The 230,686-nt window shown below is 72.7% G+C and carries 171 protein-coding genes (2 of these 171 only partly in view); 82 read left to right on the top strand and 89 right to left on the bottom strand.

Annotated elements, in window-relative coordinates; genetic code table 11:
• Positions 1-526 carry the 5' end (the start) of an immunity protein Tsi6 family protein gene (locus tag POL25_RS06905; protein WP_272085105.1) on the bottom strand. It extends 590 nt beyond the left edge of the window, so 526 of the gene's 1,116 nt are visible here — the first part of the coding sequence; the start codon lies at positions 524-526; its stop codon lies off the left edge, out of view.
• A gap of 10 nt (positions 527-536) precedes the next feature.
• Positions 537-1,559, bottom strand: a complete 1,023-nt coding sequence (locus POL25_RS06900; protein WP_272085104.1) for a PAAR domain-containing protein — start codon at positions 1,557-1,559, stop codon at positions 537-539.
• 206 nt (positions 1,560-1,765) lie between these two features.
• Here POL25_RS06900 and POL25_RS06895 point away from each other — a divergent pair, with 206 nt between their 5' ends.
• From POL25_RS06895 to POL25_RS06850, 10 genes are all read left to right on the top strand, one after another.
• Complete coding sequence (locus POL25_RS06895) at positions 1,766-2,326, top strand: biliverdin-producing heme oxygenase (protein ID WP_272085103.1); 561 nt, start codon at positions 1,766-1,768, stop codon at positions 2,324-2,326.
• A gap of 7 nt (positions 2,327-2,333) precedes the next feature.
• Positions 2,334-5,003 carry an ATP-binding protein gene (locus POL25_RS06890; RefSeq protein ID WP_272085102.1) on the top strand — a complete coding sequence of 890 codons (2,670 nt, stop codon included), beginning with the start codon at positions 2,334-2,336 and terminating at the stop codon, positions 5,001-5,003.
• Positions 5,004-5,139: 136 nt separating this feature from the next.
• Entirely contained in the window at positions 5,140-6,360 is a 1,221-nt protein-coding gene (locus POL25_RS06885) for a radical SAM protein (RefSeq protein ID WP_272085101.1), read from the top strand.
• On the top strand, positions 6,357-7,310 hold the full coding sequence (locus POL25_RS06880; protein ID WP_272085100.1) for an asparagine synthase-related protein: 954 nt from the start codon (positions 6,357-6,359) through the stop codon (positions 7,308-7,310). Before POL25_RS06885 ends, POL25_RS06880 begins: the two co-directional genes overlap by 4 nt.
• A gap of 8 nt (positions 7,311-7,318) precedes the next feature.
• Entirely contained in the window at positions 7,319-9,043 is a 1,725-nt protein-coding gene (asnB, locus tag POL25_RS06875) for an asparagine synthase (glutamine-hydrolyzing) (RefSeq protein WP_272085099.1), read from the top strand.
• Positions 9,040-10,212, top strand: coding sequence for a glycosyltransferase (locus POL25_RS06870; RefSeq protein ID WP_272085098.1), 1,173 nt, complete (start codon positions 9,040-9,042; stop codon positions 10,210-10,212). The genes asnB and POL25_RS06870 overlap by 4 nt, the downstream gene beginning before the upstream one ends.
• Positions 10,209-11,162: a glycosyltransferase gene (locus tag POL25_RS06865; RefSeq protein ID WP_272085097.1), complete on the top strand. Its 954-nt coding sequence runs from the start codon at positions 10,209-10,211 to the stop codon at positions 11,160-11,162. Before POL25_RS06870 ends, POL25_RS06865 begins: the two co-directional genes overlap by 4 nt.
• On the top strand, positions 11,132-11,896 hold the full coding sequence (locus POL25_RS06860) for a hypothetical protein (RefSeq protein ID WP_272085096.1): 765 nt from the start codon (positions 11,132-11,134) through the stop codon (positions 11,894-11,896). Before POL25_RS06865 ends, POL25_RS06860 begins: the two co-directional genes overlap by 31 nt.
• 92 nt (positions 11,897-11,988) lie before the next feature.
• Entirely contained in the window at positions 11,989-12,198 is a 210-nt protein-coding gene (locus POL25_RS06855; RefSeq protein ID WP_272085095.1) for a hypothetical protein, read from the top strand.
• Between the two features lie 34 nt (positions 12,199-12,232).
• Positions 12,233-13,039: a PIG-L deacetylase family protein gene (locus tag POL25_RS06850; protein WP_272085094.1), complete on the top strand. Its 807-nt coding sequence runs from the start codon at positions 12,233-12,235 to the stop codon at positions 13,037-13,039.
• 20 nt (positions 13,040-13,059) lie between these two features.
• Here the strand turns inward: POL25_RS06850 and POL25_RS06845 are convergent, their stop codons facing one another.
• Positions 13,060-14,430 carry an amidase family protein gene (locus POL25_RS06845; RefSeq protein WP_272085093.1) on the bottom strand — a complete coding sequence of 457 codons (1,371 nt, stop codon included), beginning with the start codon at positions 14,428-14,430 and terminating at the stop codon, positions 13,060-13,062.
• A 258-nt stretch (positions 14,431-14,688) separates the two neighbouring features.
• Complete coding sequence (locus POL25_RS06840) at positions 14,689-14,901, bottom strand: hypothetical protein (protein ID WP_272085092.1); 213 nt, start codon at positions 14,899-14,901, stop codon at positions 14,689-14,691.
• A gap of 682 nt (positions 14,902-15,583) precedes the next feature.
• Here POL25_RS06840 and POL25_RS06835 point away from each other — a divergent pair.
• The 4 genes from POL25_RS06835 to POL25_RS06820 all read left to right on the top strand — a co-directional run bounded on the left by POL25_RS06835 (position 15,584) and on the right by POL25_RS06820 (position 23,634).
• Positions 15,584-21,940: an AAA family ATPase gene (locus POL25_RS06835; RefSeq protein WP_272085091.1), complete on the top strand. Its 6,357-nt coding sequence runs from the start codon at positions 15,584-15,586 to the stop codon at positions 21,938-21,940.
• A 25-nt stretch (positions 21,941-21,965) separates the two neighbouring features.
• Positions 21,966-22,757 carry a response regulator gene (locus POL25_RS06830; RefSeq protein WP_272085090.1) on the top strand — a complete coding sequence of 264 codons (792 nt, stop codon included), beginning with the start codon at positions 21,966-21,968 and terminating at the stop codon, positions 22,755-22,757.
• Positions 22,758-22,819: 62 nt separating this feature from the next.
• Positions 22,820-23,188 (top strand): receptor L domain-containing protein, encoded by a 369-nt coding sequence (locus POL25_RS06825; RefSeq protein WP_272085089.1) that lies wholly within the window; start codon positions 22,820-22,822, stop codon positions 23,186-23,188.
• The gene (locus tag POL25_RS06820; protein ID WP_272085088.1) at positions 23,185-23,634 is read left to right on the top strand and encodes a hypothetical protein; all 450 of its coding nucleotides are present in this window, start codon (positions 23,185-23,187) and stop codon (positions 23,632-23,634) included. The genes POL25_RS06825 and POL25_RS06820 overlap by 4 nt, the downstream gene beginning before the upstream one ends.
• Positions 23,635-23,813: 179 nt before the next feature.
• Here the strand turns inward: POL25_RS06820 and ligD are convergent, their stop codons facing one another.
• Positions 23,814-25,880, bottom strand: a complete 2,067-nt coding sequence (gene ligD / locus POL25_RS06815; RefSeq protein ID WP_272085087.1) for a DNA ligase D — start codon at positions 25,878-25,880, stop codon at positions 23,814-23,816.
• 905 nt (positions 25,881-26,785) lie between these two features.
• Between ligD and POL25_RS06810 the strand changes: the two genes are divergently transcribed.
• Both POL25_RS06810 and POL25_RS06805 read left to right on the top strand, forming a co-directional pair.
• The gene (locus POL25_RS06810; RefSeq protein ID WP_272085086.1) at positions 26,786-27,685 is read left to right on the top strand and encodes a hypothetical protein; all 900 of its coding nucleotides are present in this window, start codon (positions 26,786-26,788) and stop codon (positions 27,683-27,685) included.
• A 653-nt stretch (positions 27,686-28,338) separates the two neighbouring features.
• On the top strand, positions 28,339-29,580 hold the full coding sequence (locus POL25_RS06805) for a sigma-70 family RNA polymerase sigma factor (protein ID WP_272085085.1): 1,242 nt from the start codon (positions 28,339-28,341) through the stop codon (positions 29,578-29,580).
• Between the two features lie 306 nt (positions 29,581-29,886).
• On the opposite strand, the gene POL25_RS06800 is transcribed toward POL25_RS06805, so the two are convergent.
• The 12 genes from POL25_RS06800 to POL25_RS06745 all read right to left on the bottom strand — a co-directional run bounded on the left by POL25_RS06800 (position 29,887) and on the right by POL25_RS06745 (position 45,454).
• On the bottom strand, positions 29,887-30,300 hold the full coding sequence (locus tag POL25_RS06800; protein WP_272085084.1) for a hypothetical protein: 414 nt from the start codon (positions 30,298-30,300) through the stop codon (positions 29,887-29,889).
• A gap of 278 nt (positions 30,301-30,578) precedes the next feature.
• A complete protein-coding gene (locus POL25_RS44165) occupies positions 30,579-32,657 on the bottom strand; it encodes an ATP-binding cassette domain-containing protein (RefSeq protein WP_272085083.1) in 2,079 nt (692 codons plus the stop codon).
• Between the two features lie 36 nt (positions 32,658-32,693).
• Positions 32,694-34,208, bottom strand: a complete 1,515-nt coding sequence (locus tag POL25_RS06790; protein WP_272085082.1) for a TolC family protein — start codon at positions 34,206-34,208, stop codon at positions 32,694-32,696.
• A gap of 226 nt (positions 34,209-34,434) precedes the next feature.
• The gene (locus POL25_RS06785) at positions 34,435-35,757 is read right to left on the bottom strand and encodes an HlyD family secretion protein (protein WP_272085081.1); all 1,323 of its coding nucleotides are present in this window, start codon (positions 35,755-35,757) and stop codon (positions 34,435-34,437) included.
• On the bottom strand, positions 35,754-37,829 hold the full coding sequence (locus POL25_RS06780; RefSeq protein WP_272085080.1) for an ATP-binding cassette domain-containing protein: 2,076 nt from the start codon (positions 37,827-37,829) through the stop codon (positions 35,754-35,756). Before POL25_RS06780 ends, POL25_RS06785 begins: the two co-directional genes overlap by 4 nt.
• Before the next feature lie 224 nt (positions 37,830-38,053).
• Positions 38,054-38,503, bottom strand: coding sequence for a hypothetical protein (locus POL25_RS06775; RefSeq protein WP_272085079.1), 450 nt, complete (start codon positions 38,501-38,503; stop codon positions 38,054-38,056).
• Positions 38,504-39,136: 633 nt separating this feature from the next.
• The gene (locus tag POL25_RS06770) at positions 39,137-39,559 is read right to left on the bottom strand and encodes a hypothetical protein (protein ID WP_272085078.1); all 423 of its coding nucleotides are present in this window, start codon (positions 39,557-39,559) and stop codon (positions 39,137-39,139) included.
• Positions 39,560-39,665: 106 nt separating this feature from the next.
• A complete protein-coding gene (locus POL25_RS06765; RefSeq protein WP_272085077.1) occupies positions 39,666-40,877 on the bottom strand; it encodes a hypothetical protein in 1,212 nt (403 codons plus the stop codon).
• A 238-nt stretch (positions 40,878-41,115) separates the two neighbouring features.
• The gene (locus tag POL25_RS06760) at positions 41,116-43,344 is read right to left on the bottom strand and encodes a serine/threonine-protein kinase (RefSeq protein WP_272085076.1); all 2,229 of its coding nucleotides are present in this window, start codon (positions 43,342-43,344) and stop codon (positions 41,116-41,118) included.
• A 3-nt stretch (positions 43,345-43,347) separates the two neighbouring features.
• Complete coding sequence (locus POL25_RS06755) at positions 43,348-43,890, bottom strand: sigma-70 family RNA polymerase sigma factor (protein WP_272085075.1); 543 nt, start codon at positions 43,888-43,890, stop codon at positions 43,348-43,350.
• A 133-nt stretch (positions 43,891-44,023) separates the two neighbouring features.
• A complete protein-coding gene (locus POL25_RS06750; RefSeq protein ID WP_272085074.1) occupies positions 44,024-44,593 on the bottom strand; it encodes a hypothetical protein in 570 nt (189 codons plus the stop codon).
• A 408-nt stretch (positions 44,594-45,001) separates the two neighbouring features.
• Positions 45,002-45,454, bottom strand: a complete 453-nt coding sequence (locus tag POL25_RS06745) for a hypothetical protein (RefSeq protein ID WP_272085073.1) — start codon at positions 45,452-45,454, stop codon at positions 45,002-45,004.
• A 64-nt stretch (positions 45,455-45,518) separates the two neighbouring features.
• Between POL25_RS06745 and POL25_RS06740 the strand changes: the two genes are divergently transcribed.
• Complete coding sequence (locus tag POL25_RS06740) at positions 45,519-46,370, top strand: hypothetical protein (protein ID WP_272085072.1); 852 nt, start codon at positions 45,519-45,521, stop codon at positions 46,368-46,370.
• Positions 46,371-46,433: 63 nt separating this feature from the next.
• On the opposite strand, the gene POL25_RS06735 is transcribed toward POL25_RS06740, so the two are convergent.
• Positions 46,434-46,994, bottom strand: a complete 561-nt coding sequence (locus tag POL25_RS06735; protein WP_272085071.1) for a cysteine hydrolase family protein — start codon at positions 46,992-46,994, stop codon at positions 46,434-46,436.
• 72 nt (positions 46,995-47,066) lie between these two features.
• On the opposite strand from POL25_RS06735, the gene POL25_RS06730 reads away from it, so the two are divergent.
• The 3 genes from POL25_RS06730 to POL25_RS06720 all read left to right on the top strand — a co-directional run bounded on the left by POL25_RS06730 (position 47,067) and on the right by POL25_RS06720 (position 53,454).
• Positions 47,067-48,014: a GlxA family transcriptional regulator gene (locus POL25_RS06730; protein ID WP_272085070.1), complete on the top strand. Its 948-nt coding sequence runs from the start codon at positions 47,067-47,069 to the stop codon at positions 48,012-48,014.
• A gap of 469 nt (positions 48,015-48,483) precedes the next feature.
• On the top strand, positions 48,484-50,328 hold the full coding sequence (locus POL25_RS06725; protein WP_272085069.1) for a S8 family serine peptidase: 1,845 nt from the start codon (positions 48,484-48,486) through the stop codon (positions 50,326-50,328).
• A 438-nt stretch (positions 50,329-50,766) separates the two neighbouring features.
• Positions 50,767-53,454, top strand: coding sequence for an excinuclease ABC subunit UvrA (locus POL25_RS06720; protein WP_272085068.1), 2,688 nt, complete (start codon positions 50,767-50,769; stop codon positions 53,452-53,454).
• Between the two features lie 82 nt (positions 53,455-53,536).
• Here POL25_RS06720 and POL25_RS06715 read toward each other — a convergent pair whose 3' ends face one another.
• A complete protein-coding gene (locus POL25_RS06715) occupies positions 53,537-53,737 on the bottom strand; it encodes a hypothetical protein (RefSeq protein ID WP_272085067.1) in 201 nt (66 codons plus the stop codon).
• 40 nt (positions 53,738-53,777) lie between these two features.
• Here POL25_RS06715 and POL25_RS06710 point away from each other — a divergent pair, with 40 nt between their 5' ends.
• The gene (locus POL25_RS06710) at positions 53,778-55,055 is read left to right on the top strand and encodes a matrixin family metalloprotease (protein WP_272085066.1); all 1,278 of its coding nucleotides are present in this window, start codon (positions 53,778-53,780) and stop codon (positions 55,053-55,055) included.
• Positions 55,056-55,139: 84 nt separating this feature from the next.
• On the opposite strand, the gene POL25_RS06705 is transcribed toward POL25_RS06710, so the two are convergent.
• Positions 55,140-55,874, bottom strand: coding sequence for a hypothetical protein (locus POL25_RS06705; protein ID WP_272085065.1), 735 nt, complete (start codon positions 55,872-55,874; stop codon positions 55,140-55,142).
• Between the two features lie 272 nt (positions 55,875-56,146).
• Here POL25_RS06705 and POL25_RS06700 point away from each other — a divergent pair, with 272 nt between their 5' ends.
• The 6 genes from POL25_RS06700 to POL25_RS06675 all read left to right on the top strand — a co-directional run bounded on the left by POL25_RS06700 (position 56,147) and on the right by POL25_RS06675 (position 64,323).
• Positions 56,147-56,488 carry a thioredoxin family protein gene (locus POL25_RS06700; protein ID WP_272085064.1) on the top strand — a complete coding sequence of 114 codons (342 nt, stop codon included), beginning with the start codon at positions 56,147-56,149 and terminating at the stop codon, positions 56,486-56,488.
• A 3-nt stretch (positions 56,489-56,491) separates the two neighbouring features.
• Entirely contained in the window at positions 56,492-56,803 is a 312-nt protein-coding gene (locus POL25_RS44870; protein ID WP_373372084.1) for a sigma 54-interacting transcriptional regulator, read from the top strand.
• 166 nt (positions 56,804-56,969) lie between these two features.
• Positions 56,970-59,864, top strand: a complete 2,895-nt coding sequence (locus tag POL25_RS06690) for a serine/threonine-protein kinase (protein WP_272085063.1) — start codon at positions 56,970-56,972, stop codon at positions 59,862-59,864.
• 283 nt (positions 59,865-60,147) lie between these two features.
• Positions 60,148-60,915 carry a hypothetical protein gene (locus tag POL25_RS06685; protein ID WP_272085062.1) on the top strand — a complete coding sequence of 256 codons (768 nt, stop codon included), beginning with the start codon at positions 60,148-60,150 and terminating at the stop codon, positions 60,913-60,915.
• Positions 60,916-61,271: 356 nt separating this feature from the next.
• Positions 61,272-62,357, top strand: a complete 1,086-nt coding sequence (locus POL25_RS06680; protein ID WP_272085061.1) for an AI-2E family transporter — start codon at positions 61,272-61,274, stop codon at positions 62,355-62,357.
• A 70-nt stretch (positions 62,358-62,427) separates the two neighbouring features.
• Positions 62,428-64,323: a mucoidy inhibitor MuiA family protein gene (locus tag POL25_RS06675; RefSeq protein WP_272085060.1), complete on the top strand. Its 1,896-nt coding sequence runs from the start codon at positions 62,428-62,430 to the stop codon at positions 64,321-64,323.
• Between the two features lie 143 nt (positions 64,324-64,466).
• On the opposite strand, the gene POL25_RS06670 is transcribed toward POL25_RS06675, so the two are convergent.
• The 3 genes from POL25_RS06670 to POL25_RS06660 form a co-directional block, all read right to left on the bottom strand.
• Positions 64,467-65,642: a sigma-70 family RNA polymerase sigma factor gene (locus tag POL25_RS06670; protein WP_272085059.1), complete on the bottom strand. Its 1,176-nt coding sequence runs from the start codon at positions 65,640-65,642 to the stop codon at positions 64,467-64,469.
• A 699-nt stretch (positions 65,643-66,341) separates the two neighbouring features.
• Complete coding sequence (locus POL25_RS06665) at positions 66,342-67,475, bottom strand: hypothetical protein (protein ID WP_272085058.1); 1,134 nt, start codon at positions 67,473-67,475, stop codon at positions 66,342-66,344.
• 421 nt (positions 67,476-67,896) lie between these two features.
• A complete protein-coding gene (locus tag POL25_RS06660; protein WP_272085057.1) occupies positions 67,897-70,824 on the bottom strand; it encodes a serine/threonine-protein kinase in 2,928 nt (975 codons plus the stop codon).
• 157 nt (positions 70,825-70,981) lie between these two features.
• Here POL25_RS06660 and POL25_RS06655 point away from each other — a divergent pair, with 157 nt between their 5' ends.
• Complete coding sequence (locus POL25_RS06655; protein ID WP_272085056.1) at positions 70,982-71,281, top strand: hypothetical protein; 300 nt, start codon at positions 70,982-70,984, stop codon at positions 71,279-71,281.
• A gap of 91 nt (positions 71,282-71,372) precedes the next feature.
• Here the strand turns inward: POL25_RS06655 and POL25_RS06650 are convergent, their stop codons facing one another.
• From POL25_RS06650 to POL25_RS06635, 4 genes are all read right to left on the bottom strand, one after another.
• Entirely contained in the window at positions 71,373-72,113 is a 741-nt protein-coding gene (locus POL25_RS06650; RefSeq protein ID WP_272085055.1) for a hypothetical protein, read from the bottom strand.
• A gap of 160 nt (positions 72,114-72,273) precedes the next feature.
• Positions 72,274-72,651 carry a VOC family protein gene (locus POL25_RS06645; RefSeq protein WP_272085054.1) on the bottom strand — a complete coding sequence of 126 codons (378 nt, stop codon included), beginning with the start codon at positions 72,649-72,651 and terminating at the stop codon, positions 72,274-72,276.
• Positions 72,652-72,717: 66 nt separating this feature from the next.
• Positions 72,718-73,542: an SDR family NAD(P)-dependent oxidoreductase gene (locus POL25_RS06640; RefSeq protein ID WP_272085053.1), complete on the bottom strand. Its 825-nt coding sequence runs from the start codon at positions 73,540-73,542 to the stop codon at positions 72,718-72,720.
• A 293-nt stretch (positions 73,543-73,835) separates the two neighbouring features.
• Positions 73,836-75,083 carry a citrate synthase family protein gene (locus tag POL25_RS06635; RefSeq protein ID WP_272085052.1) on the bottom strand — a complete coding sequence of 416 codons (1,248 nt, stop codon included), beginning with the start codon at positions 75,081-75,083 and terminating at the stop codon, positions 73,836-73,838.
• Positions 75,084-75,209: 126 nt separating this feature from the next.
• Between POL25_RS06635 and POL25_RS06630 the strand changes: the two genes are divergently transcribed.
• Positions 75,210-76,298 (top strand): citrate synthase, encoded by a 1,089-nt coding sequence (locus POL25_RS06630; protein WP_276593696.1) that lies wholly within the window; start codon positions 75,210-75,212, stop codon positions 76,296-76,298.
• Positions 76,299-76,393: 95 nt separating this feature from the next.
• Here the strand turns inward: POL25_RS06630 and POL25_RS06625 are convergent, their stop codons facing one another.
• The 5 genes from POL25_RS06625 to POL25_RS06605 form a co-directional block, all read right to left on the bottom strand.
• On the bottom strand, positions 76,394-77,746 hold the full coding sequence (locus POL25_RS06625; RefSeq protein ID WP_272085050.1) for an FG-GAP repeat domain-containing protein: 1,353 nt from the start codon (positions 77,744-77,746) through the stop codon (positions 76,394-76,396).
• A 220-nt stretch (positions 77,747-77,966) separates the two neighbouring features.
• Positions 77,967-78,560, bottom strand: coding sequence for a hypothetical protein (locus tag POL25_RS06620; RefSeq protein WP_272085049.1), 594 nt, complete (start codon positions 78,558-78,560; stop codon positions 77,967-77,969).
• Positions 78,553-79,140: a hypothetical protein gene (locus POL25_RS06615; RefSeq protein ID WP_272085048.1), complete on the bottom strand. Its 588-nt coding sequence runs from the start codon at positions 79,138-79,140 to the stop codon at positions 78,553-78,555. The genes POL25_RS06620 and POL25_RS06615 overlap by 8 nt, the downstream gene beginning before the upstream one ends.
• 312 nt (positions 79,141-79,452) lie before the next feature.
• On the bottom strand, positions 79,453-80,697 hold the full coding sequence (locus POL25_RS06610) for a hypothetical protein (protein WP_272085047.1): 1,245 nt from the start codon (positions 80,695-80,697) through the stop codon (positions 79,453-79,455).
• Positions 80,698-80,760: 63 nt separating this feature from the next.
• Positions 80,761-81,858: a hypothetical protein gene (locus POL25_RS06605; RefSeq protein ID WP_272085046.1), complete on the bottom strand. Its 1,098-nt coding sequence runs from the start codon at positions 81,856-81,858 to the stop codon at positions 80,761-80,763.
• A gap of 256 nt (positions 81,859-82,114) precedes the next feature.
• Here POL25_RS06605 and POL25_RS06600 point away from each other — a divergent pair, with 256 nt between their 5' ends.
• The gene (locus POL25_RS06600; RefSeq protein ID WP_272085045.1) at positions 82,115-85,165 is read left to right on the top strand and encodes a serine/threonine-protein kinase; all 3,051 of its coding nucleotides are present in this window, start codon (positions 82,115-82,117) and stop codon (positions 85,163-85,165) included.
• 40 nt (positions 85,166-85,205) lie between these two features.
• On the opposite strand, the gene POL25_RS06595 is transcribed toward POL25_RS06600, so the two are convergent.
• Genes POL25_RS06595 through POL25_RS06585 form a run of 3 tightly spaced genes read right to left on the bottom strand, consistent with a single transcriptional unit; the run spans position 85,206 to position 90,817 of the window.
• The gene (locus POL25_RS06595) at positions 85,206-88,355 is read right to left on the bottom strand and encodes an efflux RND transporter permease subunit (RefSeq protein ID WP_272085044.1); all 3,150 of its coding nucleotides are present in this window, start codon (positions 88,353-88,355) and stop codon (positions 85,206-85,208) included.
• Positions 88,356-88,361: 6 nt separating this feature from the next.
• The gene (locus POL25_RS06590; RefSeq protein WP_272085043.1) at positions 88,362-89,528 is read right to left on the bottom strand and encodes an efflux RND transporter periplasmic adaptor subunit; all 1,167 of its coding nucleotides are present in this window, start codon (positions 89,526-89,528) and stop codon (positions 88,362-88,364) included.
• Positions 89,525-90,817: a TolC family protein gene (locus POL25_RS06585; protein WP_272085042.1), complete on the bottom strand. Its 1,293-nt coding sequence runs from the start codon at positions 90,815-90,817 to the stop codon at positions 89,525-89,527. Before POL25_RS06585 ends, POL25_RS06590 begins: the two co-directional genes overlap by 4 nt.
• An 888-nt stretch (positions 90,818-91,705) precedes the next feature.
• Between POL25_RS06585 and POL25_RS06580 the strand changes: the two genes are divergently transcribed.
• Positions 91,706-91,861 carry a hypothetical protein gene (locus tag POL25_RS06580; protein WP_272085041.1) on the top strand — a complete coding sequence of 52 codons (156 nt, stop codon included), beginning with the start codon at positions 91,706-91,708 and terminating at the stop codon, positions 91,859-91,861.
• A 35-nt stretch (positions 91,862-91,896) separates the two neighbouring features.
• Here the strand turns inward: POL25_RS06580 and POL25_RS06575 are convergent, their stop codons facing one another.
• Both POL25_RS06575 and POL25_RS06570 read right to left on the bottom strand, forming a co-directional pair.
• Entirely contained in the window at positions 91,897-92,898 is a 1,002-nt protein-coding gene (locus POL25_RS06575; RefSeq protein WP_272085040.1) for an isopenicillin N synthase family dioxygenase, read from the bottom strand.
• Between the two features lies 1 nt (position 92,899).
• On the bottom strand, positions 92,900-94,183 hold the full coding sequence (locus tag POL25_RS06570; protein ID WP_272085039.1) for a PAS domain-containing protein: 1,284 nt from the start codon (positions 94,181-94,183) through the stop codon (positions 92,900-92,902).
• Between the two features lie 418 nt (positions 94,184-94,601).
• Here POL25_RS06570 and POL25_RS06565 point away from each other — a divergent pair, with 418 nt between their 5' ends.
• The 3 genes from POL25_RS06565 to POL25_RS06555 all read left to right on the top strand — a co-directional run bounded on the left by POL25_RS06565 (position 94,602) and on the right by POL25_RS06555 (position 101,185).
• A complete protein-coding gene (locus POL25_RS06565; protein WP_272085038.1) occupies positions 94,602-95,696 on the top strand; it encodes a hypothetical protein in 1,095 nt (364 codons plus the stop codon).
• Between the two features lie 302 nt (positions 95,697-95,998).
• Positions 95,999-99,325 carry a tetratricopeptide repeat protein gene (locus POL25_RS06560; RefSeq protein WP_272085037.1) on the top strand — a complete coding sequence of 1,109 codons (3,327 nt, stop codon included), beginning with the start codon at positions 95,999-96,001 and terminating at the stop codon, positions 99,323-99,325.
• A gap of 393 nt (positions 99,326-99,718) precedes the next feature.
• Positions 99,719-101,185 carry a protein kinase domain-containing protein gene (locus POL25_RS06555; protein WP_272085036.1) on the top strand — a complete coding sequence of 489 codons (1,467 nt, stop codon included), beginning with the start codon at positions 99,719-99,721 and terminating at the stop codon, positions 101,183-101,185.
• Between the two features lie 404 nt (positions 101,186-101,589).
• Here the strand turns inward: POL25_RS06555 and POL25_RS06550 are convergent, their stop codons facing one another.
• The 3 genes from POL25_RS06550 to POL25_RS06540 all read right to left on the bottom strand — a co-directional run bounded on the left by POL25_RS06550 (position 101,590) and on the right by POL25_RS06540 (position 106,219).
• Complete coding sequence (locus POL25_RS06550; RefSeq protein ID WP_272085035.1) at positions 101,590-102,528, bottom strand: hypothetical protein; 939 nt, start codon at positions 102,526-102,528, stop codon at positions 101,590-101,592.
• Positions 102,529-102,629: 101 nt separating this feature from the next.
• Positions 102,630-105,602 (bottom strand): serine/threonine-protein kinase, encoded by a 2,973-nt coding sequence (locus POL25_RS06545; RefSeq protein ID WP_272085034.1) that lies wholly within the window; start codon positions 105,600-105,602, stop codon positions 102,630-102,632.
• A gap of 5 nt (positions 105,603-105,607) precedes the next feature.
• Positions 105,608-106,219 (bottom strand): RNA polymerase sigma factor, encoded by a 612-nt coding sequence (locus POL25_RS06540; RefSeq protein ID WP_272085033.1) that lies wholly within the window; start codon positions 106,217-106,219, stop codon positions 105,608-105,610.
• Between the two features lie 330 nt (positions 106,220-106,549).
• On the opposite strand from POL25_RS06540, the gene POL25_RS06535 reads away from it, so the two are divergent.
• Positions 106,550-108,055, top strand: coding sequence for a vWA domain-containing protein (locus POL25_RS06535; RefSeq protein WP_272085032.1), 1,506 nt, complete (start codon positions 106,550-106,552; stop codon positions 108,053-108,055).
• A 129-nt stretch (positions 108,056-108,184) separates the two neighbouring features.
• Here the strand turns inward: POL25_RS06535 and POL25_RS06530 are convergent, their stop codons facing one another.
• The 3 genes from POL25_RS06530 to POL25_RS06520 all read right to left on the bottom strand — a co-directional run bounded on the left by POL25_RS06530 (position 108,185) and on the right by POL25_RS06520 (position 111,592).
• Complete coding sequence (locus tag POL25_RS06530; protein WP_272085031.1) at positions 108,185-110,089, bottom strand: hypothetical protein; 1,905 nt, start codon at positions 110,087-110,089, stop codon at positions 108,185-108,187.
• A 235-nt stretch (positions 110,090-110,324) separates the two neighbouring features.
• Positions 110,325-111,143 carry an NAD(P)H-binding protein gene (locus tag POL25_RS06525; protein WP_272085030.1) on the bottom strand — a complete coding sequence of 273 codons (819 nt, stop codon included), beginning with the start codon at positions 111,141-111,143 and terminating at the stop codon, positions 110,325-110,327.
• On the bottom strand, positions 111,143-111,592 hold the full coding sequence (locus tag POL25_RS06520; protein WP_272085029.1) for a nuclear transport factor 2 family protein: 450 nt from the start codon (positions 111,590-111,592) through the stop codon (positions 111,143-111,145). Before POL25_RS06520 ends, POL25_RS06525 begins: the two co-directional genes overlap by 1 nt.
• Before the next feature lie 216 nt (positions 111,593-111,808).
• Here POL25_RS06520 and POL25_RS06515 point away from each other — a divergent pair, with 216 nt between their 5' ends.
• From POL25_RS06515 to POL25_RS06505, 3 genes are all read left to right on the top strand, one after another.
• Complete coding sequence (locus POL25_RS06515; protein WP_272085028.1) at positions 111,809-112,717, top strand: AraC family transcriptional regulator; 909 nt, start codon at positions 111,809-111,811, stop codon at positions 112,715-112,717.
• A gap of 269 nt (positions 112,718-112,986) precedes the next feature.
• Positions 112,987-113,433, top strand: a complete 447-nt coding sequence (locus tag POL25_RS06510; protein ID WP_272085027.1) for an NUDIX domain-containing protein — start codon at positions 112,987-112,989, stop codon at positions 113,431-113,433.
• Positions 113,434-113,513: 80 nt separating this feature from the next.
• Complete coding sequence (locus tag POL25_RS06505; protein WP_272085026.1) at positions 113,514-113,888, top strand: VOC family protein; 375 nt, start codon at positions 113,514-113,516, stop codon at positions 113,886-113,888.
• A 27-nt stretch (positions 113,889-113,915) separates the two neighbouring features.
• On the opposite strand, the gene POL25_RS06500 is transcribed toward POL25_RS06505, so the two are convergent.
• Both POL25_RS06500 and POL25_RS06495 read right to left on the bottom strand, forming a co-directional pair.
• The gene (locus POL25_RS06500; RefSeq protein ID WP_272085025.1) at positions 113,916-114,419 is read right to left on the bottom strand and encodes a hypothetical protein; all 504 of its coding nucleotides are present in this window, start codon (positions 114,417-114,419) and stop codon (positions 113,916-113,918) included.
• 92 nt (positions 114,420-114,511) lie between these two features.
• A complete protein-coding gene (locus POL25_RS06495) occupies positions 114,512-115,264 on the bottom strand; it encodes an SDR family NAD(P)-dependent oxidoreductase (RefSeq protein ID WP_272085024.1) in 753 nt (250 codons plus the stop codon).
• A 188-nt stretch (positions 115,265-115,452) separates the two neighbouring features.
• Between POL25_RS06495 and POL25_RS06490 the strand changes: the two genes are divergently transcribed.
• A complete protein-coding gene (locus POL25_RS06490; protein ID WP_272085023.1) occupies positions 115,453-115,734 on the top strand; it encodes an ArsR/SmtB family transcription factor in 282 nt (93 codons plus the stop codon).
• 149 nt (positions 115,735-115,883) lie between these two features.
• Here POL25_RS06490 and POL25_RS06485 read toward each other — a convergent pair whose 3' ends face one another.
• On the bottom strand, positions 115,884-117,752 hold the full coding sequence (locus POL25_RS06485) for an amidohydrolase family protein (RefSeq protein WP_272085022.1): 1,869 nt from the start codon (positions 117,750-117,752) through the stop codon (positions 115,884-115,886).
• Positions 117,753-117,857: 105 nt separating this feature from the next.
• On the opposite strand from POL25_RS06485, the gene POL25_RS06480 reads away from it, so the two are divergent.
• The 3 genes from POL25_RS06480 (at position 117,858) to hflX (ending at position 122,860) form a co-directional block, all read left to right on the top strand.
• Positions 117,858-119,576: a hypothetical protein gene (locus POL25_RS06480; RefSeq protein ID WP_272085021.1), complete on the top strand. Its 1,719-nt coding sequence runs from the start codon at positions 117,858-117,860 to the stop codon at positions 119,574-119,576.
• 212 nt (positions 119,577-119,788) lie between these two features.
• A complete protein-coding gene (locus POL25_RS06475) occupies positions 119,789-120,256 on the top strand; it encodes a Do family serine endopeptidase (RefSeq protein ID WP_272085020.1) in 468 nt (155 codons plus the stop codon).
• A gap of 396 nt (positions 120,257-120,652) precedes the next feature.
• Positions 120,653-122,860, top strand: coding sequence for a GTPase HflX (hflX, locus tag POL25_RS06470; RefSeq protein ID WP_272085019.1), 2,208 nt, complete (start codon positions 120,653-120,655; stop codon positions 122,858-122,860).
• Positions 122,861-122,988: 128 nt separating this feature from the next.
• On the opposite strand, the gene POL25_RS06465 is transcribed toward hflX, so the two are convergent.
• Both POL25_RS06465 and POL25_RS06460 read right to left on the bottom strand, forming a co-directional pair.
• A complete protein-coding gene (locus POL25_RS06465) occupies positions 122,989-124,125 on the bottom strand; it encodes an MBL fold metallo-hydrolase (protein ID WP_373372067.1) in 1,137 nt (378 codons plus the stop codon).
• A gap of 541 nt (positions 124,126-124,666) precedes the next feature.
• The gene (locus tag POL25_RS06460) at positions 124,667-127,690 is read right to left on the bottom strand and encodes a serine/threonine-protein kinase (protein WP_272085017.1); all 3,024 of its coding nucleotides are present in this window, start codon (positions 127,688-127,690) and stop codon (positions 124,667-124,669) included.
• A gap of 193 nt (positions 127,691-127,883) precedes the next feature.
• Between POL25_RS06460 and POL25_RS06455 the strand changes: the two genes are divergently transcribed.
• The 4 genes from POL25_RS06455 (at position 127,884) to POL25_RS06440 (ending at position 132,409) form a co-directional block, all read left to right on the top strand.
• Positions 127,884-128,633, top strand: coding sequence for a hypothetical protein (locus POL25_RS06455; RefSeq protein ID WP_272085016.1), 750 nt, complete (start codon positions 127,884-127,886; stop codon positions 128,631-128,633).
• A 348-nt stretch (positions 128,634-128,981) separates the two neighbouring features.
• Positions 128,982-129,650, top strand: coding sequence for an RNA polymerase sigma factor (locus POL25_RS06450; RefSeq protein WP_272085015.1), 669 nt, complete (start codon positions 128,982-128,984; stop codon positions 129,648-129,650).
• 389 nt (positions 129,651-130,039) lie between these two features.
• A complete protein-coding gene (locus POL25_RS06445) occupies positions 130,040-130,585 on the top strand; it encodes a hypothetical protein (RefSeq protein ID WP_272085013.1) in 546 nt (181 codons plus the stop codon).
• A 330-nt stretch (positions 130,586-130,915) separates the two neighbouring features.
• Positions 130,916-132,409 (top strand): serine protease, encoded by a 1,494-nt coding sequence (locus POL25_RS06440; protein WP_272085012.1) that lies wholly within the window; start codon positions 130,916-130,918, stop codon positions 132,407-132,409.
• Positions 132,410-132,463: 54 nt separating this feature from the next.
• Here the strand turns inward: POL25_RS06440 and POL25_RS06435 are convergent, their stop codons facing one another.
• Positions 132,464-133,861 carry a hypothetical protein gene (locus tag POL25_RS06435; RefSeq protein ID WP_272085011.1) on the bottom strand — a complete coding sequence of 466 codons (1,398 nt, stop codon included), beginning with the start codon at positions 133,859-133,861 and terminating at the stop codon, positions 132,464-132,466.
• A 225-nt stretch (positions 133,862-134,086) separates the two neighbouring features.
• On the opposite strand from POL25_RS06435, the gene POL25_RS06430 reads away from it, so the two are divergent.
• From POL25_RS06430 to POL25_RS06415, 4 genes are all read left to right on the top strand, one after another.
• Positions 134,087-134,722 carry a hypothetical protein gene (locus tag POL25_RS06430; RefSeq protein WP_272085010.1) on the top strand — a complete coding sequence of 212 codons (636 nt, stop codon included), beginning with the start codon at positions 134,087-134,089 and terminating at the stop codon, positions 134,720-134,722.
• Positions 134,723-134,928: 206 nt separating this feature from the next.
• Positions 134,929-135,543 (top strand): hypothetical protein, encoded by a 615-nt coding sequence (locus POL25_RS06425; protein WP_272085009.1) that lies wholly within the window; start codon positions 134,929-134,931, stop codon positions 135,541-135,543.
• A 111-nt stretch (positions 135,544-135,654) separates the two neighbouring features.
• Positions 135,655-136,428, top strand: a complete 774-nt coding sequence (locus POL25_RS06420) for a helix-turn-helix domain-containing protein (protein ID WP_272085008.1) — start codon at positions 135,655-135,657, stop codon at positions 136,426-136,428.
• A 10-nt stretch (positions 136,429-136,438) separates the two neighbouring features.
• A complete protein-coding gene (locus POL25_RS06415) occupies positions 136,439-137,311 on the top strand; it encodes an SDR family oxidoreductase (RefSeq protein WP_272085007.1) in 873 nt (290 codons plus the stop codon).
• A 10-nt stretch (positions 137,312-137,321) separates the two neighbouring features.
• On the opposite strand, the gene POL25_RS06410 is transcribed toward POL25_RS06415, so the two are convergent.
• Together POL25_RS06410 and POL25_RS44160 are read right to left on the bottom strand one after the other, a co-directional pair.
• A complete protein-coding gene (locus POL25_RS06410) occupies positions 137,322-138,053 on the bottom strand; it encodes a hypothetical protein (RefSeq protein WP_272085006.1) in 732 nt (243 codons plus the stop codon).
• A gap of 68 nt (positions 138,054-138,121) precedes the next feature.
• Positions 138,122-139,951, bottom strand: a complete 1,830-nt coding sequence (locus POL25_RS44160; RefSeq protein WP_272085005.1) for a MutS-related protein — start codon at positions 139,949-139,951, stop codon at positions 138,122-138,124.
• A 566-nt stretch (positions 139,952-140,517) separates the two neighbouring features.
• Here POL25_RS44160 and POL25_RS06400 point away from each other — a divergent pair.
• Entirely contained in the window at positions 140,518-141,663 is a 1,146-nt protein-coding gene (locus POL25_RS06400; protein WP_272085004.1) for an SMP-30/gluconolactonase/LRE family protein, read from the top strand.
• Between the two features lie 133 nt (positions 141,664-141,796).
• On the opposite strand, the gene POL25_RS06395 is transcribed toward POL25_RS06400, so the two are convergent.
• A complete protein-coding gene (locus tag POL25_RS06395; protein ID WP_272085003.1) occupies positions 141,797-142,291 on the bottom strand; it encodes a hypothetical protein in 495 nt (164 codons plus the stop codon).
• 495 nt (positions 142,292-142,786) lie between these two features.
• Here POL25_RS06395 and POL25_RS06390 point away from each other — a divergent pair, with 495 nt between their 5' ends.
• Complete coding sequence (locus POL25_RS06390) at positions 142,787-143,212, top strand: hypothetical protein (RefSeq protein ID WP_272085002.1); 426 nt, start codon at positions 142,787-142,789, stop codon at positions 143,210-143,212.
• A gap of 460 nt (positions 143,213-143,672) precedes the next feature.
• Positions 143,673-144,398, top strand: a complete 726-nt coding sequence (locus POL25_RS06385) for a WD40/YVTN/BNR-like repeat-containing protein (protein ID WP_272085001.1) — start codon at positions 143,673-143,675, stop codon at positions 144,396-144,398.
• A 15-nt stretch (positions 144,399-144,413) separates the two neighbouring features.
• Here the strand turns inward: POL25_RS06385 and POL25_RS06380 are convergent, their stop codons facing one another.
• The gene (locus POL25_RS06380) at positions 144,414-145,889 is read right to left on the bottom strand and encodes a flavin-containing monooxygenase (RefSeq protein ID WP_272085000.1); all 1,476 of its coding nucleotides are present in this window, start codon (positions 145,887-145,889) and stop codon (positions 144,414-144,416) included.
• Positions 145,890-146,013: 124 nt separating this feature from the next.
• On the opposite strand from POL25_RS06380, the gene POL25_RS06375 reads away from it, so the two are divergent.
• The gene (locus POL25_RS06375; RefSeq protein WP_272084999.1) at positions 146,014-146,658 is read left to right on the top strand and encodes a TetR/AcrR family transcriptional regulator; all 645 of its coding nucleotides are present in this window, start codon (positions 146,014-146,016) and stop codon (positions 146,656-146,658) included.
• An 83-nt stretch (positions 146,659-146,741) separates the two neighbouring features.
• On the opposite strand, the gene POL25_RS06370 is transcribed toward POL25_RS06375, so the two are convergent.
• Positions 146,742-147,704, bottom strand: a complete 963-nt coding sequence (locus tag POL25_RS06370) for a hypothetical protein (RefSeq protein ID WP_272084998.1) — start codon at positions 147,702-147,704, stop codon at positions 146,742-146,744.
• 327 nt (positions 147,705-148,031) lie between these two features.
• Here POL25_RS06370 and POL25_RS06365 point away from each other — a divergent pair, with 327 nt between their 5' ends.
• Positions 148,032-149,969: a hypothetical protein gene (locus tag POL25_RS06365; protein WP_272084996.1), complete on the top strand. Its 1,938-nt coding sequence runs from the start codon at positions 148,032-148,034 to the stop codon at positions 149,967-149,969.
• 489 nt (positions 149,970-150,458) lie between these two features.
• Here POL25_RS06365 and POL25_RS06360 read toward each other — a convergent pair whose 3' ends face one another.
• The 5 genes from POL25_RS06360 to POL25_RS06340 form a co-directional block, all read right to left on the bottom strand.
• Positions 150,459-151,172, bottom strand: a complete 714-nt coding sequence (locus POL25_RS06360; RefSeq protein ID WP_272084995.1) for an MIP/aquaporin family protein — start codon at positions 151,170-151,172, stop codon at positions 150,459-150,461.
• 22 nt (positions 151,173-151,194) lie between these two features.
• Complete coding sequence (locus POL25_RS06355) at positions 151,195-154,515, bottom strand: NACHT domain-containing protein (RefSeq protein ID WP_272084994.1); 3,321 nt, start codon at positions 154,513-154,515, stop codon at positions 151,195-151,197.
• A 59-nt stretch (positions 154,516-154,574) separates the two neighbouring features.
• Positions 154,575-154,769 (bottom strand): hypothetical protein, encoded by a 195-nt coding sequence (locus POL25_RS06350; protein WP_272084993.1) that lies wholly within the window; start codon positions 154,767-154,769, stop codon positions 154,575-154,577.
• An 89-nt stretch (positions 154,770-154,858) separates the two neighbouring features.
• The gene (locus POL25_RS06345) at positions 154,859-156,571 is read right to left on the bottom strand and encodes a DEAD/DEAH box helicase (RefSeq protein WP_272084991.1); all 1,713 of its coding nucleotides are present in this window, start codon (positions 156,569-156,571) and stop codon (positions 154,859-154,861) included.
• 159 nt (positions 156,572-156,730) lie between these two features.
• Complete coding sequence (locus POL25_RS06340) at positions 156,731-157,447, bottom strand: hypothetical protein (RefSeq protein ID WP_272084990.1); 717 nt, start codon at positions 157,445-157,447, stop codon at positions 156,731-156,733.
• A 686-nt stretch (positions 157,448-158,133) separates the two neighbouring features.
• On the opposite strand from POL25_RS06340, the gene POL25_RS06335 reads away from it, so the two are divergent.
• Positions 158,134-158,517 carry a hypothetical protein gene (locus POL25_RS06335; RefSeq protein ID WP_272084989.1) on the top strand — a complete coding sequence of 128 codons (384 nt, stop codon included), beginning with the start codon at positions 158,134-158,136 and terminating at the stop codon, positions 158,515-158,517.
• A 16-nt stretch (positions 158,518-158,533) separates the two neighbouring features.
• Here POL25_RS06335 and POL25_RS06330 read toward each other — a convergent pair whose 3' ends face one another.
• Together POL25_RS06330 and POL25_RS06325 are read right to left on the bottom strand one after the other, a co-directional pair.
• Positions 158,534-159,139, bottom strand: coding sequence for a hypothetical protein (locus POL25_RS06330; RefSeq protein WP_272084988.1), 606 nt, complete (start codon positions 159,137-159,139; stop codon positions 158,534-158,536).
• A 253-nt stretch (positions 159,140-159,392) separates the two neighbouring features.
• Entirely contained in the window at positions 159,393-159,542 is a 150-nt protein-coding gene (locus POL25_RS06325; RefSeq protein WP_272087261.1) for a hypothetical protein, read from the bottom strand.
• Here POL25_RS06325 and POL25_RS06320 point away from each other — a divergent pair.
• Positions 159,532-159,966, top strand: coding sequence for a YciI family protein (locus POL25_RS06320; protein WP_272087238.1), 435 nt, complete (start codon positions 159,532-159,534; stop codon positions 159,964-159,966). The two genes, POL25_RS06325 and POL25_RS06320, sit on opposite strands and share 11 nt — an antisense overlap.
• A gap of 107 nt (positions 159,967-160,073) precedes the next feature.
• Here the strand turns inward: POL25_RS06320 and POL25_RS06315 are convergent, their stop codons facing one another.
• Both POL25_RS06315 and POL25_RS06310 read right to left on the bottom strand, forming a co-directional pair.
• Complete coding sequence (locus POL25_RS06315) at positions 160,074-163,691, bottom strand: ABC transporter permease/M1 family aminopeptidase (RefSeq protein WP_272084987.1); 3,618 nt, start codon at positions 163,689-163,691, stop codon at positions 160,074-160,076.
• Between the two features lie 55 nt (positions 163,692-163,746).
• Positions 163,747-164,640 (bottom strand): ABC transporter ATP-binding protein, encoded by an 894-nt coding sequence (locus POL25_RS06310; protein WP_272084986.1) that lies wholly within the window; start codon positions 164,638-164,640, stop codon positions 163,747-163,749.
• Positions 164,641-165,130: 490 nt separating this feature from the next.
• Here POL25_RS06310 and POL25_RS06305 point away from each other — a divergent pair, with 490 nt between their 5' ends.
• Positions 165,131-166,492 (top strand): nucleoside deaminase, encoded by a 1,362-nt coding sequence (locus tag POL25_RS06305; RefSeq protein ID WP_272084985.1) that lies wholly within the window; start codon positions 165,131-165,133, stop codon positions 166,490-166,492.
• A gap of 136 nt (positions 166,493-166,628) precedes the next feature.
• Here POL25_RS06305 and POL25_RS06300 read toward each other — a convergent pair whose 3' ends face one another.
• From POL25_RS06300 to POL25_RS06280, 5 genes are all read right to left on the bottom strand, one after another.
• Positions 166,629-167,216 carry a hypothetical protein gene (locus tag POL25_RS06300; protein WP_272084983.1) on the bottom strand — a complete coding sequence of 196 codons (588 nt, stop codon included), beginning with the start codon at positions 167,214-167,216 and terminating at the stop codon, positions 166,629-166,631.
• A gap of 200 nt (positions 167,217-167,416) precedes the next feature.
• Positions 167,417-168,427, bottom strand: coding sequence for a hypothetical protein (locus tag POL25_RS06295; protein WP_272084982.1), 1,011 nt, complete (start codon positions 168,425-168,427; stop codon positions 167,417-167,419).
• Between the two features lie 209 nt (positions 168,428-168,636).
• Complete coding sequence (locus POL25_RS06290) at positions 168,637-169,401, bottom strand: SDR family oxidoreductase (protein WP_272084981.1); 765 nt, start codon at positions 169,399-169,401, stop codon at positions 168,637-168,639.
• A gap of 68 nt (positions 169,402-169,469) precedes the next feature.
• The gene (locus POL25_RS06285; protein ID WP_272084980.1) at positions 169,470-170,153 is read right to left on the bottom strand and encodes a hypothetical protein; all 684 of its coding nucleotides are present in this window, start codon (positions 170,151-170,153) and stop codon (positions 169,470-169,472) included.
• Positions 170,154-170,218: 65 nt separating this feature from the next.
• Complete coding sequence (locus POL25_RS06280) at positions 170,219-171,958, bottom strand: FG-GAP repeat domain-containing protein (RefSeq protein WP_272084979.1); 1,740 nt, start codon at positions 171,956-171,958, stop codon at positions 170,219-170,221.
• Positions 171,959-172,117: 159 nt separating this feature from the next.
• Here POL25_RS06280 and POL25_RS06275 point away from each other — a divergent pair, with 159 nt between their 5' ends.
• The 3 genes from POL25_RS06275 (at position 172,118) to POL25_RS06265 (ending at position 177,211) form a co-directional block, all read left to right on the top strand.
• Positions 172,118-173,242 carry a gluzincin family metallopeptidase gene (locus POL25_RS06275; RefSeq protein WP_272084978.1) on the top strand — a complete coding sequence of 375 codons (1,125 nt, stop codon included), beginning with the start codon at positions 172,118-172,120 and terminating at the stop codon, positions 173,240-173,242.
• Positions 173,243-173,674: 432 nt separating this feature from the next.
• A complete protein-coding gene (locus tag POL25_RS06270) occupies positions 173,675-175,402 on the top strand; it encodes a hypothetical protein (RefSeq protein WP_272084976.1) in 1,728 nt (575 codons plus the stop codon).
• 267 nt (positions 175,403-175,669) lie between these two features.
• Positions 175,670-177,211 (top strand): hypothetical protein, encoded by a 1,542-nt coding sequence (locus POL25_RS06265; RefSeq protein ID WP_272084975.1) that lies wholly within the window; start codon positions 175,670-175,672, stop codon positions 177,209-177,211.
• 50 nt (positions 177,212-177,261) lie between these two features.
• Here the strand turns inward: POL25_RS06265 and POL25_RS06260 are convergent, their stop codons facing one another.
• Both POL25_RS06260 and POL25_RS06255 read right to left on the bottom strand, forming a co-directional pair.
• A complete protein-coding gene (locus tag POL25_RS06260; RefSeq protein WP_272084974.1) occupies positions 177,262-178,245 on the bottom strand; it encodes a D-alanine--D-alanine ligase family protein in 984 nt (327 codons plus the stop codon).
• Positions 178,246-178,954: 709 nt separating this feature from the next.
• On the bottom strand, positions 178,955-179,671 hold the full coding sequence (locus POL25_RS06255; protein ID WP_272084972.1) for a hypothetical protein: 717 nt from the start codon (positions 179,669-179,671) through the stop codon (positions 178,955-178,957).
• A gap of 358 nt (positions 179,672-180,029) precedes the next feature.
• Between POL25_RS06255 and POL25_RS06250 the strand changes: the two genes are divergently transcribed.
• From POL25_RS06250 to POL25_RS06230, 5 genes are all read left to right on the top strand, one after another.
• Complete coding sequence (locus POL25_RS06250; protein WP_272084971.1) at positions 180,030-180,905, top strand: hypothetical protein; 876 nt, start codon at positions 180,030-180,032, stop codon at positions 180,903-180,905.
• Positions 180,906-181,282: 377 nt separating this feature from the next.
• Positions 181,283-184,123: a serine/threonine-protein kinase gene (locus POL25_RS06245; protein ID WP_272084970.1), complete on the top strand. Its 2,841-nt coding sequence runs from the start codon at positions 181,283-181,285 to the stop codon at positions 184,121-184,123.
• 67 nt (positions 184,124-184,190) lie between these two features.
• Positions 184,191-184,406 (top strand): hypothetical protein, encoded by a 216-nt coding sequence (locus tag POL25_RS06240; RefSeq protein WP_272084969.1) that lies wholly within the window; start codon positions 184,191-184,193, stop codon positions 184,404-184,406.
• Between the two features lie 75 nt (positions 184,407-184,481).
• Complete coding sequence (locus POL25_RS06235; protein WP_272084968.1) at positions 184,482-185,417, top strand: FHA domain-containing protein; 936 nt, start codon at positions 184,482-184,484, stop codon at positions 185,415-185,417.
• 164 nt (positions 185,418-185,581) lie between these two features.
• Positions 185,582-186,010, top strand: a complete 429-nt coding sequence (locus POL25_RS06230) for a hypothetical protein (RefSeq protein ID WP_272084967.1) — start codon at positions 185,582-185,584, stop codon at positions 186,008-186,010.
• A 334-nt stretch (positions 186,011-186,344) separates the two neighbouring features.
• Here POL25_RS06230 and POL25_RS06225 read toward each other — a convergent pair whose 3' ends face one another.
• From POL25_RS06225 to coaA, 5 genes are all read right to left on the bottom strand, one after another.
• Entirely contained in the window at positions 186,345-187,145 is an 801-nt protein-coding gene (locus POL25_RS06225) for a TatD family hydrolase (protein WP_272084965.1), read from the bottom strand.
• Between the two features lie 176 nt (positions 187,146-187,321).
• Positions 187,322-188,470: a serine/threonine protein kinase gene (locus tag POL25_RS06220; protein WP_272084964.1), complete on the bottom strand. Its 1,149-nt coding sequence runs from the start codon at positions 188,468-188,470 to the stop codon at positions 187,322-187,324.
• Positions 188,471-188,587: 117 nt separating this feature from the next.
• Complete coding sequence (locus POL25_RS06215; RefSeq protein WP_272084963.1) at positions 188,588-189,235, bottom strand: hypothetical protein; 648 nt, start codon at positions 189,233-189,235, stop codon at positions 188,588-188,590.
• Between the two features lie 391 nt (positions 189,236-189,626).
• On the bottom strand, positions 189,627-190,316 hold the full coding sequence (locus POL25_RS06210) for a hypothetical protein (RefSeq protein ID WP_272084962.1): 690 nt from the start codon (positions 190,314-190,316) through the stop codon (positions 189,627-189,629).
• Between the two features lie 172 nt (positions 190,317-190,488).
• A complete protein-coding gene (gene coaA / locus POL25_RS06205; protein WP_272084961.1) occupies positions 190,489-191,430 on the bottom strand; it encodes a type I pantothenate kinase in 942 nt (313 codons plus the stop codon).
• 301 nt (positions 191,431-191,731) lie between these two features.
• Here coaA and POL25_RS06200 point away from each other — a divergent pair, with 301 nt between their 5' ends.
• Positions 191,732-193,288, top strand: a complete 1,557-nt coding sequence (locus POL25_RS06200) for a benzoate-CoA ligase family protein (protein WP_272084960.1) — start codon at positions 191,732-191,734, stop codon at positions 193,286-193,288.
• Between the two features lie 199 nt (positions 193,289-193,487).
• Here POL25_RS06200 and POL25_RS06195 read toward each other — a convergent pair whose 3' ends face one another.
• The 3 genes from POL25_RS06195 to POL25_RS06185 all read right to left on the bottom strand — a co-directional run bounded on the left by POL25_RS06195 (position 193,488) and on the right by POL25_RS06185 (position 195,852).
• The gene (locus POL25_RS06195) at positions 193,488-194,645 is read right to left on the bottom strand and encodes a CehA/McbA family metallohydrolase (protein ID WP_272084958.1); all 1,158 of its coding nucleotides are present in this window, start codon (positions 194,643-194,645) and stop codon (positions 193,488-193,490) included.
• 180 nt (positions 194,646-194,825) lie between these two features.
• Entirely contained in the window at positions 194,826-195,404 is a 579-nt protein-coding gene (locus tag POL25_RS06190) for an antibiotic biosynthesis monooxygenase family protein (protein WP_272084956.1), read from the bottom strand.
• Between the two features lie 16 nt (positions 195,405-195,420).
• A complete protein-coding gene (locus POL25_RS06185) occupies positions 195,421-195,852 on the bottom strand; it encodes a hypothetical protein (RefSeq protein WP_272084955.1) in 432 nt (143 codons plus the stop codon).
• Positions 195,853-195,907: 55 nt separating this feature from the next.
• Here POL25_RS06185 and POL25_RS06180 point away from each other — a divergent pair, with 55 nt between their 5' ends.
• On the top strand, positions 195,908-196,957 hold the full coding sequence (locus POL25_RS06180) for an AraC family transcriptional regulator (RefSeq protein ID WP_272084954.1): 1,050 nt from the start codon (positions 195,908-195,910) through the stop codon (positions 196,955-196,957).
• A gap of 96 nt (positions 196,958-197,053) precedes the next feature.
• Here POL25_RS06180 and POL25_RS06175 read toward each other — a convergent pair whose 3' ends face one another.
• From POL25_RS06175 to POL25_RS06160, 4 genes are all read right to left on the bottom strand, one after another.
• Complete coding sequence (locus tag POL25_RS06175) at positions 197,054-199,216, bottom strand: YncE family protein (RefSeq protein ID WP_272084952.1); 2,163 nt, start codon at positions 199,214-199,216, stop codon at positions 197,054-197,056.
• Positions 199,217-200,096: 880 nt separating this feature from the next.
• On the bottom strand, positions 200,097-200,432 hold the full coding sequence (locus tag POL25_RS06170) for a hypothetical protein (RefSeq protein WP_272084950.1): 336 nt from the start codon (positions 200,430-200,432) through the stop codon (positions 200,097-200,099).
• A 215-nt stretch (positions 200,433-200,647) separates the two neighbouring features.
• Positions 200,648-200,824 (bottom strand): hypothetical protein, encoded by a 177-nt coding sequence (locus tag POL25_RS06165; RefSeq protein WP_272084949.1) that lies wholly within the window; start codon positions 200,822-200,824, stop codon positions 200,648-200,650.
• Positions 200,821-202,899, bottom strand: coding sequence for an ATP-dependent helicase (locus tag POL25_RS06160; RefSeq protein ID WP_272084948.1), 2,079 nt, complete (start codon positions 202,897-202,899; stop codon positions 200,821-200,823). Before POL25_RS06160 ends, POL25_RS06165 begins: the two co-directional genes overlap by 4 nt.
• Before the next feature lie 537 nt (positions 202,900-203,436).
• Here POL25_RS06160 and POL25_RS06155 point away from each other — a divergent pair.
• From POL25_RS06155 to POL25_RS06140, 4 genes are all read left to right on the top strand, one after another.
• On the top strand, positions 203,437-204,525 hold the full coding sequence (locus POL25_RS06155; RefSeq protein ID WP_272084945.1) for a PAS domain-containing protein: 1,089 nt from the start codon (positions 203,437-203,439) through the stop codon (positions 204,523-204,525).
• A 228-nt stretch (positions 204,526-204,753) separates the two neighbouring features.
• Positions 204,754-205,101 carry a hypothetical protein gene (locus POL25_RS06150; RefSeq protein ID WP_272084943.1) on the top strand — a complete coding sequence of 116 codons (348 nt, stop codon included), beginning with the start codon at positions 204,754-204,756 and terminating at the stop codon, positions 205,099-205,101.
• Positions 205,102-205,379: 278 nt separating this feature from the next.
• Entirely contained in the window at positions 205,380-206,606 is a 1,227-nt protein-coding gene (locus tag POL25_RS06145) for a monooxygenase (RefSeq protein ID WP_272084942.1), read from the top strand.
• Positions 206,607-207,496: 890 nt separating this feature from the next.
• The gene (locus POL25_RS06140; protein WP_272084940.1) at positions 207,497-208,942 is read left to right on the top strand and encodes a cytochrome-c peroxidase; all 1,446 of its coding nucleotides are present in this window, start codon (positions 207,497-207,499) and stop codon (positions 208,940-208,942) included.
• Between the two features lie 81 nt (positions 208,943-209,023).
• Here POL25_RS06140 and POL25_RS06135 read toward each other — a convergent pair whose 3' ends face one another.
• Positions 209,024-210,028 (bottom strand): NADP-dependent oxidoreductase, encoded by a 1,005-nt coding sequence (locus POL25_RS06135; protein ID WP_373372083.1) that lies wholly within the window; start codon positions 210,026-210,028, stop codon positions 209,024-209,026.
• Between the two features lie 119 nt (positions 210,029-210,147).
• Between POL25_RS06135 and POL25_RS06130 the strand changes: the two genes are divergently transcribed.
• On the top strand, positions 210,148-210,414 hold the full coding sequence (locus POL25_RS06130; RefSeq protein WP_272084936.1) for a DNA-directed RNA polymerase subunit alpha C-terminal domain-containing protein: 267 nt from the start codon (positions 210,148-210,150) through the stop codon (positions 210,412-210,414).
• A gap of 152 nt (positions 210,415-210,566) precedes the next feature.
• Here the strand turns inward: POL25_RS06130 and POL25_RS06125 are convergent, their stop codons facing one another.
• Positions 210,567-211,673: a hypothetical protein gene (locus tag POL25_RS06125; protein WP_272084935.1), complete on the bottom strand. Its 1,107-nt coding sequence runs from the start codon at positions 211,671-211,673 to the stop codon at positions 210,567-210,569.
• A gap of 293 nt (positions 211,674-211,966) precedes the next feature.
• Here POL25_RS06125 and POL25_RS06120 point away from each other — a divergent pair, with 293 nt between their 5' ends.
• The 4 genes from POL25_RS06120 to POL25_RS06105 all read left to right on the top strand — a co-directional run bounded on the left by POL25_RS06120 (position 211,967) and on the right by POL25_RS06105 (position 217,665).
• The gene (locus tag POL25_RS06120; RefSeq protein WP_272084934.1) at positions 211,967-212,665 is read left to right on the top strand and encodes a metal-dependent hydrolase; all 699 of its coding nucleotides are present in this window, start codon (positions 211,967-211,969) and stop codon (positions 212,663-212,665) included.
• Between the two features lie 124 nt (positions 212,666-212,789).
• Positions 212,790-213,968 (top strand): NHL repeat-containing protein, encoded by a 1,179-nt coding sequence (locus POL25_RS06115; RefSeq protein ID WP_272084933.1) that lies wholly within the window; start codon positions 212,790-212,792, stop codon positions 213,966-213,968.
• A 101-nt stretch (positions 213,969-214,069) separates the two neighbouring features.
• A complete protein-coding gene (locus tag POL25_RS06110; protein WP_272084932.1) occupies positions 214,070-214,843 on the top strand; it encodes an SDR family oxidoreductase in 774 nt (257 codons plus the stop codon).
• A 503-nt stretch (positions 214,844-215,346) separates the two neighbouring features.
• Entirely contained in the window at positions 215,347-217,665 is a 2,319-nt protein-coding gene (locus POL25_RS06105) for a PAS domain-containing hybrid sensor histidine kinase/response regulator (RefSeq protein WP_272084930.1), read from the top strand.
• Positions 217,666-217,680: 15 nt separating this feature from the next.
• Here POL25_RS06105 and POL25_RS06100 read toward each other — a convergent pair whose 3' ends face one another.
• Positions 217,681-220,464: a protein kinase family protein gene (locus POL25_RS06100; protein WP_272084928.1), complete on the bottom strand. Its 2,784-nt coding sequence runs from the start codon at positions 220,462-220,464 to the stop codon at positions 217,681-217,683.
• A 248-nt stretch (positions 220,465-220,712) separates the two neighbouring features.
• Between POL25_RS06100 and POL25_RS06095 the strand changes: the two genes are divergently transcribed.
• The 5 genes from POL25_RS06095 (at position 220,713) to POL25_RS06075 (ending at position 225,486) form a co-directional block, all read left to right on the top strand.
• Complete coding sequence (locus POL25_RS06095) at positions 220,713-221,732, top strand: PAAR domain-containing protein (RefSeq protein ID WP_272084926.1); 1,020 nt, start codon at positions 220,713-220,715, stop codon at positions 221,730-221,732.
• Between the two features lie 3 nt (positions 221,733-221,735).
• Positions 221,736-222,854 (top strand): immunity protein Tsi6 family protein, encoded by a 1,119-nt coding sequence (locus POL25_RS06090; RefSeq protein ID WP_272084924.1) that lies wholly within the window; start codon positions 221,736-221,738, stop codon positions 222,852-222,854.
• Between the two features lie 27 nt (positions 222,855-222,881).
• Positions 222,882-224,066, top strand: coding sequence for a D-Ala-D-Ala carboxypeptidase family metallohydrolase (locus POL25_RS06085; RefSeq protein ID WP_272084923.1), 1,185 nt, complete (start codon positions 222,882-222,884; stop codon positions 224,064-224,066).
• Between the two features lies 1 nt (position 224,067).
• Positions 224,068-224,427: a hypothetical protein gene (locus POL25_RS06080; protein WP_272084922.1), complete on the top strand. Its 360-nt coding sequence runs from the start codon at positions 224,068-224,070 to the stop codon at positions 224,425-224,427.
• Positions 224,428-224,535: 108 nt separating this feature from the next.
• Complete coding sequence (locus POL25_RS06075; protein ID WP_272084921.1) at positions 224,536-225,486, top strand: PQQ-binding-like beta-propeller repeat protein; 951 nt, start codon at positions 224,536-224,538, stop codon at positions 225,484-225,486.
• Between the two features lie 186 nt (positions 225,487-225,672).
• On the opposite strand, the gene POL25_RS06070 is transcribed toward POL25_RS06075, so the two are convergent.
• From POL25_RS06070 to POL25_RS06055, 4 genes are all read right to left on the bottom strand, one after another.
• The gene (locus tag POL25_RS06070) at positions 225,673-225,888 is read right to left on the bottom strand and encodes a hypothetical protein (protein WP_272084920.1); all 216 of its coding nucleotides are present in this window, start codon (positions 225,886-225,888) and stop codon (positions 225,673-225,675) included.
• A 189-nt stretch (positions 225,889-226,077) separates the two neighbouring features.
• Complete coding sequence (locus tag POL25_RS06065) at positions 226,078-229,152, bottom strand: efflux RND transporter permease subunit (protein ID WP_272084918.1); 3,075 nt, start codon at positions 229,150-229,152, stop codon at positions 226,078-226,080.
• On the bottom strand, positions 229,149-230,234 hold the full coding sequence (locus POL25_RS06060) for an efflux RND transporter periplasmic adaptor subunit (protein ID WP_272084917.1): 1,086 nt from the start codon (positions 230,232-230,234) through the stop codon (positions 229,149-229,151). Before POL25_RS06060 ends, POL25_RS06065 begins: the two co-directional genes overlap by 4 nt.
• A 125-nt stretch (positions 230,235-230,359) precedes the next feature.
• Positions 230,360-230,686 carry the final stretch of a c-type cytochrome gene (locus POL25_RS06055; RefSeq protein WP_272084915.1) on the bottom strand. The gene runs 1,212 nt beyond the window's last position, so 327 of the gene's 1,539 nt are visible here — the last part of the coding sequence; its start codon lies off the right edge, out of view — the gene reads right to left on this strand; its stop codon occupies positions 230,360-230,362.

Genomic DNA, 230,686 nt, shown 5'->3' with positions numbered 1-230,686 from the left:
CGGGCGCGCCGTCGATCGTGAGCTGGTGCGGGTCGTGGGCCCGCACGTGGGCGCAGACGCCGTCCCACACGATCTGGAATTGCGGCGAGCCGGCGGCGTCGGCGTGGACCACGAAATCGGCGCGCGCGGTGCCGACGGTGCGCGGCTCGCCGTGCTCGAGGATCAACTTGCGGAACGCGTCGCGGCCGGTCCACACCTGCAAGATGCCGCGGCGCCGCAGCGGCGGGCCCTTCGGCAGCAGCGGGTAGCGGTGGAAGGTGTAGTCGAGCTCCTCGAGCTGGTCGGCGAACTCGGGGTCGATCGACTCGAGCTCCCGCGCGGCGAGCGGGCCGACGGTCGTGCGCGCGCGCTCCTCGGGGTACGGCACGCGGCCGTCGGCGGTGGTGCGGGCCATGAACTCGAGCTGCGCGTCGACCTGGCGCAGCAGCGGCCAGCGCGAGGGGTCGAGCTCGCGGGCGCGCTGCTGGGCCTCGCGCAATACCTCGGCGAAGGCGTCGCGCGACAGGATCCGCATCGTGTCGGCCATGGCGAGGATCCTACGGGAGCACCAGGCTGGCGCCGGCGTGGAAGACCTTGGGGACCATGAGCTGGGTGCCGCCCCCGTCGCAGGGGACGATCTGGCCGGGGTCGTCGATCGTCGGCGGCATCGACCAGGTGTCGGTGATCGCGGCGGCGGTGCTCTTGAGGCCGAGCGCGGGGACCTCGTCGTCGAAGGCGATCACGCGCCTGTCCCGTGGGACAGGTGGCGGGGTGGGCTCACCGTCGACGAGCGGGTAGACCTGCTCCGAGACGCCGAGCTGCTCGGGCGCGACGGCGGGGTCGAGCGCGAAGTACTGGCCGGTGCCGGCGCCGGGGACCCCGCGCTGGTAGAGGGTGCGACCGGCGATGTCGACGACCTCGACGGGCTGCGAGATGTCGATGCCGCCGATGTGCGACCAGATCCGGCTCGGCTTGAGCTTGTCGCCGCCGTGCGCGGCGTAGAACTGATAGGCGACGGCGTAGCGGGCGGACCGGCGCAGGTCGTCGAGGCCGTCGGCCTGATCGGGCTGAACGGCGAGCTCCTGCGGGGTGAAGCCGTCGGCGGCGGACAGGGCAGCGCCGAGGAGCGCGCCGACCGGGGGCTCGTCGTCGACGAGGGTGACGGTGTCGGTCTCGATCTCGGCCGAGTCGTCGCGGTCGTCCATCTCGCGCCGCCGCCGCTCGCACTCCTCACAGAACGGGGTGGCGCGGCGAGCCGCGGTGAACATGGCCATGCTCTGCGGTGAACCACCGATGATGACCGTGGGACAGCCGGCGGTGACCTGGCCGCCGTGGGACGAGGGGTCGGTCTTGCGCGCGGCGTCGCGGAAATTGATGAGCACCGTCGGCGAGCCGTCCTGGACGCTGTCGGCCGGACCGACGGGGAAGCAGACGATGCTGTCGCCGACCCGGGCGGCCGGCGAGTAGCCGATGATGACGTTGGCGCTGCCGCTGAGGATCGGTCCGCCGACGTGCGGGACGGGCCCGGGCTCGACCTTGGGGCAGGCGTGCATATCACCAATTCGTGCGGCGTCGGGCATGCTGCGGCGGTCCTCGGCGGCGCGCTCACGCGGGCGCAGAGAGCCACTCTATCAGAGACGGTCGGCGGCTTCGCGGCGCGCGGGTCACGAGGCGGCGCGCGTGAAAGGGCGACGTCGCTGCTGCGTGGTGGAGGCGTGTGAAACCGCGCGAGGTCGGCGATCGGCGATCGATGGCCGACGGATCGGTCGTGGTAGGGTGATAGCGCTTGCCCGGACGACTCCTGACCGCGCTGCGCAGCGAGACGCACGAACATCACCGGCAGCTCGACGCTGCCCTGGCCATGTCGGCCAGCGCGATCACCCGCGATCGCTACGTCGCGTTCCTGCGCGGCAGCCTGGCCGCGGTGGCGCCGCTCGAGGCGGCGATGCTGGCGTGGTTCCCGGCGCCGGGCGAGCCGACGCGGCGCGAGTGCCTGCTCGCCGACCTCGCCGCGCTCGGTGCTGTCGCGGGGGCCGAAGACGACGCGGCGCCGATCGACGCCACCCGCGAGCAGGCTCTCGGTTGGAGCTACGTGCTCGCCGGCTCGACGCTCGGCGGGATGGTGCTGGCGCGCGAGGTGGAGGCCGCGCTCGGGCCGGCGGCGCCCACGCGATACTTGCGGTTGCGCGGCGAGGGCACCGCGGCGGCCTGGAAGGCCTTCCTCGTCGGGCTCGCGGAGCACGACGAGGCGCTGAGCGAAGCGCAAGTCGTGGCCGTGTGCCGCGCTGCCGCCGCCGCGTTCGCGCGCTTTACCGCTGCATTCACGGCAGCGGGAGCGATACGCTAGCGCGCGCATGGAGCCGGTCACCCTCGACACCTGCGCTAGCGAGCCGATCCACATCCCGGGGGCGATTCAGCCGCACGGCGTGCTGCTGGCCTGCCGCGGCGCGGAGCTGGTGGTCCAGCAGGTCAGCGCCAACGTCGGCGAGCACCTCGCGGTGACGGCCCAGGCGGCGCGCGGGGCCTCGGCGCTGGCGCTGTTCGAGCCGGGCAGCGCGGACCGTCTGCGGGCCGCGGCCGCCTCGGAGGCGCTGCGCGAGCACAACCCGCTGCCGCTGACGGCGCGCTCCGGTCGCAGCTTCGAGGCCGTGCTCCACCGCGTGGGCGACGTCCTCGTCGTCGAGCTCGAGCCGCGCGCGAGCGCCCCTGGGGCCGCCGCCCCGGCCCCGGCCTTCGATCCGCGGCTGCGCGCCAGCGTGCTGCGCCTGCAGGCGGCGCGCGATGTCGCCGCGCTGACTTCGATCGCCGCCGCCGAGGTCCGGGCGATCACCGGCTTCGACCGCGTGATGGTCTATCGCTTCGACCCCGAGTGGAACGGCGAGGTCGTGGCCGAGGACCGGCGCGCCGACCTCGAGCCGTTCCTCGGGCAGCACTATCCGGCCTCCGACATCCCCGCGCAGGCGCGCCGGCTCTACACCATCAACTGGCTGCGGCTGATCGGCGACGTCGACTACCGACCGGTGCCGCTGCTGCCGCCGCTCGACCCGGCGAGCGGGGCGCCGCTCGACCTCAGCCACGGCGTGCTGCGCAGCGTGTCGCCGATCCACATCGAGTACCTGCGCAACATGGGCGTGACGGCGTCGATGTCGATCTCGCTGCTGGTCGACGGCGCGCTGGCGGGGCTGATCGCCTGCCATCATTACAGCGGGCCGCGGGTGGTGCCATTCCAGATCCGCGAGACCGCCGAATTCCTGGCCCAGGCGCTGTCGTGGCAATTGAGCGTGCTGGAGCGCGCCGACGAGGCCGAGCAGGCGCGGCGCGCCCAGGTCCAGGAGGCGGCGATCGTGCAGTCGGTGGTGACGCACGCGGAGATGCTCGACGGGCTGGGCACGCCGGCGCTGCTCGAGCTGGTCGGGGCGACCGGGGCGGCGGTGGTGCTCGAGGAGGGCTTCCGCTGCGTCGGCGAGTGCCCGGGCGCGGACGAGGTCGCGGCGCTGGTGGCGTGGCTGCGCACGGCGAGCGACGACGTGGTCGTCACCGATCGGCTGGCGGTGCGGTTCCCGGGCTCGGTCGGATTCGCCGGCCAGCCGGCGGGGTTGTTGGCAGTCGCCGTGTCGCGGGCGCTGGGCGAGTACATCCTGTGGTTCCGCCCCTCGACCGAGCAGACCATCGATTGGGCCGGCGGCCCGGCGAAGACCGCGGTCGGGGCGAGCGGCGACGGGCCGCCGCGGCTGAGCCCGCGCGGCTCGTTCGCGCTGTGGCGCGAGACGGTCCGCGGGCGCAGCTTGCCGTGGCAGGCGGCGCACATCGAGGCCGCGTCGAGCCTGCGCCGGGTGCTGCTCGGTGGGGTGCGCCAGCGGGCCTCGGAGCTGCGGACCCTCAATCAACGGCTGCTCGACACCGACCGCGCCAAGGACAACTTCATCGCCACGGTCAGCCACGAGCTGCGGGCGCCGCTCAACGTGATCTCGGGCTGGGCGCAGATGATGCAGGAGGGGTTCGTGCCGGCGGTGCAGGTGCCGCACGTGATCGAGGTCATCGCCCGCAACGCCCAGCTGCAGACCCAGATCGTCGACGACCTGCTCGACGTGTCGCGCATGGCCAGCGGCAAGCTGACGCTCGAGGTCGCCGAGCTCGACCTGCGGGCCGCGGTGGGGGCGGCGCTGGAGACCGCCGCGCTGGCGATCCGCGCCAAGGAGCTGCAGCTCGTGCGCACGTTCGCCGACGCGCCGCTGCCGGTGCTCGGCGACGAGACGCGGCTGCGCCAGATCGCCGGCAACCTGGTCACCAACGCCGTGAAGTTCACGCCCAAGGGCGGGACGATCCACGTCGACCTGCGACGCGTCGGCGACGACGCGGTGGTCACGGTCCGCGACACCGGCCAGGGCCTCGCGCCGGCGTTCGTGCCGTTCCTGTTCGACGCGTTCCGCCAGGCCGACGCGGGCATGAACCGGCGCTCGCAAGGCCTCGGGCTCGGGCTGGCGATCGTGCGCAAGCTGGTCGAGCTGCACGGCGGCCAGGTCCACGGCCAGAGCGAGGGCGAGGGGCGCGGGGCGACGTTCACGGTCCAGCTCCCGCTGGCCACGGCCGGCTCGCGCGAGGCGCTGCCGCAGGTCGAGAAGACCGCTCCGCCGCGCCCGCTGGCCGGCCTGCGCTGCCTGCTGGTCGAGGACGAGGCCGACTCGCGCGAGCTGCTGCAGCGGGTGCTCGAGCTCGGCGGCGCGACGGTGACGGCGGTGGCCTCCGCCTCCGCTGCGCTGGCCGCGGCCGCCGCGGGCGGGTTCGCGGTGATGATCTCGGACATCGGCATGCCGGAGCAGGACGGGCTGCAGCTGATGCGCACGCTGCGAGCGCGGCCCCGCGAGCAGGGCGGGGCGCTGCCTGCGATCGCGCTCACGGCCTACACGCGCGAGCTGGACCGGGTCTCGGCGCTGCAGGCCGGGTTCCAGGCCCACATCGGCAAGCCGATCGACGCCCAGGCGCTGATGGAGCTGGTCGCCGAGGTCGCGGGGCGAAGGCGCTGAAGTCCCGTCATTGGCCCGGGTCGCACGAATGGGGAGGTCGTGCGGGCGACGCTCGCGCGTCGAAGTCGCGGGCGGCGGAACCGCGCGGCGCGGCTGGCCTTGAGCGGGGGCGGGCCGGCCGGCTACCCTGCCCGGGATGACCGGCTGGTCGACGAACCATGACGGCGTGGCGATCGAGGTCGCGGTGACTCGCGGCGACGCGGGCGGCGACCGGCTCGACGTGCAGGTCGAAGTCGAGGATCGCGGCGAGCTGGCGCTCGAGCGGCTGCTCGCCGCGCTGCGCCACGCCACCTCGCAAGCCGAGCTGACGGCCCACGGCGTCGCCGGGGCCTACCGGGTCGAGGACCTGCTCGCGGTCGAGGCCGCGGTCGCCGACGACGACGGCCCGCGGCTCGAGCGGTGGTTGCGGCGGCGCCTGGCCAAAGAGACAGCCGTGCACGTGCGCCCGCGCGACGGCCGGGCCCGCGCCCGCGCCTCCTTCGTCCGCCGCGGCGAGCGGCCGACCTCGCAGCGCAAGCTCTACGCGCGCAGCGACGGCAAGATCCGCGTCGAGGCGTTCGAGCTGCACGTCGTCGAGCACTGCAACCTGCGCTGCGCCCACTGCTGCAACATGTCGCCGTACCTCGGCGAGCACACGCAGTCGGTCGCCGACATCGAGGCGATATGCCGGACGATGGCGGCGCAGCTGCAGGTCGACGTGTTCAAGATCATGGGCGGCGAGCCGCTGCTGCACCCGGACATCACCGGGGTGCTGCACGCGATCCGGCGCAGCGGGATCAGCGACACGGTGCGCCTGTTCACCAACGGCCTGCGGCTGCACGCCATGGACGACGGGTTCTGGGAGGCGCTCGACGAGCTGACGATCTCGCACTACGCCAGCGCGCCGGTGCGGCCGGCCCACCTGGCGGCGGCGCGGGAGAAGGCGCGGGCGTTCGACGTGGTGCTCAACGTCAAGCCGGTCGGCGAGTTCAGCGAGGTGATGCGGGCCGAGCGCGAGCACGACGACGCCGCCCTGCGCGCGACCTACGAGCGCTGCTGGCTGCGTCACCGCTGCCTGGTGGTCCGCCGCGGCAAGTTCTACATGTGCACGCGGGCCGCCTACGCCGAGGAGTTCCACCGCGACATCGCCCACGGCGCCCACCCGGACGACCGCGAGGCCGCGCGCGCCGGGGATGGTGTGCCGCTCGATGCGCCCGACCTCGGCGCCGCGCTGCTGGCGTACCTCAACCGGGTCGAGCCGCTGGTCTCGTGCCGCTTCTGCCACGGTGGCGACGGCCCGGTCGCCGCGCACTCCCAGCTCTCGGGGGCGGACGTGCGCGCCGGCCGGCTGCACCCGCTGCGCGTGCCCCGGGCATGACGGCGCACTGCTATGAATGGCGGGGCCGGCGGGGAGCGTCGCTGGTCGGCCTGGTCGGCGGCGCCGCGGTGAGCCTCGATGCGCACGGCGTGCGAGCGGCGTTCGGCGAGGTCACGGCCGACGGCTCGACCTGCATCGCCGGCGCGCGCCTGGTGCTGCCGCCGTGGCTGCGCGGGGTGCATCACCGCGGCCCGCCCGGATCGCTGCATTCGCTGCTCGCTGGCGCCCTCGATGCGTTGCCGGCGGGGCGGGTCGCGCTGGCGCTGAGCGGCGGCGTCGACTCGGCCGCGCTCGCGGGCCTGCTCGGGGCGCGTGCGACGGTCTACACATTGGCGCCCGAGCTGCCCGGATACAGCGAGGAGGCCGAGGCGCGCGCGGTCGCCGGGGCCCTGGGGCTGCCCTTGCGGGTGATTCGTGTGACCGCGGCGGATTACGTGGAGGCGCTGCCGCAGGTGATCGCGGCCTGCGAGGCTCCGCTCTACAACCTGCACCCGGTCAGTCGGTGGCTGCTGGCGCGGGCCGTGCGCGCCGACGGCCACGACGTGCTCGTCACCGGCGACGGCGCCGACGAGGTGTTCCGCGGCACCTCGGGCGCCGATTACCTGCCGATCGTCGGCGCCCTGGCTCGCGCGGCCGGGCTCGAGCCGGGCGCGCCGTTCCTCGCCGAGGCGGTCGCGCGCCACGTCGCCGAGGATCCGCACAAGCACGCGCTGCGGCGCCTGGCGGTCGAACTCGGGGTCCCCGAGGCGATCGCGCGCCGGCCCAAGCAGCCGCGCTTCGCCCCGCCGATCGATCTGTCGCCGCTGTGGGACGGCCCGCGGGTCGCCGCCCTGGCGCAGGCGCTCGGCCGCGAGCCCGACCTCTCGAGCGATCGCGGGCGCGTCGGCTGGACCACGCTCGCGCTGCTGTCGCGGCGCTTTCCCGGGTTGATCGTGTCGTGTGCGGCATAGCGGGGATCGTGCGCTTCGACGGCGGGGCGGCGGCGCAGCTGGCTCGCGCCCGGGTCATGCGCGAGCGGCTGCGCCACCGCGGCCCCGACGGTGAGGGCGAGCTCGTCGACCCGTATTGCGTGCTTCAGCACACCCGGCTGGCGCTGCTCGATCGCGAGGGCGGCGCCCAGCCGATGACCACGCCCGACGGTCGGTTCTCGATCGTGTTCAACGGCGAGGTCTATGATCATACCGCGCTGCGCGCGGAGCTCTCGTACCCGTTCCGCACCCGCTGCGACGCCGAGACGGTGCTGGCGGCCTTCGCCGCGTGGGGCCCGGCGTGCGTGCGCCGGTTCAACGGGATGTTCGCGTTCTTCGTGTGGGACCACGCGCGCCGCTGCGGGTTTTTGGCCCGCGACCCACTCGGGGTCAAGCCGCTGGCCTACGCGTGGGACGGGGTCGAGCTGGTGTTCGCCTCGGAGGCGCACGCGGTGGCGCACTGCCGTGATTCGCCGGTGCGCGCGGACGATGACGCGGTGCTCGAGTACCTGATCGCTCCGTGCTTCAGCGGGGTGGCGACTTCGATGTTCGAAGGCGTCGAATACCTGCAGCCGGGCCACACGCTCGAGGTCTCGCGCGAGGGCGCGACGGCGCGGCGCTACTTTCGCTTCGAGGTCGCGGCGGACGGCGAGGCGCCGGCGCCGGAGGCACTTCGATCGGCGCTGCAGCGCGCGGTCGAGCGGGCCTGCGTGGCCGAGGCGCCGATCGGGGTGTTCCTCAGCGGCGGGCTCGACTCGAGCGCGATCGCGGCGTTCGCCGCCGCGGCGCTGCCGGAGCCGCCGCCGGCCTATACGATCGCGTTCGAGGGCATGGCCGGGTTCGACTATGATCATTCGACCATCGTCGTGTCCGATGATTCTCCGTTCGCGACCCGGGCGGCGGCGGCCAGCGGGCTGTCGCTGATGCGGGTGCAGGCGCCGCGCAGCGAGCTGGCCGCGGACCTCGAGCGCATCGCCCGGCACAACGACGCGCTGCCGGCGTGGGAGCAGGAGGTCGCGCAGGACCGGCTCGCGCGCGCGGCGGCCGGGACGGTCAAGGCGGTGCTGGTCGGCGACGCGGCCGACGAGACGCACTTCGGCTATCACTTCCTGCTCGACGCGGCGGCGACGGCCAGCCCGGCGGCGATCTTGCGCCGCTTCGGCCAGGTGCCGGTGCGCCGCGAGGTGCTGGCAGATCCGCTGGCGACGTTCACGGAGCGCTACCGGGCGTGGATGCGACCGAGTGATTCGCCGGCGCAGCGCATCGCGGGCACGACGGCGCTGATCGTCGAGCGGTGGTTGCCGCGGCTGCTGCACAACGGCGACGTGCACACGATGCGCGCGGGGCTCGAGGCGCGGGTGCCGTTCGCCGATCGCGAGCTGCTGGCGCTGGCGGCCGCGGTGCCGCCAGCGTCGGGGCTCGCGGGCGGGGTCGAGAAGGCGGTGCTGCGCGCGGCGCTCCGCGGGGTGGTGCCGGAGGAGATCCGCGCACGCCGCAAGTCGGCGCTGCCGAAGGATCAGGGGGCCGCGGGGGTGCTTCAGAGCGAAGCGTCGCGGCTGCTGGCGGACCCGCCGGAGCTGGTGCGAGCGCGGGTCGATGTGGCCGCACTGGCGCCGCTGCTGGCGCCGCAGCGGCGGCTGATCGAGTGGGAGCGGGCGGCCCTGTTTCGCATCATCGGCCTGTGCCACTTCGGGCATCATCACGGGATCCCATGACCCGCGCGCTGTTCGTCGTGCTCGCCGAGAAGGGCCACGTGCACCCGTTCATCGGGCCGGCGCAGGAGCTGGCGCGGCGCGGTCACACCGTCGGCTTTTACTCGCCGTGCGACCTGCGCGAGCCGCTGACGCGGGCCGGGTTCGCGCCCGAGCGCGTGTTCGTCGGCGCGAGCGGAGCGCCGCCGCCCGAGGCCAATCGCGGGGCGGAGTTCGCCGCGCTGGTCGCGGACCCCGAACGACTGCGCGCGTGGATCGCCGCGATGCTGGTGGACACGGTGCCGGCCGAGGTCGAGCAATTGACGCGAGTGGTGGGCGAGTTCCGGCCCGATGTGATCGTCGCCGACCCGATGGCCTACGCGGCGCCGATCGTGGCCGCGCGCGCCAACCTGCCGTGGGCGGGGCTGTCGACGTCGCTCAACCCCGTGGTCCCGGATTCGTGGCACAGCGAGCTGGTCGCCACGACCTCGGCGCTGCCGCGGGCCGAGCTGTTCGCGGGGTACGGTGTGCCGGTGCCGCGGTTCCGCGTCAGTGATTGTCTCTCGCCGTGGCTCAATGTCGCGTGGACGACGCCCGCGCTGCTCGGTCGCGAGGTCGCGGACGTGCTGCTCGCGGGCGGATCGCTGCCGATCGCGGCGCGCGGCGACGAGGTCGAGGTGCCAGGGCTCGATCCGCGGCCGCTGGTGCTGATGGCGCTCGGCAGCCAGATCTGGCATCAACCGCGCATGTTCGAGGTGGTGATCGCGGCCTCGCGCGGTCAGCCGTGGCAGCTGGTGCTGGCGATGGGCGAGCTGGCCCGCACGTTCGCCGCGCCGCCGGATGTCCAGCTGGTCGCGTACGCGCCGCAGCTGGCGCTGCTGAGCCGCGCCCGCGCGCTCGTCAGCCATGGCGGCGCCAACTCGGTGATGGAGGCGCTGGCCCACGGCGTGCCGCTGTTGATTGCGCCGATCTGCAACGACCAGCCGCACAACGCCCGCTTCGTCGCCGAGGCCGGGGCCGGCGTCGCCTGCGACCTCGCGCGCGCCGATGTCGACGAGGTCCGGCGCCACCTGGCGGCGCTGTGCGGCGACGGTGCGCCGCGTCAGCAGGCGCGGCGCATCGCGGACAGCTATTACGCTGCGGGGGGCGCCCGCGCGGCCGCCGAGGCGGTGTTGGCATTATGTCGCACGTGATCCCCGTGACCGTCGCGGCCAAGAACGAGGAGCGGGCGCTCGGGCCGTGCCTCGACGCCTTGTTGGTGTCGGCGCGTCACGCCGCGCAGCAGGGGATTCGCTGCGAGCTCGAGGTCGTGCTCGACGACTGCAGCGACGGCACCGAGGCGGTCGCCGTCGCGCGCGGGGTGGCGACGCGGCGGGCCAGCGGCGGCAAGGTCGAGGCACAGCGCGCGGGGCTGCGGCCGGGGCCGTTCCAGATCTTCGTCGACGCCGACGTGCTGGTGACGCCGCCGACCCTGGCGGCGCTGGTGCGCTCGATGCTGGCGCGGCCGGAGCTGGTGGTCGCCTGGCCGCCGCGCGTGCCGCTGCCGCCGGTGGCGCGCGGGCGGCTGGCGCGGGCGCTGCACGTGTACAACCGCGAGCGCGGGTTCTCGTCGCAGCGCACGTGGTTCAACGGCAAGTGCTTTGCGATCCGCGGCTGGGACGTGCCGACGCGGGCCGAGCTGGCGGGGCGGATCGGTGGCCTGCCGCGTGACCGCTTCTACGACTTCGCGGCCGGCATGCGCGTCGACGACATCTATCTCTCGCGCCGGATCGTCGGCGAGCACGGGCCGCAGGCGCTGGCCGAGACCGCGGAGGGGTGCGTATATTTCCGGGCGCCGGAGACGCTGCGCGGGATGTACCGTTATTACCGGCGCATGCGCATGGAGCTCGAGCGGTGCAGCGCGCTGTTCCCCGAGCTCGACGCGGCGCACCGGCGCTTCGGCGCGCGGCGCCCCGACCGGCTGGCCGCGGCGCCGCTGGCCGACCGGATCGCCTATCATGAATTTCAGCTGGCGCTCGCGGCGTGCAAGATCGGGTATCACGTCGAGCGCTGGTATTATCAACACATGTCGCGAAGGACATGTCCGGCCTGGCCGCCGGTCGAGGAGACCAAATGCTCGCTCGCCACCGAGATCCCCGGGTGACGCCGGTCGAGCTGTGGGACCTGGTGGTCGACGGCGCGCCGCTGTACGCGGCGCCGCGCGACGCGAGCTACGGGCGGGCGCTGGCGCGGGCGGTCGAGGCGCTGATCGCCGGCGAGGCGGCCTGCGAGTCGGCGACGCCGCTGCCGCCGCTGTGCCGCAGGATCGACCGGGTCGTGCTGGCCGGCGGTGCTTCGGGACATGTCCGCTGGGACAGCTCGCAAGTACCGGCCGCGGTCGCGGCGGCGCCGGAGCGGTGCGCGGAGCAGGGCGGTCTGGCGGTGCTGGCCGGCGCGCAGGGGCTGGTGGTCGACCTCGGGCAGAGCCGGCTGAAGATCGTCGCCAGCGACGGCCGACGCTGGAGCTCTCCGCGCGATCTGACGGCGATCCCGATCAGCGGGCGGCCGGTCGAAGGTGCCGGGCGGACGGCCCTGATCGGATTCGTGGCGGCCGGGCTGCGGGAGATGGCAGCGGGAGGGTGCGAGCGGATCGTGATGGCGCTGCCCTGCGAGATTTCGCCGGAGGGGGCGCTCGGGACGTGCTCGTATCCGTGGTACGCGGGCGAGCCGATCGTCGAGGCGTTCCTGGCGGCGGCAGGGCTGGTCGGGGTGCCGACGCTGCTGGTCAACGACGCGGAGCTGGCCGCGATCGGAGTGGCGGAGGCCGGGGTGGCGCCAGGAGTGACGCTGGTGCTGACGCTCGGGTTCGGGGTCGGCGGGGCGCTGGTGCAGGGGTGAAGATTCGAGGATGCGCATCGGGGACGGGCGATTCGGCGAGGGGCGGGGGCGTGATCTTGCGAGTCGAGGTAGCGCGCGTCGCTGACGGGGTGATGGTGCTCAAGGCGCCGCGCGTCGCTGACGGGGTGATGGTGCTCGAGGCGCCGCGCGTCGCTGACCGCGTGACGGGGCTCAAGGCGCCGCGCGTCACTGACCGGGTGATGGTGCGAATCGAGGCGCCGCGCGTCGATGGCCGGGTGATGCGAATCGGTGAGGCGTCGAGCGGAGAGTGCGAATCGTGGCACCGCGAAACGAGACCGTGATGACATTCGGTGCGGCGCGGCCGAGGAGCGATCCGTGACGGCGTTGGTGATCTCGCCGCACCTCGACGACGCGGTGCTTTCCTTGCCGGCGTGGTTGGCGGCGCGGGCCCGGAGCGAGCGGGTGATCGTGGCGACGGTGTTCAGCGAGGGCGACGCGGACCACGCGACGCGGCGGGCCGAGGACGTCGCGGCGACGTCGCTGCTCGGCGCGGAGTTTTTGCATGTGGGCCTGCGCGACGCGCCCGAGCGCCTGGGCGTGCCGCGGAGCTTCCGCGCGCTGGTGCTCGGCGAGGTCGAGGCGGCCGATGCAGCCGAGGTGGCGCGGGTGATCGCGGCGGTGGTGATGCGCGTGCGACCGGAGACGGTGCTGTTGCCGCTCGGGGTCGGCGAGCACGTCGATCACCGGGCGGTCCACGCGGCGCACGTGGGGATGGCGGGGCGCGTCGGTTTTTATGAGGACCGCCCGTACGCGCTGGTGCGCCACGCGGTGCGGGCCCGGCTGCGGCAGATCGGCGCGGCGGTCGACGGCGAGCCGGTGGCGCCCGCGCCGGCGGAGGAGTTCCTGGCGTCGGCGCGTGTGAGCGCGTTCATGCGGGCGTACCTGCCGGCGAGCGAGCGCGAGGCGTGCCTGGCCCCGCTGGCGGCGATGCTGTCGGCGCCGACGCAGCCGCGCCTGGGGCTGCGCCGCGAGGTGCAGGTGTTCGCCGAGCCCGACCCGCGCGCGAGTGCGGCGGTGCGCGCGTACTCGTCGCAGCTGGGGGCGCTGTTCGGCGAAGCAGACCCGGGGGCGGTGCTGCTCGGCGATGCGCCGCACGTCGAGCCGATCTGGTGGCGGGAATGATGCGCTGAAGCGGGCCCGCGTCAGCGCGGCGGCCTCGGCACCGTCGCCAGGCCGGCCTGCTCGAGCAGCCCTGCAAAGGCGATCGTCGTGCGGTCGGCGAACAGGTCGCCGATGATTTGCACGCCGGTCGGCAGGCCCGCGCGCGACAGGCCCAGCGGGGCGGCGGTGGCCGGCAGGCCGGGGAACGTGGCCAGGCCCGGCCACGCCATCTGCACCCCGTACGGCGTCTCGGCGCCGTCGATCACGAGGCGGCGGTCCGCCCAGTCGGGGCGGTCGTCGTGGGCGAAGGCGGTGACGCCGAACGGCGGGGTCAGGACGACGTCGATGTCGTCGAACAGCCGCTGCCAGCGCCGCGCCAGGCGGGCCTGCGCGTCCTTGAGGCTCATCCACGCGTGGGCGTCGACCGGGGTGGCGTTCGGGGTGCCGCGCGAGAGGATGGTCAGCAGCATGTCGCGGTAATCGGCGTGGGCCCGCGTCAGGTCGGGCAGGGCGTCGTGATGCCGGAGCACGCGCGCGCCAGCGGCGGCCAGGGCCTCGGCGAGGGCGGCGATCGGCTCGCGCACGGCGGCGTCGGTGCCGGCGACCGGGTGGGCGTCGAGCACGAGCACGCGGTGCTCGGCGAGGCTGGCGTGGCGCGGTGGCGGCAGCGCCAGGCGATAGGCGGAGCCGGGGAGCGGACCGGCGACGATGTCGAGCGCGAGCGCGAGGTCGGCGGCGCAGCGAGCCATCGGCCCGAGCACGGCGAGGTCGAACTCGGCGCCGTCGGTGGTCGGGAAAGCGTGCCCCTGCATCGGCACGAGCCCGTAGGTCGGCTTGTGGCCGAACACGCCGCACAGGTGCGCCGGCACGCGGATCGATCCGCCGATGTCGGAGCCGAGCTCGAGCGGGACCATGCGTGTGGCGAGCGCCGCGGCGGCACCGCCCGAGGAGCCGCCAGGCGTGCGCGAGGGGTCGTGCGGATGGAGGGTGCGGCCGTAGACCGGGTTGGCGGCCTGCCAGTCGCCGAGCGCCACCGGGACATTGGTCTTGCCGAGGACGATCGCGCCGGCGGCCTTGAGCCGCGCCACGGCGACCGAGTCGGCGGTGACGGGCAGGGAGGCGAACTGGGCGAAGCCCCAGGTGGTCGGTAGGCCGGCGACGTCGTGCGACTCCTTGACGGTGATCGGCACGCCGGCCAGCGGCGAGGCGCGCCGGTCGCCCGCGGCGTCGAACGCCTGGGCCGCGGCGCGCGCCCGCTCGAAGTCGCGGACGACGACGGCGTGGACCGATCCGTCACGCGCCTCGATGCGGGCGATCGCGGCGTCGCAGGCCTCGAGCGCGGAGATCTTGCCTTCAGTGACGGCGCGGGCCGTCTCGCCCGCCGTCGCCTCGTCGATGTCGAAATTCACCATGCTGCCCTCCGGAACGCCGGCGAGCGTATCAAGCCGGCCGCCCCGCGGCACGCGAGTCCGGTGGGGAGGTGCAGCGGTGTTTGCTGCGAAGCGGGGCGCGCGGGCCGTTCGCTGCGAAGCGGGAGGCCGAGCTCGCGGGCCCGTTCGCTGCGTGTCAGGGCCGACGCGGCGACTCGCGGGCGGTCACGCCTTCGCGCGCGGGCCCGTTCGCTGCGGATCAGGGCCGACGCGGTGACTCGCCGGCGCTCACGCCAGCGGTCACGCCTTTGCGCGCGGGTTGGCGGCGGCGGCCAGCAGCTCGCGGGCGGGCAGACTGCCCACCGAGCGGGCCATCGGGCTCTTGAGGATCTCGCCCAGCTCGCGCAGCGAGAGCGACGGGAGGTCCTGCTTCAGGCGCTCGAGGACCGCGTGCGCCTCGAGGTTCTCGAGGGCGTCCTGGAACTGCTGTCGAATCCGCTCAATCGGGGTCACGGGTGCCACGGTACAACGTTTCACAGCTCCTGCGCATCATGCGCGGGTGGCGCCGAAACGCGCGTCTGCCGACGCCGGCGGACGGAGAGGGCCGAGTAAATTCCGCTGCCCCGCGGCGCCGCTTCGAAGCACGCGGCTCGTGGCGCTGGCGAGGACCTCGACGAAGATCGGCCTCGCTCGCCCGCGGTCCTCGGCAGGCGCCGACCTCGTCGGCCGCGATGCGATATGTCTCATGGGACATGTCGAAAAGAGAACCTCCTCGCGCCGGGTCGAGGGATCGCGGCGGTCATCACGCGCGGCGAGGTCGACGCCGCGCCGACGATCTTCTGCGAGTCGGAGATCCCACGCGCACGACCTCGGGCCGGCGAGCAGCGCGGGCTCGAATCGCGGTCGGATTGTGCATTGTTCATACTCGGGCAAGTAAGTACATGTTTTCGTGAATGGCGGCAGTGCCTGCGCCAATGCGGGCACCACGGCCTGGGCCGCGCGCAGGGCTTGCCGGCGGCCGGTCTCCGCAGTGCGAGGATGTGCCCGCCGTCGCACCCCCACCGCCATCGCCGGCCGGTCGAGCCCGCTGGAATGGCCATTGTCTGCGCTCGACTCCGCGCTGCCGCATGCGAAATGCGGGGGGAAGTTCGCCGTTCGGGCGACCGCGGCGCGGCCGTGGGGATATCCTCACGCCATGTCCCGCGCCGGCGAAGCGGTCGAGGTCACCCTCTTCGAGGGCGAGACCTCGCGGCTCGTGCGGGTGCGGGGCGGTCGCCCGGTCTTGCGTCGCGAGTGGCGGGTGCCGGTCGACGCGTCGCTGGTCGCCGCGCTGGCCCGCGAGGTCGAGCTCGGCGAGCAGCTGCCGGCCGGGTTCATGAAGCCGCGGCGGATGGTCCGCGAGCCGCGGCCCGCGGTCGAGTACGACGATTTTGGCCTCGACCCGCTGGCGACCGCGTCGCTGCCGGCGTCGGCGGTCGTGCGCGTCGGCCTGCGCGTCGCCGAGATCCTCGGCGAGCTGCACGCGCGCGGGCTGCTTCACCTCGAGCTGCAGCCCCCGCACATCTTCGCCGACGCCGGGCACGACGAAGTGCGCCTGCTCGGCGGGCCGGCGCTGCGCGAGCCCGGGGCGCCGGTGGCCGCATTGCCCGTCGCCGTCGATCACGCGGCGCCCGAGCAGCTCGGCCGCGCCGACCTCGTGATCGGCCCGCACACCGATCTCTACGCCCTCGGCGCGTGCCTCTACCAGCTCCTCACCGGCGTCGCGCCGTTCGCCAGCGACGACCTGCTCGAGCGCGTGCACGGCCACATGGCCCGCGCCCCGATCGCCCCCGAGCGGCTCGCCGACGACGTCCCGCCGGCGCTGTCGCAGGTCGTGCTCAAGCTGCTGGCCAAGTCACCCGACGCTCGTTACGCCTCGGCCGCCAGCGTCGCCCACGACCTGCGGCGGATCCGGGCCGCGCTGACCGGCGACGCCCCGCTCGTCGACTTCATCCCCGGCCGGCGCGACCGCGGCGGCCGCTTCAGCCTGCCCGATCGCCTCTACGGCCGCGACGTCGAGGTCGCCGCCCTGCGCCAGGCCGGCGAGCGGGCCGTGCACGGCGGCACCGAGGTCGTGCTGGTGCGCGGCGCCGCCGGCGTCGGCAAGACCGCCCTCGTGCACGCCCTGCACACCGCCATGCACGCGCTCGGCGGCCGCTTCTTCGCCGGCAAGTTCGACCAGACCCGCCAGGCCAAGCCGTACGACGCCTACATCCAGGCCCTGCGCCCCGCGGTGCTGCGTCTGCTGGCCCAGAGCGACGCGTTCGTCGGTCACTGGCGGACCGTGGTGACCGCGGCGCTCGGCCCTCACGCGCAGCTCGTCGTCGAGGTCCTGCCCGAGCTCGAGCTGGTGCTCGGGCCCCAGCCGCCGGTCTCGACCCTGCCGCCGGCCGAGGCCCAGGCCCGCTTCGAGGCCGTCTTCATCCACCTGCTGCAGGCGCTCACCTACGACGGGCGGCCGCTCGCGCTGTTCCTCGACGACCTCCAGTGGGCCGACTCCGGCTCGCTCCGGCTGCTGCGCGCCCTGGCCACCGATCCGGGCACCCACCACCTGCTGCTGCTCGGCGCCTATCGCGGCGGCGATGTCGAGGCCGACCACCCGCTGCGCATCGCCCTGTCGCAGATCGAAGCCACCGGCGCGCGGGTCACCGCGCTGCTGATCCGCCCGCTCGATCCGTCGCAGATGCAGCGCATGGTCGCCGACGCCCTCGGCGACCAGCCCGAGCGCGTCGCCCCGCTCGCCACCCTGCTGTGGGAGAAGACCCGCGGCAACCCCTTCTTCGCCGGTCAGCTGCTGCGCTCGTTCGCCCAGCGCGGCGCCCTCCGCTGGGACGACGACGCCGAGCGCTGGCGCTGGCGCGAGGGCGCGGTCCAGCCGGTCGACATCCGCGACGACGTGGTCGCCTTCCTCGACGGTCGCCTCGACGACCTCGGCGGCGACGAGCGCGAGCTGCTGCAGGTCGCCGCCTGCCTCGGCAGCCGCGTGCGCAGCGACGCCCTCGCCTGGGCCCTCGGCCTCACCGCGGCCGCGCTGCAGGCCACCCTGGCCCCGCTGGTCGACGCCGGCTTGCTGGTCGCCACCGACGACGGCGTGCGCTTCATCCACGACCGCGTGCAGCAGGCCGCGCTCGCCAGCATCCCGGTCGACGCGCGCCCGGCCCTGCACCTGCGCATCGGCCTCGCGCTGCACCGCGGCCTCGGCCCGGGTGCGCTCGAGGAGCGCCTGTTCGAGGTCGCCGTCCAGCTCGGCCTCGGTTTGCCCGCGCTGCTCGACCCGGCCCAGCGGCGGCAGATCGCCCACCTCGAGCTGCGGGCCGCGCTGCGGGCCGCCGCCGCCGCGGCTCACGACTCGGCCCGCGTGTACGCCGAGGCCGCGGTCGCGGCCGCCGGGGAGGCCGCCTGGTGCGACGACCCCGAGCTGGCCCTGAACGCTCACCTCGCCGCCGTCGAGGCCGGCTACGCCACCGGCGACTACGCCCGCGCCGAGGCCCTCGCCGCCGTCGCCCTGGCCCGCGCCCCCGACCTGCTCGGCCGCGTCCGCGTCGCCCGCCAGCAGATCGCCCTCTACGCCATCCAGAGCGATCAGATGCCGCGGGCCATCGACACCGCCCTGGCGATCCTCGACCGCCTCGGCGTCCCCTTGCCGCGCACCGCCGCCGAGCTCGCCGGCGAGACCGAGCGGCTGCAGCGGGAGCTCCGCTTCACCCCGGCCGAGATCGACGCCCTCGCCGAGCGGCCTGACCTCGTCGACCCGCGGCTGTCGGCCGTCGTCGAGGTCCTCGGCGACATCATCGGCCCGACCTACTGGACTCGCCCCGAGCTGCTGCGGCCGATCATCCTCACCATGATCGCAGTCGCTCGCAGCCACGGCGTCTCGGCCCCGATCGCCTATGGCTGCTGCCTCAACGGCCTGCTGCTGTGCAGCGCCCTCGAGCTCGACGCCGGCCACGCCTTTGGTCGCCTGGCCCAGCGGCTCGCGGCCCGCTTCGACGACCTCCAGATCCGCTGCCGCGTCATCAAGGTGTTCGGCTCGCACATCCAGGTGTGGAAGGAGCCGCTGCCGCAGGCGATCGCCACCCTGCGCCGCGCCTACGAGCTCGGCCGCGAGACCGGCGCTCACGAGTACGTCGGCTACGGCGGCGCCGAGTTCTGCATTTATACCCTGCTGCGCGGCACCCCGCTGCCCGAGCTGCTCGCCGCTGCCGAGCCGATCGCCGCCGAGCTGCGCAAGATCCGTCAGGACCTCGCCAACTTCTACCTCGCGCTCGCCCTGCAGACCGCGGCCAACCTGCGCGGCGAGGCCCAGGACCCGCTCCGCCTCGACGGCGCCGTCCTCGACCGCGAGCGCGCCCTCGCGGCCTTCCGCGCCAGCAACTACCGCATGTTGCTGTTCTGCCTGCACATGTTCGAGGCCATGCTGGCGCTCCACTTCGGCGACTCCGAGGCGGCCGGGCGCAGCAGTCGCGCGGCCGACGAATTCCTCGACGGCGTGGTCGGCATCCTCTACCCGGCCGTGCATCGCTTTCACGACCTGCTCGCGCGCCTCGGCGTGCGCCGGGCCGGCGCGGGCGCGGCCGACCTGGCGGTCGAGCTCGAAGGCGACGCCCCGCTGGTGCGCTGGGCCGGGTCCGCGCCCGAGACCTTCGCCCACAAGCTCGCGCTCGTGCGCGCCGAGGCGGCGCGGGTCCGCGGCGCCGACGACGAGGCCAGCCGCGGCTACGACCGCGCGATCGACCTCGCCAACGCCCACGGCTTCGTCCACGAGGCCGGCCTCGCCTGTCGCCTCGCCGCCGCTCACCACGGCGCCGCCGGGCGTTCGCGGGTCGCCGCCGCCTACGCCCGCGAGGCCAGCGATCGCCACGCCGCCTGGGGCGCCACCGCCATCGTCGCCGGGCTCGCCGGCGCCTGGCCCGAGCTGCGCCGAACGGCCGCCCCGGCGACCGGCGAATCGATCGACGTGCTGGCGGTCATCCGCGCCAGCCAGGCGATCAGCCGCGAGCTCGACGAGGCGCGCATCGTCGACGCCACCATGGCCACCGCCGTGCGCATCGCCGGGGCCGAGCGCGGGTGGCTGCTGCGGCGCGAGCCCGACGGCTGGCGCGTGTGGGCCCGCGGCGGCGTCGAGGACGAGCAATTCATGTGCGAGCCGAGCCCGCTCGGCGGCGACCCTGGCGACCCGCCCGCGGCCATCATTCAATACACCGCGCGCACCCGGGCCCCGGTGATCGTCGCCGACGCCGCCCTCGACCCGCGCTTCGGCGACGACCCGGTGGTCCGCCTGCGCGGCACCCGGGCGGCCGCCTGCGTCCCGTTCCTGCTGCACGGCGAGCTGACCGGCGCCCTCCACGTCGAGCACAACTCCTTGCCCGGCGCCTTCACGGCCGAGAGCGTGCGCGTGCTCGAGGTCCTCGCCGCCCAGGCCGCGATCTCGGTGAAGAACGCCCGCCTGGTCGCCGAGGCCCGCGAGCAGCGGCGCGTGCTCGAGGAGTACTCGCGCACCCTCGAGGCCCGCGTCCTCGAGCGCACCCGCGAGCTGCGCCACGCCAAGGAGGTCGCCGAGGCCGCCACCGTCGCCAAGTCATCCTTCTTGACGACCATGAGCCACGAGATCCGGACCCCGCTGAACGGCATCCTCGGCATGGCCGGCCTGCTCGTCACCGTGCGCGGCCTGCCGCCGCAGGCTCACACCTACGCCCAGACGATCAAGAAATCGGGCGACATCCTGCTGTCGCTCGTCAACGACATCCTCGACTTCTCGAAGATCGAGGCCGGCAAGCTCGAGCTCGAGACCGCCGCCTTCTCGCCGCGCGAGTGCGTCGAGGAGGTCGCCGACATCGTCGCCGGCATGGCCCGCGAGCAGGCCATCGACCTCGCGGCGATCGTCGCCCACGACGTGCCCGCCGGGGTCCTCGGCGACGCCACGCGCCTGCGCCAGATCCTCCTCAACCTCGCCACCAACGCCCTCAAGTTCACCCCGCGCGGCGGCGAGGTCGCGCTCCGCTGCGAACCTGGCCCCGGGGACATGTTGACATTCCGCGTCCGCGACACCGGCATCGGCATCCCCGCCGACCGGCAGCACCGGCTGTTCCACGCCTTCTCGCAGGTCGACTCGTCGACCACGCGGCGGTTCGGCGGCACCGGCCTCGGCCTGGCGATCTGCCGCCGCCTCAGTGAGGCGATGAGCGGCCGCATCGAAGTCGTCAGCGAGCCTGGCCGCGGCTCCGAGTTCTGCGTCGCGCTGCCGCTGCCCGCCGTCGCCGCGGCGGCCCCGGGTCCCGCGCGCGAGCGGCCCGTGATCGCCTGGGTGCAGCTGCGCAGCGCCGGCCAGCGCGAGGCCCTGCGCGAGCTGCTGCGGGCCGACGGCGTCGAGGTCCACGAGGGCGACCGCGCGCCCTCCGGCCGCGCCATCCGCTTCGTCGACGCCGACGACGACGCCGCCCAGCAGCCCGACGTCGTCACCGTCGCCCCGTGGCTGCGCGACGACGCCGACGTCGCCCTCGGCGCCCCGCTGCGGCGGGCCCAGGTCCGGGCCGCGCTCGCCCGGGCCCTCGGCGAAGCCGCGCCCGTCAGCCCGGGCGGCGACGGCGGCCCCGACGAGCGCCTGCGGGCCGCCAGGGCGCGGCGCAAGATCCTCGTCGTCGAGGACAACACCTTCAACCAGATCGTCGCCACCCACTTGCTCGACCACCTCGGCTACGGCCACGAGGTCGCGGGCAGCGGCGCCGAGGCGCTCGAGAAGACCACCGGCACCGTCTACGACCTCATCCTCATGGACTATCAGATGCCGGAGATGGACGGCATCGAGACCACCCGGCGGATCCGCGGCGGCGGCTCGCCCAACGCCGGCACCCCGATCCTCGGGCTCACGGCCGCGGCCTCCGGCGCCGACGCGCGGCGCTGCCTCGACGCCGGCATGGCCGAGGTGTTGACCAAGCCGTTGCCGATGCACCTGCTCGAGGGGGCGCTCGCGCGGCACCTCGAGGGCGCCGGCTTGGTCGGCGCGCGGGAGCCCGAACTCGCTGACGAGCCCGCCATCATGGCGACGTCCGGGCCGGGGCTCGGCGCCGACGAGCTCGCCGCGCCAATCACCACGTCCGGGCCCGGGCTCGCCGACGAGCTCGCCGCGGCACCGCCGCCCGGGCTCGAGCTCGCCGCCGACGAGCTCGCCGGCGTCCTCAGCCAGTTGCACGCCATGGCCGGCAGCGACGCCGACGAGCTGCGCGAGCTATCCGGCTTGCTCGGCGACTCGCTGCGCGGCTCGAGCGAGGGCCTCGTCGCCGCTCTGGCCGACGCCTCGCGACCGCAGCTGCGGCTGCACGCGCACACCCTCAAGGGCACGGCCGCCACCGCCGGCTTCGCCGCGATCGCCGCCACGGCAGCGCGGGTCGAGGCCGCCAGCGCCAGCGCGGCCCTGGCCGATCTGCGCGCCGACATCGACCACCTCGCCGTCGCCGTGCGCGCCGCGATCACGGCCCTCCGCGCGCGCCTCCCGGACAGGGTCCCGCATGCATGACAAACCACCGAGCAGGAGCTCCGCCATGCCAGCCAAGATCTTGGTCGTCGACGACGACCTGTGGATTCAACGAGTCGTCCTGGCGGCTCTGCGCGACCAGGACTACGCGCTGACGACCGCCAGCGACGGCACCGTCGCGCTCGCCAAGGCCATGGCCGACCCGCCGGACCTCGTCATCTCCGACGTCATGATGCCGGGCATGAGCGGCTGGACCCTCGTCACCCGCGTGCGGGCCACCCCGCGCCTGGCCCTGACCCCGTTCATCTTCCTCACCGCGCTCGACTCGGCCGAGGACAAGCTGCAGGGCTTCCGCCTCGGCGCCGACGATTACCTGCCCAAGCCGTTCCGCCCCGAGGAGCTGGCGGCCCGCGTCGCCAGCGTGCTGCGCCGCAGCCAGCACCTCCACGGCGCCGCCCGCGAGCAGGTCCGCGAGGTCACCCCGACCAGCGCCCGCGGCTTCAACGGCAACCTCGAGGACATCGGCGTCGCCTCGCTGCTGGTGCTGCTCGAGATGGAGCGCAAGACCGGGCTGCTGGTGCTGCACCGCGACCACCCCCAGGAGCGCTGCCGCCTGTTCCTGACCCAGGGCCGGGTCGTCGACGCGTTCATGGACGTGGGCCCGGAGGCCCGCCACGTCGATACCGTCTACCACGCCCTCCAATGGTCGGCCGGGCAGTTCGAGTTCCGCGCGCTGCCGGTCGAGATGCGCGACCAGATCGGCAGCTCGATCACCGCGCTGCTGCTGGAAGGCGCCCGCCGCATGGACGAGTCGAGCCGCGACGACGGGATCGAGCTGCCCGAAGGCGACATGCTGTGAAGCACGGCCCTGGCCCCCGCCGGAGCCGCCTACGGAGGGGTTCCTGGACGAGGAGGGTAGTGATGATCTTCGCCCTCTTTTCGGCGGCGTGCGGGGATGATCCGCCGCGTGATGACGGCGGTGCCGACAATTCGACCGCCGATGCTTCAGTCATGTCTGAAACGATGCCGGGCTCCACGACAGCCGCACCGGAGCCCTGCAGCTTGGTTCACGAGGGCAAGCTCATCGTCACCGACAGCACCGATTTGGCGGCCCTGGAGAATATCGGTGTCGTCGAAGGTGACCTTCGCATCCTCTTCGACGAGAGCGATCAGCGGGATCTCTCGTTCCTGAAGTGCATCCATACGATTGATGGATCGCTGGATGTTCAGTATAATACACAACTGGAGTCCACCGAGGGCTCGGAAGTCTTCGGGAGGTTAGTGCGATGATCGTCCAGGGGAATACGAATCTCAGGACAGTCGCTGGTTTCGACGAACTGCGTGACCTCGTCGGGATTTCTTTTTTCGACAACCCGAAAGTCGAATCGATCCATCTTGAAGCGCTGGAGACGTTGGTTTGGATCAGGATCGGTGTCTGCGCGGACATGTTCGCGGACGCTAACAACCTTGCGCTTGGCGACCTCGCCGGGTTCGGCGCTCTCAGGGCGATCGAGCGGATCACGCTGGATGGGAACGAGGCGCTGATGTCGGCGGAGATCCTCGACGCGCTGGTGGCGAATGGCGCTCCGGCGCCGAGCCGGGTGACGATCCGCTACAATGCGCTCCTCTCCGAGGAGAGCGTCCATTTGGCACTGGACGAGCTGGGCGTCGTGCAAAGAGACGTCTGCGGGAACGCAGGAGGCAACCCAATATGTGTTTGCTTGTTCGGCAGTTGAGAGTCGGGCGTTCGCTGTGCCGCGTGCAATAGCGAAGATACGGAGGCTTCGAGATGGCCTGGTGGGGGCGATGACCTCGCTGCGGCGGGGTTCGCATGCAGTGGTGCCAATGCATCGCGGACCGCGTGCGGACGGAATGCATGCGACGCGGGAGAGCCGGGGCCGGCGAGTGTCAACGCTCAACGGCTCGAGCCGGCCAGGCGTTCGGCCGCGGCGTCGAGCGTCTGGTCGTTGCCGTAGCCGGCCCACGGGTCCTTGCGCAGCGCATCGAGGCGGGCGGGCACGTTGAAAATATTCCACTGGTCGCCGGCGGTGAGCTTGTCGAGCTCCGTCCAGGCCAGCGGCACGCTGACGCCGAGGCCCGGCCTGGCCCGCGCCGAGAACGCTGCCACCGTGGTCGCCGTCTGCCCGTTGCGCAGATAGTCGACGAAGATCCGCCCGCGGCGGTTGCGGGCGCCGCTCTTCGCCACGAACAGGGCCGGCAGCGTGGCGGCCAGGTGCTCGGCCACGGCGCGCGAGAAATCCTTGACCTGGTCGAAAGACCAGGTCGGTCGCAGCGGCACGACCACGTGGAGGCCCTTGCCGCCGCTGGTCTTGAGGAAGCCGCGCAGGCCGAGGAGCTCGAGGATCGCCTTGGTCAGGCGCGCGGCGTCCTGCATCACCGTCCAGGGCACGCCCTCGCCGGGGTCGAGGTCGAAGATGACGCGGTCCGGACGCTCGAGGTCCGGCGCGGAAGCGTTGCCGGTGTGGAACTCGATCACGTTCATCTGCGCGGCGGCGACGAGGCTGTCGGCGCTGGCGATCTCGAGCGGCGCCGGGCGGCCCGGGCGACGCGCCGCGAGCGGACGAAACCCCGGGAGCGAGCCGGTCTCGCCGTGCTTCTGAAAAAACTGCTCGCCCGCCACCCCGGTCGGCGCGCGCACCAGGGACAGCGGGCGCGCGGCGAGGTGGGGCAGCATGGCCGCCGCCACTGATTCGTAGTAGCGGACCAGGTCGAGCTTCGTGGCCCCGCTCTGCGCATCGACGATCCGCTCGGGGTGGGTGACCTTGATCGCGGGGGCTCGCGGGGAATCGGCCGTCGCGCGCGCATTGGCGGCGCCTGACGGGCCAGCGCTTACACGGGCCCGCGCTCGCTCGCTCGTCGCGCGCGCGGCGACGGTACCTGGCGAGCCAGCGCTGGCACGAGCGCGCCCTCGTTCGCTCGAAGCGCGCGGGGCAACGTCTGGCGGGCCTGCGCTGGCACGGGCTTGCCCTCGTTCGCTCGAAGCGCGCGCCGCGACGGCAGCCCCTCTCGCGGGTGTACGCGCTCGCCCGGACGGGCTCGCCTGCGGCCGCTCGCGCACGATCGTCGCCGGGTCCTTGTCGGTGCGCAGCCCGTGAAACACCGGGTGACGCACGCGGCCGTCGCTCGTCCACTCGCTGAACGACACCTCGGCGACCAGCGCCGGCCGCACCCAGTGGCCCTTGACGTCGCGCGGCCGGTCATGAAACGGCGACCGGTCGACCGCGAGCGCGCGCAGTCGGGTGAAGATCGTGCGCAGCGCCTTGTCGTCGAAGCCGGTGCCGACGCTGCCGGCGTACACGAGCTGGCCGTCGTCGTCGTGGACCCCGAGCAGCAGCCCGCCGAAGCCCGTGCGGCTGCCCTTCGGCTCGGTGTAGCCGCCGACCACGAACTCCTGGCGCAGCGTGCACTTCAGCTTGATCCACGCCGGCGAGCGCGACGACGTGTAGAGGCTGTCGGCGCGCTTGCCGATGATGCCCTCCAGCCCTTGCTCGCAGGCGCTGGCCAGCAGGCGCTGGGCGGGGCCGGTGAGCGTCTCGCTGAACCGCAGGTGCTCGCCGGGGCGGCGGACCAGCAACAGCTCGCGCAAGAGCTCGCGGCGCTCGACGAGCGGCACGCGGCGGAGGTCGTGGCCATCGAGGTGGAGCAGGTCGAAGGCGAAGTAGACGATGTCGTCGGCGCTGGCGTCGTCGAAGGCGCGCTGCAGCCGCTGGAAGTCGGGCCTGCCCCTGGCGTCGAGGACCACGATCTCGCCGTCGAGCCACGCCGCCGAGAGCTCGAGCCGCGCGAGCTCGTCGCGCAAGGGGCCCATGCGCGCGGTCCAGTCGTGGCCGTTGCGGGTGAACAGCCGGACGTCGTCGCCGGCGATCCGCGCGAGGATCCGGTATCCGTCGAGCTTGCTCTCGTAGATCCAGCCGCTGCCCGCGGGCGGCGCGGTGACGGCCGTGGCCAGCTGCGGCCGCAACGAGGGCGGGAGCGGAGCCTTCGTGCCGACCTCCGCCCCGCGCTCGATTCCGACCCCTGGCCCCCCGCGCCCGCGCCATCCGGCCGGAAGTCTTGTCGCGCAGCGCAGCCGCGGGACGCACCGCCGCAAAGGCCCGCGTGCGAGCGCGCCGGGGCACAGCGAGCGCATGAAATCGCGCGTGTGGTCGACGACGGCGCGATCGCCGATACCGCGCCTACGGGGCACTGGCTGCCGTCCGTGCGCGTTTCCGCGAGATCGGCCGCGAGCGAGGTCGCGCATGCGATCTGTCCCGAGAGACATGCCGAAGTGCGACGAGCAGCCGCGCCGTGCCGCGAGTCGAGAGCGCCGTCATGTTCTTGTGGAGATATAAAACTGTCCGAAGAGACATGTCGTGCCGTCGCGGAGCGAGACGCGCGCCGCGTACGACCGGCATGGCGCCGCCGCGGGGATCTCGTCCGGATCGGCCGCCGGTGAGCGAGGGGGGGGAGCGCGACGCGGGCCCGCGAGCGTGAGGAGGGCCCCTCGGCGCGTGAGAGCTGGAGGCGCGGCCGCCCCTTCGAGCAGCAGCGGACACGGCCATCCAATCAGGACGACGCTGATGGCACCCACGCCCTCATCCGCGGCCGCAAGACTCCGACTCGTCCACAACGTTCAGCGCGCCCGGGAACGCCTCGTTGACGCAGCCATCGTCTTCATTGAGTTCGACCTCGTCTTCCAATTCGGCGTGATGGTTCCGGTCATGTTGGTGCGGGCCCATGCATCCGTGCGCGCTGTCACCGAAGTCGACGAGCCCCGCGGCGACGGCCGCCGACTCGACATCCGCCGCCGGCCCACGATGGTCGAGACGCCGCAGCCGCGACGAGTGAGACCCCGAAGCCGGGGCATTCGCAGTACGCTCGCCCGCGATGGCCGAACGCAGCAAGCAGACGCGGGCGAGCGCGCGGACCTTCGCGCTGGTCGCCGGCGCCGCGCGCACGGCGGTGGTATTTCGTCGCGGGCCGAGCAAGCAGGTGCAGATGCTGCGCTGGGACCTCGCGCGCGACGTGGTCACGCCGGGCCAGTGGCTCTCGGGTCGCATCTACGACGAGCGCTGCGGCATCTCGCCCGACGGCCGGCTGGTCGTCTACTTCGCGGGCAAGTTCAAGACCAAGATAGCGACCTTCACGGCCGTCAGCCGCCCGCCGTACTTCACCGCGCTGGCCCTGTGGCCCGACGGCAGCACCTGGGGCGGCGGCGGTTTTTTTGAAGGCAACCGCAGGCTGATCCTCAACTATGGCCGGGTGATCACCGAGCTCCATGACCACAGCACGGTCCCGCCCGACTTCGAGATCGGTCACATCACGGAGTATCGCGCACGGCGCGGCGCGAACACCCCCGAGTCGTCGCAGGGCTGGACGCTGACAAATCGCGGCGTCGACGGCGTGCCCGGCCCGGATTCGACGATGCGCGTCGTGTTCGCCGAGCCGTGGACCTTCGAGAAGCAAAACCCGGTGCATCGGCGCTTGACCCTCGAGCGCAGCTGGCTCGGCATGTTCGAGGTCAACGGTCCGGGCAGCGTCTGCAGCTATCGCCTGGTCGAGCGCAGCGGCGCAATCGAGCGGTCGTCCGAGGCGCTGGGCCAGCTCGACTGGGCCGACTGGGACCACGACGGCTCGCTCCTGTTCGGCGCCGACGGCTGCCTGTTTCGCCGCTCGATGGTCGCCACGCGCACCGGCGGCCGGCCGTCCGCCGCGCGCATCGCCGACCTGCGCGCCAGCGTGTTCACCAACGTCTTGCCGCCCGACAGCGCGCGCGAGTGGCCATAAAACGGGCAACGTGTTCTCACTGATCGACCCGACGTGCCGTGTTGGAGCGCGGCTCGCCGGCATGAGCCGACGATCTGTCGGAAGACACGCCGGCGCGGACTCGGTGAACCATCGACGCGCCGCGAACGTGCGCGCGTCGTGCCGCGAGCGGCGGTTCGCTGGCACGCGTCGACGCGCTGCCCGAAGACATGTCGTCGCTCCCGCCGTGCTTCGCGTCGGCCACCAGCGGCTCGCGACCTCTCGCGCATCACGGGCGGCCAGCTCGATCGCCTCGTGACACAGGGAGTCGTCGCGCGGCAGCTGTGAAGATTCGGCTCGCGGCGCGTCGGTCGACTCGTAGGAGTGGGCGCGAGGTGGGCCGCGTCGGACTGTGCATAGCGGGCTTGCGTCGGTTTTCGGGGCTCCCGCCGATTATGTGGGGTGCAGGGGCCACAAACACGGGAGGCAAACTCGAAATTAACGAGCCTCGATAGCTTTGTTAGTTAGACGAAAATCGTCGACAGTCGGTCACAGTCGGTCAAAGTCGAAGAAAAACCGCGCATAGTTCGCAGTTAACGTCGTTCTTTACGGGATCTTGATGCCCTGTAGCGTTCTCCTGACGTCCTCTTGATCTGATCATTGCGAAGCTTATCGAGCCAGCCGAGGGGTCCACCATGCTCAACCAAATCGCCACTTCCGGGAATGCCAGCACCTCCACCTCTTCGTTCGGTGGTGCCACGACCGCGCGGTACTTCCGAGAGCTCGCCGATGTCACGGTGATGGGTAAAGACGAGGAGCTCGTCGCCGCGACGCGCCTCATCGAGCTGCGCAAGACCATGTGGGCCGCCTTCCTCGCCTACCCGCCGTTCGTCTCGGCGATCTGCGCCCTGGTGGCCGAGCGCCTGTCGGCCGAGTCGGTCCCGCCGGCCGTGCTCGAGGCGGTCGAGAAGACCTCGCGCGCCCTCCGCGACCGCGTCCTCAAGAGCCACGAGGAGGCCTTCACCGCCGCGCGCAACGCCCTCATCGAGCGCCTCGTGTTCGCCGACGTCGACAGCGTGGTGGCTGACTCGATCCTCGCCGACCTCACCGGGCTCGAGAGCGACCGCGGCGTCGCCACCAACATGAAGGTCAAGCCGCCGTACCGCGACAGCGCCCCGTTCGTCCGCTACGTCGCCGCCGCCCGCCGGGCCCACAACGCGGTGATGCTGGCCAAGAACGCCTTCGTGCGCTCCAACCTCCGCCTCGTGGTCGCCATCGCCCGCCGCTTCGCCCGCAGCTCGATCCCGCTGCAGGACCTGATCCAGGACGGCAACATGGGCCTGATGAAGGCCGTCGACCGCTTCGACCCGACCCGCGGCTGCCGCTTCGCCACCTACGCCGCCTGGTGGATCCGCTACGCCATCACCCGCGCCATCGTCGACACCGACCGCAGCGTCCGCCTGCCCCTGCACATGATCGACGCGTGCAAGAAGGTCAGCCGCGCCCGCCGCGAGTACGAGGTGATGTACGGCCGCTGCCCGACCGACGAGGAGCTGTCCTCGGCCACCGGCATCAGCATGGAGCGCATCCAGCGGATGAGCTGGTCGCTGATCGACCAGCCGCTGAGCCTCTCGCTGCCGGCCACCCGCGACGGCGAGGGCAGCCTGGCCGACACCCTGGTCGACGCGACCCAGGTCGCCCCGTCCGAGCTGATGGACTCGGCCGTCCTCCAGGACGCCCTGCTCGAGGTGTTCGAGAAGCTGTCGCCGATGGAGGCCGACATCCTGCGCAAGCGCGTCGGCATGGACGGCGAGCCCGAGCTCACCCTCAAGGAGATCGGCGCCAACTACTCGCTGTCGCGCGAGCGCATCCGTCAGCTCCAGGAGCAGGCCCTGCGCAAGCTCCGCTCGGAGTTCGAGCGCCGCCAGCTGATGTAATCGAGACTCCCTGGCCGAACTGACCCCACCGCGAGCCGGTCGCCCCTCACCCCTGGGCGACCGGCTCGCGGCATTTAATCCGGTCGCGCGAAGCCGCCGCATCGCTGGCGAAGCAGCCCGCTCTGATCCTCAGCGAACGCGAACCTCGGCAGCGATCGTCGCCGGGTCGATCTGTGCGCGAGGACGGACCGGCGCACGCAACTGCATCGGCAATCGCCGAGCTCGACGTGACCCGGGCCGCTGCAGCGAGCGACGAGCGAGCTGCGCGCGACGACGGACTCGCGCGGCGACGGCGGTCGGCGATGCTCAGAACGCCACGCGAAGGCCCCCGAGACCGACCTGGACCGGGCGAGCGCGTCGGTGCCGGGTCAGCTTGACGCCGAGCACGGCTGTCGCCGCGATCGAGCCGGTGCAGACGACCGCCATGACGATGCCCGTGGTCATCATCGGATCTGGCGGGCATCTTCCGACGCAATCGAAGCTGGGATCGCTGCTGCCCGACAGCGGGATGAGCGCCGCGGCCGAGACCAGTGACACGCCCGTCAACACGCCGAAAAGCCCGGTCCCGAACTTGAGCCGGCGCTCACGCTGCTCCCACCCGAGCTTGATCTGCTTGTCGCGCTGCGCGAGCTCCCATGCGTCGAGCGGTGGACCCTCGGCCTGCGGCGGCGGGGCGGGGGCGACCAGGGACAAGACAAGGGGCAGCGCGATCCAAGCCATGCTCCGACGATGAGCGACCCGCGGACCCGCCGTCAACCTGCAGGCGGCGCGGCGCGGCGCTCGGTGCTGCTCGCTCGTTCGACGACCCATCAGCGTCGCGCCGGAGGGTGGTCGGCGAAGCCGGCCCGACCCGCGCGATGAGTCACTGCGCCGAGCTTCGACGGCTGCGACGGGCGCGCCGACCGGGACGAGGCCGGTCACCAGGTCGATGCTCCGAAGACCGCGAGCAGTCGCGCCTCTCGAAGTCGGCGCTGCCTCGGGGGCAGCGCCGCCGTCGTTCACGCCGCGTCGAGCGCGTGCTGCATGTCGCAGCGGGCCAGCAGCTCGTCGCTCTCGACGCTGTCGGTGACGACGAGCAGGGTCCACGGGCGGGCGCGGTCGAAGACCCAGTCGAGCAGGGCCGTGCGCTGCGGCGGGGTGAGGTCGAGCCGGTCGAGGCCCTGATCGATCAGCAGCAGGCGGGGCTGGGTGACCAGCGCGCGCAGCAGCACCACCCGGCGGATCTGCGCCTCGCTCAGCTGGCCGCCGTCGCCGTCGGGCAGCAGCTCTTGATCGAGGCCGCCGGGCAGGGCGAGCACGGTGGTGCGGAGGTCGACGAGGTCGAGCAGCTCGTCGAGCTCGGTGTGGTCGCCCTGCCAGTCGGGGCCGACCAGGTTCTCGAGCAGCGACGCGCCCACGAGCTCGCCGCCGCGGACCAGGGCCACCTGCCCGCGCAGGCTGTCGAGCTCGAGCTGGGCGACGTCGCGGCCGTCGAGGCGGCCCGCCAGCGTCACCGGCGGCTTGCGGTCGTAGAGCCCGTAGAGCAGGTCGAGCACGCGGCTGTGGCCGTCGTTGCCGCCGACCAGGCCGACGCGCTGGCCGGGCTCGATCGCCAGCTGCGTGTGTTCGACGCTGAGGTCGACCGCCATCGGCCCCGCCAGCGTCGGCAGGACCTCGCCGCCGAGCGGCTCGAGCTTGGCGTCGAGCGTGCGGCCGAGGGTCTCGATCGCGGCCACGCCCTCGTAGATCGGGTCGAGCTGCTGCCCGAGGCCGCGGACCCCGGCGCCGATCTGCGACACCAGCACCGACGCCGCCACCAGCTGGCCGAGCGTCAGCTCGCGCGAGATCACCAGCCAGCCGCCGATCGCCAGCACGCCGACGGTCGCCAGCACCTCGAGCGCGGCGCCGGTGACGATGTGGCGCAGCAGGGTCGAGTAATAGCTGCCGCGCGCCTGCAGCCAGTTGCGCACCAGCACCTCGCCCTGGGCGTCGGCCAGCGCCCGCCCGCGCGGGTTCGAGAACGCGATCCGCATGTTGCCGATGTCGTCGATCCAGCCGAACAGCGACCACTTGGTGTGGGACTCGTAGACCGCGCGCCCCTCGGCGCCGAGGCCCGCGAGCATCACGAGGGCGATGCCGACCAGCAGCACGACGTCGAACGCGAGCAGCAGCGGGTGATAGAACGCCAGCAGCACCAGGCTGGCCCCGCTCACCATCGTCAGCGAGGTGCCGTCGAGCAGCAGCGACCAGAAGTCCTTCTGCAAGATCGGCATGTCCATGTAGCGGTTGCACAGCTCGCGGTTCGAGATCTCCTGCCGCGACTCTCGCGAGGCCCGGGACGTGCGGCGGATCCAGTCGGCCACGCCGCGCACCCACAGGCGGCGGTAGATCCGCTCGGCGACCGTGAACTGCATCACGCGCAGCACCGCGATCGCGCCGAGGGCCACCATCAACATGACCGAGAGCATCAAGATCGGCTGCGCCAGCGCGTTGACCGAGATGGTGTTGACGAGCGCCTGGGCCGAGATCGGGACCGCCAGCGAGACGACCGCCATGACCGCGCCGTAGACGCTGATGACGTACACGTCGCGCTTCTCGAGCACGAAGGTCCGCATCAACCGGATGAACTCGGTCGGCGGGAACGACAGCGGCGCCAGCATCATCCGCGGCTCGATCGCCAGCCACGGGTGGCTCGGGCGCGGCGCTCCGCGGGGCTGCATCCACGCCATCAGCTCGGCCGGGCGCACGCGCTGGCGGCGTTCGCTGCGGCCGTCGATCACCACCAGGTCGAGCGCGCCGCGGCGGGTCCCGAGCAGCACGACCCAGCGGCCGCCGATCAGGGAGAACGCCGGGGCATCGAGGGCGCACAGGCGCGCCAGGTCGTCGGCGGTCTCGATGTTGAAGCGGGCGGCCTTGAGGCCCGCCTGCTGGACCGCCCGGGCGGCGCCGACGTCCCACGCCTCGAGCCCGAACGCCTCGCGAGGCGCGTGCGTCGGCGGCGGCGCGAGCTTCTGCTCGGTCGCCGCGGCGAGCAGCTGGAACACGCGCGCGGGGATCGGTGCGGCTTCATCCACGCTGGTCTGCAGTGTCGGCTCCACGGATGACCTCTCGAACTTGCGGATTGGCGGAAGGGCTCACGGCGCCACGGACTGGACGCCCCGCCCGAGCGAGACCTCGAGCGTCGCCTTGGCGACGAAGTAGTCGGCGACGGCCTGGATCTCGTTGTTGGCCGCGTCGGCGCTGGCGACCTCGCGCAGGTTGACGAGCAGCAGGTCGCCGGCGCCGAGCTGGAACCGGCGGTACTCGGAGGCCGCGAGCTGGCGTGACAGCTCGACCTCGCGGTTGGCCAGGCGGGCGCGGCGGTAGGCGGCGACCAGCGCGGAGTGGCCGTCGCGGATCGCCACGGCGATCGTGTCGTCGAGGAAGCGCAGCTCGGCGGCGACGCTCTCGGCGGCCGCGCGGGTCGCCTCGAGCTGGCCGCGGGACGCTCGCAGCGGGATCGGGATCTCGAACAGCAGCGAGACTACCGCGCCGTTGCGGGTGAAGGCCGGGATCAGCGGCCGGCCCATGTAGCGCGAGGCCCAGGCCGACAGCTCGACCCGCGGCGCGCGCTGGTTCTTGGCCCAGCGCAGCTCGACCTCGGCCTGCGAGCGGAGGAACATGCGGGCCTTGCGGTCGGGCCGGCGCTCGAGCGCCTCGCCGATCTCGCTCTCGATGTTGCCGCCGGCCTCCGGGCTGACCATCTCGGGCAGGCGGCTCGGCAGGCGGTTGGGGTCGGGCACGACCGGCTGGCCGTTGGCGTCGCGCAGGTACAGCGACAGCTCGAGCCCGGCCTGCTGGAACGCGCGCTCGGCCGTGACCACGCGGCCCTCGCGGTCGAGGATCAGGCGCTGGTTGTCGACGCCGGCCAGCGGGTCGAGGGCGCCGAGCTCGATGCGCCGCTGCAGCGCCTCGTCGCGGGTCTGCGCCAGGTCGAGCAGCATCATCTCGATCTCGAGGCGGAGCCCGTTGGCGACCCAGGTCCAGTACTTGGTGGCCGCCTCGATCTCGAGCTCGAGCAGGCGGGCGTCGCGGGCCTCCTGCATGCGCTCGGTCTCCATCTTCGACTGGCGGATGTTGGCGCGCCGGCGGTCGATGCTGCGGTCGCGCCACAGCGGCAGCGTGAGCCCGGCCGTCAGGGTGCCGGCGGTCGAGCGCACGTCGCGGCTGCCGACGCGGTCGTCGATGTCGAGGATGCTGTCGAGGGTGGTGTTGTAGTAGGGCCGCCGGCCGACGCCGACCTGCCAGCCGACCCACGCGGTCATGCCCCACAGCGGCGTCGGCTGCTCGACGCGGGTGTCGAGGATGGCGTTGCGGAACATCGGCTCGAGCGTGGCGCGGCCGCGCAGGACCGGGTCGTAGGTGCCGCGGGCCGAGCGGGCCTGGCCCTCCGCGCCGCGGATCCCGAGCTCGGCGGCCTCCATCCGCGGGTCGCGTTGCTCGACGCTGTCGAGCACCTCGGCCAATGTCAGCACCCGGCCGCGGCGCTCCTTCGGCGCGGCCTCCTCGGCCCGCTCGCGCGGCTCGGGCTCCCACGCCGGGGTCCGCGGCGGATCGCGCGTGGTGTCGCGTGTGGTGTCGCGCGAGGGGTCGCGGGTGGCCTCTCGCACCGGGTTCTCAGGGATGGTGGCCGGCGTGCGGCCGCGCGGGACCGGGGAGGGGGTCGGGGCCGTCGGGGTCGGGGCCGGCGCGAGGCCGGGGGGCGGGGTCGGGGCCGGGGTTGTCCGGGTCGAGGCCGTCGCGGGCGGGGTCGCCGCGGCTGCTGCCGAGACGGGCACCACCAGGCCGGCGCCCAGGAGGGCCGCGCTCGCGAGTCGCAGGGTTCGCGTCGACATCTCACGTGCTCGTTTGGGAGGGTTGCGACTCGGGCGGGGTGCCGAGGGCCGGCGGGAAGCCGTTGATCTGGCGCCACAGCTCGAAGCCGAGGCGGACGCGCTCGAGCAGGACCCAGCCGTTGGCGCGCACGCCCTGGCGCAGCCAGCGGCTCTCGGGCCACGGCAGATCGTCGGGATCGGGCAGCACGACGACGCGGTAGCGGCCGTCCTCGCTGGCCATGGCGTCGACGAACACGACCTCGCCGCCGAAGGTGCCGACGGCGACCGACGGCCAGCCGACGAACTGCACCGCCGGCCAGCCCTCGAACTGCAGGCGGACCTTGCGGCCGGCCGAGATCAGCGGGCCGTCGCGGCCGGACGCCCACAGCTCGACCGCGGTCGCGCCCATGTCGGGCACGAAGGTCGCGATCACGTCGCCGGCGGCGACCATGTCGGTGCCGTGGCGGCCGACCAGCTTGAGGACCGTGCCGTCGCGCGGGGCGACGATCTTCATGCGCCGCTGGCGGGCGAACCGGACCTCGAGCTGGACCAGGTCGGCGTCGGCCGCGGCCATGTTGCTCTCGGCGTCGGCGAGGGCGCTGCGGGCCTCCTGGATGGTCGCCTGGGCGGTGGTGGCGACGGCGTCGGCGTCGGCCTCGAGCGCCCCGATCTCGCGCTGGGCGGCCTTGTACTCGGCCTTGGCGGTGTCGAGCGAGGCCGAGCTGGTGTCGACCTCGAGCCGGGCGAGCTCGTGCTCGCGGGTCGAGGCCAGGCCCTCTTTGAACAGCGCCTCGGTGCGGGTGAGGTTGAGCTTGGCGGTCTCGTTGGCCGAGACCGCGGCGTCGACGGCCCGCTGGGCGGCGTCGAGGCGGTCGTGGCCCATCTTGGCCCGCAGCCCGGCGGACGACGACTGGGCCGTCTCGCTCATCTCGAGCGCCGCGATCTTGGCCCGGTTGACCTCGACCGCGCTCTGCGAGGCCAGCCGGCGCGACTCGATCGCCAGGCGCTCGCGCTCGAGGCGGGCCAGGATCTCCGGGTCGTTGTCGCTGATGTCGGCGATCGGGTCGCCGGCCTTGACGTGCGAGCCCTCCTCGACGTGCCAGGTCTGCAGGCGGCCGTCGATCGGCGCCTCGATCGAGGTCTGGCGGTCGAGCGGGGCGTAGGCGATGACGCGGCCCTGGGTCGGCACGCTCTGCTGCCACGGCACGACGATCAGCGCCGCGGCCCCGAGGACCAGCGCGAGGCCGAGCAGCATCACCGCGACGCGGGTGCTGTGCGGCTGGCGGACCGACAGCAGGCTGGTGCGGGTGGTGTCGAACAAGGGGGTCAAATGGGGTGCGCTCATCGCTCGCTCCCTCCGATACGGATCGCTTGTTGTTGGTCGCAGCGGGCCAGGATGTCGCGGCTGTGGACGCTGTCGGTGACGACGAGCACGGTCCACGGTCGGCGGCGGTCGAAGATCCAGTCGAGCAGGGCGGCGCGCCGCGGGGCCGCCAGGCCGAGGCGGTCGAGCCCGAGGTCGAGCAGCAGCAGCCGCGGGGCGGCGATCAGGGCTCGCACCAGCACGACCCGGCGGACCTCGGTCTCGGTCAGCGGACCGGCGTCGCCGTCGGGCAGCAGCTCCTCTTGCAGGGCGTTGGGGAGCCGCTGCAGCGCGGGCTGGAGGTCGACGAGGTCGAGCAGTGTATCGAGCTCGGAGGCGTGGCCGGTCCAGTTGGCGCCGACGAGGTTCTGCAGCGCGGTGGTGGCCACGATCTCGCCGCCGCGGACCAGCGCGACCTGGTCGCGCAGGCTCTCGAGCTCGAGCAGGTGCACGTCGTGGCCGTCGAGCCGGGCCGACAGGTTCGGCAGCCAGGTGCGGCCGAAGAACCCGTAGATCAGGTCGAGCACGCGGCTGTGGCTGTCGGTGGCGCCGACCAGCGCCGCGCGCTCGCCGGGCTTGAGGGCCAGGACCACGGTGCCGGCGTCGTCGACCAGCTCGAGCCCGAGCGGGACGGGGCGGCGCGGCAGGACCTCGCCGCCGCTCGGCTCGAGGTCGGCGTCGAGGGCCTTGCCCATCGACGCGACCGAGGCGATGCCCTCGTAGATCGGGTCGAGCTGGCGGCCGAGGCGGCCGACGCCGGAGCCGATCTGCGACACCAGGACCGAGGCCGCCACCAGCTGGCCGAGCTCGAGCTCGCCCTGGATCACCAGCGAGCCGCCGATCGCCAGCACCGCGACGGTGGCGATGACCTCGAGGCCGGCGCCGGCGATCACGTGGCGGAGCAGCGGCTTGAAGTAGCGGCCGCGCGCGTCCAGCCAGTCGCGGATCAGGAACTCGCCGCGGCCGTCGGCGAGGGCGCGGCCGCGGGGGTTCGAGAAGGTGAGGCGGCCGCCGGCGACCTCGTCCATCCACGCGAACACGGCCCAGCGCGCGCTGGCCTCGCGCTTGGCCCCGGCGGTCGCGCCGATGCCGGCGAGCAGGACGGCGCCGATGCTGAAGATCAGCACCGCGTCGAAGGCCAGCAGGACCGGGTGGTAGAAGCCCAGCAGCACCAGGCTGGCCAGCATCACCAGCACCAGCGACGAGCCGTTCAGCAGCAGCGCCGCGACGTCTTTTTGCAGCATGGCGACGTCGAGGAAGCGGTTGGTCAGGTCGCGGGTCGAGGCCGACTGCCGGGCCGCGCGCGACGTCTGGCCCATGCGCCGGATCCAGTCGGTCGCGCCGCGCACCCACCAGCGGCGGTGGATCCGCTCGACGGCCACCAGCTGCAGCACCCGCAGGAACGCGACCGCGCTCAGCGTCAACGCCAGCAAGATCGCCAGGATCACGATCTGGTCGAGCATCGCCGTGGCCGAGATCGTGTTGACCAGCGCCTGGGTGGCCAGCGGGACGGCGAGCGAGGCCGCGGCGATGGCGACGCCGTAGACGAGCACGACGTAGATCCCGCGGCGCTCGAGCCGGAGGGCCCGCAGCAGCCGGCGCGCGTCGGTCGGCGCCTGCGTCAGGGCGGCGTACATGAGCTGCGGCTCGACCGCCAGCCAGGTCAGCGGCCAGGTCGCGCCGTGGTCGGCGAGCCAGCCGGCCAGCGCCGGCCCGCGCAGCGGCAGCACCTGCTCGCCGAGGTCGTCGACGACGCGCAGGTCGAGCACGCCGGCGCGCTCGCCGAGCATCAGGAGCCAGCGCTTGCCGACGCGGGTGACCGCCGGGGTCTCGAGCGTGCGCAGGCGCAGGAGCTCGCGCGGGCCGTCGAAGGCGAAGCGAGACGCCTTGAGCCCGGCCCGGCGCAGGGCCTTGGCCGCCGGCCCGAGCCAGTCGCCGTCGTTGAAGCGGACGCTGCGGGCGGCCTCGTGGGCCAGGTGCAGCGACAGTCCGTGGCCGGCGCTCTCCGCGAGGAGCTCGAGCACGCGGGCGGACACTCGCGTTTGGTCAGTCATCGAAGGGTCGATTTCGGGCAAGGCTCGGGCGTGGCCCCATGCGTCGGGGGGCTCGTTGTCGCAGGAGTGGTGACGGCCCAAGGCGCTGTCGACGGCACGTCGATGCGGCATGGCGCGTATCACCCGAAGGGTGGCCAGGGACCTGGTTCTCAGGCTGTCGTCGTCGGCTGCGATTCGCGGACTTCGGCGGTCACGGAGCGTAGGGCTCCACGAGCGTCACGAAGTCAGCCGACGGCCGGCGGGCCACGCGCGTGCTGACTGCGAATACGGCGCATCCCGGCGGTCACGCTCGTTATCGGCGTCGGCCACGGGTCCCATGCGTGATCGACCACCATGACAGGGTCGAACCGCACGGGGTCCGGGTTGCTCCGATCGCGGCGCGGCGAAGGCACGGAGGACTGCTCGTGCCGCGAGACCAGGGAGCCGTCATGCTGCCCCGCGACGGAGACGGTGCTGTCATCAGCGCCGTGCTCCGCCGTCCAGAGCGAGTCCGGCGCGGCAGAAAACAGGAGCGTGAACGCTGCGATGAGCAGCGCCAACACCGATCTCCCCTTTGCAGCCGCGGCCGAGGCCATGAACTGCGTAAAGATACCACAAAGGCGACGCCAGCCGAAAGCAGCTTCGTCACGGCGAAACGTCAGGGTGTGCGGCAGGCGTGCATTCGGTCCTCGCATGACCGGCTCCTCGACGCCTCTCGTGAGGTCCTGATCGGACAAATGTCGCACCAGTCCGCGCGAGGTTTCACGACCACAAGACGGGCCCATGGAACCATGTCGCGCGCGAGCGAGCAGGACCGCGGCAGACGCGAAGCACGGGCGAGTGTACGCGAGCGCGATGCCACATCCACCGCCCGATGCAGGCTGCCGGGGTGAGTCGAGATCGTGCCAGTCGGCGCCGTGGACACTGACGCGAGTCGGCCGATCTGCGGGGGTCCCGCTCATCACAAACTCGGACGGTCCAGGTCGGTCGTGTGACGATGCGGGCGAGCGACTCGGAACCAGCGCGCTGGAGTGATGACAGCGCGCGAGGCGAGCGCGGCGACCCGCGTCCTCGCAAGCGCGCGAGCATCGAGCGAGGCGAGCCGGCCGCCACGCCTTCTCATGTGCGGGCACGCCGACGCCGGCGCGCATGCCCCTCAATCGCCGAAGCACATACGAACATGTCCCAAGAGACATATTGCCATCGAAGCCCGAGGGCGCCGAGCACGTTGCCTGGGAGGGCCCCGCCGTGGCGAGGGACCGCTACGCCGCTCCGTGCCCGCCGTCACCCAGCTCTCCAGACCCCGCGTCTTCCGACGCGCATCGATCTCAGGCAGGCTCGCCTCGTGGACCTTCGCCGCCGTGGCTGGCGCGATGGGCGTCGAGCCAGCGGCGCCCCGCGGCCTCGTCGCGGGCGAACTCCAGCTCGAACTGCTTGTTGCCGACTATCCGCACCGCCTGGTACAGCAGGCTCGTCAACGTGCGCGCGGCGAAGTTGGCCCCGTACAGCGCGGCGGCGGTGGCGATATTCGTCTTGCTCCACTCGCCGATGGCGCGCCGCGCATCGGCCGGGATGCCTTCGAGCTGGGTCAGGTCGGCGAGCAGGTAGGCCCGGCCCGTCTCGCGCTGGACCTGGCCCACGAGCTCGAGCATCTGCGTGGCCCGGCCGAGGTCGAGCGGGCCGCAGATCTGGAGATGGACGATGTCCCCCTCTCGCGTCAGCCGCATGGTCCCGCTCGAGCTCGACGCCATGATTGCAGGCACTGTACCACGGGCCGACGGGCGCCGCGGGGCGCGACTTCAGGACTGTGCCAGGAGGGCGCGCGGAAGTCGTCGCGGAGTCATCGCTGCGGCCCGCTCACCCGGGGATCGGCGGCGGGGGCACGAAGCCCTGGACGATATACACGTGGTCCGGCTGGGCCTCCCACTGCAGGAAGATGTAATCGCCGGTCTCGGGCTCGAAGTACGAGCCCCACGGGTTGACGAACGACTCGAAGAACGGCTTGTGCGAGTCGACGATCGGGTCGCCCTCGGCGTCGACAGCGTAGGAGGAGACGCGGCGCGGCTGGGTCAGCCACTCGGTGACCATGATGCGCTGCTCGGGGAACCCGGGCGAGCCCGCGGGGATGTACGCGAACCCGCCGGGGCCGCCCGGGAGCTCGACCGTCTTCTCGACCGGGGCGATGTCGTAGGACGTGCCGTTGTAAGTGATGTCGGCGCGGTACCACGAGCCCATCACCGAGTTCTGTTGCATGTACGGGTAGCCCATGATCCGCAGCATGCCGGCGTCGGGGTAGCCGGGCGGCACGAAGTTGAGGCCGCCCGGGCTCCACGTGGCCTCGACGCCGAGCGGCCCGAGATCGATGGTGCTGGCCAGCGCCGGGGCGCCAGGCACGATCTGCGACAGCATGTTGGTCGGGTAGTGCGAGATGAACACGACCCCCTTCGGGCCATTGGTCATCAGGTCGAGGTAGGGCGAGCCGAGCAGCTTCACCGCGCCGCCCCCGAAGCCGATGATGTGGCCGCACGGGCCACGCTCGAGCGGCACCACGTGCAGCTCGGCGGCGTCGACCTCCGAGGGACCGACGACGTAGGCCATGAGCGGATCGTCGGGGAACACGACGAGGCCGCCGAGCCGCGGCAGCACGCCGCCGCCGTCCCTGGGCACCGGGCCGAGGTCGTAGGCGACGTAATCGGCGGCGTACTCGGCCGCGAGCACGGCCTCGGGCCCGGCCGGGGTCGGCAGGACGTCGAGGCAACTGCCAGTGGTGCCCTCGGTGTCGAGGGTCGTGCTCGCGCCGGTGGTCGTCGTGCTGGTCGCGTCGGTCGTGGTGGTCGCGACCGGCCCGGTCGTCGCGGTGTCGTCGGTGGTGCCGGTCGGCAGCGCGGTGGTCGAGGAGGTCGAAGACGTCGAGGACGTCGAGGTCGTCGGCTCGCTCGTGGGGCTCGCGGTCGAGGCGGTGCCCGGCTGCGTCGTCGCGGTGCTGTCGCCGCGGCCGCCGTCGTCGCCGCAACCGGTGAGGACGAGGCCGGCGGCGATGCACGAGGGCCCGAGGAGGCGCACGATCATCGCGGCAAAATACCCGAGAACGACGGGCGCGACGAAGCCGCGGAATCGCGCGACCATGGCCGATTGCGAGCGACGTCCCGTGAGACCGCGCCGCGCATCACGGCGGCCGCGCGCTCGGGGGTGACCTGCTCTGCGCTTGCGGAGCCGCGGGCCATGCTTCGTGGATGACCGATCGGACATGTCCCGGGGGACATAAATAAGGGGCGTCCGCCGGCGGCCCGATTCGTGGGTGTCGCAGTCAATGCCCCCGCGGCGGGAACCGGCGCTCGTGGGCCGCGAGCTCGGCGAGGCGGCCCGCGTCGCGCAGCTCGTCGCCGAGGTAGCTGGCGATGATGCGGGTCTCCTCGTGGTTCTCGTGGAGGCTGGCGACCGACAGCGCGAGCGCCCGCCGGAGGATGCGCTCGCTGGCGACGCGATCGCCCGCGGCGCGGTGGGCCCGGGCCAGGCCGATCTCGAACGGCAGCCGGTGCCACGGCGGGAGGTCCTGGCCCTCGTCGTGGATCCGCAGCGCGCGCTCGAAGGTGGCGATGGCCTCGCGCGGCCGACCGGCCCAGCGGTACGAGGTGCCGAGGTCCATGAGCGACTGGGTGAGGCCGGGGTAGGGCGGCAGGCCGCGCGCGGTGAACTCGGCGACGATCGCCTCGAGCTCGAGGATGGCGGCTTCGAGGTCGACGCGCCGGACCAGCAGAGCGCGGAAGTTGCGGAGCGTCAAAAGGTCGAGGTGGTCGCGCGTGGTGACGGCACGGGCGGCCAATGGCGCGAGCGCGCGGTCCAGCAGCGGCGCGGGGTCGTTCATGTTCCGCTGCAGGGGCGACACCTGGGTCATGAGGAGCCGCGCGGTGACGATGTCGCGGTCGGCCAGGTCGCGCTCACGCTCGAGGACCGCGAGCGCGGGCACCAGCTCGCGCTCGGCCTCGGCCTCGCGGTCGCGCTCGAAGCTCAGCCGCCCGAGCTCGAGCCGGACCTCGGCGACGTCGCCATGACCCTCGCCGCGCTGCGCCAGGCGATCGGCGAGCGCCCGCTGCAGCAGCGCCTCGGCCTCGTCGTGCTGCTCGGCGCTGCGGAGCAGCCGCGCCAGCACGATGCGCAGCTCGGTGTCGATCTCGGGGCTCGCGTACACGTGCGGCTGCGCGAGCAGGCTGCGGCCATAGTCGAGGATCTGGCCGACGGTGAGCTCGCGCGCGAGGGTGTCGTCGCTGGGCGCGTGGGTGACGAGGTCGACGAGGAAGGCGCCGATGGTCTCGGCGGTGCGCCGCTCCTCCGCGAGCCGTGCGGCCTGGATCGTCATGGCGACGGAGAAGCCGACCAGCAGCGCGAGGCCCAGCGCGGCCACGATCAGCGCGCGCGCGTGCCGGCGCACGAGCTTGCCGGCGCGGTAGCGGAAGGTGCCCTGGCGCGCCAGCACGGGCAGGCCCCGGCGATGGCGGCGGAGGTCCTCGGCCAGCTTGTCGACGGTGTCGTAGCGCAGCGCGGGCTCGTGGCGCAGGGCCTTGAGCACGATCGCGTCGAGGTCGCCCGCGAGCTGCCGACGCAGCCGCGCCGTGAGCTCGGGCTCGCCGGTGTCGTGGATCGCTCCGTGCGGATCGGGGGCGCTCGGCCGGCGCGGCAGGGGCGAGGAGGCGCTGTCGCCCGCGCCGACCTCGGGGTGCGGCAGCCGACCGCTGAGCAGCCGGTAGAGCACGACGCCGAGCGAGTAGACGTCGCTGGCGGTGGTGAGCGAGCCGCCGGCGCGCTGCTCGGGGCTGGCGTAATGGGGGGTGTGCGGGCGCGGGCCGGTACGGGTGGTGTGCAGGGTGGCGGCGCTGGCTGGATCGATCAGCTTGGCGACCCCGAAATCGAGCAGCTTGGGGGCGCCGTCAGCCATGACGAGGATGTTCTCGGGCTTGAGATCGAGGTGGAGGACGAGGCGATGATGGGCGTAGTCGACGGCGTCGCACACCGCGAGCACGAGCCCCAGACGCTCGCTCAGCCCGAGGCGCCGCTGCTCGCAGAAGCGGTCGAGCGGCACGCCCTCGACGAGCTCCATCACCAGGTAGGGCCGGCCGTCGAAGTGGGCGCCGCCGTCGTGGAGGCGGGCGATGTTGGGGTGATCGAGGCGGGCGAGGATCTGGCGCTCGGCGCGGAAGCGGCGCACGAAATCGCGGCCGTAGAGCCCCGGCGCGAGCAGCTTGACGGCGACGTCGCGCGCGAACTCCTGGTCGTCGCGGCGGGCCAGATAGACGTCGCCCATGCCGCCGCTGCCGAGGCGGCGGATCACGCGGTAGGGGCCGATGGCGGTCGGGTCCGGCGGCTCGGACGACGGCTCGAGGAAATCACCGGCGCGGTCGTGGGCGTCGGCCAGCTCGAGCGCCTCGGCGCGCAAGTCGAGGTCGTCGGTGAGGCCGGCCACGACGGCGCCGCGGCGCTCGACGGAGCAATCGAGGGCGGCCTGCACGAGCGCTTCGAGCTGCTGCCAGCGATCGTTCATGGCTCACCGTCCGAGCTCGCGGAACAGCCAGGCCCGCGCCATCCGCCAGTCGCGGACCACGGTGGCGCGCGAGCAGCCGAGCAGCTCGGCGGTCTCCTCGAGCGAGAGGCCGCCGAAGAACCGCAGCTGGACCAGTTGGGCCTTGTGCGGGTCGATGGCGGCGAGCTGGGTCAGCGCTTCGTCGATCGCCAGCAGCTCGGGCGCGCGCACGAGGCCGACCTCGGTGGCGACGTCGTCCCAGCCCTCGATCACGCCGCCGTCGCGCTTGCCGGCCAGGCGCGCCCGCGCGTGGTCGACCAACACGTGGCGCATGGCCCGGGTGATGACGGCGAAGAAATGGCGCCGGTCCTGCCAGGCGATCGGGTCGTGGGCCATCAGCCGCGCGTAGGCCTCGTGGACGACGGCGGTGGGCTGCAAGGTGTGATTGTGTCGCTCGCGCCGCAGCTGCCGGCGAGCGATGCTCCGCAGCTGACCGTAGACCATGGCGATGAGGGCCTCGCGGGCCCGCTCCTCGCCCGAGCTCCACGCCCTTAGCAAAACCGTCATGTCCATCGCAGGCTCGCGGTCCGGCATCGCAGCATGAGCATGGGGGAAAACGTACGAGGGCCCCAGAGGGGAATCACGCGGTGGCCACAGCGCGGGCGACCCGTCGCCGCTGCGACGGATCGCCCGCCGGGGGCTAGTTCTGCACGTCCGGCTTCAGGCAACCGACGCCGCAGCAGATGCTCTTGCCGGTCTGGCTGAGCAGGGGGCTGTTGGCGGTCACGTCCCAGTCGCCGTTGGCGTCGACGTTGATCCCGTGGATATAGATCGTCTCAGTATAACCGGTCTTGAGCGAGGCCGGGGTGTTGATGGAAAAGCCGTGGTTCTTGTCGCCGAACGGCAGGTCGCTGCGATAGAGGTCGGCGGTGACGGTGGCGATCGGCTCGCCATAGGGATAGGGCGCGTCGCGATGGATGGTCACCCAGGTCGGGGCGGTGGTGTCGCCGTCCTTGACCCAGCCGGCGATCTTGCTGCAGTTGAAGGTCTCGTGGGTGCCGACAGGGACGAAGTAGTTGGCGCCCGTGGCCTGCACCGGGGTGGTCAAATCGACGGGGCCGGGCAGGGGCTGGCCCTGGACCGGATCGTCGCCCTCGGCGGCCGCGAGCTCGTCGGCGGCCCCTTCGACCTGCAGCGCCTCGCCCTCCGGCGGCTCGACGTCACACCCGAAATTGGCCCACGTCATCATCAATACCGAACCCAAGATCATGCGTCGCATCGTGTCTCGCTTTCCGTTGTTCGCGGCGGCGATCGCCGCGCTCACAGGGGAAGGCGAGAAGGGCCGGCGAACCGGCTCACGAATTGTTCGAGGTGCCGCGAATTTCTTGGTTGGCGATTCCGCGCCGAATCGGCAAACCCCGGCCGGGGCTCTGCGGCCACAGGTGAAACGAAGTCCGGGCGCATGACCCATTCGGCGCGCGGCCCTTTTTAAAAAGTCGCAGTCGTCGGACGCTTCGATCGCGTCGACCAGGGCCTGCGGGTTGGTCGGGCCCGAGCACCGGGGCGAAGCAGCGTGACGTGGTGTCGCCGGTCAATCGGCCAGTGGGACATCGATGTCCTCCGCATAAGCGATCGCGCGCAGGCGGGTTCGCGTGGGCGACTGCACGCATTCGCGAAGTCATCCAGCCGGCTCGCGGTAAGGCAGGCCCCTGCGGCGCAGCGGCTCGAACGCGGTGACGAGGGCGGCGACGACCTCGGCCTGTTCGGCGCGGCGGACATAGGCTTCGCACGCCAGCGCGAGGAACAGCACCGGGACGATCGCCAGCAGCGCGAACCAGTCGACGCGCTGCCACGCGCCGACGAGGGCGAGCACGCCCGCGAACAGCTGCAGCAGCCGCGCGCCGCTGGCGGTGGGCACCAGCTCGAGGCGAGCGCCGTCGCGGTCGCGCCGCAGCAGCACGAACCAGGCGCTGGTCGAGCCGCCGGGCTTGCGCGCGTCGAGGTAGAAGCAGCACGGCTCGGCGTGGGCGCGGAACCGGCAGGCGGCGCCGGGCTGGTCAGAGAATTGCTCGGCCGCGTGGGCCACTGCGACGGCGGGCGAGACGGCGAGGTCGAGCGCGAGGACGGGCACGGTGCATGGGGGTAGCGGCGGCCGGATGGGTGACGGATCGCCCGCTCCGTCGTACCGTCGAGCGATGGCCCGTGCCCGCCAGCGCGCCGAGTTCGCCCGGGTCGTCCAGATCCTGGGGCCCGTGGCGTGGCGCGGCGACGAGGGCAGCATCGCGGCCTGGGTCGAGCGGCTGCGCGGGCTGGCGGACGATGAGGGGCCGCAGATCGCCCGCAGCCTGCTGCGGCTGTATCGCCACGGGCGGCTGTCGCCGAATCGGTGGGCCGAGCTCACCGGGGCGCCGCCGCAGGTCGCCGGCGAGATCGACGACGCGATCCGGCGCCTGTGGGACGCGTTCGCGGCGGCCGGGCTGGTCCCGCTCCATCACACCGAGGAGAACCTCGGGCGCGTCAGCCCGGGGCTGGTCAAGCGCTGGGCGTGGCAGCCGCGGTGGAGCCTGATGAGCCAGGACGAGGACCTGCTGCTGATGCTCGACGCGCTGGTGCCGACGCTGCTGGCGGTCGCCGCCGAGCCGCGGGTGCCCAAGCGCCTTTACATGTTCAGGATCGTCGGCCACCACGCGCGCGACGCCGCGTGTAATGCGGTCTATCGCGGCGTGCAGATCGAGGAGACGCTGCGCCGCGCGGCCACCTGGGCGCCGCAGGCCCGCGCGGTCGGTGCCCCCGAGCTTGCGACGTACCTCGAGCGGCTCGGTCGCCACGCGGACGCGGGACCGGTCGACCACGAGGGCGCCGAGCAGCGCTTGCTCGATCTCGCGAGCTGCAGCGAACCACCGCGCGGCGAGCTCGAGCTTGTCGCCGTCGAGGGCGGTTGGGAGGGACGGCACGTGCGTGCGACCCTGCCGGGCCGGACCCGCATCGACGGCGCGACGGGGCGCATGACGACGATCATCGAGAAGAAGAAGCCGCGCCGGCGTTGACGGGCTAGCGATGGCGCGGCGAGGTCTTGTCGGTGCCGGCGAGCGAGCGCCGGCGCTTCGTCCTCAGGTCGCGCGCGTCCGTGCGAGATAATCGTCGGTGGCGACGAGGGTCGCGTAGGCGAAGCCGAGGGCCGACATGAAGGCGGCGTGCACGTGGGCCGCGGGCACGCGGACATCGCCGAACTCGAGGTCGCGCGAGGCGCAGGCGTCGTGGATCAGGGTCACCGCATAGCCCAGATCGGCGGACGCGCGGGTGGCGGCGTCGATGCACATGTGGCTCATCGCGCCGGCGATCACGAGCTCGCGGACGCCGTGGCGATCGAGGATCGCCTGCAGGTCGGTGTCGCGGAACGAGTTGATCTGGTGCTTGAGCACGACGGCCTCGCCCGCGGTCGGCAGGACGGAGGCGTGGATGTCGGCGCCCGCGGTGCCGGGCACGAAGAAGGGGGCGTCGGGGGCCGGGTTCTCGTGGCGGACGTGGACCACGAGGTCGCCGGCGGAGCGGGCCGCGGCGAGCAGGCGGGCCGCGTTGGCGGCGGCGGCGTCGATGCCGACGAGGGTCCAATTGCCGCCGGAGAAGTAGTCGTTCTGCAGGTCGATGACGATCAGGGCGCGACGAGGCATGGCGGAAAAATAGGCCGCGCGTCACCCCGCCACGAGCGGCAGGAGTGACTTTCTTCGTGGCAAAATTGACACATGCCAGCTCGCCAGAGACCGCGGCGCGTCGTCATCCTCGTCTACCCGGGCGCGCAGCTGTCGGCGGTGTACGGGCTCACCGACATGTTCACGGTCGCCAGCCGGCTGGCCGCCGAGGGCGCGGACGCTCGCGCGCCGCTCGAGGTGGTGGCGTGGCGGCCGGAGGAGGGGCGACCGCCGACCGGGCCGCTGGCGGCGGTGATCGTGCCGCCGAGCCTCGCGGGCAGCCCGCGCGAGGGCACGGGCCCGCTGGCGGCCTGGCTCGCCGCGCGTCACGGCGAGGGCACGCTGGTGTGCTCGGTGTGCGCGGGCACGTTCTTGCTGGCGGAGGCGGGCCTGCTGGCAGATCGGGTGGCGACGACCCACTGGGCGCTGGCCGGCGCGTTCGCGGCCCGCTTCCCCGAGGTCGCGCTGGCGACCGACCGCCTGCTGGTCGACGACGGCGACGTGATCACGGCCGGCGGGCTGATGGCGTGGACCGACCTCGGGCTCAAGCTGATCGAGCGCCTGTTCGGTCCGGCGATCATGCTGGCGATCGCGCGCTATTTCCTGGTCGATCCGGGCGGCCGCGAGCAGCGCTTCTACAGCGTGTTCGCGCCCGCGCTGGGCCACGGCGACGCGGCGATCCGCAAGGTCCAGCGCCTGCTGCAAGCGAAGAGCGGCGGGCCGATCGCGCTGCCGGCGATGGCGGCCTGCGCGGGCCTCGGCGAGCGGACGTTCCTGCGCCGGTTCGTCAAGGCGACGGGGCTGCGGCCGGCGCAGTATTTACAGCACCTGCGCGTCGGCAAGGCGCGCGACCTGCTGGAGCGGTCGGACCTGTCGATCGCGGAGGTGGCGTGGAAGGTCGGCTACGGCGATCCGGGGGCGTTCCGCAAGATTTTTAATAGAATTCTCGGGCTGTCGCCGGGGGCATATCGCCGCCGCTTCGGGGTCGCGGGGCGGGGCTGAGGGATGCGACGTGTTCTTATGGACATGTTGTATTAGACATGTCCAAAAAGTCATGATGCGAACGAATCGCGCGAATCGGCGGACCAGGGTCGGCGCAGGGGCATGGGGCGCGGGGGGTCGCGGGACGACGAGGTAACCGGCGCAGGTGGGCGTGGGTAGGCCGCGGCGCGCGGGGATCCGGGCACGGATGAGACATGTCCTTTAGAACATGTCCTTGCGACGCCGGTCGGGCACCGGGTACGCGCGGTCGGTGAATCCACATGTCCTTGCGAGCATGTGGGTGCGTCTTCGGTCGGGCCCCGGGTGAGCGCGGTCGGGGAAGTCAGGTGCTCCCCGGTCCGGCATCCTCGGGCGCCGGTCGGCGATGATTCCGTCGCGGCGCTGCAGAGACCTGCCTCACCCGCCGGCGCAGGCGACGGGCCGCGCTCGCGGAGGTTCACGGCGACAATGCCGAGGAGGGGACGCCGAGATGCTGCAGATCGCCGCGCTAGCCATCACCACGGTCCTGGTGGAGCCGCCGACGTGGGTGTTCTTCAGCGACAAGCAGGTCGCGGGGGCGGGCCTCGAGCTCGCGCTGGAGCGGCAGGCGCGGGAGCTGGCGCCGCGAGCGTTGCAGCGGCGGGCGCGGGTCCGCGGCGATCGGGGCCTCGATGTCCGCGACGTCCCGCCGGCCGCGGACTATGTGCAATCGGTGACGGCCACCGGCGCCCGCATTCGTGCCACCTCGCGCTGGCTCAATGCTGTGAGCGTCGACGCCGACGCCGCCCAGCGGGCCGCGATCGCCCGCCTGCCGTTCGTCGCCGGCGTGCGGCCGGTGGCGCGCTCGCGGCGGCACCAGCACCCGCTGCCCGTGACCGACGAGTCGACGCCCGTTCCAGCCAAAGGGCTGTCTTGGCCGCACCTTTCGGCGCTGCACGTGCCCGAGCTGCACGCGTGCGGGCTGACCGGCGCCGGGGTGGTGGTCGGCGTGCAGGACACCGGCTTCACGCTGGCGCACCAGGCGTTCGCGGGCGTGCAGGTGCTCGCGGCCCGCGATTTCGTCCAGGGCGACGACGTCGTGGCCGACGAGGCGGGCGATACGCCCGGGCAGCAGCACCACGGCACCGGCGTGCTGTCGCTGATCGTCGCCGCCGACGGCGAGGTGTTCACCGGCGTGGCGCCCGGGGTCTCGCTGCTGCTCGCCAAGACCGAGCGCATCGACGTCGAGGATCCGTACGAGGAGGATTATTACGTGGCCGGCCTCGAGTGGATCGAGGGCATGGGCGCCGACATCTTCACCGCCTCGCTCGGCTACTCCGACTGGTACGAGCCGCAGCAGCTCGACGGCGAGACCGCGGTGGTGTCGCAGGCCGCGAAGGTGGCGGTCGCCAACGGGCTCATCATGTTCGCGGCGATCGGCAATCAGGGGCCGGGGCCGAAGACCCTCAACGCGCCGGCGGATGTCGACGGCGTGATCGCCGTCGGCGCGTCCGACTTCGACGGCGTGGTCACCTCGTTCTCGTCGCGCGGGCCGACGGCCGACGACCGGATCAAGCCCGACCTGGTGGCGCCGGGCCAGGACGTGTGGATGGCCAGGTCGGACAGCCTGGTCGCCTACGAGGCGTCGCAGGGCACCAGCCTTTCGACGCCGCTGGTCGCCGGCGTGGCCGCGCTGCTGCTCGAGGCCTATCCGGAGCTCGATCCGGCCGGCATGCGGGCGCTGCTGCGATCGACCGCGAGCCAGCCCGACGCGCCCGACAACGACCTCGGCTGGGGCTTCGTCGACGGGCCGGCGGCGGCGGGGCTGTACTGCAGCTGCGTCGACGTCGACGGTGACAAGCACTTCGCGGTCGACTGCGGCGGCGACGACTGCGACGACGCCGATCCGAACAGTCACCCCGGCGCGGCCGAGGTGTGCGACGGGCGCGACAACGACTGCGACGGCGAAGTGCCCGCGGACGAGGCCGACGGGGACGGGGACGGGGTGCGCCTGTGCGCGGGCGACTGCGACGACGCCGACCCGGCGCGCTGGCCGGGCGCGGTCGAGCTGCCCGAGGATTGCGTCGACAACGACTGCGACGGCGAGGGCGACCCAGCGTGCGCGCCTACGACCGGCGAAGGCAGCGAATCCGGCGAGGCGCCCACGACGGGCACGAGCTCGGGCGAGGGCAGCAGCTCGACGACGGGTCCGAGCACGGGCGAGAGCGCGAGCGATAGCGGCGCGCCGGCGACCGGCGACGGCGGCTGCGGCTGCGCGAGCGCCGGCGGGCCGGTGGGTCTGTGGACGCTGGTCGTGCTGGCGGCGCTGCCGCGCCGGCGTGCTCGCAGGCGGTGAGCGTCGGGGTAACCGACCTGCTGCGGCCCGCTTCGCCGCGGAGCGAGCTTCTTGTATGCTCGATGAGACATGTCCCCGAGGACATGTATTTTCGTGGTCCTTCGCCGTGCAGGGCGACCTCATGAGGGCATCAGCACGACCTCGATGTTGTGCTTCAACACATGTTCGTGGGGACATGTGCCCGAGGCGGTCCGTCGCAGAGCGAGCATGGCCTCGACGGATGGCCATGAGGACATGTTGATGAGAACATGTCCGATGGTTTATGTTCTCCAGTCGCGGCGAGCCTGACCGGTCGTGACAGCGGTCCCCGGCTCGGCCGTCCGCGTTCTCCGCCGTGCTGGCTTCGCCGTCGCCCGGCCTGGCGCGGGCGGGCGGGGCTGCGGCGGTGTTGGCCGGGATGTCGGCGTCGGCGCCGTTCGGGGGTAGGCTGCGCCCGACATGCAACGGTCCGACGACCCCGCTGCTGCCCCGTCCGCCATGCGCTGCGTCCGCGTCCGCGGCGCGCGCGAGCACAATTTAAAAAATATCGACGTCGATGTCCCGCGCGACGCCTTTGTCGTGTTCTCGGGCGTCTCCGGCTCGGGCAAGTCCTCGCTCGCGTTCGGCACGCTGTACGCCGAGGCGCAGCGGCGCTACTTCGAGTCGGTCGCGCCGTACGCTCGCCGCCTCATCGACCAGGTCGGCGTGCCCGACGTCGACAGCATCGACGGACTGCCGCCGGCGGTGGCCTTGCAGCAGCAACGCGGCGCGCCGAGCGTGCGCTCCTCGGTCGGCAGCGTCACCACCCTCTCGAGCCAGATCCGCCTGCTCTACTCGCGCGCCGGCAGCTACCCGGCCAAGCAGCCGATGCTGTACGCCGAGGACTTCTCGCCCAACACCAGCCAGGGCGCCTGTCCGAACTGTCACGGCCTCGGCAACGTCTACGACGTCAGCGAGCGATCGATGGTGCCTGACGACGGCAAATCGATCCGCGAGCGGGCGATCGCCTCGTGGCCGCCGGCATGGCACGGGCAGAACCTGCGCGACATCCTTGTGACCCTCGGCTACGACGTCGACCGGCCGTGGCGCGAGCTGCCGAAGAAGGACCGCGAGTGGATCCTCTACACCGAGGAGCAGCCGACTGTGCCGGTGTACGCCGGCTTCACGCCCGCCGAGACGCGCGCGGCGCTCAAGCGCAAGCTCGAGCCGAGCTACCAGGGCACCTTCATGGGCGCGCGCCGCTACGTGCTTCACACCTTCGCCACCACCCAGAGCGCGCTGATGAAGAAGCGCGTGGCCCGGTTCATGACCGGCACCGTCTGTCCGGTGTGTCACGGCAAGCGTCTCAAGCCCGAGGCGCTGGCCGTCACCTTCGCCGGGCTCGACATCGGCGAGCTGTCGCAGCTGCCGCTCGATCGCCTGGCCGAGGTCCTGAAGCCCGCCGCCGAGGGTCGCTTCGAAATGGCCGCCGTGGGCGGCAAGGCGGTGCGCAGTCGGACCGCCGGGCAGCGCGATCGGGCCCGTCGCGTCGCGGCTGGCGGCTCGGCCCACGCGGGTGCGCCCGACGTGCGGCGCACGCCCGACCTCTCGCCCGAGAAGCAGCTCGCGGCCCAGCGCATCGCCCACGAGCTGCTCGGGCGGATCGCCACCTTGCAGCAGCTCGGCCTCGGCTACCTCGCGCTCGATCGCACCACGCCGACCTTGTCCTCCGGTGAATTGCAGCGGCTGCGGCTGGCGACCCAGCTCCACTCCAACCTGTTCGGCGTGGTCTACGTGCTCGACGAGCCGACCGCCGGCCTGCACCCGGCCGACAACGAGGCGCTGCTGCGGGCGCTCGAGCAATTGCTGCGCGCCGGCAACTCGCTGTTCGTGGTCGAGCACGACCTCGACACCATGCGCCGCGCCGACTGGCTGATCGACGTCGGGCCCGGGGCCGGCCAGCACGGCGGCGAGGTGCTCTACAGCGGGCCGCCGGCGGGGCTCGCGGGCGTGGTTGGTTCGCAGACGGCGCGTTATCTGTTCGCGCCGCCGGTCGCCGGGACGAGGGCGCCGCGGACCCCGACGGGCTGGCTCGAGCTGCGCGGCGTCACTCGCAACAACCTGCGCGGGCTCGACGTCCGATTCCCGCTCGGCGCGTTGACGGCGGTGACCGGCGTGTCGGGTTCGGGCAAGTCGAGCCTCGTCAGTCAGGCGCTGGTCGAGCTGGTCGGCGAGCACCTCGGCCAGGCCGGCGGCGCCGAAGAGGAGGAGGACGACGTCGCCGCGGGGCCGCAGGTCAAGAGCGCCACGAGCGGAAAGATCCACGCCGGCGGCGAGGCTCTGCGCCGGCTCGTGCGCGTGGACCAGCGGCCGATCGGTCGCACCCCGCGCTCGAACCTCGCCACCTATACCGGCCTCTTCGACGCCGTGCGCAAGCTGTTCGCCGCCACGCCGACGGCGCGGGCGCGCCGCTACGACGCCGGTCGCTTCTCGTTCAACGTCGCCGGCGGCCGCTGCGACACCTGCGAGGGCGAGGGCTTCGTCAGCGTCGAGCTGCTGTTCATGCCGAGCGTGTACGCGCCGTGCCCGACCTGCCAGGGCGCGCGCTACAACGACAAGACGCTGCAGGTGACGTGGGGCGGCAAGAACATCGCCGAGGTCCTGCGCATGACGGTCGACGAGGCGCAGGCGTTCTTCGCCGACGAGGCCGTGGTGCACCGTCCGCTGGCGCTGCTTCATGACATCGGCCTCGGCTATCTCCGGCTCGGTCAGCCGGCGACGGAGCTGTCGGGCGGCGAGGCCCAGCGGATCAAGCTGGCGACCGAGCTGCAGCGGGCGCAGCGCGGCGACACGCTGTACGTGCTCGACGAGCCGAGCACGGGCCTGCACCCGGCCGATGTCGACAAGCTGATGGCGCGCCTGCAGGGCCTGGTCGATCGCGGCAACACGGTGGTGCTGGTCGAGCACGACCTGCGCATCGTCGCGGCCTGCGACTGGGTGATCGACATCGGCCCGGGCGCGGGCGATGCCGGCGGTCGGGTGGTCGCCAGCGGGCCGCCGCGGGTCGTGTGCGAGGCGCAGGACAGCCGCACGGCGCCGTACCTGCGGCGCCAGTTCGCGACGCGGGGTGAGGGCGACATGCGCTCTGGCCAATCGCCAGTCCTATGATTGGGCGGTGGCTCGCCGGGCGTACCGCGCACCGCGCGAGGCGCGTCGGCGAACCGCATGACCCGGGGGCCGCAGAGAGGTTTCAGGCGACGCAGCCGACGGGCGTGCGGTTGTCCACGGGGTGATTGCGCCGGGCTGCGGCCCGTTCGCTGCCTTGATGGGCCTTCGCGTCGATCTTGCAGCGACTGCGGTGATCCGGACCGCCCTGGCCCGCCGCATATTCCATGAACTCGGCCCCGGCGTTGTCGGGGCATTTACCCTGAGAAAGAGACACTTTAGACATGCATGCATTCATTCATGGTAGTCCTGCGCGGCGTGGTCTCGTGGCGCTCGCGTGTGCTGGCCTCACAGTTTCGTGCGTCGCCGAGGGCGAGCTGCCCGCGATCGACGAGGACGACGGCGCTGGCCTCGACGCCGTCGCCGATGTCATCGCCGACGATCCCACGCCCGAGCCGGGGCTCGGCGATCGCGGCGAGGAGGTCGCGCAGGCGCACGCTTACCTCAAGCGCTACGGCTATTTCCCCAACCCCGCGCTCGAGCACCTGCCCGGCTGGAAGCCGGTGTTCACCGAGGAGCCGGCCGACCCCGAGGTCTTCGACGAAGTGCTCGCCGAGGCCGTCGTGCGGTTCCAGGAGGCCCACGGGCTGGTCGCCGACGGCACCCTGAACGCCGAGACCCAGCGGCTCATGGCCGTTCCGCGGTGTGGGATCCCCGATTATTACGAGACTCCCCACGCGCGGAAGGGCGGCTCCAACTACAACACGTCCGGCAGCACCTGGGGCAGCAACCAGGTCCGTTATCGCTTTCGCAGCTTCACCGGCGACCTGTCGCAGGCCGACACGCGGGCTGCCATCGCCGAGGCGTTCGCGCGCTGGGGCGGGGTGACAAACCTGCGGTTTTACGAGGAGAACGACGCCGAGATCGAGATCAGCTTCGGCGCCGGCAATCACGGCGACAACTGGCCGTTCAACGGCGCGGGCGGCGTGCTCGCCCACGCGTGGCCGCCGGGCGACGGCATCCTGGGCGACGTCCACTTCGACGAGGACGAGACCTGGAACCTCGGCGGCGGCGCCGGGCTGACCGATCTGCGCTCGGTGGCGCTGCACGAGATCGGCCACGCGCTGGGGCTCAATCACTCCGACGACACGGACGCGGTGATGTACGCCTTTTACAACGATCCGAAGCCCAACCTCCGGTACGACGACATGCTCGGGATCCAGTGGCTCTACGGCGACCGCCAGACGCTGTCCTGGTCGTCGTCGGGGCCGCTCGCGGGCAAGCACTGCGTCCAGATCGGCGAGGGCTCGGACCCGCACACGTGGGAAGACAACTACTTCTGCTCCGACCAGAACATCGGCGCGCAGTGGTCGATGGCCGGGCCGATCGCCGGCATGCGCTGCACGCAGATCGTCGAGCCGCTCGACCCGCATGCGTGGTCCGACAATTATCTGTGCGTGCCGACGAACAGCAAGTGGCTCTTCACCTGGCGGAACGACGGCCCTGCGGCCGGCAACAGCTGCGTGCACTGGAACGAGTACGCCGATCCCTATACGTGGGACGACAACTTCCTGTGCGGCGTCTCGCTGCCGTGGCCGTGGTGACGGCGAGGCGGTGAACGCCGACGGGCGGCGAGTCGCTTGCGGCTCGCCGTGCGCGGAGCGGCTCGCGGTGAAGCGTCGCGCGGGTCAGCCGACCGGCCACATGCACATGCCGGAGCCCATGAGGTCGCAGGTCATGTCGTCCGGGCACTGCTGGCCCTGGCTGCAATCGAGCGAGCAGAGGCTGGGCTCGCCGTCGAGGTCGCACACGGGGGTGGCGGTGCCGGTGGCGGGGATCGGGCAGCTGTCGTCGTCGCCGCAGAAGGGGGTGCAGACCGAGAACTCGAGGCCGTCGTGGGCGCTGTGGAGGCAGAGGTAGACGCCGGGCTGGCAGGTCGAGGCGTCTTCGTTGCAGAAGGCGTACGGGGTGGCGTTCGGGTCGCCCTGGTGCGCGCAGTTGCTGGTGCAGTCCAGCAAGTCGTCGCAGATCGGCTGGTCGCAGGCGGTCACGCAGGCGCGCAGGGTCGCGTCGGCGGCCTCGCAGTCGGCCTCGCACTGCTCCGGGGTGGTGGGGACTTCGCATTCGACGGTGCGCTGGCACAGCGCGGCGCAGGTGCCGGGTTCGCCGCCGGTGCTGGCGCCGGTATCGTCGGTGCCGCCGGTGGTCGGGGTGCCGCCAGTGGTCGGGGTGCCGCTGGTGCCGCTGGTGCTTTCGGTGTCGGTGGTGGCGGGGCTGCTGGTCGGCTCGATGGTCGCGGAGGTGTCGGGGGTGCCAGAGCCGCCGCAGCCGAACGCGAGCAGGCACGCCAGCGCGGGCGCGAGGGGGCGCGACGGGAGGCGACGAGTCGGAGGAGTTGCGCGCGATCGTGCTGGCAGGGCCATGCGGAGCATGGTACGCGAGGCGAAGCGCGCACCTCGTCGCGTTTGTGCGAGCCAGGCTCGCAGGAATGCGACTCGGGAGAGGTCGCTCGCGCTCGGGGTGGGAGGAGCGGGCGCGGCATGTCCGATGATTTCACCATGGACGGCGCGCGCCATCGGCGGGCGGGCGATGCCGACGAGGCCGGTCGGGCGCGTCGGGAGCCGCGCGGGCGCGCGGGGGCGGCCCTGGGTGGCGGGCGTGCCGGGCCGGAGAAAGCGGTCACAATGCCACCACCATGGCCTTTGCGACCCAGTACCTGGACTCCGAGCGAGCGCCGACTCGCGAGCAACTGAACCAGCGGAGCGGGCTCGTGCTCGTCGAGTTCGGGACCGCGTGGTGCGGCCACTGCTCGGCCGCGGCGCCGGGGGTGAAGTCGCTGCTGGCCGAGCACGCCGAGGTCGAGCACGTGAAGGTGGAGGACGGGCCGGGGCGACCGCTGGGGCGCTCGTTCCGGGTCAAGCTGTGGCCGAACTTCGTGCTGATGCGCGACGGCGAGGTGGTCGGCCAGCTGGCGCGGCCGTCGCGGGCGGAGCTGGCAGAGGCGCTGGCGGGGCTCACGACGACGAGTCGCGCGTGAGGCCTGACTCGATACGGATCCGACGAGAAGGGCGCCTTCACCGGCGCGGTCAGCCAGCACGACGGCGTGTTCGTGCGAGCCCACGGCGGCACGTTCTTCGTGGACGCGGGCCGAGCTCGTGAGGGTCGGGACGTGGGCGGGGTGCTGCCCGGAGACGCGAAGGCGTCGCGCCGGGCCGTGCTCGTGCGGGGTGCTGCCCGGAGACGTGAGGGCGTCGCGCCGGGCCGGGTTCGCGTGGCTCGCCCGGGAGTGACGGGACCTGCGTGTCGACTTGTCGGCGGATCCGAGTTTATGGTCGGATGGACATGTTCATGAGGACATGTCCTTTTGAAAATGTCGTGAGGGACATGTCCGAGAGGGCATGCGATGAATCGCTGCCGGCGGGTCCTGCGGGCTCTCCCGCCGACGCGGGTCCTCTCGCGGCGCCGTGACGGGCGAAAACGGGCCTTCAATTGCGCGGGCCGGGGCGATACGGTGGCGCGTGCAGCTCGACACCACCGCCGCGGCCACGGCCAGCCCGGTGCGTTCGGAGCCGGCCCTGCTCGCGTCCGAGGACGAGCTGCCGCGGGGCGCGCGGATCGGCCGCTACACGATCCTCGAGCGGCTCGGCGTCGGCGGGATGGGGGTGGTGTACGCCGCGCGGGACCCCGAGCTCGAGCGCAAGATCGCCATCAAGCTGGTGATCCCCGGGGCCCAGCGCGAGAGCGCGGAGGTCGACCGGATCCGCCTGCTGCGCGAGGCCCAGGCGCTGGCCAAGCTGTCGCACCCGAACGTGGTCGCGGTCCACGACACCGGCACGCACGGCGAGCGGGTGTGGATCGCGATGGAGCTGATCGAGGGCCAGACGCTGCGGACGTGGGCGGCGGGCCGGACGAGGCCGTGGCCGGAGGCGCTCCGGGTGTTGCGAGAGGCGGGCCGCGGGATCGAGGCGGCCCACGCGGCGGGGCTGGTGCACCGCGATCTGAAGCCCGACAACGTGATGGTCGGCGGCGACGGGCGCGTGCGGGTGATGGACTTCGGGCTGGCGCACGGGCGAGCGCCCGAGCCGACGGTGCTTTCGCCGGGTCTGTCGGACCACACGACGGCGCCGACGGGGCTCGATCTGCTGACGCTGCGGTTGACCCGGGTCGGCGCGCTCGAGGGCACGCCGGGGTACATGGCGCCGGAGCAGTGGATGGGGCTGGAGGCGACGCCGGCGGTCGACCAGTTCGCGTGGTGCGTGACGGCGTGGGAGCTGCTGTACGGCGAGCGGCCGTTCGCCGGCGAGACGCCGATCGAGCTGGCGACGCAGGTGATGGCGGGGCTGCTGCGGGCGCCCCCGCGCGGCCGCCGGGCGCCGCCGTGGCTGCGACAGGTGCTGGCGCGCGGGCTGGCGAACGAGCCGGGGCGGCGCTGGCCGTCGATGACGGCGCTGCTGGCCGCGCTCGACCGCGGCCAGGCGCGGGCCCGCCGGCGCGCCTTCGGGGCGACCGTGGTGGCGGTGGCGGTGGCGGTGACGGCGATCGTCGGCCTGCGCCAGTGGGACCACGCGCGGCGGCTGGCCGGCTGCGCGGCGCAGGCGGGCGAGCTCGACGCGACCTGGAACCCCGCCGCGCGCGAGCGCCTGCGGCTGGCGTTCCGCGCGACCGGGTTCCCGCAGGCGGAGTGGACGGCGATCCGGACCTCGACCTGGCTCGAAGACCAGGTGCGCGCGTGGCAGTCGGCGCGCGCGCGCGCCTGCGTGCGCGTCGAGGTCGAGGGCCGCTGGGACGCCGGCACGTTCGACCGCGCGGAGTGGTGCCTGGCCGAGCGGCGCTCGGCGATCGAGTCGCTGATCGGCGAGCTGACCCGCGCCGACCGGACGGCGGTGCAGATGGCGGTGGCGGCCGCGGCCAGCCTGCGCGGGGTGGAGGCGTGCGTCGACCCGGAGCTGCTGCGCCGGCTGCCCGCGCCGCCGACCGAGGGCCGGGCCGAGGTCGGGGAGCTGCGCGCGGAGCTGGCCCGGGCTCGCTCGCTCGGGCTCGCCGGGCGCTACGTGGAGGGCCTGGCGAGGCTCGAGCCGGCGCGCGCGCGGGCGGAGGCGCTGGCCTGGCCGCCGCTGGTGGCGGATGCACGCGCGGCCGAGGGCGAGCTGGCGCGCGGCCTGGCGCTGCCGGACCGGGCGGCGGCGGCCGACACGGCGGCCTACTTCGCGGCGGCGCGCGCGGGGGCGTGGGACGTCGCGGCGCAGGCGGCCGCCGAGCTGACGTTCCTGGTCGGCTACAAGCAGCGGCGCCCGGCCGAGGCGCGCGCGTGGGCCCAGCACGCCGAGGTCGCGGCGGCCCACGCGGGCGACCCCGAGCGGCTGCGCGAGGCCCAGCGGCTCAACAGCCTGGCGGCGCTGCACTACGTCGCCGGCGACTATGCGCTGGCGCGCGGCGCCTACGAGCAGGCGCTGGCGATCCGCGAGGCGGCGCTGGGCCGCGAGCACCCGGACGTGGCGACGACGCTGAGCAACCTGGCGATGACGAACCAGGCGGCGGGGTCGTTCGCGGCGGCGCGCGAGCAGGCCGAGCGGGCGCTGGCGCTGACGGTGGCGGCGCTCGGGCCGGCCCACCCGGACGTGGCGGCGTCGCTGCAGCACCTGGGCCACGCGCACATCGAGGCCGGCGAGCTGGCGGCGGCGCACCGGCTGTACGCGCGCGCGCTGGTGATCCAGGAGGCGGCGCTGGGCCCGGACCACCCGGCGGTGGCCGAGAGCCTGAGCAACCTCGCCAGCGCGGCGTCGAAGATGGGCGACCTGACGACCGCGGCGGCGCTGCACGAGCGCGGGCTGGCGCTCAAGGAGGCGGCGCTCGGCCGCGATCACGTCGACATCGCGTTCAGCCTCAACGGCCTGGCCAACGTGTACGTGGAGGCGAAGGCGTACGCGCGGGCCAAGGCGCTGTACGAGCGCGCGATCGCCATCTGGAGCCGCAGCCTGGGGCCCGAACACCCGGACGTGGCCCGCGTGCTGGGCAACCTGGCCAATGTGTACGCGGCCACGGGCGACCCGGGCAAGGCGATCGCGCTGGTCGAGCGAGCGCTGGCGATCAAGGAGAAGGCGCTCGGGCGCGACCACCCGAACGTGGCGGTCAGCCTGGCCAGCCTCGGGCGCCTGTACTTGCAGGACCGACCGGGCGAGGCGCTGGCGCTGCTCGAGCGAGCGGTGAGGCTTTATGAGGACAGCGCGGGCCGGCAGTACCTCGAGCCGGAGGCGCACTTCGATCTGGCGCGGGCGCTGGTCGCTACCGGCGGCGACCGCAGCCGCGCGCTCGCGGAGGCCGGCGCTGCGGCGGAGGGGTTTCGGGAGATCGGGGCGGCGGCGCAAGGGCAGCTGCGCGAGGTCGAGGCGTGGCTTGCAGGGCAGGAGCGCTGAGCGGCCGCGTGCCAACCTCGCATGAGGCCGGCAGTGCGCTGCCGATGATAACGATTGAAACGATAGGACATGTCGTATTAAACATGTTTAAAAGTACATGCTCTCATGGACATGTCCATGAGAGCAGAATCAGTCGTGGGTGAGCGCCGAGCGCCGCCCCTCGCGGGTCGCGGGCGGGATTTCCATGTAGGCCGCGCGGCAAACCGGTTCACGGCGTGCCGCGTGCGTTCACACGGCGTCGGCCGGCGCGATCCTCGGGGCTGGCTGACGGCGCTCACCGGGCATGCACTTTTGGACGACCTCGGTGGCTGTCGCCTGTCTCTCGTCGTTCGCAGCGGCCGCGCCGGCGCGGGCGGCGGGCCCGAACTACTCGGTCACCGCGCACGCGGTCACCGGCGGCATGCCGGGCAGCGGGGCCGCGTATGTCGGGCCGCTGACGGGCCAGACCTCGGCCGACGCGCAGCACGACCCGGCCGGCACCACCTGGGCCTATTACTCCACGCAGATCCTCTACTCCGACGCGGCGGCGTTCGCCTGGAGCGACCTGGGTTCGCTGTCCAGCCACGTCTCCGCCGAGGCCGCGCGGGTCCAGGCGACCAGCTTCCCCGCCGCGGTCGCGGCCAACACCAGCAACCGCTTCGTCGATCGCTTCGTGGTCGCCTCCGCCAGCTTGCCGAAGAACACGCCGGTGACGCTGACCTTCCGCGCCGAGCTGTCGGTCGCGTGGGACGGGTCGGGCCTCTACGACGGGCGGGCAAACTGTAGCGTCCAGATCGGCGCGAGCTCGGCGAGCCCGAAGTGGAGCGAGTCGTGGAACAAGGGCTCGACGCCGGCCGACAGCCCGCTGGTGATCGTCAAGACCACCGTCGGCGCGACGCTGTGGATCTCCGGCCGGCTCGACACCCACGTGTCGGCGCCGTTCATGGTGCCCGGTCCGCTGTACGGCGCGCGCATGGCGATCGACGCGACCTGCGAGACGCCGCTCGTGGAGGTGACGCCGGGCGTGCACCTCGTGACCGAGTCGGGCTTCGATTACGCGACGCTGCTGTGATGGATGGCAGTCGCCGGCGCGGCTGGCGAGTGGAGACGCCCCGCCGTCGCCGGGGTCGGCCAGGGGCGACCCGATCGGCGCCGCGGGCCGGTCGCCACGAACGCCGGTCTCCGGCGCGGGGCGGGCCGACGTCGTCGAGCACGCCGCGGGGACGGGAGCGCGGGCTTCGCCTCGCCGCGATGTGCGCGGACGGGCCGGGGCGCCACTTCAAGCCCCGACCGGCGGCGCGCGGGTGGGCCGACGCGGGGCTCCTGGCGCGTGGGTGGATGCTAGGCGGAGCGAGCACTTGTGCAACCGCGATCACGGTGATGGTCGAGGCGAGACCTGGCGACGCGCCCCCCGCCAGACACCCGACGATGAACAACTCGATCGACAACCGCGAGAAGGCCCGCTGGATCATCCTCGTCGCCGCCCTGAGCGGCACGCTTTATTTGTGCTGGCTGATGCTCGTGCCGTTCATCGACGTGCTGGCGTGGGCCAGCGTGCTCACGATCACGCTCGAGCCGGTGCATCGGCGGATCTTGCAACGGACGCGGCGGCCCAACCTCAGCGCGCTGCTGGCGTGCCTGATCGTGGTCCTGCTGATCGGCCTGCCGCTGGCGCTGATCGGCTGGGCGATGTTCCGCGAGATCGGCCCGGCCGTCAGCAGCCTGCAGGGGGCAGTGGCGAGCTTGACCGATCCGTCGTCGGCCACCACCGGCTCCGCCGTCCGCTGGCTCAACGAGCGCATGGACGTCCTGCACATCCGGGTCCAGGTCACCGAGTACCTGAGCACCCTCGGCGGCGAGCTGGCGACGCGCATGCTGTACGTGGTGCAGAACGCCGCGACGATGCTGGTCGGCTCGCTGCTGGCGCTGTTCGTGATGTTCTATTTCTTCCGCGACGGCCTGACGATCCGCGACGCGCTGGCGACGGCGATCCCGCTGCGCAACCAGCCGACGCGGGCGCTGCTGCTGCGCGTGCGCGAGGTCGTGGCCGCGAGCATCTACGGCGGTCTGGTGGTCGCCGCGATCCAGGGCACGCTCGGTGGGCTGGCGTTTTGGGTCCTGGGCGTGCCCTCGGCGCTGCTGTGGGGCGTGGTGATGATCTTCATGTCGCTGATCGGCGCGTTCCTGGTCTGGGTACCCGCGGCGATCTACCTGGCGATCCAGGGCGCTTGGATCAAGGCGATCCTCCTCACGGTGTGGGGCATCTTCGCCATCGGCCTCATCGACAACTTTTTGCGCCCGCGCCTGGTCGGCAAGCGGACCGAGCTCCACGAGCTGCTGATCTTCTTCGCGGTGCTGGGCGGGCTGCGGCTGTTCGGGTTCGTCGGCATCGTCCTCGGGCCGGTGGTGATCGCGGTGGCGCTGTCGCTGTTCGAGGCGTTCCGCCACCCGGACGTGATCGTGGCTGCGCCCGAGCCGGTGCCGCTGATCGTCCCGCCGACCGTGAAGCTCTGAGCGGGGCGAGCGGGGGCGCGCGTCGGGGGTGGCAGATCGGCGGGGGCCGTCCGACGTACAATCGACCACTTTGCCGCGGCCCTTCGTCTGGAAGTCGTTCACCGTCCTTTTTACGCTCGTCGCCGGGTGCGCCACCCGGGCCGCGGTCCCCTCGAAGGGCCGGCCGGAGGAGCCCCCGCCGCCCGTGTTCGCCCTCGCGGCGGCGGTCGCCGACGGGCCCGAGGACCCCGCGGAGCGCGGGGTGACCTCGCGCATCGGCCGGGTCACCGTGTATTCGGACCGCGCCCTGGTCAGCCGCGACGCCCGCGTGAGCTTGACGAACGAGCCCAAGGTGTTTCGGTTCAAGAAGCTGCCGGGGTGGGTCGACGAGGGCTCGGTGCGGGCCTCGACCAGCGCCGGCAAGATCGTCGACGTGAGCGTCGAGCGGCGGTTTCTGGCCCGCTCGACCGACGAGGGGTTCCGCAAGGCCGAGCTGCGGCACAAGGAGCTGCTGCAGAAGTTGCAAGCGCTCGACGACGAGCTGGCGATCCTCGACGCCCAGCAGAAGCACGTCGAGTCCATCAAGGTGTTCTCGCTCGAGAAGCTCGGCGACGACGGGGTCAAGCGCGAGATCAAGGTCGACAGCTACGGCGAGGTCATCGAGTTCGTGTCCGGCACGCTGCGCAAGACCGCGTCGTCGCGGCGCGACGCCCGGGCCGCGCGCGAGCTGCTGGCGCCCGACGTCGAGGCCAGCGCGCGCAACCTCGAGGAGCTGAGCCGCCTGACCCGGCTCGAGGAGACGATGGTGCTGGTGACGGTGCAGGGCAGCGCGGCGGGCGAGGCGACGTTGACGCTGACCTACGCGACGCCCGGGGCGACGTGGGAGCCGATGCACGAGGTGCGGTCGGGCGCGAGCGACCCCGAGGCGGTGGAGCTGACGTCGTTCGCCGTGGTCACGCAGACGACGGGCGAGGACTGGAGTCACGCGGAGCTGTCGTTCTCGACCCAGTCGTCGTCCGACAGCGAGCGGATCCCGGAGCTCGAGATGCTGGCGCTGGGCAAGGGCCCGGAGGTGTCGCGCAGCGTGACGCGGGAGCTGACTTCGTTCACCACGGCGCAGCAGAAGTTCGCCGAGCAGAACGTGCACTGGAACCGCATGAACCAGGCGGCCGCGAAGCGCATCTCGGAGGTCGAGCAGTTCGAGCGCTCGTACTCGAGCAACCTGGCGCTGCTGGAGCGGGTGCAGAGCAAGACGGTCGAGATCTTCGCGGGCCTGCAGACGCGCGGGACGACGGCTCACTTCGTCGCCCGCGACCCGGTGATCGCCAGGTCCGACGGGAGATCGATCCGGGTCCGCATCGGCAGCAGCCGGATCAAGGCCCAGCGCCGCATCATCGCCGCGCCCGAAGAATCACTCAACGCCGCGGTCACGCTCGAGATGACCAACAAGACCGAGCAGGCGCTGCTGCCCGGCGGGGTCGCCCGCTACCAGGACGGGGCGTTCCTCGGCATGACCGATATCGACTTCGTGGCCCGGGACGAGGACTTCTCGCTGTTCTTCAGCGTCGCCGATCAGGTCAAGCTGGCGCGCGAGCTCGACCGGCATCAGAGCTCGCTGCAACGCAACGCCCGCAACCGCATGCAGCTGTCGTTCGTCAGCAAGGCGCGCAACCTGTCGGAGCGGCCGGTCACGGTGGTGCTGGCCGAGCGCATCCCGGTGGCGGAGAACAGCGACGTGCGGGTCAGCAACGTGCGCATTGGACCGAGCGAGAAGGCCGACGTCAAGGGCATCGTGCGCTGGACGGTGACGCTCGCGGCCCGCGAGGAGCGCTCGTTCCGGGTCTCGTATCAGGTCGAGTATCCGCCGTCGCTGGTGCTCGACGTGAAGCGCAAGCAGATGCAGGAGACGGCCTCACCGAGCCCCGCGGCGCCGCGCAAGCAGATGGACTTCGAGGAGCGGCTGGTCGAGATGGAGGCGGCGTTCTGATCGCGCTCGGGCGGCGACGAGCGGGCGGCGCTGCGCCGGGCCGCGCTCGGGCGGCGACGAGCGGGTGACGCTGCGCTGCGCTCGTGCAGCGCGCCGAGCAGGTGACGCAGCGCTGCGCCGAGCGGGCGACGCAGCGCTCGCGCTCAGGCGGCGACGAGCTGGCGGCGCAGGCGGGCGCGGGCGCGGGACAGGCGGACCGAGACGTTGCGCTCGGTGATGCCGAGGGTCTCGGCGATCTGCGCGTACGACTGGCCGGAGAGGTGCAGCGTCATCACCGACTCGAGGTTGTCGGGCAGGTCGGTCAATGCCTGCTCGATGCGGGCGCGCTGGTCGGCGCGCAGCATCGCCGACTCGATGCTGGCGGCCGGGTCGGCGACGCTGGCCGGGTCGACGCTCGCGTCGAAGTCCTTGCGCCGGCGGACGTGGCGGAAACAACAGTAGCGGGCGACCCGATAAGCAAAAGTCTTGAGCGACGACTCGCCGCGGAACAGCGGCAGCGCGCGCCACAGCGCGAGGGCGATGTCCTGCTCGAGGTCGGCGCGGTCGGCCGCGCCGCGCGAGTAGCTGGCGGCCATCTGCGACAGCCCGGGGCCGTGCTCGGCCACCGTCCCGGCCCAGCGCCCGCGGCGGGCCCGGGTTTCGTCCTCGTCGCCGCCGGTCGTCAGCGCCCGCGCGCTCGTGCCCGGCAGCGCGGCCTGGACGACGCTGGTGCCGCGATAGCCGAACGCGCCGACGGTGGCGAGCCGCTCGTCGATGCTCCACAGCAGGCCGGCGAGGGCCCGCACGATCTCGACCGGCGCGCCCTCGTCGGTCAGCGCGCGGCGGACCGCTTCGACTTCGACGCCGAGCCCGACCAGCAGCTGGCGATCGCTGGCCGACATGGCCTCGACCGTGCCGATCCAGGCGAATACGTCGCCGCGGATCGCCGTGAGCGGGGCGTTGGCGTCGGCGACCCCGAGCAGCAGCTCGCGCCAGCCGCTGCGCGGCGGATCGGGCTGGGCCGGCTCGACGGGCCAGTCGACGGCGGCGTCGCTCGAGCGGCGCAGCTCGAGCGCGAGGGTGCGGGTCTGGCGGATCAGCCGCGCGAGCGGGCCCGAGAGGCCGCCGAGCTGCAGCGGCCGCGACGGCTCGCCGGCGAGGGCGCGGCGCCGCAGCAGCCGCGGCACGGCCAGCGCCAGCCAGCGCGCCGTGCCGACCGCCAGCGCCGACAGCCGCATCGCCGGCATCACCAACATGGTGAGCAGCCCCAGCCCCAGCACGAGCAGTAAGAGCTTCTCGCCGATCCAGGCGGTGAGGTCGATGAGCAGCAGTTCGTTCATCCTGCAGGGCTCGAGTGTCGCCAGCCGAAAGAACCCTACACGAGGGCGGAGAAATTTTTCGTGGGGGCTCTGGAGCCGCGGCGAGGCGAGGCGGCAGGCCGGTGGCGGCGGCGCGCGGCATCCTCGGCCCGCGCGGTCCGGCGCGCCCACGCCGGACCGCGCGGGCGCCGCGTCACGGGAAGGCGGGCGCCCGCAGGCCGTCCGTCAGGTGTGCGTGCAGGTCGGTGGGCCAGGCGCGGGTCGGGGGCATGCGAGCTCGAAGGCTCCAGTGTCGTCGGGCGGCGGAACGCTACAGGTCGTGGCCGGCGAGCTCGTCGCCATGCGGCGGGCGCTCGACGCGGACGCCCGTGGGCGCGTCGGTGGGCCAGCGCGATCGGGGCATGCGAGCTCGGAGGCTCCAGGGTCGCCGGGCGGGAATGCGACAGGTCGAGGTCGTCGCCATCAAGCGGGCGCTCGACGCGGACGCCCGTGTGCGCGTCGCTGGGTCAGCGCGGTCGAGGTTATGCACGCTCGGAGGCTCCAGGGTCGCCGGGCGTGGCCCGGCGTGAGCGCGGTCGCGGAGCTGAGGCCGATGGCCGGGGCGGTGGGCCAGGCGCCGATTGCTCGGGAATAAAAGGACATGCCTGAAAAGACATGTCTTCGGGACAATGTGCTTTCGGACATGCTTTTTCGAGCATGTCCGAAGGCGCACGCGATGATTCAGGGCTGCTGGCAGACGGCGGCGAAGCTGCTGCCGCCGAGGTGGGTCCAGCCGGCGGGGCAGATCTGGGCCTCCTGGGCCACGTCCTCGGGGTAGGTCTGGCCGGCCGCGTTGCGGGTGAGGTTGGCGATCGCCGACGCGCTGGCCTGCGAGCAGGCGGCGGCGAAGCCGGAGCCGCCGCGGTAGTCCCAGCCGGCGGGGCAGATCTGGGCCTCCTCGGCCACGTCTTCGGGGTAGGTCTGGCCCTCGGCGTCGCGGGTGAGGTAGGCGAGGGCGAGGCCCTCGTCGCCGGCGCACACGGCGTTGAAGCCGGTGCCGCCGAGGTGGTCCCAGCCGGCGGGGCAGAGGTCGGCCTCCTCGGGCACGTCCTCCGGGTAGAACTGGCCGTCAACGTTGCGGGTGACGTTGACGATCGAGCGCGCCTCGGCGGTGCTGCAGGCGGCGGCGAAGCCGGAGCCGCCGAGGTAGTCCCAGCCGGCGGGACAGAGGTCGGCCTCCTCGGGCACGTCTTCGGGGTAGAACTGGCCGGCGGCGTTGCGGGTGAGATAGGCGACGGTGAGCCGCTGGTCGGTCATGCAGACGGCGTTGAAGCCGGTGCCGCCGAGGTAGGTCCAGCCGGCGGGGCAGAGGTCGGCCTCCTCGGGCACGTCCTCGGGATAGAACTGGCCGGCGGCGTTGCGGGTGACGTTGACGATGGTGCCGGGCGCGTCGAGCAGGCACACGGCGCTGAAGCTCGAGCCGCCGAGGTGGGTCCAGCCGGCGGGGCAGAGGTCGGCCTCCTCGGGCACGTCCTCGGGGTGGGTCTGGCCGGCGGCGTTGCGGGTGAGGTAGGCGACGAGCGGGGCGGTCGCGGCCGGCTCGCCGGTCTCGCTGCTGGTGGTGGCCTCGCCGGTGCCGGGCTCGCCGGTGGTGCCTTCGTCGGTGGTGCCGGGGCCGGTCGTGGGCTCACCGTCGCTGTCCGTGCCCTCGGTGGGGTCGTCGTCGGTGGTGCCGCCGGGCGTGGTCGAGGGGCCGGGCGTGGTCGAGGGCGTGCCGGTGGCGCTGGGATCGACGGCGCCGGTCAGCTCGGGGCCGTCGTCGCCGCAGGCGGGGCCGAGGAGGAGCAGGAGGGCGAGGCAGTGGCGGGGGGCCATGGAGGCTCCGTCTACAGCGATCGCCAGGGCCGCGCAAGCCGCGGCGACGGACGACGAGGCCCAGCGTCGCGCACGACGGGGACGAGGCGGGCTCGCGCGGCCGGGCTGCGGACATGCGGGTTCGAGCGACGGCGCGGGCATGGAATCCTCAGCGTCGAGGCGTCGCGGACGAGCGAGCCAATGTCGTCGCGGGGATGCATCCCACTGCGTGGTCGCTGGCTGTCGTGCGCGGCGCGGCTCGATGCTGGGGCAGTGGCCACGTCCTCGCGGGGATGCGCCTTCGAGATGGCGCGGGCGCTGGGCGAGTGATCTTTAGGACGTGCTCGAATGGAGATGTCTTTGAGGGAATGTCCAAAAGAAAATGTCGTGAAGGACATGTTCTTATGGACATGTCCTCGACGACACGCGAGCCGAGGAGAAATCAAGGCGCCGGGTGGGCGGCCAGCCACTCGCGGAGGCGGGCGTGGGTCGCGCCCTGGCCGGTGGCGGCGGCCAGGGGGGCCTCGGCTTGTTCGGCCAGGGCGCGGGCGCGGGGGCGGTCGGCGCCGCTGCTCCAAAGGGCGCGTGCGAGGGCGAAGCGGGCCTCGGCGAGCTCCTCGGGCTGGACCTCGGTGGCGCTGCGGATCGCCAGGGCCCGCTCGAGCTCGGGCACGGCCTCGGCGGGGCGGCCCAGGTCGGTCAGCGCCTCGCCGCGGCCGAGCAGGGTGTGGGCCACGGCGGGGTGGTCGGGGCCCAGGGCTTGCTCCTGGCGGGGCAGGGCGCGGGCGAGCAGCTCGAGCGCCTCCGCGTGGGCGCCGGTGGCGTTGAGGATGAGGCCGAGGCCGACCACGCTCGAGATCGTCGAGGGGTGGTCCGGGCCGAGCGTGCGCTCGTAGATCGCGCGGGCGCGCTGCAACAGGCGCGTGGCCTCGGCGTCGTCGCGGGTGTCGTAGCGGACGGTGGCGAGGTTGTGCAGGGTGTCGGCGACGACCGGGTGGTCGGGGCCGAAGGTCTTCTCCTGGATCGCCAGGGCGCGCCCGAACAGCCGCGTGGCCTCGTCGTAGGCGCCGGTGGCCTCGTACACGAGCGCCAGGTTGCACAGCGAGGTGGCGACCAGGGAGTGCTCGCGGCCGAAGGTGGCCTCGCGGATCGCCAGGGCCCGGGCCAGCGCGGCGATCGCCTGGTCGTAGGCGCCGGTGGCCTCGTGGACCAGCGAGAGGTTGTTGAGGGTGGTCGCGACCTGCGGGTGGTGCTCGCCCAGGACCTGCTCGTAGATCGCCAGCGAGCGGTGGTAGAGGCGCGAGGCGTCGCCGACGGCGCCGGCGACGTAGCGCAGGCTGGCGAGGTTGTTGATGCTGTCGGCGACGCGCGGGTGGTCGGGGCCGAGAGCCGCCTCGCGGGCCGCGAGCACGCGGGCGTACAGGCGCGCCGACTCGGCATGCTCGCCGCCGACGTAGAGGACGCCGGCGAGGTTGCTCTCGATGCCGGCCTCCTCGAGCGGGTGGGCGCCGGCGAGCAGGGCCAGCTGGGTCCGCGCCGACTCGGCCCACACCTTGGCCTCGGCCAGCCGCGAGCCGCGGTAGCCGACCAGGTAGATCAGCTCGGTGCTGGCCTGCAGGGCCAGACGGGCCGATCGGGCCGCACGCGCGGCCGCGAGGGCGCGCAGCAGGCCGGCCTCGGCGGCGGGGTAAGCTCCTGTCTCTTCGGCCAGGCCCGCGGCGCGCAGCTCGGCCTGGGCGATCAGCGCCGGCCAGCCGATCGCCGCGGCCGCGTGCAGGGCCTCGCGCGCGACCGGCAGGCCCTCGGCGTAGCGGGCGGCGGCGGCGAGCGAGCCGGCGCGCGCGAGTTGGTCGCGCACGCCGAGGACCTGGTCGCGCTGGTCGAAGCGCAGCATCGGCCGCTCGCGCAGGTGAACCGGGTCGGCGCACAGCTCGGGACCGGCGAGCGCGGCGGCGGCGGCGGTGGCCTCGGTGAGGCTGGCCGCGTCGGCGCGCCCGAGCTCGCGCACGAGGGCGGCGAAGTTGCTGCGGGCCTCGGCCAGGCAGTCGACGGCGCGGCCGTACTGCTCGCCGTCCCAGGTGCTCTCGAGCCGGTGGGCGCGGCAGGCGGCGTCGGCGGTGTCGCGCCAGGCGTCGGCCCAGCGATCGAGCCAGGGCGTGGTGCGCTCGAAGGTGGCGGCGGCGTGGTCGGCCCCGGTGGCGACGAAGGCCGCGGCGAGGGCCTCGCGCGCGCCGGGGCCCCAGTCGGCGAACACGGCCGCGCCGGCGGCCTCGCAGCCGGCGATCGTGCGCTGCTCGGCGACGGTGGCCGCGCCGAAGCCGGCGGAGGCGAGCGCGAGCGCGCCGGCGACGGCCGCGAGCGCGCGCCGACGGCGGGTCGGGTCGGCGCGCAGGGCCTGCAGCAGGGCCCGGGTGTCGGGGTAGCGGGCCGTGCGCGCGCGCGAGAGCCCGCGCTCCAGCACCCGCCGCAGCCACAGCGGCGCCCTCGCGCGCGGCGGCGGGGTCAGGGCGCCGGCGGTGACGCTGGCCATCAGCGTCGCCAGGGTCTCGCCGGCGAACGGCCGCTGCTGGTAGAGCGCCTCCCAGGCGGTGGCGCACAGGGCGAACTGATCGGAGCGGGCGTCGATCGCCTCGCCCAGGAATTGCTCGGGGGCCATGAAGGCCGGGGTGCCCATGATCGCGCCGGTGCGGGTGACCGACAGCGAGGCGACCGGGCCGGCGAGCTCGTCGGGCGCGGCGCCGGCCTCGGCGCGCGCGAGCCCGAAGTCCATCAGGCGCACGCGCCCGTCGCCGCCGACCATGATGTTGTCGGGCTTGATGTCGCGGTGGACCAGGCCCTTGGCGTGGGCGGCGGCGAGGCCCTCGCCGGCCGCGAGCACGACCGTGAGGATGTCCCGCCACGTGCGCGGCGCGGCGGCCAGCCAGGCGGCGAGGGTCTGGCCGTCGACGAACTCCATGGCCAGGTAGACGCGATCTTCGAAGGTGCCGACGTCGAGGACCTTGACCACGTTGGGGTGGTCGAGCCGGGCCAGCGCCTGGGCCTCGCGCAGCAGCCGGACCTGGGCCGCGGTCGAGTCGCCGGCGGCGGCGTGCTTGAGCAGCTTGACCGCGACCTTGCGGTCGAGCAGGTCGTCGTAGCAGGCGTAGACCACGCCCATGGCCCCGCGGCCGACCTGGCCCAGGACGGTGAAGCGACCGATGCGCACCGGCCCGCCGCGGCGGGGGAACAGCGCCCGCTTGACGATCTCCTTGTCGACCGGCGTGCCCGCGCCCGGCGGCGCGTGGCGCTCGACCTGGCCCGAGTCGAGGGTCGCGGCCTGGTGATCGGCGGCGACGAGGGTCGCGCGCAGGCTGTCGTCCTCGCCGGTCATCGAGCGGAGGATCGGTGTCGGACGCCGGGCGGTCAATTGCGTGAATCCGCCACGGGCGGCGCGCGGGCGATTCCGCGGCGTCAGGCTCCAGGCGCGCGGGCGCGGGTCGGGAGGCCCCGGGCAGCCCGGCGGGGCCGGGTCGCAGTAGAGTGCGGCGATGGACGGATATCTGCGGGCCTTCGCCGGCGCGGCCGAGCAGCTGCGCCCGGTGGCGTTCTTGCGGCTGATGATGCCGGTGCTGCTGGTGACCGGCGTGGTCCTGCTGATCCGCTCGGGCGTGCGCGGGCTGACCCTGCGCCGCACGGTGATCTTCGGCCGCGGCGCGGCCGGGCGGCTGCTCCACGGCGAGGTCGAGGGGACCGCCGCGGTGGTGGTCGGCGTGTTCCACCTCTTCCTCGCCGCGGTGATCGCGGTGACGCTGGGGCCGCTGTCGTACTATTTGTGGGTGCCGCGATAGCGTATATGTCCGCAGGGACAGGTTTTTAACCTGCCCCCACGGACATGTACTTCGGGATAGGTCTCCGCGGTGGGGTGGCGGTCCGCGGGCATCACTCGAACGGGCAGCAGCTCGCCATCTTGTCGAAGATCGCGTCGCCGTCCATGCACACGCCGTCGGCCGCGCACTGGGCGACCTCGGTCTCCTCGAGGAAGCAGCGGCAGGTGTCGCCCTCGCAGGAGATGGACTGGGTCGGCTGCTCGGGGCAGCTCCGGCCGAACCCGCAGGAGTCTTCGGTGGTCTCTTCCATCATGATGACGCAGGCGGGGCCGCTGCAGGACTCCAGCGCCGCGAGCTCGTCGCCGCACGCGGTGTCCTCGATGTCGCCCTCCAGGTCGGCGCAGCTGAGCTCCGCGATGCACTGGACGAAGTTCAAGTAGGGCGAGGCGCACTCTTCCTCGATGTACTGGAACTCCTCGATGCAGCCGAGCACGCACTCGGAAGCGTCGGGCTCGCCGATGCACATGGCCTCCTTCTGGCAGCCGGCCTCGCAGGCGGCCTCCTGCTCCGGAGTCACGGGGTTGGGGGTCTCGGTGGTCTCGCCGTCGGTGTCCTCGCCCTCGGTGGCGGAGGTCGTGTGCGGGTCCCCGCCCTCCGTGGTGGTGGTGTCCTCGCCGGTGACCTGGCCGCCGGTGGGGTTGGACGGCTCGTCGGTGGTGGCGTCGGTGGTGGCGCCGGTGGCGTCGGTCCCGGACTCGGTGGTGGAGCCGGTGGACTCCCCGCTGGTCGGAGCGCAGGCGCCGGTGAGGAACAGGATGACGAACGTAAGGGAAGTAAGGTCGAAGCGCAGCATGGTGATGTCCCTGGCAAGAGGAGCGAACCCTTGGCGTTCATTCGCCGCCGGTCGCTCGGGCCATGGAGTCGCCGCTGCCGGGCCGAAAATTGCCGGCTCGCTGCAAAATCGTCGCGCGCGAATGCACCCGGGCTGCGCCCGCTGCGCCGCGCGGGTCGCGTCAATTGTCGAGGCGCGTCATCAGCTCGAGCACGTGGCCGCTCGGGTCGGGGAAGTAGACGCGGCGACCGCCCGCGCCGTACTCGCTGATCCGGCCGTCGAACCCGCCGTGCGGGCTCGAGGCGAACGGCAGGCCCGCGGCGCGGACGCGGGCGAAGATCGCGTCGAACTCGGCGTCGTCGACGTGGAACGCGTAGTGGTGGGCCTCGAAGCCGCCGTCGTCGTCGCCGAAATCGAAGGTGAGGGTGTCGTTGACCCGCACGGCGGCGAACGGACCGACCGGGCCCTCGTAGCGGACGCCGAAGATCTCGGCGAAGAAGCGGGCCGCCGCGACCTTGTCGTGGGCCGGCACGATCGTGTGATTGAGGGTGATCGCCATCGTGACGCTCCTGCGCTCGGCGAAGCGTAGCGCCGTCGGAGGGGGGTGCCAGGGGGCCGCGCGGCCTCACTCGTCCATGTCGAAGTTGGCGCGCAGGAGGTGCTCGAACAGCGCCTCGGGCACGAGCCGGCGCGCCCGCGGCACCCACACGGCGTCGCTGCCGAGGCGATAGCGCAGCCGCGGTCGGGGCGCCGCGAGGATCCGCAGCAACAGGCGCGCGAAGCCGATCGGGTCGGGGCCGGACTGCTCGGCCCGCTCCATCACGGCGACGGCGCGGTCGCGGGTGGCGGCATAAACGTCGAGACCGGCGGCCGCCCGCTCGCGCGCGGCGGTGCCGGCGGTCTTGAAGTCGCCAGGCTCGATCAGCGAGACGTGGATGCCGAACCGGCGCACCTCCTGGCGCAGGCCCTCGGACAGCCCCTCGACGGCGAACTTGCTGGCCGCGTAGTAGGCGTGGAACGGGACGCCGACGAGGCCGGCGAGCGAGGAGACGTTGACGATCCGGCCGCCGCCCTGGGCGCGCATGATCGGCAGCACGGCCCGCATCATGCGCGCGGTGCCGAAGAAGTTGGTCTCGAACTGGGCCTTGGCCTCGTCGAGCGAGGTCTCCTCGACGGCGCCGGCCAGCGAGTAGCCGGCGTTGTTGACGAGGACGTCGATCCGCCCGGCGCGGCGCATGACCTCGTCGACGCAGGCGGCCGCGGAGGCGTCGCTGCGCACGTCGAGCGGGACCATGACGGGGCCGTCGCCGGGGTCGTCGGGCGCGGCGCGGCGGCTGGCGCCGAAGACCCGGTAGCGGCCGCGGAGCCCCGGATCGGCGAGGGAGCGGGCCGCGGCCTCGCCGAAGCCGGAGGACGCACCGGTGATGAGGACGACGGCTGCCTCGCGCATGCGCGGAGGAGCGTAGCCGCGGCGGCGTCGCGGGCAAAGCGGGGCGAGGGCGCGGCGAAGTGAGCTTCCGTGCGGCGGGGCCGGGGTTGGATGTTCGATGGGACATGTCATGGAGGACATGTCTCTTGGGTGATGTCATTATGGACATGTCATATAGAACATGTCCCTGTGGGCATGTTATTTCGAGCGTGCTGGCGGTCGCGCTCACGGGCCGACGTAGCGGGCGCGGGGGCGCAGGAGGAAGCCGGCGGCGCGCTGCGCGAAGGCGTGGGCCAGCCAGCCGGAGGTCGCGCTCACGGGCCGACGTAGCGGGCGCGGGGGCGCAGGAGGAAGCCGGCGGCGCGCTGCTCGAAGGCGTGGGCCAGCCAGCCGGCGGCGCGGCCGACGGCGAAGATGGCGACGCTGGTGCGCGGGGGCAGGCCGAGGGCGGCGCCGAGGGCGACCAGGCCGACGTCGAAGTTGGCCGGCTCGCGGCCGGCGTCGCGCATGGCGTCGACGATGGCCTGGACGGCGCGGACCTTCGGGCTGCGCGGGGCGTGCTCGTGGGCGGCGGCCAGCAGGGCGGCGGCGCGAGGGTCCCCGTCGGGGTAGAGCGGGTGGCCGAAGCCGGGCACCTCTTCGCCGCGGCGGGCTCGCTCGCGCACGACGGCGCGCGCGCGCTCGGGCTTGCCGACCTCGGTGACGAGGGCCTCGACGCGCTCGCCCATGCCGCCGTGGCGCGGGCCGGACAGGGTGGCCAGGCCGGCGCTGACGCAGGCGTACAGGTCGGCGCCGGCGGAGGCGGCGACGCGCACGGCGAAGGCCGAGGCGTTGAGCTCGTGGTCGGCCGAGAGCACCAGCGCGCGGGCCATGGCCTGGCGGGCGCGCGGGGTCGCGGGGGCGCCGAGCGAGACCAGGAGGGCGCCGGCGACGTCGCGCTCGGCCAGCGCGGGTCGGACCCGGGCGTCGCCCTGGCCGGCGCCGGCGAGCGCCGCCATGCGCACGAGCAAGGCGCGGGCGCGGACGAGCTCGGGGCCGGGCGTGGCGTCGAAGCGATCGGGGTCGGCGGCGCCGAGCGCCGGCACGGCCAGGGCGAGGGTGACGAGCGGGGCGGCGGCCTCGGGCAGGAGGGCGCCGAGCGAGGCGAGCCGCAGGCCGAGGCCGGAGACGGACCACTGAGGGGCGCGCTCGGGCAGGCCGCCCGTCCACAACAGCTCGGCGACGGCCTCGAAGGAGCAGGTGGCCGCGAGGTCGACGGCAGGCCGGCCGCGATAGCGCGGGCCGGCCGGGTCGATGGCGGTCAAGGCCGACTCGAGCACGGGCTCGCCCCAGCGCAGCGCGCCGGCGGCGACCGCCGCGTGGCCGGAGCGAGCGTCGCTGCGAGCCTTGAGCCGCTCGAGGTCGTCGCGGCTGTACCGGCGCCCGCGCCCGGGGCCGCCCGGCTCGCTGCGCACGAGGCCGCGGCTGGCGTAGGCGTAGAGGGTGGCCCGCTTGACGCCGAGCAGCGCGGCGGCCTGCTCACCGCTCAAGAATGGTGGGGCCTCGTCGTGGGCGTCGGTCATGGTCCCGCCGTCAAGATGGCAGGCGGAGGGTGGATTGTCGAATCAACGTCTGCGGTGAATGATGGATTGTCGAATCAACGTTGATCAACATGGCGGGCCGGCCCAAGCTGCGGGCAGGAGGGACGCATGGATACGACGGTGACACGGAGCGGTCTCGAGGGGGTGGTGGTGGCAGACACGCGGCTCAGCGAGGTCGACGGGGAGCGCGGGCGGCTGGTGGTGGCCGGCCACGACATCGAGGGGCTGGCGGGAGGGACGTCGTTCGAGGCGCTGGCAGAGCTGCTATGGACAGGGGCGCTGCCGCAGGCGGGTGCGCAGGGGAGGACGCGGGAGGCGCTGGCGGAGGGCCGGGCGCGGGCGTTCGCGCGGCTGGAGGCGGCCGGGCCGGGGCGCTTCGCCGACGGGATGGACGCGCTGCGAGCGACGACGGCCCAACTGGCCGCGGACGACGGCTTCGATACGCCGGCGGCGCTGACCGGGGCGGTGGCGGTGTTCGCCGCGGCGTGGGCCCGCGTGCGGGCAGGCGGGCGACCAGTGGCGCCCGATCGGTCGCTGCCGCACGCGGCCGACTATCTGCGCATGATCGAGGGCGAGGCGCCGACGCCGGCCCGGGCGGCGGCCCTGGAGGCGTACCTGGTGACGGTGGCGGACCACGGGATGAACGCTTCGACGTTCGCGGCCCGGGTGGTGGCGTCGACCGGATCGGACCCGGTGTCGGCGATCGTGGCGGCGATCGGGGCGCTGAAAGGGCCGCTCCACGGCGGGGCGCCCGGGCCGGTGCTGGACATGCTCGACGCGATCGGCGAGCCGGACCAGGCGGCGCAATGGGTCGAGGCGGAGCTGGCTGCGGGCCGCCGGATCATGGGGATGGGGCACCGGATCTACCGGGTCCGCGATCCGCGTGCGGCGGTGCTCGAGGCGGCGCTGGGGCGGCTGGAGCAGGCGGGGGTGACCGGCGGCCGCCTGGCGCTGGCGCGGGCGGTCGAGCGCGCGGCGGAGGGGGCCCTGCGCGCGAAATACCCCGACCGGGCGCTGGCGGCGAACGTGGAGTTCTATACGGCGGTGCTGCTCGACGCGGTGGGCCTGGGCCGCACCGCATTCTCGCCGACGTTCGCGGTCGGCCGGGTGGCAGGCTGGTGCGCGCACGTGCTCGAGCAGCGCGCGACGGGCCGCCTCATCCGCCCGGCGTCGCGCTACGTGGGGCCGCCAGGGTGACAAGCGACCCGAGCGAGGGCGCGCGAGAGGAGCTGACGCATTCGTCGTAGGATCTGGCGAACGACGGGCGGCGGCGAGGGAGTGCGAGCGCCTGATTACTGCAGGGCGCCGATGACCTCGACGCCCGGCGTGGTCGACCAGGTAGCGAAGTCGGTGATCGGGCGATTGGTGACGTTGAAGCCGGCACCGGTCGAGAAGGCGATCGGGAGGGTGGTCCAATCTTTCGTGCCGGTCAGCGCGATGTCGGTGCGGCCGTCCCCGTTGAAGTCGCCGGGCACGACTCTGGCGCCGGTGGCGGCCCAGGCGGCGAAGTCGCCGACGCCGGTATTGGCGACCTCGAAGGTTCCATCGCCGCGCGAGTAGGCGACGGGAACGGTATTCCAGCCGCTCGTGCCGGTGAGGGCAATGTCGGTACGGCCGTCCCCGTTGAAGTCGCCGGGGACGACCTCGGCGCCGGTGGCGGCCCAGGTGGCGAAATCACCGATGGGCTTGTTGGTGATGTCGAAGGTGCCGTTGCCGCGGGAGAAGGCGACGGGCACGGTGCTCCAGCCAGTGCCGCCGACGAGGGCGATGTCGGTGCGGCCGTCGCGGTTGAAGTCGCCGGGCACGACGCTGGCGTCGGTGGCGGCCCAGGCTGCAAAGTCGCCGACGAGTTGGTTGGTGATGTCGAACCTGCCATTACCCCGCGAGAAGGCGATCGGCACGGTGGTCCAATCATGGGTGCCGGTCAGGGCGAGATCGATGCGGCCGTCGCGGTTGAAGTCACCCGGGACGACCTTGGCGCCGGTGGCGGCCCAGCTGGCGAAGTCACCGACGGCCCGGTTGGTGACGTCGAAGCTGCCATCGCCCCTGGAGAAGGCGACCGGCAGGGTGCTCCAGCCGCTCGTGCCGGTCAGGGCGAGATCGGTGCGACCGTCGCGGTTGAAGTCGCCCGGGATGACCTCGGCGCCGGTGGCAGCCCAGACGGCGAAGTCCTCGATGGTCCGGTTGGTGACGTCGAAGGCGCCGCCGCCCCTGGAGAAGGCGACCGGCAGGGTGCTCCAACCGCTCGTGCCGGTCAGCACGATGTCGGTGCGACCATCACGGTCGAAATCACCGTGGACGACCCTGGCGCCGGTGGCGGCCCAGACGGCGAAGTCGCCCACGCCCTTGTTGGTGACGGTGAAGTTGCCGTCGCCGATGGACGCGGCGACCGGCACGGTCTGCCAGCCGCTGGGCCCCGTCAGCGCGAGGTCGGAGCGACCATCCCCGTCGAAGTCGACGATTCTTTTTAAAGGGTCTGCGGCGGCGGGGTCGTCCGCGGCGCTCAGCCAGGAAACCGCGCCGGGCTCGCCATCCGCGGCCTGCACGGGAGCGGCGAGGGTGAGACCAGGAGCGGCCAACACGGCGCACGAAAGGAAGAGCCCGTTCGGCGGATTCGTGGGCTTGCGAGCTTGAATGAATACCATGACAGCCTCCGACTCGGGCCGCGAAGCATGGCGGGCGCTCGTAACCCGGCGAGCGTGCTCGGCCGCGAATTGATCGGGTTTTTAGCCGGAGCGATCGAGCGGCCATAACCCGGTCGCATGCGCTCCGCGACGACCGTGGGGCCGAGCGACGAGGAGGTCGCTGCTATGATTCCCTGGGCCGTATGCGAGTCGTCGGGTATTCGTTTAATAAAAAATGTCGTCAGTGGCGTGCCCGGCATTCGACGCGGGGCGGGTCGATGGCGGGGCGTGGGCCGTGCAGGGCCTCGCGACGCCAGCGCCGCAGGCAGGTCCTGGCGATCCACGTCGAGGCGAGCATCGCGGCGACGGCCACGAGCTTGCCCGGCCAGCCGGGATAGAAGAACAGGAGGCACAGCCCCACGGCGGCCAGGGTTTGGACGGCGTCGGCTCCGCGGCCGAAGATGCGGGCGACGAAGGCTTCCCAGTCGTCGACCGAGAACTCCGGGGCGTCGCGCCGCGAGGGAAGTCCGGTCATGGGGAAGGCCGGGGCCGGGGCGGTGGCTTCGAGCAGATTCGCAGCGCGTCGCGCGAGGCGTCGCCGATAGAGGCGCTCGACGAGGCCGCCCCACAGCGCGTGGAAGATGCAGACGCCGAGGGCGGTCTGCCACCAGTTGGATTGCAGGGACTCGGCGAGGCTGAAGAAGCCGATGTAGCCGAGCCAGTAGACCAGGGCGATCGGGGTGAGCCAAGCGCGGGCCCAGAATTGTCGGGTCGGCAACAATCCCCACCGCTGCGGCGGCAGCGGTTTGGTATCGACAATGGCGAGGTCAGACATGGTGCTCCCGGCTGACGTTCTGCGCCTTGTTGCACTTGCCGACGATGTATTGATCGACGCCCTTGAAGCTCAGGCTGCCGGGGGCGACGCAGCCGGGTGCGAGCGGGCCGGCGACCGCGGCGCAGGTGCCCGCGGCGAGGACGCCAGCGGCGGCGCCTGCCATCTTGCCCGCGAGCCAGCAGCCCCACCCGCGCTCGTCGCCGAGGAGCAGCTCCTGGACGGGCTGGCTGTGCGCGACCTGGACGATGCTGTCCGCGAGGGCGAGAACGTCGGCGTGGTCGAGGGCGAGGCCGGGATGGATGCCGGCGAGCTCGCCGCGGTGGAGATCGATCGCGGCGATCATCGCCTCGTCAAGAAGGACGAGCAGGGCGCCGGTGCCGTCGACCCCGGCGAAGACTTCGAGGCCGACGCGGCCGAGGTCCGGCCAATCATAGGAGAGCTCGAGGTCGATGCCCTCGCCCGGATTGGTGACGATGTGGATCGTGGTCGGTGCAATGGCCGCGAAGGGTGGCTCCGCGTCGGGCGCCGTCGCCGGGTAGGGGAAGGCGAGCGCGGCGGCGAGAATGTGCGGATGGAGCATATTCAGCTTCATGGGAGAGGCCGTCGACCCGGCAAGCAGGCGCGCTCTTCCGCGTGCGAGGCAGCACAACTCCTCGCGCGCGGCCTCCCCGGCCGTGGTCGGGGCGCTGCGGGGGGCCCGAGCGGCGCGAGCGGCGGGGGCGTGACGGACGCGATACAATCGGTGGGCGCGACGCCGAAAGCAGCGATGCCGGCGCGGGTTGTTCGATATTCGCGCGACGCTCGGATCACGGTGTGTCGATTTTTGACGAACAAATATGCCCGCCGTGATTCATAAGACATGTCCATGGGACATGTCTTTACGCCGGGCCGGTCACGGCGGGCTCGATGGTTGGCCTGTCCCTTCGGACGGGGGCTTCAGGTTCAAAGGCAGGAGCACCGAGCGGGTCGTCAGCACGGCGTGGCGGGCGGGTCGCAGGTCGGGATCGCCGATCGCCGCGACCACCCACACCTCGCCGCGATCGAGCGCCAGCACGTGTCGGGGGGTCAGCGGCTCGGGGCCTGGCGGCGGCAGCTCGGGGCCTCCAGGCAGCGCGGCGGTCGGCTTGCCGGGCGCGTCGACCGGCGCGAGCGCGATCGCCTCCCACTGCAGCGCGCCGGGGCGGTGGCGGTGCAGGCCGCGATCGTCGACGAGCCACAGCGTGCCGTCGGGCGCCTCGGCCAGCGAGGTGATGCAGCCGCCGTCCGGGCGCGGGAACGGCTGCCAGGTCGCTCCCGACAGGCGCTCGAGCGCAGGCCGGCCGTCCGGCAGGCAGCGGTGGGCGTAGAGCAGGGACGGGTCGCGGCCGACCACGATCGTCGGGCTGCGCGTGAGGTCGAGGGCGCCGTGTCCGGGGAGCGGCAGGCGGGTCCATTCGGGGGCGCCCGGCGACCAGCGGAGCAGCGCGAGGGTGAACGAGGGATCGAAGCCGACGACGACGACCGAGCCGTCGGCGAAGGTCAGGAGTTGCTCGCCGCCGCGGCCCGGCGGCAAGGGTGGCCACGGCGGCGGGGGGCCGTCGTCGAGGCGATCGATCACGAGCGGGGCGGGGGGTCCGAGGGCGTCGCCGAACAACGATTCGAGGGACCCGCGCAGACCGAGGAGCGCGCCGTCGTGACCGATCGCGAAGGCGCTGTAAAATTGCGGCGGCTCGAAGGTCGGTGGTGCGCCGACCCACGCGCCATCGTGCCAGCGCTGGACCGCGGCCCCGAGGTCGCGGCGGGTGGCGCTCGGGGCGACGACGAACGCGCGATCGGGCCAGCGGCCGCCGATGTACGTCACGGGCCCGCGCGGCCAGCCGCGCAGCAGGCGGGTCTCGCTGGCGAGCGGGGCGTGGTCCTCGGCGAGCGCGAGCACGCCGGGGCCGTGGACCGCGACGGCGCCGCCGGCCAGCGGGCTCACGCCCAGCGGACCGGCGAACACGGCGGCCAGCCGGAGCGGGCGCTGCGAGTGGTCGCTGTCCCTGGGGACAGGTGGGACCTCGCGCGGCGGCGGCTCCTGGATGTCCTCGGGGACAGGTTGATGCGGGGCGCAGGCGCCCGCGAGCGCGCAGGCGAGGGCGAGCTCGCGGGCCGACATGCGTTCGATGCTAACACGGCCGCCCGCGCGCGGCCGCCCGCGCGCGGTCCGTCGCCGCGCGTCTCAGTTGTTGACCTTGACGCCGAGCACCGCCTTGGCGGCGAGCGTGGTGGCGGTGTTGCAATGGGGCAGCGAGGACCAGCCGGTCAGGTTGAGCACGGGGTTGACGACCTCGCGGTGCTTGCCGTGGGTGGTCGAGCCGCCGCGGCAGCTGGCGCCGTCCTCGTCGTAGCCGCCTTCGATGTTCCAGCCCGAGGCGGAGGTCCAGGTGAACAGGCCGCCGAGCGGGTCGTGCGGCGAGATCAGGTTGCCGGGCTCGGTGCGCGGCGCGTCGTCGTGCCAGGCCATCCACATGCGCAGCATGGCGGTGCGCTGGCTGGCCTTCAGGCCGCGGTAGGTGCTGGCGTCGTAGAAGGCGTTGAGGCGGTACTGGCCCTTCGACACCGCGCCGTTGAGGCAGCCGTTGATGAAGTAGCCGCTGTCCAAGTCGATCGTCGGGCCGGCGGCGGGGCTGTAGCCCAGGGTGACCTCGGGGCTCAGCACGGAGCTGAAGCGGTAGTTGGCGGCGAGCAGGCCGCCGTCGTCGTCGTCGGGGCAGACGTGGTACCAGCCGGAGCCCTTCGAGGTCTCGGGGTAGAGCTCGTCGTCCTTGGGCTCGACGTCGGTGACGAACACGTAGCGGCAGATGCTCACGCTCGAGATGTAGAGGCCCGGCTCGCACTCGACGTCTTCGATCCTCAGCTGGCCGGTGAACGGCGCCTCCAGCGGGTCATACGGGGTGACGAGGAGGTCGAACACGGCGCCCTCGACGGCTTCACCGGTGAGCATGCCGAAGTAGCCGAGATCGAGCTGGAGCTGGCCGTCCTCTTTGACGAGGAAGTCCGTGAACGCCCGCGGGATTTCGTCGTGGAGGCCGAAGCCGCCGGTGACCCGGATGTCGGCGGTGAAGTTGGCGGCGTCGCCGTTGATGATCTCCTTGATGTTCGACAGCATGTGGTCGCCGACCATGGAGGTGTTGCCGACCGGCGGCGGGGTGCAATCGGAGCCGACGCAGCGGAACTCGGAGCCGACGGCGAAATCGTCGGCGAGCGGCGCGTCGCAACCGACGGCGAGGGTAAGGGTGGAAGCCAGGAGGAAGAGGTTGTGGGTCGTCTTGTGCATGGTAGTGCCCGAACTACATCCGGCAGGTGACCGCCGTGTCGGCTTCAATTGCCCGCCTCCGGAACTTTCCGTCGCGGCGGCGCAAATAGGCCTCCAGGGCCCGTTCGAGCGCTCCGCAGCGGGAAGTCTCCGTCGTGAGCGGCGTCTCCGGCGGCGACCGCGAGGTCCGACGGCGCGCGTGACCTGAATGCTCGAAGCGGGATGACGGGGCGTCCGCCCGATGGCCATGAATTCAGACACACTGTCCGCACCGGCCATGACGCCCGACGAGACCAACGGAGGCACGGACGAGGGCGGAGAGCCGTCCGAACCGTCCGTCCGCGGCGATAGCGACACGATCCCGCGGCTGCCGACGCCGGAGGCAGACGAGGTCGGGCTCGACAAGCGTCTGGTCAAGCGGGCCCTGTTCCCGCGCCGGACGACGCCGGTGCAGATCGGGCGGTTCCAGATCCTGGGGGTGATCGGGCGCGGCGGGATGGGGGTGGTCTACGCGGCCTACGACGACCTGCTCGACCGCAAGGTCGCGGTCAAGCTGCTGCTCTCCGAGTCGGTGCGCGACCTTTCGCTGTCGCGCGGGCGACTGATGCGCGAGGCGCAGGCGATGGCCCGGCTGCAGCACCCCAACATCGTCACGGTCCACGAGGTCGGGCGCGACGACGATCAGGTGTTCGTGGCGATGGAGTTCGTCCGCGGCGCGTCGCTCGACGCGTGGGCCCAGCAGGACCGGCCGTGGCGCGAGATCGTGGCGGTGTTCGTCCGCGCCGGCCGCGGGCTCGAGGCGGCCCACCGCGCGGGCCTCATCCACCGCGACTTCAAGCCGGCCAACGTGATGGTCGGCGACGACGGTACGGTCAAGGTGCTCGACTTCGGGCTGGCCCGCGCGGCCGACGACGGGGCGCCGGCCGAGCCCGATCTGCCGCGTCACATCCAGCAGGCCGCGTCGCACCTGGCCCCGCTGACGCGCACCGGGGTGGTCCTCGGCACGCCGGCGTATATGTCGCCCGAGGCCCACCGCGGCGAGCCCTCGACGGCGGCCAGCGATCAGTTCAGCTTCTGCGTGTCGCTGTATCAATGCCTCTACAAGCAGCCGGCGTTCGATACGACGTCGCTGGCGACGCTGCTGGCCGAGCTGCGGCGCGGCAAGGTGGCGCCGCCGCCCGCGGGCACGCCGGTGCCGGCGCGGATCTTCCGGGCGCTGCGCCGCGGGCTGGCGAGCGCGCCAGACGAGCGCTTCCCGTCGATGACGGCGCTGCTGGCCGAGCTCGAGCACGATCCGGGGGCGACGCGCCGGCGCCTCGCGGTGCTCGGCTTGACGGCGGTGGCGACCGCGACGGCGGCGTTCTTCGCCGCGGAGCGCGGGCCGGAGGCAGCCCGCTGCCCCGACGCGCAGGCCGAGCTGGCAGGCGTATGGGACCCGGCCCGCGCGGCGGCGGTCCGCGCGGCGCTGACGAAGGCGGGCACGGCCGCGGCCACGGAGGCGCTGGCGAGCGTGCCGGGGCGGATCGATCGATACGCGGCTTCATGGGTCGAGATGCGCAACGAGGCGTGCGTGGCCCACGTGGAGGCGCGGCAGTCGTCGCCGCTGTTCGACCTCCGCACCGCGTGCCTCGACCAGCGGCGCGCCGGCCTCGACGCGCTGGTGCTCGCGCTCACGCAGGTCGACGCGGCCGGGGTCGGGGCGGTGGTCCAGGCGACCGCCGAGCTGCCGCCGCTGGCCCGCTGCGCCGATGTCGAGGCGCTCACCGCCGCGGTCCCGCCGCCCGACGAGCCGCACCTGCGCGTGGCCGTGCAGGCCCACCGCGAGGCCCTGGCGCGCGCGCAGGTCCGCGAGGACGCGGCCCAGTACGCGCTCGGCGAGGCGCTGGTAGGAGATGTCCTCAAGGACAGCTCGGCGCTGACCTACGAGCCGCTGCGCGCCGAGGCGCTGCTGCAGCGCGGCAGCCTGGCGATGGAGGCGGGCCGTCACGCCGAGGCCGAGAGCGCGTTCACGGAGGCGCTGCTGGCCGCGATCGGAGCCGGGCACGACGCGGTGGCGGCGCAGGCCAGCTCGAAGCGGGCCTATCTGCGGGCGATCCCGCTGAGCCGCCCGCAGGAGGCGCGCGCCGAGATCCCGCTGGTGACGGCGATCAACCGCAGGGTCGCGGGCGACGTCGATCTGTACGCCGAGTTCCTCAACAACATGGGCGCGGTGATGATCGCCAGCCGCGACCTGCCGGCGACCCGCGACTACTGGGAGCAGGCGGCGGCGCTGCGCGAGCGGCACGGCCGCAGCGACACGCCGAAGGGCCTCGAGACCACCGCCAACCTCGGGCTGCTGGCGCGCCAGCAGAACCGCGACGAGGACATGGTGGCGCTGTACGCCCGCGCCGCCGCGGCCTCGGAGGCGCTGTTCGGGCCGCGCCACGCGGTGCACCTGCGCCACGCGTGGCTGCTGGCCGACGGGCTGTGGCGCCTCGGTCGGCCGCGGCAGGCGCTGGCGGCGATGCGGTCGATCGAGCAGCGCTTCGACAGCCTCGACAACGGCTACGTGCGCGGGATGATCCGCCACGGGATGGCGCTGGTCGAGCTCGACGAGGGGCTGCTGGCAGAGGCGCGCGTGCACCTCGACGCGGCGCTGGCGGAGGTGCCCGAGGCGTCGATGACGTACGACGCGGTGCTGTGCGAGCGCGTGCGGCTGTTCGCGCTCGCGGGCGACGCGGCGGGGATGGAGGCCGAGTATGCGCGCGCGCTGGCTCGCTTGCCGACGCCCGAGCCGTCGCAGGCGAAATACCAGTGGCTGCTGTCGGCCCGCGGCCGGGCCCTCGACGCGATCGGTCGCCCGGACGAGGCGATAGGGCCGCTGGCGCAGATGCACGCGGCCCTGGCTGCCGCCGAGAGCAGCCTCGACGCCGCCGCGATCGCGGTGATCCTCGGCGAGATCCGCGTGAAGCTCGGGCGCCTCGACGAGGCCGAAGCCGACCTGCAACAGGCGCGGGCCGACCTCGAGCGCCTGGCGCCGCCGCACAACCTGATCCTCGCGGGCTCGATCGTCGCGCTCGCCGGGCTGGCGCTGGCGCGCGAGCGCTTCGAGGAGACGGCCGAGCTGGCCGGTGAGGCGCTGGCGATCTACGAGGTGGTCGCCGAGCCCGACCACTTGCCGGCGCTGCGGGCCCGCTTCCTGCGCGCGCAGGGCCTCACAGGGGCGGCGCGCGAGGTGCCGGCCGCGGCCCGCCCGCTGATCGCGGCGGCGCTCGCGGGCTGGCGCGACAAGTCGCGCGCGGGCGAGCTGCAGCGCGCAGAGGCGTGGCTGGCGGCGCGGGAGCCGTGAAGAACAAAGGTGTCTTTCCGGGCATGTCGTGGAGGACATGTCATGGGCCGGGAGCGCTCATGTCCGACGGGGAATGTCCATCTTTACATGTCGCATGGGACATGTCCGATGCACCACCCTGCCGCTTCCCCGCCCTGGTCCGCGGGACCAGCGAGGCCGCACACGGCAGCACCAGCAGCGTCAAGAACAGCGTCGAGAGCAGCCCGCCGACCACCACCGTCGCCAGCGGGCGCTGCACGTCCGAGCCGATGCCGGTCGCGCGAGCGGCCGGGACCATCCCGAGCAGCGCCACCAGGATCATCAGCAGCAGCGGCCGTAGCGCCCGGGTCGCCCCGCGCACCGCCGACTCCGCGGCCGTGTCCGCCTCGGCCGTGCGGATCGACTCGACCAGCAGCACCCCGCTCATCACCGCCACCCCGAACAGCGACACCATCCCGACCGCCGCCGACACGCTGAGGTGGATCCCGCGCAGCCACAGCGCGAACACCCCGCCGAGCAGCGAGAACGGCACGCACGCCAGCACCAGCAGCGCCCAGCGCAGCGAGCGGAACGCGAAGAACAGCAGCGACACGATGATGCCGAGCGTCAGCGGCAGGATCACCACCAGGCGCCGGCGCGCGCGCTCGAGGTTCTCGAACTGCCCGCCCCACTCGAGCTGGTACCCGGGCGGCAGCTGCAGCGCTGCCCGCAGCCTGGCCTGCGCCTCGGCCACGAAGCTGCCCTGATCGCGCCCGCGGATGTTGGTGCGCACCGTGACTTGGCGGTGGTTCTCGCGCCGGGCGATGATCGTCGCGCCTTCGACCACCTCGATGTCGGCGACCTCGGCCAGCGGCACCCGGCCCCCGCGGTGCGGCGTGATCAGCAGGCGGCCGATCGCGTCGCCGCTGGCCCGCGCCTCCGGGATGAACCGCAGCGCCACCGCGAACCGCCGCGAGCCCTCGTAGACGGTGTCGATCGGGCGCCCGCCGATCGCCAGGCTCACCAGCTGCTGCACGTCGCGGACGTCGACCCCGTGGCGCGCCATGTCGGCCCGCCGCAGCCGCAGCCGCAGCTGCTCTTGCCCCGCCTCCTGCTCGATCGCCGTGTCGGCCGCGCCCGGGATGCCCGCCACCACCTCGCGGCTCTGCACCGCCAGCCGACGCAGCTCGCCGAGGTCCGGGCCGCGGATGATGATCGCCAGGTCGGCCGACGAGCCGGTCGCCGCCTCCGTCGCGTTGTCGAGGATCGGCTGGGTGAAGCTGAACGTCGCGCCGGGGATCGCCGCGCGCAGCCGGGCCGCCAGCGCCTCGACCAGGTCGGCCTTGATCTGTCCTTTAGGCCATGTGTCATAAGGTTGCAGCGCGACCAGGAGCTCGTTGCGGTTGGGCCCGTACGGGTCGGTCCCGGAGTCGTTGCGGCCGGTCTGCGAGCTGACGAGCCGCACCTCGGGCGACTGCAGCACCAGCGCGCGGATCGTCGACGCGACCTCGGCCGACTTGAACAGCGACAGCCCGGGCGGCAAGTTGCAGCGGATCCAGATCGAGCCCTCGTCGAGCTGCGGCAGGAACTCGGTGCCGACGCGGCGCCCGAGGACCACCAGCGCCGCCACCGTCGCCAGCGCCGCCACGATCACCACCAGCCGCGCGCGGCGGACGAGCCGGCCGATCCACCGCTCGTAGGCGCGGGCGCTGGCCTTCATCACCCGGCTGTCGCGGATCCGGACCCGGCGGCGGAACAGGTAGCTGGCGAGCACCGGCGTCAGCGTCAGGCACAGCAGCAGCGAGCCGAGCAGCGCCGTGCTGACCGTGAACGCCATCGGCGTGAACAGCCGCCGCTCGATCCGCTGCAGCATGAACAGCGGCAGGTACGCGGCGATGATGATCGCCAGCGAGAACACGATCGGCCGCGCCGTCGCGCACGCCGCTTCGTCGAGCTCCGCCACCGTCGCCGGCGCCCCCGGGTCGGGGCGGCGCTGCAGCCGGTGCACCAGCGCCTCGACCATCACCAGCGTACCGTCGACGATGATGCCGAAGTCGAGCGCGCCGAGGCTGAGCAGGTTGGCCGCGACCCCCGCCAGCTTCATGCACACGAACGCGAACAGCAGCGACATCGGGATCGTCAGCGCCGTCAGCAACGCCGCGCGCACGCTGCCGAGCAGGAACACCAGCACCAGCACGACGATGCTCACGCCCTCGGCGAGCGTGCGCGACACCGTGCGCAGCGTCCGGCCGACCATCTCGCTGCGGTCGTAGAACCCGACGATGCGGGCCCCCGCCAGCTCCTCGCCGGCGTTGAGCGCGTCGACGCGGGCGTGGATCCCCGCCAGCACCTCGCTCGGGTTCTCCCACCGGCGCATCAGCACCAGCCCCTCGACCCCGCCCTGCGTCGCGTCGATGCCGAAGATGCCTGTCGGCGGCGCGGCCCCGATCCGCACCGTGGCGACGTCGCGGACGAAGATCGGCACCCCGTCGTCGACGCCCACCAGCGTCGACGCGATGTCCTCCGCCGACTGCAGCTGACCCACGCTGCGCACCGCGATCGCCTGCTGCCCGTTGTCGATCACCCCGCCGCCGGCGTTGGCGTTGTTGTCCTCGATCGCGCCGTCGATGTCCTCGATCGACAGGTGGTACTTCTCGAGCGCGAGCGGGTCGAGCTCGACCTGGTACTGCCGGACCTCGCCGCCGAACGTGACGACATCGGCCACCCCCGGCGCCTGCAGCAGCCGCGGCGCCACCACCCAGTCCTGCAGGGTCCGCAGTCGCATCGGCGTCAGCGTGTCGCTGACGAGGTGATAGCGGTACATCTCGCCGATCGCCGACGACATCGGTCCGAGCGACGAGGACACCCCCGGCGGCAGATCGGCGTCACGCAGCTTCTCCAGCACCACCTGGCGCGCCACCAGGTCGTCGATGCGGTCGTCGAACGTCAGCTCGACCACCGACAGGCCGAAGATCGTCCGCGAGCGCCGGCCGATCACGTGCGGCACGCTGCCGAGGGCCCGCTCGATCGGCACCGTCACCAGCTGCTCGACCTCCTCGGCCGCGTAGCCGGGCAAGGTCGTGACGACGACCACCTGCGTGTCCGAGACGTCGGGGTACGCCTCGATCTTGAGCGTCAGCAGCGCGTACGTCCCGGCCGCGATCCACAGGACCGCCGCGAACAGCACCGCGAGGCGGAAGCGCAGGGCCAGCGTCGGGAGTCGCGTCAGCATCGCCTGTCACTCCGGCGGCAGCAGCAGCAGCCCGCCGTCGATCACCACCTTGTCGCCGACCTTCCCGCCCTCGGTGAGCCCGAGCCACTCGCCGCTGCGCGCCCCGATCGTCACCGGCCGCACCTCGAAGCTCCCCGCGCCCCGCTCGACCAGCACGACGTCGCCGCCGTCGCGGTGGAGCACGGCCGATTGCGGCACCGCCGGCATCGCCGCCGACGCCCGCGCGTGGCGGACCCGCCCGAACATCTCCGGGCGCAGCCGGCCTTCGGGGTTCGGCAGCGCCGCCTGCACCTTGATCGTCCGGGTCTTCGGCTCCACCGTGTCGGCGATCCGCACCACCCGCGCCGCGAACGTCTCGCCTGGATACGCCCCCAGCTCGAGCTGCATCGACTCGCCGAGCGTGACCAGACGGACCAGGTTCTCCGGCACGTCGGCGGTGACGAGCACCGCGCTGAGGTCGGCGATCGTCATCAGCGGCTGCGCCGTGTCGGAGTGGAACTCGCCGGGCGCCACGTGCAGCTCGAGCACCGTCCCCGAGATCGGCGCCTCGACCGCGATCGTGTCGCGCGGGTCGCCGACCCTCAGACCGAGCAGCTCGAGGCGGCGGCGCGCCTGCTTGCGATCGGCCGTGCTGCGCACCAGCTGCGCGCGGGCCTCGGCGTGCGCCGCCTCGACGTTGTCGACCTCCTTGCGGGCCACCGCGTCGTGCTGAAACAGCCCGAGCACGCGCGCGCGGTCGGCGTTCGCCTTGGCCAGCCCCGCCCGCGCCGCCAGCACGTCGGCCCCCGCCTGCTCGAAGTGGGCGATCGCCGCATCGGCCTCGGGGCTGTCGAGCTCGAGCAACCTCTGACCGGCGCGCACGTGATCGCCGACCCTCACCTCGACCGCGCGTACGCGCCCGGTCACCGGCAGCAGCACGTGCGACAGCCGGCTCGGATCGATCTCGATCTGCGCCGGCGACACGACCTCGTCGGACGGCAGCTCGCGCGCGGTGACCTCGCCGATCCGCACCGCCTGCAGCATCGGCGAGTCGGGCGGCAGCTCGATCTGCGTCGGCTGGCCCGGCTGCGGCGACGTCGCCGACACGGCCGCCGTCTCGCGCTGCGGCGCCCGTGGTTGGCACGGCCCGAGCCAGCCCGCCGCCAACATCACGAGCCACGCTCGCGTCGTCACTGCGGGGTCTCCCGCGCCGTCACGGCGTCGATCACGTACAGCGCCTTGGCGTAGGCCGCCCGGGCCTCGTTGTAGGTCCGCCGCGTGTCGTTGAAGGCCCGCTGCGCGTCGATCAGCTCGATCAGCCCGGCCTCGCCGCGCTCGTAGGCGTACTCCGCGGTCGCCAGTACCTGCTCGGCCTTGGCCAGCATCCCGCCCTCGAAGCTGCGCAGCAGGTCGCGCGCCACCTCGTAGTCGACGTGGACGTTCTCGACCTCGATCCGGATCGACTGCTCGACCGCCCGCGCCCGTTGCTCGGACTGGGCCGCCAGCTGGCGCGCGCGCTCGATCTGCCCCTGGTTGCGATCGAACAGCCGCAGCGGCACCACGAAGAAGAACCCGAGCGAGTTGCCGGTGCCGGCCAGGCCTTGCTGGCGGCGCGCCTCGACGCCGAGCGAGAGGTCGACCTTGCCCTCGGCGATCTGGCGGCGGATGTCGGACTCGGTGAAGCGCAGCTCCGTGCGGGCCGCCTGCAGATCGGGCCGCTGTCGCAGCGCCTGCGCGCGGATGTCGGTCAGCGCGTACGCCCCGGCGTCGGCCCGCATCTCGCCCGTGACGAAGATCGCAGCCGCGACGCGCGTGCGGCCGAGCAGCAGCGCCAGGTTGTTCGCCGCCACCTGTTGCGCCCCCTGCGCCTGCCGCAGCTCGTTGCGCGCCTGCAGCTCGGCGATCTGCGCGCGCGTCAGGTCGACCCGGGCCAGGTCGCCGGTGCCGACGCGGAGCTCGTTGAGCGCGATGACCCGGGCGTACAGCTCGCGGTTGGTGCCGGCGAGCTGGACCGCCGCGGCCGCGTACTGCACGTCGACGCAGGCGCACTGCACGTCGCGGATCAGCCGCCGCGCCGCGTCGCGCAGCTGCTGCTCGGCGACGGCCACGCCGGTCTCCGCGACCTCGATCCGCCGCTGTCGCTTGCGCCCGCCGCGGATCATCACGTCGGTGCGGGCGAAGAACTCCTGCGGCCCGGCGTGGTTGACGTTGTCGTAGTGGGTGCCGAGCAGGTCGAGGTGATCGGCGCCGAGGCTCAGGGTGGGGTTGAGCCGCAGCCGCGCCGTGATCACCTCCGCGCGCGCCAGCGGCACCTCGTGCATCTGCGCCAGCAGCTGCAGGTTGAGCCGCAGCGCCTCCGCGACCGCCGCGTCGACGTCCATGCGCTCGACCGCGGACGGCCCGACCGGCGGCCCGTCCGCGCCCGGGGGCGCCGCGCTCGCCTGGTCCGAAGGCCAGCCGAGCGCCGCCGCGACGACGATCACGCGCGCGGCGGAGCGGGCGCGGAGCGGGTCGGGTCGAGGGCGCGAGGGCGACACCCGAGCGGGTGTATGCCAGCGGCGCGAGCCGGCAAGCCGGCCCGGCGCGTCCGCGGCGGCCGTGCCATCGACGCCCGCCCGGACCCTCGCCGTCGGCACCTGTCGGGCGCGAGGCTCGAGCGCCGCCGATGCTCGTCCCGCTGGCGAGCGAACGAACCCACGCGCGCTTCCCTACCCCCCGCCGTCGCGGCCCTGAATTACCGCTTCAAAGTCCCCACGGGCCCTTACCATCGGGCATGGCCGTCAGCTCCTCGCCCGCGCTCGAGCGCTGCCTCCGATCGATCTCCACGCACGGCGCGACGCGAGTCTTCCTCGTCTCCCTCACGCCGATCGCGGCGGTGGGCTGCCTGGGCCTCGGCGCGGTCGTCGGCTGGAAGATGGGGGTCGCGCTGGCGATCTTCGTGATTCCGATGATCCTGCTGATGGCGCTCGCCGTGCAGCTCTCGCACGTGTGGCCGATGGTCCGCCGCGTGCGGGCGGCCGCTTCGCGCCGCGCGGCTCGGCCCCGGCAGGCCGCCACCGGCCGGCGCGAACAGCTGCTCAGCGACGAGATCGTGTGGATCTACGGCCATACCACGCACGGAAATCGTCGCGGGACCCACGACTATGTGACCCTCGGGCTGGAGGACGGGACCCGCGTCGAGCTGCAGACGACGCACCTGAACGACGACGACCGGCAGGCGCTCCTGGACGAGCTGCAGGCCCGCTCGCCGCACGCGACCCACGGCTACAGCCCGGCGCACGCGCAGGCCTTCCGCAGCGACCCACGGTCGCTGCGCCGCGAACCGGACACGAAGCCGGCGGTCCCCGACCTCATCGAGCGAGCAGACGGAGGTGCTGCGCGCGCTGGGTGCGATCGCGTTTCTCTACCCGAACGGGCCCGGGAAGCTCTACCGCCACGCGCTCGATCGCCTGCGCGCGCACCCGGACGGGCGCATTCGCGGCGCGGTGCCGCAGCCTTCGGCGCCCGGCAGCGCGGCTCGCAGCTGAAGTCCTGCGTCTCTACGCGCGCTGACCCGGGCCGGTCACACGTTGATGTTCTTGGCCTTGGTCATCTTCATGAACAGGTGCTCGCCGGAGGTCGTGCGGGCGTACTTGGGCGGGGTGTCGGGGCCGCAGCAGCTCGCCAGGGGGATGACCTCGGCGTCGTAATTCGGCTGGTGGAAGAACACCAGCGATTGCCGGCGGGTGTTGCCATTGGCGTCGGGCGGCGGATTGGCGACCCGGTGCATCGACGAGCGCCACTGGTCATTGGTCCACTGGGCCATGAGGTCGGCGACGTTCATCACGAACGCGTCGGAGGGGACGCGCACGGGCACCCACGAGCCGTCGGCGCGCTGGACCTCGAGGCCGCCGGGGGCGTCCTCCATGCTGAGCAGGGTCAAGCTGCCGTAGTCGGTGTGGGCGCCGGCGCGGAGCTGGTTCGGCTGCGCGGGGGTCGACTGGTGCGGGTAATTGATGGCGCGCAGGCAGCTGATGTTGCGGTCGACCTTGTCGTCGAAGAAACCGAGCGGGAGCGCCAGCGCGGCCGCGAACACGCGCATGAGTCGCCAGGCGACGCGGTCCATGTGGCGATACAGCTCGGTCCAGGTGGCGGCGAACTCGGGGACCTCGGTCGGCCACGACAGGTCGGGCATGTACATGCGACCGATCTCCGACGTGAAGTAGGGCTCGTCGCCGCGCTCGATGCGGCCGACGGTGAACGCCTCCTTGAAGTCGGGCACCGTCTCCTGGTCGAGCGAATACGACAGGCCCTCGGCCCCGAGGCCGCGGTAGCCGACGAAGCCGCCGGGCGGGGCGGCGTAGCGGTCGCGCTGCGCCAGCTCGAGGTCGAAGAAGGCGCGGGAGCTGCGGTGCGCCGCGTCGATCGCCGCTTGCGGGACCCCGTGGCCGACGACGACGACGAAGCCGAGGTCGCGGCAGGCGCGGTCGAACGCCGCGGCGACGGCGGCCGCGCCGGGGCCGTCGCCGTCGCCGAACGGGCCGATGTCGATGACCGGGATCTCCGAGGAAGGGGCGCTGCTCATGTCAATGCTCTCCTGCCGCGCTGCGGCGATGACCGGTCCGACGTTCGCGGAGCTTGGTGAGGGCGTGGCCGATGCCGTGCTGCAAGGTCTGGCGGACGGTGATGTGCCGCAGCGGCTCGTCGAGGTCGGCCATCATCGCGGCGAGGTCGGGCGAGATGCCGGTCAGGACCGCCTCGGCGCCGAGCATGCCCATGGCCCGGACGGTCTGCATCAAGGCGTCGACGATGTCGGCCTCGACGTGGCGCACGCCGGTGAGGTCGAGGATGACGACGGCGGCGCGGGTGGCCGCGACGTGCTGCAGGACGGCGACGGCGATCTGCTGGTTGCGCTCGCGGTCGATGGCGCCGATGAGCGGCACGGCCAGCACGCCGTCGACGATCGGGACGATCGGGGTCGAGAGCTCGAGCAGCGCCGAGCGCTGGGCGTGAATGACCTCCTCCTGCAGGCGGAGGTGCTCGCTCTCGGCGCGGCGCATATCGGTGACGTCGGTGGCGATCGTGCCGACGGCGCCGACCTGGCCGTCGTCGTCGCGGATCGGGAACATGTGGGTGAGGAACACCTTGAAGGAGCCCTCCCACGGGACCTTCTGCTCGAGCACCAGGGTGGTGCCGGTGCGGAACACCTGGGCGGTGGTGTCCTGCATGGCCTCGGCCGCGCCGGGCGGGAGGATGTCGGTGACGTATTTGCCGAGCACGTCCTCGGGCTTGAGGCCGACCTGGCGCGCGGCCTCGTTGCTGGCCAGCACGTATTTGTGGCTGCTGTCGGTGGCGAGGATCGCCAGCGGGGCGTTCTCGACGATCGCCTGCAAGATCGACTTGGTGGCCTGCAGCTTGGCCTCGGCGCGCCGCTGCTGGGTCAGGTCGGTCGAGATCCCGCCTTGCGCGATCATCCGCCCGTCGGCGCCGAGCACCGGGAACTTGTAAGAGCGGAAGAAATGCATGCCGTCGTCCTGCGGCAGCAGCTCCTCCTGGGTGACGGTGGCGAGGGACTCGGCGACCTGCCGGTCGGCGATCCGGAACGCCTCGTAGACCTCCTTGGGGAACACGTCGGAGTCGCGGCGGCCGATCACGGCGGCGGGCGAGAGGCTGGTCAGGCGCTCGTAGGTGGTATTGATGTGCGTGAAGAGGCCGTCGGCGTCGCGCAGATAGATCAGCGAATCGACGTGGTCGATGGTGGTCTGCAGCAGGCGCTCGAGCCGCTGGCGCTGATCGTCCTGCTCGGCGACCCGGCGACGGAGAGCGGCGTTCTCCGCCTGTAGGCGGGCGATCTCGGCGTTTTCACTCATCGGCTCGCGACGACTTGAGCATATGCGGTGGATCCACGGGCGATGCATGCGCCCCCCGGGGATGCGAGCTTGCCTGAGGTCTCGTGGCCCCAGTGCGCGTCGCTGCGCAGGGGGGCGTGTCGCTGCTTGCTTACCTCGACTTACGCATGTGCGCGGGCCGATCGTGGCGCGTGGGCAATGGCGATTCGCTGGCCGGCGCTGCGGGTGCGATGGCGGGAGCGTGTGGCGAGGGATGCGCTGTCAGGCGAGACAGGCAGCGCCTCCGAGGATCCATGAGCGCATTCGCCGAGTGGTGCGATGGTTGGCAGGGAAAGCGGCGAGCGGGGCGATCGCTCTCGCGAGCACGGGCGCACGCCGATGCACGACCGCGAGTGCGGCCGGCGCGGGCGAGAGGCTCGCCTTCGAGTAACGTTCACGCGTGCCGAACAATCGCGCGAGGCTGGTGATCACGGCGGCGGCGCTGCTCGGCGGGTCGGCGGGTTGTGCGGGCGAGGATCTGCCACCGTTGGTGGCGAGCGGCCGATTCATCGATTTTCACACCGACGCCGACGCGTCGCTGCTGTGCATGGATGATTTCCTCGCGCGCGAGGAGCGGTTCGTCGCGGCGGTCGCCGGGGCGGTCGGGGTCGGGGTCCCGACCGGACGGATTCGCTATGTGTGGGATGCGTTCGCGGCCTCGGGCGAACCGTGGGCCTGCGAGCGTTCGCGCGATTGCTACCGGTATGATGAATCGCGCGACTCGGGGCTGATCGTCTCGCGCACCGTCGTCAATCGTCACGAGCTCGTGCACGCGGTCGAGGTCCCGGCGCTGGGACAGGCGGGGTCGAAGGTGCTCGGCGAGGGGCTGGCGGAGCACCTGGGGTCGGGCACGTCGACGGCGGGCGTGGTGGCGGGCTTCCCCGCGGCGTTCGAGGCGATGGTGGAGCGCGGCGAGCTCGATTATCTGCTGGCGCAGCATTTCGTCGGGTCGATCGTGGCGCGCGACGGCGCCGCCAAGTATCGGGCGTTTCGTGTGGCCTTGCCGGGGGACGCGCGGCTGCCTCAATTCGTGGAGGTGTTCGAATCGATCTACGGGCGCTCGTGGGGCGAGGCGCTGGCGGCGATGGACGAGCCGATTTACGGGCTGAACCGACCGCTCGGCTGCGGGGAGGGCGAGCCGCTGGCGTGGGACGCGGAAGGTTCGATCGATCGGTCGGTGGTCAGTCAGTGCGGCGACGGGACGTTCTTCGGCCCCGGTCTGGTGGACGGCCAGCCCGCGTTCGAGGCGACCTTCGTGGTCGAGGTGGCCAGGGCGGGGCTTCATGATTTTACGATCGAGGGGGCGGGGGTGGAGGGGGTCCTGCAAGCCTGCGCGTCGGCGACGATGAGCCAGAGCCTCGGCTCGCACGGGGGGCAGACGATCCGCGGCTCGCTGGAGGCGGGGGAGCACGTGCTGCTGCTGCGATTCCCGGCGGACGATGGCTTGCGCGGGGAGGCGAAGCTCAGGCTCGCGTTCGTGGGCCCGCCGCCGTGAGCCCGAGGGCGTGACGGCGCGAGCCGCCGCGCCTGGATCGAGGTCAATCTTCGGTCCCGCGGGGGCCGTCGACGGGTATCGACTCTCGTGAATTTTCGGCCTGGTCCTCAGGACATGCTCATGGGGACATGTGACGTGCGCAGCGGTCTGGGCGCCGCTCGCAAGACGGGCGAGCGCTTCACGGCGAGGCGGCGCCCCGCCGCGAGGGCGTCCACGGGTGGGCGGATCCGCGAGCGGGGGTTTTGTGGCCGGCGGGCAATTTTTTCCCGGGCGGCGGGTACTCCGTCCGGGCTAAGGTCCGCATGACGATCGGCCGCCGCTCCGTGGACCACGACGAACGCACCCTGCTGCAAGGGCCGCAGAGCTCCGGGCGGCCGTCGGAGGAGCGCGAGGCGCTGCTGGGGGCGTCGGAGACGCTGCCGGCGGGGTCGGACGGGCTGGCGGCGACGGGCGACGGGGCGGCCCGGCCGACGCGGGTGCGCGGCAGCGTGGTCGGGCGCTATGTGGTGCTGTCGCTGCTGGGGACCGGCGGGATGGGGGCGGTGTACGCGGCCCACGACCCCGAGCTCGACCGCAAGGTGGCGCTCAAGCTGCTGCGGCCGGACGCGAGCCCGGGCGAGGCGGCGCGGATGATCCGCGAGGCGCGGGCGCTGGCCCGGCTGAGCCACCCCAACGTGGTGGCGGTGCACGACGTCGGGGTGGTCGGCGACGGCGAGGTGGACGAGGTGTTCATCGCCATGGAATTCGTCGACGGGGCGACGCTGCGCGGGTGGCTGCGCCAGCGGAGCCGGTCCCTGCGGGAGATCGTGGAGGTGTTCGCGGCGGCGGCGCGGGGGCTGGCGGCGGCGCACGCGGTCGATCTGGTGCACCGCGACTTCAAGCCCGACAACGTGATGGTCGGCCGCGACGGGCGAGTGCGCGTGATGGACTTCGGGCTGGCGCGCGCGGGCGGGGCCGTGGCGTCGCGCGAGCCGAGCGTGACGGGCGACCTGCGGGCGAGCGCGACCGATGTCCGGCTGACGCGCGCAGGGACGCGGCTGGGGACGCCGGCGTACATGGCCCCCGAGCAGTGGATGGACGACGAGGTCGACGCGCGCACCGACCAGTTCGCGCTGTGCGTGGCGCTGTGGGAGGCGCTGTACGGGGAGCGGCCGTTCCGCGGCGAGTCGGTGCACGAGCTGATGTTCTCGGTGACGGAGGGGCCGCTGGGGCGGCCTCCGGAGGGCCCGCGGCGGGTGCCGGGGTGGCTGGGGCGGGTGCTGGAGCGCGGGCTGGCGCGCTCGCCGTCGCGGCGGTTCGAATCGATGGAGGCGCTGCTGGTCGAGCTGGAGCGCGGGCTGGCGCGCCAGCGGCGGCGGCCGCTGCTGTTCGGGCTGCTGGCGGTGGGGCTGGTGGCGGCGGGGGTGCTCGGGCTGCGAGCTCGCAGCGCGGCCGGGTGCGCGGCGGCAGGGCGGGAGATCGAGGCGGTGTGGCACGAGCGGGCCCGGGCGGGCCTGCACGCGGCGCTGCTGGCGACGGGGGCGCCGTTCGCCGAGACGTCGTTCCAAAAGGCGGTGCCGCGCATCGATCGCTGGGCCGGGGCGTGGGCGGAGCTGCGGACGCAGGTGTGCACCGAGGCGGAGGTCGACGGGTCGCGCCCGCCGGCGCTGTACCGCCAGGCGGTGGCGTGCCTCGACGAGCGGCGCGAGGCGCTGGCGGCGTTGCTCGAGGTGTTCACCAGCGATTCGGCGGCCAACGTGCAGCGCCTGGTGCCGGCGATGGCCGGGCTGGCGGCGCTGGAGCCGTGCGCGGAGAAGAGCTACCTGGAGCGCATGCCGGCGCCGCCGGACGACGCGGCCACGCGCGAGCGGGTCCACGGGCTGCGCCGCGAGCTGCAGCAGGCGCGCGGGCGGCTGGCAGCGGGCGACTGCGGCGGGCTGACGCAAGCGGAGGCGATGCTGGCGGCGGCCGAGGCGCTGCCGCACCCGCCGCTGGTGGTGGCGGCGCGCGACCTGGTGGCCGACCTGGCAGAGTGCGGCGACGCGTTCGCGCGCGCCGAGGCGGCGCTGCGCCAGGTGTACGTCGAGGCGGAGGCGCAGCGGGCCGACGAGGTGGCCGCGGGGGCAGCGATCCAGCTGGTGGCGACGATCGGCCGCGACCGGGCGCGCGCGGCCGAGGCGCTGCAGTGGGCGCTGCCGGCCGAGGTGATCGTGCAGCGGCTGGGGGAGACGCGCGGGCTGCTGGGGGCGAGCCTGGCCCAGAACGTGGCGCGGGTGCACGCGTCGCGCGGGGAGTACGAGCAGGCGCTGGCAGGGATGGAGCAGGCGCTGGCGATCCGCGAGGAGCTGCTGGGGCCCGATCATCCGACCGTGGCGACGGCGCTCGACGTGATCGGGGGGATCCACCGCAGCCGCGAGTCGCTGGACGCGGCGCTGGCCGCCCAGACGCGGGCGCTGGCGATCCGCCGCGAGGCCCTCGGCGCCGATCATCCGGCGGTCGGGGTGTCGGCCAACAACCTGGGGCTGCTCGAGCAGCAGCGCGGCAACTACGACGCAGCCCTGCCGCTGCTCGAGGAGGCGGTCGCGGTCGCCGAGCACGCGCTCGGCCCCGACGACCTCGAGGTCGGCACGTCGCTCAACAACCTCGGCCGCCTGCAGCACGTGCGCGGCCGCTACGCCGAGGCGCGGACGCTGCTGACGCGGGCGCTGGCGATCCGCGAGGCGCGGCTCGGGCCGAGCGACCTCGACGTGGCGGTGACGCTGCAGAACCTCGGGCTGCTCGAGCTGCTCGAGGGCAACCGCCTGGCGGCGCGCGAGCTGCTGCAGCGGGTATTGACGATCCGCGAGCGCAAGCTCGACGAGGCGCACCCGGAGGTGGTGGCGATCCTCGACAGCCTGGGCACGCTGAACTACCGCATCGGCAGCTACGCGGAGGCGCAGGCGCTGCACGAGCGGGCGCTGGCGATCCAGCAGCGCATGCTGCCGGCGGGCCACCCGGACATCGCCAGCTCGCTGCGCAACCTGGCGCTGGTGCGAGCGGCCCGCGGCGAGCGCGAGGCGGCGCTGGCCCAGGCGAGCGAGGCGGCGACGATGGCCGAGCAGGCGCTGGGGCCGAGTCACCCGGACCTGGCGCCGATGCTCAACACGCTGGGGCTGCTGCAGCGCCGCGGCGATCCGACGGCCGCGGTGGCGACGCTGGAGCGGGCGCTGGCCATCTCGGCGCGGGCGCGCGGGCGCAAGCACCCGGCGACCGGGACGTCGCTGCTGCGCCTCGGCGAGGCCCACCTGGCCCGCGGGGCGCTGACCGAGGCGGAGGCGAGCCTGAGCGAGGCGCTGGCGATCCGCGAGGGCCTCGGCCGCGAGACGCCGGAGGTGGCGGAGGTGCTGGTGGCGCTCGGCGAGCTCGAGCTGGCTCGCGGGCAGTCGGTGGCCGCGGTGCCGGTGCTCGAGCGGGCGGTGCAGATCCGCAGCAAGGGCGGGATCGCCGGCCATCAGCGGGCCGAGGCCCAATTCCACCTGGCCCGGGCGCTGGCGCCGAACGACCCGCCGCGCAGCCGCGAGCTGGCCCAGCAGGCAGCCGCGACCCTGCGCGAGGCCGGGCCGGGGTTCGTGGAGGAGCTGGCGGCCGTCGAGGCGTGGCTGCGGCCCTGAGGTCCGGGGCGCCGCGAATCACTCGCGCCCGCGACCTGCATTGGCCGCACCCGACGGCCGGTGAGGCGCCCGTCAATGCACCGATGTGACTGTCAGTACCACCAATCACCACCCGTCGCATCCGCCGCGCCGCGCCGCCGCCGGCGAGCCGAGCCGGATCTGCAGGGCCGCGCGGACCGGTGATTGCGCGCCGACGCGCGCGTCTCTGCGTTCGGTCGGTGTGGTACGGGCCGACGGCCGTGCCCTCCATACAATGTTTTATGTCCAATGGAACGACGCTCGCGTCCGGGCGCGGAGTCCAGTGCAGGCGTGCGGCGAGCTGGACCGCTGCAGCAGACGCCAATGCGAGGTGTCTCCCGCGGGCCGGAGACGTGCCATAGACTTGCTCCCGGAATGCTGGTCCCGTCCAAGCCGATCAACGAGCGCGAGCGCCTGGAGGCGCTCGAGCGGTGCGGAGTCCTCGACAGCGAGCCCGAGCCCGCGTACGACGATATCGCCCGCCTGGCCACGCAGGTGTGCTCGACGCCGATCGGGCTCGTCACCCTGGTCGACGACAAGCGGCAATGGTTCAAGTCGCGGATCGGCCTGAGCGTGTCGGAGACGCCGCGCGAGCAGGCGTTCTGCGCCCACGCGATCCTCGATCCGGCCGACCCGCTGGTGGTCCCCGACGCGCTGAAGGACGCCCGCTTCGCCGACAATCCGCTGGTCACCTCCGATCCGAGCATTCGCTTCTACGCCGGCGTCCCGCTGGTGCTCGACGACGGGGTCGCGGTCGGCACCCTCTGCGTGATCGACCGCGTGCCGCGCCAGCTGTCGGCCAAACAGCTCGAGGCGCTGGCGCTGCTGGCCCGCCAGCTGTCGACCGAGCTGCGCCTGCGCCGGCAGCTGTCGGCGCTCAAGCACCAGCTCACGGGGCCGTCGGAGCTGCCGCGCTCGCCCTCGGCCAGCCGCACGGTGCTGAGCGACGTCCTGCGCGAGACGCCGCTGCCGCTCGACACGATCGCGGGCCGCTACCGGCTCGGCGACATCATCGGCGTGGGCGGCATGGGCCTGGTGGTCGGGGCGACCGATCTCGAGACCAAGAGCCCGGTGGCGATCAAGTTCCTGCTGCCCGCGACCCGCAGCGACGCCGAGATGCTCGAGAAATTCGTCCACGAGGCGCGCGTGCTCATGCGCCTGCGCGGCGACCACATCACGCGGATCCTCGACGCCGGCAACCTCGGCAACGGGGCGCCCTTCATCGTCATGGAGCGGCTCGACGGCGAGGACCTCGACTCGCTGCTGGACCGACGCGGCGGGCTGCCGTCGCACGAGGTGGCGGACCTGATGCTGCAGGCGTGCGCGGGGGTGGCGCAGGTGCACGCGGCGGGCATCTTGCACCTCGACCTGAAGCCCTCGAACCTGTTCTTGACGCGCAGCGAGGCCGGCCCCCCGATCGTCAAGGTGCTCGATTTCGGGGTGGCGCGGCCGTGGCGACAGGAGGAGGGGCCCGAGGACGCGGCGTCCAAGCTGAGCCGGGCCGGCTCGCCGCATTACATGTCGCCCGAACAATTGGTGGAGAGCTCGACGGTCGATGTCCGCAGCGACGTGTGGTCGCTCGGGGTGATCTTGTTCGAGATGCTTGCAGGCTTCCGCCCGTTCGAGGCCGAGTCGGTGGTCGAGGTGTGCGCGCAGCTGCTGACGGCCCAACCGCCGCGCCTCCCGCTGCACCGGCCCGACGTGCCGGAGGCGCTGGCGCAGGTCGTGGTGCGCTGCCTGCAAAAGGACCGCAACAAGCGCTTCGCCTCGGTCGACGAGCTGGCGCTGGCGCTGGAGCCGTTCGGCTCGCAAGGCGAGGGGCACCACCAGGCGGCGGAGTGACGCAGGGCGCGGCGGCGAAGGACGGGTGTCTCTCGGGACATGCAGTGATTCGTCGGCGTGGCCCGGAGGGCCGTGCGGGTCGCAGCGTGAATCGTGGCGGAGGGCCGCGAAGGGTGAGCCGCGAATCGTGGCAAAAGGCCGAGAAGGCAGCGAACCGAGAATCGCCGCAATCATCAGCGCCGGGGTGAGCCGCGATTCGCGGTGACCGGCCGCGCAGGGGAACCACGAATTGCGGCAACCGGCCGCAAACCGCTACGCCCGTGAAAGCGCGCTCCAGCGACGGGGCGCGCTCTGCACGTTCGCCCGGCTCGCTACCGGCAGTGTCCGTGCCTCACAGCGAGCGCGCGACGGCTGGAGCCGCCGCGCGCAGGTCATCCTCGCATCGAGCCACGTGAAACGTGCTGTCAGAGGTCGCGGATCGTGCCGCACTCGCCCCAGCTGCGCACCGCCATGGCCCGCACCTGCTCGCGCAGGAAATCGTGGACCGTGGCGACCGGGCCGGCCGCGCCGGCGAGGTCGTAGCCGCGGCGGCGCGTCAGCAGGGTGGTGGCGTCGATCTGCTGCAGCTCGGCGAGGGTCGTCTCGCCGTCGCGGTCGAGGTCGGCGTCGGCGATCCACTGCGCGCGCAGGGTCGGGCGCTCGGCGCCGATCGAGGTCTGCAGCCAGGTCACGGCCGGGAACGCCAGCCTGACGCTCTGGCTGGCGGCGGCGGGGTCGGTCCATACGCAATCGTCGTAGGCCACGCCGTTCGGCAGACCCCAGCGGAACTTGACGCTCGGCGCCGGCGCGCAGTCGGCCGGCGCTTCGGGCCGACACGACCTGCCGTCGGCCTTCTCGATCGTGCCCTCGACGTAGACCGCATAACCGTTCTTGGCCATCAGCGCGGCGTCCTGCTCGAGGGTGAAGGGCGACAGCGGCCGGACCCGATCGGGGTCCGCCTGCGTCAACGTGAAGCCGATCGAGGACGGGCGCGGGCGGCCATCGGCGTGATCGAGGAGGGCGCCGCTCGTCGGCAGGCTCTGCAGGTCGATCACGTAGTCGGCGACGATCTCGACGTCGCTGGCGCCGGCGGTGCTGAGGGTGACGCTGCCGAGCGAGACGAGGACCTTCTGGTATTCGACGGTCCAGCCGTCGCGGATCTGGCCGACCCCGGTGCCGCTCTGGACGCCGAACACGCCGTCGCCAGGCGCGGCGATGATGTCACCGACCTGCGAGAGGCCGTCGCTGACGCTGCCGTGGGTGGTGTACATCATCTGCCCACCGGTCGAGGTGTCGCCGTCGTCGCCGCAGCCGCACAGCAGCGCTCCACCACACAGGCCCCACAACCAGGACGATCCGCGCATCACTCGGGGGAGCACAGCACGCGGGTGCGGGCCCGTCAACTGCGGCGGAGACGATCGCGGCGATCGAGGAACGATCACGGCGATGCGCCGCGACTCTGGTGTCATGGTGCGTTGACCAGAGCGAGGTCGAGGACGAGCTGGCTGGCCAGCGCACGACCCGGAGCGTCGGCCGGCGCGACCGCGAGCGCCGCCTCGAAGGCCCGGCGAGCGCGCGCTGGTTCGCCGATCTGCGCCAGCGCCCTGCCGTGCGCGCGGTGCAGCTCGGCGCACGCGGCAGCGCCGGAGCAGCGCCCGTCGAGGCCGCCGAGCTCGGCGAGGATCCGCCGCACGAGCGCGGGCTCGAGGATCGGTGCGCCGAGCTCGTGACTCCACGCGCGCGCGAACAGCTGGAGGTAGCGCGCCTCGCCGAGCGCGTGCCGCAGGCCCGGCGCGAGGCCGTCGGGATCGTCGCGCAACCATCGCTGCAGCTCGAGCTCGAGGTCGGGGGCTTCGACGAGAGCGCGCTCCAGCGAAGCGGCGACGGCCTGCGCGCGACCGAGACGGATGGCGGCGATCGCCTGCCACAAGCGAGCGCGTGGTTCGGGGATCTGCGCGAGCTGTTCGCTCGCCGCGTGGGCGTCGCCGTCGACCAGCGAGGCGGCGGCTCGCAGCCACGGCGAGGCGGCCGGCGAGGCGCCGAGAGTGGCGCCGAGCAGGTCGATGGCGGTGATTCGCAGGCGCATGCGCGGCGCCAGCGGGGTGTCCGCGCCGCGCAGCTCGAGGGCGGCCGGCCCGGGCGACCAGGTGCCGCGCAGAGCGACGATGTCGCGGGCGACGATCGTGCGCGCGGGGTCGAGTCCGCGACAGGTGGCGGTGCCGCCGGTGATGTCGAGGTCGAGCTGCAGGCCGAGCCCGGGGAAGGTCTGGTCGGCGTGCACGGAGCCGAGCGGCGTGACGGCGGCGGCGCCAGGAGCAGGTCCGGCGCAGGTCAGCGTCAGCTCGTGCTCGACGCGCAGGCCGACCTGGGCCGTCGCGTCGCCCTGGGTCACGGCCAGCGTGAAGGCGGCGCCGGCGACCAGCGAGGACGGGCTCAGCGTCACCTCCACGAGCAGGCGATCGCCGCGGAGCTCGAGCGGCCAGGCCGCGAGCACACCGGCGTCGGCCGTGACCAGCAGCGCGCGATCGATGGGGTCGCCGCGCACGGCCGCGGGGTCGACCACGGTCCACGCGTCGGCCTCGCCGAAGCGCAGCGACAGGCGCGCGCGGGCGGCCAGGGTCGTCGCCAGACGCTCCCGCAGCGCCTGGGCCTCGGGGCCCGCCGCGCTCGACTCGCGCAGCCGGGTCGCCAGAGCCTCGGCAGCGGCCTCGAGGTGGCCGTCGCGCGCATGGAGGGCGACCAGCTCGGCCAGCGCGGCGTCGCGGATCGTGGGCTCCTCGGCGGCCGCCAGGGCGAGGGCGAGGGCGCGCGGCGAGTCGTGCGCGGCCGCGAGCAGGGTGGCCGCCGCCAGGCGCCAGCGCGCGCGGGTGGGCGCCTCGGCCCGGTCCGCCAGGGTCAGCAGGGTGGCCGCCGCCAGGTCGAGCAACCCGGCCCGGGCCAGCGCGACCACCTCGGGCGGCGCCTCGGCTTCGGCGAGCCGCTGGGCCAGGTCGAGCCGCGGGGAGGCCTCGCCGGCCGTCCGGGCGGCGGCGTGCAGCGGCGCCAGCTCGGGGGTAGCGAGCAGGCCCGGCGCCTCGGCGCCGATCAAGGCCAGCAGCGCGGCTGCCTGACCGGGCGCGCGCCTGCGCCCATCCTCGCGCCTCGCCAGGGTCGCCCGCGCCAGCCCGAGCAGGGCCGTCTCCCGGGCCTGCGCGTCCGCGCGCGCGAACACGTACGCGTGGGCCCACGCCTCGCGCGCTGGCTGCCCGGGCGTCTGCTCGATCAGCCGGGCCCAGCTCGCCCAGGCGCGAGCGGCCTGCGCCTCGCTCGCCTCGGCCAGCACGTGGCCGGCGCGCTCGACCTGGCCGGCCGCCAGCAGCCCTGCCAGCCGCTGCTCGAGCGCCGCCGCCAGCTCCTCGGCCGCCCGCGCCTCGCGGTGCGCCGACCAGGCCCGGCCGCCCAGCAGCGCCCCCGTCACCAGCGCCAGGGCCCCGGCCGCCAGCAGCCAGCGTCGGCGGCCGCCGGCAGCCCGTCGGCCGTCCGCGGCCGCCAGCGCCGCCAGCAGCGCGTCCATCGTCGGCCAGCGCTCGGCAGGGTCGGTCCGCAGCCCGCGGGCCAGCGCCTCGCGCAGGGCCGCCGGCACTGGCGTCCCGGGCGGCGGCGGCCGCATTCGGCCGGCCGCCACCGCGGCCAGGTCCTCGAACGGCCGCTCGCCGTGCAGCGCCTCCCAGGCCATCACGCAGAAGCTGAACTGGTCGGCCCGGGCGTCGGCGCGGCCCGGGTCGCGCAGCTGCTCCGGGGCCATGAACGCCGGCGTGCCCAGCACCGTGCCCGATTTCGTGAGCGGCGCGTCGAGGCTGCCCGTCGCCGTGTCCGCCGGCGCCCCCGGGTTCGCGCGCGCCAGCCCGAAATCGACCACGCGCGCACGCCCGTCGGCGCCGACCAACACGTTCTCCGGCTTGAAGTCGCGGTGGATGATCCCCGCCGCGTGGGCCGCCGCCAGCCCGCGCCCGGCCTGCGACACCATCGCCACCGTCTCTGCCGGCGTCCGCGGGCGCTCGGCCAGCCACTCGCGCAGCGTCGTCCCGCGGACCAGCTCCATCACCACGAACGACTGCCCCTCGGCCTCGCCGATCTCGAACACCTGGACCACGTTGGGGTGCGACAGCCGGCCCAGCGCCTGGGCCTCGCGGCGCAGGCGGGCCAACTGCTCCGGGTCGGGCTGGCCGCGCGGCGCGTGCAGCAGCTTGACCGCGACCTCGCGGCGCAGCTGCGGGTCGTGGGCGCGGAACACCACGCTCATCCCGCCCTGGCCGAGGCGCCCGAGCAGGCGGTAGCGGCCCAGCTGGACCGGCTCGGCGGGCCGCTGGAACAGGCGCCCGCCGACCCTGGCCGCCAGCAGCTTCGCCTCGAGGTCCGACAGCGCGCCGGGGCGCGGGCCTGGGCGCTCGGGGTCCATGGCGGCTATTGCTGGTCCCGCAGGTTGCGGGCCCACGTCTCGAAGCCGAACGGGATGCGCTCGCGCACCGCCTGCGAGCGGGTCAGCAGCCCCATCTGCTCCTCGAGCAGCTGTCGCGCGCGCCGCAGCCGGGTCGCCGCCGTGCCGACCGGCACCGCCAGCGCCTCGGCGATCTCGGCGACGCTGAGCTCCTCCCAGTAGAACAGCTCGATCACCAGCTGGTGGGCCAGCGGCAGGCGGAACAGCGCGTCGAGCAGCAGCTGCTCCTCCTGCTCCTTGGCCACCACCGCGCTGGCCGTCGGGCCCAGCTCGCACAGCGACACCTCGTCGAGGTCGAGCGGCGCGCCGTGGCGGTGGTTGGACCGCAGCTGGTTGTAGAGCACGTTGCGGGCGATCCCGAACAGGAAGCCGCGGAAGCTGCCCTCGCCGCTGAATCGCTGCTGGCCTTCGAGACAGCCGAGGAAGGTCCGCTGGATCAGCTCCTCGATGTCGCCGTGGATCTTGTTGCGGAAGAAGCGGGCGATCGACGCGAAATGGCGGGCGAACAGAGCCTCGCCGGCCGCCTGATCGCCCGCGCGCCAGGCCGTGAGCAGCTGCGAATCGCTGGCTTCCGCCACGGGCGGGCACCGTAACAGACCCGCGCGTCCGCTCGCAAGAACCGCCCCGGAGCGGCCCGCGCGCTCGCCGACGCCGCGGTCCCGGGGGCCGGCGCCGACCCTGATCGCGGGTCCGCCCCGGCTGACGATCGCGCATGGGCCGAAGCCCGAGCGCGCGCCATGGCTGCGGCAGGCGTGCGGCGGCTTCGGCAGCGCCGAATCGAGGCAGAGCACGCTTCGCCACCGCGGTCCGCCGCAAAGCCTCGGCCCGTGGCGCGGGTTTCTTCTCGCCCCCGCAATTCGATCGGCCGCCGCGGTTACTCCCATCGCGGAGGCACGAACATGCTTGGCTTGAACTTAAATCGCTCTCTGCTCGCGCGCGCCGGTCGTCCCGGCGCGCTGATCCTCCCGCTCCTGGCCGCGCTCACGGGCGCGTGCGGGGACGACGGCGCCTACTACGCCAGCGGCGGCTACGACGGTTACGGCGAGCCGCCCGGGGAGGAGCCGGCGCCCAAGCCGATGCCGGACGACGCCGAGGCCGAGGAGCAGCCCGCGTGCGACATGGACAGCCCGGTGACGCTCTTCCTGTCGCCCGACGACTCGAACTCGACCTCCTCGCCGGTGCAGGCCCGCGAGGCGATCCTGAGCGGCCGCCGCCTCGGGTCGGTGCCGCTGCGGACCTGGGAATTCCTCAACTACTACGCGTTCAATTACCCGGCGGCCAAGCCTGGCGAGCTGACGCTGACGACCGAGCTCACGCGCATCGAAGGCATGCCGGAGGGTCAGTTCGTCATGCAGATCGGCGTCGCCGGCGAGGCGATCGGCAACGCCGACCGGCGGCTGATGAACGTCACCCTCGTGCTCGACGAGTCGGGCTCCATGGAGGGCGAGGCGATGGCGATGCAGCAGGAGGTGTGTCGCCGGATCGCCGGCAGCCTGCGCGCCGGCGACGTCGTCTCGGTGGTCGGCTGGGACATCGAGAACGCGATCAAGCTGGCCGGCCACGAGATCGCCGGCGCCGACGATCCGGCGCTGGTGGGCGTGTGCGACGGTCTGCAGGCCGGCGGCGGCACCGACCTCCACGGCGGGCTGACGGCCGGCTACGAGCTCGCGCACCAGTACTTCGACGCCTCGCGGATCAACCGCGTGGTGCTCGTCAGCGACGGCGGCGCCAACGCGGGCATCACCGACAGCGAGATCATCGGCGCCGGCGCGGGCGCCCAGGATCAGGAGGGCATCTACCTCGTCGGCGTCGGCGTCGGCCTGCCCGACGCCTACAACGACTCGCTGATGGACGCCGTCACCGATGTCGGCCGCGGCGCCTCGCTGTTCGTCTCGTCCGTCGAAGAGGCCCAGCGGATGTTCGGCGAGCGGTTCGTGCAGACCATGGCGGTCGCCGCCCGCGACGTGCGCGTGCGCCTCGAGATGCCGCCCGGCTTCTCGATCGTCAAGTTCAGCGGCGAGGAGTTCTCCGCCGACCCGGCCGACATCGAGCCGCAGCACCTCGCGCCCAACGACGCGATGGTGTTCCACCAGGTGATCGAGACCTGCGCGCCGGAGCAGTTCGACCCCAACACCAGCTTCACCGTGGTCGCCCAGTGGAAGGACGCGGTCACCTTCGCCCAGCGCGAGACCCAGGTGTCGCTGCAGCTCGGCGAGGTGCTGGCCGCCGAGTCGGCGATGCTCAAGAAGGGCGCGGCCGTGTTCGCCTACGCCGAGGCGCTCAAGGCGGTGCGCGACGGCAAGTCCTCCAAGGAGATGCTCGATGCGGCCTCCGCCGCGCTGGCGCGGGCCGAGGCGGCGCTGCCCGGCGACGCCGACCTGGCGGAGATCCGCCAGATCCTGGGGGCGCTGTGATGGGCGCGGCGCGGTGATTGTATCGTCGCTATGAATCAGGCCAGGGGCCGCGGCGGGCCGGTGGGTATCACCGGTCGCCGCGGCCCTCGGCATGGTAGCAATCTGCGCACGCGTGCAGCGTGAGCGCAATCAATACATGTACACCGCGCCGACCCGCGAGCCGGAGGCGTCGTGGAGATCGCCGCCGACGCCGGTGGCAGCGCTGTCTTCGAGGGGCGCCCCGATCACCAGAGTGCCGGCGTCGGACGTGAGCCCGATGGACCCGCCGAAGTGGATGTCGTGGCGGGAGTTCGGCGCCTTGAGGTAGCGCTGGTGCTTCCAGGTGCCGGCCACGCGCGAGAACACATAGGCCGCGCCGGACTCGGGCGCGCTCGCCCCGGCTGAGGCGGGGAAGCTGCCCACGCCGCCGCCGTCCTGCGTCGCGGCACCCGCGGCGAGCACGCCCCCGTCGGCCGACAGCGCCACCGAGGCGCCGAACGAGTGGCCCGCCCCCGCGTTCGGGGTCTTGAGATAGGCATCCTGCTGCCAGGTCTGCCCCAGGCGCGAGAACATGTAGACGGCCCCGGCGCTCGGCGCCGCGTCGTTCCACGGGTCGCCGTCGATCTCGGTGGCGGCGGAGGACTCGGCCGGCGCGCCGACGGCCAGCATGTCCCCGTCGGGCGTCAGCGCCACCGAGTACCCGAACCAGTCCCCCAGGCCCGGGTTCGACGCCTTGATGTATGCCTCCTGCGACCAGGCGCCGGTCTTCGCGGTGAACACATAGACCGCGCCCGAGCTCTGCGAATCGTCGGACATGTCGCCGTCGATGCCCGCGGAATTGCTGGCCTCGTAAGGGGCGCCGACAGCCAGGGTGGCGCCGTTGGCGGACAGCGCGAGGTCGACGCCGAACCGATCCGCCGCGCCGGCATTGGCGGCCTTGAGGTACGCGCGGTGCTGCCAATCGCCGCCCTCACGCGAATAGACATACACAGCGCCGGAGTCCTCGGCGAGCCCTTGCCACGGGTCGCCGTCGACGCCGGTGGCGGCGCTGTCCTCGCCCGGCGCCCCGACCGCGAGGGTGTGGCCATCGGCGGAGAGCGCCAGCGCCTCGCCGAACTGGCTCAGCTCCCGGGTATGGCTGGCCTTGACGTACGCCGCCTGCTTCCACACCCCGGCCGTGCGTTCGAATACGTAGACCGCGCCCGCGGCGGCCATGCTGTTGTCCTTGGCATCGCCGCCGACGCCGGTCGCCGCGCTGGCTTCGCGCGGAGCGCCGACGGCGATGGTGTCGCCGTCCGCGGAGATGGCGACCGCGCCGAACTGGTCATCCGCCTCGGCGTTGGCGGACTTGAGGTAGGCCTGCTGCTTCCAGGTGTCGCCGTCGCGGACGAACACGTAGGCGGCGCCGCTGTCCGGCGCATAGTTGTGGAGCTCGTCGCCGCCGACGCCGCGCGCACCGCTGTCCTCGTACGGGGCCCCGACGACCATGGTCGAGCCGTCGGCCGAGATGGCGAGGCTGTGGCCGAAGTTGTCGTGGCTCTCGGCGTTGGAGGCCTTGAAATAGCCGATCGCGGCGTCGACCGCGGGGCCGACCGGCACCGGCTCCGATTCGCTGCAGCCGAAGCGATTGCAGGCGCGCAGCTTGTAAGCCGCGGACAGCCGGCGGTGGATCGGCATCGTCAGGGCGAGCGAGGTCTCGAATTGGTCCGCGCCGAACTGCGACCAGCCCGGGACCTCGGGGTAGGGGCGCTCCAGCAATTGATAATAGTCGGCGCCGTCGACCGGGTCCCACGAGAACATGAACTGCTTGATCGGCGCATAATCGAGGACGAGGCCCGGCGCGCCGGGAGGCGCCCCGATGTCGTCACCGTCGCCGGTGGTCGTGGCGTCCGCGAGCGTCGTCGAGATCAGCGAATCGGTGAGCGACGGTGGCTCGGCGAAGGTGCTCGAGCTCGAATCGTCGGTCGTGGCGGCCATATCGCCGGAGTCGGCGGGCAGAGAGCAACCGAGGGTGCAGAGCGTGAGGAGCGGATAGAGGCGGGCGCGGTTCGACATGCTGTACCGGCCAAGGCAAGCGGCGTGCCAGGCTCCACGGGCCGCGATTCCTGTGGTTCCGGGGCTCGAACGGGCAGGCCGCGTTGGTCGCTCCAACCGCGGTTGGGTACTGGCTTTGGGGGGCCGCCGGGCCTGCTCCAGCTCGCAGACCGTGCCGCTGCGGCGCAGTGTCCGAAGGACATGTCGTATAGGACATGTCCTTCAGGTCATTCGAGAACAAGTCACGACTGCCGCGTCACTGTAACGCCGCCTGCGCGAACGCTCGCAGCGAGCGGGGCGGGCGGCCGGTGCGGCGCAGGACCTCGTCGGTCACGCGGTCCTCGGCCCCGCCCGCGATCGCCTGCTCGAGCGCGCCGAGCATCGCCGCGTACGGGGCGGGCATGCCGGCGGCGACGAGGCGGGCGCACCAGGCTTCGACCGTGATGGCGCGGTGGGTCACCGGCTCGCCGAGCACCTCCGAGAGGATCGCCGCGGCCTCGTCGTAGGACAGCGCCTGCGGGCCGGTGAGGATCAGGTCGGCGTCGGCCGGGGCGAACAGGGTCGCCACGGCGACGGCGGCGATGTCCTCCGCGTCGATGAAGCCGATCCGCCCCGCGCCGCTGGCGCTGACGAACGCTCGCGCTTCACGGACGCCGCGGCCGATCCCGTGCTGCGGGTCGACGAAGTTCTGCATGAACCACGACGGGCGCAGCACGGTCCACGCCGGCGCGCGTGCCCGCAGGGCCGCATGCACCGCGCCGAGGCCGGGCGTCCCCGCTTCGATGGCGGAGGAGCTGAGCAGCGCGAAGCGCTGGACGCCGCCGGCCACCGCGCGGTCGATGAACGGCACCATGAGTCGCTCGGGATCGCTGACCAGCCCCGGCGCCACCAGGTAGACGGCGTCGACGCCCGCGAGCGCCGCGTCGTGTGAGGAGACATCGGCCCAGTCGAAGCCGACGGCGTCCGGGTCGCGCGGGTGACGGCTGGCGATCTTCACCACCGCGCCGCGGGCTCGCAGCCCGCGGACCACCGCGCTGCCGGTCTTGCCGGTGCCTCCCGTGACGAGCGCGCGCATCACCCACCTCCCAGCGCGGCGCGGACCGGGCCGTCGCGGAACCCGCTCGCCGCGGACGGATCCCAGTACTCGCGGTAGCGCACGATCTGCCCCGCGCGGCACTCCAGCACCATCACGTAGTCCTGCTCGTAGACCTCGCCGCCCGGGGCCAGCGTCGCCGAGCCGTGGACCTCGCCGAGCACGACCTCGGGGTTCGTGGTCGCGTGGACCTGCAGGTCGCGGAAGCGCAGGTCGCGGAACACGCCCGGCGTGCGTCGGAAGTACTCGGCGATCGCGGTCTTGCCGGTCAGCCGCGTCGGCATCCCGAGGCGCACGGCGTAAGGGAACTCGACGACCGCGTCGTCGGCGAACAGCTGCAGCCAGCGCTCGATGTCGCGGGCGATCCACTCGAGGTGATCCGCGAGCAGCTCGGTCGCGCGGCGCGGTGGATCCTGTGCAAGGTCTTGCATGGCGTCTCCCATGGTCGTGAGGCTAATGCGGCCGGCCGCACCGCGCGTCCGGATCGCCGATCCGCGCGTCCTGAGCGAGGGGCCAGCGAGGTGCGCCGGCGCGACTCTGCGACAGGCCGGCGTGCCCGCGGACGGGCCAGGCGAGCCGCCGTGGGTTATAGGCCGGCGTGCCCGCGGACGGGCCAGGCGAGCCGCCGTGGGGTATGCTTCGCGGCGATGACCGGGCTCGACGCGCTGGCGCGCTCTCTCGTCGTCCTCGGCAGCGAGGTCAACACCCTCGAGCTCGGCGGGCGGTGGGGCAAGCATCGTCGGGCCGCGTGCGGCAGCGCCAAGCTGTACGCCGCGCTGCACGGCGGCGGCGAGCTGCGAGTCGCGGGCAAGAGCCTGTCTCTCGGGCCAGGTGAGCTCGCCTTCCTCCCGCGCGCCGACGAGCACGTGATCCGCGACGGCCCCGGCACCCTGGTGCCGCCGGGCGGCAGCGCCTGCGTCGGCATGCACCAGACGGCGGCGGACGTGTGGGCCAGCGCGGCGGCGGCGACGACGAGCCTCGTGATCGTCGACCTGCAGATCGATCACGCCGACGCGCCGTGGCTGTCGCTGCTGCCGGCGGTGGTGCACGTCACCCACGACGACCGCGAGCTCGGCGGCTGGTTGGCGGACACGCTGGCGCTGCTCGGGCGGGCCCGGGCGCTGTCGCCGTCGCTGCGCGAGACGATCACCGCCGCGTGGGCGCAGGCGCTGTTCGCCCACGCGCTGCGGGTCGAGGGCGCGGCGCTGCCGGGCGCCGAGGCGCTGCGCGACGACCGGGTGGTGGCGGCGCTGCTGCGGCTGCGCGCCGAGCCGGAGAAGCCGTGGGCGCTCGGCGAGCTGGCGGCCGAGGTCGGGATGTCGCGCTCGGTGCTGGCCGCCCGTGCCACCGCGCTGCTCGGCGAGCCGGTCGGCAGCTACCTCCGCCGCCTCCGCCTCGACCGCGCCGCCAGCCTGCTCGCTACCACCGACGCCCCGGTCAAGGCGATCGCCGCCCGCGTCGGCTACGCCAGCGAACCCGCGTTCACCCGCGCCTTCGTGCGCGCGCGCGGGACCCCGCCGCAAGCCTACCGCCGGGCGCTGCGCGGGCGCGACTGAGATGCTTTTTAAAAAGGGCATGTTCCCGTGTACATGTCCGAAAAGACATGTCTATCGGGGCATGTCGTAAAAGCCATGCTTTCCGCCGATCCGTGCTCGACGGCCCGCCGCGACGACGTGACCCGTCGCCTCGCGCCTCGCGCGGGTCCTCCTGCGGGCGCCGCCGGCCGTCGAACTCGTGACGCCCTCGCGTCCGGCCCCGGCGTCGGCTCGGGCCGTCGCCGCGGACGTATGCGCCGCGCCGGCGATCCGCTATCGTCGCGCGCACCATGCCGCGTCTCGCCGTGCGCGCCATCCTCGTCGAGGACGACAACATCCTGCTCGAGCAATTCGAGGACGCCGGCGGGCCGTGGTACGTGACCCCCGGCGGCGGCGTCCAGGACAACGAGACCCTCGAGGAGGCGTTCCACCGCGAGCTGCAGGAGGAGCTCGGGGCGCAGGCCGAGTTCGGCGCGGTCGCCTTCATCCGCGAGATCATCGCCGACCGCCTGGCCGTCACCAACCTGCCGCCCGGCTTCCATCAGGTCGAGGTGTTCGTGCACGGCCGCCTGCTGCCCGGCCAGACCCTGCGCATGCTCTCGCCGGACGCTTGGCAGAGCGGCATCGTATGGGTCCCGCTGGCCGAGCTCCACACCTTGCCGTTCTTCCCGCGCGAGCTGATCGCCGAGTTTCAGGCCCGCGCCTTTCCACGGTTCTACTACGGCCATCGCCGCTGAGCCGCATACCGTCGAGCCCGCTCGGCGACTCGCCGCATTCGCCGTGGTCCTCGCGCGGGCGGCTCTGGTACACCCTCGCGATGCACCACAGCCGCCTCGCCGGATTCATCATCGATTGCCAGGACACCCCGCCCGACGACGCCGCCGCGTTTTGGAGCCGCGCGCTCGGCATGGCCTCCGAGGGCGACGACGGCCACGGTTACGCCGTGCTCGACGCCAGCGCCCGCGACCTGCACATCGAGGTCCAGCGGGTCAGCCACCCGAGCCGCCTCCACCTCGACATCGAGACCGACGACCAGTCGGCCGAGGTCGCCCGGCTCGAGCGCCTCGGTGCCCGGCAGGTCGCCCGGGGCCCGCGCTGGGTGGTGATGGAGGCGCCGACCGGCCAGCGCTTCTGTGTCATCGACGCCCGCCGCCCGCTGGCCGGCGCGCCGGGCTCCAACGTGTGGCCGTGATCGCCGGACATGTCCCGAGGCACATGTCTACGCCGCGCCGCAGGTGAGCTTGAGCGTCTCGACGAGCATCGGGCCGTAGCCGTCGGTGCGCGCGCCGGGGACCTCGTGCTCGCCGGTGTCGCAGCCGGGGATCTCGACCTTGACCCGCAGCGACGGGAAGTAACAGCGGCGCGACACGGCCGAGGGCTCGTACGCCTCGCCGCCGACCCCGACGTAAAAGGTTGCGATCGCCGGCTCGGGGTGCGGCGTCGCGTAATACGTGGGGTCGGTGTCGCACTGCTCGACGTCCCGACCGTGCACGCAGGTGGTGACCGTCGCCGCGGCCCGCCGCTTCTCGAACTCGGCGGCCGTCAGCGGCTGGCCGGCCTCGTCGACGAGCTGCACGGCGACCTCGAGCTCGATGCCGCCGTGGTTGAAGGAGCAGCTCTCGCAGCCGGCCTGGCTGGCCACCAGCAGGGCCCCCAACAGCGCCGCGCCGCACCGCGAGATCGGGGGGCTGAAGCCCGGAGCGTCGCATCGCAAACCATGCATTCGATCATGCTACGCCGATTCGCGCGCCACCGCAGCCGTGGCCGGCGTGGCACCAGATCGAAGCCCGGCGAGCGGGCCTGCCCACCCGCCGGTCAGCGCAGCCCGCCGGAGGCGGTGAGGATCTCGCCGGTCAGCCACCCGGACGCCGGCGAGGCCAGGAACAGCGCCACCGCGGCGATGTCGTCCGGCTGGCCGACGCGCCCGAGCGGGGTGGCGGCGACCATCTGGCGCTCGAACTCGCTGCCGATCACGGCGAGCGTGCGCGCGCCCTCGGTGTCGACCGGGCCGGGGTTGATCGAGTTGACGCGGATCTTCCGCGGCCCGAGCTCGGCCGCGAGGGCCTGGGTGATGCCGTCGAGCGCGTGCTTGCTGGCGGTGTAGACGACCGACTGCGGGGCCGGCCGGCGCGTCACCGAGGAGCCGATGTTGATCACGCTGCCGCCCTCGGGCCCGAAGTACTTCAGCGCCTCTTGCACGGCCAGCAGCGGCCCGAGCACGTTGACGCCGAACTCGCGGTGGAACTCGGCCTCGGTGACGGCCTCGAGCGGATCGAAGCGGAACACCCCGGCGTTGTTGACGAGGATGTCGAGCCGGCCGAACTGACGCCGGGCCTCGGCCAGCAGCCGCCGCACGTCCGCCGCCTTGGCCACGTCGGCCTGGACCGCGACGGCCTTGCCGTCGCGCTCGACGATCTCGCGGACGACCCGCTCGGCGCCCGCCCGGTCGCCGGCGTAGTTGACGACCACCGCCGCGCCAGCGCCCGCCAGCGCGCGAGCGATGCCCGCGCCGATGCCCTTGGACGCCCCGGTGACGACCGCGACCTTGTTCTTCAATGACTCGACCATGTCCGCTCTCCCCGTCGTGTTATCAGTTCGACGTTTCGATGAAAATCTAAATGACGAATGAGCCGGGCGCAAATCACCGTCGCTGTTTTTCGTCGCCGCGCGCCCGGACCGCCGTGTCGCCGTGACCGCGCACACGGCCGCCCGCCGGGCTAGGGTCGCGGCGGTCCCCGTGTTACGCTGCCCTGGCGATGACTCGCTTGACGGACAAGCAGGTCCAGCGGATCTCGAGCGCCCTGGCCGAGCCGCGGCGCTTCAAGATCTTGCAAGACCTGGCGGCCGACCGCGCGCAGCAGATGCCCTGCGCCGCGATCGTCGAGTGTCACGCGGTCAGTCAGGCGACGATCTCGCACCACCTCAAGGAGCTCGAGACCGCCGGGCTGGTCGAGATCGTGCGCGACGGCAAATTCGCCCACGTGGTGTTCCAGCGCGACGTCTGGCGAGCCTACCTGGCCCGCCTGGCCGAGCTGTGAAGCACCGGTCGTGCTTGCGTTCATTTGGACGTTTAGGTTAACGTCTAAATGTCGTGCGGGCGCGAGTCAAGCGCCCGCGACGGCGCGAGGATGCCTTCGGGACATGTCAGATAGGACATGTCCCGCGGAGCATGTCCTCGGGGACAGCGCTACTCGAGCCGGACGTCGTCGAGCTCGAGCGCGAACGCGCCGGCCTGGGTCGCGCCGAAGAACAGGCCGGTCAGGTCGTGGGCCTCGGTCAGGCCGAGCGCGGCGAAATCGACCGAGAACTCGCTCCACTCGCGGCTGACGGCGAGCTCCTTGCGCACCGGGGCGATGCCGAACTGGGTCGCGAACAGCATCACCGTCATCGCGCCCGGCGCGTCGCCGCGGGCGGCGAACACCAGGCGGGTGAACTTGCGCAGGTTGGCCGGCTGCATCGGCTCGTCGCCGGGGAAGAACATCGCCCCGGCCCACTTCGGCCGCTCGGCCTCGACCACGCTGCCGGTCATGCGCAGCGCGCCCTTGCTCTTGCGCGCGCCCTTCTTGGCGAGCCCGAGCTCGACCGTCGAGGCGCCGCCGATCAGCGCGTCGGTGCCGGGCTGCCAGCCGGCGCCGAACTCCGCCGCCAGCTTGCCGGCCTCGAACGCGGCGATCTTGCCCGACTCCGCGCCGGGCGGCGGCGCGGCGGAGCGCTGGGCCTCGACGGCCGCCCGCTCCTCGGCCACGGCCCGGCGGTAGCTGTCGCGGTCGAGCCGCTGCCCGGCCTTCCACACCGCCTCGATCGCCCGCGTGCTCGTGATGTCGACCGTCGGGTCGCCGCGCACCAGCAGCAGGTCGGCGCGCTTGCCCACGGCCACGCGGCCGCGATCGCCGAGGATCGCCTTGAAGCTGTCCGCCGGGACAGACGTGGCCGCCGCCAGCGCCGCGGTCGCCGGCAGGCCGGCGCGCACCAGCAGCGCCAGCTCGTCGTGAAGCGAGGCGCCGTGCACGGTGCCGGGGTTGGGCGCGTCGGTGCTGGCGAGCAGCGGCACGCCCGCGCGGTGCAGGGCGCCGACGCTCGCCAGCGCCGCCTCGCACGTCGCCGCCGGCACGGTGACCGGCCAGCCGGTCTTCAGCGCCCGCTCTTCGCCCGGCCCGAGGAACGGCGCCAGCTCCGGATCGGCGGCCAGCGCCTTGCCGTGGTCGCGCTCGCACAGCCCCATGATCACCGCCAGCGTGTCGGTCACGAACACCCGCTTGTCGCGGGCCAGGGCCACGAACGCGTCGGTCGCGGGGGCGTCGACGAACACGTGAGCCAGGCCGTCGGCGCCGGCCTCGATCGCCGCGGTGGCCTCGCGCTGGCTGCTGACGTGGACCAGCGTCGTCAGGCCTTGCGAGCGCGCGGCGGCGACGAGGGCCCGGACGGTGTCGACGGCGAGGGTGGGGCTCGTGCGGCCGAAGCCGGAGCCGTCGTCGAGCACGATCTTGAGGTAATCGGACCCTTCGGACAGGCGGGCCGCGACGAACGCGGGGGCCTGGTCGGGGCCGGTGAGGGTCGGGATGGCGAAGCCGTACTCGGTGCCGTGCCCGCCCGGCGCGGTGGCGAGGATCCCGGCGCTGCGAAAGTCGGCCATGGCGCGCCCACCGGCCCCGGCGACGGCCTTGCGCAGCGGCCCGGTCACCGCCGGCAGGGTGAACATGTCGAGCTCGGTGGTCACCCCGAACACCAGCGCCTGGCGCAGCTGGTCGCCCGACTGAATGTGCGTGTGCGCGTCGATGAGGCCCGGCAGCAGGGTCCGGCCGGCGCCGTCGATCACGACCGCCCCGTCGGCGACCACGAGGTCGGGCCCGACCGCGACGATGGTGCCGCGCTGGACCGCGACCGACGTGCGGGCGACCACCGTTTCGCCGTCGAACAGCCGGACGTCGCGGATCACCAGCTCCGCCGCGATCGGCGGGGAGGTCCGCGCCGGCGCCTCGCTCGCCGGCGGCCGCGGACAACCCAGCAGGGCCAGGGCCGCGAATGTGAGGACCGTGCGGGGCGGGCGAGGCAGCATGGGCCCCCGATACCACATGACTTCCGGGACAGAGAGACGCCGCGGCCGCGCGGAGCCGTGCGAAAGCGCTTCTACGGCGATCCCTGATCGTGGTATCGACGGTCGATGCAGGTGCGTGGTGCGGCGTCGCTGGTCCCCGGGCTGTGGCTGCTCGCGTGCAACTCGATCGCGCCGCCCGTGACCACCTTCGGCGTGCTCAGCACGTCGACCGGCGACGCCCCCGTGATGACCGGCGACGTGCACGCCAACCTCGACTTCACGCGGCCGGGCGAGCCCGTCGGCGACCTGGTCGGCTGGAACCTCGGCCCTGGCACCCGCTACGCGCCCGAGAACGACCCGCTGCACCCCGAATGGCGCACGCCGGTCAAGGTCGCGGCCGCGCAGGCGCTGGCGGAGGCGCGGCCGGGCCACGGGCGCGCGCCGTGGATGCGCTTCGCCGGCCTGCCGATCGACGGCGCCCGCGGCGGCGACGGCTACCACTTTTACAAGTGGGTCGAGCCCGGCCGCGCCGCGGCGCCCGGCGACGCCATGGCCACCTTCGAGTACTTCGCGCTGATGCAGGACGCCGACGCCGCGCCGATCGTGACCCTGAACTTTGGGTCAGGTACGGCCGCCGAGGCCGCGGCCTACGTCGCCCACCTCAACGGCGCCGACGCCGACGACATCAACGTCGCCGCGCGCCTGCACTGGGGTCAGGACCAGCCGTATCGGCAGACCCTGTTCGAGCTCGGCAGCGAGAGCTACGGCCCGTGGAACACCGGCCATTCCGCGGACGGCGACTATGCGTACGCCAACCCCGAGGCCAAGCACGGCGGCGATCCGGCGTGGGCCGGCAAGCCGAGCGCCGCGGCGGCCGACTACGCCGCGCGCGCGCTCGAATACGTGGCCGCGGTCAAGGCCGTCGAGCCCGAGGCGCGCTTCTGGGTCCCGCTCGCGCAGGCGTCGATGGACGGGTGGGGCGGCGTCGAGGCGGCCGTCGAGGGCCTCGCGCCGCTCTTGCGCGATCCATCGGTCGCCGGGGCCGTCGTCCATCACTACCTCCTCGACGACGCGCGCACTCTCGGCTGGTCCGGGCCCGGCGATCTGTTCTTCACGCTGGCCGGCGCCGAGGCGTTCCGCCCCGGCTTCGCGCGCGCGCGGGCGGCCCTCGACGGCGTGCGGCCCGGGCTCGAGCTGGTCGTCACCGAATACCACGTGGCTGGCACGGCCTCGCGCGGCGAGTTCACGCGCGGGCAGCAGGCGGCCGTCGGCCTCGGCGTCGCCGGCATGTTGCTGCTCTACGCCCAGCTCGGCGTCGAGGCGGCCTGCCAGCAAGCCGCCCTCGAGTTCGAGAGCCTCGAGCGCCCGGACCGCGACCCGCTGCTCGAGCCCTGGTACAACCCGTTCCGCGCCGGCCCCGAGGCCACCGCCGCGCCGATGGCCAGCTATGTCGCCACCCGCCTCGTCGGCGAGCACCTGCTCGAGCGCGCCGCCCCGCTCGAGTTCACCAAGCAGGTCGAGAGGGACATGTCCTTCGGACCAGACGAGACGATCAAGGTCCCGCTGGTCCACGCCGCCGCCTTCGTCGACCCCGCCAGCGAGACCGGCAGCCTGGTCGCCCTCCACCGCGACCTCCAGCAGAGCCACACGTTCACCGTCGACCTCCCGCCCGGCTGGACCGCGACCGCCGCCAGCCAGTGGGCCCCGCCGTCGGCCGAGCACAATACGATGTACCAGCCGGTCGCCGTCGAGCCGGCCCCGTTCGTGCAGGACGGCGAGCGCGTGCAATTGACGCTGCCGCCGCACAGCCTGGTGGCGGTGCGCTTCGCCGCCGCGGCGCAGTGAATCGTGCTCGCCGGGTGGCTCTCGGGGCATGTTCTTCGGGACATGTCCTGAAAGACTCTCTCCGCCGGCTCGCCGGCGGGGCGTCGAGCTCGCTTCGTCGCGGGCGACGGCGTGCGCATGACAAAATGTCGACTTCTCACGGCGTCTGCAGGCGATTCGCTCGGCAGATGGGCCTGCGTGATGGTGGCACCGGAATTGCTAAGCCTCGCCGCATGGGCAATTCCTTCCGCTCCGCTCTCGGTTCGTTCTGCGCCGGCCTCTCCTGCGCCGGCGTGCTGTTCTTCCTCATCTCCGGCGCCGATCCGTCCGCTGACGCCGCCGCCCAGATGGGCGATGTCTCACTGCTCGCGCGCTGCCGCGACGTCCGGTGCACCCTCGATCAACGATTCGTCGACACGCTCGCCGTCAACGCGCTGCCCGTGCGAAAGCAGGCCCGGCTGATCCCCTTCCTCGACGACGGCGTCCCTCGCGGCGTCTTCGTCTACGGCCTGCGCGCGGGCAGCCTGCCAGGGCTCGTCGGCCTCAAGAACGGCGACCTGTTCACGGCGGTCGATGACGCCCCCGTGGTCGACGTCGCCGACGTCGAGGCGGCCTTCGAGCACCTGCGGAGCGCGGGCACCAGCCGCTTCGCCATCGAGCGCGACGGCCAGGCGACGATCCTGCGAGTCGACATCGAGTGACGCTCTCTGCTTCGGCCCGCTGGCCGCCCGCGCGTTCGCGGTGTTTCGCCGCGAAGGACAGGGGGACGACACAAGGCGCTTGCGCGGCGGGGGCGAGTGGTGGCATTCTGGCCGCGACATGGTTTTCTTCATCCGCCTGCGCTGAGCTCCGCAGTACCCGCTCGCAGACCGCGTGTTCCGGCAGATCCGGCGCGCACGGTGCGAGTGCGAGTGCTGCGGCGTCGTGCCCGCATCTCCGTCCTTTCAGTCCCACGGAATGCCCGGGCGCGGCGTCTCATGCCGCCGGAAGAAGCAGTCGCGTCGAGACGTCGTCTCGCCGCGCCGGGCACATGAGCCGCGCGCACGGGCTTCCCAGCTCGCTCGGGCCTACGGGCCGCGAGCGCAGGAGTCCTTCGTATGACCAAACATTCCAGGCATCCATCCACCGTGCGCCCCACGCCGCGGGCCGTCGTGCTCGGCCGGCAGTTCCCCGGCGACACCGAAGCGTCCTTGCAGGCGGCCATGAGCGAGCTCGAGAACCTGCTCGCCCAGCTCGGGATCCGCGTCGTCGCCTCGGTGATCCAGCGCCACCGGACCGCCGATCCGTCGATCGGCGAGGGCAAGCTCGCGGAGCTCGCGGCGCGCGTCGCCGAGGTCCGCGGTGACGCCGAGGAGGAGCAGCTCCTCCTCGTCGTCAGCGACTCGCGCAGCCCCGTCCAGCTCCGCGCCCTCGAGGAGGCGCTCGCGGGCGTCGAGGTGATCGACCGCGCGAGCGTGATCCTCCGGATCTTCGAGCGACACGCGCGGACCCGGGTCGCGCAGCTCGAGGTCGAGATCGCCGCGCTCACGCACGCGCTCCCGCGTGTCCGCGAGGACAGGTCGCTCGGCGGGCGCGAGGGCGGCGGCGGCGGCCGGGGCGAGCGCGGTCACAGCAACGTGACCCTGAAGAAGCGAGAGCTCCGTGAACGGATCGCCGGGCTGCGCCGCGAGCTCGCGGGCCTGCGCGCCGCCGAGGAGACGCAGCGGGCGCGCCGCAAGGATCAGCCTCGCGCGGCGCTGGTCGGCTACACCAACGCTGGCAAGTCGTCGCTGATGCGCGCGCTGACCGGGAGTGAAGTGCTGGTCGAGGACCGGCTCTTCGCGACCCTCGACACCACGGTGCGGGCGCTCTCGCCGGAGACGGCGCCGCGGATCCTGGTGTCGGACACGGTCGGCTTCATCCGCGAATTGCCGCACGAGCTGGTCGCGTCGTTCCACGCGACCCTCGCCGAGGCGCGCGACGCGGGGCTCCTGCTCGTCGTCGTCGATGCGTCGGATCTGCAGTGGCGCACGCAGCTCGCGGTGACCCGCGAGGCGCTGGCGACGATCGGCGCGGCGGCGGTGCCCTCGCTGGTGATCTTCAACAAGATCGACCGGGTCGACGCGGCGACGCGCGCGGCGCTGGCCGAGGAGCTGCCGGCGGCGCTGCAGGTCTGCGCGCACGACCCCGCGGACGTCGCACGCCTGCGCGCGGCGCTGATCGAGGCGTTCGACGCGACACAGGTCGACGATGTGCTCGAGGTGCCCTTCACGGACGGGCATCTGCTCGGGGAGGTGCGCGCGCACGCCCGCGTGCTCGCGGAGAATTACACCGAGGCCGGGACGCTGCTTCGGGTGCGCGCGCAGCCGGCTGCGCTCGAGCGCTGGCGCGGCCTGCTGTCGACGGTGCGGCCGATCACCAGCCCGTCGGAGCTGCTGGCGGTCGTCCGCCGGCACGGGCTCGAGCTGCAGGCCGAGGACGCCGACTTCGATCGCATGGGGCTCGATTTCCTGGTCGTGCACGCGCGCGACGAGGCGGGCACGCCGTGGATCGTGCGGACGCCGCGTCGCCTCGAGGTGACGGCGTCGACCTACGTGGAGGCGCGGGTGCTCCGGCTGGTGCGCCCGCGCCTGCCGGTGGCCGCGCCCGACTGGCGGGTGCACGCACCCGACGTGATCGCGTACCCGCGGCTCTCCGGTACGCCGGCAGTGACGGTGACGCCGGAGGGCCCGCGGTGGAACATCCTCGATCCAGCGGCGCCCTGCGAGGCGTTCCTCGAGTCGTTCGCGCGGGCGCTGGCGGCGTTGCAGTCGATCGCGCCGGAGACGGCGAGCCGCGCGGGCGCGCCGACGACGACGATCGCAGAGGTGCGCGCGGCGCTGTCGCGGTCGATGGACGCGACCCGCGAGGCGCTGCAGCCCTCGGAGGCGGTGTGGCAGCGCTGGCAGCGCTGGCTCGCCGACGATACGATGTGGCCGCAGCACGTCGCGCTGGTGCACGGGGACCTGCACCCGGGGCACATGCTCCTCGAGACAGACGGGAGCGTGGTCGGGATCCTCGACTGGACGGAGGCGCGGGTGACCGATCCCTCGGTCGACCTGGCGATGTTCCTCGGCTGCTTCGGGCGGCCGGCGCTCGAGCAGTTGGTCGAGCGCTTCGTGCGGGCGGGCGGGGCGACATGGCCGCGCCTGGTCGATCACGCCGCGGAGCGCTGGGCGGCGACTCCGGTGCTCGCCGCGGAGTGGGCGCTGCGCACCGACAACGCAATGGTGCTCGAGTACGCACGCGCACAGGTCGTCGCGGCCTCGGCCGAGACGACCGGGTGAGCGCGGCGACTGCCGCGTCGGCGAGGTCGCCGACCTGACCTTCAAGACAGGTCATGTCGGCGGCCGGCCTGTCGCTCGCCGGGCCGAATTGCAGGTGGCTCTGAGTCGCGTGGGTCGTGGGTCACGAATCATCTGCGACCCACGAACCACACGATCAACGCCGCGATTGCTAGCACGACGGTCCCGAGCACGCGAAGCCGGCGAACCGCCGCTTCGAGGCGGCGACGATCGTGCGCGGGCAACGAGCTCCACACGTCACGCGGCAACACCCAGAGGTCGCTCCCGCGGCCGATGGCGCGCACCAGGCGGCCCAGCGCGCTCTTCGGCTTCAACCGGGCCATGATGAACGGGGTCCAGTGGATCGCCCGCATGTGGCCCTTCGGCTGCCGCTCCATCCACTCGACCGTGCGGCGCAGCGCCGCGGCTGTCTCGGCCGCGCTGCCGTCGCTCGGGAGACGCTGCCACTCTCCGTGGCCGGGGAGGATCCACGTGAATCGCAGCCAGCCCGCCTCCGCGGCCGCGGCGAGATAACGGACGGAGTGGGTCTGGCGCTCCCAGTCCTCCCAGCACTGCACCCGGAACGCCACGATGTGGCCGAGGACGCGCGACCAGGCGAGGTGGTCGCCGGTGAACAGGAAGCGACCGCGGTACAGCAGGCAGATCGATCCTGCGGTGTGTCCCGGTTGAGGCAGCACCACGAGTTCGGCCTGTCGGGCCTCTGCTTCCGAGAGCGGCTGTCCTTCGAGGGTGCACGGACGAAGCTCGCTGCCGAGCTTGATCTCGACGTCGCCGGTCGTCGCGAGGAAGCTGTTCTCGCGGAGGTTCACGTCGGCTGCGCCGATGAGCCGGCGGCAATCGGGGAAGCGGGCGGCGATCTCGGCGTGGTGGTGGGCGTGGTCGCGGTGCGTCAGGAACAGCCACCGGACGCCGCCGTGGTCCGCGAGCCAGCGGAACAGCGCCTCGCTCGGTCGTGGCGGGTCGATCAACACGCCGCCGCCGTCGCGCTCGATGAAGTAAGTCGTGGCGCCGATGTTCTTCATGGACGGAGGCCCGACGATCCACACGTTGTCCTCGATGGGGCGGGGATACCCGCGCCAGGGCGATCCCAACGCGCCGCGGCGCACCCGCGAGGCACCACGCAGGAGCTTGATGGCGCCGACCGGGCAGGCCGCGACTGCGGTGCGCGCGGCGATCAGGTCCTCCTCGCTGTGCGGCTGTCGCAGCACCCCCGTGAAGGCACCATCCTCGTAGGACCCGGGCAACACAGCGAGCCGATGCCCGTCACGGACGGCGCCCGCCGTCGCCACCTCGCCCAGGAGTTCGGGCGCAAAGTTGCGACACGTCGCCGCGCCGCAACACCTGCTCGTCACGAACAGCTTTCCGTGGTCCTCACGTTCACTCTCGTCTCGCATCGTGGCGCTCCTGTCTGCTCCGGGAGTGGCGACGCGGCGGCATGGAACAGGGCCACCGCACGCATCCGAGACGGGCGCTGTCGCGTCCGGAGCATGACTCCGAGCCGCTCCCCTTCAAGCTGCGCCGCGAGCTTCGGTGGCTGCGATCACGGGTCCGCCGCCGGCAGGCGTTCTGGTTCGGCCGGCCTAGCCGGGCGCATCCCGGACGCCCCGAGGGCGAAGGCGCGGACAATGCCGCCGCGGGGACGTGGGCCGAAGGCTGGGGCGCGGCAGCCGGCGGCAGCGCTTCGGCGATCGTGGCGACCGCGCGGGTATCGGCGGAGGCGCGCGTGCGTCGGGGTCGGCGGGCCCGCGGGCCGGCTACGTGGCGCGCCGGGGCCTGCGCGGGCTGCAGTCACTGGGCTCGGACATCGGCCCGAGGCTGCCCACGGGGCCCTGGACCGCTCGCCAGCGCCGCGAGGGCGTCGACCCGCCACGCCAGCGCCGGGCCGCCCCGGCGGTAGAACGCGGCGGCCTGCTCGGCCAGCGGGCGCGCCTCGTCGGCTCGCCCCGCGGCCACCAGGCAGCGCGCGAGCTCGCTCGAGAGCTCGGCGCGGGCCGGATCGAAGGTGCGTGCGCTGCCGGGGAGCGAGCGAGCCAGCAGGTCGCACGCGGTCGCGACGTCGCCGCGGCGGAGCGCGAGTCGTCCCCGCAGGCCCAGGGCCGCGAGCGCTCGCTCTTCGTCCGCGCCGGCCCTGGCGTCGAGGGCCTCGGCGCGGGCGAGGAGGCCCTCGGCAAGGTCGAGCGCGCCCTCGCGGAGAGCCACCTCGGCGAGCCCACGCAGGGTCCAGGCGAGGTCGGGGTGCTCCGGTCCGAGCGACGCCTCCTGGATCTTCAGGGCGCGCTCGTAATGCCGCCGCTGCGCCGCCAGGTCGCCGCGCAGCCCGGCCGCCTCGGCGAGCACCAGGAGCGGCAGCACGACCCGCGGATGCTCGGCGCCCGCGGTCCGCTCGCAGATCTCGAGGGCGCGGACGAGCTGCCGCTCCGCCTCGTCGAGCTCGAGGCGGAACAGGTGCAGGCTCCCGAGGTTGCTGAGCTCGACCGCCAGATCGGGGTCGTCGGGGCCGAGGCTCCGCTCGCGGGTGGCGATGGCCCGACGCAGATGCGGCTCGGCCAGCTCGAAGTCGCCCGGCAGGCCGCGGGTGAGCAACGCCGAGGCGATGTTGCCGTGGGCCATGCCGACGTCGGGGTGGTCCGGCCCATAAGCGGCGCGCCAGATCGCCAGCGCTTGCGAGAACTCGGCCAGGGCCTCGTCCTCGCGGCCGGACTGGCGGAGGAGCGCGGCCCGGTTGTTGTGATGGGTGGCGACCGCCGGATGCGACGGGCCGAACACCTCCGCCTGGACCTCGGCGAGCCGTTCGAACTGCGCCAGCGCGGCGTCGTACTCGCCGCGCTCGCCCTGCACCAGCGCGACCATCCCGCGCGCGAGCAGCGTCGAGTGGCTGCGCGACCCGAGGTGCTGCTCGGCGTGGGCGAGGGCCTGCACGAACCACTCCTCGGCCGCGGCGAAGCGCCCGGCGCGGTGCTCGACCTGGCCGGAGGCGAACAGCGCCTCGAAGTACGAGCGGCCGCGCGGGGCCGTCCGGTGGGTCATCGCGCGCGCCAGTTGCACCCACGTGCGGGCTTCGGGCCCACGGTCGCCGGGCAGCGCGACCACGTGGGCCAGCGCCGCGGCGACGAGGCCGAGCTGCTCGTCGTCGCCGATCTCCGCGGCCATCCACGCGGCTCGGGTCAACGTGGCCTCGGCCTCGGCCCGCGCGTCGCGGGAGTGGTGGAGCTTGCCGAGGTGATAGAGAGCCTGGACGATCAGCGGCGCGTGACCGGTGGCCAGGGCCCGCGCGAACGCCTCGGCGGCGTGGCGCGCGGCGTCGTCGAGGTGCCCGAGCGACCACTCGGCGCGGACGGTGCCCAGCTGGGACCGCACGGCCTGCACGGCCAGGGTCGTCGCGGCGTCGGTCGGCGGGGCGACCTCGGCCAGCAGGGCCTGGGCGTCGCGGCAGCGGGCGAGCTCCGGCAGCGCCAGCGTCGCCCCCATCGCCCGCTCGAGATCGGCGGCGTCGGCCGCGACGAGGCGCTGCACCAGGCCGGCGAGCGCGACCCGGTCGGCGGCGAGGCACAGCATGGTCCGGTCGAGCAGGGCGGCCGAACTGTGCCCGTCGCGGTGCGCCTCGCAGGCGGCTCGATGGGCCTGAGACCAGGCTTGCGCGTGGGCGTCGAGGTGGGCCTCGATCCGCGCGCCGGTCTCGGCCGCGAACCCGAGGCCCGTCGCCGTGACCGCGGCCCGGAGCTGCTGGCGCTGCGGCTCGCCCCACACCGCGGCGAGCTCGGCGGCTCCGCCGTCGCAGGGGGCCGCGTCGGTGACCGCGAAGCCATAGCCGGCGCCCGCGAGCAGCCCGACCGCCACGCCGATGGCCAGGGCCCACCGCCAGCCGAGGCCGCGCGACCGCGGCTCGGCGAGCCTGGCGAGCGCCTCGCGCAGCGCGGACATCGACGGCCACCGGCGCTCGGGGTCGGGCTCGAGGCCGCGGGCGAGGACGCGGCCGAGCTCCGGCGGTGCGCCCGCGACCGTCAAGGGCGCCGGCGATTCGCCTCGCAGCGCGCGCAGGCCGAGCGGCGCCTCGCGCACGAACGATTCGAACCGCGCCGGCGCGAGCGCCTCGAGCAACGCGGCGCAGAAGCCGTACTGGTCGCTGCGAGCATCCGCCGCGCGCCCCTCGTGCTGCTCCGGCGCCATGTACCGCGGCGTGCCTCCGCCCAGGCTGGTGCTCGTCGACGTGGTCTCCGGCGGGCGCTCGCGGACCCGCACGCGGGCGACGACCGCCTCGTCGGGCGCGTCGGCCTCGGCCTGCACGAGCCCGAAGTCGCCGACGCGCGCGCGCCCATCGGCGCCGATCAGCACGTTCTCGGGCTTGAAGTCGCAGTGCACCAGCCCGTGGGCGTGGGTCGCGGCGAGGCCGTCGGCGGCCTGGAGGAACACCGAGACCACCTCTCGCCAGGTGCGCGGCGACTCGGCGAGCCAGGCCCGCAGCGTCTGGCCGGCGACGTACTCCATGACCAGGTAGATGTGCTCCTCGAGCTCGCCGACCTCGAACACCTGGACGACGTTGGGATGAGCCAGCCGCGCCATCGCCCGGGCCTCGCGCAACAGCCGGCGGTGGCGGCCGTGGGCCGTGACGGCCGGCCGGAGCAGCTTGATGGCGACGCCGCGATCGAGCCGTGGATCGTAGGCGTGATAGATGACGCCCATCCCCCCGGCGCCGAGCCGGGCGAACACGACGAAGCGGTCGAGCCGCGCCAGCGACTGGGGAGTGCCCAGGAGCTCGAACTTGACGCGGCCCTGGTCGATGCGCTCAAGCAGATTCGGCCGTTCGGTGCCCACGTCGCCAGATCGGACCGCAGGGTATCGCCGTGGGTGTGCGGCGACAACGGCGCGCTCGCCGCGCGACGCGGCGCGAAAAAAGTTTTCGTCGCGCTCCGATCAAAGCCCGGGAGGTCGACACTCGTCGATCCGCAGCGACGAGGCTCGGCCCACGAGCTCTCGCGCCGCCGAACTACTTTCATTGGAGCCGACCATGCATAAGACCTCGATTTTTGCCTCTTCGTCCGCGCCCCGTGCTGCTCTGCTCGGCGCGCTGCTGTGCCTCGTCGCCTGCGATTCGAAGAACGACACGACGGCCGGGAGCGCGACCGACGACGCCACCACCACGACGGAGAGCGCCACCGATTCAGGGTCGTCCACCGTGAACGCCCCCACCGATCCGGGCACCGACGCGAGCACCGCCGCCGAGACCGACGGCGATTGTGCGGACCACGGCCGCGTCGACGCCTGCTGCTGCTTCGAGCTCATCCCCGGCGTCAGGCCGACGCCGCCCGAGGTCGAGGTGAGCTGCGGCGGCGAGAGCCTGTGCCCGAGCGTCACCCTCTCGTGCGGCGGTCCGGACGATTACCAGAGCCAGGAGCCGTGCACATCGGCCAGCGACGACGCCGCGCTCGACTGCGTGCTCGAGGCGCTGGCCGCGAAAGTGCCCGGCTCGCTGCGGGTCGAGCTCTATAACACCGAGTTCCCGGGCTACTGGTCGGACACCCTCCACTTCTATGTGCTCGGCGACGGGACCGTGTTTCATTACGCCGAGGGCTTCCTCGACTTCGGGGGCTATGTCGGGGCGGTCGAGCATCGCGCGCTGAAGCCGGCCAGCTTCTTCACCGATTGCCTCGCGGCCGACTCGGTGGAGGCCAAGACCGCGTGCCTGAAGGACGCGACCGCGGGCGATGCGGTCGAGGCGTGCACCGAGTACGTTCAGTACGCGCTCAGCGAGGTGTGAACGACGCGGCGAGCGGACCCTCCGGATCCTCGTCGCACGTGCCACCGCCGCGGCACTCGCCACCGCGGTCGACGCGAACGATTCGCAGGTCCGCCGCCAGCGGGCGCGCTTCGATCACGTGCGCGCGGGCGCGAAGCACCTCTTGCAATGGGCACTCGCGGCAACCGCCGAGCTCGGTCGGCCGGCGATGTGCCCGATCGCCAGCCCCGAGCGCCTCCTGGATCGCGCTCACGCCCTCGACGCGCGCGCAGGGCGACGACGTGGGGCGGACGCTCGCGGCGTTCGCCTGGCGCGGCCGGCTCGGGCACGGCCTCGTGCGGCCGGCGCGTGCGAGGTATACTCGCGCCGATGTCCGAGCCGAGTGACTGGGAGCTCGCGGCGGCCTGGCGGGACCGGCAGCCGGGGGCCGGCGATGCGTTGATCTCCCGGCACTACCGCGAGATGTCGCGGTTCTTCTGCAACAAGGTCGCCAGCGGCGACGACGCGGCCGACCTCGTGCATCAGACCTTCCTCGGCGCGCTCGAGTCGCTGCCGGGGTTCCGCGGCGAGACCAGCTTCCGTCGCTACCTCTACGCGGTCGCCCACAACGTGCTCCACGGCTACATCCGCAAGCGATACAAGCGCGCGCGGGAGCACCTCGATTTCTCCGGGGTGTGCGTCGACGACCTGTCCCCGGCCTCGCCGAGCTCCATCATCATGAGTCGACGCCAGGCCCAGGCCCTCGTCGACGCCCTGCGCCAGCTCCCGCTCCACGACCAGGTGGTGCTCGAGCTGCGGTACTTCAGCGGCCTGACGAGCCGCGAGTCGGCGCTGCTGCTCGCCGTCGCCGAGCCGACGCTGCGCAGCCAGCTCGCGCGCGGCAAGGAGCGCCTGCGCGCCGCCATCGCGGCCCACCTCGCCGCGCGGGCGAACGCGACTCCCGTCACCGTCTCGCTCGCGGACCTCGAGGCGTGGGCCGCCGAGGTCCGCGCGCAGCAGGGCTGGACGCCCGACGGACCGCTCGCCGACGACGCGTGAACGACCGTCACGGCGCTCGCTACCCGCGGCGCCCGGACCCGATGCCACGAGCGGGGCTGCCAGTTTCGAGCGACGGCATCGCCGCCGGCGTGGCGCGTGCAAGCGCCTCGGAGTCCGCAGCGGTCGTCGGCGAGCGCCACGAGCGGGCGCCACGACCTTCGCGGGGATCTCCGAATACGCCGCGCCTCGTCGACGAACAGCGTCGCGCCGACGCGGGGCCAGGCAGACGCATTGCGAGCGGCCTGAGCCGGAGGCGCACGCGCCACCGCTTGACCCGCTGCGGCCGTGCGGTTCAGTATCGCTGGTTCATGAGGCCTCTCCGCGCACACGCCCTCCTCCCCGTCCTCCTGGCCGTTGCGTGCGACGGCGGACAACCTGGCCCTTCGGCCATGCCCGTAGAGACAGCCAAGCCGGCGCCGGCCGCCCCGACGGGTCCGGCCGCCGCGGCCGATCCCGCGCTGTTCGCCAGCAAGGACGGCCTGGTCGCCGCGCCGCGGCCGGCCGGCGACGGCTGGGAGTGCGTCGAGCAGACCGCGACCGAGCCGGGGCAGGAGGCGACGCTGATCAAGTGCCGCTACACCGACCGGACCCGGTTCTTCTTCCTGCTGGCCAAGGATTACGTGGTCCCGCCCGACCAGGTCCGCAGCGCCGAGCAGCTGGCGACCGACGTGTTCCCGGCCACCTACCAGCAGCTGTTCCAGAAGTTCGAGGTCGTCGAGTCGAAGCCGACCACCCGCGCCGGCGGCCCCGGTCACGAGCTGCGGATCTCGGCCGTGCACGCCAGCATGGGCGAGATCCGCAAGCGTGAGCTGGTCCAGACCGCCGGCAACCACGTGTTCGTCGTCAGCGCCGAGGGCCTGCCCGCCGTGTTCGACGCCGAGGCGAGCGCGATCGAGGCGTGGTTCGCCGGCGCGCGGTTCAAGAACCAGCAGTGAGCGCGGCGGGCGTCGCCGACCTGGCCTCGGGGCCAGGTCGACGGTGCGACGACCCCGGGCGCGCGCAGCCGCTCACGATATTGGCAGTCATGTTTCGCGCGCAGTTCGAAGTCCGTCCACGAGCGATCGCCTGGGCGCGGATTCGAGGGGCGCGGCGCCGACGCGCGACCGGGCCTTGATCGGCCCCGCGGGCGCTGCGGCCCTCACAGCCGGGCGGGGAGGGCGGCGCGCTGCGGCGAGCGCTCGCAGATTTGCCAGCCCCGCTGGCGTGGATGCGACTGGCACAGGGGAGGGTCTTGAGTACGGTTCACGCCTTCAGGACGCTTTCCCATGAGATCGATCGCATTGTTGGCACCGCTGTTCCTCCTCTCTTTCGCCCACGGCTGCGACGGCCCGGGCGGGACCCCCGTGACGCCGCCGGCGGAGTGGACCTGCGACGCCGCGCGCTACGACGACGGCGACGCCTGCGACTGCGGCTGCGGCGTGCCCGATCCGGACTGCGACGGCGGCGGCGCGGCGGAGCCGGGCACCGGCGTCGACAACCCCGTCTGCGACGTCTGCGTCGACGGCGAGGGCGAGGCGCAGGCGTGCGTCAGCGTGACCGCGGCGCTCGAGGCGGCCGGCTTCATCGTCAGCCCGGCCGGCACCAGCGACGACGGCGCCGAGCTCTACGACCTCACGCTCCTGCAGCAGAACGATCACCAGGACCCGAACGCGGGCACCCACGAGCAGCACCTCACGCTCATCCATCGCGGCTTCGGCCTGCCGATGAACCTGATCTCCACGGGCTACAGCAACTACCTCGGGTTCGCCGAGGACGAGCTGACCACGCTCGTGAAGGGCAACCAGTTGGTCCTCGACAAGCGGTTCCACAACGGCAACGGCGACGACTACGCTCACTTCACGCGCAAGCAGGTCGCGGACGACGCCCACGACGTGGTGGTCCGCCTGCGCGACCACTACACCGGCCCGTGGCTCGGCTCGGGCTTCAGCAACGGCGGCGTCGACATGGTCAGCTTCCGCCGGCACTACCCCGACGACGTCGCGGTCACCGTCGCTTTCGGCGCGCCGTTCAAGGGGCCCGAGGACGCCCGCTTCCTGGCGTTCTTCGACACCGTCGACGCCGCGTGCCAGGACCGCCTCGAGGCCATCCAGCGGGCCGCGCTCGGCAGCCAGCGCGCGGCCGTCGAGCCCGTCGTGCTGGCCTCGGCCGCGGACGAGTTGGGCGACACCTTCACGCGCGTCGAGCCGGCGCGGGCCTTCGAGGCCGCCGCGCTGTCGTACCCGTGGCTGTTCTGGCAGTACTACGGCACCCCTGACGACTGCGCCGAGCTGCCCGACCCGGCGACCGCGACCGCGGAGGAGCTGAGCTCGGCGTTCTACGGCGTCACCAGCATCTTCGGCGCCTACCCGATGTCCGACGCCTACCTGGCGTTCTTCGGCGCCTACTTCTACGAGGCGCAGCAGAGCAGCGGCTGGCCGGCCCTGCCGCGCGAGGCGCTGGTCGCCGAGGGCCTCATCCCCGCCGACCTCGTCGACATGGAGCGCGGGCTGGTGCCCGAGGGCGTGGCCGTGCCGACGTTCGACGCCGCCGAGAACAGCGCGCTGGCGGAGTTCGCCCGCCTCGGCGAGGGCGTCGCCTTCGTCTACTCCGAGCAGGACCCGTGGGCGGCCGGCGCGGTCACCCCGGAGGCGACCAGCGGCAACGTGCGCTTCGACGTCACCGACGGCAACCACGTCGCCACCTTCTCGTCGCTGTCGGAGGCCGACCGCGCCGCGCTGTCCGTCTTCCTCGAGACCAACCTCGGCGTCGAGATCGACTGAGCGCAATCCGGCGGGCGGCTCGACGACGCGCTGCAGGTGTCGTCGAGCCGCGGCTCAATCCGCGAGTCGCAGCGGCACATCTTCGACGCGATAGCTCGCGGAGAACAACTGGCGCCTGCGCTCGCGCAGCAGCAGCGGGCGGGCGAGCGCCCGATCGGCGCGCAGCGGGACATCGAGCCGGTAGATCACCGTGGCGGTGCTGCTCGCCGCCAGCTCCCGGACCTCGCGTCCGGCGATCGTGACTCGCTCGACGAGCAGCCCGACCTCGCGGCCCCCGGCGAGCACCAGGCGTGGATACGCGGGGATCAGCTGCGAATTGCTCGTAGGATTGGCGATGTCGACGGTGAGCCGACACGCGGTTTGGGCGCTCGACGCGGCCTCGCAGCGATAGTCGGTGGCGGCGAGCTGCAGCTCGCCGAGGCGGCCGGCGTGGGAGCGGCGGGCCCGGCGCGCGACCTCGGGCGCGGCGGCCCGCTCGAAGCAGAGCTGCGCACCCAGCAAGCGGCCGGTCCGCTCGCGCACCTCCGGGGCGTCCCAGCCGCGCAGCGACGCCGCCCGCTCCAGCGCCGCGCGCAGGTCCGTCATGCCGCTGCCCGCGAGGCCGAAGTCCCAGTCGTCGGGATCGAGCCGCGGCGCCCACCGCTGCAGGCGCGCGTCGAGCTGCATCAGCGCGTCGACGTAGGCCGACTGGGCCGCGAGGGCGTCGAGGTGTTCGCAGCGGACATCGACGGTGCCGCGCCACATCGTCCCGCTGGTGCCGGTGAGCGCGGCCCCCGAACGGTACGGCAGGGTGAATGTGATGAGCGGATCGTCGGTGGCCGAGCTGCCGCCCCACTGCACGTCACGATCGACCACCGCCATCCGCAGCGCGTCACCCGGCGCGAACTCGGTCACGCTGTCGAGCACGAACATCTGCGGCACGCCGTCCGGCCCGAGCACCCGCTGCGGCGGCGTCTTGCCGGGGACCTCGTAGACCGTCGTGAGCTCGACCGCGGTCAGCGGATCGGCGGCGAACAGGCCGCGCCGACGACCAGCGTCGTAGGTCAGCCGGCACAGCAGCGGGGTGCTGGCGCCGGCGCTGGCGGGCCACAGCGCCTCGTAGCGGAACGACGGATCGAGCGGATAGACGCGCGACTGGCCGACGACCCACGGGGGGGCGGCGGCGTGGTTGCGCGCGGCCCGGTCACGCAATTCGCTGTCGTCGGGCGGGCCGGCGTAGCCGAGCGCGTCGGCCCGGTCGGCCTCGGCAGCCGGGTCACAGGCGCGGTGCGCCGCCTCGAAGCGCGCGCTGGCGCAGCCGGAGACGAGCGCCGCGAGCAGGCCCAGCGCCGCGGGTAGCCGGGCCGAGGTGGGCACGCACGGCGGGGCAGCGGAGATCGAGCACGGCGCGGTCGAGGGGCTCGAGCTCGCTGGAGGCCGCGTGAGCGTCAGGTCGGGGAGCTCGAGGATCATGCAGCCGGAACACGTGTATGCGAATCGCGACGGGGACGGCAAGGCCGGCGCGTGGGCGCGCTTGCGGACGGCGTGAAGGCGCCGGGCCATCGTCACCCTCCGCCGCCGGGTGCCGCATGGGGCATGACGCTATGTCCCATGCGGCGAGGGCAGGGACGCATCGGGGCGCCGCGGAAGAACACTGAAGAAATCGCGGGCACGCTGATTGCTGCAGGGACAGCCATCATGCGTGTTCCATCGTTCATCACCGCTTCGTTCTCCATGCTCGTCACCCTGACCACCGGCTGCGGCCTCGGAGGCTGGCACCCCGAAGCTTGCAACCAGTGCGAGATCGGTACGTACGCCTACCCCGTCTGCGACTGCGACGACAGCTCGCAGGCCGACAATCCGACGCCGTGCGACCCGGGCGGGTGTGCCGGCGCCTGTATCGGGTCTCATGACTGGGATGCCGAGGCCGTCTACTGTCCTGGGCCCACCAGCGGGCCCAGCTACTGCGAGCGCTGGGATCCGGCCGACGACATCACCGTGGTCAGCTCGGTCCACGAGGTCGACGCGGGCCTGGTCTCCGAGCTGATGCTCGACCCGACGCCGCTGTGGGAGTGCGACTCCGCGGTCTTCACCTACAGCAGCACGGTCGGGTTCCAGGTCGCCAACGCGGCCGCCGGCGACACCCTCTACGAGCTGGGCCTGCGCAACGGTGACGTGATGGTCGCGCTGAACGGGTACTCGCTGGGGAGCGAATACGAGGTGTGGCTGGCGATCATCGCCCTGTGGTACGTCGTCGGGGAGACGGACTATGCCCTCGAGATCGAGCGCAGCGCCGCGAGCGTGACCCTCACGTACGACGTCCTCGTCTCGTGATCGCGGGGCCGGCCCTCGCGCCCCCGGAATCCTCGCATCCATGCGAGTCATGATTGCATGATTGCGAACCCCGGGCCGCGCTGCACGCGAGGCCCGATCGGGGCCCGATCGAGGCACGTTTCACGCCTGGCGCACGGGACAGGTCCCGGCGGCCTCCGGCGCGCTTCGGCATCACGACGCCGCGGCCGCGTGCCATCCTGCGCGCCATGCTTCGACTCCTCACCCTCTGTTCGTTCGCCCTGCTGGTCGCCTGCGACGGCGGCTCTCCGCCGGCCGCCGACAAGCCCGCCGACAAGCCGGCGGCCAAGCCCGCCGACTCGGAGAAGCCGCAGCCCAAGGACCGCAGCCAGGCCGCGCTCACCACCACCAAGGAGACGATGGCCGGCGTGGCGTTCAGCATCGACCTCCCGGCCGACCTCAAGCGCGACGTGAACGACCGCGACAAGTACGTCAACTGGACCTTCGCCGACGGTAACCCCTTCATCGAGCCCTCGATCACCGCCAAGGTCGTCGAGCCGATGATGCTGCCGCGCGACCTCGAGGCGTTCGCCCGCAGCCTGGTCTCGCCCGGCAACGACAAGCCGCCGCTGGTGGTGGCCCGCAAGGAGGAGCTGCCGGACGGCGGCATGATCGGCGTGTCCGAGCGCAGCGACGGCCAGTTCTTCAAGGTCGAGGCGATCCATCGCGCGGGCGACAAGGCGGTGCGCTGCACGGTGATCCAGCGCACCGGCACGGGCAGGCCGGACGACAAGCCGATCCCGAGCTTCGCGGCCACGCGCGCGTGGGCCGAGAAGATCTGCGGCTCGGTCAAGCTCGAGTGAGCGCCGCCCGCGACCGCATCCGCGGACCCGCGGCTCGCACGGCGGGGCTGCAGGACGAAGAACCGCCAAGAATGCCCAAGGCCGGGGCGGGGTCCAGGCTATGCTCGGGGCATGGCGTCGCGGGCCGAGCCTGTCTCCGTATCATTGCCGGGGCTGCGAGCGACGCGGGTGGCCAACGACGCGCCGTTCGTGGGCATGAAGGAGACCTTCATGATCAGCAGGTTCGAGGCCGGCCGCTCGGAGTTCTGGGCGCATGGCCGCGCGTGGCGAGGCGCCCCCGGCTCGGTCGTCGTGTTCGCGCCCGGCGACGTGCACCGCGACCTCAAGCGCGACGGGCCGGTGACGTATCAACTCATCGGCTTCTCGACGCCGCACATCGAGGCGCTGGCGGTGCAGTCGTGCCTGGCGGTGGATGATCGGCGCGGGCTGCCGTTTCAGCGGCTCCACGACGCCGTGGCGGCAGGCGCCGATCGCTTCACGCTCGAGTGTGCGCTGGCCGAGGCGATCGACGCGATGCGGGCGATCGAGGAGTCGCGGTTCGAGCCGACGCGGCCGGTGCGGCGCGCGTTGGGGCTGCTGCGCGAGCGCGCGAGCGAGGCCGTGACGCTGGACGAGCTGGCGGAGTATGCCGGCCTCGACAAGTTTCACCTGTGCCGGGCGTTCCGGGCCCAGGTCGGGATGCCGCCGCACGCTTACCTGACGCAGCTGCGGATCGCGCGAGCCAAGCAGCTGCTGGCGGCCGGCGCGAAGCCGAAAGACATCGCGCCGCAGGTGGGGCTCTACGATCAGAGCCAGCTCAATCGGCACTTTCGTCGGATCGTCGGCATGACGCCGGGCCAGTTTTCCGCCAAGAACCGCCAAGCCGCGGCGGTCGCCGGTCGGTAGCTTGCCAGGCATGAAGATCTTCGTCACGGGCGCCTCCGGCTTCGTCGGCAGCGCCGTCGTCAATGAACTGATCGGGGCCGGTCACGCGGTGATCGGCCTCGCGCGCTCCGAAGCCGCCGCGAAGGCGATCACCGAGGCCGGCGCGCGGCCGCATCGCGGCGCGCTCGAGGACCACGAGAGCCTGGCGCGCGCGGCCGCGGACGCCGACGGCGTCATTCACCTGGCGTTCATCCACGACTTCACCCGCTACGCGGCGTCGGTCGCGGTCGACGTGCGGGCGATCGAGGCGCTCGGCGAGGCGCTGGCGGGCTCGGGCCGGCCGCTGGTGGTGACGTCGGGGGTGCTGGGCGCGGCGGGGGGCGTGGTCGCCACCGAGGACATGCCGGACGGCTCGGCGTTTCCCCGCCGCTCGGAGGCCGCGGCGCTGCCGTTCGGGGCCCGCGACGTGCGGGTGTCGATCGTGCGCCTGCCGCCGACGGTGCACGGCGCCGGCGATCACGGCTTCGTGCCCGAGCTGATCCGCGTCGCGCGCGAGACGGGCGTGGCGGGCTTCGTGGGCGACGGCGCCAACCGCTGGCCCGCGGTCCATCGGCTCGACGCGGCGCGAGCGTTCCGGCTCGCGGTCGAGAAGGCGCCGGCGGGGACGCGGGTGCACGCGGTCGCCGAGGTCGGGGTCCCGACGCGAGAGATCGCGGCGGTCATCGGCAAGCGCCTGGGCCTGCCGGTGAAGGCGATGCCGGTCGAGCATTTCGGATGGATCGGCCCCATGTTCGCGCGCGACGCCCCGACCGCGAGCGAGGCGACGCAGAAGCTGCTGGGCTGGCAGCCGACCGAGCAGGGCCTGCTCGCCGATCTCGAAAGCGCAGCCTACTTCGATCGCTGACGCCCGCGAATCACTCGAACACCAGCTCGACGGCGGTCTGGGCCGGGTAGTCGAGCGCGGCGGTGGCGAGGGCCTCGGCGCCGCTGGCGAACGCGAACATGAGCTCGCAGCTGCCCTCGGGGCCAGGTTCGCAGGTGCACGTGTCGCACTCGGTGGCCGTGTCGAAGGCGCGCGCGCTCACGGTGTAGGCGCCGTCGGGGGCCTGATCGGCGGCGAGGCAGCTCGGTGAGCAGTCTTCCGCGGGGCACTCGGCCGGCAGCTCGGCCTCGACCCAGCGCTGGCCGCTCCACTGCAGCGGCCAGGTGCCGCCGGGCTCGAGCTGGATGACGCTGCCGAGCCCGCAGCCGGCCGGGCAGCCGCAGTTGCCGGCCAGCGCGGTCTCGCAGCTGAATTCGCAGTCGCTCCGGTTGACGTCGACCGCGACGTCGTCGGCGTCGCGCAGCTCGATCGGGAGGACGCGGGTGCATTCCTCCTGGAGGTTGACGAACAGGCGGGTCGCGCCGGCGTTGTGCAGCGTGATCTGCACGGCGGGGCCGAATTCGACGAGCGAGGGATCGACGCAAGCTGCCGGCTCACCGGTGGTGGGCGCGTCGGTGGTCGAGCTCTCGCCGAGGGTGCTGCCGGTGCCGGGCGGTTCGGTGGTGGTCGAGCTGCCGCCGACGCTTTCGGTCTCGCCGCCCTTTTCGCCGCAGGCGGCCAGCAGGAGGCTCAGGAGTAAGAAATTCGCGCGAAGACAAGGCATGTCCGCAGCTTACCCGGTTCCTCGGGCTGGAGCTCGTTCGCACATGTCCGATCGGTCATCTTCTTCGTTCACGCCTCGCTCGCCGGCAGCAGCCCGATCGCGCGCATCAGCGCGATCGCGTTGCTGCGGCCGACCAGGCCCGGGCGCATCGTGTAATCGAAGACCAGCTTGCCCTCGACCACCTCGTCGGCGAAGTGCACGTTGCGGGCGCGCTCGCCGAGGTCGGCGATCGCCTCGGCGAGGGCCAGGTCGTGGGTCGTGCACAGACCGATCGCACCCTCCTCGACCAGCGCGCGCAGCACCGCCTCGGCGCCGATCTTGCGGTCGTGCGAGTTGGTGCCGTGGAAGATCTCGTCGAGCAGGAACAGCAGCGGTGGGTCGCCCGCGCGGGCCAGGTCGCGCAGCTGCAGCAAGCGTCGCAGCTCGCTGTAAAAGCGCGAGCTCGCGTTCTGCAGCGAGTCCTCGATCCGCAGGGTCGCGCCGATCTGCAGCGGGCTCAGCGTCATCGACCGGGCCGACACCGGCGCGCCGGCCAGCGCCAGCACCACGTTGACCCCGAGCGTGCGCATCAGCGTGCTCTTGCCCGACATGTTCGAGCCGCTGACCATCAGCACGCGCAGCGGCGAGCCGAGCGTCACCGAGTTGGGCACCGAGGCGCGCAGCAGCGGGTGGCGCAGCGCCTCGCCCTCGACGCGCGGGCCTTCGCCCGTCACCGTCGGCATCGGGTCGCCCGGGCGCTCGTACGCGTAGGTCGCCAGCGACGCCAGCGCCTCGAGCTGACCGAGCGCGGCCAGCCAGCGTGCGATCGCCGGGCCATGGGTCTGACGCCAGCGCTCGACCGTCAGCGCCCCGTGCAGCTCCCACATCAACAAGAAGGCGATCGGCGCGAACAGGCCGCTCTTGCGCGCCTCGAGCCAGTCGACCGCGCGCGCCAGCCCGGCGATCGCCGTCGAGGCCGTGACGGCGCCGGTGCGCTCCGTCGCCGCCGTGCCGGTGCGCAGGTCCGCCGCGAGCTCGGTCAGTCGCCGGCTGCCCGTGGTCGGCTCGCGCTCGACGCGAGCGAGCAGTTGCGCGATGACCTCGAGGTCGCGCCGCGGGCCCTCGACCGCGGTGACGATCGCCCCGGTGCTCGGCCTCAGCGTGCGCATCACCAGCGCCTCGAGCACGGCGACGATCAGCAGCGGCACGAAGCCGAGGTCGCCGGCGAACGCGAGCACCGCGGTGACGATCGCCGCCAGCCCCAGCGCGATGGCCAGCAGGCGCAGCCGCCCGAACCGCGCGGCGTCGATGCGCGGCGGCGCGGTGCCCCAGGCGACCAGGGCCTCGGGCGCGACCGCGGCCCGCACGTCGCCGCCGAGCAGCGCCAGATCCTCGCGCAGGTCGAGCCGCTCGCGCAGCGCCAGCACGGCCTCCTGACGCGCGAGGACCTCGTCGACGCCGGCCGGCTGCAGCAGCCAGCGCGCCAGCGTGGCCTCGCCGCCGCGCGTGCGCGCGGTGCACAGCAGGGCGAACAGCGAGCCGGGACCGAACAGGTCGAGGTCGGCGGCGTAGGGGTGCTCGGGCGGCACGAACTCGCGGTGCTGCACGCCCTCGCCGCGCCACGCGTCGTCGAGGCGCCGGAGCGCCCGCAGGTAGTGCTCGACGGCCAACTGGGCGCGGGCGCGGCGGCGGTAGGCGCCCTCGTGGACGACGACGAGGGCGACGAAGCCCAGCAGCGGCGCGAGAGCGGCGGCCAGCACCGCGGGCCGGTCGGCGAGGCCGAACCCGAGCAGCACGAGGAAGCCGAGGAAGACACCGAGCCGCCAGTCGGAGATCCGGCGGATCTGGCCGTCGACGACGGCGACCGCGGCCTGCCGCGCGGCGAGCCGGCGCTGGTACTCGCTGCGCGGGTCGGACACCCGCGGGATGATGCCGCACCCGCGGCGGATTACAACGAGAAGTCGTTCGCCGGCCGGCGAATGGCGAGCGGCGCCCCGGCGAGCCCGCCAGCCGCGCCGATCGCGGGCGCGGCGAAGGGCGAACCCAGGACCTGGCGAAACGGGCATGCTCTCTCGAGCATGGCGTATCGGACATGCTCGAAAGGGCATGTCCCATGAGTCATGGCACGATCGTCGTACGCTCGGCGGTCTCGGCTCGCCGGGCCATGGCCGACGGACGCGCGTGGCCGCTGCAAGCATTCGCGCTCCGTGGAGCTCGCCCGCGCAGCCCGGCGAACGCATCGCACGCGCCGCTCGCACGCCACCGGGCTCGCCCGCGCGAGGTTGTCGTCATCGTCACCCAGCCGCGGATCGGCGGGCCCCCGAAGGCCCTCCCGATCGCGCACGAGCGCGCCGTGACGAGCGGGACGGCGTCGATGTCGATGCGCGCGAGCAGCCTGCCTTCGCGGTGATGCGAGGGCCGCGTGAGGGTCGCGCGATCGCCACGCGCCTGGTGCTCGTGCGGTCGGCGTGATACCCCCGGAGGCATGATGAAGCGCGCCTCAGGTTGGATGTTTTCACTCGCGCTCGCGTGCGGCGGCGGCTCCGGCGAGACCACCACGGACACCGGGACCGGCACCGATCCGACCGGGACCGGCACCGACGCCACGAGCACCGACGCGACCGGCACCACGGTCGGCACCGACACCACCGAGGCGTCGACCTCGATCGCGCCGACGAGCACGAGCGACCCGACCTCCACCACCGACGCGACGACGACGAGCACGACCACCGACGCGAGCACCGAACCTGCCACCGACGGGACCACGACTACCACCACCGGCGCCGTCGACCCGCCGATGTCGCTCGACGACATCGTCGACGGCGAGCTCGAGCTGATCTCCGACGGGCATCAGTTCACCGAGGGCCCGATCTGGAGCCCCGAGGGCTTCCTGCTGTTCAGCGACATCCCGGCCAACACGATCTTCCGCTGGGCCGAGGGCGAGCAGGCGGCGCCGTTCATCAACCCGAGCGGCAACTCGAACGGCCTCGCGTTCGACCTCGAGGGGCGGCTCCTGGCGGCGGAGCACGGCGGGCGTCGGCTGTCGCGCCGGGTCGTCGGCGAGGCCAACGCCGAGACGGTGGCCGGCGAGTTCGAGGGCAACAGCCTCAACAGCCCCAACGACATCGCGGTCCGCTCCGACGGCACGATCTACTTCACCGACCCGCCCTACGGCATCCAGCCCAACCAGCAGGAGCTCGATTTCCAGGGCGTGTTCCGCGTCGACCCGCAGGGCCAGCTGTCGCTGATCGCCGACGACTTCGACCGCCCCAACGGCATCGCCCTGTCGCCCGACGAGACGCGGCTGTACGTCGCCGACACCAACGGCGAGCACGTGCGCGTGTTCGAGGTCCAGCCCGACGGCCAGGCGATGGGCGGCGAGGTGTTCATCGACCTGCAGAGCGATCTGCCGGGCAACCCCGACGGCATGGCGGTCGACAGCTTCGGCGACCTGTTCGTCAGCGGCGGCGGCGGCGTCCGCGTGGTCACGCCGGCGGGCCAGCTGCTCGGCACGATCGAGGTGCCGGAGCAGGTGACCAACTGCAAGTTCGGCGACCCCGACGGCAAGGCGCTGTTCATCACCGCCCAGGCCCGCGTGTACCGGATCCGCCTCAAGGTCGCCGGCGCGTGAGGCCATTGGCCGGCGGTGTCGCAGTCGGGGCGCCCGATTCTTGGCGCTCCGCGGCAGGTACCGCCGCGCTCGACAGAGTCATGCCATTGCCATGGACCGCGGTGTCGTGGCATTCGGGGGCGCGGGCGCGGGCTCAGACCTGCAGGGCGTCGATGCGCGCGACCAGGCCCGAGAGCCATGCGGGATGGGCGGCGTCCTCCCGCTCGTACGCGTCGCGGGCCCCCAGTTGCAGCGCCAGGTGGCGGTAGCCGACGGCCTGGGCGGCGGCGTGCAGGGCGTCGAGGTCGAGGTCCAGCTCGTACAGGGCGTCGAACTGGGTGGCCCAGAAGCCAGCCTCGGTGCGGGCCAGGTGTTCGGGGTGCGCCGGTGCCTCGATACTGAAGCGCAGGAATTCCAGGGCGTCGGTCGCGGCGCGTACGGCGAGCGCCTGGTCGTGCAGATCCCACAGCGGCACCAGCGGCGAGCCAGGCGGCGAGTGGGCGCCGCGGTAGAGATAGAAGGGCGGACCGCTCAGGCAGCGCGCCAGGGCCGGGTGCGGCGCTTGACCGGCCGCGAGGCGGAGCAGGGCCGGCGACAGGCCGAGGCGGCGCAGGGCGGGCAGGCGGTCGGGTTCGGCGATGACGGGCATGGCGAGGGACAGTCGCCCCGGACGATAAGCCCGGGAGCCGGGCGGGGGCGCGGCCGGCGACGAGAATCACGAGGGCCGTTCGGCGGTGGGGGAGATGCGTGAACTCGCCCATCGCAGTGTGGCCAAACATTGCTCGGACCGATTGCGTGGGGTGTTCCATTGGCAGGGAGGGCACGATTCCAGGGACGCGCCGGGCGGTGGTCGTGAGCCCGAGGGAGAAGACCCCGCCGCGGGCGCCCCGGCCGCGCGCCGGGGAGCGACAGGGCGTCACAGATGAACTCCTTGTAATCTGAAGACAGGCGGCCAATGCTCGGGCGCCAGACGCGCCGTGCCGTCTTTGGCCCGCGGGCCCCTTGCATGCTGAGCCATGGTGGGTTATCTACGTAGTGCGCGGTGCGTATCCGCGTAGGGTGTGACGGGAGTTCCGTCACAGGTTCTGGAGTGGTCGGGCCGCCATTCCGCAGATCGCAAGCGCGATCGCGGAAGACATTCTCGATGCAACCAGACCTGCTGGACCTCGTGTCCGCACCGACCCTTATCAACACGGTGGTGGCTGGAGACGCCCTCAGCCCTCTGCTGCGGCAGGCGGTGGTGCTCCCCGTCCTCGCCGGCTTCGTGCTGCTCTTCCTGGTCGCGCTCCGGGGCCGGTTCGTCGGCCGCTCGCGCTGGATCGACAGGGTGGCCGTGGTGACGTTGCTCCTGCTGGCCCTCCTGACGAAGCCGGACCGGGCGCAGCACGCGACGGCGCTGCGCGCGGCGGACCTGCTGAACGCCCCCGTGCTCATCCACGGCGACTACCTGGTCGTCTCGGCCACGACCGGGCATTCGACCCTCGCCATTGGCGTGTTCGGCAAGGTGTTCGTGTTCCACCGCGACCGCAGTCCGCCCAGGAAGAAGGCGGGCGATCGGTGTATCACATAACCGCAGTCGCGGACGACCGGGTGCGCTGAGGCTCCCCGGACGCGCCGAGCGCACTCGGTGACGCGTGAACGAGGTCGTGGGCGGCCGTGGCGGCGCCCACGGACGCGCGAGCATTCGTCGCGCTGCCGCAATTTTTATTGCGGCCCCGGCGACTCCGTCCCCGGAGGTCGAGTGCCAGCAGCGCGAGCGAGACGCGGCGCATCGATGCGCTCCGGGGCGAGCGGGCGGGTCGCCGTCGCGGGCGTCGCCGTGGCGCTGGCGAGCTGCCACGTGTGCCCGCGCGAGGACGACTGCGATCGGTGGTTCCGGCTCGACCACGAGCAGCCGCTGCGCGTGGCCGAGTCCGTGGTCGCGGTCGGGGCGGGCGGAGCGCTGGCGGTGGCATTTCCGCTACGAGCCGCGCGACGCCGGGACCGACGCCGATCTGCACGGGGTGTTCGCGCTCGGCTCGATCGATCCCATGTGTCCGTATGTCGTCGTCGGCGATCGCGGGACGATCCGCGTGTCGGACGATCTCGGCGAGACCTGGCATGCGCCGACTTCTCCGGCGACCGCGGCGGCGCTGCGCGGGCTGGTGGCACACTGCCCGTTCCGGATCGGCATCGCCGTCGGCGACGACGGCACGGTGCTGGTGGCGAGCGGCGATCTGGAGACGTGGCGAGCGCGCGTCAGCGGCACGGACCAGCGTCTGCAGGCAGTGGCGCTCGCGCGGCCGGTCGCCGTCGCGGTCGGCGACGGCGGCACGATCGTGCGCAGCGGCGACGAGGGCGAGACCTGGGCGCCTGTCCCCGTCGACACGACCGCCGATCTGCGGACGGTGGCGCTCACCTCGAGCGGCGGAGGCCCCGCCATGGGCATGATCGGCGCGGCTGACGGCGCGCTGCTGGTGAGTCGAGACGACGGCGAGACCTGGGATCGCATCAACCCCGGGTTCACGCCGCCGATCCGGCAGATCCACGTCGGCGGGTACGAGGTCGACGGCGCGACCCTGCTGTCGGCCACGATCCTGGCCGAGGGCGGGCTGTGGGCCTGGCACGAGGCCGAGGGCGGGCTGACGCGGACGCACTGGCTCGACCTGCCGGCGTACGCGTTCACCCACGCCAGCGCGCCGGGCGGTCCCTCCGCGCTGACGGTGCTGGTCGACGGCGCGGCGGTCGTCTACCGGTATTGCATGGGCTGCGATTGAGGCTCGCGGTCGCGCTCACGCGCGAGCGCTGGGCTCGGGGCTCGAGAACCGCATCGCCCTGTCGGTCACGGGCCCGAGGCGCAGGGCCAGCAGGTCGGACGGGTAGTTCATGCGCAGCCGCCACGGCGCGTGCGCGCCCTGCTTGGGCAGCATCGCCAGCGAGCGCAGCACGTAGCCGGCGCCGAAGTCGAGCAGCGGCCGCTCGGCCATGTTGGCGTCGTCGTTGACGGGCACGCACTGGCGGTGGCCGCGGGCCTCCATGTGCTTGAGCAGGCGGCACACGTACGCGCCGGTGAGGTCGGCCTTGAGGGTCCACGAGGCGTTGGTGTAGCCGAGCGCGAACGCGAAGTTGGGCACGCCCTCGAGCATCAGCCCCTTGTAGGTCTTGCGCGCGGAGACCGGGACCTCGGCGCCATCGACGAACACGCGGATGCCCCCGAACAGCAGCAGGTTGAGGCCGGTCGCGGTGACGATGATGTCGGCGGCGAGCTCGTCGCCCGACTTGAGGCGCAGGCCGGTCTCGGTGAAGCTCTCGATCTCGTCGGTGACCACCGAGGCGTGACCGCGACGGATGGCCTTGAAAAAGTCGCCGTCGGGCGCGAGGCACAGCCGCTGATCCCACGGGTCGTAGCGCGGGGTGAAGTGACGGTCGATGTCGTAACCGGCGGGCAGCTGGCGCTCGAGCGCCTTCCGCAGCACGCGCTTGATGAGGTGCGGGCGCCGGCGCGAGGTCTGATAAATGCCGAGCTGAAACAGGATGTTCTTCCAGCGCACGGCGGCGGCGGCGGCGGCCTCGGGCAACCAGCGGCGCAGCGAGCCGGCGATGCGATCGTCGGTCGGCAGGCTGGAGATCCAGGTCGGCGAACGCTGCAGCATGGTGACGTGCGAGGCGGTCCCGGCCATCGCCGGGACGAGCGTTACCGCGGTCGCGCCGCTGCCGATGACGACGATCCGCTTGCCGGCGTAGTCGAGGTCGGCCGGCCAGTGCTGCGGGTGCACGATGCGACCGGCGAACCGCTCGGTGCCGGCGAATTGCGGGGTGTAGCCCTCGTCGTAGCGGTAGTAGCCGGTGCACCCGAGCAGGAAATCGCAGGTGAGCTGCGAGGCCTCGCCGGTGTCGCCGCGCACGATGTCGACGGTCCAGCGGGCGTCGGCTGTGGCGTAACGCGCCGCGACGACGCGATGATGAAACCGGATCTTGCGATCGATGCCGTAGGCGACGGCGGTGTCGCGCAGGTACTTGAGGATCGAGGGGCCGTCGGCGATTGCCCGCGCCTCGGCCCACGGGCGGAAGCTGTAGCCGAGCGTGTGCATGTCGGAGTCGGAGCGCACGCCGGGGTAACGGAACAGGTCCCAGGTGCCGCCGAGGTCGGCCCGACCCTCAAGCAAGGCGAAGCGCTTGCCGGGGCACCCGTGCTGCAAGTGATAGGCGGCGCCGATGCCGGACAGACCAGCGCCGATGATCAGCACGTCGAGGTGTTCGGGCGTCATGACCCCGACAGTGTTCAACACCGTGTCGAGTGTGTCAACATGGTGTTGACTGGCGGGCCGGATGGGTCCAGATTGCCGCCGTGAGCGCGTTTTTCGGCAAATCGGCGACCGGGCGAGGTCGGCCATGAGCGAGGGCAAGGACCGCCCGTCGCGCGGCCGCCGGGCCCGCCGCCCGAGCGGTGACGACCGCGAGCAGGCGATCCTTACGAGCTTCGAGAAGCTGCTCGAGCAGCGCGCGCTGCCCGAGATCTCGATCGACGACATCGCCCGCGGGGCCGGCATCTCGCGGCCGACGTTCTACTTTTACTTCCCGTCGAAGGACGCGGTGCTGCTGTCGCTGCTCGATCGCATGGTCGAGCAGGCGCGGGCCGAGCGCGACGCGGCGCTGGCGAGCGCAGCCGGGGATCCGGCGCGGGGGTGGCGAGCGGCGATCGAGACGTACTACCGGATCTTCCGCGCCCACCGGGCCGTCAGCGTGGCAGCCGCGGACGCGCGCGTGACGAACCCGGAGGTCCGCGCGCTGTGGTCGCAGGTGATGACGGGGCTGGTGGAGGAGACGGCGGCGGCGATCGAGGCCGAGCGCGCGCGTGGAGCGGCGCGCTGCGGGGCCCCGGCGCGCGACCTCGCCGTCGCGCTCAACTGGATGAACGAGCGGGTGCTGCACGCCGGCTTCGCCGACCACGCGCCGATGATCGACGAGGCGCGGGTGGTGGACGTGCTGCTCGAGATCTGGCTGGCGACGATCTACGGCGGGCAGGTGCCGCGGTGATGGCTGGCCTCGAGGACATGTCTCTTGGAGCATGTCCTATTGGCATTGTTAGAAGAACCAGGAGGGTTCACGCTACGCGAGGGTCAGTCGGCGACCCTGCGGATCAGGAATTGGACGCGACCGTCGGGATGGAGGGCATTGCCGCGGGACTCGGCCAGGTCGATGGCGTAGGCGAAGGCGTCGTCGATAGCGAGGACCCCGCGGTGGCCGTTGAACAGCTCCAGAGCGTCCGAGTCGTCGGGCAGGCCGAAGCGCAGCAGGGTCGGGCGGGACTCGCCTGTCATCTCCGGATCGCAGGCGAGCTCGACGTCGATCTGCAGCGGCGACCCCAACACGTCGAGGCCGTCGCCGTTCAACATGTCGAGCGCGAGGATCAGGACGGCGTCGTCGTCATCGATCGGCTTCATGTGGAGGGAACGGCGGATGCTGTCGCCCTCGATGTCGGCGTGACGCAGACGCACGGACTGCCCGGCGCCCCAGGCGACCGGGCCCTCGGGCCCGGCGTCGATGGTGACTTCGACCGGCCGCAGGGTGCCGGCGATGTCGCAAGTCAACTTCGTGGTCACGACGTCGACGTCGACGATGACGTCGACGATGACCTCGTCGATGACGCAGGTGACGAACTCGAGCGGTGGCAGCGTGTGGTCGGGGGGCCAGCCGGGCAGCGCGATGGCGAACCCGGCGGCGACCTCGGGATCGGTCGACTCGCAGCCGGCTGGCAGGGCCGGGCCAGGGGGATCGCCGGTGACGGTGGAGGGCTCGCTGGTCGAGGCGGTGGCGTCGCTGGTGGAGGAGGTGGTGGTGGCGTCGCTCGTGTAGGTGGAGGCGGTGGCGTCGCTGTCGCTCGCGGAGGAGGAGGTGGCGCCGTCGCTGTCGCTCGTGGGAGCGGAGGTGCTGCTGTCGGACGAACTCGCGGGGTCGCTCGAGGAGGTGGTCGAGGGCCCGGGCGTCCCGGTGGACGAGGTGTCGGATTCACCGACGCCCGGGCCACAGGAGAGGATGAGCAGCAAGGCGCACGAGGCCAGGCGAGCACAAGCGAAGGTCATGCTGCAAGGATGGATGGCCGGCGGATGCCCGGCAAGGCCGGCTCCTCGCGTCCTCGGAGGGCGGGCCGGCGGGGGCGGTCACGCGCGCAGGTCCGCGCCGGGCGTATACCGGCGGCGCTCGTGCTTCGTGCTGTCCTGAAGGACATGTGATGGCAATGGGTCGGCGGGCGACGGCCCGCGGCGAGGGCGCTGGAGGCGAGCCCGGGCTGCGGTGAGGTCGTGCTCGTCGGGCGCGCCGGGATCCAGCGGTCGGCGCCGCCGATCTTCGCGGCCGGGCCGCGCCACCTTTGACGCCGCGGGCGGGCCCGGCGTATCGTCGCGCCGCCGATGACCGACCCCACCGCAGCGGCCGGGAGCACGCGCTGGGCCTGGCTGCGCGGGCACCGGGGCATGTTCCTCGGGTTCGCGGCGATCCACGCCGGTCTGGTGCTCAACGCCATCCCGCTGCGGGTGGTGTTCGGCGCCCAGCCGTTCAGCGGGCCCGACTACCAGACCCACTTTCAGCACACGCACACGCTGACGCGGGCGCTGGCCGAGGGTCGGCTGTGGGTCTACGACCCGATGATGCTGGCCGGCTATCCGGCGGGCCTGTTCTTCGACGTCGACAACAAGGCCCACTTCCTGTTCTGCACCGTGCTGCACCGGCTGGGCCTGCCGCTGACGATGGCGTTCAACCTCTACACGCTGGTCTCGGCGATCGCCATGCCGATCTCGCTGACGCTGGCGGCGCGGCTGCTCGGCGTGTCGGCCCGGTCGCAGGCGTGGACGTTCGGGCTCGGCGTGCTGCTGTGGCACTTCGAGTCGCTGATCCGCTTCTTCTGGGGCGGCGGCATGATCTCGTTCGCGACCGTCTCGCACCTGTGCGTGCTGGTGCTGGCGCTGTTCTGGCGCCAGCTCGGCGCCGCACCGGCACGCGGCGGCTGGGCGGCGCTGCTGGTGCTGCTGCCGCTGACGCTGCTGACCCACGTGTGGAGCTTCGCCGCGCTCGCGGGGCCGATGATCGGCCTCTACGTCGCGCGCGCCCGCGGGCTCGCGCTCGCCGGCCACGCGCGCGTGTGGGGCCTGGCGGCGCTGACGATCGCCGTCAATGCTTACTGGCTGTGGCCCGCCCTGACGCACATGGAGCTGATGGCGCCGTCGCACAAGCTCGGCCAGGCCACGCCCGCGTTCTTCTTCTACGACCTGCTCGAGGTGTTCGTCGATCCGCTGACGACCGGGTTCGTCCGCCAGCGCACGTTCGTGCGCACCATCGCGGTGCTGGCCGCGATCGGGACCTTGCTGGCCTGGCGACGCACGCGCGAACCGGCGCTCGGCTTCGCCGGCGGCACGCTGGCGTGGCTGTTCGGGCTCAGCTACATAGGCGCCCTGCTGCCGCTGGTGCCGGCCACCGAGCCGTACCGGTTCGCGGCGCCGATGGCCTGCTGGGCCGCGGTGCTGGCCGGGCCGTGGCTCGCCGACAACCTGACCCGAAGGACATGGTCGCAGATCCCCGCGGGCCTGCGCGGGCTGGCGATCGGCCTGCTCGTGCTGCTGGCGCCGCGGGTCTACGCCCAGCTGGCGACCTTCTTGCCCGGCGTCGACGTGTCGCCGATGGGCTTCCTCAAGAGCGTGGTGCAGGAGGAGCAGTTCTTCCCGAGCATGCGCCTGAAGCCGATCAGCGACGATTTCCAGGAGGTCGCCGCGTGGGTCGCCGCGCAGCCCGACGAGGGCCGGTTCCTCGTGCACTACTGGGCCCTCGGCGAGTACCTGCGCTGGGCCACCGACCGGCCGATCCTCGGCGGCTTCCCCGATCGCCGGACCATCCACGAGCAGGCCAACCTGTTCCACTGGCTCGACAGCGACGAGCGCTACAACGAGGGCCTCGAGCGCTATCTGCAGACCTTCAACGTCGCGTACGTGCTGATGTCGGTGCCGCACATCCCGGCGATCGAGCGCCGCCTCGACCTGCTCGAGCCGCGCGGGATCGTCGGCGGCCGCTATCGCGCCTACCGCGTGCGCAAGCCGGCCGGGTACCTGGTCCGCGGCAGCGCCCGCGTCGAGGCGGGGCTCGGACGGATCGCCGTGTCGGCGGCGAAGCCGGCGCCCGGCACGCAGGAGCTGGTGCTGCGATTTCACTGGTTGCAGGAGCTGCGCTGCCGCAGCGAGGTCGCGAACATCGATTGCCAGATCGAGCGCGAGCCGGTCGAGGGCGACGAAACGGGGTTTATCCGGGTCGTGGGGGGGCCGACGCTGCCGGCCGAATTCGTGCTCGAACAGGGCCCCTGAGGCCAGGGCTGTGGCGGCGTGCAGGTCCGTGCCGCCGAGGCGCGGCGGGTATCACACAGGTAGGCGAGGGCGGTGGCAGTCCGTCCGAGGCTGTTCATCCTTGGCGATACCGAGGGTCCGTCATGCGCAGTATCTGTATCCGCCCGCGCTGCCGCGGTCCGCGTTATGGGAAGACCTCGTCGTCGCCGCTATCTTCGACGCCGGGGCCGACACTCCCTCTATTCACACTCCCCTTATCGCCCCCGAGCTCGCGCCCGCTGGCCCGGCCACGGACCGTCAGGTCCGACCGATCAGCGGCGCGACTGTCCAGGTCCTCGCATTCGCGCGCGGGACCGCCGTGAACTTCGCATCGATGCCTCTCGGAGCGAGCTCCACTGGCAGATCGGCGATGCATCCGCGTCGCGGCCTTCGTGACGCTCCGAGTCCTCTCCGCGCTGTGATGCCACGCGTCCGCGTCGCCGGAGCCCGCGGCGACGCGGGCGCGAGGTGTCACCCCCCGAACAGGGCCCCGTGCAGCAGCGCCGCCGCGGTCGCGCCCACCAGCGGGCCGGCGATCGGCACCCACGCGTAGCCCCAGTCGCTGTCGCCCTTGCCGCGCAGCGGCAGGATCGCGTGGGCCAGCCGCGGCCCGAGGTCGCGCGCCGGGTTGATGGCGTAGCCGGTCGGGCCGCCGAGCGACAGGCCGATCGCCAGCACCAGCAGCGCGACCGGCAGGGCGTCGAGGGCCCCGAGCCCGTGCGTCGGCGCGGCGATCTGCAGCACCCCGAGCACGAACACGCAGGTGGCGATCGCCTCGGTGAGGAAGTTGCTGCCGAGGTCGCGGATCGCCGGCGCGGTGCAGAACACCCCGCGCACGGTCGCGGGGTCGGCGGTGGCGTCGAACTGGCGCCGATAGGCGAGCCACACGATCGTGGCGCCGACGAAGGCGCCGAGCAATTGGGCGCACATGTACGAAGGGACATCCTGCCACAGGAACTTGCCGCGCAGCGCCAGCGCCAGGGTGACCGCCGGGTTGAGGTGCGCGCCGCTGGTCGAGGCGACCGCGTAGACGGCGACGAACACCGCGGCGGCCCAGCCGGCGGTGATGGCCATGAGGCCGCCGCCGTGCCCGTGCGTGCGCGCCAGGGCGACGTTGGCGACCACGCCGTCGCCGAGCACGATGAGGAGCGCGGTCCCGAGGAACTCGGCGGAGAAGGGCGACATCGCGGCGAGGATAGACCGGCGGTCAGCCGCCGGCGAGCCGCAGCCGGAGGTCCTCGACGCGCAGCAGCAGGCCGGCGAGCTCGCGCACGTCGGGGTCGATCGAGGGGCGCCGGGGGTCGTCGGTCCGCGCCGCGAGCTCGGCGTCGAGGCTGCGCAGGGCCTCGACGTCGGCGAGCAGGACGGCGACGGCGCAGCGCGAGATCGGGTCGTCGCCGTGGCCGGCGACCTTGCGGGCGACCGCCTCCCAGTCGGCGCGCGGCAGACCGAGGCGACGCATCGCATGGGCGAGGAGGTGCTGCTCCTGGCGATCACCGCTGGAATCGGCCTGCGCGCGCAGCTCGTCGCGGGCGGCGAGATTGTCGGGGTCGCGCTCGAGCAGCGCCTGGGCGATCCACCGCCGACGGACACGCCCGGGCTCGGCGGCCAGCAATCGCCGCAGGTGCTCGGGGCCGTCGGGGTACTCGCCGAGGCGGCGCAGGGCGGTGTCGATGTTGGGGCTGTTCGGCGGGGTGTCCGGCTGCAATCGTAACAGACGCTCGATCCCGGCGTCGCGCCAGGTCGGCCGGCTGATCAAGGCAGCGACGGCCATCCAGCGCAATTGACCGCTCCATTCGCCGGCATCGGCCAAATGGCACCACAGCGCCCGCGCGGCGGCCCAGCGGCCGTGTTGCTCGGCCACCGGCGGCAGGGTCATCGCCGCCCACGCCAGCGTCACGCAGCCGATATCGTCGCCCAGCGAGGCCAGCACCCGATCGATGCCGTCGCGCAGGCGGCCGTGGGTGAGCGCCCAGTTGGCCGCGTCGTGAGTGCGGCGATCCTGGGAGCGCAACATCGTCACCAGCGCGGCGGCGGCCTCTTCGTCGCCGAAATGCGCCGCGAGCAGACAGGCAGTCGCACGCGGCTCGGGGGCCCCGAGGGCCATCAATCGCCGACACAGGTCGACCGCGGCGGTCGGTTCGAGGCGCAGCGCGGTGGCGACGATTTGAGCGTTGATCTCTTGCAAGATCACGCTCGGTTGGTGGGCGGCGATCGCCGAAATCTCACCATCGAGGGCGGAGATCGCCTCGCTACGCATCGTCGACGACGAGATCAGCAGAGCGGCGGTGAACATGCGCTCGAGCGAATCACGGCCCTCGTCGAGCATCCTCAGCGCCAGCTCGGGCTCGGCCGCGGTGCCGGCGAGGTCGCCGAGCCAGGCCACGACCTGGGCGTCCCACGCCCAGCCGAAGCGATCCAGGCTGCGGATCAGCTGTTCGAGCTCGCCGTCGGTCCACGGGCCCATGCTCGCCAGGCCATCGGCGAATGGCATGAGCACGGCCGGCGACCTGGCGAGCAGACGCGCGAGCAGGCGCGGGCGGGACGCGACGGCGGTCACGGCGATCACCGCGTGGACGAGCGACACCTGGGTCGAGCTGCCGTGCGACAGCTGCACGTTAAACTCCGGGATCCCCAGCAGCCGTCCGCTCCCGCCGGTCGCCTCGAACCATTCGCCCAGCCGGCGCGCACCGGGCCAGCGCGGGCCGATCGGGCGCAGCACGGCCGCCAGCCCGCGCATGTCGAGCTCGCCCAGCGCGGCGAGCGAGATCCACGCCTCGCTCAGCGCATCTGCCAGCGCGGCCAGATCGGGACCGATGGGCTCGACCTCGGCGAAGCAGCGCACCACGAACTCGCTGGCCGCCAGCAAGCGCGCGGCCGCGAGCGAGGGGCCGCCGGCGACGACCGCTCGCAAGGCCCGCACCGCCAGCGCCGGTCGACTCTCCGCGATCAGCCCGCAGGCCATCGGCAGGACCTCGGTCCAGGTGCTGTGGTGCCAATCGGCGGCGAATCGTGCCACCACATCCGGGTCCTGTGACTCTGCCAGCGCGTCGGCGGCGAAGAACTCGAGCAGCGAGCGATGCACGAAGCCGAAGCTAGCGCCGCCGAGCGGCGAGATCGCGTGGACCTCCTCGTTGAGCTCGGCGATCAGCGACTCGGCCCGCGCGACCGCCTCGTCGCGGCTCAGGCCCGGCTCGCGCTCGCGGAAGAAGCTGGCGGCGAAGCGGTGCAGCGCGGCGTGCTCGACGATGTTCTCGGCCCCTTGGCCGGGCGCGGTCAGCATCGTCCATGCCAGCCCGCGCAGGAACGCCATGCGGGCGCGGGCGTCGAGCGAGAGCGGCCCGCGGCGGTCGGCCCAGGTGCGCACCGTGAGCGCGCAGATCTGCGACAGCACCGCGTGGCGCTGCTGCAGCGGCATGCCCCGGCGGGCCAGCACCAGCACGAACGTGGCGATCAGCGGCGACCGCATCTGCTCGCGCACCGCCGCGGTCCCGAGCGCGCGCTGCAGCGCCGCCGCGTCGATGAGGCCCGCGCCGAACCAGTTGTTTCCGAGCTTCGCCAGCATCGGATCGTCGAGCGGGACCAGCTCGTGGATGGCGAAGCCGGCCTCACGCAGGGTCTCGCGGGCCGGGGTCACGCCGCGCGGGCGGCTGGTGACGAGCACTGGTCCGCGGTCGCGCAGGTGGATCAGCTGTTCGACGCAGTGCGATCGCAGCTCGGCGTCGGCCACCTCGTCGAGGCCGTCGACGATCCACGTCACCTCGCCGGCCAGCGCCAGCCCGCGGAGCTGCGTCGCCGACAGCGGCACGCCCGTGGTAGCGAAGGTCTCGCCGAGGAAGCGCAGGAAGCTGTGCGGACCGGTCGCCCGGGTCGTCCAGGCCGCATAGCGCCCCAGCTCGACGCGGACCGGCGTCCGACCTCCGGCCTCCAGCTGCTCGATCAGCGCCCGGCGGGCCACCACGCTCTTGCCCGCGCCCGGGTCGCCGAGCAGCAGCAGCCACGGCGCCTGTGCCGGCCACAGCTCGAGCACCGGCGCGGCGACCTCGAGCACCGGCAGCGGCATCGGCCCCTGCGCGTCGGTCGGCGGCTGCAGCTGCGGCGCCGGGACGGGTCGTGAGGTCAGCGAGATCCACACCCGGTCGAGGTCGTGGTCGGCGCCGTCGAGGAACTTGCCGACTTGCTGCTCGAGCGGCGGGCGGCGGGCCGTGAGGCGGGCGTGCTCGGCGTAGCGATCGATCGCGCGGCGCAGCGACGGGTCGGGGTGCGCGGCCAGGTAGTCGGCGACGACGCGGGCGAGCTCCTCGCCGCGGCCGCCGGCGTCGTGCTGCAGGGCCGCGAACAGCTCGAGCGTCTGCCCGCGATGTTCGCAGTGCTGCAGCAGCACGAATGCCAACCTCTGCGCGTGCACCTCGACGGGCAGCGCACTGCCGATCTCCGCGCCGAGGTGGAGTTCGACGAGCTGTCGCAGGTCGCGCGGGTCGGGGTAGCGGCGGACGAGGTACTCGTGCAGGGCGACCGCCGGGGTCATCGCGGCCACGCTACCACACGCCGCGGACCGGCGATCGCGTGCGGCTCATGGCATTGGTTTTACGGTCGCTGCCACAGCTTGCGCTGGCCGCTGGCGGACGCCTCGGCGATGGTGTCGACGAGGTGGTGCAGCTTGACCGCGTCGCGGAAGCTCGGGGCGATCGCCGTGCCCCGGTCGAGGTCGCGGGCGAAGGCGGGTCGGGCGCGGCCGACGGCGAGCGGCGCGCGAGCCCGCCTCGCAGCGTCTCGGGACATGTTCGAGAGGACATGCCTCGACAGACATATGAAAAGAGACATGTCCGTTAGGACATGTCTCTCGTGTCATCGGCGGCCGCTCGTGCGGCTCAGTTCCGGCGCGGCTTGCCGAACAGGCGCCCGCGCAGCAGGTTGCGCTTGGGCGGGCGCTTGCCCTCGTCGTCGGGCGGCTCGCCGTCGCGGGTGATCCGCAGCTGGCCGCCGGCGACCCACACGTTCTTCAGGTGCTGCAGCAGCTCGTCGGGCAGCTCGGCGGGCAGCTCGACGAAGGCGTGGTCCTTCTGGATGTCGATGCGGCCGATCTGCTTGCTCGTCAGCCGGGCCTCGTTGGCGATCGCGCCGACCAGGTTGCCGGGCCGGAGGCCGTGGAGGTGGCCGACCTCGACGCGGTAGGCGGCCATGCCGGGGTCGGGGCCGCGCGCCGGCGGCCGCTCCTCGTGCGTGTGCCGCTCCTCGGGCTCGCGGCGCTCGGCCGCCAGCATGAACGGCTCGCCCTTGCGGACCATCTTGGCCAGGGCGGCCGCGATCTCGAGCGCGGGGATGTTGTCCTCCTTCTCGAGCTCCTCGATCGCGTTCTGGAACGGCTCGAGGCCGCCAGCGGCGATGCTGTCGCGGATCTGCTGCTTGAACCGCGCCAGCCGCACGTCGTTGACCATCTTGATGGTCGGCAGCTCCATCGGCGTGATCGGCTGTCGGGTCGCGCGCTCGATCATGCGCAGCAGGCCGCGCTCGCGCGGGGCGATGAACAGGACCGCCTCGCCGCTGCGGCCGGCGCGGCCCGTGCGGCCGATCCGGTGGACGTAGCTCTCCGGGTCGGTCGGCACGTCGTAGTTCATGACGTGGCTGATGCGGTCGACGTCGAGCCCGCGGGCGGCGACGTCGGTGGCGACGAGGATGTCGATCGCGCCGTCGCGCAGCATGGCGATCGTGCGCTCGCGCTGGGCCTGCGGGATGTCGCCGTTGATCGCCGCGGCCGCGAAGCCGCGGGCCTGCAGGCGCTCGGCCAGGTCGTCGGTGGCGACCTTGGTGCGGGCGAACACGATCATCGCGTCGAACGTCTCGGCCTCGAGGATCCGCGTCAGCGCGTCGAGCTTGTGCATGCCGCTGACGACCCAGTAGCGCTGGCGGATGTTGTCGGCGGTGCGGCTCTTGCCGGCGATCGTGACCTCGACCGGGTCGCGCAGGTAGGTCTGGGCGATCCGCCGGATCGGCGGCGGCAGGGTGGCCGAGAACAGCGCGGTCTGCCGCGCGGCCGGGGTCGCGCGCAGGATGTGCTCGACGTCGTCGATGAAGCCCATGCGCAGCATCTCGTCGGCCTCGTCGAGCACGACCTGGCGCAGCTGCGTCAGGTCGAGCGAGCCGCGGCCGAGGTGATCGATGATGCGCCCCGGGGTGCCGACGACGACATGGACCCCGCGCCCGAGCGCTTGCAGCTGCGGGCCGTAGCTCTGGCCGCCGTAGATCGGCAGCACGCGGAAGCCCGGCATGTGGGCGGCGTAGCGGTGCAGCGCCTCGGCGACCTGGATCGCCAGCTCGCGCGTGGGCGTGAGCACCAGCGCCTGCAGGGTCGGCCGGGTCCGGTCGAGGCGCGCGAGGATCGGCAGGGCGAACGCCGCGGTCTTGCCGGTGCCGGTCTGGGCCTGGCCGAGCAGGTCGCGTCCGGCCAGCAGGTGCGGGATCGTCTGCGACTGGATCGGTGACGGCGTCTCGTAGCCGACGTCGCTCAGGGCCTTGAGGAGCGGCTCGGGCAGGTCGAGCGCGGCGAAGCCGGTCGGCGGGGGGAGGTCTTCGTCGTCGCTCATGCGCGGCAACGTCTACCCGATTAAAAACGCCCGCGGGGCGCGCGGCGGCGTGCCGTTGGACACGCCGCCGCGCGCGCGCGGGCGGGCTGGACCGTCCGGGGCCGCGCAAAGGCGGGCTGGGCGGCCCGGTGCGCGGTCAGGATCGCCGCGTCGCCAGGCTCACTCCGGCTCGCAGCCGCAGCCGGTCGCGTCGAAGAAGTGCTTCATGCCCTTGGGGCACGCGAACTTGATCGCCAGGCAGGCGGCCGGATCGTGGTTCACGTACACCCGGCCGGAGTCGGTGCAGACGCCGATGCAGTCGTCCCCGCCCTTCTCCGGGTCGCAGTCGTCGCTGGGGTCGTCGACGCAGGTCTGGCCCTTGGGGCAGGCGGTGCCGAGGATCCCGCCGCACACGGCCGGGCCGTCCTCGCAGACGCCGATGCAGTCGGAGCCGCCGTTCTGCGGGTCGCAATCGTCGTTCGGGTCGTCGACGCAGACCTGGCCGTCGGGGCATTCGGTGCCGAGGAAGCCGCCGCAGGTCGCGGGGGCCTCCTCGCAGACGCCGATGCAGTCGGCGCCGCCGTTCTGCGGGTCGCAATCGTCGTTCGGGTCGTCGACGCAGACCTGTCCTTCGGGGCATTCGGTTCCGAGGAAGCCGCCGCAGGTCGCGGGGCCGGGGTCCTCGCAGATGCCGATGCAATCGGCGCCGCCCTTGAGCGGGTCGCAATCGTCGCTCGGGTCGTCGACGCAGACGAGGCCGGCCGGGCATTCGAGGCCCGCGAAGCCGCCGCAGACCAGCGGATCGGCCTCGCGCGGCGTGATGTCCCCGGAATCGCAGGCGGCGAAAGCGGTGAGAACGAGGGTGAGGTGGGTGAGATGCCTAAGGTATTTTCGCATGATGTCTCCGAACCCTTTGGTTGGAAAAGGGTCATGAAGGATAGGATCCGAAATGCCAGTGACCAGGGTCCTTCGATGCAATCGCGCGAGAGGAACATCCGCTGGCGCGCGTGAAACCCCGGCCCGCGGGCGCCCTTTCGTCGCGCGTGCGCGGCAGCGAATGGCTGCAGAGCCCGCCCCGCGCCCGGGTCCGCCGGGGGCGCGACGAGAGCCGCGGGCGAATGCAGCACGAATTCGCGGTGCGCGAATGGCACAAGCGCCGATCCGCCACCGACGCGCGCTCTCGCCAATTGCCGCGATGTCACCGGCGCGGATATGCATAGGGTCGTCAGGCCGCAGCGCGTCGATCGTGGCGCGGGAGATCGGCTTGCGGCGCGGGCGCATCCTCACGTCGAAATGAACCGTGGTCGGAGATCCGCAGCGCGATAAGAGTCCCCGGGATCGGGGGCATGCGGTGCTGTGATTGTCGGTGTTCGGCGATCGATCGAGTCCATGCAATCGCGACGAGCGCCGCGACTCGATCCGAGCGGCCGAGGGGCGCGGGCCGGGCGTGCGAGCGGACGCTCGCGGCGGGCGGACAGGCGCTGATTTCTGCGGCCGTTCGCTGGACGCCAGCGCGGGTCGGCTCAATCTTGCGGGGCCGTCGATTGGGCGGCGCCCGCGATTTTCGCAAGGAGACGATGCTCATGTGGATCTTCGACATCACCACGAAAGCTGGCCCCGCGGCGCTGCTGGTCGCCCTGGTCGCCCTGTCCGCCCCCGCGATCGCGGCCGAGCCCGACGCCGAGGACGCCCGCGCGATGACCTCGATCCTCGACTACATCGACGACAGCCAGGGGCTGGACTCGGTCGAGAACGACGCCATTCGGCTGGGAGACCGCGGCGACTTCGTGGTCCTGCGCGGGCCGAGCCAGATCGAGGTCAAGGTGACGCAGGGGCCGCGCGGCGGCCAGCGGACCACCAGCTACATCATCCGCCGCATCGAGTACGGCACGCTCTACCGCCTCACCAACAACGAGACCTCGGGCTGGGACATCGACATCGAGGTCCGCCTGCGCGTGGCGCAGTGAAGCAGGCGAGCGCGGCTCACTCGTCGTCGTCGTCGTCCGCTGTCCACAGGTAGCCGGACTCGCTGACGACCACGGCGTCGCGCATCGACTCGTCGGGCCCGAGCGTGCGCGGCTGGCCGCTGCCGCGCCACGGCGGCACGTCCCGGCCGTCGCGCCAGATCTCGAGGCGCTGGCGCGCACCGTCTCGCTCGAACACCAGCACCAGCAGGTCGTCGCTGCAATCGGCGGCGATCAGCGTGGTCCCGGTGAGCGCCGTCGTGATGCTGCGAAAGCGACGCCCCGCGGCCGCGAGCGCGATGCGGTCGCACTCGAAGAATTCTTCGCTCACGAGGTCGCCGTCGATCGTGGCCCAGCCCGCCGCGGCCCACAGCGTCACGACGAGCCAGCGCGGCTCGTGCGGGCGGCCGCCGCCGACTTGGATGCCGAGGAAGCCGGGGCCGCCCATGCCGTAGGTGCCGAGCGGGGTCTTGACGGCGAGCACGAGGCCGCCGCGCGGCTCGAAGCCGCCGTCGCGGAACAACTTCGGCGGCCGGATCTCGGTCGGCAGGCCGTGCGGGTATTCGTCCTCGTCGGCGGTCAGGTCGCCCTCGACGCACCCGTGGATGCTCTTGCCCTTGCTCATCGTCCGGCGAGGCTAACAAAGCGGGCCCGGGCGTGACAGACGATCATGGCTCGGATCTGCGCGGCGAGGGTCTCGTTTCATGTCTGGAAGGACATGCCTTAAAAGACAGCCTTGTGGTTCGCGCCGGGATGGCGGGAGATGAACCGCGTCGTCTCCGCGGACTCGGCCGCGGGCGAGGGACCTGGGGAGGGGCCCGGCGCGAGGCGCCACGGCTCAGGCCGCAGCGGTCCGGGGCGGATCGCATAAATCATCGTCATGAAACAGAATTTCGCCCACCGCGCGGGCCGACGAAAAAATTCGTCGAGGCCGTGTCGATCTGGCGGCTGGCCGTTCGTCGCGTGTACGAACAACCTACCGGCACCGGCGCGGTGCCGCAGCGAAAGGACACGACGATGAAGGTCATGGTGATCGTAAAGGCCACGAAGAACAGCGAAGCGGGCGTCATGCCGAGCGAGAAGCTGATGGCCGAGATGGGCAACTACAACGAGGCGCTGGTCAAGGCGGGCGTGATGCTGGGCGGCGACGGCCTGCACCCGAGCGTGAAGGGCAAGCGGATCCGGATCTCGGGTAAGACGCGCGACGTGATCGACGGTCCATTCGCCGAGACCAAGGAGCTGGTGGCCGGCTACTGGATCTGGCAGGTGCGATCGATGGACGAGGCGGTCGAGTGGGCGCGCCGCTGCCCGGAGCCGATGCCGAACGAGGAGGCCGAGCTCGAGATCCGGCCGATCTTCGAGGCGGAGGACTTCGGCGAGGAATACACGCCGGAGATTCGCGCGCAGGAGGACCGCCTCCGCGCCGAGCTCGAGCAGCAGCAGAAGAAATGAGGCGCGTCGGGCCGACTGTCGCAGGTCGGCCGCCCGGCGCCGACGATGCCCCGACCCGGCGGACGATGCCGTGAGGACGCGGCATCGCCCGCGCCGGGCCGCGGGCGTCACAGGTCGAAGAAATTGTCGTTCGACCGGCTCTCGATCAGCTTGTAGTACGGGTCGATGGCGACCACGGCGGGGCGCTCGTCGACCACGAACTCGAGCACGAGCTCGGCGCCCGGGTCGTCGGCGGATTTCGAGGTGAACACGTGCTTCTCGAGCGCGAGCGGCTTGCCGAGCCGGAGCTGCCGCGGGCCCGGGGCCGTGAACACGCCGACTTCGATGGTGTCGGCCAGCGGCGCCGGGGTCTCGCGGCCGTGCTCGTCGGCGCGGACCTTGCGGGCGCAGGCGGTGACCCGCACGCGGAATCGGCCCTGCTCCTCGGTGACGGCGGCGTCGCAGATCCGGTTGTCGTAGAGGGTGATCGTCTCGAAGGTGTCGGTGATGAAGTACTGGTATTGCGGCGGCGTGACGGCGCGCAGGGCCGCGATCACGTCGTCGGCGATCGGCTGCGGGACGGGCCCGAAGCCGCGGGCGCGCAAGAACTCGGCCAGCGCCGCGTTGACGCGGTCCTTGCCGACGAGGTCGGCGAGGCCATAAAACGCGATCATGCCCTTCGCGTAGCGGATGTACTCCTGGCCCTCGCTGCGGACCAGCGGGACCTCGCGCTCGCGCTCCTGCGCGCGGCCCCGCAGGTAGATCTCGAGCTTCTCGCGCAGCATCGGCGCCACGCCTTCGATCCCGTACTCCTGCTCCATCACCAGGATCGCAAAGTACTCGGACAGCGACTCGATCACCATCGTCCCGCCCTGGACGAAGCGCGCCGACACCTGGTGGCCCCACCACTGGTGGGCGACCTCGTGGGCGGTGATCCAGAACGGGCGATCGTAGGTGGTCGCGTCGTCGGGGTCGAACTTGAGGATGAAGCCGATGCCCTCGGAGAACGGGATGGTGCCCGGCATGGCCATGGCGAAGTCCTGGTGCCGCCGCGGGAACTCGAGGATGCGGAGCTGACGCGCCTGGTACGGGGTGAATTGGGCCTGATAATAATCGAGCGACCGCTTCATCGCCGTCATCATGCGCGCGATGTTGTAGGGGTGATCGGCGTGATAGTAGATCTCGAGGTCGATGCCGGCGTGGCGCTCGCGAGCCACCTCGTAGCGGGCCGACTGCACCACCCAGGAGTTGAGGATCGGGTTGTCGACGACATAGGCGAAGCAGCGCCGGCCGTCTTGCTGCCATTCGCGGACGAGCGCGCCGGGGGCCACGGCGATCTGGTCGGGCGCGGTGCAGACGGTGGTCGAGAAATCGATGCGCGCGTGGGTGTGGCGGACGACAAGGCCACCCTTGGCCAGCGGGTCGTCGACCGCCAGCATGCGGGCGCGCTCGGGCAGGCCGAGGCGCCGGCGCGCGTCGCGGTCCGCGACCTCGCCGTCGCGGTCGTAGCCGATCCACGGCAGCAGCTGCGACTCGCTCTGGAGCGCGCCGTTGGCGTGGATCTCGGTGTCACGATCGCGGTGGGCGAAGCCGGTCCGCTCGACGCCGAGCTCGAAGCGCAGGGTCGTCTCGGCGCCCGGGGCGAGCGGCGCCGCGAGCTGCCAGATCTGGTGGCGGATCCGCGGATCCTCGTGCACGAGCGTGGCGCCGCCGGCGAACGAGAGTGCGTGGATCGTCACCTCTTCGGGGAGGTGCAGGTGGACGTCGGGCACCGCGACCTCGTGCGTATTGACGATCCGGTAAGTGCCGCGGACCCGCGCCGAGGCTGTCTCGGGGGACAGGTCGATCCGGAGCTCGACCGCGGCCAGCTGCGGCTGCAACAGCCCCTCGTATTGTTTGTACGCGCGCTCGTACACGGCCTGCAGCGCCTCGACGCCGCGCTCGGTCACGTAGGTGTTGCGCACGTGGAAGTTGTGGGCGGCGTAGGCCCCGAGGCCGAGCCAGGCGGCGGCGGCGAGGCCGACGAATCGCCACCACGCCCCGGTGGCCCGCCCCCTGGCGATGCGCAGGCGGGCGCGCAGGCCGCCCGGGGTGCCGCGGACGAGCAGCAGGCGCCCGAATGCCAGCAGGAGCATGGCGAACGCGAAGTAATAAGCCCACAGGACCGCGAAGGACCACACGTTGGGGCCGAACCCGTTCATGTCCGAATAGAGGATCTGCGGCAGGTCGGCGTAGCGCAGCAGGCGGTGCTCGAGCCCGATGTCCTTGAGCAGGGGGAACAGCACGTAATAGGCGACCAGCAGGGCGACGCCGAGGCCCTTGTGCGGGACCAGCAGCTGGAGGGCGACCGCGAGCAGGATCGTGAGCGTGTGCCTGGGGACGTCGAGGCCGAAGAGGTGGCCGAAATAGACCGGGAGCTCGAAATGCATGTACCCGGACAGCGCCTGGAAGATCACGCCGCAGCCGAGCAGCAGGCCCAGGAGCACGATCTGGACGAGCAGGAGGGCGGCGATCTTGGCGGCGATCACCGCGACCGAGGCGACCGGCGTGGCGTCGAGGAGCTGGTCGCAGTGCAGGTCGCGCTCGCGCCAGATCAACTGGCCGGCGTAGACCGCGAGCAGGATCGAGAAGAACAGGCCGAACTCCTGGACGATGAGCACCATCGTGTGGGTCACGGGCAGCGTGATCATCATCTGGAAGTTGAGGTCGACGGCGTGCAGCATGAACAGCAGCAGCACGGCGACGACCGCCTGAAACGGGCGCGCCCGCGTGACGTCGCGGAAGTAGAGGCGCGTCATGGCGACGAAGGCGGCCCAGGTGGCGGCGGGGCCCGAGCGCGGGCGGACCGGCGGTCGCGGCCGCGGGGGGCGGTGCGGGTCGACGACGGGCAGATCGACGATCGAGCGGGCGCGACGGCGCACGCCTGGGGACGCCTCCATGCGGAACCAGCGATAGGCGACGAGCAGCAAGAGGCCGCCGAGGGCGAGCCACAGCAGGCGGTTCCACAGCAGGGCGTCGACAACGGCGATGAGCCGCGTGTTCTGCTCGTCGATCGTCCAGTGGCGAGTGACGAGCCCGCTGGCCGCGAGGCCGAACGGATCGATCAGGGCGATGATGCGCTCGATCTGCGGGCCGGCATGGAAGGCCCCGTCCATGACGCTCAGGCCGATCTGGCGGCCGACGAACATGACGATGCCGGCGACGTAGACGGCGAGGAAGCTGCGGGTCAGCACGCCGACGGCGATGAAGACGGCGCAGGTGACAAAGGCGTTGGGCACCACGTAGACGAGCACCGGCCACACGTAGGCGAGGGCGCCGCCGGGGCCGAGGCGGGCCGGGTCGACCCATGGCATGTGCGCGCCGAGCCACAGGCCGAGCGCGGAGCAGCCGGTGACCAGGGCGGTGAACAGACACGCGCCGAGGAAGCGGCCGAGCACGAAATCGAACTTGCGCAGGCGGGTGGTGAAGAGCAGCTCGTGGCTGCGAAACTCGAAGTCGCGCAGCAGCGCGGTGCCGGCGATCGCGGGGGTGAAGATCGCGCCGAACAGCGTCATGAACATGACGATGGTGTTCAGCTTGTGTGGGGCGTCGTTGTCGACCGCCCCGCCGAACGGCCCCGCCCACGCGAACGGGGTGGCGGTGTAGAGCCAGCCCCCGAGCAGCATCAGGACCATGAAGATGTAGTTGACCGGCCGGCGCAGGTGGTAGCGGATCTCGATGCCCGCGAACGTCGAGAACGGACTCATGCCGCTTGCAGTGTCGCGGCCGCGACAGACCCTACACCCCCGGCGCGCACGATCGTCAGGCGGCGCGCGCGGCCAGGCGGGTGGCGCGGGTGATATGATAGAAGTACACGTCCTCGAGATCGGGGGCGACCGGCTCGAAGCCCGGGCCCGGGGCCTCGAAGTGGTGGACGTGGACGACGGGGCGCCCGGTGACGAGCCGGGTGGAGATGACGTGCAGCCGCGCGGCGAGCTCGGGCAGCTCGGCCTTGGCGACGACGCGCCGCCACAGCCGTCCGCGCAGCTCGGCGACGCCGGCCTCGGGCGCGCCGGTGTAGACGATCTCGCCGCCGGCGAGGATGGCGAACTTGGGGCACAGCTCGGCCACGTCCTCGACGATGTGGGTGCCGAGGATGACGATGACGTCGTGGCCGATGTCGCTCAGGAGGTTGAGGAAGCGGTGCCGCTCGGTCGGGTCGAGGCCAGCGGTCGGCTCGTCGACGATGATGAGCCGCGGCGCACCCAGGAGCGCGATGGCGATGCCGAGGCGCTGCTTCATGCCGCCGGAGAAGCCGCCGACGGCCAGCTTGCGCGCGGCGCCGAGGTTGGTCTGCTCGAACAGGAATTCGAGCTGGGCCCGCCGCTCGCGGGCGTCGGTGATGCCCTTGAGGACGGCGAAGTGATCGAGGACGTGCTCCGCGCTGAGGTTGGGGTAGAGGCCGAACTCCTGCGGGAGGTAGCCGAGGCGCTCACGCACGGCCGGCTTGTTCCGCAGCACGTCGAGGCCGCCGAGGTCGATGGCGCCGCGATCAGGCTCCTGCAAGGTGGCGATCGTGCGCATGAGGGTCGACTTTCCGGCGCCGTTGGGGCCGAGCAAACCGAACATGCCGGCGTCGATCGTCAAATCGACGCCCCGCAGGGCGCGCACGCCGTTGGGGTAGGTCTTCGAGAGGTCGCGGATGGTCAGGCGCATGGGGCTCCACCGCTGCAGTGTCGGCGGGCGGCGAAACCCTACGGGCGGAAATGGAGGCGACGTTGCGTTCGCGCGCGATCGCACGCTCCGCGTGATGTCCGAGCGAATTCTTGCGCCCGCCTTCGCACGCATTCGCGGTCCTCGTACGCGAGCGACCGGCAGCGTACGGCGCGAATGCGCGTCGCGAAATTTGCCGACGCAGGCCGCGACTCGAGCTCTCGGGTGCCGCGGATCCACGTCTCGCGGCCGCGGGACCATGTTCCATACGAATGGCGATGTATCGTCGCGCCTCGTTCGTGAAATGGAGGGCGTCGGCCTGTGCTGAGGCCTGTTCTTCTCGAAACGCCGTCCTGAATTTGTCCGCGTGCTCTCTCTGCCGATTGTGTGTAGCGCCAGACGGCGTCCCGAGGCGTCGCTCGCCCTCGGTTGACACGAGCGAGGGAACCAGCGTTGAATGTCTGGCCGATGTTTAGGTCGGTGGAGGTGTACAGTGGGACCAGAGGATTCGATCATCATTTCCGACGCCGACCGGGCGGCTTCTCTCGTGCTCGACCGGGCGATGCACGCGGCGAGTCAGGGCACGTTCGCCGTCGGCGGGCTCATCGTGGACAACAAGACCGGCGCGCTCGTCCACAGGATGCACAATAACGTGCTGCGCCCGCTGTCTTCGGGCGAGGTGTTCACCTGGGACCCGACCGCGCACGGGGAGCGTCAGCTCGTCTATTGGTACTACGAGCACCGCGAGGCGCTGCAACTGCCGCCACCATCCGAGCTGACGGTCGTGACCTCGCTCGACCCATGTGTGATGTGCGCCGGCGCGCTCCTCACCGCGGGGTTCAACATTGGCGTCATCGCCGTCGACGACTATGCCGGCGTCAACTACGACGAGAAGTTCGAGTTTCACAGCCTACCGCCGAGCCTCCAGGGGACCGCGAAGCACAAGTTCGGCTATTACGCCTGCGGACACAAGGGGGATCCCGAGCTCTACGTGCGGTCCTACCAGGGCGGTGAACACGTCGCATTTCGGACGGGCACCGTATCGTCGGCGAACCTGATGGGGTGCGGCGCCATCTTCGCCGACAGCAGCAACATGGTCCGCAGGATCAGCAGCGAGGAGTCCGGCCTGACTCCCGACAAGCTGAAAGATCCGTCCGGGCTCCCCGAGGACTCGCCCGTCAAGCAGGCGTTTCGCAAGGTCTATCCCAGGGCCTTCATGCTGAAGACCCAGGATGCCCGCATCCCCGGCCAAGACATCCTCGAGGAGCTCAAGGCGGTGGCGGCCGCGGGCGAGGAGGGAGACGGCAACGCCGTCGGCTTCCTCGATCCATTCGGGAATCTGATCCTGTGTTTGCCCGGCCGCGAGAGGTTCGCTCCCGTCCGGACCCCGTTCATGGAGGTCACGCAGGCGTATGCGCAGACCCGCTGGGAGTTGATGAACGCGGAGGCGACCCGTGGCGTGGCATCGGCGCACCTGACCGTGCCGAAGTACGGGACGTTCCTGTTCCTGCACGCGCCGGATCCGAATACGGCACCGGGGCTCATGACGCTCGGGGCTTACGGATCGACCATGGAGGGCCCGATTCCGCAGGTCTTCCCGACCAACCTGCAATATGCGCGAGGCCCCCAGGCCGGCAGCTTGCTGGAGCTCACCCGGACGATCGGCAACCTTCCGCCGCTCTATACTGATTTCGTCCAGCTTGCGATCGGTCCGTCGCCGGCGCTCGCGCAGGAGAGCCTGGCGCTGAAGAGCTTGGCGCAGATGGTCAGCGAACCCGTTCGCGCGGCGCGCGAGCCTCGTCTCGCGCGACACAGCCTCGTCTACACTCACAAGGCGCGGAACTCTCGCGGCTGAGTGCGCCGCCTCGCGTGATTGGCGAGGTGTTGTTGCGGGTCGCGCTCTTGGCGTGGGCTCTCGACACCATCCGGTGGCCCGGCGAGCACGCCGCCGGGCGCATCCAACGTCCCGGCGCCGTGCGCCTGGGTCGCGTTTACGCGTAGCTCGCCGACAGGCACGGCGAGGCTGCCGCGGCCGCGATGACCTCCGCGGTGAGCAGGCGGTAGGGCGTGCCGTCGGCGCTGGCCGACGCCAGCTTCTTGCCGACGATCTCGCCTGGCCAGTCGCGGCCCGAGCTCGCGTCCCAGCCCATGTCGTCGGGCTCGCCCGCGTGCAGCGTGGCGACCGACCAGCCGCCGGCGGCGAGGAAGAGGCCGGTATCCTCGCCGAGCGTCAGCCCGAGCTCGCGGGCCGCGGTCCACACCGCGTCGGGCACGTCGGCGACGGCGTGGCGCTGCAGCAGGGCCCCCTCCGGCGTCGCCGGGCGGTCGCCGAAGCGCGCGACCGCCAGCACGAGGCCGACCACGCCCTCGACCTCGTGGTCCTCGTCCTCCTCGACGCGCGCTCCGGCGATGAACGCGACGGGGAGACCGAGCTCGGCGGACAGCGTGGCGAAGCGCGCGTGGATGGCCGCGAGGCCGTCAAACGAGCCCTCGACGGTGGCGGGGCGCCCGATGACGAGGGCGGCGTAATGCTCGTGGTCGAGTCCGAAGCGCGGCAGGGGGGTGCTGGTGTCCGTCATGTCGCCGATCTCTCTCTGCCCCGGCATCCTGCCCATGGCGGTGCCCGCGGCGGCTCGCAACGCTGCGAGCATGAATTGCACAGTTGCGACGCGTCGCCCATCGGCGGGATAGGGACCGCTCGGCGGGCCCATCGAGCTTCCGCGACGCGGCGCAAGCGGGCGACCCGGGCGACCCTCGCCGGGCCGAGCGCCCCCGCCGTTCACCCGGAGCCCAGGTACTCGAGCCCGAACTCGACGTGGTGCGCGAACGGCTTGACGGTGACCTCCACCGCGTACAGGCCGGCTTCGAGCTCGAGCTCCACGCCGTCCCAGATCCGGCGCACGAACTGCTCCTCACAATCACCGCAGCGCGTCAGCTCGACCGAGGGATCGAACTCGGCATCGTCCACCAGATGCACGCGATAGCGGCCTGTCCCCTGCAGTTCCACGCGCATCTGCGTGGCCGTGAACATCGCCTCGCTCGATTGGCTGCCGTAGAACTCCGGGGCGAGGCACGACGCGGTGAACTCCGTCGACCACGAGTCGCCCGCCGCCACCGTCACTGCGCCCTGCGAATCGCAGAGATCGATTGCGAAGGTACAACGCGGGGCGCCGGACAGGAAGTCCGCCTCGAGCGTGGCGAAAGCCTCCCCCGTGCCAGCTTCGATCTGCGCCACGATCTCGCCCCGTGTCCCGTCACGGACCCCCTGGTAGATCGCGCGAAACGACGCGACCCCCACGCGATCGATCAGGTAGCGCGTGAACAACGCCGCGGCCTCGTAGTCGACCTCCTCGGCCGGCTTGTCGAGCATGTCCAGAATCGGACCGGGCTCGGGCGTCCACTCCGTGTTCACCGCCTCCGTGCGCGACAGCGATTCGGCGAGCCCCTCCTGGAAGAAGGGGATGCTCTTCCCCCAGACCCGGTGGACGACCGCGTGCGTGACCTCGTGACGGAGCACCGCTGTCGGTCGAAAGCGAAAGTGCTCGGCGAGGCTCACGATCACCCGCTCGTCGTTCGGATCGTAGCACCCGGTCGCGTCCTCCCGCTCCCCGCACGTCACCGTAGCGACGACATCGACCGGGACCAGGAAGTCGCCCGGCGCCGCGCCCAGGAACCCGAACACCCGCTCGATGTAACCATCGAGGTGCGTGGCGGTGCCAGCACACAACTCGTATTCGTGGGTCTCATACACGAAATCGACGCGCTTGCCCTCCCGCGACCCCTCCGCCACGCACGCGCCCAGGCACAGCCCCGCCAGTGCTGCGCACAAGCCACGCACCGACTTCGTCCGATTCCTCCGCGGCTCCGAGGACCTGTAGCGAAAATCCGCTCGCATCGGCCTCGACTGTACTCCGCCCGCTCCCACCGTCACAACCTCCTGGGCCCAGACTCCGGGCTGTGCGCATAGACATGTCTTAAAAGACATGCCCATTCATCAGCTCACAAACCGCCGGTGACCTTGAGGACGGCGCCGGAGACGTAGGCCGCGCGGTCGGAGAGCAGCCACAGGATCGCCTCGGCGACCTCGTCGGCGTCCGCGACGCGGCGCAAGGGGGCGATCCGGGCGACCATCGCCGGGCGGTCGGGGTTGCCGGAGCGGGCGTGGATCTCGGTGGCGGTGGTGCCGGGCTGGACGGCGTTGACGCGGATCCCGAGCGGGCCGACCTCGCGGGCGAGGCCGACCGTGAAGGTCTCGAGCGCGGCCTTGGATGCAGCGTAATGCACGTACTCGCCGGGGCTGCCGGTGACGGCGGCGATCGAGGAGACGTTGACGATGACGCCGCCGCGCCCGCCGCGTTCGTTCGACATGCGCCGGATGGCCTGCTGGGCGCAGAAGATGGCGCCGGCGACGTTGACGGCGAGCACGGCGTGAACGGTGGCGGCGGCGATGTCCTCGACCCGCGCGGGGGCGCCGATGATGCCGGCGTTGTTGACGAGGTGGGTGACCCTGCCGAGGTCGCGCTCGCAGGTGAGGAAGAGGCGCTCGACATCGGCGGGCGCGGCGACGTCGGCCTTGACGGCGATCGCATCGACGCCGCAGGCGCGACAGTCGGCGACGACCTGCTGGGCGCTGGCGTCGTCGGCGGCGTAGTTGATGCACACGCGATAGCCAGCGCGAGCGGCGAGCCGCGCGGTGGCAGCCCCGATGCCGCGACCGGCGCCGGTGATAAGGACGGTGCGGGGTGAATCACTGGACTCGGTCAAGGGCGGTTACTCCGGAGATTCGTGGCGGTCGGCGCGAATGCTGGCAGCGGGCTTCGAGCGTTATACGGCTACGGCGGACATACGAGCGGGCCGGCGGCGCAGGCCGGCTCGGGCTCGGCGGCGTGGTACAGGCATTGCCACAGCGCGAGGGCGTCACCGTCGACGCAGTCGGCGAAGAACGCCGGCGGGCGGAGCTGCCGCAGTCGCTCGCGCACGTGGCACGATTTGGGCTCGGGGTGACTCAGCTCGCAGCCCGAGCGATCGCTGCGCGTCACGGCGAACTCGCCGACGATCTCGAGGCCGAAGACGTGCAAGACCTGCGGCGAGTGGCCCGGCATGAACATGAACTGGCCGGGGGTGCGATCGCGCAGGGCGACGGCGAGGCAGCGGGCGCGCTCGAGGTCGGTCACGGCGGAGGTCGGGGCCGAGAAGTCGCCGTCGAAGATCGGGCCGTCGAGCTCGAAGTAGATCGGGTCGCCGCCAGGGCACAGCTCAGGGCCGCCGCAGGTCAACGCCGGCTCCTGGTCGGACCACAGCTCGCCTGGACGCGTGGCTTCCAGACAGGCCTCGCCGGTGGTGGTGTCGCCCTCGCTCGTGGTCGGCGCGAGCGTGGTGCCCGTCGTGGTGCCGGTGGTGCTCGAGGTGGTGGTGCTCGTGGGTTCGGCGTCGGTGTCCCCGGGCGCCGGCGCGGGGCCGCAGGCGAGGGCGAGCAGGAGCGGGAGGGCGCAGCCGATCGTGGTGGGGACGCGCATGCTTCGATTCCGGATGCGAAGCGGCGGGCCGCCGTAAAGAAGGCAGCGGCCCGCCGCGCGGGGCGTCACATCGGCGGCTCGGGCTTGCAGAGGGCGCCGCCTTCGATCTGCGCGTTGGTGCGGAAGGTGTTGAGCAGCTCCCACGAGCGCGGCTCGTACTGCGGGATGGTCGAATCCTCGCGGACGTTGGTCACGTGATAAGTGTGCTGATTCCAGATCCGTCGCGCCTGGATCCACCGGTCCTGCTTGTCGCGGATGACCTGGACGGTGGGGGCGGTCTGGAGGTCGTCGTAGCCGGCGCTGGAGACGACGACGATCTCGGCCGAGCCGTCGTTGTCGACGTCGGCGACCACGGGGTACTCGATCAGGGTCTTGGAGCTGCGCGGGACCGCCAGCAGCGGCACGCCGGCGCCGTCGAACACGAACAGCTTGACCTCGTCGGCGTACATGGCCTCGGCGACGCCGTCGCCGAGGAAATCGAAGGCGGTGCCGGCGGCCCAGCCGCTGCTGTCCTGGACGTTGGCCGACCACGCGACCTTGCCGCCGGGCTCGAACATCGAATAGCGGGCGGCGGAGCTGGTGGCGAACTCGCTCTGCTTGTCGCCGTCGAAGTCGTGGATCGTCGAGGGCCGGAACCACGCGCCGGGGCCGTTGTCGCCGGTCGGCTTGATGTCCTTGAACTTCACCTTGCCGTCGTGCTCGAGCACGGTGATGCCATTGTTGTTGGTGAGGAGGATCTCCGGCATCGGGTCGGGGTCGAGGTTGGCGACCGCGGGGAAGCCGGGCTTGAGCGTGACGTCGTTGTAGTAGACGGTGCCGTCGTGGTGATACGCGGCCTGACCGAGGACGATCTCGAGGTCGAGGTCGCCGTCGAGGTCGGCGAGGGTGGTGGCGGTGCAGTGAAACACGATGTCCCACAGCGCCTGCTCGGGGGCGATGAACAGGGTCTTGCCCTCGTGGTCGACGACGAGGTCGTCGCACACGATCTCGACGTCGCCGTCGTTGTCGAGGTCGCCGAGAGCGACGGCGCCGCCCTGGTCGTGGTTGAACTTGTCGGCGGAGGTCCACTTGAGCGCGCCGTCGTGCTCGAACGCCAGCAGCGCGCTGGGGCCGAGGAAGGTGCCGCCAGGGGTGGCAGCGACGATCTCGGGCAGGCCGTCGTTGTCGATGTCGCCGATCGCCGGGGTCACGAAGCCGTCGACGGGGGTGGGGATGGCGAAGTGCTCGACGCCGGTGGCGCCGTCGAGGACGTGGATCTTGCCGCCGATCGGGCCGCCGGTGACGACGACGATGTCCGGGATGTCGCACAGGTCGATCGCGCCGTCGCCGTTGTCGTCGGTGAGGTTGGCGACCAGCGGGGTGGTCGAGCTGCCGCCGGTGCCCTGATTGCCCCACGACCACTGGACCTCGGGCTCGAAGCTGTCAGGCGGGGCCTCCTTGTTGCAATCGCCGATCGCGTCCATGTCGTCGACGACGTGGCAGGTCGACGCGGGGCCGTCGGTCTCGATGTCGCCGATGTCGCCGCCCTGCGGGGTGTCGAACTTGAAGCCGGTGCTGCTGCCGCTGGCCGAGACCTCGTCGGTGGTGCTGGCGGTCGAGGTCGAGCCGGTGGCGCTCTCGCTGCCGACGCTGGTGGTCGGGACGCCGGTGGTGGTGGTGGTGGTGGCGTCGGTGCCGGTCGGCGCGGTCGCGCTCGTCAGTCCGGTGGTGGTCGCGCCGGCAGTATTGCCGGCCGAGTCGCCGCAGGCGGCCTGCGCGAGCCCGAGGACGATGAGCGAGAGGGCAGAGGCGTGAGGACGGGGCATCTTCGAGCAGGCTCGCGTACGCGCCCGCGCGCGTCAACGCGGGCGCCCGTGGGGGTCATCACGGCTGTGCGGGACGCGAGGGGGTCGATGCCGAGGGGCGAGACGCTCGACGCGGGGGCGCCTGCCGGGTATGCGTGGAGGCGCGGGCGCAGGTTTTTTATGCACGAGTATGAGGCGTCAATCACCCGGACGGCGAAGCGGTCGCTGGTCGCCCTGGCCATTGCGGCGGCGGCCTGCGAGGCCGAGGTCGAGGCGCCGTTCGTGCCGCGCTACGCGACGGAGCGGCTGCGGATCGGGACCTCGTTCGAGGCCGAGCTGTGCCAGGAGGTCATGGATGGCTGGGAGGCGCAGATCGACGCGATCGAGGCGATGCTCGGGGTCTCGCGCGAATACGTGTGGCTGTATCTGTACGCCGACGAGGAGCTGGCGGCGATCGGGGCCGACTGCGGCCGGGACCACGAACTCAGGGGGTGTTACAAGTCGCCGGTGGTGCGCACGACCCTCGAGGTAGCAGCGCACGAGATCGTGCACGCCTGGACGGCGATGGCTCGCAGCAATCCGTTGACGCTGCTGAAGGAGGGCATCGCGGTCCGCCTGCAGGGCAACGCTCAGCGCACTCTGCTGCCGCTGACCGTCGAGGATCTGGCAGCGGCCGTGCCATGGGAGAAGTATCCGTCGGCCGGGCACTTCGTCGCCTGGCTGATCGAGACCTACGGGGTCGAGCGCTTCATGGATCTGTACGTGCGGAGCTCGCGGGGTATGCAGCCCGCCGCGATCTCGGCGCTGTTCGTCGAGGTGCTGGGCAGCTCGTCGCAAGCTGTCATGGACGACTACTCGAAGCATTCGAAGCAGTACTACCCGGGGGCCGGCGGTCTCGCGTGCGGAACGGCGGAGCCGATCGAGTGGCAGGGCGACTCGGCGAGCTGGACGATGTCGGGCGCCTGTGCGACCGGGGGGTGGTACGCGCTCTCGACCGACTTCGGCCGTAATCGGAGGACGCTCGAGCTGGCGGAGGACGGTCGCTATGCGTTCGAGACTGGCGGGCGGGTCTTTAGTTTGCTGCGCTGCCTGAGCGAGCCGGCCGACGAGGACGAATTGCCGATTCTTCCGCGGCGGGTGGGCGACGATGTCAGCCTGGAGCCGACGCCGGAGTCGGTGGGCTTGATCGGGGAACAGGACAACCCGCTCGAGCTGCCGGCGGGGACCTACGAGATCTGGGTATGGCGTAACGACCCGAACTACGAGGATTATTTTTCGCCGGACTTCCGCGTGCGTCGCCTGTGAACGTCCACGGCGCGAAGGGTCGTAGCTCGAGCTCACCGACCTGCGCGGCGCAGGCCCGTCGCGCAGGCGAGCAGCGGTCGCCAGCACGAGCGACGGCGGCATGGTCAGGGCGGCGAGCTCGCGTGCGCCAGCTGAGCGGAGAACATGCATGTCCCTAAGGACATGCATGGAAGAGCATGTTCGAGTGGACATGTCCATGCGGGCATAATTTTTGAGCCATGTCCGGTGAGGCGGGCCGGGTGTGGCGAGCTCGGTGCACCGGGCCCCCGCGCTCGCGGGGAGCCGGCGGAGCGTCGTTCGAGTGCCGAAGCGCAACACCGAGGCTGTCGCGCGCAACCATCGAGAGCACGGCGTTACGCGTGGCTGGGGGGCACCTGTGAGGCTCGGCCACCCCTTGCCCGGGGCGCGGCGGCGTGAGATCGATTGGAGCGAGTGAATGCGAGCACCGAACCGCTGTACGTCCGCGCGCTCGCCCGGCCCGGGGCGACGTGGGTCGCGGTGTTGCTCGGGGTGTTGCTCTGCGCGCCCAGCCTCGCCAACGGGCTCAACCTCGACGACCTGCTGCAGGCGGCCCGCGTGGCCGACGGCGGCGGCGACCCGGGGGATCTGTTCGTGCTGTTCGGCGGGCCGACGCCGCTGTTCGCCGGCGCCGACGCGCCGTGGTGGAAGCACGAGGCGATGTCACTCGCGCTCCTGCGTCCGCTCGCGGCCGTCACCCACCTCGTCGATCTGCGCCTGTGGCCCGGACAGCCCGTGTGGATGCACGTGCAAAGCCTGGGGTGGTACGCGCTGCTGCTGGTCGTCGCGGCGCGGGTCTACGGCCGGCTGATCCCGGCGCGCTGGGCCTGCGGGCTGGCGACGCTGCTTTACGCGATCGATCACAGCCACGGCATGGTGGTCGGCTGGCTCGCGGCGCGCAACGGCATGATGGGCGCCACGCTGGCGCTCGGGTGCCTGGCCGCGTACGTGCGCTGGCGTGAGGGCTGGCGCCCGGGCGCGGCGCTGGCTCCTGCCCTGTTGCTGCTCGGATTGCTCGCCAGCGAGGGCGCGGTGGCCGTCTGCGGGTTCCTCGCCGCGTATGCCCTGTGCATCGAGCGCGGGCCGGTGACCCGGCGGCTGGTGTCGCTGCTGCCCGCGGCCGCGGTGGTGGTGGCGTGGCGGGTCGCCTACGTCGCGGCCGGATACGGCACCGCACATTCCGGGTTTTACTTCGATCCGGGCGACCAGCCCGGCTTCCTGGTCCGCTCGCTCGCGCACGGGCTGATCCTCGTATGGTCGCAGGTGTTCATCAGCGCCGGCGAGGCGCTCGCCATGGCGCCGGGCCTGTTCCTGCCGGCTGCGCTGGTCGCCGCGGTGACGCTCGCGGGCCTGGCGGCGTGGTTTCGGGCCGAGCTGCGGCGCAGCGCGGCGCTGCGGTTCTGGGCGGTCGGCACGCTGTTGTGCGCGTTGCCTCTCGGATCGACGCTGCCGACCGATCGTCAGCTGTTGCTGATCGGCTTCGGCGTGTTCGGCTTCGCGGCGCAGCTGTGCGCCGAGCTGCGCGAGACCGGGGACCGCCGCGCCGGGCTGCGGTGGTTCGGCCGCGGGTGGTTCGTGCTGCACGTGCTGCTGTCCGCGGTGATGCTGCCGGTGCGCGCGACGTCGCTGGCGCAGATCGACGGGCTCGCCTCGCGGGCCGCGGACGTCTACTTGACCGCCGCGCCGCCCGAACGGGTCGTCTTGCTGCGGGCCCCGAGCGATCTGCTGATGTTGTATGCGCGGGCCGGGCGGCGATTGGCGGGGCTGCCGTTCCCGGCCGAGCTGCGCTATCTGTACGCCGGCCTGGGCGCGCTGACCGTGACCCGCGTCGACGCGCGCACCCTCGAGCTGCGACCCGACGGCGGCTGGCTGTACGCCCCGCTCGACCGCCTGTTCCGCGCCGAGGCCGATCGCTTCCGGGTCGGCGAGCGCATCGAGTCGGGCACGATGAGCGTCGAGATCGTGGCGGTGTCGCCCGAGGGCCGGCCGCTGGCGACGCGGATGCGCTTCGATCGCGACCTCGAGGACCCGAGCTTCGCCTGGTGGTCGTGGGAGGCCCACGGTCCCGCGCCGTTCGAGCTGCCGGAGGTCGGGGCGACGCGCACGCTGCCGGCGTCGCGCAACCCGATGCTGGCCCCGTGAGCGCCTCGCCTCGATTCCAACCTGTCTCTTCGGGCAGGTGTGGTTCGTCGCGGCTTTGGGTGTCGGAGTCGCTCCGGTGACCATGAGGCTCGCCTCGGGAGCGGGCCGTGTCCCCATCTTGGGGCGTGTCGATCGGGAACCCCGATCTCCGGCGCGATGCGACAGGCGTGACCCCTCGTGACGCGTGGACCTCGCGCGAGAACGTTCGCCCGCGCGGCGCGCTCTTGCGGGCCTGGGGCGGGGCCGATACGGTGGTGCATGGCCTCCATGCGTCGATTCGGTTGGTTGCTGGCGGCGGGGCTGTGCCACGCGCCCGGTTGTTCGAGCACGTGCGTCGACGACGGCGCGGTGTTCAATCAGTCGCTCGAGGCGTGCATGACGGCGGGGCTGACCGCGAGCGCGAGCGAGAGCGGCGCGACGGAGGGCAGCGAATCGGACACCGAGGGGTCGGCGTCGGCGCCGACGGAGGGCAGCGCGTCCGAGGGCAGCGCGACCGAGGGCAGCAACAGCAACAGCGAATCGAACTCGAACTCGAACTCGAACAGCGAGAGCGAGACGATCACCGGCGGCGGGGGCGGGGTGTGGTGCGAGGACAAGGACGGCGACGGCTTCGGCGACCCCGCCAACTGCGTGCCGCAGGAGCCCGGCGAGGACCCGCCGGACGGGTTCGTGCCCAACGACGACGACTGCGCCGACGACGACCCGAACACCTTCCCGGGCGCGGCCGAGAACGAGGACCCGCCCGACGCTTGCATGCAGGACCTCGACGGCGACGGCTGGGGCGACAGCACCCCGGACGACCCGGACGCGACGCCGGGGACCGACTGCGACGACGGCTCGGAGCACACCTTCCCGGGGGCGGCGCCGAACGACGACGCGATGGCGTGCATGACCGACGTCGACGGCGACGACTGGGGCGAGAGCATGCCGATGAACCCGGACGTGACGCCCGGGACCGACTGTGACGACGACGACGCCGCCACCTTCCCGGGCTCGGCCGAGGTCGAAGACCCGACGAAGTGCATGAAGGACGAGGACGGCGACGGCTGGGGCGACACCAGCGTCCCTCCGGGGGTCGATGTCGGCTCCGACTGCTATGATTCGAACGCGGACATCAACCCGGGCGACCGCGTGCTCTACACCGCGCTCGACAACGGCGAGTTCGCCGAGGTCAACGTCGAGAACGGCGACATCACGCCGTTCGCCAGCGTCGACATCGGCCCGCTGGCGCCGCCCTACGCGGTGATCACCTGCGCGATCTCCCCGGCCGACGGCAGCATCTATTGCTCGCAGTCGGCCAAGCAGGTCCTCATCGTCGTCGACTACTGCAGCGGCGACACCCCGACCGAGCTGGCCGACCACGGGCGATCGATCTGCGGCCTCGGCTTCCTCGACGACGGCACCCTCTACGGCGTCGACTCCGACGCCGACGAGCTCGTCACCTTCGACCCGGCCACCGGCGAGGTCACCGACGCCAAGCCGATCACCGCCGGCGGCAACGGGGTCAACATCCAGGCCTGCGGCATGGCGGTCGACTGCGTCGGCGAGCGCATGCTCGTCACCGACGGCCAGAACAGCCGGATCCTCAGCATCGACCCCGCGACCGGCGAGGGCACGGTGGTCGCCGACATCCCCGAGGGTCAGTGGAATTCGGTCGGGCTCGAGTTCGACCCGGTGACGAAGCAGGCGTTCTCGAACAACGGCGACGAGCTGTACCAGATCTCGCTCGACGGCTCGAACGACTACATGCAGCTGCCGGACCTCGAGGCCAGCATCAACGACCTGTCGTACGGGCCGACCTGCGGCTGACGGCCGCGGCGTGACGGCGAGGGCCGTCGCGCCGTCGCAGCGTCGACGGTCTACGCCGGCTCGGGCTCGGGCGAGAAGGTCGCCGCGAAGCCGCGGCGGGGCCTCCGCGCCGGCTTTCGGGCCCGGAGCAGGGCGCAGCGCAGGATGTGGTCCATGAACCCGCGGTGACCGAGGGTGGGGTCGTTCTGCAGGATCATGTCGGCGCTGCCCTCGGCGCCGGGCGGGTAGAAGATCCCGCAGGAGGTGTTGATCTCGAGGTACCAGGGCTGGCCGTCGGCGTCGACGCGGAAGTCGCAGCGCGCGTAGCTGACGCCGTCGGTGGCGAGGAAGATCTGCCGCGTCGCTGCCACCAATCGCTCGGCCAGCTGCGGGTCGGCGCACGGGGACCAGCGCATGCCCTGGTACTCGTGCCATTTGAGGGCGAAGTGCTTGAAGCTCTCGCCCGGGGGGAATGTGCAGACCACCGGCGGGAACACCAGCGGCCGCGCCGGGTCGTCGGGGTTCTCGGCGACCAGCACGGTGTATTCGTGGCCTTCGACGAACTCCTCGAGCAGCGCGCCGCCGAACTCGTCGATCGTGCCGCGGGCCCGCGCGAGCAGCTCGTCGGGCGTGCGCACGCGCGACTCCGGGGTGAGGCCGATGCTGGCGCAGCCGTCGAAGTGCTTGACGATGACCGGCAGGCGCAGCGACCGGGCGGCGCGCTCGACCTCGATGTCGGCCGTGACAAAGGCGTGGGCCGGGGTGGCGACGCCGAGGGCCAGCGCGGTCCGCTTCATGTCGGCCTTGGTGAGCGCGTAGGCCCGCGAGGTCGGGCCGGTGAAGGCGACGCCGAGCCGCTCGAGCTCCTCGACGACCTCGAGGCCGGCGACTTCCTCGAACCACGCGCCGTCGCAGAGGTTGAGGAACACGTCGAATCCGCGGGCGGCCAGGCGCCGGAGGGTCGCGGCGGAGCTCGATTTGCCGAGCGTCACGACCTCGACCTCGTGGCCGGTCAGCCAGCGCGCCGGCTCGTAGGTCGTCTCCTGTTCGACCATCGGGGACGCCTCGTAGGCGGAGAGAAGGACGCAGATCCGCATGTTCCTCGGTCGTCTCGTCCGGCGTGCAAAACCACCGGCGCGTTCGGGCGCGAACTTACGCGTTACGAACTCGCAAGGACAGGGCGGTCGCGGGGCGTCGCCCGGACCTACCGGCCGGTGCGGAGTCGGTCGGCCCCCGATCGTCGACCGCCGCCCCTGGTTCGCGGGGGGCGGCGCCCGGGCCGCGGTGGGTCGGCGAGCGGCGAGCATCGGGGCGAGGTCGCAATGCTACGAGGGCGGCGCACGCGTCTGGCTGCTGCGAGCTCGCCCTCCCGGGGCGCCGAATGCGGTCACCGCCGACCCTGCGCGCGGGCGCGAACGGAGCAGCCGGGGCGTGCAGATGGCCTCGCGGACAGGGCACCGCGCCGCCGGGAGTGGGCGAGATCTCGCCATGAGCCGGGCGCTGCGGGTGGAGCTTGGTCGGCGACCGCCGGGCGGGACATGTCCTTGCGGGCATCAGGAGCGGCGCCGGCTCGCCCCGGCGTCCGCGTGGGGGTGACCTGCGCTTCGAGACATGTCCTTGAAGACATCGGATCGCGCGCCGGCGCGGCCGCGCGTGTGCGGGCGACATGAACTTATGGACATGTCCTTGCGGACATCAGGACCGGCGCCGGCGCGGCCGCGCGTGTGCGGTTGACAAGAACTTCGGGACATGTCCTGTTGGACATCAGGCCCGGCGCCGGCGCAGCCACAGGACCAGGGCGAGGCCGACGAGGCCGCCCGGGGCCGAGCCGCCGGCGTCGCAGCCGCTGGCGGACTCCGGAGCTTTGGCGGGCGGCTCGACGGCCTTGACGGGGACCGGGGCCTGGGCGGGCGTCTTGTCGGCCGGAGCGGGAGCGTCGGGCGGCTTCGGCGGGTCGGCGAGCGGGGCGTTCACGGGCTTGGGCGCCTCGGGCGACGGCGGGGTGCCCACGGCCTTGCCGGTGGCGTCGAGGTACTCCTGCTTGACCAACTCGGCGCTGCACTTGGCGCCGTCGATCGTGGCGCGCCAGGTCCAGCGGACCTCGACGGCGGGCGAGGTGTCGACGATCGTGCGCACGCCGGGGAACGTCGGGCCACACGCGGCGCCGGCGGCGAGCAGGGGCTTGATCTTGTCGCGGTCGAGGTCGGCGCCGGCGGCCTTGATCGCATCGGTGTCGCCGGCGGCGATCAGGCGCAGCTGCATCTCGCCGCCGAGCGGGTGCCACGAGATCTTCTGGTCGGTGCCGGGGACGATGAGGGTGCCGCCCTCGAAGGTGTTGGCCAGCACCAGCGCCTTGCCCTTCGGGACCTGGGCCTCGACGCGCACGGACAGTTCGACGCCCTTGTGCCCGTCGGGCAGCATGTCGGCGCGGGCGGCGAGCGGGACCAGCAGGACGGCGAGGGCGGCGGCGAGGGGACGCATGGCCGGGACGATGCCACAGGCGCGGACCGTTCGACAGGCGCTCGGGCGCGCGCGGATGTCCGAACAGACATGTCCTCGCGGACATGCGGTGAGGCTCCCCCTGCAACCTCCTCGGCTCGCGCGGCTGCGCGACCGCCCCGCGTCGGACGACGCCGACCCGGGCGCGCGCCGGGGGCCGGTCGCCGCGAGATCGATGTCTCGTCGCCGAACCGTCGTCCTCGTCCGCGCCTCGGGGGGCCGCGCGAGCGAGGCTGTCTCTTGGGTCAGGCGTCTCCTCCGCGCCCGGCGGTTCGCGTTGGGCACCGGCGAGCCGCCGGGGCGCGCGCTCGCGGCCTGCGAGATCCGCTACCATGGCCGGATGTCGCGCGCATGGCTCGCCCTCGCCTGTCTGTTCGCCTGCACCTCGTCCGCCGTGGCACCGGAGGCGCCCGTGAGCGAGTGCGCCGCCAAGGTCGCGCAGATGCGGGCCCAGTTCGCCCAGGGCGCGGGCGAGCCGGTGGTCCTGCAATTGCCAGGGGGCGGGCAGTTCCCGCCGTCGAGCCGCGGGGTCGCCGTGGCAGACGGCCTGCCGGTGTTCGTCATGGCCGACGGCGGTTATGTGTTCGACACCCAGCCGCTGACCGCCGCGGGCCTCCAGGAGCGGCTCGCGGAGGAGCTCGAGCGGGCGGGTCAGCTGGCGCGCAACACCGGTCAGGCGCGGTCGGCCCACCTCCTGTTGGCCGCCGACGCAGGGGCGCCGGCGCGCGCGCTGGCCGAGGTCGCGGGGATGGTGCCCGAGGGCACGACCGTCGCGCTCGTCGTGGCCGTCGCCGGGGACGTGGTGCCCGCGCCGCCGTCGACGCCGCCGGCCGTGCAGGCCGTGCTCGCCGCGCCCGCCGAGCAGCGGGCGAGCACGCTGGCGGCGCTGCTGGAGCCGAGCGCGAAGGCCTGCGCGCCGATCGGCGGGGTGTTCGAGGCGGTCCGCGACGCCGCGCCCGACCAGCGCAGTCAGGTCCTGCTCGACGGCCTGCCCGGCGCGCTCGAGCAGTGCCGCTGCGAGGGGGTCGATTTTCCGACCCTGCTGGCCGTCGCGTGGCAGCTGGGCGGCAAGACGGCCGCCGCCGTGCGCCAGCTCGGGGTGCCGCTCACGCGCGCGCCGGAGGCCGAGGGGGTCGCGCTGCCGGCGACCGTGGCCGAGCTGGTGCCGCTGCTCGAGGGCCGCGACGGCCGACCGTTCCGGCTGGACTCGCGCTGAGAGGCGCGCCGGAGCCGCCGCGTCGCTCGGGCTGCTCCGTCGCGGGGCCCGTGAGCGGCTTCGCGCACCTGCAGGCGCCCTTCGAGGCCGCCGGCGGCCAGTCCGCGCCGTCACGAGGGCCCGCGGCGGAGCTTCGGCGGTTTGGGGGGAATCGGCGGCAAGTCCGCTCGTGAGGATGTTTCTTCCGTTCCGATCGGGGTCGGATCACGTAACGGCGTGAATGTTGGTATTGTGGTTTCAGCCTCGTGCGAAGTCTCATGCCCTCCCTCGACGCCACCCCCCACTCCGCGCGGATGCGCACGGATCCCGCAAGCAGCCGGGATTCGGGGGATTTCGAGGCTGTCGGGGACAGCAGCGAGGGCGGGGACTTCGGGCGGATGTACGTCGACGCCGCCCGCGGGGCGGTCGCCTACGAGGCGGCGACGCGGGCCGCGGAGGCCGAGCTCGAGCCGTTCCGCGCCGGTCGCTACGTGATCATGAAGCACCTCGGGCACGGGGCGATGGGCAACGTGTTCCTCGCCTACGACCCGGACCTCGATCGCAAGGTCGCGGTCAAGATGCTGCGCGAGTCGTCGCGCGCGCTGGTCCCCGCCTCGCTGGTGCGCGAGGCCAAGGCGATGGCGCGGCTGACCCACTCCAACGTGGTCGGCGTGTTCGACGTCGGCGTGTGCGAGCGCGGTGTCTACGTCGCCATGGAGCTGGTCGAGGGGGTGACCCTTCGGACATGGCTCAAAGAGCAGGCGCGAGGCTGGCGCGAGGTTTTGGCGCTGTTCGTCCAGGCCGGCGGCGGGCTGGCGGCGGCGCACGAGGCCGGGCTGGTCCACCACGACTTCAAGCCCGACAACGTGCTGGTCGGCGCGCGCGGGCGGACCATGGTCAGCGACTTCGGCCTGGCGCGCGTGCACGAGGTCGCCAGCGCCGACGTGAGCGGCGAGATCAGCGACGCCGGGGCCACGCGGCGCGGCAGCGGCGGGGCCTCGGACGGCAGCTCGACGGTCGCCTCGAGCCGCGGGCCGGTCGGCACCCTGGCGTACATGGCCCCGGAGCGGCTGCGGCTGCAGCCGTCCGACGCGCGCTCCGATCAGTTCAGCTTCTGCGTCGCGCTCTACGAGGGCGTGTACGGGCGGCGGCCGTTCATCGGCGAGGACGCGGCGGCGCTGCGGCGGTCGCTGCTGCAGGACCGCCCGCAGGACCCGCCGAAGGGCTCGGTGGTGCCGCTCAAGCTGTGGAAGGTGCTGCGCCGCGGGCTGGCCCGCGATCCGGCGGCTCGCTATCCGGCCATGGACGCGCTGCTGAGCGAGCTGGCGGCGATCGCCGCCGAGCGGCCGCTGCGGCCGTGGCGGTTCGCGCTGGCCGCCGGCGGGCTGGCGGGTGTCCTTGGGGGCATGTCCTTGTGGACAGCTCCGGTCGATCGCTGCGGCGCGGCCGGCGAGGCGCTGGCGACCGCGTGGACGCCCGAGGTGCGGGACGCGCTGCAGGCCAAGTTCTCCGGCGTGCCCGGGAGGTGGGACCGGGTCGAGTCGGCGCTCGACGACTACGTGGCCGGCTGGCAGGTCCGGCGCAAGGCCGTGTGCACGAGCGCGGCGCGGGCCGACGCGGCCGCCTCCGAGGAATTGCGGGCGCGCGCGACCTGCCTCGAGCACCCGCGCATGCGCTTCACGGCGCTGGTCGAGCTGCTGCAGAGCTCGTCGCGGGTCGACGTCGACGACGCGGCGCGGGCGACCGCGCAGCTGCCGGCGCTGGCCGACTGCGACGACCGCCAGCTGCTGGCGCTCGGCCTGCGCCCCCCGGACGCGCACGAGCGGCCGCGGGTGACGGCGCTGCGGGTCGGGCTCGAGCGGGCCCGCGTGCGCGAGGTGTCCGGCGAGTACGCGCAGAGCCTTACGATGGCCGAGCAGGCGGTCGGGGCGGCGCGCGGGCTCGATTATCCGCCGGTGCTGGCCGAGGCGCTGTACCAGCGCGGCCGCGTCGAGCACTACCTCGGGCGCAGCGAGGCCGCGGTGGCGAGCCTGTCGGAGGCGGTCGACCTGGCCGAGGCCAGCCGGCACGAGGTGCTGGTGGCCGAGGTATGGCAGTACCTGGTCGAGGTCGGCGCGCTGCACTGGCGGCCGGGGCTGCCGGTGCTCGAGTGGGTCCGGCGCGCGCGGGCCAGCGCCGAGCGGCTCGGGCGGCCGGCCGCCGACAGCCGGGCGCGGGCGCAGCAGGCCGAGGGCCTGGTCGCGCGCGGGCGCCAGCAGCCGCGCATCGCCGAGGCCGCGTTCCGCAAGGCGCTGTCGCTGTGGGCCCAGAGCCCGGCCCCCGACGCGGTGGCGATCGCCAAGCTCAAGCTCAACCTGGCCACCGCGCTGGTCGATCAGGATCGCGGCGACGATGCGGCGCTGCTGTACATCGAGGCCGAGCAGGGCTTCGTCGCCGCCCTCGGGCCGCGGCACCCGTACGTGCTGGTCGCGCTGTACAACCTCGGCCTGCTCGAGGAGCAGCGCGGCCGCCTCGACGCCGCGCGGGCCGCCTTCGAGCGCTCGCTGGCGGTGGCGCGATATGTCTTCGGGGACAGCCACGGCAAGGTGCTCGAGCTGCACCTGGCGCTGGCCCGCGTCGACCTCTACGAGGGCCTGGCCTCGTCGGCGCTGGCCCACGGCGAGGCCGCGCGGGCCATCTTCGACGACACCGGCAGCGCCGACGACGAGGTGTTCGCGGTCCTCGGCGAGGCCCACCTGCTGCTCGGCGGTTACGCCCCGGCGCTGGCGGCCGCCGAGCGCGAGCTGACCCTGGCCGCGGCGCTGCGCGGGGCCGACGACCAGGCGGTCGCGCGGGCCCACGCCAAGGCCGGCGAGGCGCTGCTCGGCCTGCACCAGCCCGACGAGGCCGAGGCGCGGTTCGCCGAGGCGCAGGCGCTGCTGGCCCGCATCGCTGACCCCGACGGCGACGCCCAGGGCTTCGTGCTCAAGGGCCTCGGTCAGGCCCGGTTGATCCGGGGCGACCACGCCGGCGCCGCCCAGGCGCTGCGCCAGGCCTCGGCCGTGTGGGCCAGCGCCGGCAGCGACTTCCGCGAGGTCGCCGACACCCAGTGGTGCCTCGCCGAGGCCCTGGCCGCGCTCGGCGAGACGACCGCGGCGGCCCAGCGCCGCGCCGCCGCCGATCGCTTCTACGCCCGCTTCGGCGAGGCCGGGGCGCGCCGGGCCGCCGAGCTGTCCGGCTGGCTGCGCCCGCCCGCCTGACTCCATTCCATGTCCGAAGATTCCTGTCCCTAAGCACATGTCTCAAACAACTTGTCTGGAGGTCCTCATGTCCCGCACCGTCACTCTCGCCCTCGCCGCCCTCGCCCTCACCGCCGTGTCCGGCTGCGACGATCTGGTTCAACGCGCCGCTGCGACCCACGGAGGGCCGGCCACGCTCAAGGAGGACGCGGACTCGCTCGAAGGCAAGGGCGGCGATTGCGGCGCTTGCGCCAAGTTCCGCGCGCGGCCGCCGTCGGGCATCAACATCCCGCCGTCGCTGTGACGAGTCCGGCGCAGGTCCGCTGCGCGCGCAGGTTCACTGGTACAATCGTCGTTCCCCGCTCGAAGGAGGCCCGCCGTGTTGCAAGGTCGCTACACCCCGTTCGTCCGTTTTCGCCTCCCTGACGGGCGCACCGCCCAGGTCGCAGCCGGTGGGCTCATCGGCCGCGCCTCGACGGCCGAGCTGCGGATCGAGAGCCCCGAGGTGTCGGAGGCGCACGCGTTCATCAGCATGCGCGGGCGTCACCTGCAGATCCTGTCGCTGCGGCGCTGGATCATCCTCGACGGCGAGCGCAAGTCTTCGATCATCCTCGCGCCGGGCCAGCGGATCCGGCTGTCGCAGAACGTGACGCTCGACGTCGAGGCGGTCGAGCTGCCGGACCGGGTGATGGTGCTCTACGGCGACGGCCAGGAGCAGTGCACCCTCAGCGAGTCGGTCTATTCGATCGTGACAGCGAGCAGCGGGCCGTCGCAGACGCCGAGCTACAAGCTGCACCCGGAGTACCTGCCGGGGGCCGAGGCGTATATCTGGGGCACTTCCGACGGCTTCACCCTGCGCGTCGGCGACCGCGAGCCGGTCGAGCTGGCGGCCGGTGCGTCGTGGGAGCTGCGCGGGCACCACTTCGCCGTCCAGGCCCGCCCGCTCGGCGACGGGGCGCTCAGCACCCGCAGCATCGGCCAGAACGACCCACCGCTGACGATCGTGGCCCGCTACGACACGGTCTACGTGCGCATGCCGGGCCGGCCCGAGTGCGTGATCGCGGGCCTGCTGGCGCGCATCGTCAGCGAGCTGGCGACCATCAACCGCCTCGTCTCGTGGGAGGCGGTGGCGCGCGAGATCTGGGGCGACGAGACCGACCGCGGGATCATGCGCCAGAACTGGGACCGCAACCTGCGGCGGCTGCGGGCCCAATTGCGCGAGGCCGGGATCCGCCCCGACCTGGTGCGGCCCGACGGCAAGGGCAACGTCGAGCTGTATCTGCTGCCGCAAGACACGGTGGTCGACGAGAGCTGAACATTCACGCGAGGCCGGGCTCCGCCCCGACCTCGCGTCCGATGGAGAAGGCGGCGGCGCGCTGGGCCTGCCGCCGCAAGACGCGAGGGTCGACGCGCGCCGAGCATTGGCGCGAGGGGGCAATTAGGATGTGGGTACGGACGCTGGTGGCATCATTGTGGCTCGTGACGGGGTGCGAAGACGTCTTGTCGGCCGGCGGTGTGGCCACGGCGACCCCCGTGTTCACGAGCATCACCGCCGGCGACCTGCGGGCGCTGGACCGCGGCGAGTCGGTGCTGGTCGCGCTCGACGGCGAATACCCGGTGGTGTTCGAGTTCGATGGTCGGCGCGGAGCCCTCGATTTCGGGCGCATCGAGATCGCCACGCCGGAGGGCGTGCGCCGGCCGCTGCAGGTGTGGCTCGACGCGTTCGCCTCGGCCCAGGGGATCGGCTTCGCGGCGCTGACCAGCGGCCGCTTCCGCCTGGCCAACGACGTCGCGGCGGCGTCGCTGGGCATCGCCACGGGGAAGCCCGCGGCCGGCTGCGAGGCCGTCGATCTGGTCGAGATCGACGGCGTGGTCGCGGTGCTGTTCGTGACCGACGCCGGCTGCTGAAATTGATGAATGTCCCGAGGTACATGTCCATCGGGACATGTTTATCGGCGTGGGAGGGCGGCTCGCCGTTGACAGCCGCCGCGCGGCCGCGAGCGCCGCGGGCCCAGGGCGGGCCTGCCGCCCGGGGTGGCCTGGCGCCGCGACGACGCGGTCCTCACCGCCGAGTGCGTCACCTTCGGCGTGAATGGGGGCAAGATCCTGCCGCGCTGAGCGCGAGGAGCCTGTCCAGGAAATCGCGCGGCCGAAGACGCGGGGCCCCACTCTGCCGCTCCGTGCCCGCCATCACCCAGCTCTCCAGGCCCCGCGTCTTCGGACGCGCATCTCGGACAGGCTCCTAGCCCGCCGCGAGCTTCAGCCCGAAGAACGCGCACGCCGTGGCGGTGCTGCTGGCCGCCAGCGCCTCGACAGTCTCGCCGCGGGCCCTGGCCACAGCGACGGCCACGTGCGCCAGCAAGGCCGGCTCGTTGCGCTTGGGGGTGGGCTTGAGGTCGCGCGGGGCGAGGAACGGCGCGTCGGTCTCGATCATGAGGCGGCCAGCGGGGATCGATCGCACGAGCTCGCGCAGGTGCAGGCCGCGGCGCTCGTCGCAGATCCACCCGGTGATGCCGATGTGGCAGTCCATGTCGAGGTAGCGGTGCAGCTCGGCTTTGGTACCCGTGAAGCAGTGCACCACCGCGTCGCACAGCCGCGAGCGGTGCTCGGCGAGGATCTCCGCGAAGCGCGCGTGCGCCGAGCGCTCGTGCAGGAACACCGGCAGGCCGGTCGCGGCTGCGATCTCGAGCTGCGCCGCGAAGCACCGCTCTTGCACGGGACGCGGCGAGAAGTCGCGGTCGAAATCGAGGCCGCACTCGCCGATCGCCAGCACCTGCGGCCGCTCCGCGAGCTTTGCCAGCCGCGCGGGTGCATCGGCCTCCCAGTGGCTGGCGTCGTGCGGATGCACGCCCGCCGTGGCCGACAGCAGCCCCGGGTGCGCCACCGCCAGCTCCACGGCGCGGCTGCTGCCGGCCAGGCTCGTGCCCGTGACGACCATGTGGGCGACCCCGGCCTCACGAGCGCGGCTGAGCACCGCCGGCAGGTCGGAGGCGAACGAGCGGTGGGTGAGGTTGACGCCGATGTCGATGGTCGCAGGATGCACGCCGGTCTCCGGCGGCCATGATATCCGCAACCTCGCGGGGCGCGGCGCGCGTGGTTGCGAGATCCGTCTGCACGCACGCACGCACGCCGCGCGGACGTGGCAGCGAGCGCCCTCGCACTTCGCCGGTGACTCGGCGCGGCGGCGGATCGAGCTGGTCGCACGCACCGGCCGCGGCGTCACAGCGCCGGGAACACGAGCAGCAGGAACGCCCCGAGCAGCAGGGTGGCGCCGACGGCCCAGCGCAGGCCGCCGCCGATCGAGTCGTTGAGGCGAGCGCCGAGGCCGAACGCGAGCGGGATCAGCCACAGGAAGCTGAGCGAGACCAGCTCGGACTCCGAGAACGCGTCGAAGAAGAAGCCGTAGAGCAGCAGCGCCGCGGCGCCGCCGGTGTACAGCGGGACCCGCGAGACGATCGCCGGCAGCGACCTGGCCTTGGGGACAGGTATGTCCGCGGCCTGCGGCTGCAGCACCTCGCCGTCGAGCACCGCCAGCACGTCGCGCGCGCTGGCGAGGCGCTGGCCGACGGCCGGCTCGAGCATGCCGTCGAGCGCCCGCGTCAGTCGCTCGGGCAGGCCGGGGCAGGCCTCGCGCACGTCGACCTTGCTGGTCGACGGGTCGAGCGGCAGCTCGTCGGGCTGGCGATGGCTGAGGACGACGACCATGGTCATCGCCAGGGCGTAGAGATCGGAGGCCGGCCGGGCCTTGCCGAGGACCTGCTCGATGGGGAAGAACCCAAAGGTGCCGACGCTGGTCGAGCCGACCTCGGAGTCGCGCCGGGCCCGGTCCTGGATCGCGCCGAAATCGATCAGCATCGGCTCGCCGGCGGCGGTGACGACGATGTTGCCGGGCTTGATGTCGCGGTGCACCACCGGCGGATGAAGGCCGTGCAGGTAGTCGAGGACGCCGAGCAGCTTGCGCAGCAAGGCCTCGGCCTGGGCGGCGGTGGTGCGGGTGCTGGCGGCGACCCACGCGGCCAGCGAGGCGCCGTCGACGTGGTCCTGCACGAGCACGAGCGAGGCGTCGCCGGTGAGGCCGGACAGCTCGCCCGGGTCGACGGCGCGGGCGCCGTCGGTGGCGAAGAACTCGTGGCAGCGCGGGATGTTGGGGTGGGCGAGCGCGGCGAGCACCCGCGCCTCGCGCTCGAACAGCTCCATGGCCTTCCAGTCGCCCATGCGCGCGAGCCGAAGCTGCTTGAGCACGACCCGCCGCCCGTCGTCGGCGGTCGCCACGAAGGCGAGCCCGAAGCCGCCCTCGCCGAGCCGCTCGCCGACGAGGTACCCGGACTTGAGGCCGACGATGCGCTGACCCGCGGTGAACTCGGCCATGGAGGTCGAGGATACTCCCGCCGGCGGCCGGGAGCGATGCAAGGCGACGGCGCGCCGGGGAGGGTCCTGAACCGGCAGCGACGAGGGGATCGGTGAGCGCGGGCGCGGCGACTCCGCTCAACCCTTGGCGCTGCAGGCCGCGCCCTCGAGGCAGCTGGCGAAGGCGGCGCACTCGGCGATCGTCACGCACTCGGTGAGCCCCGCCGCGATGCAGGCGTCGTCGGCGGGGAAGCAGCCGAAGCACGACTGCTCGAGCTCGTCGCTGTTGCACAGCGGGCCGGCGCAGCCGGGGTAGCACTGGTGATTGATGTCCTCGCAGACGCACCCGGCGACGGTCCCGCGGAACACCTCCCAGTCGCCGTGGTTGACCTGACAGCAGGCGAAGCACTCGTAGTTGGTCGCCGCGGCGGCGCAGGCGGCGTAGGGGCCGGCGTCGGTGGTGGCCTCGCCGGTGTCCGGTCCGGTGGTGGTGCCGGGCTCGCTCGTGCTCGAAGTCGTGGCGCCGGTGGTCAGCGCGTCCGAGGTCAGCTCGTCGGTGGTCGCCGGCGCAGTGGTGGCGGAGGTGGTGGTGGTCGTCGTCGCCGCCGAGGTCGTCACCGGCGCGTCCGAGGTCGAGCTCGAGGTCGCGTCGGTGCCTGTCGCGTCGGTGCCGGTCGCGGTCGTGCCGGCAGTGCTCACGCTGACGCCGCTGTTGGTCGACAGCCCATTGTCGGAGAAGCAGGCCGCGGCGGTGAGGACCAGCAAGAGCGACGATCGGCGGAGCATGGCGAACCGTATCACCGGGCCGCCGAGCCCCGCGATCGGCGAGCCTCGGAGGGCCCCATGAGGGCTGCCTGCACGCGTGGCGTCGAGGTAGCGGCGATCCGGCATCGCGCCGCGAGAATGGCGGTGCCGCGAGCGTGGGCCGTCCTGCTGAGCACGCCGGCCCACGCGAATTTCTCGGTCCGGCGAGCCTTTGTGCGCGCTTTTGCGACGGCGCGCTCGAGCTGCGTAGTGAGGGCGCTGCGTGACCGGAGGCGTAGCGAGGCGATCCGGCGCGAGGAGTTCGGGTCGATGGCGCGCGATCGGAGGATGATCGCGTGACGGTGAGTGTTCGTGGCGACCGCCGGTCGCCTGGCGAGCGACCGTAGTGACGGACTGTGGTGATTGGCGGGGATCAGCGCGCAGGGCCGCGGAGCAGCCGCTCGACATGTCGCAGCAATTCCTCGGTCGGGGCCCGGCCCGGGGCGAACGAGCGCTCGCCGAGCAGCCACACGGCGACGGCGCGCTCGTCAGGTGCGTCGACGATGGCACCGGCGCTGCGCAGGCGCTCGCGCGTGGCCTCGTCGATCTGCGCCGCCGGCAGGGCGACGAGGCGGACCCGCGCGTCGGACTCGGTCGCCGAGGGCATGGCGTCGCCGGTGCCGCTGACGAACACGGCGATCCGGGCGTCGAGCGCGTCGGCGGCGGCGAGCACGAATTCGAGGCAGGCATGGCCGCGCGTCCGCTGCGGATCGGCGAACTCCAGGTCGGCCTCGAACGGCGGGAACCCGCCGCTGACGGCCAGGCCCGCGTCGGCGCGGGTGACGAGCAGGCGGGCGAGAGCGTCGCTGTCGGGCAGCGCGTAGTCGGCGGAGACGCCGACGAGGCGGGGAAATTCGAGCTCGAGCGGGCCGTCGAACAGCGCGGAGCCCTGGTGGCACTCGGTGGTGTCGGTGCGGCCGTCGGTATCCCAGCAGACGAGGCGCCGCAGATGCAGCCGCCGCGCCAGCGCCTTCAGCCCGGCGAAGCCGCGCTCGAGATCGTGGTCCGAGGCGCCCGAGAAATGCACGCTGACGGCGCCCGGGCTGATGAGGAGGCCGGTCATGACGGAGCGCCAGCCGTACCTCGGGAGGCGATGTGCTGTCCAGGATCCGGGCGTCGCCCGTCCCGATAGCGCGGCGAGATCGGCGATGGCTCGAGTTCGCCCGCGCACTCCGTCGCGCGGGTGATCGCCGCGGAGGTCGTCGCGCGAGCGCCGATGCTCGCCCTCGCGGCCTTCAGCCGGCGCGCAGGCGGACGCGCTGGACCGAGTGGTCGGCGGCCTTCTCGAGGATGAGGTCGGCGCGCTCGCGGGTCGGGGCGATGTTCTGCCGCAGGTTGACGCCGTTGATGGTGTCCCACACCGTGTGCGCGAGCTGCATGGCGGTGGCCTCGGGCATGCTGGCGTACTTGTGGAAGTACGAGTGCGGGTCGCGGAAGGCGGTCTCGCGCAGGCGACGGAACCGCTGGAAGAACCACTCGCGGATCGCGGCCTCGTCGGCGTCGACGTAGATCGAGAAGTCGAAGTAGTCGGAGATGTAGACGCCCTTGCGGCCGGTCGCGTGCGCGCCGCGCTGCAGCACGTTGAGGCCCTCGAGGATGAGGATGTCGGGCCGGCGCACGTGCTGCCGCTCGTCGGGGACGATGTCGTAGATGAGGTGCGAGTAGACGGGGGCCGAGACGTCTTCGGCGCCCTCGCGCACGTCGGCGACGAAGCGCATCAGCTGGCGCAGGTCGTAGCTCTCGGGGAAGCCCTTCCGCCCGAGGATCCCGCGCGCCTCGAGCTGGGCGTTGGGGAACAGGAAGCCGTCGGTGGTGACGAGGTCGACGCGCGGGTGCTCGGGCCAGCGCGAGAGGATGGTCTGCAGCACGCGCCCGGCGGTGCTCTTGCCGACGGCGACGCTGCCCGCGAGGCCGAGGATGAACGGCGAGGCGAGGCCCGGGCCGGTGCGGCCGAGGAAGGTCTGGGTGACGCGCCCGAGCTCGCGTAAGGCGGCGAAGCGGAGGTTGAGGAGGCGCGTGACCGGCAGCCAGATCTCCTGCACCTCGACCAGCGACAGCCGCTCGTTGATGCCTCGCAGCGCGTCGAGGTCGGCCTCGCCGAGCGTCAGCGGGGTCTGCTCGCGCAGCCGGGCCCACGCGTCGCGGTCGAAGGTGGCGAAGGGGGCCCTCGCGGTCATTCGCCGCAGTCTCGCACACGCGCGCGCCCGGCCCGGGTGAGCGAGTTCACGCGGGAGGGAAGGGGGCAGGGAGGCCCCGCGGGCCGCCAATCGGGCCGCTATGCGCATTCGCGGCCGCCGGGCATTGGCGAGAGCGCGGCGAATCGTAGGAGCCGCGGCGCCCGTCCGGCCGAGGTGGGATCGCCGCGCGAGGCGCCGCTGGTCGCGGGTGACGCAGCGTCGGCGGCGATGGGTGGATCGGGCCGTCGGGGCCGCGGCGGGCGGCCAGCAGCGGGCGGCCGCGCCTGGTACGATGCGGGCGATGGTCTCGAGCTTCCCGCGCGAGTACAACGCCGCCGTCGACCTGATCGAGCGCAACCTGGCGCGCGGGCTCGCCGACAAGATCGCCTACTTCGACGCGTTCGGGCCGGTGACCTACGCGGCGCTGGCGGAGCGGGTCGACCGGGCCGGCGATCTGCTGCGCGGGCTGGGGCTGCAGGTCGAGCAGCGGGTGCTGCTGGCGCTGGTGGACACGGTCGATTTCGTGGCTGTGTTCCTCGGGGCGATCAAGATCGGCGCGGTGCCGGTGCCGGTCAACACGATGCTGGCGCCGGGGGACTACGAGCACCTGCTGCGCGACAGCCGGGCGCGGGTGCTGGTGGTCAGCGACGCGCTGCTGCCGAAGCTGCGCGAGGCGCGGGTGCGCAGCCCGTGGCTGACGGCGACGGTGGTGGCCGACAGCCCGGCGGGCGGGCCCGACGACGGCCACCCGCGGCTGCGCGACCTGCTGCAGCGCGCGGCGCCGGTGGTGACGGCAGCCGACACGGGGCCCGACGACGTCGCGTTCTGGCTGTACTCGTCGGGCTCGACGGGGCGGCCGAAGGCGGCGGTGCACCTGCACGCGCACCTGCGCCGCACCGCCGAGTTGTACGCCGGCGGAGTGCTGGGGCTGCGCGAGGACGACGTGGTGCTGTCGGCGGCCAAGCTGTTCTTCGCCTACGGGCTCGGCAACGCGCTGACGTTCCCGCTGACGTTCGGGGCCACGGCGGTGCTGCTGGCCGAGCGGCCGACGCCGGCGGCGGTGTTCGCCGCGCTGCAGGAGCGCGCGTGCTCGGTGTTCTGCGGGGTGCCGACGCTGTTCGCGTCGATGCTGGCCGACAAGGCCCACGCGGCGGCGCAGCTGCCGGCCCTGCGGATCAGCACCTCGGCAGGCGAGGCGCTGCCGCGCCACGTCGGCGAGCGCTGGCGGGCCCGCTTCGGCAGCGACATCCTCGACGGCATCGGCTCGACCGAGATGCTCCACATCTTCCTGTCCAATCGGCCAGGTGAGATCCGCTACGGCACCACCGGCCTGCCGGTCCCCGGCTACGCGCTGCGCCTGGTCGACGACGACGGCGCGCCGATCGCCGGGGCCGCCGAGGGCGCGCTGTGGGTGAACGGGCCGACCGCGGCGGCCGGCTACTTCCGCGACCGCGAGCGCAGCCTGCAGACCTTCCACGGCCCGTGGACCCGCACCGGCGACCGCTATGCGCGCGACGCCGACGGCTATTACACCTACTGCGGCCGCGCCGACGACATGCTGAAGGTCGGCGGGATCTGGGTCTCGCCGTTCGAGGTCGAGTCGGCGCTCGCGGCCCACCCCGAGGTGCTCGAGGCCGCCGTCATCGGTCACGCCGACGCCGACGAGCTGGTCAAGCCGAGGGCGTTCGTGGTCGTCCGCGATCCGGCCGCCGCCGGGCCCGAGCTGGCGGAGGCGCTGCAGAAGTTCGTCAAGGAGCGCCTGGCGCCCTACAAGTACCCGCGCTGGATCGAGTTCGTGGCCGAGCTGCCGAAGACGGCGACGGGCAAGATCCAGCGGTTCCGCCTGCGCGACGGTTGAGGCATGTCCTCGGGGGCATGTCCTAAAGGGCATGACCGAAAGAGCATGCCCTCCAGGACATGTCCTCTCGTGGACCTGCTGGCCCGCGCCGTCGCCGAGGCGCGCGAGCGCGAACAGGCCGTCGGCCTTCTCGACCACCCCGACGCGGCGGGGCGTGCAGCTCGCCACGCCGGTCGCCGATGCGGCGAGGGTCGTCCGGTCAGCGGAAATACACCGGGTTGGTCAGCGCGAGCGGCTTGCGCCGGCGGTGCAGCTCGGCCCGCACGAACTCGCCCGGGCGCACGCGCAGCCGCAGTCGCACCGTCTCGTCGGGCCCCGCGACGGTGCGGGCGAACAGCTCGCCCGCCGGGCCCAGCAGGCGGACCCGGGCCCCTTTGCCGGCGAGCACGCGTAGCTGCAGATCGATCTCGCCGCGGCCCTCGAGGGGGAGAGTGTCGCCCGGCCGCGCCTCGCCGTCGACCGCGAGCACTACGCGCGGCGCCGCGCCATCGTCGACCAGCAGGACGTGCCCGGAGCGCAGGCCGGCGAGCACGTCGTCGGCGCCGCAGGTGGCCGCGGTGACCCGATTGAGCGGCCTCCGGTGATCTCGCAACCAGGCGCCGGGATGCAGGTCGGTGCCGGCGACGGCGATGAGCCGCTCGCCGCGGATCAGCCGATCGTGCCACCAGCGCACCGCCTGGCGGTTGCGAATCACCACACTGTCGAGGCCCCAGATCTCGACGCCGTCGGCCCCGAAGGTGTCGTCGGGCCAGGTGCGGAACGGGACCCGCGGGTGGGCGATGATCACGAGGCCGCCGTGCGAATGGGTGGCCTCGACCATGCGGCGGAAATCTTCGGCGACGACGCGGTCGCGCCAGCGCGGCGGCAGGATCGCGTCGGCCGGCCGGTCCAGGCGCAGGCCGATCTGCAGGGCGTGGCCGCGGCGGGTGGTCCACTCCATGCCGGGGATCACGGTCAGCGGCGCGGTGGCCACGGCCGGGTCGAAGCCGGCGTGGGGGCTGTTGTGATCGGTGACGACGATGGCGCCGACGCCGTCGCGCGCGAACAGGGCGATGGCGGCGCGCAGACCGGCGGGGTCGTAGGCCCGGGGCTCGTTGGCGGCGGTCGGGTCGTGGCTGTAGCGGTCGGAGACGAGGGTGTGGACGTGGTTGGCGACCAGGCAGTCGCGCGGCCAGGCGGGCGGCTCGGCGGCCCCGGTCAGCTCGCGCACGCGGTCGTGCGCGTCCGGGTAGCGGCCGGCGCACGCGGGCAGCAGCAGCGCGGAGGCGAGGGCGAGCGCGCGCATGATGGGCGGGAACGTATCACGCGCGGGCGCGGAGACCCGCGCGGCGAGGCGGTCGGCGATCCAGCGGTCCATGGCGCCCGCGAGAGAGCCGGCATGCGCGCTCGCGGCGGGCGCGCGGACGCGAGGCGAGCGACGTCGTGGAGTCGAAGGCCGCCTCGATCACGGGGACGAGGCGGCGCGCATGATGGCTCGACCTCGATGCCGCGGCACGATGGGGCGTGAATCGACGACCTCGGGCGCGCGCGTCTGCCATCAATACGAGGGCGTCGCTTCGCTGGCCCGGGTCATGGCGACGTCCCAGGCGATCGGCAGCTCGGCGCGTGTGACCTTCCACGAGGTGACAGTGCCGGTGGTGCTGAACTCGCTCGTGCGCGTCATGCCGGCCACGTGCTCGTCCGAGACGACGAAGTTCATCATCGCCGCGTCGTCGCGCCACACCGCCAGGGTCCGCGCCGTGCCGCACTTCATCGATTGCGCGGTCGAGAAGCCGACGAGGCCAGGGTTGGCCAGCAGCACCGGGATCATCGCGGTCACGGTCTCGACGAATTCCTGGGCCTTCTCCGGGCGGAGCACCAGCACGGTGGTGCTGGCCACGTAGCTGTCCTGCAGCGGCTCCTGCAGGCCGCCCTTGTCGGGGTCGAAGCCGGGGCCGGCGAACGGGCTGGGCATGAGGTCGTCCTCGACGCACGCCGGTTCGCCGGTGCCGGTCGAATCATCGGTGTCGGTGCCGGTGTCAGGGGAATCGGTGGTGCTGTCCCCGGCGGGCTCGCTGGCGCAGGCGGCGAGGGTGAGGGCGAGGGCGATGCAGGGAGTATGGGTAAAGATCGACATGAGGAGGCTCCTGATTTCAATGCGAGGCGGGAGGTTCGGGGACGACCGCGAAGTGGAGGACGGGGAAATCGCGCTGCAGCCGGGGTGAATGGAAATCGCTGCGGCGGCCGACGCTGACGAGCGCGACGTCGCTGCCGACGGCCGGCGCGGCGCCGAGGACGGCGGCCCACTGCGTGGCGCCGTCCTGGCCGCGGATCGCCAGATAGACGTAGGAGCCGGCGACCAGCCGCTCCTCGATCCGACCGGCGAGCGTCTGCTGGCCCTTGACGAACTCGGGGCCGACGAGCGGGTTTTCGCGGGGCGCGACGGGCTGCGGGGCCACGGGGGCCGGCTCGGGCTGCGGGCGGGCGTCGGCGACGCTGCAAGCCGCGGCCGCGAGCGATAACGCCAGGGTGAACGCGCGCGCGCCTCGGGGCGGCCGGTGCTCGGCTGGATGGGTCCTGGACATGCTGTTACGGTAGGCGGGCGCGGCCCAGCGTTCGATGACCGTCGGCGTCAAAGAATTGACCCTTCCCGACAAACCGGCGGCCCTGCGCGCCCTGGCGCCGACCTTCGAGGTGCCGCTCAACATCGCCGTGTGTCCGCCGCTGGTCGGCGCGGCGCTGGCCGGGGTCGACGTCGAGGCATTGCTGGCCGACGTGGGCATCGACCGGCGCGCGGCCGACGACGCCGACCTGCGGCTGGGGCCGGCCGTGCGCGCGACGCTGTGGCGCGAGGCGCTGCAGCGCAGCGGCGACCCGGCGCTGGCGCTGCACGCCGCCGAGGCCATCCCGTTCGGGCACTTCGACGTCGTCGACTACGTGGCCGGGGCGGCGCCGACCCTCGGCGAGGGGCTCGCGGCGCTGGCCCGCTACTTCCGCATCGTGCGCGCCGACTTTCGCCTGCAATTCGAGGCTGACGCCGACGAGGGCCGCCTGCGCCTCGAATTGCCGCCGAGCTTCGGGCCGGCCGCGCCGTACTCCATCGAGTTCACGCTCGCCTGCATGCTCACGCGCTTTCGCGTCACCACGCAGGTGCGGTTCGCCCCGAGCGAGATGCGCCTGGGCTACCCCGAGCCGGCCCACGTGAGCGAGTACCGGCGCGTGTTCGCCTGCCCGCTGCGCTTCGGCGCCGACGCGACGGTGCTGCGATTCACGCGGGCGACGCTCGAGCTGCGCCAGCCGGGCGCCGACGCCCGCCTGCGGGTCGTGCTCGAGCGGGCCGCCAGCGAGGTGCTGGCCCGCCAGCGCGCGGCCACCGGCCTGACGGCGCAGGTGCGCCAGGCGCTGAGCCAGGAGCTGCGCGGCGGGGTGCCGACCTGCGAGCAGGTCGCCCGCCGCCTGGCGATCGGGGTGCGCACGCTGAACCGCCAGCTGCAGGCCGAGGGCACCAGCTTCCGCGATCAGCTGGCCGAGCTGCGCTGCGAGCTGGCCCTCGGCTACCTCGGCGACCGCCGCCTGGCGATCTCCGAGGTCGCCTATCTGCTGGGGTTCTCCGAGCCGAGCGCGTTCCACCGCGCATTCAAGCGCTGGACCGGCCATTCACCGCAGGTGTGGCGCAAGCGGCCGCAGTGAGGTGATTGGCGCACATGAAAAGCGCCGACGCGCGGACAGCCGCGGGTCGGCGCTTCGGCCCGCGGCGGGCTGGCGCCGCGGGTCAGCGGGGATGGTTCAGGGCGTGCCGAACTCGAGGCGGACCGACTCGGCGTTGGTCACCTCGATGAACGCGTCCTCTTCGACGTTGTTGGCGCCGGTGAAGCCGAGGATGTCGCTGTAGCGGAGCACCCGCGACTGGGCCTTCTCGGCCACGTAGAGGTGCGTGCCGTCGAAGGCGAGGTCGACCGGGTTGCCGAGGTGGGTCTGGTCGCCCGAGATGCTGGCGGCGACGACGACGTTGCCCTCGGCGGTGTCGGCGTCGGCGATCAGGAAGATGGCGCCGTCGGTGTCGGACATCGCGTCACCGACATCGGTGAGGATCAAGGTCTTGCTGATCGGGTCGTACTGGATGCCGTGGAGGTTGACGCCGATGACCTGCTCCTGGTCGTCGGCCGGCGTGAAGGTGCGCGCGGGGCCGTTGGTGCCCTCGTCGGTCAGGGCGGCGTCGAACACCCGCACGGTGCCGTCGACGCCGGCGGCGAACAGGCGGTCGTTCTCGTCGTCGTAGTCGATGTCCCACACCGCGCCGCCGCCGAGCTCGGCGAACTGGAACAGCGGCTCGGCGTCGCCGAAGGTGGCGGCGTCGAACACCTTGATGGTCGAGTCACCGAGGTCGGCGACGAACAGGCGGTCGCCCGCGGCGTTCAGCGTCATGCCCTTGGGCGCGACGAGGCCGGTGGCAGAGCCCCAGATCCGCGTGGCGATGGCGTCGACCGTGGCGCCGTCCTCAGCCTGCGCGAGGGCCGGGGCCGAGAACACGCCGGCGCCGTCGGAGGCCGGGGTGCCGTCGAAGCCGACGAAGCCGTCGCCGCCGCTGTGGAGGGCCAGGCTCTGGATCGAGGTGATCGAGCCGAGGCGGTCGATGGTGGCGGTGATCGCCGGGGCGCCGATGAGCGGGACCTCGACCTCGAGCACGCCGTCGCCGTCGAGGCCGGTCGGGTTGCGGGTGAGGATCAGGCGGTTGTTGGTGGCCAGCGCGACCGACTCGGGCTTGATGACCTCGATGCTGTCGACGAGCTCGAAGTCCTGACCGAGGAGCGGCGGCCGGTAGCGCAGCAGCTTGTCGTTGGACTTCTCGACCACCCACAGGGTGCTCGGATTGCCGCCGACCTCGAGGTCGACCGGGTTGCCGAGGTCGCCGCCCTGGATGCGCTGCGTCACCTCGACGTCGCCCTCGGCGTTGGCCGGGTCCTCGATGCGGAACAGCTGGCCGTCGGTCGCCTCCATCGGGTCGCCGACGTCGCTGAGGAACAGGTTGTTGCCGACGACGGTGATGCCGTGCAGGTTGACGGAGACCTTGTTGCCGCCCTCGACCGGCACGATCGTGCGGTCCGGTCCGGCCTGGCCCATCGCGTTGGTGAAGTCCTCGTAGACCTGGACCTCGCCGTTGGTGCCGGCGGCGTACAGCGTGTCGGTGTTGCCGCCGATGTAGTGCACGTCCCAGATGGCCTCGGAGCTGCCGAGGTCGGTGATCTCGACGATCGGGGCGATGTCGCCGTCAGCGGCGAACTCGAAGATCTTGATCGAGGCGGCGGTGGTGTCGGCGACCAGGAAGGTGGCGTTGGGACCGACCTCGACGCCCTTCGGGGTCTGCAGCCCGGTCGCCGGGCCGCGGATGACGCGGTCGCCGAGGCCGAGCGGGCCGTCGACGGGGCTGTCGGCGAGGTCGGTCTTGATGATGACGCCGCCGGTCGCGCCCGGGGCGTCGTAGCTGATGATCGCGTGGCCCTGCTGGGTGACCGCGACGCTCTGGATGCTGACGACGTCGCCGGCGACGGTGAGGGTCGCGGTGGCGGCGTCGAGCGCCGGCGTCAGGGCGACGATGCGGTCCTGCTCGAGCAGCGGCGGGTTGGCGGTGGCCCACACCCGCACGACCTCGATCGCCGGCTCACCGGTGGTGTCGGTGTCGGTGGTGTCGGTGTCGGTGGTGTCGGTGTCGGTCGACGGCCCGGTCGTCGGCTCGGTGCTCGTCGGGGTGGTCGTGACCGTCTCGGTGGTCGTCGGCTCGGTGCTCGTCGGCAGCGTGTCGGTCTGGGTCGACGGCGTCGAATTGGTGTCGGTGGCGTCGGTGTCCGTGCCGTCCGTCTCGGTCCCCGTCGAGGTGTCGGTGTCGGTGCCGTTCTGCGAGGGATTGTTGCATCCCGACAGCGTCATCACGAGCACGTTGGCGAGGAGCAATGAGATGTTACGGTCAAGATGGTATTTTTGCATGAGGGAATGCGTCCGCGGGGATGTTACGATGGCCGGCGCTGCACGGTCCGCAACAATCGCACGCACCGGTGACACCGATCACCGCGACAAAAACGTCGCGGTCCTTCCATTGAAGATATCGGGGTTCGTAGCCCCCTCGGGTCGTTTGCGCTCGAACGTGGCGTGGCGGGCCAGCAGCGGGCCCCGGCGGGGTCCCGCCAATGCTGCGGTGTGGCCCGCAAAATCCCGCTCGTCTGCAGACCCGGCGGTGTGCGGCCGCGACCGTAGTTGTGTGATTCGTGAACTTCGGTCTCGATATTTTTTCACCCTTGACAATCCCGCGACCCGGCATCCTTCACGCGAGAGCGCCGGGTCGCGCGAGGGTTTACGCGAGGGTCGGCCTGGGCGCGGACGTCGGCGCTCCTGCGCGTATGGTCGAGGCCGCCGGCCCTCTCCGACGGCGACGCGAGGGACTCACCAATGCCGGCGCTCGGGGTATTTCCCGGGCGGAGACGATTCATCCGCGCGCCGCGGGTCGTCGCGGCCGGGGCGAGCGGGATGTTCGTGGCAGTGCGGAGTCGCCGGGAGCGCCCTCGGGCGTGGGCGGCCGGCGACGACAGCCGGTTCGTAGCCCGACCGCTGTCCTGCCAGCGGAGCCCGGACACTCGGCGGGGAGCCTGGGTCGCAGCCGGGGCTCGGCGCGAGCGACTCTCCGTTCACCGCCGCCGAAGCTCCGCCGTGGCGAGGAGACGCTCGTGGCGACGGCTCCTCGACCAGCCACGACGGCCGGAGCAGCGCGGGCCCGCAAGCACGGGCCCGGCTCGACGCGTTCGCGTTCATCCGCCACGTACTGTGATGAATCGCCGCCTCATGCGTCGCGCTCGTACCCGTACGCGAACGTCGGCTTGCTGGAGTACGACTCGAGGGTGAACGTATCCCCCGCGAAGAACGCGATCCCGGTGGGGAACACCTGCGCGACCGACTCCTGCGACGACGTGTACTGCGAACGCTCCGCCACGACCTCGCTGTTGCGCAGGATCTTGTAGCCGAGGGTCGAATTCATGATACCGGTCATCCACGCATTGATGATCAGCACCTTTCCCGCCGGCACCACGTAGTTCAGGTGATCTCCCATCTCGGCGCCGAGCCGGAAGACGCGCAGCTCCGACGGAGCGGGACATTCACAATCTTTCTTCTTCGCCATCGCACCACCTCCTTCAAGACAATAGCCATTCGATGACCGCCGCGCGCCGCGAAGGGCCGCGCCGAACGACGATCGCAGTATTGTGACATCCGGCCATCACCCTGGCAACGGCCGACAGCGCCCCCGGCCGGCCAGCCCGTCCTGCGGCGGGTGTGGCGGTCGGTCCTGCGCCTTTGTGCGGTGATCCGCGGGTCGCCGAGGGCGGCGCCGGGCAGCTACACGCTGGGCGGCGTGACTGCGAAATGCAGCGACTCGAAAGCGACGATCGCGGCCGCGCCGGCGACCCGCGTCCGGGTGCGCGTGGCGAAGGGCGGCGCGTGGCAGCAGGTGTCACTCGCGGTCGTGGGTCGCTGCGAGCGGGCGAGGCGCTCGGCCCGGGGCGCGAGGATCACTCCTCCTCCTCCTCGAAGCGGCGCCGCCTCGCCTCGGTCCGCTGGCGGATGGCGTCGAGGATCTCGAGCCGGGCGTCGAGGGCCTCGCGGCCGCGCCCGAGCTGCTCGGCGAGCTCGTCGAGGTCCTCGCCGGCGTCACGCGTGGCCGTCAGCTTGGCGTCCTCGATCGGCTTCCACGCGCGGGTGTTGGTGGCGGCGGCGGCCGGCTTGCGCACGCGGGGCCGGCTCGCCGGGGCGACGAGCGCGGGCTTGGCGAGCCCGAGCTCGGCGACGAACCGGCTCGGGGCCTGCGGCGTGACCTCGAGGTACACGCATTCGCTGGCGCGCGTCAGGCCGACGTAGAAGATCCGCCGCTCCTGCTCGAGCGGGTCGCTCTGGTCGACGCCGGCGGGCGATTCGACGGTGCCGAGGGCCTGGTCCTGCCGGTCGGCCGGGCACAGGCCCTCGGTCAGGCGCGGCAGCAGGACGGTGCGCCACTCCTTGCCCTTGGCCTTGTGGATCGTCGACACCCACACGCACTGCTCGCGCGGCTTGCCGGCGCGCGGGTCGAGCTCGGCGAGCGCCCGCGTGGCCTCGGCCGGGGCGACCTTCAGGCCCTTGAGCAGGGTGCGCACGGCCTCGAAGCCGGCGACGGCGTGCTCGAGCTCGGCCTCGGTGCGCTTGCGACCGGCGAGCTGGCCGGCGATGTCGGTCTCGGCGACCAGCAGGTCGAGCGCGGCGCCGGCGGTCCGGCACTTTCCCATGCGCGCGAGCAGGTCCGACAGCGCGCTCATGGTCTCGATCGCGCCGTGCGGCTGGTCGACCTCGCGGGCGGCCTTCTTGTTGCCGAGCACCACGCGCAGGCCCTTGCTGCCGAGCCGCAGGATCTGGCTGGCGAACGCCTCCTTGCGGATGTAGCGGTCGGGGGCGAAGGCGACCAGCCAGGCGTCGTCGAAGCCGACCGGCGCGTCGCTGGTGGCGAAGCGGAGGTAGGCCAGCGCGAGCTCGGGGCCGCGGCCCTTGCGGACGTAATCGAGGTCGTCGGTGACCATGCCGATCCGGCGCGCGGCCAGCTCGGCGAGCACGCTGGTGGCCTGGACGCGGCCGCGGTAGAGGACCGCGAGCTCGGGCGCCGGGTGGCCCGCGGCGAGCTGGCGCTCGATCGTGCCGGGGATGTCGTCGGTGCGCTCGAGCCGGCCCGGGTGGGCGCCGCGGCCGACGACCTCGATCGGGTAGCGGCCGTCGTTGTGGCCGATGAGGGCCCGCGCGGCGGCGGCGATGGTCTCGCCGAAGCGGAAGCTGTGTGCCAGCGGATAGGTGCGAGTCGGGCGGTGCGGGAAGGTGCTGGCGAACTCGCGGAAGAACCGCGGGTGCGCGCCCGAGAACTCATAAATGGCTTGATCGGCGTCGCCCACGGCCATGAGGGTGGTGCGCTCGTGCATGAGCAGGCGCAGCAGCTCGACGCGGGCCGGGTTCACGTCCTGGAACTCGTCGACCAGCAGGTGATCGATCGGCCCGAGCAGCCGCGGGTAGCGGCGCAGCACCGCGACCGCGGTGTAGACCATGTCGGGGAAATCGACCTGCAGCGCCTGGCCGCCGCGGGTGCGCAGGTCCTCGAGCGCCTGGTAAGCCTCGACGAGCTCTGGCGCGGCCTCGCAGGCGGCGCGGTTGGGGGTGACGAGGTGGGCCTTCCAGAAGCCGACGGCGGCGGCGATGTCGTCGGCCGACTCGATCTTGCGGGCGAACCGGCGGTGGACCGCGCGGGCCCACTCGATCGTGCCGAAGGCCGCGACCTCGAGCGGGCGCGTGAGCAGGCCGCGACGGTCGGCGCGGCCGAGCACCTCGAGGCCGAGCGCGTCGAAGGTGGTGACCTTGACGCCGACGACGCCGGCCGCTTCGAGGCGGGCCGTGAAGGTCTCCTGGATGGCTTTGTTGAACATGACGACGCGCATGCGCTCGGGCTCGACCTGGGCGGCGACGCGGGCGACGCGCCCGACGAGCGTGGTGGTCTTGCCGGCGCCGGGCGCGGCGTGCACGAGCGCGTGGGCGTCGAGCGGGTGGGCGAGGATCGCGGTCTGTTCGGCGGTCCAGTCCATGCGGCGGGCGCAGGCTAGCAGACCGGCGGGCGCCGGTCACAGGCGGGCCGGGGCGGGCGGCGTGAGCGGAGGCGGTCAAGCGAGGCGAGGGACATGGCCTTCGGGACAGGCGGTGATCGCGTGCGGGTCGCGGGCTGCCTCGTTACATGGTCTTCGGGACATGTCATGATGTCCTTCGAGGCAGGTCGAGAGCCGGGCGGCGGCGGAACCAGCTGTCTGTTGCGACATGTCCTGCGAGACAGGCCGATTGTTTCGGCCCCGAGGTCGCAGATCGGGGCCAGGACGCGACATCGGGCCTGTCCCTGGAGACACAAGCGGGGCCGCCGGGTGTCTGGGTCGCAGCTGTGGGGTGTTCCCCGTCGTGGGCCGATGCGCGAGGTGTCCCTGGAGACAGGACGTATCGGCGCCCTGCGAGACGCGCAGGGCGGCTTTTCAGGGGCTGCGTGGCCCCTGGGCGCGCCCTGGGCCGCGTGGCGGCGCGAGGCTGGCGAATGGGGAAGGAAGACGGCGGCGCCGGTCTCGGATACACCACCGCGGGTGGAAGCAGGGAACGAGCTGCATGGGGCGCCGCTGGTGGTGATCGAGGTCGACGCGGGGCTGGTGGTGACCGGCTGGAACCGACGGGCCGAGCTGGTCTTCGGGACAGCCGCGGACGACGCCGTGGGCCGGCCGCTGGCCGAGGTGTTGCCGCTGGACCAGGGGCAATGGTCGACGCTGGCGAGCGACGGCGAGGGCCCCCAGGTGTGGCAGGTCCGCCGGCCGGACGCCGCCTGGTCGCTCGAGGCGTGGGTGCAGGCGCTGCGCGGCGGCGGGCTGCGGCTGTTCGGCCACGACGTCAGCGCGCGCGAGGCGGCCCAGGCCCGGACCGCGCTCGATTCGACGATGCTGATGGCGATCAAGGAGAACCTCGAGGTCGCGCTGTGGGCGGTCGACGAGCGCGGTAAGTTCCTGTTCCAGGACGGCAAGGCGAGCGAGCTGGCCGGGGTGCCGCGCAATTTCCTGGTCGGCAAGAACATCTTCGAGCTCTACAAGGCCCAGGGCAACGGCGAGCTGATCGCGCGGGCGATCGCGGGCGAGCCGGCGCACACCCGCTCGGCCGAGCTGCACGGGCTCTACTGGGACACTCATTACATCCCGGTGGCGGACAACCCGAGCGGGGCGCGGCTGGTCGGGGTGTCGCTCAACATCACCGAGACGAAGCGGGCGGAGCTCGACGCGCGCAGCCGGGTCGAGCTCATCGAGCGCCAGCAGGCGGTCATCCGCGAGCTGGCGACGCCGATCATCGAGGTGTGGGACGGGATCCTGACGATGCCGATCGTCGGCCTCATCGACACGGCCCGCACCGCCGACATCATGGACGGGCTGCTGCAGGCGGTGACGCGCACGCGGGCCCGCTTCGCCATCCTCGACCTCACCGGCGTCGAGGTGGTCGACACGGGCACCGCCAGCCACCTCATCAAGATGATCGAGGCGATCGCGCTGCTCGGCGCGCAGGGCATCCTCACCGGCATCCACCCGACGATCGCCCAGACGATCGTCGACCTCGGCGTCGATCTGTCCCGCGTCGTGGTCCGCGCCAAGCTGCGCGACGCGCTGCAGCACTGCCTGCGCACGCTCCGGCAGTGAATCCCCTTGTTTTAAATTGGCGAGTTACCGGCTGTCCTTTGGGTCCTGTACTCAGGGACATGTCCGGCGCCGTGGGAGCGTGAGGGGTCTTTACCGCGTGGCACAAAGGGCATGACCGCGTCTCCGGGGTCGGCGGGCCGCACCGAACGCCGGTCCGGTTCGGCTCCCGGGCAGGGGCGCGGGGGCGGCGCATTGCCGCGGCGGGGGCTCGTGGGTATCGTCGCTGTCATGATGTTCGAGCTTCGCTTGCGAGGGCTGGTGTGTTTGTTGCTGGTCGGCTGCCCGGAGGGCCGCGGGGATTCGGTGACCGCGGGGGAAGACGGCTCGTTCCCCTGCGGCGACAACGGCGGTCACTGCGATGCGGCCACCCAGCTGTGCATCGTCGGCGGTTCGGACCGCTGCTCGACGTGCGTGCCGCTGCCTGCTGCGTGCGACGAGGACGCGACGTGCGGCTGCGTGCCGCCCGGGACCGATCCGAGCTACGGCGCATCCGCCTGCGAGGACGCCGGGGTGTGCGAGGCCGAGGGCGACGGACGCGTGCTGACCTGCGCCGAGATCGCGTGGGGATGCGGCTAGCACGATGAAGCCCCGCGACGCGGCGCGGGCGTGAATCGTGGGAGCGGGCGGGCGGTCGATCCGGTGGAGGCCGTGCGGTGCGGGGAATCGTGGCAGGCGGCCACGGACGGCCGGGCCGCAGTCGCGGCGCCGGGCGGCCAGCCGTGAGTGCGATGATTCGGGCGCGGCGACGGCCCCGCAGCCGCGGCGGCGATCGGCGCGGCGAGCTCGTGGGCGACGTGGGCCCGTCCTGGCGCGTCGCATCGGGCGGCGCGGGCGGTCCGTGCTTGCTTGCGGGCATGCAGCTGTTCCAGGCGCTCACGGTCGGGTCCGCCGCGCTCGTGCAATGCTCGACCGGGTTGTCGGCCGGCGGGCCGACGTATCACCGCGACGTCGCGCCGATCGTCGCCGCCCATTGCGTGGAGTGCCACCAGCAGGGCGGGATCGGGCCGTTTCCGCTCACCACCTACGAGGAGGTCGCGCCGCACGCCGGGGCGATCGCGGAGGTCACGGCCGGGCGCAGCATGCCGCCGTTCAACCTCGACAACAGCGGCGCGTGCAACACCTTCGCCGGCGCGCGCTGGCTGGCCGACGACGACCTCGCCACCCTGGACGCGTGGGCCCAGGCGGGGGCGCCCGCGGGCCCAGCCGTGGCCCCGGAGCCCGCGCCCGCGCCCGCGTGGCAGCTGGACCGCGTCGACCTGACCCTGGCGATGCCGGAGCCGTACACGCCCGACCCCGGCGAGGACGATGTCTACCGCTGCTTCATCCTCGACCCACAGCTCGACCACGACGCGTTCGTGGTCGCCTTCGCGGTGCGCCTCGGCCGGCGGTCGATGGTGCATCACCTGACGCTCTACGCGCTCGACGCGGCCGAGGACGAGGCCGAGGCCGCCGCGCTCGACGCCGCCGACGCCGGCCCCGGGTACACCTGCTTCGGCGACCCGCTGGTGCCGTCGCGCTGGCTGGTGGGCACCGGCCCGGGCGACCCCGGCGGGCGGCTGCCGGAGGGCACGGGGCTGCGCATGGCGGCCGGGCGCCAGGCGGTGCTGCAGATGCACTACAACCAGGTCCACGGCGCCGGCTCCGACCAGACCGCGATCGACCTGCAGTTGGCGGCCAGCGTGGCCCACGAGGCGTCCGTCAAGCGGGTCGAGGACGCCTACCTCGAGCTGCCGCCGGGCCGGCCGGCGGTGGTCGAGTCGGACACGCGCGAGCTTCACGAGGACTTCACGCTGTGGGGCGTGTGGCCGCACATGCACGACCTCGGCCGACAATTGCGCGTCACCGCCCGCGGCCCCGGCGGCGACACCTGCCTGGCGCAGGTGAACGACTATCGATTCCACTGGCAGCAGTTCGCGTTCTACGAGCGGCCGCTGCACGTGCGCGCCGGCGACACCCTGCAGATCGACTGCACCTACGACACCACCGGCCGGACCATGACGACCTCCTGGGGCTACGGCACCGCCGACGAGATGTGCATCGGCTTCTTCTACGTCACCGAGGGGCTGGCAGACCCGCGGTGAGCGGGCCGGTCGCGCGATTCGTTGGCCCTGCAATGGAAATCGCGGCACCTCGCCCCGGCCGGGGTCGTTGACGCTGCAATGGAATCGCCGCGGCGATTCATCGATCTCGCGCCCGGGGGGCGCGTGAATGACCCCAGCTGCGGGTGCAGCGAAAATCCAGTCTCGTCCGCGATATCTGCTGCGCAGACCGCGGATCCTGCCACCATGCGTCAAGGCGAGTGGACGCGACATGCATCACGGCTGATACCGCAGAGGCTTCACCCGGGGGCCGCGGGAGGCATCTGCGAGCGAAAGGGGCGGGGGGAGGCCGCCAAGCCCGCGGTGTGTGGCCGAATTGCGGGGAAACTAACGGTGAGAATAACGGTGAAACTGCGGCGGATCGGCGATTCCCGGGTGGCCGCGGCGGCGACCGGGTGCGAGGCGGTGAGCGCTGGCGCGTGGCGGCGGGCCTTCGCGCTACGGGTCGTCCCGAGGCCTGTGGGGCGAGGGTGAAGGCCACAGGGGTACATTGTGGACACTCGGCAAAAAAGAAATGATGATTCGTGGCGCTCGCCTTGACGAGCTCAACCGTTCGTGCAAAATGATCATCCAGCTTTTGGAGTGGCCGCGGGGCATTCGTGCGACGGTTCGTGGCACGGGCGGGAGATCGACGTGCCCGCGCGGCGACGAGAGCTGGGGTACACGCATGTGACGTAGGGAAACGGCAGAGTGCCGGACAAACAAGAACCTCGACGTACGGGGGCTCTGCGGAGCCGTTCCCGGGTCATTTCTCCTGCCTGGAGGGTATCATGTCGAAGCATCGTAGTGTGGCGCATCGTGTCGGGGCGCATCGTGTCGGGGCGGTTCTGTGGTTGTCGATGATGCCCATGGTCGCGTGCGACGATTCTCCCTTGGCCGAGCCGCTCGGCCTGCGCGACGACGACGACGGCGACGCCGCGTCGGAGTCCGAGAGCGAGGCCGAGGAGCTCGGGGAGCTGAACTCGTTCGGCTCGCGCTGGTACCTCGTCTACCAGGTCCGCACGCTGATCGCGGAGAACGGCATCACGCCGCTCGCGCTGCCGCCGGCGTCGTCGGACGAGCTGGTGGAGCTCGGCGAGGCGCTGTTCTACGACAAGATCTTGAGCGGCAACATGGACGTGTCGTGTTCGACCTGCCACCACCCGCGGCTCGGCACGACCGACAGCCTGACGATGAATCGGGGCATCCGTGGGGTCGGCATCGGCCCGTCCCGCGTCGGCTCGGTGGTCGGCGGGCGCACGACCCAGCCGCTGTGGAACCTCCACGAGCTGACCACCGGCCTGGCCGTCGACCACAAGGTCCCGCTCGACAACACCGGCCACGTCATTCCGCTGGGCGGACCGTTCATTCCGTTCAGCTGGCAGGACGACGCGTTCGACCCCGACATGATGGTCGCCGCCGGCCAGGCGATGATGCCGCAGGTGACGGACCAGGAGATGCTCGGGTACCCCAACGAGAACGACATCACCACCAATTGTGCGCTCGACAATCCGCCGCTCAATTTCGTCGTCTGCGCCTGGGGCATGATGATGGATCGCCTGGGTGCGATCCCGGACTACGTCGACATGTTCGAGGCGGCCTACCCCGGCGTCGACTTCGAGGACATGCATTTCGCCTACGCCGGCAACGCGATCGCGGCCTACGAGTTCCGCACCTTCTTCGCCAACGACACCCCGTGGGACCGCTTCGTCGGCCGCTACGACCCTGCCACCGGGCTGCTCGTCCCGGGCGACGACAGCGCGCTCACGTACAACCAGCTGGTCGGCGCCCGCCATTTCCTCGACAGCGACCGCGGCAACTGCACCTCGTGCCACTCGGGCAACGCGTTCACGGACGAGGAATTTCACAAGACCCTGGCGCCGCAGTTCGGCCCGGGCGGCACGGTCCCCGGCGGCGACGGCCCGGGCGGGCTCGACGACTTCGGGCGCATGCGGATCTCCGGCGACCCGGACGACAAGTACGCGTGGCGCACCGCGCCCTTGCGCAACGTGATGCATACCGGGCCCTGGGGCCGGCAGAGCCACTACAACGACATCAAGGAATTCATCCGCCACTACCGCGACCCCGACGACGCGCTGCTCGACTACGACATCACCGACAGCGTCGACGAGGTGGCGATGCACTCGCAGTTCCTCGAGAACCGGACGGCGATCATCGCCGAGGGCGTCGACCCGCTGATGGCCACCGTCAGCGTCTCCGGCTCGGGGACGCTCGACTACCTGGTGCACTTCATGAATGCGCTCAGCGACCCCGCCGGGCCCGACTTCTCGCACCTGGTCCCGCTGACGGTGCCGAGCGGGCTGACGGTCGACCTGTGAGCGCCGCGTCCGGGTGACCGGGCGCCCGCGAAGGACATGGCCTTTCGGACATCCTGTCCGAGAGGCCATGTCGTCTCGCGCTCACTCGACGGTGCGGACGACGATCTTGCCCTTGGCGTGGCCGGACTCGAGGTGCGCGAACGCCTCGGCGATCTGCGCGAACGGGACGACCCGATCGATCACCACCTCGAGCGTGCCGGCGTCGATGCGGCGCGCCAGATCGGCGAGGTCGCTGCCGCTCGGGTGCATGAAGAGGTAGCGGTAGCGGGCCCCGCGGAGGCGGGCCCGCAGGCGCGCGGCGACGCTGGTCAGCCAGAACAGCGGCACCAGGCCGGCGCGTTCGAGGTCCTTGCTGGCGGTCTGCGGCTCCGGGGGGCCGGCGATCGAAAGCACCAGGCTGCCGGGCTTGACCACGGCGAACGAGCGCGCCAGCGTGTCGCCGCCGACGAGGTCGTAGACGCCGTCGTAGTCGGCCAGCACCTGCTCGAAGCGCTGGGTGGTGTAATCGACGACCACGTCGGCGCCGAGCCGGCGGACCAGCGCGTCGCCGCGAGGCGAGGCCGTGGTCGCGACCTGGGCGCCGAATTGCTTGGCGAGCTGCAGGGCGAACGTGCCGACGCCGCCGGCGCCGCCGGGGATGAACAGCCGCTGCCCGGGGCCCGCGTGCAGCTCGTCGCGCAGGCCCTGCAGCGCCGTCAACCCGGCCAGCGGCACCGCCGCGGCGGTCGCGAAGTCGAGCCCCGCCGGCATCGCGGCGACCAGCGCCTCGGGCACGCAGGCGTACTCGGCGAACGCGCCCATGGTGTCCTTTTCGACGCGGGCGAACACGCGGTCGCCGGGCGCGAAGCGGGTCACGCCGGCCCCGCACGCGCTGACGACCCCGGCCAGCTCGTTGCCCATCACGATCGGCAGCGGGTAGCGGCGAATGACCCGGAGCTGGCCCTGGCGGATCTTGAAGTCGACCGGGTTGAGGCCCGCGGCGTGGACGCGGATCTGCAGCTCGCCCGGGCCGGGCGCGGGCACCGGCATCTCCCGCAGCTCGGCCGAGCTCGGCCCGCCGTAGCGCGTCATCACGTAGGCTCGCATGGTCGTCGTCATGGTGCGGAGAGTGTAGATCGGTCCGCGGGGGATGCACACGGCGCCGCCGCGGGGCGTGCGACCGCCGTCGCTTGACAGGCCGGGCCGCGCCTCGGAACACTCGCGCGATGGATGAGCGCCTCAACGACCCGGTCGACGAGCTCGAGATCTCGGTCCGCGCCTGGAACGTCCTCCACAAGCTCGGCATCGCCTACGTCGGCGAGCTGGTGCAGTGGCGCGAGCACGACCTCCTGCAGCACGAGGAGTCGAGCAAGACGCTGGTGGCCGAGCTGCGCGAGGCCATGAGGGCGATGGGCCTGGCGCTGGGGACGGAGCTGCCGGACTGGCAGCGGCCCGACGGCGCGGCGGTGGTCCGGCCGGCGGAGCGAGACTGAGCGAGGCTGCCTCTCGGGACAGGTGGCGGCGCGGGTGAGCGTGACGGTCGAGGTCGCTCGGTGGCGACCGGAGGTCCGCGAGGTGACGTGAGGAATGGCCCGAAGGCCATGGAGCGTCGCGGCAGGGGCGCAGCGAGGACATGTCCCGACGGTCAGGTCGTGGCGCGCGGCCGCCGGGCCAGGGCGATCACGGCGACCAGCGCCAGGCCGCCGGCGATCGCGGCGCCCATCGGCCACAGCGGATCGGTGGCGGGCGCTGTCTCTTCGACCATGTCCTCGGAGACATCCTCGAGCGGCTCCGCGGGCTCGGGCTCGGGCGGCGGCGGAATCACCGATGGCGCGGCGACCGGGGCGGGCGCGGCGGCGATCGGCGGGGCAGCGACAGGGTCGGGTGCGGGCGCTTCGACGGGCAGCGCGGGCGCTTCGACGGGCAGCGCGGGCGCAGGCTCGGTCCCGATGGTGCCCTCGCTGCAGCCGGTATCGGCGCCGTCGATCACGGGGAGCCGCGGCGCCGGCGGGGGCTCGAGGGGTTGGCGGGCCTCCCACTTGGCGTACTTGTCGGCGTATTTGGTGAGCTTGTCGGGCTTGAGCGGCTTGAACGGGAGCGACGGCGGGCGCTTGGTGTGGGCCAGCTTCAGCGTCTGCTCGGTGCCGTCCTCGAAGCGATAGGTGGTGCTGTCGAGGACCGCGACGATCTCGTCAGGACCGATGTGAAGGACCCGCACGAGCTCGCGGACGGCGCGCAGCGGTGAGCCGTTGTTGGCGTACAGCGGGGAGCGCTGGAACTCGAAGCTGCTGCGAAACAGTCGTGGGTCCTCGGTGAAGAACTTGTGGAGCTGCGCGAGCGTCATGGGCGCGAGATCGACGGTGGCGGCGACGTCGCGGGCGAGCGCGTAGAGGACCGAGGGGATGCAAGGAGCGCCGTCGCCGATCCACTCCGGCACCTCGCCGTCGCCGACCACGAAGTAATGGGGCAGGTCGTCCTTCCGGCTGGAGTACGAGTACTGATATTCGAGCGCCGGGTTCTCGTCGCCCGTCTCCAGCCATCCCGTGAACCTCGCCATCGTCTCGGTGCAGGCGGCGGGATACACGTAAAAGACATGCTCGGGGAAGCGCGACAGCCCGGACAGCTCGGTGACGGCGGTGAGCTCGAAGCCGTAGAGCTCCTCCTCGGGCATGCTGTCGGCGCGCGCGGTGGTCAAGCACGACGTCAGCGCCATGAGCCACAGCAGCGCCTGAGCAGGAGGTCGAGAGCGCATCGGCGGATGATACCGACAATGGCACGAGCGCGGGATGTCGTGGGCCTGCGGGCTGTTGCCCGCGGGGCGAGACTCCGGCGTCGCTCCGCCCGGGTGATCGAGGTTGGAGTCGCGTCGCCCCGAGCGGATCGTCGTTCGTGGCCGATCGAGACCGCCGGGTTCGTCGAGGGTCGCGGTCCCGCGCGCTCTTGAGGCGCGATCGGGCGCTCGCGAGGCGCTGACGCGCGCGGGCGAGTCGACGGAGCGCCCGATGTTGTCCGCGGCGGGCGGTCCGGCCTAAGCTCCGCCGCCCCATGGCCAATTTTCGCGTCCACGTGCTCGGTGCGGCGATCCCCTCGGCGCTGGCGGCCGGGCTGGCGATCGCGGGCGGATTGGTGACGCCGCAGGTCGGTGGGGTCTGCTTCGGCCTCGGGGTGCTCGGGGGCATGCTGCCCGACATCGACGCCGACAACTCGGTGCCGACGCGCATCATCTTCGGCGCCCTCGCCGTGGTCGCCGCGGTCGTGGTCGCCTCGGCGCTTCATGTCGACACCGCGCCGGGGCTGGTGGCGCTCGCGGCGGTGGCGGCCTTCGTGGCGATCCGCGTCGGCCTGCGGGGCTTCACCGCCTGGCTGTGCGTCCATCGCGGGCTGGTCCACTCGCTGCCGTTCGCGGCGCTGGTCGGCGCGATCGTGGTGTGCGTCGCGGCCCAGGCGTTCCACCTCGGGCCGACCCAGGCCTGGCTCGCGGGGCTGTTCCTCACCGGCGGCTTTCTGGTCCACCTCGCGCTCGACGAGCTGTTCAGCGTCGATCTGCTGGGCGCCCGCATGAAGCGATCGTTCGGCACGGCGCTGAAGCTCGGCAGTCGACGCCAGCTGCTCGGCACGGTGATGCTCTACGCCGGGGTGATCGCGCTAGTGAGGTTCGCTCCGCCGGTGGATCCGCTGGTCCGCGACGTGACCTCCAAGCGCACGCGGGCCGCGATCGCGGCGACGCTGGCCCGCTTGCGCTGAGGCGGGCGGCGCGGCGCGAACACGCGGCCGGCGGCGAGCTCGACCGTGCCTCGCGTTTGCACGCTGGCGTCGTATTCGGCTGCACCGCGCGACGGGTCCGCGGGGGTCGTGTATCCTCCCCGTCATGCCTTCGCTTCGCTCGCTGTCGCTGCTCCTGTCGTCGCTCGCCCTCGCGTCCTGCGGAGGTGACCCGGGCGCGGAGACCGGGGCGACGAGCAGCAGCACGGGCGAGCCCGGCACGACCACCGGGACCGTCGATCCGACCGTGGGCACCACCGACGCGCCGACCAGCGGCACGACCGGCGAGGCGCCCGTGGTGCCCGAGTTCGGCGCGACCTTCGTCGTCATCGGCACCGCCGCCGACGGCCTGCACGCGGTCCGCGACCTCGAGTTCAACCCGGCCGCGCCGGAGCAGCTGTGGACGTTCAACATGCTGAGCCACGGGGTGGTGATCTACTTCGACCCCGGCACGCCGCAGCAGACCTCGGAGGAGCGCATCGACGCGTACGGGCAGCACTTCATGGCGTACGTGTCGTCGGCGGCGTTCGGCGACCTCGACACGTTTGCGACCTGTCAGGAGTCGCGCAACGAGTGGAACGTCGGGCCGCAGGACCCCGACGATTTCATGGGCCCGGCGCTGTGGCCGGCCGACCTGGACATCTTCGCCAAGGTCGGCCAGGAGTTCCCGCCCAACGGGCAAGAGGGCAGCCACCTCGACATGCTGCACCAGAGCCCGCTGTGCATGGGCATCGCCCACGAGGCCGGCAACGCGTTCTGGGCCTTCGACGGGATGAACGGCAACATCGTCCGCTACGATTTCCAGTCGGACCACGGGCCCGGCGGCAGCGACCACACCGACGGCGTCATCACCCGCTACAAGGACGTGACGGTGACCCGGCTCGGCAACATCCCGGGCCACATGGAGCTCGACCACGCGACCGGGATGCTCTACATCGCCGACACCGGCGCCGGTCGGCTGCTGCGCCTCGACACCGCGTCCGGCACCAACACCGGCAAGCTGATCGGCGACTGGGACGGGGCCGAGTACACCGGGGTCGAGGGCGCCGACGTGCAGGTGCTGGCCGAGGGCCTCGACGAGCCGTCAGGCCTGGCGCTGCACGAGGGCCGGCTGCTGGTGTCCGAGCACGGGACCGGGGACATCGTCGCGTTCGACCTCGAAGGCACGGAGATCGATCGCATGGCGACGCCGGCCAAGCGCATCATGGGCATCACGATCGGGCCGGAAGGCGATCTCTGGTACGCGGACGCCGGCGCCAACGAGATCGTGCGCGTCGCGCCGTGAGCCTGGCGGCGAGGACATGTCGGAAGGGGCATGTCCTTCGGGGCATGTGATCGAGTTTCGCGGGCCTCGCGGTGCGGCGCCGGCGGTGCTAAAAAAGGCCGATGAGCTCTTCCAGTCCCCGGCGCGGCGCGATCGTCACCGGAGCGGGCCGAGGGATCGGGCGAGCGATCGCCCGCGCGCTGCTGGCCGACGGCTTCGGCGTGGTGCTCGTCGATGTCGACCGCGAGGCCGGCGAGGACGCGCTCGCCGCTCTCGCCCGCCCGGAGGCCGCGTGGTTCGTGCAGGCGGACCTCGCACGCGAGCCCGAGGTCGCAGCGGCGGCGGCGGCGGCGGCGGAGCGGCTCGGCCGGGTCGACGCCCTCGTCAACAACGCGGCGGTCGCCGACCCACACGGCGGGCCGGTGGCGAAGCTGGCGCTCGAGCGGTGGGAGCGGGTGCTGGCGGTCAACCTCACCGGGCCGATGCTGTGCTGCAAGCACGCGGCGCCGCACCTCGAGGCGACCCGCGGGGCGATCGTCAACATCGCCTCGACGCGCGCCCACCAGTCGGAGCCCGACAGCGAGGCCTACGCGGCCAGCAAGGGCGGGCTGGTCGCGCTGACCCACGCGCTCGCGCGCAGCCTCGGGCCGGCGGTCCGCGTCAACTGCGTCAGCCCGGGCTGGATCGACACCCGTGACGAGCGCGGCCCCGGCCGCCCGGAGCCGGCGCCGCTGCGCCCGGTCGACCACGCGCAGCACCCGGTCGGGCGGGTCGGCCGCCCCGACGACGTCGCGGCGATGGTCGCCTTCCTCGTCTCGGACCGCGCCGGCTTCGTCACCGGCCAGGACTTCGTGGTCGACGGCGGCATGACGCGGGCGATGATCTACGTCGAATAGGATGTCCTTTGGAACATGTTTGAAGGTGCATGTCCCGAGGTGCATGCTACCTGTCGCGCCCGACAGGTGCTGCGATCCCGGGCGCAGCGGCCATTACGTGCAGGTTGACAGGTGTCCGCCCGGTCGCGCGCGACGACGGCGGCGACGACGTGCAGCGGGCGCGGCCGGTCTGTTCGCGCGCAGCTCGATCGCGCTGGTCGTCGAGATGGGGAGCGGCCCGAGGCTTGCGACAATGGCCCGCCACGGGCGCTTCGGCGCTGCCGCTTCACTGCTGAGCACGACAGGCGTCGAGCCGGGACCTTCGCGTCGTCCAGTGATTCAGGGGGCGGCGCGCTCGCCGTCGCGGGTCACGGGGTCTTCGTGCCTGCAATCCGTCGCGCTCGCCGCGTAACCTGCGCCCCGGGCGGTGCAGGCCCTGCCAGAAGATGTTTTCTTCGCTGTTTTTTGCTACGAGCGAGCGGCCCCCTGGCCAAAACCCCAGCAAACGACAGGGAGAGGGCAGCATGAGTGCTCTGGCCGAGCTCATCGAGGGACAGAAGGACCTTTTACGGACGACGTGCGAGCAGCGGCTCGCGCGAGGCGGCGCGGGCCAGCGACTGTCGCGTTTGCTCGACTCGTTGTGCCAGGCGTTGCGCGGCGCCGACGATTCGCAGCCGTCGCGCGGCTCCGTCGAGGCGTCCGAGGTCGTCGCGCTGGTCGACGCAGTGCTGGCGCTGCCGGGCGCGGACGGGGCGACGCACGACCCGCGGGACCTCGCGGCCCTGGCTCGCTGGGCCGCGGCTCGCAGCGCCGACGCGGCCGCGGCCGCCGAGCGGTCCTCCGCCGATTCGCGGCGGCCGCTCGAGCTGTTCGAGCAGGCGCCAGGGTTCGTCGCGTTCCTGCGCGGGCCCGAGATGGTGTTCGAGGTGGCCAACGCCGCCTATCACCAGCTCGTCGGCCACCGCAAGGTCGTCGGCAAGAGCGTGCGCGAGGCGCTGCCCGAGCTCGCGGGGCAGGGCTACTACGAGCTGCTCGAGCACGTCTACACCACGGGCGAGCCGTACCTCGGCACCCAGCGTAAAGTGGTGCTGCAGCCGGTGCCGGGCGAGGCCTCGATCGACGCCTACCTCGACTTCATCTACCAGCCGATCCGCGACGCCGACGGCCAGGTGACCGGGATCCTCGTGCAGGGGCAAGAGGTGACGCAGATGCGGCTGCTGAGCCAGCGCGGCGAGCAGGCCGAGGCCGCGCTGCAGGCGTCCGAGGAGCGCTATCGCCGGCTGTTCGCCTCGATCGACGACGGCTATTGCCTGCTGCAGATGATCGTCGACGAGCACGGCGAGTCCGTCGATTATCGGTTCCTCGAGACCAACTCGGCGTTCGAGACCCATACGGGCCTGGTCGGCGCCGTCGGCAAGACCGCGCGCGAGATGGTGCCCGGCCTCGACGCGTCGTGGTTCCGCATGTACGGCCGCGTCGCCGAGACCGGCGAGACGGCCCGATTCGAGAACCACGCGCCGGCGATGAACCGGTGGTTCGAGGTCTACGCCACGCGCGCCGGCCCGGCCGAGCAGCGGCAGGTGGCGCTCGTGTTCAAGGACATCAGCGAGCGCAAGCGCATGGAGGCGCACCGCGCCGAGCTGTTCGCGCTCGAGAGCGCGGCCCGGCGCGAGGCCGAGACGGCGACCCGGCTGCGCGACGAATTCCTGGCCACGGTCAGCCACGAGCTGCGCACGCCGCTGACTTCGATCCTTGGGTGGGCGCAGATGCTGCAACTCGACGGCTTGCCGAACGAGCAGCGCCGCCACGCGATCGACACCATCGAGCGCAACGCGCGGGCCCAGGCCCAGCTGATCGAGGACCTGCTCGACGTGAGCAGCATCCTCGCGGGCAAGCTGCGCCTCGAGGTCCAGACCGTCAACATCCGCGAGATCGTCGAGGCGGCGCTCGAGACGGTGCGCCCGGCGGCCGAGGCCCGCGGGGTCCGGCTGCAGGCCACGCTGGCGTCGGGCGCGACGGTGATGGGCGACCCGCAGCGGCTGCAGCAGGTGGTGTGGAACCTGCTGAGCAACGCGGTCAAGTTCACGCCCCGCGGCGGCCGGGTGGGGGTGCTGGTGGAGCGGCGCGACTCGTCGGTCGAGATCGTGGTCGCCGACACCGGCAAGGGCATCGCCCCCGAGTTTCAGCCGCACGTGTTCGAGCGGTTCCGCCAGGCCGACGGGGCGACGACGCGGCGCCACGGCGGGCTCGGGCTCGGGCTGTCGATCGTCCGCCAGTTGGTCGAGATGCACGGCGGGACGGTCAGCGTGTTCAGCGAGGGCGAAGATCGCGGGGCGAGCTTCACGGTCCGGGTCCCGCTGGCGGTCACGCTGCGGCGCGAGATCGAGGCGCCCGAGGTGGCGCCGCCCGACCGGCCCGCGACGAAGGAGTTGAACTGCCCGCCCGAGCTCGCGGGGCTGCGCGTGCTGGTGGTCGACGACGAGCGAGACACCCGCGAGATGCTCGGCATGTTGCTGAAGCGCTGCGGGGTCGACGTCCTGCTGGCCGGCTCGGCCGCGGAGGCGCTGCGACAGATCGCGTCGGAGCGACCCGATGTGCTCATCTCCGACATCGGCATGCCGGGAGAGGACGGCTACATGCTGCTCGAGAAGCTGCGCAAGCTGCCGCGCGAGGCCGGCGGGGCCCTGCCGGCGGTGGCGCTGACGGCCTACGCGCGCTCGGAGGACCGCACCCGCGCGCTGCTGGCGGGGTTCAACAACCACGTCGCCAAGCCGGTCGAGCCGCTCGAGCTGCTGGCGGTGGTCGCCTCGCTGGCGTCGCGCACCCCGGCGAACAAGGGCTGACGCGGGGCGCGGGTCTCAGCAGGCGACCGCTGCCAGCGCGCCGATCAAGATGAGCAGCGCGAACGCGACGTTGACGGCGAGCAGCTTCTTGCGCAGGGACCAGCTGGCGAACTCGGCCAGCAATGACCTGGCCCGAGGGACAGGTTCTGGCCGGTGCACGACGGTCTCCCCGGTGGTGGGCAGCATCATCGTCGACTCGGGCGCGCGGGCGGCCGGCTCGACCTCGCTCGGGTCCGGCGGTCGGCGCCAGATCCGTGTGGCGTCCGGATCGCTCACCGGGGCCGGCGGCAGCAGCAGATCGTCGGCGTGCAGCATCTGCGTCGCGTCGGCGAAGGCGGGCACCGCGATCTGATCGGTCGGCGGATCGACGTGGCGGCCCTGCGTCGAGAATGGGGGTACCGGCAAGGACGTGGTCGGCGGATCGACGTGGCCTCGCGGCGCGCGGGCGAATGCGGGTACCGGCATTTCCTCGGTCGAGGCTGCATCGGGCGCCGGGGCGATGACGGTCGAATCGCCGGGCGCGAGGACCGAGGATTGGGCGACGGCGTCGCGTCGCCACGCCGCGCCCGAGGCCGCGGCGCCGCGCGAGCCGTCGGGCAGGCCGCGCACGGAGCGTCGCGGGGTGACCTCGGTCTTGTCGGCGGCGGGCACCGGCGGGTGGGCGCCGGTGCGGGCGCGCTCGGCCGCGACGATGGCGCTGTGGGCGAGCACCTCGGTGCGGTCCGCGGGGACCGGCGGCGGCGAGGCGGACGGGGCGAGGGTCGGGTAGGAGCGCGACGGGGGGGCGCCCGGGGGTCGCGGCCGCGACAGCGAGGACGAGGACGCGGCGGCCTGGGCCTGCGCGGACGCGAGGGTCGGGTAGGCCCGCGTGGGCGGGGCGCCGGGCGGGCGCGGACGCGTGGAGGCGGAGGATTCGGCGGACAGCGTGGGGTGCGAGCGCGACGGCGAGGCCGAGCCGCGGGGGCGCTGGAGGGACGAGGCGGAGGACTCGGCGGCGAGCGTCGGGTGCGAGCGGGACGGCGAGGCCGAGCCGCGCGGGCGCTGGAGCGACGAGGAGGACGCGGAGGAGAGCGTGGGGTGCGAGCGCGACGGCGAGGCGGAGCCAGGGACGGACGCGCGGCCGAGCGAGGAGGAGGAATCACCCGGGGCGATCGTCGGGTGTGAGCGCGAGACCCGGAGGCTCTGCGACGAGGATGCATCCGCCGGGGCGAGGGTGGAGTGAGAGCGCGAGGCTCGCTGACTCTGCGACGCGGACGCCGAATCACTCGGGGCGATCGTCGAGTGAGAGCGCGAGGCCCGGAGGCTCTGCGACGCGGATGACGCGTCGTCTGGCGCGATCGAAGCCCGCGAGCGTGAGGACGATGAATCATCCGGGGCGATCGTCGGGTGCGCGCGCGACGGCGAGGTCGATCCGCGCGAGCGCGAGCCGGACAGCGACGAAGATGACGAATCATCCGGGGCGATCGTCGGGTGGGCGCGCGACGGCGAGGTTGATCCGCGCGAGCGTGAGCCGGACAGCGACGAGGACGAGGCGGAGGCCGATGGGTCGCCGGCGAGGCGCGAGCCGGACGAGGAGGCGAGTGACGCGCTCGACTGCGAGGGCCGCGGCTCGGGAGGCGCTGCGGATGTCCCGGAGGACAGGTCGGCGCGGGCCGGCGAGGAGTCGGGCGGGAGCGGGAGTTCGACTGTCCGTTCGGACAGACTGACATCTCGCAGCGGGGGCGGCGGCGGCGGGGCCGGGGGTGTCCTCGCGGACAGGTTGGTCCCGCCCAGCAGCGGCTCGGCCGGGGCGGCGGATGGCCGCGCGGGCAGGTCGGCGCCGCTCGCGAGCAGCGGCGGATCGGCGGGCCGGGCGGACAGGTCGGCGCCGCCCGCGAGGCGCGGCAGATCGGATGGCTTTGCGGACAGGTTGCTGCCTCCGGGCAGCGGCAGCTCGACGGTCGCCTCGCGCACCGGCGCAGCCGCGGCCCTCTCCTCGGCAGCTTTGGCCTCGGCGGCCCTGGCCTCGGCGGCCTTGGCCTCGGCGACGGCCCTGGCCTCGGCGGCCTCGGCCTCGGCGACGGCCCTGGCGGCGGCGGCCTTGGCGTCGGCGTCGAGCACCGCGCGCATGGCGGTCCGCAGCGCGGCCGGATCGGGGTGGCGGTGCTCGGGAGCGATGGCGGTGGCGCGCGTCAGCAGCTCCGCGAGCTCGGGGGGCGCGTCGGCGGGCGGGCTCCACGGCGGCAGCGGACCCGCGGGCGCGCGCTGGCCGGTGAGCAATTCGTGGAGCATCACGCCGATTGCATAGACGTCGCTGGGCGGGCCGCCGGCGGCCTGTTGCTGCTCGGGCGCGCGGTACGGTGAATCGTCGGCGTGGCCCGGCGCGAGCTCGGCGATCCCGAAATCGAGGACCTTGACCTCCTCGCGCGCCGTGACGACGCAGCGCGCCGAGGTCAGCGCGCGGTGGGCCGCGCCGGTGGCCGCGTGCGCGCGCTCGACGATCTCCGCCACGCGCTCGCACAGCTGCAGGGCGCGCCGCCACGGCGTGGGGCCCTGCTCGGCGCGGCGATCGAGGCCGCGCGCCATCTGCGGGTCGGCGAGGCACGAGGGCGGGGTCGGCGCTGTGCGGGTGACGCCGCGCGGCAGCACGAGGCCCGGGATCTTGGCCGCGGTGGCGGCGATGATGACCCGGGCGAAGCCGGCCCACGCGTCGGCGCCGGCGCACGCGGGATCGAACAAGGTGAGCTCGACCTCGCGTCCGGCCTGGTGATCGACGGCCATGAACACCTGCGCCGGGCCGCCGGCGCGCAACGGAGTCATCAGCTCATAGCGATCGCGGACACGGTCGCCCACACGCGGCGAGAAGGGATCGGGCACGGAGGACCTCGCATCTTGCCCGCGACAGGCGGCCTCTGTCCATTGTTTCCGGCGAATTCGCGCCGCGCGATATCGTCATTCACGCATTCGCCGACCCGTGGATCGCATGATGGCAGTGACAGTCGATCCGCCACGGAGCGCCGCGCGCCGCGCGTGGCAGGATTTTGTTACGCTGGTCGGCGCTCGCACGCATGCCCGACGCCGCCCGTATCAGCGACTCGCACGTCTGCCCGAAGGTCGAGCCCGGCCCCGTACCGCACGTCGGCGGCCCGATCTTCAGCGGCAGCGCCGACGTGATCGTCGGCTTCCTGCCGGCCGCGCGCAAGGACGACAGCGTGGTGTGCTTCCCGGTCGGGCCGAGCGACCGCATCCAGCAGGGCTCGGCGACGGTGCTGATCAATCACCGCCAGGCGGCGCGCCGCACCGATCCGGCGGTCCACATCGGCGGCGATCGGATCGTCGACGGCTGCCCGACTGTGGTGATCGGCGACTCGACGCAGAGCTTCGTGTTCCGCGAGGCGGCCAAGCTCGGCACGCCCTTTTGTGAGGAGTGCGAGCGCAAGCGCCGGGAGTACGACAGCCGCGACGACTCGGCCACGCCCGACGCGCCCGACCCCGAGACGGTCACCCTCGACGACGAGGCGCCGGTGGGCGCGCGATCGGGGCGCGACGCGTTCGCCGACCTCGACTTCACCAAGCACGAGCTCGCCGGCATGCTCGACAGCGACGACGGGCTGTCGGAGGCGCGGATGCAGGCCCGCTACGCGGTCGCCTATCAGTTCTACGCCGCCCACACCCCCGACACCGTCAAGCCGAGCGAGATCCTCTCGCACATCAAGGGCATCGACCTCGAGCAGCCGGTGATCGTGCGCTCGTTCGCCGGCAAGACGATGCACCAGAGATCGATCCCCGGCGCCGGCGTCGGCCAGTACTTCACGCTCGACCCCTCGATCACGCCGGAGCAGGTCGGCGTGTCGCCGATGAGCTACGGCTACGTCGACGGCAAGCCGGGCCCGCCGCCGCTGCTCCGCGAGCCGCGCGAGGTCGCGTTCGACGAGCCCGCGCTCGGCCTGCAGAGCACGGCGGCGCCGATCGTCGACGACTGGTCGCTCAAGGATGCGCGCGCGGGCACGCTGGTGGCGGTGTATTGCCCGGGCGGGGCGACGCAGGTGATGATCCCGCGCAAGTTCCACCCGTCGGCGGAGGGCTGAGGCGTGCCCGGGCTGATGCGCATCACGTCGCGCGACGCCTTCGCCGAGGTGCTGGCGGAGGCCCGCGCGCGCACGCGGGCCTACGAGCCGGCGCGCTGGCCGTTGCTGCGGCAGATCGAGGATCAGCTCGAGTTCATGGCCGGCGCGACCGCCCGCGGTCGCGTGCCGCACCCCGACGATCGCGGGCGCACGGGCCTCGGCCCGCTCGGCGTGCGCGAGTTCGCCGACACCGACCCCGAATACGCCGACTGGCTCGGGGAGCTCGACTACACGTTCGCGCGCTACGACGTGCTCGCGCCCGGTCCGGCGCGGCGGCGTCGCGGGATCTTGCAGGTGTGGTCGGGGCGCGAGGGCTTCCGCAAGCTGGTGCTCGTGCCCGGGGTCGCGCGCACCGTCGGCACCGCCGAGGCCGACTTCGTGGTCCACGGCGACCGGGCAGGCTCGCCGCAATTCAGCGTCGTCTGGGACGGCGTCTGTGCTCACGTGCAGGCGATCGATCCGCACCGCATCAGCGTCGGCGGCGAGCCGTGCTGGACCGGCGAGCTGGCCAACCGCGGGTGGATGCAGGCCGGGCGCACCACGTATCGCTTCCTCGTCGAGGACTTCACGCAGCCGCCCGCGCCGCCGAACCCCGGCGAGGCGGCGCTGCGCGCCCTCGCGCAGCTCCAGGGCCTGCGCGACGCCGGCACGCTGTACGCGATCGTCGACGCCGCTCGCGCCGACCGCCCGCTCGAGCTCGTCGAGGAGAGCGTCGATCCATACGCCTCGCTCTACGACGGCGAGCAGGGCCGCGCGCACGACGACGTCGCGCCGTACCTGGTCCGCCTCGGGCGCGGCTCCGGTCTGCTCGAGCGGCTCGTCGGCGAGGGCTGGGGCGAGGCGTGGGGCGTGTTCGTCGTCAGCGGGGCCGAGTTCGAGGTCGTGCGCAGGCAACTGCGGCGCTTCTTGATGATCGACCTCGAGGGCGAGGCGCACCGGGTGTTCTTTCGCTTCTACGACCCGCGGGTGCTTCAGACCGTCGCGCCGGTGCTCACCGCCGATCAGCGAGGCGATTTTTTGCGTCACCTCGAGGCGGTGCTCTACGAGACGCCGCGCGCGCTGGCGAGGCTCGATCATGCATAGGCGCGCGCCGGGACGGGTGGTGGGGCGATGAGCGGAACCGGGAACAATGGACTGACCGCGCCGCGGTTCACGTGGGACCTGCTGAACCCGAACACCTCGGGCCAGCCCGGCAGCTTCACCGGTCGGGCCGTGTCGCCGGAGCCGGTCCAGGGCCAGACGAATCGCTTCTCCAAAACGATGGAGAACGCCGGCACCGCCGCCGATCAGCAGCTCGGCGACAAGCCGGCGGGCGGCGACTGTGCGACCTGCCCGCCGCAGATCATCCTCGAGCACCGCAGCCAGTACACCGCGAAGACCCGCTATTCCGAGAAAGAGTGGGTCGTCGCCTCGAAGTTCATCTTCCTGGTCGGCAAGGACGTGAGCAGGTCGTTCCGCACCCTGAGCGTCCGCGTCGCCTCGCCGGAGGGCGCGTCGGCGACGTGGGAGGTCACGCCCGTCGGCACCCACAGCGGCACGATCCCCAAGCGCACCGGCACCGGCAACCGCTTCGACTACACGCCGGAGGTCACCAATGCGCAGCGGCCGATCACGGCCTCGAAGAAGCCGAACCCGCCGGTGCAGTACAGCATCAAGGCGACCATCACCCACGGGGGCAAGTCGCACGAGATCGTCGAGGTGGTGACGCAGGACGAGCGCGACATCATCCGCCAGGAGTACGTCGACCAGCGCATGTGGCGGGACAAGTTCACGCTGCACGTGCCCTACCGCAATCACATCAAGGCGACCGACCGCGCCGACCTGCGCGGCAACTATCAGCTCATCCTCGACTCGGCGATGACCGAGCTGCTGACCGCGACCGAGGCGGCGTACGGCGGGCGGGTCCACGTGTCGAGCGGGTGGCGCAACCCGCGGCGCAACCTGGCCGCCGGCAGCAAGGTCCCCAACAGCAACCACCAGCACGGCGGCGCGCTCGACATGCAGCCGATCGGCCAGCGGGACATGCGAGGTGCGACCCGGCGGGCGGCCTACCTGCGGCTCTACAACGCGGCGCGGTCGGTCCGCTCGCGCGTGGTCCTGCTCGAGAAGGGGCCCAGCGCGGTCTATCCGTCGAGCGCGGCGGTGCCGTCGCCGACCGACAAGATGCCGGACACCAACGAGGACGGGATCCCCGACGCCGCGACGTCCGGCGGCTCGAAGGTCGAGTCGCTGTTCGACATCGCCAGCCACGTGCACATCGACCGCGCAGCCCCCGACGAGGCGGACGACGACTGACATGAAGCTCGATGCCCATCAACGCGGCGAGGTCACGGCCGCCGCCCGCGACGCGTCGGAGCGGCGGATCTTCGCGCTGCTGCGCCAACACTACGGGCCGACGCAGGTGTGGCCAGGCGACCCGCAGGCGCTCGAGGTCGTGCGCGCGGCGACGGTCAAGGCCGCCGACTACGCGATGAACGCGGAGCGCGACGTGTTCAAAATCGCGGCGCTGATGCTGAGCTTCAGCGACGATTTTGATACCCGCGAGCCGTGGGCCCGCGAGATCGTGGCGGCGCGCGAGGGCGACGCGCCGATCGCCGAGCTGTGGTACCAGGCGGGCATCGCCGAGGTGCGGCGATACGAGGACGCCCGGCGGTAATCGTAGCAGGACGCGCGTCGGCGCCGGTGTCTCATGATCGCGCGCCGCCGCGATCGCGCGCGTGGACGCAGCCGTCGTCGGGCTGCGAGATCGGGTAGAGTGCTTTCGATGCTTCATGCACGCAGAGGTCGGAGGAGCGCCGCGAGCGCGGCTGGGCTCGCCCTGACGGCGCTCGTCGGTTGTCTCGGCGCCAAGGAGCGCGACCCCACGGAGTACCGGTTCTGGATGGGCGGGCCGCCGGTCCTCGGCGACTTCAACGGCGACGGGCTCGAGGATGTCGTGGCGTGGTTCGTGGACGACGGCGTGCTCGCGCTCGACGGGGCCACCTTCAAGCCGCTGTGGCGCCGGCCCGATCTGCGGATCGAACCGAGAGACGAGGCAGTCGTCGCCGGCGGGGCGGTCGTGATAGCGCGGGCGCGAGGGCTGGAGATCCTCGAGTCGACGAACGGGGCCACCCGCACCACGCTCGCGCTGACCGACGAGGTCGAGCGGCTGTGTGTCGAGGGCGACAAGGTCGGGGTCCACCAGATCGATCATGTGCGCTTCGTGCTCGACGTGGCGACCGGCCAGCGCGACGACGCCGCGACGCCGCCGGCCTGCGACTCGAGTTCGCTCCCGCTGCTGTGCACCACGGTGAAGCACGCGCGCTGCGAGGGCGACTTCGTGACCAGCAAGGCGCGGCTGACGGACCCGGTCACCGGTGAATCGGTCGGGATCGAGGTCAAGAGCCCGGGCACACCGGAGGTCACGATCGTCGGCTACGACACGGCGGGGCAGCCGACCTACCGGCTGCCGTTCGACCCGAAGGGCCGCAGGATCGAGGCCCTCGATCTCGTCGGCGGCACCGTGCTGATCCGGCAAGGTGAGACTTCTGCGATCGACGCGCGCACCGGGACCGTGCTGTGGACCTCGTCGTGCGGCGGGACCGGCGGCTACGCGATGGTCGGGACCGCCACCCGCGTGTATTTCGAATGCGACGGGCCCAAGACATCGCACGCGCTGCGCATCGTCGATCGGACGACCGGGGCCGTGCTCAAGGATCTCGGTCGGCCGCGGTAACCATGACGCGCCGGGGCGCCGCGAGGCCGTCGACGCGAACACGCCGAAATGAGTGGAGACGTCCCGCCATGCGGGACGAGGGTCAGGCCCGCTCGCGGCGGGCGACCTCTCACGTACGGTGCATGCACCCGCTGCGGCCGCGAGCGACTCCGCAGCCGCGAGGCTGACGATAGCCTCGTACTGCCATCAATAGTCTTCGCACACGCCGTTGGCGCACACGCGGATCAACTGCCAGCCCGAGCTGCACAGGTAGGTCTCCGAGCGGGTGTGCGCCTTGTTCCACGTGGTCACCTGCTCGCCGGTGTTGCTGGCGGTGCAGGCCTTGGTGGGCTGGGCGGCGTAGGCGGTGTTGGCGATGATGGCGCCGACGGCGAAGGACAGGATGAATGCAAGCTTCTTCATGGGTAACTCCTCGCGGCGCGTCGTGAGCCACGCCCACGGCCGCGCCGGTTCGTGCGTGCGGCCAGTGTACGCGGCTCGGGTCGCGACGTCGTCGCAGCCGTGCGAGGCACGATTGCAGCGATGCGAGGCCCGTTCGCGGCCGATGCAGGGCGGGGGCGGGCGTCGAACGGCCGCTCGCGGCGCTGCAGTTCAGCGCTCGCCGCCCGCGGCGCGTCCGGCGAAGAACGGGTAGAGCGCGGGGAGGATGACGAGGGTGAGCAGCGTCGAGGTGAGGAGGCCGCCGACGACGACGGTCGCGAGCGGGCGCTGGACCTCGGCGCCGGTGCCGGTGGCCAGCATCATCGGCACGAACCCGAGCGCGGCCACCAGCGCGGTCATCAGCACCGGGCGCATGCGCGACGCGGCGGCGTCCAGCGCCGCGCGCCGCGGACCGTGACCCTGGGCCGTGAGCAGATCGATCTGCGCCAGCAGCACCACGCCGTTGAGCACCGCGATCCCGCTGAGGGCGATGAAGCCGATCGCGGCGGACAGCGACAGCGGGAGGCCGCGCAGGGTCAGGGCGACGATGCCGCCGACGCAGGCGAAGGGCACGTGGGTGAAGATCAGGACGGCGGGCCGCAGGCGGCGGAAGGCGAGCAGCAGGACCGCGAAGATGCCCGCGATCACCACGGGGATGACCCATGCCAGGCGCGCGCGCGCCTCGGCCAGCGACTCGTACTGGCCGCCCCACACCGAGCGGGTCCCGCGAGGCAACGGGGCGCGCGCGGCGAGCTCGGTCTTGAGCGCCTCGACGACGTCGCCGAGGGCCGCGCCGCGGACGTTGAAGCCGACGACGATCCGGCGCTGGGCGTCGTCGTGATTGACGAGGCTCGCGGCCGCTCGTTGCTCGACGGTGGCGAGGTGGTGGAGCGCGATCAGGGCCCCGTCGGGGGTGGGCACCGGCACCTGCGCGAGCAGGGCGGCCTGGGGCGGCTCGCCGAGGCGAACCCGCACCGGCAGGCGCAGCGGGCCCACGTAGGTGTGGCTGGCGGTGATGCCGGTGCGGATGGCCTGGACGACGCGCAGCACGTCGGCGGCCGACATGCCGTGGCTGCCGGCGGCGAGCATGCGCGGGCGGACCTCGGCCACCGCGACGTCCGGCGGCGCCATGATGCGGACGTCGACGGCGCCGGGCTGGGCCTCGATGACCTCGGCGGCCTGCTCTGCCAGCTCTCGCAGCTGCGCGAGGTCGTCGCCGAAGATGCTGAGCGAGACGTCGGTGACGGTGCCGCCGAGCAGCTCGTTGAAGCGCATCTGGATCGGCTGGGTGAAGACGACGACGTCGGCCGGGGCTCGCGCCGCCAGCAGCGCGTCGATCTCTTCGACGAGCGCGTCCTTGTCGAGGCCCGGTCGCCACTGTGACTTCGGGGCCAGCTCGACGAACATGTCGGCCTGCTCGATGCCCATGAGGTCGGTGGCGACCGCGGGCGAGCCGATGCGCCCGACCACGGCCCGGACCTCGGGCACGGCCTCGAGCAGGACCTGCTCGAGCGCGGTCGCTTCGCGCACCGCCGACTCGATCGAGATGTCGGGCGCGCGCTCGGTCTGGATCACCAGGTCGCCCTCGTCGAGCTGCGGGACGAAGGCGGCGCCGGTGCGCCCGAACAGCCACACGCCCACCGCCAGCGCGGCGAGGCCGGACGCGGCGACGAGCATCGGGAAGCGGGCGGCGAGGCGCAGCACGGGGGCGTAGGCGTGCTCGGCGAGGCGGACCAGCAGGGGCTCGCGGGCGGGGATGTCGCGCGATCGCAGGACCGTCGCGGCGGCCGCCGGGATGAAGGTGAGCGCGAGGATCAGGGCCGCGAGCAGGGCCATGATCACCGTCGCCGCCATCGGCCGGAACATCTTGCCGTCGACGCCGGTGAGCGTGACGATCGGGACGTAGACCAGCAGGATCACCAGCACCGAGAAGAACACCGGGCGGGCCACGCCGCGCGTCAGGTCGGCGATCCGCGCGGGTGACAGGGACGCGCCGACGGCCCCGCAGAACACGGCCTCGACCATCACCACCGCGCCGTCCACGAGCAGGCCGAAGTCGATCGCGCCGAGGCTCATGAGGTTGCCCGGGATGTCGAGCAGCGCCATGCCGGCGAGCGCGAACACCATCGACAGCGGGATCACGAGCGCGACCAACAGCCCCGCGCGGAAGCTGCCCAGCATGGCGAACAGGACGACGATGACCAGCAGGCCGCCCTCGAGCAGGTTCTTGGCGACGGTGGCGAGCGTGGCCGAGACCAGCTTCGAGCGATCGTAGACGACGTCGACGGCGACATCCTCGGGCAGCGTCGCGGTGACATCGGCCATGCGTGCGTGCAGGCGCTCCATGACCTGCAGGGCGTTGGCGCCGCGCAGCATCTGCACCATCACGTACACGGTCTCGCCGCCGCCGTTCGAGGTCGCGGCGCCGATCCGCGGGGTGCTGCCCCAGCGCACGTCGGCGACGTCGGCGAGCCGCAGGCCGGGCTCGCCGCTGGCCGCCGGGCGCACCAGAGCGCTGCCGAGCTCCTGCGGCGTGGTCGGCCGGGCGACCCCGCGCAGCAGCACTTGATGCGTGCCGTCGGCCAGGCTGGCGCCCGCGGCCGTGCCGGTGGCGTCGACCACGGCGGCCTCGAGCTGACCGAGCGTGACGCGCCAGCGCGCCATGGCCTCCGGGCGGCCGACGACGTCGAGGGTGCGCTTCTCGCCGCCCCAGGTGTTGACCTCGACCACGCCCTCGATGGCGCGCAGCAGCGGGACCAGGCGCAGCTCGACGAGCTCGAGCAGCTCCGCCGGCGTGCGGTCGGGCGAGCGCACGGTGAAGTGGAAGATCTCGCCGAGGCCGCCGGACAGCGGGCCGAGCTCGGGCGACTCGACGTCTTCGGGCAGGCGGTCGCCGACCAGCGCGAGGCGCTCCTGCACCATCTGGCGGGCGAGGAACGGGCTCACGTCGTCGCCGAACACGGCGGTGATCGAGGAGATGCCGTAGCGCGAGACGCTGCGCTGCTTGACCATGCCCGGGATGCCGCCGAGGCTGATCTCGATCGGCCGCGTCACCAGGCGCTCGACCTCTTCGGGGGTGAGGCCGTGCGCGCGCGTGAGGACGAGGACCTGATTGGTGGTGACGTCCGGGAGGGCGTCGAAGCGCAGGCCGGTGGCGACGATCGCGGCGAACAGCGTCGCCACCAGGGTGATGAGGATGACCGCGCGGCGATGGACCACCGACGCCTGGACGAGCGCCTCGATCACGCGCCGGCCCCCGCCTGGGCCCGCTCGTAGGCCAGGGCGTCCTCGGCGATCCGCTCGCCGGCGCTGAGCTGCGTCGGATCGACGGCTCGCACCAGCGCGGAGGCGCCGGAGGCCATGAGCAATTCGACGGCGACCGCGGCGACCTGGCCGTCGCGCCGGCGGTAGACGATCAGAGCGTCGTCACGCCGCCGCAGCGCGCCGGCGGGGACCTGGACCACGCCGGGCTCGTCGCTGAAGGCCTCGACGGTGCCGCGCAGACCGGGCGCGGCCAGCCGATCGCCCTCGACCTGGAACCACATGACGATCGCGCCGTCATCGGCCTCGACGGTGCGGGCGAGCGGCTCGGGCCGCAGCGGCCACACGCTGCCGTCGACGGCGTGAAACCGCAGGGTGGCGCGCGCCGGCGGGGCCTGCAGGAAGCGAGCCTCGACGCGCGGCACGCCCTCGCCGACGACGCTGGCGATCGGCGGACCCTGGCCCTCGATGACCTCGCCGAGGCGACCGTTGAGCTCGCGGACCACGCCGTCGACGGCGCTGGTGAGCGTGACCTCGGGCTTCTGCAGCAGCTCGCGCGCCTGCGAGGGATCGAGGCCGGCGGCCCGCAAGGTGGCGGCGGCGGTCAGCGCCTGCTGCTCGACCTCCGCGGCGCGGGTGGCGACGTCGAAGACGTCGCGCTCGGCGACCAGGCCCTCGTTGCGCAGGCCCGTGAGCTTGTCGCGGCGCGCGTTGTGGGCGGCGCCGCGGAGCAGGGCGCCGCGGTAGCCGGCGGCGGCGATGACGACCTCGGGCATGACGACGTCGACGATCGGCTGACCGGCGCGCACGCGATCGCCGGCCTGGACGTGGAAGCGGGTGATCCGGGCGCGGAACAGCGGGCGGATCACGGCCTGGCGATCGCCGGCGAGCACGACGCGGGCGGCGGCCTGCAGCAGCGAGACGTCCTGCGGCGCGCTGGCCTCGACCCACGCGGTCGGGGTGCTCGCGGGTCGGCTGTCGGGGGCCCGATCCGGGCATGTCTCTTCGGACATGCAGGAGACGGCGAGGAGGGCCACGCAGCAGGTCGCGAGCGCCGGGCGGAGCATGCCGCTCGGTGTAGCGCGAGCCGGGCGGCCGAGCTTGAGAGTTTCCTGAGAACATCCTCAAGATCGCCGCCGCTGCGGCCGCCGCCCCGTTTCGAGCGTCGCAGGCGCCGGTGAGGACCCGCCGGTCAGAGCGTCTTGAGGTACTCGAGCAGGGCCTGGCGCTCGGCGTCGTCGAGGTGGTCGCCGAAGGTGTGGCCGCGATTGCCGTAGCCGAACAGGGTCGTGTCGTAGATGAACTTGCGCTCGCTCGCGGGCGCTTCGGCGTGGGCCGGCGCGGGCTGCCACGGCCAGCCGAGCGCGGCCTGGTCGAAGTTCGTGCTGTCGTAGTCGAGCCGCCGCCAGGCGCCCGGCCGGGCCGCGCTGTCGAGCACCAGCGCGATGGTGGGCACCGAGCCGTTGTGGAAGTACGGCGCGGTCGCCCAGATGCCGTCGAGCGGCGGCGCGGTGTAGCC

The organism is Nannocystis bainbridge, assembly GCF_028368995.1.
GTDB lineage: Bacteria > Myxococcota_A > Polyangia > Nannocystales > Nannocystaceae > Nannocystis > Nannocystis bainbridge.
Note: the sequence above shows the minus strand (reverse complement) of the source record. Positions and strands in the feature narration are given on the sequence as shown.

Bases quoted from the DNA above. Each gene is read 5' to 3' on its own strand.
- POL25_RS06900 (WP_272085104.1), bottom strand. From the start codon at position 1,559: ATGCCCGACGCCGCACGAATTGGTGATATGCACGCCTGCCCCAAGGTC.
- POL25_RS06890 (WP_272085102.1), top strand. From the start codon at position 2,334: ATGGAGCCGGTCACCCTCGACACCTGCGCTAGCGAGCCGATCCACATC.
- POL25_RS06885 (WP_272085101.1), top strand. From the start codon at position 5,140: ATGACCGGCTGGTCGACGAACCATGACGGCGTGGCGATCGAGGTCGCG.
- POL25_RS06880 (WP_272085100.1), top strand. From the start codon at position 6,357: ATGACGGCGCACTGCTATGAATGGCGGGGCCGGCGGGGAGCGTCGCTG.
- POL25_RS06870 (WP_272085098.1), top strand. From the start codon at position 9,040: ATGACCCGCGCGCTGTTCGTCGTGCTCGCCGAGAAGGGCCACGTGCAC.
- POL25_RS06860 (WP_272085096.1), top strand. From the start codon at position 11,132: ATGCTCGCTCGCCACCGAGATCCCCGGGTGACGCCGGTCGAGCTGTGG.
- POL25_RS06855 (WP_272085095.1), top strand. From the start codon at position 11,989: ATGGTGCTCAAGGCGCCGCGCGTCGCTGACGGGGTGATGGTGCTCGAG.
- POL25_RS06845 (WP_272085093.1), bottom strand. From the start codon at position 14,430: ATGGTGAATTTCGACATCGACGAGGCGACGGCGGGCGAGACGGCCCGC.
- POL25_RS06835 (WP_272085091.1), top strand. From the start codon at position 15,584: ATGTCCCGCGCCGGCGAAGCGGTCGAGGTCACCCTCTTCGAGGGCGAG.
- POL25_RS06830 (WP_272085090.1), top strand. From the start codon at position 21,966: ATGCCAGCCAAGATCTTGGTCGTCGACGACGACCTGTGGATTCAACGA.
- POL25_RS06825 (WP_272085089.1), top strand. From the start codon at position 22,820: ATGATCTTCGCCCTCTTTTCGGCGGCGTGCGGGGATGATCCGCCGCGT.
- POL25_RS06820 (WP_272085088.1), top strand. From the start codon at position 23,185: ATGATCGTCCAGGGGAATACGAATCTCAGGACAGTCGCTGGTTTCGAC.
- POL25_RS06810 (WP_272085086.1), top strand. From the start codon at position 26,786: ATGGCCGAACGCAGCAAGCAGACGCGGGCGAGCGCGCGGACCTTCGCG.
- POL25_RS06805 (WP_272085085.1), top strand. From the start codon at position 28,339: ATGCTCAACCAAATCGCCACTTCCGGGAATGCCAGCACCTCCACCTCT.
- POL25_RS06800 (WP_272085084.1), bottom strand. From the start codon at position 30,300: ATGGCTTGGATCGCGCTGCCCCTTGTCTTGTCCCTGGTCGCCCCCGCC.
- POL25_RS06785 (WP_272085081.1), bottom strand. From the start codon at position 35,757: ATGAGCGCACCCCATTTGACCCCCTTGTTCGACACCACCCGCACCAGC.
- POL25_RS06780 (WP_272085080.1), bottom strand. From the start codon at position 37,829: ATGACTGACCAAACGCGAGTGTCCGCCCGCGTGCTCGAGCTCCTCGCG.
- POL25_RS06775 (WP_272085079.1), bottom strand. From the start codon at position 38,503: ATGCGAGGACCGAATGCACGCCTGCCGCACACCCTGACGTTTCGCCGT.
- POL25_RS06770 (WP_272085078.1), bottom strand. From the start codon at position 39,559: ATGGCGTCGAGCTCGAGCGGGACCATGCGGCTGACGCGAGAGGGGGAC.
- POL25_RS06765 (WP_272085077.1), bottom strand. From the start codon at position 40,877: ATGATCGTGCGCCTCCTCGGGCCCTCGTGCATCGCCGCCGGCCTCGTC.
- POL25_RS06760 (WP_272085076.1), bottom strand. From the start codon at position 43,344: ATGAACGATCGCTGGCAGCAGCTCGAAGCGCTCGTGCAGGCCGCCCTC.
- POL25_RS06755 (WP_272085075.1), bottom strand. From the start codon at position 43,890: ATGACGGTTTTGCTAAGGGCGTGGAGCTCGGGCGAGGAGCGGGCCCGC.
- POL25_RS06750 (WP_272085074.1), bottom strand. From the start codon at position 44,593: ATGATCTTGGGTTCGGTATTGATGATGACGTGGGCCAATTTCGGGTGT.
- POL25_RS06740 (WP_272085072.1), top strand. From the start codon at position 45,519: ATGGCCCGTGCCCGCCAGCGCGCCGAGTTCGCCCGGGTCGTCCAGATC.
- POL25_RS06735 (WP_272085071.1), bottom strand. From the start codon at position 46,994: ATGCCTCGTCGCGCCCTGATCGTCATCGACCTGCAGAACGACTACTTC.
- POL25_RS06730 (WP_272085070.1), top strand. From the start codon at position 47,067: ATGCCAGCTCGCCAGAGACCGCGGCGCGTCGTCATCCTCGTCTACCCG.
- POL25_RS06725 (WP_272085069.1), top strand. From the start codon at position 48,484: ATGCTGCAGATCGCCGCGCTAGCCATCACCACGGTCCTGGTGGAGCCG.
- POL25_RS06720 (WP_272085068.1), top strand. From the start codon at position 50,767: ATGCAACGGTCCGACGACCCCGCTGCTGCCCCGTCCGCCATGCGCTGC.
- POL25_RS06715 (WP_272085067.1), bottom strand. From the start codon at position 53,737: ATGTCTAAAGTGTCTCTTTCTCAGGGTAAATGCCCCGACAACGCCGGG.
- POL25_RS06705 (WP_272085065.1), bottom strand. From the start codon at position 55,874: ATGGCCCTGCCAGCACGATCGCGCGCAACTCCTCCGACTCGTCGCCTC.
- POL25_RS06700 (WP_272085064.1), top strand. From the start codon at position 56,147: ATGGCCTTTGCGACCCAGTACCTGGACTCCGAGCGAGCGCCGACTCGC.
- POL25_RS06685 (WP_272085062.1), top strand. From the start codon at position 60,148: ATGCACTTTTGGACGACCTCGGTGGCTGTCGCCTGTCTCTCGTCGTTC.
- POL25_RS06680 (WP_272085061.1), top strand. From the start codon at position 61,272: ATGAACAACTCGATCGACAACCGCGAGAAGGCCCGCTGGATCATCCTC.
- POL25_RS06670 (WP_272085059.1), bottom strand. From the start codon at position 65,642: ATGAACGAACTGCTGCTCATCGACCTCACCGCCTGGATCGGCGAGAAG.
- POL25_RS06665 (WP_272085058.1), bottom strand. From the start codon at position 67,475: ATGGCCCCCCGCCACTGCCTCGCCCTCCTGCTCCTCCTCGGCCCCGCC.
- POL25_RS06660 (WP_272085057.1), bottom strand. From the start codon at position 70,824: ATGACCGGCGAGGACGACAGCCTGCGCGCGACCCTCGTCGCCGCCGAT.
- POL25_RS06655 (WP_272085056.1), top strand. From the start codon at position 70,982: ATGGACGGATATCTGCGGGCCTTCGCCGGCGCGGCCGAGCAGCTGCGC.
- POL25_RS06650 (WP_272085055.1), bottom strand. From the start codon at position 72,113: ATGCTGCGCTTCGACCTTACTTCCCTTACGTTCGTCATCCTGTTCCTC.
- POL25_RS06645 (WP_272085054.1), bottom strand. From the start codon at position 72,651: ATGGCGATCACCCTCAATCACACGATCGTGCCGGCCCACGACAAGGTC.
- POL25_RS06640 (WP_272085053.1), bottom strand. From the start codon at position 73,542: ATGCGCGAGGCAGCCGTCGTCCTCATCACCGGTGCGTCCTCCGGCTTC.
- POL25_RS06635 (WP_272085052.1), bottom strand. From the start codon at position 75,083: ATGACCGACGCCCACGACGAGGCCCCACCATTCTTGAGCGGTGAGCAG.
- POL25_RS06630 (WP_276593696.1), top strand. From the start codon at position 75,210: ATGGATACGACGGTGACACGGAGCGGTCTCGAGGGGGTGGTGGTGGCA.
- POL25_RS06625 (WP_272085050.1), bottom strand. From the start codon at position 77,746: ATGGTATTCATTCAAGCTCGCAAGCCCACGAATCCGCCGAACGGGCTC.
- POL25_RS06620 (WP_272085049.1), bottom strand. From the start codon at position 78,560: ATGTCTGACCTCGCCATTGTCGATACCAAACCGCTGCCGCCGCAGCGG.
- POL25_RS06615 (WP_272085048.1), bottom strand. From the start codon at position 79,140: ATGCTCCATCCGCACATTCTCGCCGCCGCGCTCGCCTTCCCCTACCCG.
- POL25_RS06610 (WP_272085047.1), bottom strand. From the start codon at position 80,697: ATGTCGGCCCGCGAGCTCGCCCTCGCCTGCGCGCTCGCGGGCGCCTGC.
- POL25_RS06605 (WP_272085046.1), bottom strand. From the start codon at position 81,858: ATGCACAAGACGACCCACAACCTCTTCCTCCTGGCTTCCACCCTTACC.
- POL25_RS06600 (WP_272085045.1), top strand. From the start codon at position 82,115: ATGACGCCCGACGAGACCAACGGAGGCACGGACGAGGGCGGAGAGCCG.
- POL25_RS06595 (WP_272085044.1), bottom strand. From the start codon at position 88,355: ATGCTGACGCGACTCCCGACGCTGGCCCTGCGCTTCCGCCTCGCGGTG.
- POL25_RS06575 (WP_272085040.1), bottom strand. From the start codon at position 92,898: ATGAGCAGCGCCCCTTCCTCGGAGATCCCGGTCATCGACATCGGCCCG.
- POL25_RS06570 (WP_272085039.1), bottom strand. From the start codon at position 94,183: ATGAGTGAAAACGCCGAGATCGCCCGCCTACAGGCGGAGAACGCCGCT.
- POL25_RS06560 (WP_272085037.1), top strand. From the start codon at position 95,999: ATGACGATCGGCCGCCGCTCCGTGGACCACGACGAACGCACCCTGCTG.
- POL25_RS06555 (WP_272085036.1), top strand. From the start codon at position 99,719: ATGCTGGTCCCGTCCAAGCCGATCAACGAGCGCGAGCGCCTGGAGGCG.
- POL25_RS06550 (WP_272085035.1), bottom strand. From the start codon at position 102,528: ATGCGCGGATCGTCCTGGTTGTGGGGCCTGTGTGGTGGAGCGCTGCTG.
- POL25_RS06545 (WP_272085034.1), bottom strand. From the start codon at position 105,602: ATGGACCCCGAGCGCCCAGGCCCGCGCCCCGGCGCGCTGTCGGACCTC.
- POL25_RS06530 (WP_272085031.1), bottom strand. From the start codon at position 110,089: ATGTCGAACCGCGCCCGCCTCTATCCGCTCCTCACGCTCTGCACCCTC.
- POL25_RS06525 (WP_272085030.1), bottom strand. From the start codon at position 111,143: ATGCGCGCGCTCGTCACGGGAGGCACCGGCAAGACCGGCAGCGCGGTG.
- POL25_RS06520 (WP_272085029.1), bottom strand. From the start codon at position 111,592: ATGCAAGACCTTGCACAGGATCCACCGCGCCGCGCGACCGAGCTGCTC.
- POL25_RS06515 (WP_272085028.1), top strand. From the start codon at position 111,809: ATGACCGGGCTCGACGCGCTGGCGCGCTCTCTCGTCGTCCTCGGCAGC.
- POL25_RS06510 (WP_272085027.1), top strand. From the start codon at position 112,987: ATGCCGCGTCTCGCCGTGCGCGCCATCCTCGTCGAGGACGACAACATC.
- POL25_RS06505 (WP_272085026.1), top strand. From the start codon at position 113,514: ATGCACCACAGCCGCCTCGCCGGATTCATCATCGATTGCCAGGACACC.
- POL25_RS06500 (WP_272085025.1), bottom strand. From the start codon at position 114,419: ATGCATGGTTTGCGATGCGACGCTCCGGGCTTCAGCCCCCCGATCTCG.
- POL25_RS06495 (WP_272085024.1), bottom strand. From the start codon at position 115,264: ATGGTCGAGTCATTGAAGAACAAGGTCGCGGTCGTCACCGGGGCGTCC.
- POL25_RS06490 (WP_272085023.1), top strand. From the start codon at position 115,453: ATGACTCGCTTGACGGACAAGCAGGTCCAGCGGATCTCGAGCGCCCTG.
- POL25_RS06485 (WP_272085022.1), bottom strand. From the start codon at position 117,752: ATGCTGCCTCGCCCGCCCCGCACGGTCCTCACATTCGCGGCCCTGGCC.
- POL25_RS06480 (WP_272085021.1), top strand. From the start codon at position 117,858: ATGCAGGTGCGTGGTGCGGCGTCGCTGGTCCCCGGGCTGTGGCTGCTC.
- POL25_RS06475 (WP_272085020.1), top strand. From the start codon at position 119,789: ATGGGCAATTCCTTCCGCTCCGCTCTCGGTTCGTTCTGCGCCGGCCTC.
- hflX (WP_272085019.1), top strand. From the start codon at position 120,653: ATGACCAAACATTCCAGGCATCCATCCACCGTGCGCCCCACGCCGCGG.
- POL25_RS06455 (WP_272085016.1), top strand. From the start codon at position 127,884: ATGCATAAGACCTCGATTTTTGCCTCTTCGTCCGCGCCCCGTGCTGCT.
- POL25_RS06450 (WP_272085015.1), top strand. From the start codon at position 128,982: ATGTCCGAGCCGAGTGACTGGGAGCTCGCGGCGGCCTGGCGGGACCGG.
- POL25_RS06445 (WP_272085013.1), top strand. From the start codon at position 130,040: ATGCCCGTAGAGACAGCCAAGCCGGCGCCGGCCGCCCCGACGGGTCCG.
- POL25_RS06440 (WP_272085012.1), top strand. From the start codon at position 130,916: ATGAGATCGATCGCATTGTTGGCACCGCTGTTCCTCCTCTCTTTCGCC.
- POL25_RS06435 (WP_272085011.1), bottom strand. From the start codon at position 133,861: ATGATCCTCGAGCTCCCCGACCTGACGCTCACGCGGCCTCCAGCGAGC.
- POL25_RS06430 (WP_272085010.1), top strand. From the start codon at position 134,087: ATGCGTGTTCCATCGTTCATCACCGCTTCGTTCTCCATGCTCGTCACC.
- POL25_RS06425 (WP_272085009.1), top strand. From the start codon at position 134,929: ATGCTTCGACTCCTCACCCTCTGTTCGTTCGCCCTGCTGGTCGCCTGC.
- POL25_RS06420 (WP_272085008.1), top strand. From the start codon at position 135,655: ATGGCGTCGCGGGCCGAGCCTGTCTCCGTATCATTGCCGGGGCTGCGA.
- POL25_RS06415 (WP_272085007.1), top strand. From the start codon at position 136,439: ATGAAGATCTTCGTCACGGGCGCCTCCGGCTTCGTCGGCAGCGCCGTC.
- POL25_RS06410 (WP_272085006.1), bottom strand. From the start codon at position 138,053: ATGCCTTGTCTTCGCGCGAATTTCTTACTCCTGAGCCTCCTGCTGGCC.
- POL25_RS06400 (WP_272085004.1), top strand. From the start codon at position 140,518: ATGATGAAGCGCGCCTCAGGTTGGATGTTTTCACTCGCGCTCGCGTGC.
- POL25_RS06395 (WP_272085003.1), bottom strand. From the start codon at position 142,291: ATGCCCGTCATCGCCGAACCCGACCGCCTGCCCGCCCTGCGCCGCCTC.
- POL25_RS06390 (WP_272085002.1), top strand. From the start codon at position 142,787: ATGCAACCAGACCTGCTGGACCTCGTGTCCGCACCGACCCTTATCAAC.
- POL25_RS06385 (WP_272085001.1), top strand. From the start codon at position 143,673: ATGTGTCCGTATGTCGTCGTCGGCGATCGCGGGACGATCCGCGTGTCG.
- POL25_RS06380 (WP_272085000.1), bottom strand. From the start codon at position 145,889: ATGACGCCCGAACACCTCGACGTGCTGATCATCGGCGCTGGTCTGTCC.
- POL25_RS06375 (WP_272084999.1), top strand. From the start codon at position 146,014: ATGAGCGAGGGCAAGGACCGCCCGTCGCGCGGCCGCCGGGCCCGCCGC.
- POL25_RS06370 (WP_272084998.1), bottom strand. From the start codon at position 147,704: ATGACCTTCGCTTGTGCTCGCCTGGCCTCGTGCGCCTTGCTGCTCATC.
- POL25_RS06365 (WP_272084996.1), top strand. From the start codon at position 148,032: ATGACCGACCCCACCGCAGCGGCCGGGAGCACGCGCTGGGCCTGGCTG.
- POL25_RS06360 (WP_272084995.1), bottom strand. From the start codon at position 151,172: ATGTCGCCCTTCTCCGCCGAGTTCCTCGGGACCGCGCTCCTCATCGTG.
- POL25_RS06355 (WP_272084994.1), bottom strand. From the start codon at position 154,515: ATGACCCCGGCGGTCGCCCTGCACGAGTACCTCGTCCGCCGCTACCCC.
- POL25_RS06350 (WP_272084993.1), bottom strand. From the start codon at position 154,769: ATGTCCCGAGACGCTGCGAGGCGGGCTCGCGCGCCGCTCGCCGTCGGC.
- POL25_RS06345 (WP_272084991.1), bottom strand. From the start codon at position 156,571: ATGAGCGACGACGAAGACCTCCCCCCGCCGACCGGCTTCGCCGCGCTC.
- POL25_RS06340 (WP_272084990.1), bottom strand. From the start codon at position 157,447: ATGCGAAAATACCTTAGGCATCTCACCCACCTCACCCTCGTTCTCACC.
- POL25_RS06335 (WP_272084989.1), top strand. From the start codon at position 158,134: ATGTGGATCTTCGACATCACCACGAAAGCTGGCCCCGCGGCGCTGCTG.
- POL25_RS06330 (WP_272084988.1), bottom strand. From the start codon at position 159,139: ATGAGCAAGGGCAAGAGCATCCACGGGTGCGTCGAGGGCGACCTGACC.
- POL25_RS06320 (WP_272087238.1), top strand. From the start codon at position 159,532: ATGAAGGTCATGGTGATCGTAAAGGCCACGAAGAACAGCGAAGCGGGC.
- POL25_RS06325 (WP_272087261.1), bottom strand. From the start codon at position 159,542: ATGACCTTCATCGTCGTGTCCTTTCGCTGCGGCACCGCGCCGGTGCCG.
- POL25_RS06315 (WP_272084987.1), bottom strand. From the start codon at position 163,691: ATGAGTCCGTTCTCGACGTTCGCGGGCATCGAGATCCGCTACCACCTG.
- POL25_RS06310 (WP_272084986.1), bottom strand. From the start codon at position 164,640: ATGCGCCTGACCATCCGCGACCTCTCGAAGACCTACCCCAACGGCGTG.
- POL25_RS06300 (WP_272084983.1), bottom strand. From the start codon at position 167,216: ATGACGGACACCAGCACCCCCCTGCCGCGCTTCGGACTCGACCACGAG.
- POL25_RS06285 (WP_272084980.1), bottom strand. From the start codon at position 170,153: ATGCGCGTCCCCACCACGATCGGCTGCGCCCTCCCGCTCCTGCTCGCC.
- POL25_RS06280 (WP_272084979.1), bottom strand. From the start codon at position 171,958: ATGCCCCGTCCTCACGCCTCTGCCCTCTCGCTCATCGTCCTCGGGCTC.
- POL25_RS06275 (WP_272084978.1), top strand. From the start codon at position 172,118: ATGCACGAGTATGAGGCGTCAATCACCCGGACGGCGAAGCGGTCGCTG.
- POL25_RS06265 (WP_272084975.1), top strand. From the start codon at position 175,670: ATGCGTCGATTCGGTTGGTTGCTGGCGGCGGGGCTGTGCCACGCGCCC.
- POL25_RS06260 (WP_272084974.1), bottom strand. From the start codon at position 178,245: ATGGTCGAACAGGAGACGACCTACGAGCCGGCGCGCTGGCTGACCGGC.
- POL25_RS06255 (WP_272084972.1), bottom strand. From the start codon at position 179,671: ATGCGTCCCCTCGCCGCCGCCCTCGCCGTCCTGCTGGTCCCGCTCGCC.
- POL25_RS06250 (WP_272084971.1), top strand. From the start codon at position 180,030: ATGTCGCGCGCATGGCTCGCCCTCGCCTGTCTGTTCGCCTGCACCTCG.
- POL25_RS06245 (WP_272084970.1), top strand. From the start codon at position 181,283: ATGTACGTCGACGCCGCCCGCGGGGCGGTCGCCTACGAGGCGGCGACG.
- POL25_RS06240 (WP_272084969.1), top strand. From the start codon at position 184,191: ATGTCCCGCACCGTCACTCTCGCCCTCGCCGCCCTCGCCCTCACCGCC.
- POL25_RS06220 (WP_272084964.1), bottom strand. From the start codon at position 188,470: ATGGCCGAGTTCACCGCGGGTCAGCGCATCGTCGGCCTCAAGTCCGGG.
- POL25_RS06215 (WP_272084963.1), bottom strand. From the start codon at position 189,235: ATGCTCCGCCGATCGTCGCTCTTGCTGGTCCTCACCGCCGCGGCCTGC.
- POL25_RS06210 (WP_272084962.1), bottom strand. From the start codon at position 190,316: ATGACCGGCCTCCTCATCAGCCCGGGCGCCGTCAGCGTGCATTTCTCG.
- coaA (WP_272084961.1), bottom strand. From the start codon at position 191,430: ATGACCGCGAGGGCCCCCTTCGCCACCTTCGACCGCGACGCGTGGGCC.
- POL25_RS06200 (WP_272084960.1), top strand. From the start codon at position 191,732: ATGGTCTCGAGCTTCCCGCGCGAGTACAACGCCGCCGTCGACCTGATC.
- POL25_RS06195 (WP_272084958.1), bottom strand. From the start codon at position 194,645: ATGGACCGCTGGATCGCCGACCGCCTCGCCGCGCGGGTCTCCGCGCCC.
- POL25_RS06190 (WP_272084956.1), bottom strand. From the start codon at position 195,404: ATGTCGATCTTTACCCATACTCCCTGCATCGCCCTCGCCCTCACCCTC.
- POL25_RS06185 (WP_272084955.1), bottom strand. From the start codon at position 195,852: ATGTCCAGGACCCATCCAGCCGAGCACCGGCCGCCCCGAGGCGCGCGC.
- POL25_RS06170 (WP_272084950.1), bottom strand. From the start codon at position 200,432: ATGGCGAAGAAGAAAGATTGTGAATGTCCCGCTCCGTCGGAGCTGCGC.
- POL25_RS06160 (WP_272084948.1), bottom strand. From the start codon at position 202,899: ATGGACTGGACCGCCGAACAGACCGCGATCCTCGCCCACCCGCTCGAC.
- POL25_RS06150 (WP_272084943.1), top strand. From the start codon at position 204,754: ATGATGTTCGAGCTTCGCTTGCGAGGGCTGGTGTGTTTGTTGCTGGTC.
- POL25_RS06145 (WP_272084942.1), top strand. From the start codon at position 205,380: ATGCAGCTGTTCCAGGCGCTCACGGTCGGGTCCGCCGCGCTCGTGCAA.
- POL25_RS06135 (WP_373372083.1), bottom strand. From the start codon at position 210,028: ATGCGAGCCTACGTGATGACGCGCTACGGCGGGCCGAGCTCGGCCGAG.
- POL25_RS06130 (WP_272084936.1), top strand. From the start codon at position 210,148: ATGGATGAGCGCCTCAACGACCCGGTCGACGAGCTCGAGATCTCGGTC.
- POL25_RS06125 (WP_272084935.1), bottom strand. From the start codon at position 211,673: ATGCGCTCTCGACCTCCTGCTCAGGCGCTGCTGTGGCTCATGGCGCTG.
- POL25_RS06120 (WP_272084934.1), top strand. From the start codon at position 211,967: ATGGCCAATTTTCGCGTCCACGTGCTCGGTGCGGCGATCCCCTCGGCG.
- POL25_RS06115 (WP_272084933.1), top strand. From the start codon at position 212,790: ATGCCTTCGCTTCGCTCGCTGTCGCTGCTCCTGTCGTCGCTCGCCCTC.
- POL25_RS06110 (WP_272084932.1), top strand. From the start codon at position 214,070: ATGAGCTCTTCCAGTCCCCGGCGCGGCGCGATCGTCACCGGAGCGGGC.
- POL25_RS06105 (WP_272084930.1), top strand. From the start codon at position 215,347: ATGAGTGCTCTGGCCGAGCTCATCGAGGGACAGAAGGACCTTTTACGG.
- POL25_RS06100 (WP_272084928.1), bottom strand. From the start codon at position 220,464: ATGACTCCGTTGCGCGCCGGCGGCCCGGCGCAGGTGTTCATGGCCGTC.
- POL25_RS06095 (WP_272084926.1), top strand. From the start codon at position 220,713: ATGCCCGACGCCGCCCGTATCAGCGACTCGCACGTCTGCCCGAAGGTC.
- POL25_RS06085 (WP_272084923.1), top strand. From the start codon at position 222,882: ATGAGCGGAACCGGGAACAATGGACTGACCGCGCCGCGGTTCACGTGG.
- POL25_RS06080 (WP_272084922.1), top strand. From the start codon at position 224,068: ATGAAGCTCGATGCCCATCAACGCGGCGAGGTCACGGCCGCCGCCCGC.
- POL25_RS06075 (WP_272084921.1), top strand. From the start codon at position 224,536: ATGCTTCATGCACGCAGAGGTCGGAGGAGCGCCGCGAGCGCGGCTGGG.
- POL25_RS06070 (WP_272084920.1), bottom strand. From the start codon at position 225,888: ATGAAGAAGCTTGCATTCATCCTGTCCTTCGCCGTCGGCGCCATCATC.
- POL25_RS06060 (WP_272084917.1), bottom strand. From the start codon at position 230,234: ATGCTCCGCCCGGCGCTCGCGACCTGCTGCGTGGCCCTCCTCGCCGTC.